The organism is Pseudarthrobacter sp. NamE5, assembly GCF_005796225.1.
Lineage (GTDB): Bacteria > Actinomycetota > Actinomycetes > Actinomycetales > Micrococcaceae > Arthrobacter.
Genome location: NZ_VAHO01000007.1, coordinates 1 through 203,936 on the forward strand (window position 1 = coordinate 1; position 203,936 = coordinate 203,936).

General features: G+C 66.2%; 169 protein-coding genes, 4 tRNA genes, 3 pseudogenes and 2 riboswitches. Of the genes and pseudogenes, 121 read left to right on the top strand and 55 right to left on the bottom strand.

What is annotated here, in order from left to right:
• Positions 1 to 35: 35 nt before the first annotated feature.
• From FDW84_RS10195 to FDW84_RS10205, 3 genes are read right to left on the bottom strand one after another with little or no spacing between them, the layout of a single operon-like run.
• Complete coding sequence (locus tag FDW84_RS10195) at positions 36 to 2,549, bottom strand: transglutaminase TgpA family protein (protein ID WP_138609073.1); 2,514 nt, start codon at positions 2,547 to 2,549, stop codon at positions 36 to 38.
• Positions 2,546 to 4,018, bottom strand: coding sequence for a DUF58 domain-containing protein (locus FDW84_RS10200; RefSeq protein ID WP_138609075.1), 1,473 nt, complete (start codon positions 4,016 to 4,018; stop codon positions 2,546 to 2,548). Before FDW84_RS10200 ends, FDW84_RS10195 begins: the two co-directional genes overlap by 4 nt.
• A 10-nt stretch (positions 4,019 to 4,028) precedes the next feature.
• Positions 4,029 to 5,147, bottom strand: coding sequence for an AAA family ATPase (locus FDW84_RS10205; protein WP_138609077.1), 1,119 nt, complete (start codon positions 5,145 to 5,147; stop codon positions 4,029 to 4,031).
• 162 nt (positions 5,148 to 5,309) lie between these two features.
• Between FDW84_RS10205 and FDW84_RS10210 the strand changes: the two genes are divergently transcribed.
• The 5 genes from FDW84_RS10210 (at position 5,310) to FDW84_RS10230 (ending at position 11,533) form a co-directional block, all read left to right on the top strand.
• Entirely contained in the window at positions 5,310 to 6,215 is a 906-nt protein-coding gene (locus tag FDW84_RS10210; RefSeq protein WP_138609079.1) for a TatD family hydrolase, read from the top strand.
• A gap of 277 nt (positions 6,216 to 6,492) precedes the next feature.
• Complete coding sequence (locus FDW84_RS10215; RefSeq protein ID WP_138609081.1) at positions 6,493 to 7,671, top strand: resuscitation-promoting factor; 1,179 nt, start codon at positions 6,493 to 6,495, stop codon at positions 7,669 to 7,671.
• A 166-nt stretch (positions 7,672 to 7,837) separates the two neighbouring features.
• On the top strand, positions 7,838 to 8,710 hold the full coding sequence (rsmA, locus tag FDW84_RS10220; RefSeq protein WP_138609083.1) for a 16S rRNA (adenine(1518)-N(6)/adenine(1519)-N(6))-dimethyltransferase RsmA: 873 nt from the start codon (positions 7,838 to 7,840) through the stop codon (positions 8,708 to 8,710).
• On the top strand, positions 8,707 to 9,669 hold the full coding sequence (locus tag FDW84_RS10225) for a 4-(cytidine 5'-diphospho)-2-C-methyl-D-erythritol kinase (RefSeq protein WP_138609085.1): 963 nt from the start codon (positions 8,707 to 8,709) through the stop codon (positions 9,667 to 9,669). Before rsmA ends, FDW84_RS10225 begins: the two co-directional genes overlap by 4 nt.
• 37 nt (positions 9,670 to 9,706) lie before the next feature.
• Complete coding sequence (locus tag FDW84_RS10230) at positions 9,707 to 11,533, top strand: ABC-F family ATP-binding cassette domain-containing protein (RefSeq protein WP_138609087.1); 1,827 nt, start codon at positions 9,707 to 9,709, stop codon at positions 11,531 to 11,533.
• A gap of 155 nt (positions 11,534 to 11,688) precedes the next feature.
• Here FDW84_RS10230 and FDW84_RS10235 read toward each other — a convergent pair whose 3' ends face one another.
• Positions 11,689 to 12,315: a TetR/AcrR family transcriptional regulator gene (locus FDW84_RS10235; protein WP_138609089.1), complete on the bottom strand. Its 627-nt coding sequence runs from the start codon at positions 12,313 to 12,315 to the stop codon at positions 11,689 to 11,691.
• 136 nt (positions 12,316 to 12,451) lie between these two features.
• Here FDW84_RS10235 and FDW84_RS10240 point away from each other — a divergent pair.
• From FDW84_RS10240 to sufU, 9 genes are all read left to right on the top strand, one after another.
• Positions 12,452 to 12,523 (top strand) — tRNA-Gln (locus tag FDW84_RS10240).
• Positions 12,524 to 12,623: 100 nt separating this feature from the next.
• Positions 12,624 to 14,102 (top strand): bifunctional UDP-N-acetylglucosamine diphosphorylase/glucosamine-1-phosphate N-acetyltransferase GlmU, encoded by a 1,479-nt coding sequence (glmU, locus tag FDW84_RS10245; RefSeq protein ID WP_138609091.1) that lies wholly within the window; start codon positions 12,624 to 12,626, stop codon positions 14,100 to 14,102.
• Between the two features lie 2 nt (positions 14,103 to 14,104).
• Entirely contained in the window at positions 14,105 to 15,085 is a 981-nt protein-coding gene (locus tag FDW84_RS10250; RefSeq protein WP_138609093.1) for a ribose-phosphate diphosphokinase, read from the top strand.
• Positions 15,086 to 15,395: 310 nt separating this feature from the next.
• Positions 15,396 to 16,019, top strand: a complete 624-nt coding sequence (locus FDW84_RS10255; RefSeq protein WP_138609095.1) for a 50S ribosomal protein L25/general stress protein Ctc — start codon at positions 15,396 to 15,398, stop codon at positions 16,017 to 16,019.
• Between the two features lie 110 nt (positions 16,020 to 16,129).
• Positions 16,130 to 16,720: an aminoacyl-tRNA hydrolase gene (pth, locus tag FDW84_RS10260; protein ID WP_138609097.1), complete on the top strand. Its 591-nt coding sequence runs from the start codon at positions 16,130 to 16,132 to the stop codon at positions 16,718 to 16,720.
• A 122-nt stretch (positions 16,721 to 16,842) separates the two neighbouring features.
• Positions 16,843 to 19,578, top strand: coding sequence for a LuxR C-terminal-related transcriptional regulator (locus tag FDW84_RS10265; RefSeq protein WP_138609099.1), 2,736 nt, complete (start codon positions 16,843 to 16,845; stop codon positions 19,576 to 19,578).
• Positions 19,579 to 19,684: 106 nt separating this feature from the next.
• Complete coding sequence (locus FDW84_RS10270) at positions 19,685 to 22,225, top strand: helix-turn-helix transcriptional regulator (protein ID WP_138609101.1); 2,541 nt, start codon at positions 19,685 to 19,687, stop codon at positions 22,223 to 22,225.
• Positions 22,226 to 22,663: 438 nt separating this feature from the next.
• Entirely contained in the window at positions 22,664 to 23,989 is a 1,326-nt protein-coding gene (locus tag FDW84_RS10275) for a SufS family cysteine desulfurase (RefSeq protein WP_138609103.1), read from the top strand.
• A gap of 21 nt (positions 23,990 to 24,010) precedes the next feature.
• On the top strand, positions 24,011 to 24,460 hold the full coding sequence (gene sufU, locus FDW84_RS10280) for a Fe-S cluster assembly sulfur transfer protein SufU (protein ID WP_138609105.1): 450 nt from the start codon (positions 24,011 to 24,013) through the stop codon (positions 24,458 to 24,460).
• A 91-nt stretch (positions 24,461 to 24,551) separates the two neighbouring features.
• On the opposite strand, the gene FDW84_RS10285 is transcribed toward sufU, so the two are convergent.
• From FDW84_RS10285 to FDW84_RS10295, 3 genes are read right to left on the bottom strand one after another with little or no spacing between them, the layout of a single operon-like run.
• Complete coding sequence (locus tag FDW84_RS10285; RefSeq protein ID WP_138609108.1) at positions 24,552 to 24,773, bottom strand: SCO4848 family membrane protein; 222 nt, start codon at positions 24,771 to 24,773, stop codon at positions 24,552 to 24,554.
• Between the two features lie 3 nt (positions 24,774 to 24,776).
• The gene (locus FDW84_RS10290) at positions 24,777 to 25,274 is read right to left on the bottom strand and encodes a DUF2505 domain-containing protein (protein ID WP_138609110.1); all 498 of its coding nucleotides are present in this window, start codon (positions 25,272 to 25,274) and stop codon (positions 24,777 to 24,779) included.
• 44 nt (positions 25,275 to 25,318) lie between these two features.
• Positions 25,319 to 26,827 carry an SDR family oxidoreductase gene (locus tag FDW84_RS10295; protein WP_171046748.1) on the bottom strand — a complete coding sequence of 503 codons (1,509 nt, stop codon included), beginning with the start codon at positions 26,825 to 26,827 and terminating at the stop codon, positions 25,319 to 25,321.
• A 376-nt stretch (positions 26,828 to 27,203) separates the two neighbouring features.
• Here FDW84_RS10295 and mfd point away from each other — a divergent pair, with 376 nt between their 5' ends.
• Together mfd and FDW84_RS10305 are read left to right on the top strand one after the other, a co-directional pair.
• Positions 27,204 to 30,866, top strand: a complete 3,663-nt coding sequence (gene mfd / locus FDW84_RS10300) for a transcription-repair coupling factor (protein WP_138609383.1) — start codon at positions 27,204 to 27,206, stop codon at positions 30,864 to 30,866.
• A gap of 6 nt (positions 30,867 to 30,872) precedes the next feature.
• Positions 30,873 to 31,685, top strand: coding sequence for a metal-dependent hydrolase (locus FDW84_RS10305; protein WP_138609112.1), 813 nt, complete (start codon positions 30,873 to 30,875; stop codon positions 31,683 to 31,685).
• 133 nt (positions 31,686 to 31,818) lie between these two features.
• Here the strand turns inward: FDW84_RS10305 and FDW84_RS10310 are convergent, their stop codons facing one another.
• From FDW84_RS10310 to nirB, 6 genes are all read right to left on the bottom strand, one after another.
• Positions 31,819 to 32,082, bottom strand: a complete 264-nt coding sequence (locus tag FDW84_RS10310; protein WP_138133393.1) for a hypothetical protein — start codon at positions 32,080 to 32,082, stop codon at positions 31,819 to 31,821.
• Between the two features lie 55 nt (positions 32,083 to 32,137).
• A complete protein-coding gene (gene deoC / locus FDW84_RS10315) occupies positions 32,138 to 32,848 on the bottom strand; it encodes a deoxyribose-phosphate aldolase (RefSeq protein ID WP_138609114.1) in 711 nt (236 codons plus the stop codon).
• 97 nt (positions 32,849 to 32,945) lie between these two features.
• Positions 32,946 to 33,806, bottom strand: coding sequence for an FAD-dependent oxidoreductase (locus FDW84_RS10320; protein WP_138609116.1), 861 nt, complete (start codon positions 33,804 to 33,806; stop codon positions 32,946 to 32,948).
• 213 nt (positions 33,807 to 34,019) lie between these two features.
• A complete protein-coding gene (locus FDW84_RS10325) occupies positions 34,020 to 35,168 on the bottom strand; it encodes a uroporphyrinogen-III synthase (protein ID WP_138609118.1) in 1,149 nt (382 codons plus the stop codon).
• A gap of 14 nt (positions 35,169 to 35,182) precedes the next feature.
• The gene (gene cobA, locus FDW84_RS10330) at positions 35,183 to 36,217 is read right to left on the bottom strand and encodes a uroporphyrinogen-III C-methyltransferase (protein WP_138609120.1); all 1,035 of its coding nucleotides are present in this window, start codon (positions 36,215 to 36,217) and stop codon (positions 35,183 to 35,185) included.
• A gap of 2 nt (positions 36,218 to 36,219) precedes the next feature.
• Positions 36,220 to 38,862 carry a nitrite reductase large subunit NirB gene (gene nirB, locus FDW84_RS10335; protein ID WP_138609122.1) on the bottom strand — a complete coding sequence of 881 codons (2,643 nt, stop codon included), beginning with the start codon at positions 38,860 to 38,862 and terminating at the stop codon, positions 36,220 to 36,222.
• A 275-nt stretch (positions 38,863 to 39,137) separates the two neighbouring features.
• On the opposite strand from nirB, the gene nirD reads away from it, so the two are divergent.
• Complete coding sequence (gene nirD, locus FDW84_RS10340) at positions 39,138 to 39,512, top strand: nitrite reductase small subunit NirD (protein ID WP_138609124.1); 375 nt, start codon at positions 39,138 to 39,140, stop codon at positions 39,510 to 39,512.
• A 6-nt stretch (positions 39,513 to 39,518) separates the two neighbouring features.
• Here the strand turns inward: nirD and FDW84_RS10345 are convergent, their stop codons facing one another.
• Together FDW84_RS10345 and FDW84_RS10350 are read right to left on the bottom strand one after the other, a co-directional pair.
• Positions 39,519 to 41,279, bottom strand: a complete 1,761-nt coding sequence (locus tag FDW84_RS10345) for a phospho-sugar mutase (RefSeq protein WP_171046749.1) — start codon at positions 41,277 to 41,279, stop codon at positions 39,519 to 39,521.
• Positions 41,280 to 41,379: 100 nt separating this feature from the next.
• Entirely contained in the window at positions 41,380 to 42,198 is an 819-nt protein-coding gene (locus FDW84_RS10350; protein WP_138609128.1) for a purine-nucleoside phosphorylase, read from the bottom strand.
• A 103-nt stretch (positions 42,199 to 42,301) separates the two neighbouring features.
• Here FDW84_RS10350 and FDW84_RS10355 point away from each other — a divergent pair, with 103 nt between their 5' ends.
• The 3 genes from FDW84_RS10355 to FDW84_RS10365 all read left to right on the top strand — a co-directional run bounded on the left by FDW84_RS10355 (position 42,302) and on the right by FDW84_RS10365 (position 44,320).
• Positions 42,302 to 43,717 carry an NAD(P)H-quinone dehydrogenase gene (locus FDW84_RS10355; protein WP_138609131.1) on the top strand — a complete coding sequence of 472 codons (1,416 nt, stop codon included), beginning with the start codon at positions 42,302 to 42,304 and terminating at the stop codon, positions 43,715 to 43,717.
• Positions 43,718 to 43,870: 153 nt separating this feature from the next.
• Entirely contained in the window at positions 43,871 to 44,131 is a 261-nt protein-coding gene (locus FDW84_RS10360) for a hypothetical protein (protein ID WP_138609133.1), read from the top strand.
• A 3-nt stretch (positions 44,132 to 44,134) separates the two neighbouring features.
• A complete protein-coding gene (locus FDW84_RS10365; RefSeq protein WP_138609135.1) occupies positions 44,135 to 44,320 on the top strand; it encodes a PspC domain-containing protein in 186 nt (61 codons plus the stop codon).
• Between the two features lie 60 nt (positions 44,321 to 44,380).
• On the opposite strand, the gene FDW84_RS10370 is transcribed toward FDW84_RS10365, so the two are convergent.
• The 3 genes from FDW84_RS10370 to FDW84_RS10380 are packed head-to-tail and all read right to left on the bottom strand — an operon-like array spanning position 44,381 to position 49,660.
• Complete coding sequence (locus tag FDW84_RS10370; protein ID WP_138609137.1) at positions 44,381 to 45,943, bottom strand: FAD-dependent oxidoreductase; 1,563 nt, start codon at positions 45,941 to 45,943, stop codon at positions 44,381 to 44,383.
• Positions 45,940 to 48,183 (bottom strand): molybdopterin oxidoreductase family protein, encoded by a 2,244-nt coding sequence (locus tag FDW84_RS10375; protein WP_138609139.1) that lies wholly within the window; start codon positions 48,181 to 48,183, stop codon positions 45,940 to 45,942. Before FDW84_RS10375 ends, FDW84_RS10370 begins: the two co-directional genes overlap by 4 nt.
• Before the next feature lies 1 nt (position 48,184).
• Entirely contained in the window at positions 48,185 to 49,660 is a 1,476-nt protein-coding gene (locus FDW84_RS10380) for an MFS transporter (RefSeq protein WP_138609141.1), read from the bottom strand.
• Positions 49,661 to 49,934: 274 nt separating this feature from the next.
• Between FDW84_RS10380 and FDW84_RS10385 the strand changes: the two genes are divergently transcribed.
• Positions 49,935 to 51,347 carry an MFS transporter gene (locus FDW84_RS10385; protein WP_138609143.1) on the top strand — a complete coding sequence of 471 codons (1,413 nt, stop codon included), beginning with the start codon at positions 49,935 to 49,937 and terminating at the stop codon, positions 51,345 to 51,347.
• Between the two features lie 154 nt (positions 51,348 to 51,501).
• Here the strand turns inward: FDW84_RS10385 and FDW84_RS10390 are convergent, their stop codons facing one another.
• From FDW84_RS10390 to FDW84_RS10415, 6 genes are all read right to left on the bottom strand, one after another.
• Positions 51,502 to 52,233, bottom strand: a complete 732-nt coding sequence (locus FDW84_RS10390; protein WP_138609145.1) for a glutamine amidotransferase — start codon at positions 52,231 to 52,233, stop codon at positions 51,502 to 51,504.
• A 36-nt stretch (positions 52,234 to 52,269) separates the two neighbouring features.
• A complete protein-coding gene (locus FDW84_RS10395; protein WP_138133376.1) occupies positions 52,270 to 52,704 on the bottom strand; it encodes a YybH family protein in 435 nt (144 codons plus the stop codon).
• 18 nt (positions 52,705 to 52,722) lie between these two features.
• Positions 52,723 to 54,537 (bottom strand): acetyl/propionyl/methylcrotonyl-CoA carboxylase subunit alpha, encoded by a 1,815-nt coding sequence (locus FDW84_RS10400; RefSeq protein WP_138609147.1) that lies wholly within the window; start codon positions 54,535 to 54,537, stop codon positions 52,723 to 52,725.
• Between the two features lie 163 nt (positions 54,538 to 54,700).
• Positions 54,701 to 55,342, bottom strand: coding sequence for a Maf family protein (locus FDW84_RS10405; RefSeq protein ID WP_138609149.1), 642 nt, complete (start codon positions 55,340 to 55,342; stop codon positions 54,701 to 54,703).
• 65 nt (positions 55,343 to 55,407) lie between these two features.
• Positions 55,408 to 57,930, bottom strand: coding sequence for an MMPL family transporter (locus FDW84_RS10410; protein ID WP_138609151.1), 2,523 nt, complete (start codon positions 57,928 to 57,930; stop codon positions 55,408 to 55,410).
• 36 nt (positions 57,931 to 57,966) lie between these two features.
• Positions 57,967 to 58,668: a TetR/AcrR family transcriptional regulator gene (locus FDW84_RS10415; RefSeq protein WP_240721476.1), complete on the bottom strand. Its 702-nt coding sequence runs from the start codon at positions 58,666 to 58,668 to the stop codon at positions 57,967 to 57,969.
• 163 nt (positions 58,669 to 58,831) lie between these two features.
• Here FDW84_RS10415 and FDW84_RS10420 point away from each other — a divergent pair, with 163 nt between their 5' ends.
• Positions 58,832 to 59,392: a hypothetical protein gene (locus FDW84_RS10420; protein WP_138609152.1), complete on the top strand. Its 561-nt coding sequence runs from the start codon at positions 58,832 to 58,834 to the stop codon at positions 59,390 to 59,392.
• A gap of 133 nt (positions 59,393 to 59,525) precedes the next feature.
• On the opposite strand, the gene FDW84_RS10425 is transcribed toward FDW84_RS10420, so the two are convergent.
• The 4 genes from FDW84_RS10425 to FDW84_RS10440 all read right to left on the bottom strand — a co-directional run bounded on the left by FDW84_RS10425 (position 59,526) and on the right by FDW84_RS10440 (position 64,831).
• Positions 59,526 to 60,968, bottom strand: a complete 1,443-nt coding sequence (locus FDW84_RS10425) for a dicarboxylate/amino acid:cation symporter (protein WP_138609154.1) — start codon at positions 60,966 to 60,968, stop codon at positions 59,526 to 59,528.
• Between the two features lie 332 nt (positions 60,969 to 61,300).
• Positions 61,301 to 62,983, bottom strand: a complete 1,683-nt coding sequence (locus FDW84_RS10430; RefSeq protein ID WP_138609156.1) for a DUF885 domain-containing protein — start codon at positions 62,981 to 62,983, stop codon at positions 61,301 to 61,303.
• A 31-nt stretch (positions 62,984 to 63,014) separates the two neighbouring features.
• Complete coding sequence (locus FDW84_RS10435; protein WP_138609159.1) at positions 63,015 to 63,251, bottom strand: acyl-CoA carboxylase subunit epsilon; 237 nt, start codon at positions 63,249 to 63,251, stop codon at positions 63,015 to 63,017.
• Entirely contained in the window at positions 63,248 to 64,831 is a 1,584-nt protein-coding gene (locus tag FDW84_RS10440; protein ID WP_138609161.1) for an acyl-CoA carboxylase subunit beta, read from the bottom strand. Before FDW84_RS10440 ends, FDW84_RS10435 begins: the two co-directional genes overlap by 4 nt.
• Before the next feature lie 217 nt (positions 64,832 to 65,048).
• On the opposite strand from FDW84_RS10440, the gene FDW84_RS10445 reads away from it, so the two are divergent.
• From FDW84_RS10445 to FDW84_RS10530, 19 genes and pseudogenes are all read left to right on the top strand, one after another.
• Positions 65,049 to 65,936, top strand: a complete 888-nt coding sequence (locus FDW84_RS10445; RefSeq protein ID WP_138609163.1) for an SDR family oxidoreductase — start codon at positions 65,049 to 65,051, stop codon at positions 65,934 to 65,936.
• 35 nt (positions 65,937 to 65,971) lie between these two features.
• Positions 65,972 to 66,880 (top strand): biotin--[acetyl-CoA-carboxylase] ligase, encoded by a 909-nt coding sequence (locus FDW84_RS10450; protein WP_138609165.1) that lies wholly within the window; start codon positions 65,972 to 65,974, stop codon positions 66,878 to 66,880.
• Positions 66,873 to 67,472 (top strand): PH domain-containing protein, encoded by a 600-nt coding sequence (locus FDW84_RS10455; RefSeq protein WP_138609167.1) that lies wholly within the window; start codon positions 66,873 to 66,875, stop codon positions 67,470 to 67,472. The genes FDW84_RS10450 and FDW84_RS10455 overlap by 8 nt, the downstream gene beginning before the upstream one ends.
• On the top strand, positions 67,462 to 68,625 hold the full coding sequence (locus FDW84_RS10460) for an adenylate/guanylate cyclase domain-containing protein (protein WP_138609169.1): 1,164 nt from the start codon (positions 67,462 to 67,464) through the stop codon (positions 68,623 to 68,625). The genes FDW84_RS10455 and FDW84_RS10460 overlap by 11 nt, the downstream gene beginning before the upstream one ends.
• A gap of 312 nt (positions 68,626 to 68,937) precedes the next feature.
• Positions 68,938 to 75,051, top strand: a complete 6,114-nt coding sequence (locus tag FDW84_RS10465; RefSeq protein WP_138609171.1) for an Ig-like domain-containing protein — start codon at positions 68,938 to 68,940, stop codon at positions 75,049 to 75,051.
• A 46-nt stretch (positions 75,052 to 75,097) separates the two neighbouring features.
• Positions 75,098 to 76,069: an AAA family ATPase gene (locus FDW84_RS10470; protein WP_138609175.1), complete on the top strand. Its 972-nt coding sequence runs from the start codon at positions 75,098 to 75,100 to the stop codon at positions 76,067 to 76,069.
• Positions 76,070 to 76,111: 42 nt separating this feature from the next.
• Positions 76,112 to 77,443 carry a DUF58 domain-containing protein gene (locus tag FDW84_RS10475; protein WP_138609177.1) on the top strand — a complete coding sequence of 444 codons (1,332 nt, stop codon included), beginning with the start codon at positions 76,112 to 76,114 and terminating at the stop codon, positions 77,441 to 77,443.
• Positions 77,440 to 80,019: a transglutaminase TgpA family protein gene (locus tag FDW84_RS10480; protein WP_138609179.1), complete on the top strand. Its 2,580-nt coding sequence runs from the start codon at positions 77,440 to 77,442 to the stop codon at positions 80,017 to 80,019. Before FDW84_RS10475 ends, FDW84_RS10480 begins: the two co-directional genes overlap by 4 nt.
• A pseudogene (locus FDW84_RS20030) lies at positions 80,016 to 80,093 on the top strand (zinc-ribbon domain-containing protein); the annotation flags it as partial. The gene FDW84_RS10480 and the pseudogene FDW84_RS20030, both read left to right, overlap by 4 nt.
• A gap of 237 nt (positions 80,094 to 80,330) precedes the next feature.
• Positions 80,331 to 81,503 (top strand): RDD family protein, encoded by a 1,173-nt coding sequence (locus FDW84_RS10485; RefSeq protein WP_138609181.1) that lies wholly within the window; start codon positions 80,331 to 80,333, stop codon positions 81,501 to 81,503.
• The gene (locus FDW84_RS10490; RefSeq protein ID WP_138609183.1) at positions 81,500 to 82,435 is read left to right on the top strand and encodes a PP2C family protein-serine/threonine phosphatase; all 936 of its coding nucleotides are present in this window, start codon (positions 81,500 to 81,502) and stop codon (positions 82,433 to 82,435) included. Before FDW84_RS10485 ends, FDW84_RS10490 begins: the two co-directional genes overlap by 4 nt.
• Positions 82,422 to 84,074 carry an FHA domain-containing protein gene (locus tag FDW84_RS10495; RefSeq protein WP_138609186.1) on the top strand — a complete coding sequence of 551 codons (1,653 nt, stop codon included), beginning with the start codon at positions 82,422 to 82,424 and terminating at the stop codon, positions 84,072 to 84,074. The genes FDW84_RS10490 and FDW84_RS10495 overlap by 14 nt, the downstream gene beginning before the upstream one ends.
• A complete protein-coding gene (locus FDW84_RS10500; RefSeq protein ID WP_138609189.1) occupies positions 84,071 to 85,822 on the top strand; it encodes a serine/threonine-protein kinase in 1,752 nt (583 codons plus the stop codon). Before FDW84_RS10495 ends, FDW84_RS10500 begins: the two co-directional genes overlap by 4 nt.
• Positions 85,823 to 85,967: 145 nt before the next feature.
• Complete coding sequence (locus FDW84_RS10505) at positions 85,968 to 86,672, top strand: hypothetical protein (RefSeq protein WP_138609192.1); 705 nt, start codon at positions 85,968 to 85,970, stop codon at positions 86,670 to 86,672.
• Entirely contained in the window at positions 86,669 to 91,114 is a 4,446-nt protein-coding gene (locus FDW84_RS10510; RefSeq protein WP_138609194.1) for an FtsK/SpoIIIE domain-containing protein, read from the top strand. The genes FDW84_RS10505 and FDW84_RS10510 overlap by 4 nt, the downstream gene beginning before the upstream one ends.
• A gap of 229 nt (positions 91,115 to 91,343) precedes the next feature.
• The gene (ligA, locus tag FDW84_RS10515; protein ID WP_138609196.1) at positions 91,344 to 93,692 is read left to right on the top strand and encodes an NAD-dependent DNA ligase LigA; all 2,349 of its coding nucleotides are present in this window, start codon (positions 91,344 to 91,346) and stop codon (positions 93,690 to 93,692) included.
• Entirely contained in the window at positions 93,689 to 94,498 is an 810-nt protein-coding gene (locus tag FDW84_RS10520; RefSeq protein ID WP_138609198.1) for an inositol monophosphatase family protein, read from the top strand. The genes ligA and FDW84_RS10520 overlap by 4 nt, the downstream gene beginning before the upstream one ends.
• 111 nt (positions 94,499 to 94,609) lie before the next feature.
• Positions 94,610 to 95,113 carry a GNAT family N-acetyltransferase gene (locus FDW84_RS10525; protein WP_138609200.1) on the top strand — a complete coding sequence of 168 codons (504 nt, stop codon included), beginning with the start codon at positions 94,610 to 94,612 and terminating at the stop codon, positions 95,111 to 95,113.
• A gap of 45 nt (positions 95,114 to 95,158) precedes the next feature.
• Positions 95,159 to 95,542, top strand: coding sequence for a RidA family protein (locus FDW84_RS10530; protein WP_138609202.1), 384 nt, complete (start codon positions 95,159 to 95,161; stop codon positions 95,540 to 95,542).
• Between the two features lies 1 nt (position 95,543).
• Here the strand turns inward: FDW84_RS10530 and FDW84_RS10535 are convergent, their stop codons facing one another.
• Positions 95,544 to 96,206 (bottom strand): response regulator, encoded by a 663-nt coding sequence (locus FDW84_RS10535; protein ID WP_138609204.1) that lies wholly within the window; start codon positions 96,204 to 96,206, stop codon positions 95,544 to 95,546.
• Positions 96,199 to 97,950: a sensor histidine kinase gene (locus FDW84_RS10540; RefSeq protein ID WP_138609206.1), complete on the bottom strand. Its 1,752-nt coding sequence runs from the start codon at positions 97,948 to 97,950 to the stop codon at positions 96,199 to 96,201. Before FDW84_RS10540 ends, FDW84_RS10535 begins: the two co-directional genes overlap by 8 nt.
• Positions 97,951 to 98,151: 201 nt before the next feature.
• Here FDW84_RS10540 and FDW84_RS10545 point away from each other — a divergent pair, with 201 nt between their 5' ends.
• From FDW84_RS10545 to FDW84_RS10565, 5 genes are all read left to right on the top strand, one after another.
• Positions 98,152 to 99,627, top strand: a complete 1,476-nt coding sequence (locus FDW84_RS10545) for a CitMHS family transporter (RefSeq protein ID WP_138609208.1) — start codon at positions 98,152 to 98,154, stop codon at positions 99,625 to 99,627.
• A 146-nt stretch (positions 99,628 to 99,773) separates the two neighbouring features.
• On the top strand, positions 99,774 to 100,070 hold the full coding sequence (gene gatC / locus FDW84_RS10550) for an Asp-tRNA(Asn)/Glu-tRNA(Gln) amidotransferase subunit GatC (RefSeq protein ID WP_138609210.1): 297 nt from the start codon (positions 99,774 to 99,776) through the stop codon (positions 100,068 to 100,070).
• A gap of 4 nt (positions 100,071 to 100,074) precedes the next feature.
• Positions 100,075 to 101,655, top strand: a complete 1,581-nt coding sequence (gatA, locus tag FDW84_RS10555; protein WP_138609212.1) for an Asp-tRNA(Asn)/Glu-tRNA(Gln) amidotransferase subunit GatA — start codon at positions 100,075 to 100,077, stop codon at positions 101,653 to 101,655.
• A complete protein-coding gene (gene gatB / locus FDW84_RS10560) occupies positions 101,655 to 103,163 on the top strand; it encodes an Asp-tRNA(Asn)/Glu-tRNA(Gln) amidotransferase subunit GatB (RefSeq protein WP_138609214.1) in 1,509 nt (502 codons plus the stop codon). The genes gatA and gatB overlap by 1 nt, the downstream gene beginning before the upstream one ends.
• 224 nt (positions 103,164 to 103,387) lie before the next feature.
• Positions 103,388 to 103,981, top strand: a complete 594-nt coding sequence (locus FDW84_RS10565; protein WP_138609216.1) for a DUF5666 domain-containing protein — start codon at positions 103,388 to 103,390, stop codon at positions 103,979 to 103,981.
• A 7-nt stretch (positions 103,982 to 103,988) separates the two neighbouring features.
• Here the strand turns inward: FDW84_RS10565 and FDW84_RS10570 are convergent, their stop codons facing one another.
• Entirely contained in the window at positions 103,989 to 104,900 is a 912-nt protein-coding gene (locus FDW84_RS10570; RefSeq protein WP_138609218.1) for a LysR family transcriptional regulator, read from the bottom strand.
• Between the two features lie 126 nt (positions 104,901 to 105,026).
• Here FDW84_RS10570 and tdh point away from each other — a divergent pair, with 126 nt between their 5' ends.
• The 6 genes from tdh to FDW84_RS10600 all read left to right on the top strand — a co-directional run bounded on the left by tdh (position 105,027) and on the right by FDW84_RS10600 (position 111,384).
• Positions 105,027 to 106,073 (top strand): L-threonine 3-dehydrogenase, encoded by a 1,047-nt coding sequence (gene tdh, locus FDW84_RS10575; protein WP_138609220.1) that lies wholly within the window; start codon positions 105,027 to 105,029, stop codon positions 106,071 to 106,073.
• Positions 106,074 to 106,081: 8 nt separating this feature from the next.
• Positions 106,082 to 107,278 carry a glycine C-acetyltransferase gene (locus FDW84_RS10580; protein WP_138609222.1) on the top strand — a complete coding sequence of 399 codons (1,197 nt, stop codon included), beginning with the start codon at positions 106,082 to 106,084 and terminating at the stop codon, positions 107,276 to 107,278.
• Between the two features lie 55 nt (positions 107,279 to 107,333).
• Positions 107,334 to 108,455, top strand: a complete 1,122-nt coding sequence (locus FDW84_RS10585; protein WP_138609224.1) for an NAD(P)/FAD-dependent oxidoreductase — start codon at positions 107,334 to 107,336, stop codon at positions 108,453 to 108,455.
• A gap of 11 nt (positions 108,456 to 108,466) precedes the next feature.
• The gene (hutI, locus tag FDW84_RS10590) at positions 108,467 to 109,678 is read left to right on the top strand and encodes an imidazolonepropionase (protein ID WP_138609226.1); all 1,212 of its coding nucleotides are present in this window, start codon (positions 108,467 to 108,469) and stop codon (positions 109,676 to 109,678) included.
• A gap of 98 nt (positions 109,679 to 109,776) precedes the next feature.
• A complete protein-coding gene (locus tag FDW84_RS10595) occupies positions 109,777 to 110,565 on the top strand; it encodes a DeoR/GlpR family DNA-binding transcription regulator (protein ID WP_138133347.1) in 789 nt (262 codons plus the stop codon).
• A 39-nt stretch (positions 110,566 to 110,604) separates the two neighbouring features.
• Positions 110,605 to 111,384: a CPBP family intramembrane glutamic endopeptidase gene (locus FDW84_RS10600; protein WP_138609228.1), complete on the top strand. Its 780-nt coding sequence runs from the start codon at positions 110,605 to 110,607 to the stop codon at positions 111,382 to 111,384.
• A 17-nt stretch (positions 111,385 to 111,401) separates the two neighbouring features.
• Here the strand turns inward: FDW84_RS10600 and FDW84_RS20035 are convergent, their stop codons facing one another.
• From FDW84_RS20035 to FDW84_RS10615, 3 genes are all read right to left on the bottom strand, one after another.
• Complete coding sequence (locus FDW84_RS20035) at positions 111,402 to 111,737, bottom strand: hypothetical protein (protein WP_371419160.1); 336 nt, start codon at positions 111,735 to 111,737, stop codon at positions 111,402 to 111,404.
• 87 nt (positions 111,738 to 111,824) lie between these two features.
• A complete protein-coding gene (locus FDW84_RS20040) occupies positions 111,825 to 112,136 on the bottom strand; it encodes a hypothetical protein (RefSeq protein WP_371419161.1) in 312 nt (103 codons plus the stop codon).
• A gap of 271 nt (positions 112,137 to 112,407) precedes the next feature.
• Positions 112,408 to 113,046, bottom strand: a complete 639-nt coding sequence (locus FDW84_RS10615) for a VOC family protein (RefSeq protein ID WP_138133345.1) — start codon at positions 113,044 to 113,046, stop codon at positions 112,408 to 112,410.
• A 162-nt stretch (positions 113,047 to 113,208) separates the two neighbouring features.
• Positions 113,209 to 113,324, top strand: a riboswitch (SAM riboswitch).
• Between the two features lie 25 nt (positions 113,325 to 113,349).
• On the opposite strand from FDW84_RS10615, the gene FDW84_RS10620 reads away from it, so the two are divergent.
• The 4 genes from FDW84_RS10620 to FDW84_RS10635 all read left to right on the top strand — a co-directional run bounded on the left by FDW84_RS10620 (position 113,350) and on the right by FDW84_RS10635 (position 118,863).
• On the top strand, positions 113,350 to 114,693 hold the full coding sequence (locus tag FDW84_RS10620) for a bifunctional o-acetylhomoserine/o-acetylserine sulfhydrylase (RefSeq protein WP_256371723.1): 1,344 nt from the start codon (positions 113,350 to 113,352) through the stop codon (positions 114,691 to 114,693).
• A 129-nt stretch (positions 114,694 to 114,822) separates the two neighbouring features.
• Positions 114,823 to 114,938: riboswitch (SAM riboswitch) on the top strand.
• A 12-nt stretch (positions 114,939 to 114,950) separates the two neighbouring features.
• A complete protein-coding gene (locus FDW84_RS10625) occupies positions 114,951 to 116,066 on the top strand; it encodes a homoserine O-acetyltransferase MetX (RefSeq protein WP_138609231.1) in 1,116 nt (371 codons plus the stop codon).
• A gap of 200 nt (positions 116,067 to 116,266) precedes the next feature.
• Positions 116,267 to 117,649 (top strand): MFS transporter, encoded by a 1,383-nt coding sequence (locus FDW84_RS10630; RefSeq protein WP_138609233.1) that lies wholly within the window; start codon positions 116,267 to 116,269, stop codon positions 117,647 to 117,649.
• 95 nt (positions 117,650 to 117,744) lie between these two features.
• The gene (locus FDW84_RS10635) at positions 117,745 to 118,863 is read left to right on the top strand and encodes a zinc-dependent alcohol dehydrogenase family protein (RefSeq protein ID WP_138609235.1); all 1,119 of its coding nucleotides are present in this window, start codon (positions 117,745 to 117,747) and stop codon (positions 118,861 to 118,863) included.
• 92 nt (positions 118,864 to 118,955) lie between these two features.
• Here the strand turns inward: FDW84_RS10635 and FDW84_RS10640 are convergent, their stop codons facing one another.
• A complete protein-coding gene (locus FDW84_RS10640; protein ID WP_138609237.1) occupies positions 118,956 to 119,480 on the bottom strand; it encodes a hypothetical protein in 525 nt (174 codons plus the stop codon).
• A 66-nt stretch (positions 119,481 to 119,546) separates the two neighbouring features.
• Complete coding sequence (locus FDW84_RS10645) at positions 119,547 to 120,332, bottom strand: SGNH/GDSL hydrolase family protein (protein ID WP_240721478.1); 786 nt, start codon at positions 120,330 to 120,332, stop codon at positions 119,547 to 119,549.
• Between the two features lie 150 nt (positions 120,333 to 120,482).
• Here FDW84_RS10645 and FDW84_RS10650 point away from each other — a divergent pair, with 150 nt between their 5' ends.
• A complete protein-coding gene (locus tag FDW84_RS10650; protein ID WP_138609242.1) occupies positions 120,483 to 121,133 on the top strand; it encodes an alpha/beta hydrolase in 651 nt (216 codons plus the stop codon).
• Positions 121,134 to 121,197: 64 nt separating this feature from the next.
• Here the strand turns inward: FDW84_RS10650 and FDW84_RS10655 are convergent, their stop codons facing one another.
• Positions 121,198 to 121,428: an RNA-binding S4 domain-containing protein gene (locus tag FDW84_RS10655; RefSeq protein ID WP_138609244.1), complete on the bottom strand. Its 231-nt coding sequence runs from the start codon at positions 121,426 to 121,428 to the stop codon at positions 121,198 to 121,200.
• A gap of 33 nt (positions 121,429 to 121,461) precedes the next feature.
• Here FDW84_RS10655 and FDW84_RS10660 point away from each other — a divergent pair, with 33 nt between their 5' ends.
• The 3 genes from FDW84_RS10660 to FDW84_RS10670 all read left to right on the top strand — a co-directional run bounded on the left by FDW84_RS10660 (position 121,462) and on the right by FDW84_RS10670 (position 125,037).
• Entirely contained in the window at positions 121,462 to 122,448 is a 987-nt protein-coding gene (locus FDW84_RS10660) for a DMT family transporter (protein WP_138609246.1), read from the top strand.
• A gap of 159 nt (positions 122,449 to 122,607) precedes the next feature.
• Positions 122,608 to 123,993, top strand: a complete 1,386-nt coding sequence (locus FDW84_RS10665) for a glycine--tRNA ligase (protein ID WP_138609248.1) — start codon at positions 122,608 to 122,610, stop codon at positions 123,991 to 123,993.
• Between the two features lie 3 nt (positions 123,994 to 123,996).
• The gene (locus FDW84_RS10670; RefSeq protein ID WP_138609251.1) at positions 123,997 to 125,037 is read left to right on the top strand and encodes a GNAT family N-acetyltransferase; all 1,041 of its coding nucleotides are present in this window, start codon (positions 123,997 to 123,999) and stop codon (positions 125,035 to 125,037) included.
• Between the two features lie 64 nt (positions 125,038 to 125,101).
• Here FDW84_RS10670 and FDW84_RS10675 read toward each other — a convergent pair whose 3' ends face one another.
• Positions 125,102 to 125,857 carry an alpha/beta hydrolase gene (locus FDW84_RS10675; protein WP_138609389.1) on the bottom strand — a complete coding sequence of 252 codons (756 nt, stop codon included), beginning with the start codon at positions 125,855 to 125,857 and terminating at the stop codon, positions 125,102 to 125,104.
• 84 nt (positions 125,858 to 125,941) lie between these two features.
• Here FDW84_RS10675 and FDW84_RS10680 point away from each other — a divergent pair, with 84 nt between their 5' ends.
• The 6 genes from FDW84_RS10680 (at position 125,942) to FDW84_RS10705 (ending at position 132,348) form a co-directional block, all read left to right on the top strand.
• Positions 125,942 to 127,405, top strand: a complete 1,464-nt coding sequence (locus FDW84_RS10680) for a YibE/F family protein (protein WP_171046750.1) — start codon at positions 125,942 to 125,944, stop codon at positions 127,403 to 127,405.
• Between the two features lie 92 nt (positions 127,406 to 127,497).
• Positions 127,498 to 128,676: a tRNA dihydrouridine synthase DusB gene (dusB, locus tag FDW84_RS10685; protein WP_138609253.1), complete on the top strand. Its 1,179-nt coding sequence runs from the start codon at positions 127,498 to 127,500 to the stop codon at positions 128,674 to 128,676.
• The gene (locus FDW84_RS10690; protein ID WP_138609255.1) at positions 128,660 to 129,958 is read left to right on the top strand and encodes a deoxyguanosinetriphosphate triphosphohydrolase; all 1,299 of its coding nucleotides are present in this window, start codon (positions 128,660 to 128,662) and stop codon (positions 129,956 to 129,958) included. Before dusB ends, FDW84_RS10690 begins: the two co-directional genes overlap by 17 nt.
• A 52-nt stretch (positions 129,959 to 130,010) precedes the next feature.
• Positions 130,011 to 131,978 carry a DNA primase gene (gene dnaG, locus FDW84_RS10695; RefSeq protein ID WP_138609257.1) on the top strand — a complete coding sequence of 656 codons (1,968 nt, stop codon included), beginning with the start codon at positions 130,011 to 130,013 and terminating at the stop codon, positions 131,976 to 131,978.
• A gap of 78 nt (positions 131,979 to 132,056) precedes the next feature.
• Positions 132,057 to 132,129, top strand: a tRNA-Asn gene (locus FDW84_RS10700).
• 146 nt (positions 132,130 to 132,275) lie between these two features.
• A tRNA-Asn gene (locus FDW84_RS10705) sits at positions 132,276 to 132,348 on the top strand.
• A 52-nt stretch (positions 132,349 to 132,400) separates the two neighbouring features.
• Here the strand turns inward: FDW84_RS10705 and FDW84_RS10710 are convergent.
• The 3 genes from FDW84_RS10710 to FDW84_RS10720 all read right to left on the bottom strand — a co-directional run bounded on the left by FDW84_RS10710 (position 132,401) and on the right by FDW84_RS10720 (position 134,303).
• Positions 132,401 to 132,808, bottom strand: a complete 408-nt coding sequence (locus FDW84_RS10710) for a hypothetical protein (protein WP_138609259.1) — start codon at positions 132,806 to 132,808, stop codon at positions 132,401 to 132,403.
• A gap of 75 nt (positions 132,809 to 132,883) precedes the next feature.
• Positions 132,884 to 133,075: a hypothetical protein gene (locus FDW84_RS10715; protein ID WP_138609261.1), complete on the bottom strand. Its 192-nt coding sequence runs from the start codon at positions 133,073 to 133,075 to the stop codon at positions 132,884 to 132,886.
• 4 nt (positions 133,076 to 133,079) lie between these two features.
• Positions 133,080 to 134,303, bottom strand: a complete 1,224-nt coding sequence (locus tag FDW84_RS10720) for a multidrug effflux MFS transporter (RefSeq protein ID WP_171046751.1) — start codon at positions 134,301 to 134,303, stop codon at positions 133,080 to 133,082.
• A gap of 179 nt (positions 134,304 to 134,482) precedes the next feature.
• On the opposite strand from FDW84_RS10720, the gene FDW84_RS10725 reads away from it, so the two are divergent.
• The 6 genes from FDW84_RS10725 to FDW84_RS10750 all read left to right on the top strand — a co-directional run bounded on the left by FDW84_RS10725 (position 134,483) and on the right by FDW84_RS10750 (position 139,759).
• Complete coding sequence (locus FDW84_RS10725; RefSeq protein WP_138609263.1) at positions 134,483 to 135,334, top strand: phage holin family protein; 852 nt, start codon at positions 134,483 to 134,485, stop codon at positions 135,332 to 135,334.
• A gap of 96 nt (positions 135,335 to 135,430) precedes the next feature.
• Positions 135,431 to 136,054, top strand: coding sequence for a CDP-alcohol phosphatidyltransferase family protein (locus FDW84_RS10730; RefSeq protein ID WP_138609265.1), 624 nt, complete (start codon positions 135,431 to 135,433; stop codon positions 136,052 to 136,054).
• Positions 136,054 to 136,962, top strand: coding sequence for a DMT family transporter (locus tag FDW84_RS10735; RefSeq protein ID WP_138609267.1), 909 nt, complete (start codon positions 136,054 to 136,056; stop codon positions 136,960 to 136,962). The genes FDW84_RS10730 and FDW84_RS10735 overlap by 1 nt, the downstream gene beginning before the upstream one ends.
• A 121-nt stretch (positions 136,963 to 137,083) precedes the next feature.
• Positions 137,084 to 138,280: a glycosyltransferase gene (locus FDW84_RS10740; RefSeq protein WP_138609269.1), complete on the top strand. Its 1,197-nt coding sequence runs from the start codon at positions 137,084 to 137,086 to the stop codon at positions 138,278 to 138,280.
• A gap of 75 nt (positions 138,281 to 138,355) precedes the next feature.
• Positions 138,356 to 138,429 (top strand) — tRNA-Ile (locus FDW84_RS10745).
• Positions 138,430 to 138,571: 142 nt separating this feature from the next.
• Positions 138,572 to 139,759, top strand: coding sequence for an acyl-CoA dehydrogenase family protein (locus FDW84_RS10750; protein ID WP_138609271.1), 1,188 nt, complete (start codon positions 138,572 to 138,574; stop codon positions 139,757 to 139,759).
• 24 nt (positions 139,760 to 139,783) lie between these two features.
• Here the strand turns inward: FDW84_RS10750 and FDW84_RS10755 are convergent, their stop codons facing one another.
• Positions 139,784 to 140,392, bottom strand: coding sequence for a M23 family metallopeptidase (locus tag FDW84_RS10755; protein WP_138609273.1), 609 nt, complete (start codon positions 140,390 to 140,392; stop codon positions 139,784 to 139,786).
• 461 nt (positions 140,393 to 140,853) lie between these two features.
• On the opposite strand from FDW84_RS10755, the gene rpsB reads away from it, so the two are divergent.
• The 6 genes from rpsB to FDW84_RS10785 all read left to right on the top strand — a co-directional run bounded on the left by rpsB (position 140,854) and on the right by FDW84_RS10785 (position 145,836).
• Positions 140,854 to 141,711, top strand: coding sequence for a 30S ribosomal protein S2 (rpsB, locus tag FDW84_RS10760; protein ID WP_138609275.1), 858 nt, complete (start codon positions 140,854 to 140,856; stop codon positions 141,709 to 141,711).
• A gap of 129 nt (positions 141,712 to 141,840) precedes the next feature.
• Positions 141,841 to 142,677: a translation elongation factor Ts gene (tsf, locus tag FDW84_RS10765; protein ID WP_138133317.1), complete on the top strand. Its 837-nt coding sequence runs from the start codon at positions 141,841 to 141,843 to the stop codon at positions 142,675 to 142,677.
• Between the two features lie 139 nt (positions 142,678 to 142,816).
• Positions 142,817 to 143,554, top strand: coding sequence for a UMP kinase (gene pyrH / locus FDW84_RS10770; RefSeq protein WP_138609277.1), 738 nt, complete (start codon positions 142,817 to 142,819; stop codon positions 143,552 to 143,554).
• Between the two features lie 127 nt (positions 143,555 to 143,681).
• Complete coding sequence (gene frr, locus FDW84_RS10775) at positions 143,682 to 144,239, top strand: ribosome recycling factor (RefSeq protein ID WP_138133315.1); 558 nt, start codon at positions 143,682 to 143,684, stop codon at positions 144,237 to 144,239.
• Complete coding sequence (locus FDW84_RS10780) at positions 144,239 to 145,162, top strand: phosphatidate cytidylyltransferase (RefSeq protein WP_138609279.1); 924 nt, start codon at positions 144,239 to 144,241, stop codon at positions 145,160 to 145,162. The genes frr and FDW84_RS10780 overlap by 1 nt, the downstream gene beginning before the upstream one ends.
• An 89-nt stretch (positions 145,163 to 145,251) precedes the next feature.
• On the top strand, positions 145,252 to 145,836 hold the full coding sequence (locus FDW84_RS10785) for a DivIVA domain-containing protein (protein ID WP_138609281.1): 585 nt from the start codon (positions 145,252 to 145,254) through the stop codon (positions 145,834 to 145,836).
• A 45-nt stretch (positions 145,837 to 145,881) separates the two neighbouring features.
• Here the strand turns inward: FDW84_RS10785 and FDW84_RS10790 are convergent, their stop codons facing one another.
• From FDW84_RS10790 to FDW84_RS10805, 4 genes are read right to left on the bottom strand one after another with little or no spacing between them, the layout of a single operon-like run.
• Entirely contained in the window at positions 145,882 to 147,348 is a 1,467-nt protein-coding gene (locus FDW84_RS10790) for a sodium/solute symporter (RefSeq protein ID WP_138609283.1), read from the bottom strand.
• Between the two features lie 21 nt (positions 147,349 to 147,369).
• A complete protein-coding gene (locus tag FDW84_RS10795; protein WP_138609288.1) occupies positions 147,370 to 147,720 on the bottom strand; it encodes a DUF485 domain-containing protein in 351 nt (116 codons plus the stop codon).
• On the bottom strand, positions 147,717 to 148,433 hold the full coding sequence (locus FDW84_RS10800; protein ID WP_138609291.1) for a LytR/AlgR family response regulator transcription factor: 717 nt from the start codon (positions 148,431 to 148,433) through the stop codon (positions 147,717 to 147,719). The genes FDW84_RS10795 and FDW84_RS10800 overlap by 4 nt, the downstream gene beginning before the upstream one ends.
• Before the next feature lie 23 nt (positions 148,434 to 148,456).
• Complete coding sequence (locus tag FDW84_RS10805; protein ID WP_138609293.1) at positions 148,457 to 149,665, bottom strand: sensor histidine kinase; 1,209 nt, start codon at positions 149,663 to 149,665, stop codon at positions 148,457 to 148,459.
• A 182-nt stretch (positions 149,666 to 149,847) separates the two neighbouring features.
• Here FDW84_RS10805 and FDW84_RS10810 point away from each other — a divergent pair, with 182 nt between their 5' ends.
• Together FDW84_RS10810 and FDW84_RS10815 are read left to right on the top strand one after the other, a co-directional pair.
• Positions 149,848 to 150,228: a DUF485 domain-containing protein gene (locus FDW84_RS10810; protein ID WP_138609295.1), complete on the top strand. Its 381-nt coding sequence runs from the start codon at positions 149,848 to 149,850 to the stop codon at positions 150,226 to 150,228.
• Complete coding sequence (locus FDW84_RS10815) at positions 150,225 to 151,841, top strand: solute symporter family protein (RefSeq protein ID WP_138609298.1); 1,617 nt, start codon at positions 150,225 to 150,227, stop codon at positions 151,839 to 151,841. The genes FDW84_RS10810 and FDW84_RS10815 overlap by 4 nt, the downstream gene beginning before the upstream one ends.
• Positions 151,842 to 151,924: 83 nt before the next feature.
• Here the strand turns inward: FDW84_RS10815 and FDW84_RS10820 are convergent, their stop codons facing one another.
• Both FDW84_RS10820 and FDW84_RS10825 read right to left on the bottom strand, forming a co-directional pair.
• The gene (locus tag FDW84_RS10820) at positions 151,925 to 152,539 is read right to left on the bottom strand and encodes a hypothetical protein (protein WP_138609300.1); all 615 of its coding nucleotides are present in this window, start codon (positions 152,537 to 152,539) and stop codon (positions 151,925 to 151,927) included.
• A 161-nt stretch (positions 152,540 to 152,700) separates the two neighbouring features.
• Positions 152,701 to 153,183 (bottom strand): Lrp/AsnC family transcriptional regulator, encoded by a 483-nt coding sequence (locus tag FDW84_RS10825; protein WP_138609302.1) that lies wholly within the window; start codon positions 153,181 to 153,183, stop codon positions 152,701 to 152,703.
• Between the two features lie 194 nt (positions 153,184 to 153,377).
• On the opposite strand from FDW84_RS10825, the gene pdhA reads away from it, so the two are divergent.
• The 3 genes from pdhA to FDW84_RS10840 are packed head-to-tail and all read left to right on the top strand — an operon-like array spanning position 153,378 to position 157,023.
• Positions 153,378 to 154,547, top strand: a complete 1,170-nt coding sequence (gene pdhA, locus FDW84_RS10830) for a pyruvate dehydrogenase (acetyl-transferring) E1 component subunit alpha (RefSeq protein WP_138609304.1) — start codon at positions 153,378 to 153,380, stop codon at positions 154,545 to 154,547.
• Entirely contained in the window at positions 154,547 to 155,557 is a 1,011-nt protein-coding gene (locus FDW84_RS10835) for an alpha-ketoacid dehydrogenase subunit beta (protein ID WP_138609306.1), read from the top strand. Before pdhA ends, FDW84_RS10835 begins: the two co-directional genes overlap by 1 nt.
• Positions 155,558 to 155,565: 8 nt before the next feature.
• The gene (locus FDW84_RS10840) at positions 155,566 to 157,023 is read left to right on the top strand and encodes a dihydrolipoamide acetyltransferase family protein (protein WP_138609308.1); all 1,458 of its coding nucleotides are present in this window, start codon (positions 155,566 to 155,568) and stop codon (positions 157,021 to 157,023) included.
• 29 nt (positions 157,024 to 157,052) lie between these two features.
• Here FDW84_RS10840 and FDW84_RS10845 read toward each other — a convergent pair whose 3' ends face one another.
• Positions 157,053 to 157,757 (bottom strand): SACE_7040 family transcriptional regulator, encoded by a 705-nt coding sequence (locus FDW84_RS10845; protein WP_138609310.1) that lies wholly within the window; start codon positions 157,755 to 157,757, stop codon positions 157,053 to 157,055.
• Between the two features lie 144 nt (positions 157,758 to 157,901).
• Here FDW84_RS10845 and FDW84_RS10850 point away from each other — a divergent pair, with 144 nt between their 5' ends.
• Genes FDW84_RS10850 through FDW84_RS10880 form a run of 7 tightly spaced genes read left to right on the top strand, consistent with a single transcriptional unit; the run spans position 157,902 to position 166,057 of the window.
• A complete protein-coding gene (locus tag FDW84_RS10850; RefSeq protein ID WP_138609312.1) occupies positions 157,902 to 159,509 on the top strand; it encodes a carboxyl transferase domain-containing protein in 1,608 nt (535 codons plus the stop codon).
• Positions 159,510 to 159,516: 7 nt separating this feature from the next.
• The gene (locus tag FDW84_RS10855) at positions 159,517 to 161,787 is read left to right on the top strand and encodes an acetyl/propionyl/methylcrotonyl-CoA carboxylase subunit alpha (RefSeq protein ID WP_138609314.1); all 2,271 of its coding nucleotides are present in this window, start codon (positions 159,517 to 159,519) and stop codon (positions 161,785 to 161,787) included.
• Between the two features lie 2 nt (positions 161,788 to 161,789).
• The gene (locus FDW84_RS10860) at positions 161,790 to 162,953 is read left to right on the top strand and encodes an acyl-CoA dehydrogenase family protein (protein WP_138609316.1); all 1,164 of its coding nucleotides are present in this window, start codon (positions 161,790 to 161,792) and stop codon (positions 162,951 to 162,953) included.
• 35 nt (positions 162,954 to 162,988) lie between these two features.
• A complete protein-coding gene (locus tag FDW84_RS10865) occupies positions 162,989 to 163,831 on the top strand; it encodes a CoA transferase subunit A (RefSeq protein WP_205754743.1) in 843 nt (280 codons plus the stop codon).
• A gap of 2 nt (positions 163,832 to 163,833) precedes the next feature.
• On the top strand, positions 163,834 to 164,610 hold the full coding sequence (locus FDW84_RS10870) for a CoA transferase subunit B (RefSeq protein WP_138609318.1): 777 nt from the start codon (positions 163,834 to 163,836) through the stop codon (positions 164,608 to 164,610).
• Positions 164,607 to 165,221, top strand: a complete 615-nt coding sequence (locus FDW84_RS10875) for a MaoC family dehydratase (RefSeq protein WP_240721477.1) — start codon at positions 164,607 to 164,609, stop codon at positions 165,219 to 165,221. Before FDW84_RS10870 ends, FDW84_RS10875 begins: the two co-directional genes overlap by 4 nt.
• Entirely contained in the window at positions 165,218 to 166,057 is an 840-nt protein-coding gene (locus tag FDW84_RS10880; RefSeq protein WP_138609320.1) for an HpcH/HpaI aldolase/citrate lyase family protein, read from the top strand. The genes FDW84_RS10875 and FDW84_RS10880 overlap by 4 nt, the downstream gene beginning before the upstream one ends.
• Before the next feature lie 51 nt (positions 166,058 to 166,108).
• On the opposite strand, the gene FDW84_RS10885 is transcribed toward FDW84_RS10880, so the two are convergent.
• A complete protein-coding gene (locus FDW84_RS10885) occupies positions 166,109 to 167,581 on the bottom strand; it encodes a lipase maturation factor family protein (protein ID WP_138609322.1) in 1,473 nt (490 codons plus the stop codon).
• A gap of 50 nt (positions 167,582 to 167,631) precedes the next feature.
• Between FDW84_RS10885 and FDW84_RS10890 the strand changes: the two genes are divergently transcribed.
• From FDW84_RS10890 to FDW84_RS10945, 12 genes are all read left to right on the top strand, one after another.
• Positions 167,632 to 168,375 (top strand): TSUP family transporter, encoded by a 744-nt coding sequence (locus FDW84_RS10890; protein ID WP_138609324.1) that lies wholly within the window; start codon positions 167,632 to 167,634, stop codon positions 168,373 to 168,375.
• A gap of 58 nt (positions 168,376 to 168,433) precedes the next feature.
• Complete coding sequence (locus FDW84_RS10895; protein WP_171046752.1) at positions 168,434 to 169,522, top strand: NAD(P)/FAD-dependent oxidoreductase; 1,089 nt, start codon at positions 168,434 to 168,436, stop codon at positions 169,520 to 169,522.
• Between the two features lie 69 nt (positions 169,523 to 169,591).
• Complete coding sequence (gene dxr / locus FDW84_RS10900) at positions 169,592 to 170,776, top strand: 1-deoxy-D-xylulose-5-phosphate reductoisomerase (protein WP_138609326.1); 1,185 nt, start codon at positions 169,592 to 169,594, stop codon at positions 170,774 to 170,776.
• Positions 170,777 to 170,794: 18 nt separating this feature from the next.
• Positions 170,795 to 172,126, top strand: coding sequence for a M50 family metallopeptidase (locus FDW84_RS10905; protein WP_138609328.1), 1,332 nt, complete (start codon positions 170,795 to 170,797; stop codon positions 172,124 to 172,126).
• 111 nt (positions 172,127 to 172,237) lie between these two features.
• On the top strand, positions 172,238 to 172,912 hold the full coding sequence (locus FDW84_RS10910) for a MarR family transcriptional regulator (protein WP_138609330.1): 675 nt from the start codon (positions 172,238 to 172,240) through the stop codon (positions 172,910 to 172,912).
• A gap of 13 nt (positions 172,913 to 172,925) precedes the next feature.
• Entirely contained in the window at positions 172,926 to 173,438 is a 513-nt protein-coding gene (locus FDW84_RS10915; RefSeq protein WP_138609332.1) for a hypothetical protein, read from the top strand.
• Between the two features lie 80 nt (positions 173,439 to 173,518).
• Positions 173,519 to 173,812: a YciI family protein gene (locus tag FDW84_RS10920; RefSeq protein ID WP_138609335.1), complete on the top strand. Its 294-nt coding sequence runs from the start codon at positions 173,519 to 173,521 to the stop codon at positions 173,810 to 173,812.
• 31 nt (positions 173,813 to 173,843) lie between these two features.
• Positions 173,844 to 175,010: a flavodoxin-dependent (E)-4-hydroxy-3-methylbut-2-enyl-diphosphate synthase gene (ispG, locus tag FDW84_RS10925; protein WP_138609337.1), complete on the top strand. Its 1,167-nt coding sequence runs from the start codon at positions 173,844 to 173,846 to the stop codon at positions 175,008 to 175,010.
• Entirely contained in the window at positions 174,973 to 175,863 is an 891-nt protein-coding gene (locus FDW84_RS10930) for a GNAT family N-acetyltransferase (RefSeq protein WP_138609396.1), read from the top strand. Before ispG ends, FDW84_RS10930 begins: the two co-directional genes overlap by 38 nt.
• A gap of 388 nt (positions 175,864 to 176,251) precedes the next feature.
• Positions 176,252 to 178,063 carry a proline--tRNA ligase gene (locus FDW84_RS10935; protein ID WP_138609339.1) on the top strand — a complete coding sequence of 604 codons (1,812 nt, stop codon included), beginning with the start codon at positions 176,252 to 176,254 and terminating at the stop codon, positions 178,061 to 178,063.
• Positions 178,064 to 178,068: 5 nt separating this feature from the next.
• Complete coding sequence (locus FDW84_RS10940) at positions 178,069 to 178,860, top strand: sulfite exporter TauE/SafE family protein (RefSeq protein WP_138609341.1); 792 nt, start codon at positions 178,069 to 178,071, stop codon at positions 178,858 to 178,860.
• 56 nt (positions 178,861 to 178,916) lie between these two features.
• Entirely contained in the window at positions 178,917 to 180,308 is a 1,392-nt protein-coding gene (locus tag FDW84_RS10945) for a pyridoxal phosphate-dependent decarboxylase family protein (protein ID WP_138609344.1), read from the top strand.
• 91 nt (positions 180,309 to 180,399) lie between these two features.
• On the opposite strand, the gene FDW84_RS10950 is transcribed toward FDW84_RS10945, so the two are convergent.
• The 3 genes from FDW84_RS10950 to FDW84_RS10960 all read right to left on the bottom strand — a co-directional run bounded on the left by FDW84_RS10950 (position 180,400) and on the right by FDW84_RS10960 (position 183,665).
• Positions 180,400 to 181,443, bottom strand: coding sequence for an aminoglycoside phosphotransferase family protein (locus tag FDW84_RS10950; RefSeq protein WP_138609346.1), 1,044 nt, complete (start codon positions 181,441 to 181,443; stop codon positions 180,400 to 180,402).
• A 96-nt stretch (positions 181,444 to 181,539) separates the two neighbouring features.
• Positions 181,540 to 182,292, bottom strand: coding sequence for a VIT1/CCC1 transporter family protein (locus tag FDW84_RS10955; RefSeq protein ID WP_138609348.1), 753 nt, complete (start codon positions 182,290 to 182,292; stop codon positions 181,540 to 181,542).
• A gap of 104 nt (positions 182,293 to 182,396) precedes the next feature.
• The gene (locus FDW84_RS10960) at positions 182,397 to 183,665 is read right to left on the bottom strand and encodes a DUF4439 domain-containing protein (RefSeq protein ID WP_138609350.1); all 1,269 of its coding nucleotides are present in this window, start codon (positions 183,663 to 183,665) and stop codon (positions 182,397 to 182,399) included.
• Positions 183,666 to 183,768: 103 nt separating this feature from the next.
• Here FDW84_RS10960 and rimP point away from each other — a divergent pair, with 103 nt between their 5' ends.
• The 7 genes from rimP (at position 183,769) to trxA (ending at position 190,740) form a co-directional block, all read left to right on the top strand.
• A complete protein-coding gene (rimP, locus tag FDW84_RS10965) occupies positions 183,769 to 184,344 on the top strand; it encodes a ribosome maturation factor RimP (RefSeq protein WP_371419162.1) in 576 nt (191 codons plus the stop codon).
• A complete protein-coding gene (nusA, locus tag FDW84_RS10970; protein ID WP_138133282.1) occupies positions 184,344 to 185,324 on the top strand; it encodes a transcription termination factor NusA in 981 nt (326 codons plus the stop codon). The genes rimP and nusA overlap by 1 nt, the downstream gene beginning before the upstream one ends.
• A gap of 212 nt (positions 185,325 to 185,536) precedes the next feature.
• A complete protein-coding gene (locus tag FDW84_RS10975; protein ID WP_371419165.1) occupies positions 185,537 to 185,878 on the top strand; it encodes a YlxR family protein in 342 nt (113 codons plus the stop codon).
• A 152-nt stretch (positions 185,879 to 186,030) separates the two neighbouring features.
• Positions 186,031 to 188,952, top strand: a complete 2,922-nt coding sequence (gene infB / locus FDW84_RS10980) for a translation initiation factor IF-2 (protein ID WP_138609356.1) — start codon at positions 186,031 to 186,033, stop codon at positions 188,950 to 188,952.
• 246 nt (positions 188,953 to 189,198) lie between these two features.
• Entirely contained in the window at positions 189,199 to 189,708 is a 510-nt protein-coding gene (rbfA, locus tag FDW84_RS10985; RefSeq protein ID WP_138609358.1) for a 30S ribosome-binding factor RbfA, read from the top strand.
• Between the two features lie 106 nt (positions 189,709 to 189,814).
• Positions 189,815 to 190,300, top strand: coding sequence for a nucleoside deaminase (locus FDW84_RS10990; protein WP_138609360.1), 486 nt, complete (start codon positions 189,815 to 189,817; stop codon positions 190,298 to 190,300).
• Complete coding sequence (trxA, locus tag FDW84_RS10995) at positions 190,267 to 190,740, top strand: thioredoxin (RefSeq protein WP_371419163.1); 474 nt, start codon at positions 190,267 to 190,269, stop codon at positions 190,738 to 190,740. Before FDW84_RS10990 ends, trxA begins: the two co-directional genes overlap by 34 nt.
• Positions 190,741 to 190,774: 34 nt before the next feature.
• Here trxA and FDW84_RS11000 read toward each other — a convergent pair whose 3' ends face one another.
• A complete protein-coding gene (locus FDW84_RS11000) occupies positions 190,775 to 191,932 on the bottom strand; it encodes a pyridoxal phosphate-dependent aminotransferase (RefSeq protein ID WP_171046753.1) in 1,158 nt (385 codons plus the stop codon).
• Positions 191,933 to 192,024: 92 nt separating this feature from the next.
• Here FDW84_RS11000 and truB point away from each other — a divergent pair, with 92 nt between their 5' ends.
• The 12 genes and pseudogenes from truB (at position 192,025) to FDW84_RS11060 (ending at position 203,514) form a co-directional block, all read left to right on the top strand.
• Positions 192,025 to 192,954 carry a tRNA pseudouridine(55) synthase TruB gene (gene truB / locus FDW84_RS11005; protein ID WP_138609366.1) on the top strand — a complete coding sequence of 310 codons (930 nt, stop codon included), beginning with the start codon at positions 192,025 to 192,027 and terminating at the stop codon, positions 192,952 to 192,954.
• 2 nt (positions 192,955 to 192,956) lie between these two features.
• Positions 192,957 to 193,310, top strand: a complete 354-nt coding sequence (locus tag FDW84_RS11010) for a hypothetical protein (protein WP_138609368.1) — start codon at positions 192,957 to 192,959, stop codon at positions 193,308 to 193,310.
• 19 nt (positions 193,311 to 193,329) lie between these two features.
• On the top strand, positions 193,330 to 193,800 hold the full coding sequence (locus FDW84_RS11015) for a hypothetical protein (protein ID WP_138609370.1): 471 nt from the start codon (positions 193,330 to 193,332) through the stop codon (positions 193,798 to 193,800).
• A gap of 225 nt (positions 193,801 to 194,025) precedes the next feature.
• Positions 194,026 to 194,735 (top strand): annotated as a pseudogene (locus tag FDW84_RS11020) (tellurium resistance protein TerC); the annotation flags it as partial.
• Positions 194,736 to 194,755: 20 nt separating this feature from the next.
• Entirely contained in the window at positions 194,756 to 195,262 is a 507-nt protein-coding gene (locus FDW84_RS20045) for a winged helix-turn-helix domain-containing protein (protein WP_371419164.1), read from the top strand.
• Between the two features lie 114 nt (positions 195,263 to 195,376).
• The gene (locus FDW84_RS11030) at positions 195,377 to 196,360 is read left to right on the top strand and encodes a bifunctional riboflavin kinase/FAD synthetase (RefSeq protein ID WP_138609372.1); all 984 of its coding nucleotides are present in this window, start codon (positions 195,377 to 195,379) and stop codon (positions 196,358 to 196,360) included.
• Between the two features lie 31 nt (positions 196,361 to 196,391).
• Positions 196,392 to 197,246, top strand: coding sequence for a tryptophan 2,3-dioxygenase (gene kynA, locus FDW84_RS11035; RefSeq protein WP_138609374.1), 855 nt, complete (start codon positions 196,392 to 196,394; stop codon positions 197,244 to 197,246).
• A 68-nt stretch (positions 197,247 to 197,314) separates the two neighbouring features.
• Positions 197,315 to 198,535 (top strand): kynureninase, encoded by a 1,221-nt coding sequence (locus FDW84_RS11040; RefSeq protein WP_138609398.1) that lies wholly within the window; start codon positions 197,315 to 197,317, stop codon positions 198,533 to 198,535.
• Positions 198,536 to 198,742: 207 nt separating this feature from the next.
• Positions 198,743 to 199,012, top strand: a complete 270-nt coding sequence (gene rpsO / locus FDW84_RS11045; RefSeq protein WP_138609375.1) for a 30S ribosomal protein S15 — start codon at positions 198,743 to 198,745, stop codon at positions 199,010 to 199,012.
• 241 nt (positions 199,013 to 199,253) lie between these two features.
• Positions 199,254 to 201,515, top strand: coding sequence for a polyribonucleotide nucleotidyltransferase (locus FDW84_RS11050; protein WP_138609400.1), 2,262 nt, complete (start codon positions 199,254 to 199,256; stop codon positions 201,513 to 201,515).
• 110 nt (positions 201,516 to 201,625) lie between these two features.
• Positions 201,626 to 202,969 (top strand): M16 family metallopeptidase, encoded by a 1,344-nt coding sequence (locus FDW84_RS11055; protein WP_138609377.1) that lies wholly within the window; start codon positions 201,626 to 201,628, stop codon positions 202,967 to 202,969.
• 41 nt (positions 202,970 to 203,010) lie between these two features.
• Positions 203,011 to 203,514 carry a DUF1579 family protein gene (locus tag FDW84_RS11060; RefSeq protein ID WP_138609379.1) on the top strand — a complete coding sequence of 168 codons (504 nt, stop codon included), beginning with the start codon at positions 203,011 to 203,013 and terminating at the stop codon, positions 203,512 to 203,514.
• A gap of 30 nt (positions 203,515 to 203,544) precedes the next feature.
• On the opposite strand, the pseudogene FDW84_RS19740 reads toward FDW84_RS11060, so the two are convergent.
• Positions 203,545 to 203,936 (bottom strand): annotated as a pseudogene (locus FDW84_RS19740) (hypothetical protein); the annotation flags it as partial.

Below are 203,936 nucleotides of genomic sequence, written 5' to 3' on the forward strand. Positions count from 1 at the left end.
ATAGCAGCTGCGTCCGGCGGGCATCGGTCCGGCTTTTACCGCTGAACGCCGTCGCGCGCTCCCGGCCTGGGCGTTACAGGCCAGGAGTGCGCGGCGGCTTTTGCTGTCCTGGCGGCGAACTTCCCGGCAGCGATGAACGGGGTGGCCAGCAGCCGGCCGAGGCGGCGCGTGACCGACGCAGGGATCCAGGCAGCCTGCAGCCTGGGCAGCAACGGGGCGTTGGCCCGCAGCGACAGTTCCACGGCAGTAATCCTTGTGGCCACTGTGCTTTCGTTGCCCTTGGCGGAGGGCGCGCCGCCATCCTGCGTGGTCCCAGGAACGGGAAGCGGCGGCCGGCCATAGTTGTGCCGTTCATAATCCGCCGTGAGTGAGAGTGCTGCCTGGTGCGCATCCCGGTCAAACCCGTCCGGGTCCCCCAGCAGGGCCCCGCGGAGCCGTGCGGTATAGGCCCGCGGTGTCTCGCTTGGCCCCGGGGGCAGGCCGTAGTCCGTGCCGAGGTCCAGCAGCTCACGCCATCCCAGTGGTATAGCGGCGCCGGGGTCCTGCGGCCGGAGCCGCCTTGCCCGGATGCCTGTCCTCACCATCCGGGGAGCGGACAGCAGAAGCAGTGCCCCCAAGATGCCGCCTAAGCCCAGGAGCCACGGCAGGAACGGCAAGCCCGCTTCAGTGCTTCCGCCGCCGCCGCCGGGGGCGGGGAGCGGGGTGGCGTTCGGTACTGGAGCAGGGGCCGGAGTGGCATCCGGCACCAGGTCCTGGTTGTTTTCCAGCGCATTAGGGGCGGCTGGCGCCGCTGATTCGATGGCGTAATCGGGAACCACGCCGCGGGAAGGGGTGGGCTCGAAAGGCACCCAGCCCAGGCCCTGGAAATAAAGTTCGGGCCAGGCGTGGGCATCGCGGGCATCCACTTCGTACTCTGGCAGCGCTCCCTGGCCGGTCACCGTAACAGTGGCGCCGGTAAGCCTGCCGGGGGCGTATCCAACGGCTATGCGGCTGGGGATGCCTTCCAGCCGTGCCATGACTGCCATGGCGGACGCGTAGTGGATGCAGTAGCCGCTCTTCTGCTGCAGGAAGTCCGCGAGGACTGAGAGCCCGTTGCCGTCATAGCCGCCCTGCACCGGCGATTGCAGGGAATAGGTGAATTCCACTGACCGGAGATACTTCTGGATCGCCAGGGCCTTTTGGTACGGCGTGCCCGCAGCGCCGGCCACGGTATCGGCAGTGGTGCGGACGATGTCGGGCACATTGCCTGGAATCCTGGTGAAATCGTCCGGAACGCCCTGCACCGGAGCCGAGGACTGCGCAAGGAGGCCGGCCGTCAGTTTGGGTACGGAGGAGGTGACCAGGTACTCCTGTCGCCGCGAGGTGGTGGACTCGGATCCCTTGATGGTCAAGGTGGCAGGGTCCCAGGTCCAGCGGCCGCTGAGCCCGCGTACGGATTCGGGTGCGTAGGGGGCAGGAAGGTAGGGACTGTTGAAGCTCCCGGCGTCGATGGCCGTGACCAGCCGCAGCTGTTCATCCGCCAGCACTGTGTAGCCGGGCTCGATCCGCCCGGCCATCGGCAGGCGGGAGGAGTCGCGGTCGTCCGGGCCCCAGGAATCGCCGTCGAAGTGGTCCACGGTGACAGAGCGCAGGTACAGCGGCGTTGACGCATTGGTGGCATAGGTGATCCGCCCGCTGCCGTCAGGGGTGCGGAGGCTGTTGCCAAGGGTGATCATGGGATTCAGGCCCGTTGAAGTGCCCCACGGATTGAGCCGGGACCCTTGCGGAAAGGTCCCCTGATCAAAGCCGGGAATGGCCAAGGGCACCACCAGGGTGGCCGCCAGGGCAACGGAACCGGTAAGTACTGCGCGCCTCGTTTGCCCCGGAGTGCGGCCGGAATCGCTCTGCAGCCTCACATCGGGCGCAAACCACTGGCTGCAGGCCAGGATCATCAGGTAGCCGGCCACGGTGGCTGAGAACCCCCAGAAGCCCACGCTCTGCGGCTTGATCATCGCCGGTACCACCAGGAGGGCGAACAGTCCCACACCGGTGGCGGCCGGCATGCCGAGGGGCAGCGCGAGTGCGTCCACCAGGATGACCGCCAAACCCAGGACGGCGCAGATGACCATGACGATCCCGACGTTGGGCGCCACGGGTGCGGTCTCGGAAAGTACCGTTTCGCTGGCACGGCGGATCAGGCGGTCCAGCTCTCCCAGGGTGCCGGGAGTGGGGACAACGCCGGCAATGCTGGAACCCCGGAAGAACGTCAGGGTCAATATCATGCCAAGGGAGAGGAACCCGCCGGTCGTCACCAGCAGTGGCTGCGCGCGCAGGGACCTCAGGGCGGCAAGCGTGAAGCTGACCACCAGCACGGTGGTCAGCGCAGGCCAATACCAGCCCCAGCCCCGGAGCACTCCGTTCAATGAGAGGGCCGCGCCGGAGACGGCAACGGTGATCGCCGCCGCCATGGCCCAGGGATAGGCGCCGACCTGGGGGCGCGTTGCTGGCCTTTCCGGGTAGGTTTCCGGCTGCTGGCCCGTTCCCGGACTGCGCGCTGGTGCCAGGGTCACTGTGCCACCCCCGCTCCGCGCCGGACCTCCGCTGCGGGGACGGGCACGGCCACCTCCTGGTCGAACTGGTTCCATGCAGCAGCCACCGACGCCGAGGGCGCGACGGCCACTGCCCGCCAGCCTCCCTGCCTAAGCACCTCCAGCACCTCCGTGAACTCTTTCGGTTTTTCAACAGCGACGATTGCGAAGGCATTGGTGGCATACGCTGCGGCCGGGGCCAACGCAAGTGCCTCCATCCGTGAAACGGCTCCCAGCACCGCTATCACCGGCCCCCGCATCCGGTGCGCGGACAGCTTGTCCATGAGCGCGTCACCAAACACCTCGGGCCCCGCCTCCTGCGGGCCACCCTCCCTGCCGCCCACGGCGCGACCGGGCGAGGTCTTCCCAAGTCCGCCCCTGGCCGCCAAATCGTGAAGGGGGTCGCGGCGGTTATGGAGCGGCCCGGTCAGCTGGATGGCAGCCAGGCTTTCACTGATGGACTGCAGGCCGGCGGCTCCGCTGTATTCCTCCACTTCGGGCTCCGGCGCGGACGGTGAGCGGAGGAAGGCCGGCTCGCCGCCGGTGTCCAGCAGGCGCAGGGCGTAGTTTCGTTCAGCCAGGTGCGCACTGATGGACATGACGGCGACCACGGACCACTCGAAGGTCCCGCTGGTGACCATGGCATGGCCATGCTGTGCCGCCTGCCCGGGCGTTCCCGCACCGGAGCCCACGGTGAACGCGCTGAACCTGTGGTCCATGATGATGGTGGCTTCGGGCGTCGTGACAGATTCCTCCTGCCGCACCATGAGGTCTCCGTGCCGTGCAGTGGCAGCCCAGTGCACCCGCCGCATCGGGTCGCCGTGGCGGTATTCGCGCGTCATCACATCATCGTCGCTGGGATTGGCCCGGATCCTGGTGGCGGTGACCCCGTCGTTGCCCCGTGCGCCGGCCAGCCCGGTCAGGGGAAGGACGACGGCGGCAGGGGTCACGGTGAGGGTGTCGCCGTCGTCTATTGCCTGGCGGTGCAGTGATAGACCGAACGGGTCGGTGAATTCCGCGGTCACCGGGCCTATGAGGAACTGGCCGCGCTGTGCTGAACGAAGGTGGTATTCATAGCGGCTGGTGCCGCCGGTGGCAGAACGCGAAGGGAAACTAAACGCGGGCGATTGGCCGAAACGCGGCGGAAGCCGTTCCTCCATCGTCGCCCTGCCGCTGCTGCTGCCTGTGCGGGCCACTGCGAGCCGGACAGCGGTGGGCGCTGACGTCTCTACCGGGGACGGGTTGAACTCGCGGTACACCTGGAACCTGGGCTTGATCAGCCGGATCCCGGCGAGGGAGACCAGGGGAAGGACTATCAGGAGCACGCTCAACGTCAGCAGGTCCCGGCGCCCCAGGACATGCGCAGCACCAAGGGCGATGCCACCCGCGGCAATCATGCCCCAGCCGCGGTGCGTGAAGAGGTGGCGGGGTACCCTGTCCAGCAGCGTCATGGATGCCCGCCTAGTGATTCCTGCCCAGTCCTGTGACTGGGGCGGCCGCCCTTCCGCCGGCTCCAGTCCGGCCTGCACCGGCACCTTCGGCAGCGACGGGCAGCCGGGACAGGATGCCCTTGAGGACGGTGTGCGGGGTCTCCCCGGTGCTGGCGGCCTTCCGGTCAAGGATGATGCGGTGTGCCAGCACCGCATCAGCTACGAGGACCACATCGTCGGGCAGGACGAAGTCGCGCCCGTCGAGGGCAGCGGTGGCCTTCGCTGCCCGCAGCAGCTGCAGCATGGAACGGGGGCTGGCGCCCAGCCGAAGCAGGGGGCTTTCCCTGGTGGCCCTTCCCACCGATACCGTGTACTCCTTGACTGCCTGGGACACGTAGACCTGCTGGACCGTGGTGATCATCGCCGCAACATCGGCGGAGGTAACGACTGCGGAAACCTTGGACAGCGGCGACGCCGCCTGATGTGCTTCAAGCATTTCGATCTCGGCAGCCATGTCCGGGTATCCCATTGAAATTCTCGCCATGAACCGGTCCCGCTGCGCCTCTGGCAACGGGTAGGTCCCTTCCATTTCGATGGGATTCTGCGTGGCCACCACCATGAACGGTTCGTCCAGCCGGTAGGAAGTTCCGTCCACCGTGACCTGGTGCTCCTCCATGCATTCCAGCAGGGCTGACTGGGTCTTGGCGGAGGCGCGGTTGATTTCATCGCCGATGACGATGTTGGCGAAGACCGCACCGGGGCGGAACTCGAACAGCCGCGAGGACTGGTTGTAGATGGACACTCCCGTCACGTCCGAGGGCAGCAGGTCGGGAGTGAACTGGATCCGGTTGACACTGCAGTCGATCGTCCGCGCCAGGGTCTTGGCCAAGAGGGTTTTGCCCACCCCCGGTACGTCCTCCAGCAGCAGGTGTCCTTGGGCCAGCAGGACGGTCAGCGCAAGCTTGGCGGCATCGGATTTCCCGTCGATGACCGTGTTAACAGAGGTGAGGATCCGCTGGCTGGCGGCATGAAAGGAAGCAGCGTCCATTGCGGCCGGGCGATGCCCGTTCAGCGGAACGGGGTTAGCCACCCCCGCTAATCCACGGTTCGCAGCGCTCACATCGTTGGCAGTACGTCGGTGGGATTCCATCGGCAACCTTTCAGCCCGGGGTTCACCTGGACGGGACAGCAAGCCTGCCTTCGCCCGTCGGTGGGCGTTGCATGTGTTCGTACCAGACTACTAACACAACTGCCGCTGCTGACAGAGAGTTCCGACAAATGTGGGGGCACCATCCACGGCTAGGCTGGACCGATGTGCACTTCGCTTCCCCCAGCCGCCTACCGCGACCCTTTAACGGTTGACGCCACGGAGCCCTCCGGCTCCCGGCAAAAGGCGTTTCCCCCGGCTCCGGAGCCCCTTCCGATGCCCGTCATGGACAATCACACGCATTTGGATTTCCCGGATGGGCAAGCACCCGTTGGCGTGAAAGCGGCCTTGGACGCGGCCGCGGCGGTGGGGGTGCAGGGTGCCGTCCAGGTGGGCTGCGACCTTGAGTCATCGCGGTTCACGGTGCAGGCCGTGGACCTGGACGAGCGCCTGCTGGGAGCCGTTGCCCTCCACCCCAACGACGCTCCCCGCTACGCTGCCCGCGGAGAGCTGGAGCAGGCACTGGCGGAGATCGAACGGCTGGCCTCCCATCCCCGGATCAGGGCGATTGGGGAGACAGGGCTCGATTTCTTCCGCACGGAAGGGGAAGGCCTGGCGCACCAGCGTTACTCCTTCCGGCGCCACATCGACATCGCCAAGCGCCTGGACCTGACGCTGCAGATCCATGACCGGGACGCCCATGATGACGTCGTGCAGGTCCTGCGCGAGGAAGGTGCGCCGGGGCGGGTGGTATTCCATTGTTTTTCCGGGGACGAGGAGCTGGCTAGGATCTGCAACAAGGAGGGCTGGTGGATGTCATTCGCAGGCACTCTCACCTTCCGCAACGCCGCAAACCTGCGCGCCGCGCTCGCGATCGCGGACCCGGCCCTGATGCTGGTCGAGACGGATGCGCCCTTCCTTACCCCGCATCCGCACCGGGGCCGGCCGAATGCGAGTTACATGGTTCCCTACACCGTGCGGGCGATGGCGGAATTGACAGGAACAGACTTGGCTGCACTGTGCTCGGGAATCAGCGAAAACACCATCCGGGCGTACGGCAGCTGGGACTAGGCATCGTTTTCCAAGCGTTATCGCAGGCATACCTGGTATGCAAATTTCTTGGCGACTTTATAACGCTACGGTTACAGTGAACATACATTAGCCGGGGTCGGGGAAGGCCATCGGATAATTTCACTTCTTTCCGCAACAGGACTGCCGCGCCATGCCCGGCAGTCCTGTTGCGCGGAGTGTGGCGGCGCAACGGTGCCCGGACTGCCCTTACAGGCCGTGCCGGGCATTTCATTGCGCGTTTCCCCGTGCCCGGACAGACCTAGAGTTACGGGCAATCGTGATCAAGATCTTCACCTCGGACGGCAAGTTCAGCTTTGTCAAGGTTGGCGCCCAGCTGCTGGTGCTGTGCGCACTCGTCGTAGGCCTCGTAGCGTTTGTCGGCAATAACAAAACCGTCACACTCAATGTTGACGGGAAGGTTTCGTCCGTGCAGACCTTCGGCGGAACCGTGGAACAGGTGATCAGGAGCGCCAACCTGCAGCTGAATCCCGCTGACCGTGTGTCCCCGGCAGTCGGTGAGTCCGTCCAGGACGGCACTGTCATCAACGTGAACAAGGCCAAAGAGGTCAAGGTCAGCCTTGACGGCTCTGAAAAGACGGTGAATACCACGGCCCGGGACGTGGCAGGCCTGGTGACAGAACTCGGGGTCGCGAGCGCATCGTCGGTCTCCGTCCCCAAGGAGGCACAGCTGTCCATCGCCGGTTCCTACGTGTCCATCTCCACGCCCAAGACCGTCAGCATTGTTGCCGACGGCAAGGTGGACACTGCCACCACTACGGCCGCCACGGTGGGCAAGGTCCTTGAAGATGCCGGCCTGGCGCTCGGCGCAAACGACCGCACTTCCCAGCCCGCCAACGCCCATGTGGTCAACAACATGGTCATCAAGGTGTCCCGCGTAGACAACAGCCAGACCGCTGTCACCACCGAGGACATCCCGTTCGAGACGGAGACCAGCGAGAGTGCGGAACTGCTGAAGGGCGATAAGGAAATCACCCGGGCGGGCGCAGCAGGCAAGCTGGAGAAGACCTTCAAACTCGTACTGGTGGATGGCCGCGAAGCCTCCCGGACCCTGGTGTCGGAGGCGGTCTCGGTCCAGCCCGTCACGGAGAAGGTCACGGTAGGTACGAAGCCGAAGCCGAAGCCCGTGCCCCAGGCTGCTGCTCCGGCAGCCAGCGCAGGTGCCAACACTGGTGCCGCCGCTCCGGCCATGATGAACGAAGCCATGTGGGACGCCATCGCCAAGTGTGAGTCCGGAGGAAACTGGAGCATCAATACCGGCAACGGCTACTACGGCGGCCTCCAGTTTGATATCCAGACCTGGATCGGCGCCGGCGGCGGAGCCTATGCACCCAACGCCAGCCTCGCCACCAAGACCCAGCAGATTGACATTGCCAACCGAGTCTACGCGCAGCGCGGCCTGCAGCCGTGGGGCTGCGGATGGGCTGCCCGCGGCTGACCCTGGCGTTTGCCACCCTGCGGCACACAGCGGCCGGGCCCCGAACCTGCGGGCCCGGCCGCTGCCATTTAACCCGACGGGCCGCCTCCGCACGCTTCCGCTTCAACCCTTCCCCGCCGCACGCGCTGGGGCCGGCCGGAGGTGCTGCGGGGGATAGGATACCTAGGTGACTGAACCCATCCCCGCCGCGCCCGCACCGCTGTTTGGTGCTTCCGACATTCGCAGGCTGGCGGAGGAGATTGGCATCAGGCCCACCAAGACACTGGGCCAGAACTTCGTCATCGACGGCAATACTATCCGCAGGATCGTGGCGGCAGCCGGCATCGGTCCGGAGGAGACGGTGCTCGAGGTAGGTCCCGGACTCGGCTCACTGACGCTCGGACTCCTCGACGCCGCAGCAGCCGTCGTCGCCGTCGAAATAGACCCCGTCCTGGCTGCAAAGTTACCTGAAACGGTCAGGAAATGGCGCCCTTCCGCCGTGGGGGCGTTCCACCTGGTCCAGGCCGACGCCATGAAGGTCACGGCGCTGCCGGTGCAGCCCACGGCGCTGGTGGCCAACCTGCCGTACAACGTCGCCGTCCCCGTCGTGCTGCACCTCCTGGAATATTTCCCCTCCCTGCAGCACGGGCTGGTCATGGTCCAGGATGAAGTGGCGGACCGCCTGGCTGCAGGTCCCGGATCGAAAACGTACGGGGTTCCCTCCGTCAAAGCCGCCTGGTACAGCCAGATGCGCAAGGCCGGCGTCATTGGCATGAACGTCTTCTGGCCGGCACCTAAAATCCATTCCGGACTGGTGGCCTTTACCCGCCGCGAGCCTCCGGCCACGTCTGCCACCAGGGAGCAGGTGTTTGCCGTGGTTGACGCCGCCTTCGCCCAGCGGCGGAAAACCCTGCGCGCGGCCCTGGCCGGCTGGGCCGGAGGAGCGCCCGAGGCGGAACGGTTCCTGGTGGCCGCCGGCGTCGACCCCACAGCCAGGGGTGAAGTCATCGACATTAGGGCTTTTGCCAGGATCGCAGAAGCCAAAGAGGTAATTCAGTGAGTGCAGCGGTGGGGCGCTTTGCTGCCAGGACCGTCCGGGTCAGGGCGCCGGGCAAGGTGAATGTCTCGCTGGATGTGGGTCCCTTGCGTGCGGACGGCTACCATTCCGTAGCAAGCGTCTATCTTGCGGTATCCCTCTACGAGGAAGTGGCCGCCACCAGCACCGAGACCCCGGGGATAACTGTCAGCCTCAGCGCCGACAGCACCTTGGACCTGAACGCTGCGAACATCCCGCTGGATGCCAGCAACCTTGCCTGCAAGGCGGCCGCGATCATGGCAGACGTTTCGGAACGCCCTACCGGGGTCCATCTGGAGATCACCAAGCGCGTACCGGTGGCGGGCGGGATGGGCGGCGGGTCCGCAGATGCCGCCGCCACGCTGGTGGCGTGTGATGCGCTGTGGAACAGCGGCCTGTCCCGCGACGAGCTTGCGCACCTGGCAGCCGAGCTGGGTGCCGACGTCCCGTTTTCACTCCTTGGCGGTACGGCGGTGGGGCTGGGGCTGGGCGATGAGCTCTCCCCGGCACTGGCCAAGGCGCAGACGCACTGGGTTCTGGTGACCGCCGATTACGGGCTTCCCACCCCTGAGGTGTACCGGACCCTGGACCGGATGCGCGAGGCTGAAGGCGTCAAGGCGGAGGAACCCACCGGAGTGGACCCCCACATCCTTGCTGCCCTGCGCGCCGGAGACGCCGAAGCGCTGAGCCGCGTCCTGGTCAATGACCTCCAGCGGGCGTCCATCGAACTGGCACCGGCCCTGCGGGATACGCTGGGTATGGGAGAGTCAAAGGGAGCCCTTGCGGGGATCGTCTCCGGATCGGGACCCACCGTGGCCCTGCTGAGCGATGATTCGGTGGCTGCAGAGGCCCTGGCCGCGGATCTGCGGCATCATGGTCTGTCAGCGATGGCCGTCCACGGCCCGGTTCCCGGCGCACGCATCATTTCCGACACGCTCCTGTAAAACTTCCAGTCCTTACCCGAATCAGAAAGCAGTTCCTTTGGCACACCTTCTTGGCGGCGAAAACCTGACGGTTTCCTACGCGACCCGCACCGTCTTGGACGGCCTCACCCTGGGACTCGAAGAGGGTGACAGGATCGGCATGGTGGGCCGCAACGGTGACGGCAAGTCAACCCTGATGCGGCTGCTGGCCTTGCGCTCCACACCCGACTCCGGCCGTGTCACCAAGCGGGGTGACGTCAACATTGGCTATTTGGACCAAAGCGATGTGCTCGACGGCGACCTGACCGTGGGTGCAGCGATCGTGGGGGACCAGGCGGACTACGAGTGGGCGAGGAACCCGCGGATCCGGGAGATTATGGGCGGGCTGGTGTCCGACGTCGACTGGCACGCCAACGTGCACGCCCTGTCCGGTGGACAGAAGCGCCGGGTGGCGCTGGCGAAACTGCTGATTGAGGACCACGACGTCATCATGCTGGACGAGCCCACCAACCACCTTGATGTCGAGGGGGTTGCCTGGCTTGCCCGGCACCTGAAGTCGCGCTGGCGGGCCAACCAGGGTGCCTTCCTGGTGGTGACCCACGACCGCTGGTTCCTGGATGAAGTCTGCACCAAGACCTGGGAAGTGCATGACGGCATTGTTGACCCCTTTGATGGAGGTTATGCCGCGTACGTGCTCGCCCGTGCCGAACGCGACCGGATGGCGTCTGTGGTGGAGAGCAAACGCCAGCAGCTGGTTAAAAAGGAGTTGGCGTGGTTGCGCCGCGGTGCACCGGCCCGTACCTCCAAGCCAAAGTTCCGCATCGAGGCCGCCAACGCCCTCATCGAGGACGTCCCCGCGCCCCGCGATTCCATGGCCCTGAGCAAGATGGCCACAGCACGCCTGGGCAAAGATGTGCTGGACCTGGAGAACGTCTCCCTGAACTTCCGGGGCGGCGACGACGGCCGGAAGCTTTTCGACAACATCACCCTGCGCCTTGCCCCCGGCGAACGCCTGGGCCTGGTGGGCGTCAACGGCGCCGGCAAGACGACGCTCCTGAAACTGCTCAACGGGGAGATCACGCCGGACGCGGGGAAGCTCAAGCGGGGCAAGACAGTGGTGACCGCGGTGCTCACCCAGGAGGTCAAGGAGCTCGACGACGTCGCCGACCTGCGTGTCATCGAGGTGATCGAGCGGGAAAAGCGCTCCTTCAGCGTGGGCGGCAGGGAGTTCACGGCCGGACAGCTAGTGGAGCAGCTTGGCTTTACCAACCAGAAGCAGTGGACACCGGTCAAGGACCTGTCCGGCGGCGAGCGGCGCCGCCTGCAGCTCCTGCGGCTGCTCGTAGGGGAGCCCAACGTGCTGATGCTGGACGAGCCCACCAACGACCTGGACACTGACACCCTCGCCGCCGTCGAGGACGTGCTCGATGGCTGGCCCGGCACCCTGGTGGTCGTCAGCCACGACCGGTACCTGCTGGAACGCGTCACCGACCACCAGATGGCCCTGCTCGGCGACGGCAAGCTCCGCGGGCTGCCCGGCGGAGTGGACCAGTACCTCGAGCTCCGGGAAGCGGCGCTGGCCGGTTCCACCGTCACCGGCGGCGGAAACCCGGTCACCAGCGGAGGGGGAGCCCTCGCCGACACCGGGACCGGACCCTCCGAAGCCGAAAAACGGGAAGCCCGCAAGGCCCTCAACAGGATTGAGCGCCAGCTCAAAAAGCTGGACCAGCAGGAGAAGAAACTCCACGACGACATGGTCAAGAGCACCGAAAAGTCCGACTTCGATGCCCTCGCCGAACTGAACAAGCAGCTCAAGGACCTGGCCGACGAAAAGGACGCCCTGGAACTGGAGTGGCTGGAGTCCTCAGAACTCCTGGGCGACTGACGAAGGTGACGCCTGCACGAGCGGCGCAGGGGACCTTCGCGTAGGAGCGCATCGCGGCGCATCGGGCGCCGGAGGTCGCCCAGCGACCGCAGGTGCCCCTATGCGTCGTGTCTAAGCGACGGCGAAGGGCTTCTGTACCGCGAAGGCGACCAGGCCTAAGGCTCAGACTTCAGCTCCGGATCCTTCTTGAGGCCCGTCAGGCCGTTCCAGGCAAGGTTGACCAGGTGCGCAGCGACGGTGTGCTTGTCGGGCTGGCGGCTGTCCTGCCACCATTGGCCGGTCATGGCCACCATGCCCACGAGCATCTGGGCGTACATGGCGCCGTCCTCGCCGCTGAATCCGCGGCGGGAGAATTCGTCGGAGAGTATGTGTTCAACGCGTGCTGTGACGTGGGAGAGCAGGGTGGAGAAGGCGCCTTCGGGTTGTGACGGCGGTGCGTCCCGCATCAGGATGCGGAAGCCGTCGGTGCGGTCCTCGATATAGGTCAGCAGGGCAAGGGCGGCGCGCTCCACCAGCACGCGCGGTTTCGCCTCCTCCGTGAGGGCGGCGTTGATGGAGTCCAAGAGCGTCCTGAACTCGTAGTCCACCACCTGGGTGTACAGCCCTTCCTTGGAGCCGAAGTGTTCGTAGATGACCGGCTTGGACACTCCTGCGCACGCCGCGATTTCTTCAATCGTGGTGCCGTCCAGTCCCCGGACGGCGAAGAGGCCGCGTCCGACGTCGATCAGCTGCTTTCGCCGCTGCAGGCCTGTCATCCGTGTCCGCGGAGGGTTGTTGCTCACATTTCCATCATGCCCTACCGGTGCACGCCCGCATTCCGGGGTGACGGGCCCCGGCACGCGGGGCCCGTGTCGCGCGCCGCCCCAAACCCGTGGCAAAATAAGGACTTGTGCCCAGGGCCTTGCGCCTCCGGCATGGTCCGCTCTGGTGTAACGGCAGCACCCCGGCCTTTGGAGCCGTGGAGTATAGGTTCGAATCCTATGGGCGGAACTGCTGTGCGTGGAGCGTTCAGTAGGATGACATCCGGTGCCGCCCGCAAGAGGGCCGGGCACCTCCAGCGCCAGCGCAACCAAGCAAGGAGAGCCCGTACGTGATCCCCGAGAATGCCGGCCCGGCCGCAGTTATCGTCCTGGCGGCAGGCGCCGGTACCCGGATGAAGTCGCGGACTCCCAAGATCCTCCATGAGATCGGCGGCAGGTCGATGGTGGGCCACGCCCTCCTGGCAGCCCGCAGCATCAACCCCCGCCAGCTGGCAATTGTGGTCCGCCACGAACGCGACCTCGTGGCAGGGCATGTCTCGAAGCTGGACCCTGCTGCCGTGATCGTGGACCAGGACGACGTTCCGGGCACCGGCCGCGCCGTTGAGGTCGCCCTGCAGGCACTCGATGCCGAGCAGGAGCTCACCGGGACCGTCGTGGTGACCTACGGCGACGTGCCGTTGCTGTCCGGGGAGCTGCTCGCTGAACTCGTGGCCACCCATGAGCGCGAAGCGAATGCCGTGACGGTCCTGACCGCAGTCCTCGACGACGCCACAGGGTATGGCCGGATCCTGCGCGGGGAGGACGGAACCGTTACCGGCATCCGGGAGCACAAGGATTCCTCAGAGGCGGAGCGGTTCATCCGGGAAGTGAATTCAGGCATTTACGCCTTTGACGCCGCGGTCCTCCGTGGCGCACTGGGCCACGTCACCACGGACAACTCGCAGGGTGAGAAGTACCTCACCGACGTGCTGGGACTGGCCCGCAAGGCGGGCGGCCGCGTTGCCGCCGTCGTCACCGCCGACCGCTGGCAGGTGGAAGGCGCCAATGACCGCGTCCAGCTCGCCGCCCTCGGAGCCGAACTGAACCGCCGTACCGTCGAAGCATGGATGCGCGCCGGCGTTACCGTGGTCGATCCCGCCACCACTTGGATCGACTCCTCAGTCATTTTGGACGAGGACGTCCGCATCCTGCCCAACACGCAGCTGCACGGTGCCACCACCGTGGCGAGGGACGCCGTCGTCGGTCCCGACACCACCCTGACGGACGTCACCATCGGCGAGGGTGCAAAGGTCACCCGCACGCATGGTTCCGGTGCCGCCATTGGAGCCGGCGCCGCCGTCGGGCCCTTTACCTACCTCCGCCCGGGCACGGTCCTGGGCGAGACCGGCAAGATCGGCGCTTTCTATGAAACCAAGAACGTGACCATCGGCCGCGGCTCCAAGCTGTCCCACCTCGGCTACGCCGGCGATGCCGAAATCGGCGAGGACACCAACATCGGCTGCGGCAACATCACGGCAAATTACGACGGCGAGAAGAAGCACCGCACGGTCATCGGCTCGGGCGTCCGTACAGGTTCCAACACGGTCTTCGTTGCCCCGGTCACCGTGGGGGACGGCGCCTACAGCGGCGCCGGCGCGGTGATCCGCAAGGACGTGCCCCCGGGTGCGCTTGCGCTGACTGTTGCCGCCCAGCGCAACACGGAAGGCTGGGTCGCCGCCCACCGGCCGGGAACCCGGTCCGCTGAACTGGCAGAGGCGGCCTCCACCGACTCCTCAAGTACCCCGGCATCTACAGAAGAGGGCAAGTAACCATGAGCGAAATTACGGCGCGCGGCGAGAAGAAGCTGGTGCTCGCCACCGGGCGGGCACACCCGGAGCTGGCCCGGGAGATCGCCAAGGAACTCGGTACGGACCTGCTGCCCGTGGATGCCTACGACTTCGCCAACGGCGAGATCTACGTCCGTGCTGGCGAGAGCGTCCGCGGTACCGATGCCTTCGTCATCCAGGCACACCCGGCCCCGCTGAACAACTGGCTGATGGAACAGCTGATCATGATCGATTCGCTGAAGCGTGCATCGGCCAAGCGCATTACGGTTGTCTCACCGTTCTACCCCTACGCGCGCCAGGACAAGAAGGGCCGCGGGCGTGAGCCCATCTCCGCCCGGCTGGTGGCGGACCTATACCGCACCGCAGGCGCCGACCGGATCATGAGCGTTGACCTGCACACCTCGCAGATCCAGGGTTTCTTCGACGGCCCGGTTGACCACCTGATGGCCATCCCGTTGCTCGCCGACTACATCCGCACCCGGGTGGAGGCAGAGAACATCACGGTCGTCTCCCCGGACACCGGACGCGTCCGGGTTGCCGAACAGTGGGCTGAGCGCCTGGGCGGCGCGCCGCTGGCGTTCGTACACAAGATGCGCGACCTGACGGTGCCGAACCAAGCGGTTTCCAAGACCGTGGTGGGCCAGATCGAAGGACGCACATGCGTCTTGATCGACGACATGATCGACACCGGCGGCACCATCTCCGGCGCCGTCCAGGTGCTGAAGAACGCCGGCGCCAAGGATGTCATCATTGCCGCCACCCATGCCGTTTTCTCCGACCCTGCCGCCCGGCGGCTCTCGGAGTCGGGTGCCCGTGAAGTAGTGGTCACCAATACCCTGCCGCTCACCGCGGCACAGCGGTTCCCGCAGCTGACGGTGCTCTCCATCGCACCGCTGATCGCGCGCGCTGTCCGTGAGGTATTCGACGACGGTTCTGTCACCAGCCTGTTCGACGGCAACGCCTGAGGCCTGAGCCGGCGATGGCCCGGCGCCTGGGTGCACGCCGGCAGCGCTCCCTGGGCGGGCTTGCGGGCCCAGGGTGCCGACGGGACCGTTTTCAGTAAACGGGCGCCGCACTGGTAAACTCTTCAGCGATACCTTGGCGAGGGAGAGCAACCGGGAAACCGGTTTGCAGGTCTCCGTTATCGACTGGGTCTGATCTGCCCTTCCCCTGAAGGGCTGCCTTCTTGAAGGGCTGCCTTGTGCCGCCCGGCGTTGAAGGTCGCAACAGACCTCCGCCCTTGCTGAACACCGTTTAGTCTTCAAGGAGATTTCCATGTCTGAGCAGAAGCTCGCAGCAGAAGTACGCACTGAATTCGGCAAGGGCTATGCCCGCCGCGCCCGGATGGCCAACCTCATCCCCGCTGTGATCTACGGCCACGGTGCAGACCCCATCCACGTCACCCTGCCCGCCAAGGCCACCACCCTGGCCGTCCGGACCCCCAACGCCCTGCTGTCCCTGGACATCAACGGCGAAGGCCACCTGGCCCTGGTAAAGGATGTCCAGCGCGACCCGATCAAGCAGATCATCGAGCACATCGATCTCCTGACCGTCCGCCAGGGCGAAAAGGTCACGGTCGAGGTCCCGGTCCACGTTGAAGGCGAAACCGCCCCCGGCACTGTGCACAACCTCGAACTGACCACGGTTTCCGTTGAGGCTGAGGCTACCCACCTGCCCGAGACCCTGGCCGTCAGCATCGAAGGCCGCGCCGCCGGTGAGCACATCCACGCTTCCGACCTGGCACTGCCCAAGGGTACCGCCCTGCTGACTGACGCCGAGGCCCTCGTGGTGAACATCTCCGAGGCCACCGCGACCGAGGAAGAGGGCGCCACCGAAGGTGGCGAAGCCGTTTCCGGCGAAGCTTCCGAAGCTGCTGAGGAAGCTCCCGCAGCCGAGTAATCACCCGGTATTCCTGCAGTGGCCGGACCCAACAGGGTCCGGCCACTGCCATGTCCGCGGGGCCTTGTGCCAGCGGCATCCGCCCGTCACCGCCATCTTAGGATTGACCCATGACTGACACCTGGCTGATCGTCGGCCTCGGAAACCCCGGCGTGCAATACCAAGGCAACAGGCACAACGTCGGCCAGATGGTGCTCGACGAACTTGCAGCCCGGATGGGCGCCGGTTTCAGAAGCCACAAGGCCCGTGCCCAGGTTCTCGAAGGACGCCTAGGCATCGGCGGGCCGCGGGTGGTGCTGGCAAAGCCGATGAGCTACATGAACGTCTCCGGCGGGCCGGTGGCCGCCCTGGCGAACTTCTACGGCATCGCGCCGGACCATGTGGTGGCAGTGCACGATGAGATCGATATCCCTTTTAATACGGTGAAACTGAAGATTGGCGGGGGAGAAGGCGGCCACAACGGCCTGCGGGACATTTCGAAGGCACTTGGCACCAAGGATTACCTGCGGGTCAGGGTGGGGGTGGGGCGTCCTCCCGGACGTATGGATACGGCCGATTACGTCTTGCGCGACTTTGGGACTGCAGAGCTCAAGGAACTGCCATTCCTGCTGGATGAAGCGGCAGACGCGGTCGAAGCCCTGTTGCGCGACGGCCTGACTGCAGCACAGCAGAAATTCCATCCCGCCAAGTCCCAGGGCTAGCACAATCTGAACTTAAAGGTCTTTAGCCCTATTTCCTTGTCTCTGCGACGGGGTAGTCTACTTCCTAGGCGGGGGAGCAATGGGGCTACATCCCGCTATAGCGGGATGTAGGGGATAAGTTCATGTCAATCGAGCCACTCAGCTGGGGACGTGGGTCAACACCTCACGACGCTGGGCTGAACACAGACACCTCCGGAAGGCGGGAGGGGCAACTGTGGTCTGCCCCTGCCCGCGGCGCAAACCTTGAATCCGTTCGGACTGCACTCACCACAGAAGGCTCCCTTGGCGTGGTGATCACCGGCGGCCGCGGCGTGGGAAAGTCCTCCCTGGCCCGTGCCGCGGTAATGGACCTGGGACCGGACGTCTGGTCATTGCAGCTCCGCAGCGGGCCGGGAGGTTCCGCCACACCCTACGGTTGCCTATCCTTCCTCCTGGCGAGGCTTCCGCAGGCGTACATGGGTTCCCCCACGGCCATCCTGCGGGGCATCACGTCGCTCATTCGAAGCGACGCGGGGGGCAGGCCCTGCGTTATCACCCTGGACACATCGGGCAGCATTGACGACATGAGTGCCGGGGTGCTGCTGAACGTACTCTTGACCGGCACGGCAAAAATCATTGCTGTGGCACCGAAAATCAGTGATCTGCCTCCGGACTTCCACTGGCTTTTGACGGACCGGCGGCTGACCGAGGTCCGGCTCAGCAACCTCAACGAGCTGCAGACCCGCCAGGTTCTGTTGTCCCTGCTTGGCCATCGGGTCTCGGCGTCCCTGGTAAGCACCTATCACCATATGGTGGGCGGCAACCCGCTGCTGCTCAAGGCGCTTGTGACCGAACAGCAGTTGTCCGGGAACCTGGTGCTGTCCGACTCCGTCTGGACCCTGCGGGACAAGGTGGTCCTCGACGGTGCCGCCAGCCTTGACGACATCGTCCGGTCCCGCTGGTCAAGGGAAACCTTGGAAGCCCGGGAAGTTATTGAAATGCTTTCCTGCGCCCGCCATGTGGAACTGTCCAGGCTAACCGCCATTTACAGCGCCGATGTCGTGGCCGACATGGAGGACGGCGGCCTGCTCGAAATCGACCAGTCCGACCATCGCTGGGTGTCCCTGCGCGAGAAATACATCGGCGACGTGGTGCGTACCTGGCTCAGCATCGCGCGGCGCCGGGAGCTGCGGGCCCTGCTCCTGGGCGGTTCCGAACCGGACCCTGCCGCGATGACAGTGGAAGAGCTGATGGCCTTTGCCGCCTGGACCCACGAATGCGAGGCGGACCTGAGCCCTGCCCTCGCCCTCGCCGCAGCAGAAGCCGCAGTCCAGCTGTTCGATCCCCGGTTCGCGCTGACCTACGCTGAAATGCTCCAGCGGAGGGACCGGCAGTGGGTTGCCGGTCAGCGCCAGAAAGCGGCCGCGTATCTGCAGTTGGATATGCCGGTCCAGGCCATGGCGGCGCTGGAGGAGATTTCGCAGCCTGAGCTGGAGGGCCTGGACGTCGGGGAATATGCCCGGGTCATAGCCGCCAAATCACAGGTAATGCTGTCGCTGCCGGAGCAGGCAGGCCGGGTGCCAAACCTGCTGCAGGAGGCCCGGAGGCGGCTGGAGGAGGCAGCGAACAACAAGGCCTGGCCGGAACCGGCTGTCATCGCAGCAAACCGGGTGGCCCTGAGCGAGTTCGAATACCGTGTATTCGCGGGCGAGTATGCCGCCATCATTCCCGCCCTTGAGGCAGCGGCCGACCCGGCGCTGAATCCCGACACGCATTACCGTATGCACTCGGCCATCCTGCTCATGAAGGCCTTGGTCATGACGGGCCGGGAGATGGACGCACTGAGCATCCTGCGTCAGCTCGGAGGCCAAATCACCGATGCGTCCCACGTCGTGGGATTGCGGGAACGCTACACCAGGGAAGCCTACCTGGTCCTGTTGATGGCGGGACAGTGGCGGCGGTGCATCGACCTTCTGGGCCCGCAGGCAGCAGAGGAACCGCGCGGGCTCCCGTTCCGGAGTGCAGCAGCTGAGCTCGGGGCAGGCGTCGCCTATGTCTTCTCCGGCCGGGGTGCCGCCGCCCTTGAACCGCTCATCTCCGCGGCGGCGCAGCTGGAGCTTCAACCGGTGCAGGCTGCCCTCCGCTGTGCTTATGCAGCGATTGCCCTGGCACACGCCCAGACGGGCAACGCGGGGCAGGCGCGTAAGTACCTGGCCAAACTGCAGCGGGTGCCGGGGAAGTCCAGTTTCATCACCGAAAGCATCATCGAGTTCTGTTCCCTCGTGGCAGGGCGCTGGCTTGGCGATACCGATGCCGTGGCCGGCCTTAAGCAGGCCGCCCGCCACAACATGGAGGCGGGGCGCTTCACCCTGGCTGGAGTCAACCTGCTGGCCGCCACCGTGAACGGCAGCGATGCTGACTTCCGCCTGCTGGAGGAGATCGCCGGCCACCGCCAGGGTCCGCTGGCTGAGGTTTCCCGGCTGATCGCGGTGGGCAGCCGCACCAAGGATGCCAAGATCCTCCTGGCCGGCGGCGAACTGGCGGCCACCCTGGAGCTGGATGCGGTGGAGGCGCGATGCATGGCCCTCGCCGTGGACTTTGCGCGCCAGAACAGCGATTCCCTTACCGCCCGGACAGCACAGGGCCGGTTGGACATCCTGGCCGCCACCGTGGCGAATCTTCCCATTGTGCCCAGCAGTGGAAGCCCGCTGCTGACCAGCAGGGAGCGCCAGATCGCCCGGCTGGCGGGCAGGGGTGCTTCCAACCGGGACATCGCACTGGAGATGGGCGTGTCAGTGCGCACCGTGGAGGGCCACCTGTACCAGGTCTTCACTAAGCTCGGCGTAACTTCCAGGGGTGATCTGACTGGACTCGTCTAACGGCCACAAGCCCACCACGGCACACCGGTTCCTCTCCGGAAGGCGGGAGCCGCTCGAGCGGATCTGCGGTATTGTCCGGAACCTCACCAGCCAGGCGGTCTTCGTCATGGCAGGACCGGGCATCGGAAAATCATCCCTAACCGCTGCAATCGCCGAGCGTCTCACCGGGGAACTGAACGTGCTGCAGATGCACGGGAGTTCAGCCCTGGCGGCGGTGCCGTTCGGTGTCCTGACTCCCTACACCGGCGAGCTGACGGCCGAAGAATCAGTTTCGCCCGTGGCCGTCCTGCGGTCCATGTGGAGCTACTTCGAGAAATTGAAGGCGGGCAACGGCGCACCCGTCCTGCTGGTGATTGATGATGCGCACTACCTGGACGAGGCTTCCGCGGGTGTAGTGGCCGACCTGATCTCCGCCGGGTGGGCAACAGTGGTGGCGGCTGCCAGGCCCCGGCCGGGCTTGCCCCAGCCGCTGGACCAGCTGTGGTATGACGGGCTGGCCGAGCGCGTGGACCTGCGTCCCCTGAACCGCGAACAGATTGAGGACGCGCTGGCCCACCTCCTCGACGGTACGGTTCCTGCCGCCACCGTAGACGCCGTCTGGACTGCCTCCGGAGGGAACCCGCGCCTTCTGGATGCCCTGCTGCACGATGCCGCCGAGGCCGGAATCCTGGCCAAGCGGAACGGGATCTGGATCCTGTTGGGAGCATTGCCCACGGATGGGGTGCGGCTGAAATCGGTGGTTACCAAGGATCACCTTCGGCGACGGCCGGATGAACAGGAAGCCCTGAAGCTCATTGCGCTGGCCGGCCCCGTCAGCAGGAAGGCGATCGAGGATGTCTGCGGGGCAGCGGTGGTCCGGTCCCTGCTGGACCAGCAAATGATTGTCGAAAACTCCGGCGTCCCGGCCGAGCTGACCCTGTGGAACGCCTTGTTCGCGAACGCCATCAGAAACACCATCTCGGTGTCACGCAGCCTCCAACTGCTGGAGAAACTCCGCGACCACCGGGATCCCGCTGCGCTTCGTGGCGAAGGCTGGCTGCGTTCTGTCGAATGGGCCTTGGAATGTGGCCTGCGGGTTTCCGACGCCGGGATGCTGGAGGCCGGCCGCGAGGCGCTGACACGCTTCCGCAACCAGGGTGCCCGCACTATCGTGGCCAAGGTTCACGACCCCGAACTCCTGCCGTTGGCCCAGGCCATCCGGGCACGGGCCCTCTACAACGAGGGCTCCTATGCCGAGGCTGCCATGTTGCTTGAAGACTGCTGGCCCAAGTTGGTGCACCATCCCGAGGGCCCCGCCGTGCTGTTGCTGAGGGTCTCTGCCCACCTGGCAACCGGACAGCCGCTCGCAGCTCTGGCGGAGGCAATAAGGGGAGACGCGGAGGAGACACCGGAAGCGGCCCAGGCCTGGCAGGAGGAACTTCTGCAGTTGCTGCAGTCCGGTGCGGAGGTGGACTTCCAAGCACTCCTTACCCGAGCCGCAGATTTCAGGAACCGCAGGTCGGCAGAAGCCGGCGGTGACCCGGTCAGGGCCATTGGCGAGGCACTCCTGGCCCATGCGCTTGCTGCAGCGGGCAGGCCCGCGGAGGGACTCGATGCGGCGCTCCTGGCTGCCTCCGAACTCACGCCCCTGGAGAACAGCCTGTTCTTCTTTCCGGAATTCGTGCTGGGACGTCTCGTGTCGGATTACCTGGCCATGGGCGAATGGGAATCGGCGGAGCGTGAGCTGGACAACTACGCTGCAGGACACGCGCGCGGAGCGGCAACCTTCAACGGCAGCCTGCAGATACTGCGCGGATATTCCATGCTGCGGCAAGGCCGGATGGAGCGCGCCTACCAACTGCTGTTGCCGGCTGTGGAAGCGCTGAGGCTCAACGACCCCCTGCAGCTGTTCCGCTTCGGCTCCGCCCTGGGCTTCTATGCCGCGGCCAGGCTGGGGGACACCGCGCAGGCGAAGCGCTTGGAACAGGACTACAAGGATGCTGTGGCCGGCAATCCCGCCCACGACTTCCTGGCCGGAGCCTACGCCGCAGCTGCTGCGGAGTATCTGTCCCGGGACGGCAAGGGGCTCGCCTCACTGCACACGCTGGTCACCACTGCAGAGGCCTCTTCACGGAAGGGTGCCCTGCTGGAACTTCTCGCCCTCTGTTGGGACCTGGGGGACTTCTCAGTGATCCCCATGGTGCAGGAGGCAGCCCGGGGCGTGGAGGGCCGCTGGGCCGGAGCAATGCTCAAGCTTGCCACCGACTGGGAAGCCGCCAACGGGGACACCCTGATGGCCACCGCGGCCATGCTGGAGGAATCCGGCTTCGTCAACCTCGCCCGCGAGGCCTATGCCCGGGCCAGCACCGTGCTGGAGCAGTCCGGCGAGCGACGCCGGTCCCGACAGGCTGTTGCCCAGCGCGAAAAGTGCGACCACGAACTGGGTGAACGGTTCCGGGAGGGCCGTTTCATTGCGGCAGCTCCTGCCGTCCACCTGACCCGCCGCGAGCAGGACATCGTGGAGCTTGCCGTGCAGGGCCTGACGGACCGAGAGATCGCCCAGCGGCTCATGGTGTCGGTCCGCACGGTGGAGGGACACCTGTACCGCACCTACGTCAAGCTGGGTGTGCGCAGCCGGGATGAGCTGGAGTCGGCCCTTCCCAAGTAGCAGCCGCCGGTAACGGCACGGCACTGCCCCGCGCCATGGTACCGGCTGGAGCTTAGGGCTGCCCAGCCAATAGCGCCCCCGGGTACCGGCCGGTTACCCCGGTAGTACCCCGTCACCGAATTAGAGTACTGCCTACTCGTGTGCGCCCGGTCACTGCAGGATTTACTTAAGGAAGCAAAGCAACGGCAGGAAAAAGTAAGCAGAACCTGCCGGCAGCTCTGGAAGCCTCCGAAGTTTCCGGTCCCAGTGGCCGGGCCAGACGGGGCCGGCGACGTTAGAGTCTTCTGAGACCGAGACTCTCCCCCCAGCCGTCGCCGGCCCTCCTTTCCGCGGGCTGAAGCCCGGAGCGGCTGTGGCGGTTGCCCCTCCAAGGGCGGCCGCCACAGCCGTGCTGTGGGACAATTGAGTGTCATCCGTTGGCATCTCAAGGAGTAAGTCTTGGCCGTAGTATCAACGCCAGCCACGCTGGAGCGTGCCTTGCCCGCTATGGATGACGCCGAGGTTCTGCGTATCCGCAACGACTTTCCGGTCCTGAATCAGCTGGTCAACGGCCAACCGTTGGTCTACCTCGATTCCGGGGCAACATCCCAGAACCCCCTGAGCGTCATTGAAGCCGAACAGGAATTCTACGAACAGCGCAATGCCGCTGTGCACCGGGGCGCCCATCACCTCGCAGTGGAGGCAACGGAGGTTTTCGAGGATGCCCGGCAGACCGTAGCGGATTTCGTCGGGGCTGACTACTCAGAGGTTATCTGGACGTCAAACGCCACCGAAGGCCTCAACCTGCTCAGCTACGCGTTCTCCAACGCAGGGATGTGGGCTGCCCAGGGCCGGGGTGATGAAAGGCTCAGGGAGCTCGCCCTGAACCCGGGTGACGAAATCGTCGTCACTGAAATGGAGCATCATGCCAACCTGATCCCGTGGCAGGAACTCGCGTTCCGCACCGGGGCTGCACTCCGATATATCCCCGTCGACGACGCCGGGGCCCTCCGCATGGATCTGGCCGGAGACATCATTGGACCCCGGACCAAAGTGGTGGCCTTCACCCACGCGTCAAACGTCCTGGGCGTCATCAACCCGGTGGCGGAGCTGGTGGGGCTGGCGCGCAGGGCCGGCGCCCTGGTGGTGCTGGATGCCTGCCAGTCCGCCCCGCACCTGGCGCTGAACATCAAGGAACTCGACGTTGACTTTGCCGTCTTCTCCGGCCACAAGATGCTTGCCCCCACCGGGATCGGCGTGTTGTACGGAAAGCAGGAGCTGCTGGACATCCTTCCGCCCTTCCTGACGGGGGGCTCCATGATCACCACCGTCACCATGGAACGCGCGGAATACCTGCCCGCCCCCCAGCGTTTCGAGGCCGGAACCCAGCGGATTTCCCAGGCGGTGGCGCTGGCTGCAGCAGCGAACTACCTGACGGAAACGGGACTGGACCGGATCCACTACTGGGAATCGGAGCTGGGCCAGCGCATGGTGGCCGGCCTGGAGGCCATTCCCGGGATTCGTGTCCTTGGCCCTGCCGCCGGGCAGGACCGCATTGGACTGGCAGCTTTCGACGTCGAAGGCGTCCATGCCCACGACGTCGGGCAGTTCCTCGACTCAAAGGGCATCGCCGTTCGGGTGGGCCACCACTGCGCCCAGCCGCTGCACCGAAGGCTGGGGTTGACAGCCACCACCAGGGCCAGCGCCTACCTCTACAACACCACTGACGACGTCGACCAGTTCCTGAATGCCGTAGCCGGCGTGCGGGCCTATTTCCGCGCCTAGCAGGAAGACCGGAGCAACACCATGAGCCTCGACCAGCTGTACCAGCAGATAATCCTGGACCATTCCAAGGCCCGGCACGGCAGCGGACTTGCCGGGACGGCAGCACCTGATGGCACCTCCACAGGGCAATCGCACCAGCTCAACCCGGTGTGCGGTGATGAGGTTACCCTGAGGCTGGCGGTTGAGAACGGAAAGGTGGCCCAGGTTTCGTGGGACGGGGCGGGCTGTTCCATCTCCATGGCCTCCGCCTCAGTGCTGAGTGAACTGGCCGAGGGCATGACAGTGGAGGAGCTGCACCAGGCCATCGACAGCTTCCGCGAAGTCCTGCGGTCGCGGGGGAAGATTCCCGCTGATCCCGAAGTGCTGGGCGACGCAGCGGCCTTCGAAGGCGTGGCACGCTATGCCGCGCGTGTCAAGTGCGCCATGATTTCCTGGGTCGCGGCGGAGGACGCGCTGAACCAGGCCGCCTAAGCCCATTGCCCGGGCGTGAAAAGGCCCTCCTCCCACTCACCGGTCGGTTGTGGGAGGAGGGCCTTTTCACAGGGCCTTTTCACAGGGCTGTTCAGCCAAACAGTGCCATGACTCCGATCAGGGCCGTGGCGGCGCCGAGGACCATCGAAATGCTGACCAGCACCACGTGCACGGTGAGGAATTTCGTGGCCTTACCGGCGGCGTCCCTGGCGCGCGGATCCTTCATGACCCGGCGAAGGAACTGCGGCCAGACCACCAGCGACCAGACGCCGGCAATGATCAGGACCAGCGCAGCGAAGACGGGGAGTTCCACGGATCAGTGGCTTTCCAGCCAGGCCTGTACCTGCTTGGCCTGCAGGTTCAGGGCCTTGGCCACCATGGGCTCCGCGGCGTCGGCAATCTTCCCGCCCAGGAACGGAACGGATGACGTCACGGCGCCTTCGAGTTCAACGCGGGTGCCGCCGTCTGCAGCCACCAGACGCTGAACTGCAGTGACGTCAACGGGAGCGCCGGCGATCTTCAGGGAGATGTTGCTCTGGCGGGAGCCGTCCGCCGCCGGGGCCTCCCACTTCTCCTCCTGGGTCACCTTCAGGTGCTCGCCCACGAACTTCCGGGCCATTTCCGGGAAGCGCGTGGTGGGCAGGGTCCGCACCGAGGTGGCGCTAAACGCTCCGGCAACGTCACCGTCAACCGTGAAGGACTCCAGCGAGCCGCCCACCAGCTGGCTGACGTGGCGCTGGAAATCCTCGTTCACCAGGACAGCGGCGACGCTGTCGACGGGATGCGGAAGGGTGGTGGTTGCGCTCAGGGCCATGGGGTCCTCCTGGGACGTGGGGAACGGATTTAACTCAAAACATCCTACGGGGTCCGGCTAACCTGCTCCGCATCCACGAGTTTCCTGGCAGCCGCCGTGATGTTGCGGGCCATGGCCGGAAAGATCAGGTGGTGGAACGGAAGGACGGCCAGCCAGTACAGCCGGCCGCTCAGGCCCTTGGGGAAGAAGATGGCCCGCTGCCGGTAGCGGCTGCCGGTCCCGTCAGGTTCCACGGCAAGCTCCAGCCAGGCGCGTCCCGGAGCCCGCATTTCCGCCCGCAGCCGCAGCAGGCTGCCGTGCTCGATCCGTTCCACCCGCCACCAGTCCACAACTTCACCCGTTGACAGGGTCTTGGGGTGGCGCCGGCCGCGCAGCAGCCCTGCGCCTCCGGTCAGTTTGTCCAGCCAGCCGCGGACCTGCCAGGCCAGCGGCAGCGAGTACCAACCGTTGCGTCCGCCAATTCCTTCGATGACAGTCCATACGTGGGCCGGATCCACGTCACCATGGAACGTCCGTTCATCCATGTACACCTTGTGGCCCGCCCAGTCGGGGTCACTGGGGAGGGGGTCGGACGCCACGCCTGCATTGGCCCAGGTGGTCTCCACCTGGCCGTCGCGTTCTTTGCCCAGTGCCAGGGCGACGGCGGCACGGTAGGGGGTCAGGCCGCCGTCGGGCTGGGGAACGTACTGGTCGATATCGTGCTCGTTGGACACGGCGTCATGCTGCAGGGACTGGACCAGCGGCACCGCCATGGACAGCGGAATGGGCGTGGTGAGTGCAACCCACATCCCGGCGAGCTTGGGGGCGGGGACGGGCAGCGCCAGCACCACCCGGTGGGGGAGGCCTGCCTCTGCGGCGTATTCCTTCATCATCCCGGCATAGGTCAGGACCTGGCGGCAGCCGATGTCGAAGGTCCTGTTGATCCGACCTTCCAGGGAGGCAGCAGCCGCGAGGTAGTACAGGACGTCGCGCACCGCGATGGCCTCGATCCTGTTCCTTACCCAACTGGGAGCCGGCATCAGTGGGAGTGTTTCGGAGAGGTGGCGGATCATTTCGAAGGATGCCGAACCGGATCCAATCACCACACCCGCCTGGAAGACGATGGCGTCCACGGGGCTGTCCAGGAACACCTGGCCCACTGCCTCCCGTGACCTCATGTGCGTGGAGAGCTCCACGCCCTGGGGGTGCAGCCCCCCGAGGTAGACGATCCGGTGAACCCCTGCCGCCGCTGCAGCGTCTGCCGCGGTCCTGGCCATGGCCTTTTCCTTCGCTTCGAATCCCGCCCCTGCGGCCATGGAATGCACCAGGTAGTAGAACACGTCGACGCCGGCCAGCGCCTCCCGGAGGGCATCGCCGTCGTCAAGGCTGCTCTCCACCACGTCCACGTCGTCCCGCCACGGCACGCCGGCAATCTTGTCCGGGGACCGCACCAGCACCTTGACGGTGTGGCCGGCTTCCAGGAGTTTGGGCACCAGCCGCCCTCCGATGTAGCCGGTGGCGCCAGTGACCAGGACGGATCCGTGCGGACGTGCGGTGTTGCTGGGTGCTGTCATGGTTACTCCTTGTCGTCCGCCGTCCCTGTCATCCACAGTCCATTCGGAGCGGCGGGCCGGTTGGACGGCCGCCGGCTCCACAAGGTGCATCAGCAGCACCGGGAGAAACAGGGACTGTGCCAGCCTATGCCTGCTTCCTGAGCCGTCAGCCCGCGATGTCGCCGGCTCGCGGTAGGCTGGGATAACCCGGGATTCGCAGCGAATTTCGGGTTTTCGCGTTGCCTGCGATCCGCTGAACACCACAGGAGTTTCTGCCATGAGCCTTCCCGGCCAGTCCACCGCCGGCGCATCCAGCACAGGCGCAGCCACCAGCCGCACCTCCGGTGACGGCAAGTCGAACGCCGCGACATCAGGCAAAGGTAAGTCGGCCACCGCCATGTCAGGCACCGGCAAGTCGGGCACAGGACCATCGCTGGACGGTCTGCGGCGTGCGCTCGCCGCAGACCAGACCTTTGCCCGCGTCCGCGCCGAGGCTGCGCGCGGCTTCGCTGTCCGGGGCCAGGACTACCAGATCAGCGCACCCGCCGGGCTGCGGCCGGTACTCCTCGCCGAGATGGCGGACGGCCTCACGGCCGCCACCACAGAACGGGCCGACGGCGGAACGCCGGGTGTGGTGCTGGCTGTCACCGCCACCGGACGCGAGGCCGAGGACCTGGCGGCAGCGCTGCGGGCTTACCTGCCCAGCGACGCCGTGGCTGAGTTCCCCAGCTGGGAAACCCTTCCGCACGAGCGGCTTTCGCCCCGTTCGGACACCGTGGGCCGTCGTCTTTCCGTCCTCCGCCGGCTGGCACATCCTGCTACTTCGCCGGCCGGGCCGCTCCGTGTGGTGGTAGCGCCCGTCCGCGCCGTGGTCCAGCCCGTCGTGGCAGGCCTCGGCGACCTGGTGCCGGTCACGCTGAAGGTAGGCCAGGACGTTCCGTTCTCGGAGGTGGTGCGAAGCCTTGCGGACGCAGCGTATGCGCGGGTGGACATGGTGACCCACCGCGGCGAATTCGCTGTCCGCGGCGGCATCATCGACGTCTTCCCGCCCACGGAGGACCACCCCGTCCGGGTGGAGTTCTTCGGTGACGAGGTGGACCAGATGCGCTGGTTCGCCGTGGCCGACCAGCGCTCGCTGTCCGCCCCCGGCATCCACCATCCCACCGAGCTGCACGCGCCGCCGTGCCGGGAAATCCTCATCACCCCGTCCGTGATGTCCCGCGCAGCGACCCTCAAGTCCCAGCTGCCCGCCGCGGCCGACATGCTGGAAAAGATCGCCGGCGGTATCGCCGTGGAGGGCATGGAGTCACTGGCCCCCGTGCTGGTCGATTCCATGGTCCCGTTCGTGGACCAGCTGCCGGCGGATTCGATCTCCGTTGTCATCGAACCGGAAAAGGTCCGGACCCGCGCCCACGACCTCGCCGCGACTAATGAGGAGTTTCTCGAGGCTGCCTGGTCCACGGCCTCAGACGGCGGTGCGGCGCCGCTGGACCTGAGCTCGCAGGCCACGGCCGCCCTCCACTCCGCCAGCTTCCGTTCGCTGGCCGAGACGCGCACCTCGTCCCTCGAGCACAGCGTCTCGTGGTGGTCCATCACGTCCCTGGCCCAGGACGAGGAACTGCTCCCGGAGATCGACGTCTTGAACCTGCATGCCCGCGAACCCCGGGGCTACCAGGGCGATGTGGCGGAAATGATGGATTTCATCGGCTCCCACGTCCGGGACCAGTGGCGGGTGGTGGTGGCCACTGAAGGCCCGGGACCTGCTCAGCGCCTGGCGGAACTGTTCCACGAGAACAACATCCCGTGCTCCCGCGTGGACAGCCTGGACCACGAACCCCAGGCGGGCATCATCGAGGTGACCACTGCCGCCGTCGGACGCGGTTTTGTCCTCGACGGACTCAAGCTCGGACTGCTCACTGAAGCCGACCTCCTGGGAAGGACGTCCGCGGGGTCCACCAAGGACATGCGCCGCATGCCCTCCAAGCGGCGGAACGCGGTGGATCCGCTGCAGCTCGTGGCGGGCGACCATGTGGTCCATGAACAGCACGGCATTGGCAAGTTCGTGGAGCTGATCCAGCGCAAGGTGGCCGGCGGAAGCGACGGCGTGCGCGAGTACCTGGTGCTCGAGTACGCACCTTCAAAGCGCGGGGCTCCGGGGGACCGGCTGTTTGTTCCCACGGACCAGCTGGACCAGGTGACCCGCTACGTGGGCGGTGACACCCCGGTCCTGAGCAAAATGGGCGGTGCGGACTGGGCCAGCACCAAGTCCAAGGCACGCAAGGCCGTAAAGGAGATCGCCGGGGAACTGATCCGGCTGTACTCCGCCCGGATGGCGTCCCGGGGCCACGCCTTCGCCCCGGACACGCCCTGGCAGCGCGAGCTGGAAGAAGCGTTCCCGTACGTGGAGACGCCTGACCAGCTCACCACCATCAACGAGGTCAAGGCGGACATGGAGCGCGAGATCCCCATGGACCGGCTGGTCTCCGGTGACGTGGGTTACGGCAAGACGGAGATCGCCGTGCGCGCCGCCTTCAAGGCAGTGCAGGACGGCAAGCAGGTGGCCGTGCTGGTGCCCACCACCCTGCTGGCCCAGCAGCACTACGAAACGTTCACTGAAAGGTTCTCCGGCTTCCCCCTGCGGGTGAAGCCGCTGTCCCGTTTCCAGGCGGCCAAGGAAGCGAAGGAGACGGCCGAGGGCGTCAAGAACGGTGCGGTGGACGTGGTGATCGGCACCCACCGGATGCTGTCCAAGGACTTCGAGTTCAAGGACCTCGGGCTGGTGATCGTGGACGAGGAGCAGCGCTTTGGCGTGGAGCACAAGGAAGCGCTCAAGAAGATGCGGACCAACGTGGACGTCCTCGCCATGAGCGCCACCCCGATTCCGCGCACCCTGGAAATGTCCCTGACCGGCATTCGGGAAACCTCCACGCTGGCCACGCCGCCGGAGGAACGCCACCCGGTCCTGACCTACGTGGGCCCGTACACGGATAAGCAGACCTCGGCCGCGATCCGCCGCGAGCTGATGCGCGAGGGCCAGGTCTTCTTCGTGCACAACCGCGTTTCCACCATCGAACGCACCGCCGCGAAGATCCGTGAACTGGTGCCGGAAGCCCGGGTGGAGGTGGCGCACGGCAAGATGTCCGAGAGCCGCCTGGAGCAGATCATTGTGGACTTCTGGGAGAAGCGCTTTGACGTCCTGGTCTGCACCACCATCATCGAAACCGGCCTGGACATCTCCAACGCCAACACACTGATCGTGGACGGCGCGGACAAGTACGGCCTGTCACAGCTGCACCAGCTCCGCGGCCGCGTGGGCCGGGGCCGCGAACGCGCCTACGCCTACTTCCTCTACCCGTCCGAGAAGCCCCTGGGTGAAGTGGCGCTGGAGCGGCTCAAGGCCGTGGCCGCCCACAATGAACTGGGGGCGGGCATGCAGCTGGCCATGAAGGACCTCGAAATCCGTGGCGCCGGCAACCTGCTGGGCGGCGAGCAGTCGGGCCACATCCAGGGTGTAGGCTTCGACCTGTACATCCGCCTGGTGGGCGAGGCGGTGGCGGACTTCCGCGGCGAGGCCGAGGAGAAGGCCGCCGAGATGAAGATCGAACTGCCGGTCAACGCCCACCTGCCGCACGACTACGTGCCGGGGGAGCGGCTGCGCCTGGAGGCGTACCGCAAGCTCGCGGCGGCTATCACCAACGAGGCCATCGACGAAGTCCGCGCCGAACTGGTGGACCGCTACGGGGAACTGCCGCTGCCGGCGCTGAACCTGGTGGAGGTGGCCCGGTTCCGGGTGGCGGCGCGGGAAGCGGGCCTGTCGGACGTGGCGCTGCAAGGCAACTTCATCAAGTTCTCACCGGCCACGCTGCCCGAGTCGAAAGTCATGCGGCTGAACCGGATGTACCCCGGATCCCAGTCCAAGCCCGCCCTCGACGCCGTGCTCATCCCCAAGCCGAAGACCGCAAGGATCGGTGGCCGGGACCTCCAGGATGCGGAGATCCTGGAGTGGGCCAATGGGGTCATCCGCAACATCTTTTCCGATCAGCCCCTGCCCGTGGGCTAGGAGTTGATGGGAGGACACCACGCCGCGTCAGGGGCCGCGGCGTGGGTAGCTATTGCCTCAACGGGGCCGTACACCCTGGGCTGGTACCCGCTGGACGCCACCGGCATCCTGATCGGCGGGATGGCGACGGCGGGAAGCGCCCTGGTGTGCGATTGGGACCACCGCCACAGCACGGTGGCTAATTCGCTGCCGCCGCTGTCGAATGTGATTGCGGTCGGGATCGAGAATGCCAGCGGCGGGCACCGCCAGGGCACGCACTCGGTCCTCGGAGCGGCATTCTTCGTGCTGCTGGCTACGCTGGCCGGGCAGGTCCAGGTGGAGACCGCCTGGGGCCTGCTGTCCGTGGGAGCGGGGCTGCTGTGCATGTTCATGATCAACATCGCGGCCAAGGCACTGAAACTGTTTCCGAAGGCGGGCTTCATCAGTAACTGGATCTTCGCCCTGACCATGGCCGGGCTGGTCACCTGGTTCGCGCCGGACCAGTGGACCTGGCTCCCTGTCTCGATGCTGACCGGCGTGGTGGTCCATATCGTGGGGGACCTCATCACCACCGGCGGCGTGCCGCTGCTCTGGCCGCTGGTGGTCAAACCGCCCAGGATGCTGCGCCGGGTGCCTCTGCTGCGCCAGGTCTGGCGGCCCAACGGCGCCTTGTCCCTGCCGCTGCTGGGCCGTGCCGGTTCGAAACGCGAATGGCTGGTGCTGATCCCCGTCAGCGCTTACGCCATGGTGGGAATGTGCGTGGCAGCCTGGTCCATCGGCCGCAGCCACTGGGACCCTGCGGCAGACGCCGCGCTGGCCTGGGTCCGGCTCTGGCTGTAGCCCCTGAAGTATCCGGCCGGACACATGACAAAACCCCCGGACAGTGTCCAGGGGTTCCGTGGTGCCATGTAGGTAGCAGCACGTGTTGGTTTGGAGTGTCAGAACGACACTTGCTGCTACCTGGTTGGGCTGCTTAGTGCTCGCCGGCGGAGTCCGAGCGGCCCAGGATGCTCTGCGGAATCCAGAAAGCCAGGGTGAACAGCACCAGGCAGACAGCCAGCGGCCAGGGGTTGTCCAGGGTAAGGAAGGAAAGGGAGTAGATCGCCCCGAAGAAGAGCGCGATCATGACCACGAAGAGGACAATGCTGGTTCCGAGCTTGTTCTCGTTCTGGGGGGTCTGGACAAATTCATCGTGGGACGTTGAGCCTTCGCTGGACCCGGTAATCTTGCTCGACATGTTCGTTCCTCCTCGGCCCCCGCGGGCCTCAATCTGTGGCGGCGTCCGGTTGCTGTCAGTAGGAGGATGAACCCTGTTCACCCTTGACAATGGCAATCCCGGAGCTGGCACCAATACGTGTTGCACCTGCAGCAATCATAGCCTGCGCGTCAGCAAGGGAACGCACCCCGCCGGATGCCTTGACGCCGAGGACCGGACCCACCGTTTTGCGCATCAGGGCGATGTCCTCCGCGGTGGCGCCGCCTCCGTTGAACCCTGTTGAAGTCTTCACGAAGTCGGCACCGGCCTCCACGGCTGCTTCACAGGCGAGGACCTTCTGGCCGTCCGTAAGCAGCGCCGTTTCGATGATGACCTTCAGGATGGCGCCGCTGCCGTGGACGGCTTCCGCCACCGAGGTGATGTCCTCAACGAGAGCGCCCTTGTCTCCCGCCCTGGCGGCGGCAATGTTGATCACCATGTCCACCTCGTCAGCCCCGTCCAGCACAGCACCGCGGGCTTCAAAGGTTTTGACGTCCGTGGGAGTGGCGCCAAGCGGGAAGCCCACCACGGAACACGTCAGGACGCCTGAACCCTTGAGCGCCTTCTTCACCGTCTTAACCCAGACCGGATTGACGCATACCGACTTGAAGCCGTACTCGGCGGCTTCCGCGCAGACCTTGAGGACGTCGGCCTCCGACGCCTCGGGCTTCAGCAGCGTGTGGTCGATGAAGGACGCGATGCTGCCGGCAGCTGCTGCCTTAAGGGACGGGGCGGCTTCGTTGCTCATGGTGGTTTTCTCCAGGGGGCCGGTGGGCCGGTACGTTGATGGCGCCGGCACGTTTCGGGAACCATCTTGCCATAGGCGGGACAGCCCCAAGCCGCGTTCAGGCGGCGGCAGGCAGGGGCGCCGGAGATGAGGCAGCCGTCAGCAGCTGGGTGGCGCAGGCGCCCGCCGCGGAAGCCGCAGCAACCAGGAGCCCCAGCCGGACGCCGTCGTACGCTGCGGCGTCGCCGATGGCCCAGATCCCCGGAACCGACGTGCGGAAGCCGTCGCTGATGACAATCCCGCCATTGGCAGCGGTCCGCAGGCCGGCGCTTGCCGCGAGCCCGTCCCGTGAGACCCGCTCCTCCGCCAGGACCACCAGGTCCCCGTTCATGCTGCTGCCGTCCTCGAAGATCACAGCGGACGCGGCGGGGCCTGCGGCGGACCTTGAGGGCACGATGGCGGCCGGTCGGGCCGTGGTGCGGATGGGCCGCACGCCCCTGGCGCGCAGCACTGCTTCAGCCTGGCCCGCTGCGGCGCCGGTACCCACCAGGATCCCCAGCGGACGTCGGCCCAATTCCCGGGCCACCGCACTGACGGCTTCCCCGATGCGGGCAGCGTCGTCGATGGTGGAGTAGTTCAAGCACTGGGCAGCTCCTTCCACCGGATTGGCCACGGGAGCCGAGCCGGTGGCAATGACCAGCTGGTCGTACGCGAATTCCATGCCGTCCGCGGTGGCAACGGTCCGGTTGACGGCGTCGATGTGGCTTGCGGGCTGGCCGAACCGGACCGAAACCTGCGGCAGCAGCGCCAGTTCCAGCAGCTCCTCCGGAGTATCGTCCCGGTTGCTCAGCACGGTGATGGTTCCGGCGAATTGGGCACGGCCAAGCTGCCTGACCAGAGCCTGGGCGGCAGGACCTGCTCCGGCGATGACTATGCGGGTGGCGGGGACGGTGGAGGGGGAGGGTGCCGGAGCGGACATGTGCTGGCCCTTTCGCTGGCGGCCGTTGACGGCCGGAACTTCGTGATGGACTCAGCGTAGGACCCTGCTTTTTCCAATGTGTTTCCCCGCAGTTGCTTTCTAACAGGCCTGTGTTCGCCAGTATTTACCGGCCGGTAACAGAGGCCGTGACCTGCCTCTCATTAGTTCGCCGGCCGACACATTCCGCACTGGTCCCGCAGGGACCGGGCCAGATTAGACCCGGATGCGGTAGCCGCGCTTCACGACGGTCTCCACCAGCCGCCCGTCCGGAAGCGAGGAACGCAGCCGGCTCACCGTCATGTCCAGCGCGTGGACCGAACCCCGGAGTTCCAGCAGTTCGGACAGCGATTCGCGGGACAGCACCGCGCCGCCGGCACCCAGCAGTGCGCGGAGCAGCAGCAGCGGCGCGGGTGCCAGTTCCACGGGCTGGCCATCGATGCGCAGGCTGCGGCCACGGAGCTCAATGTTGCCGGACCGGGTATCCAGCCGCCGGACGTGGTTCAGGGCGAGGTGCTCGCATACCAGCCTGATCAGGGCGCCCATGCGAAAACGTTCCGGGATGAGCGGCGTCACCCCGGCGTCGAGCAGGGGCTGGGCCGTGACAGGGCCCACCACCGCGGTGGTGACGCTGGTTTTCAGAGTGTCGATGAGTTGCTTGTAGACGCCCATCTCGTGCGCGGTGCTCCAGAGGGCATCGACGGCGGGCGCGCTGGTGAAGGTGAGGACGTCGAGGTTACCGCTGCACACGGCTTCGATGAGGCGGGGGAGCCTGTCCTCGCCGTCGGGCTTGACCCAGCGGTACGGGGTGACCGTGAGCACTGTGGCGCCGGACATGCGGAGGCGCTCAAGCTGCCTGACATCGGTGTAGCCGTGCAGCTGGACGGCGACTGTCTTGCCCCGGACGCCCTCGGCCAGCAGCATGTCCACCAGTGTTGCGGTGGTTTCGTCGCTGCTGATTCCGACGTCGGCAAGGCCGGCCGCGCGCACGGCACCGCGCGCTTTCGGTCCCCGGACGAACATCCGGCAACTGCCCAGGACTTCCAGCAACTGCTCGCCGATGCCAAAGGAATCCGCGGCCTCGCACCAGCGGCGCATGCCATACGCGGTGGTGGCGATGCACAGGTCCGGCGTGGCCTCGATGATGGCCCTGGTGTCATCGATGAGCCGCATGTCCTCCTGCACGGGGGCGATCTTAAGGGCGGGGGCGTGCAGTACCTCAGCTCCGCGCCGTTCCAGGGCCTCGATGAGGTCGCTGGAGCGGCGGTCGGAGGTGACCCCGATGCGGAAGCCCTCCAGGGGTGATTCCGAGGTCTCCGGTGCTTCGTCAACCCGCGGGGCGTCGGCAGGGGCAAGTGCAGTCATGGGGGTCAATCCTTTCACGAACCCAGCAGCGAGGCCGCCAGCCGGTCCAGGTCGGCTGCGGCCCCGGCATGACCGCGGTTGGCCTCAGCCACCCGAACCACCTCGCCGATAACCAGTACGGCAGGGTTGCTGCACCCGGCAGCGGCGGAGGCGATGGTGCCCAGGTCGGCAATGGTGGTTCGCTGTCCGGGCCGGTACCCGCGCTCCACCACTGCCATGGGCATGTCGGGGCGCATCCCGGCCCGGCGCAGTCCTGCCGCGAGCTGGTGGAGGGTGCCGATGCCCATCAGCACCACGATGGTTCCGCCCAGGCCGGCAAGGTGTTCGTGTTCCTTGGCGGTCAGCGGGGCGTGCCCGGAGACCACGGTAAACATATGGCTCACTTCCCGATGTGTGACCGGGATGCCTGCGGCGGCCGGGACCGAGATGGCGCTGGTAACCCCGGAGATCACGCGGACTTTGACGCCGGCTGCCACACAGGCTGCAACTTCCTCGCCGCCCCGGCCAAAGACGTAGGGGTCCCCGCCCTTGAGCCGGACCACGTTGTTGCCGGCCAGTGCGCTTTCCACCATGAGCTTTTCAATCTCGCCCTGGCTCACCTTGTGGTGGCCCGGCTTCTTGCCCACGTCCACCAGCTCGGCCGACGTCAGGGACGGGAGCTCCTGGTACGGCGCCAGCCGGTCGTAGAACACCACGTCGGCGTCGCGGAGGACCTTGGTGGCGGCGACGGTAAGGAGCTCCGTGGTGCCGGGGCCGCCGCCCACCAGGGTTACCTGGCCGGGGGCGCCGGCGGCGGGTTCGGCGGCGACGGGAATGCCGGCTGCACGGCACCGGTCCAGGAGATTGTCCCAGCCGGGCTGTCCGTCCTCCACCGCGGCCACCAGGAAGGGGCGTTCGGGCAGCGGCCCGTCAAACGGACCGCCCTGGGGACTGCTCAGGCGGGAGACGACGGCGCCCGCGGCCTGGTAGCGGCGCACCGCCTGCCGCGCTGCCTGGTCCGAGCCGGTCACCAGTACTTCCCGGCCAGTGAGATCAATGCTGAGCTGCATGCCTATGCCTCGATTCCGGTGTTTTCCGGCGTGCCGGGGCGGACCGGGATGGAGGCCCCGATCAGGACCTTCCCCTTCTCCTCCAGGGTGGCGGGGCGCATCTGGCCGCGCTCGTCCGGGACGAAGGTGATGGAATCGTCCTTCTGGTCGGGGGCATTGACGAAGGAACGGAACCGGCGAAGGCGCTCGGGATCCTTCAGGGTGTCTGCCCACTCATCGATGTAGGTGTCCACGTGCTTCGCCATCGCTGCCTCGAGGTCGGCTGCGATGCCAAGGGTGTCCTTCACGACGACGTCCTCGACGTGCTTGATGCCGCCGTCGAGCTCCTCCTGCCAGCGGGCGGTGCGCTGCAGCCGGTCCGCCGTGCGGATGTAGTACATGAAGTAGCGGTCTATGTACTTGATCAGGGTCTCGTCGTCGAGGTCCTTGGCCAGCAGCTGGGCGTGGGCCGGAGTGGCACCGCCGTTGCCGCCGACGTACAGGTTCCAGCCGTCGGCGGTGGCGATGACGCCCACGTCCTTGCCCCGGGCCTCGGCGCATTCCCGGGCACAGCCGGAAACGCCCATCTTGAGCTTGTGCGGGCTCCGCAGGCCGCGGTAGCGCAGTTCCAGCTGGATGGCCATGGCCACCGAGTCCTGGACGCCGAAGCGGCACCAGGTGGAACCGACACATGACTTCACGGTGCGCAGGCTCTTGCCGTAGGCCTGGCCGGACTCAAAGCCCGCGTCCACCAGTTCCTTCCAGATCTCCGGCAGCTGCTCCAGCCGGGCGCCGAACATGTCGATCCGCTGGCCGCCGGTGATCTTCGTGTACAGGTTGTACTTCTCGGCAACGGCGGCGATCACGCCGAGCTTCTTGGGGGTGATCTCGCCGCCAGCAATGCGGGGGACCACCGAGTAGGTGCCGTCCTTTTGCATGTTGGCCAGGGCCCGGTCGTTGGTGTCCTGCAGGGTGCCGCGGCCGGCGTCCAGGACGTAGGCGCTGTTCTGGCTCGCCAGAATGTTGGCAATGGTGGGCTTGCAGATGTCGCAGCCTGCGCCGGTGCCGTACTTGGCCATGATCTCCTCGAAGGAGGTGAGCTCCAGGACGCGGATGGCGTCGAAGAGTTCCTGCCGGGAGAGTTCTATGTGCTCGCAGAGGGCCTTGGAAAATTCAACGCCGGACCTGGTCAGCTCGCTTTCCAGCAGCTTCTTCAGCATTGGCACGCAGGAACCGCACTGGGTGCCGGCCCGGGTGCAGCCCTTCAGCTCGCCGAGCTCCTGGACAGGGGCATTGCCCTCGCAGGCGCCGCAGCCGTTGATCGTATCGCGGATGGTTCCGGCGGTGACGTTGTTGCAGGAGCAGAGGGTGGCGTCGTCCGGAAGTTCGGTTTCAGGGGCGTCACCGCCGCCGGCTGCATTGAGGAACGCGCCGGGCTCGGCGGGAAGTTCGCGGCCCAGGAGCGGACGCAGGCTCATGTACGGGGAGGCGTCGCCGACGAAGATGCCGCCCAAGAGGGTCTTGGCGTCGTCAGTGGTAACGATCTTCTGGTAGACGCCGCGGGCGGGGTCCGCATAGACGATCTCGAGCGCGTGCTCGGTCTTGGCGAAAGCGTCGCCAAAGCTGGCAACGTCCACGCCGGAGAGCTTAAGCTTGGTGGCGGTGTCGAAGCCTGGGAAGGTGGCGTCGCCGCCGTGGAGCCGGTCTGCCACAATTTCCGCCATGGTGTTGGCCGGGGCCACCAGGCCAAGGCACATGCCGCCGAAATTGGCAACCTCGCCAATGGCCCAGATGCCGGGGACTTCCGTTGCGCAATAGTCGTTGATGGCCACGCCGCCGCGCTGGCCCAGGCTGAACACCTGCTCCTCGCCTTCGGCGGCGCGGAAAAGCTCGTCGCGCGGCCGGACGCCGATGGCGACGATCACGATGTCCGCGTCGATGACCCGGCCGTCCGCCATGAGGACACCGGTGACCTGGCCGTCGTCATCGGAAATCACCTCGGACGGGAACACGCCGCCGTGAACCTCAAAGCCCTTGGCTTTGATCAGGCGGCCCATCGCCTGGCCCGCACCCTCGTCAAGCTGTGTGGCCATCAACCACTGCGAGCCGTCGATGACTATCGGATTTGCGCCCAGCAGCTCGGTGCCGGCAGCCGATTCGAGCCCCAGCAGGCCGCCGCCGATGGTGACGGCGTTGACCTTGCGGCCCAGCTTTTCGCGCAATTCCGCGATGGCCTTGTTGATGGCCCAGACATCCTCAAGGGTCCGGTAGACGTGCGTCTTGTCCGCTCCGGGGATGGGAAGGCGGGCCGCATTGGACCCGGTGGCCACCACCAGTTCGTCATAGGGGTAGCTGCCGCCTGCTGCGGTTTCCACCGTCTTGGCTTCCGCATTGATCTTGACCACGCGTTCGCCCGTCTTCAGTTCCAGGGACGGGTGATCCCACATGGAAGCCGTGCCAAGGGTCAGGTCGACGTCCTTGTCAGTAAGGGCCTTGGACAGAGCGACCCGGTCATAGGGAAGGTGGACCTCTTCGGTGAGCACGGTGACATGCCAGCCATCGAGGCCACGGGCATGCATCGCGTCGGCGAAGCGGTGGGCTGCCGGGCCGCCACCGGCGACGACGATGCGGCGCGGAGTCTCTGTACGGGATGTCTGTTCGGTCACTGATGGGCCTTTCGCATGGGCCGCAGGCAGTTTTCCCTGCAGCCTTCATTGACGAGCTGTCCATCCAGACTAGGAAGCCGCAGTTTCGCTTCAGTTTCCCGATTGTTTCGTCAGCTTAACTTCTGCATCACGAACGCATTTCCGGCTGCGTGAGGTGTCTTTTACGTGCTGGACACATTGGCTGCACGCCTGTGAAACACCCGGCGCCTAGCGTGGATTACGGCTGCAGAAGGGGCCAATGAGAAGGACTATACGCACAGGGAGAGGAGCCGGACATGACGGCAACACTGGAACTTGGGGCACTTGAAGCCGGCCTGGACGAGGCCGCATCCGGCTGGCACAGCGTCTGCACGGTCGAGGACCTGGAACCGGCCTGGGGTGAAGCGGCGCTGATCGCAGGCCGCCAGGTTGCCCTCTTCCGCACGGGTGCCACCGAGGTTTTCGCAGTGGCACACGAGGACCCCGCCACCGGCGCACATGTCATGGCCCGGGGCATCCTGGGCTCGAAAGGCGCCCGTCCCACCATTGCCTCGCCCCTGCACAAAGAGGTCTACGACCTTGAAACCGGTGAGTGCTTCAGCACTCCGGGCTTGAGCCTGGCGACCTTCCGCACGCGGATCGTGAGCGGCTGCGTCCAGGTTCAGCTGTAGCAGGCGCTAAAGCCCCAGCGCTTCGCTGACGTCCCGAAGCACCTCATCCAACGCCGCCCGCACCGCCTGCCGTGCCGCCGGCAGCTCCGCCGCGGAACCCACGTGGTGGATCACCTCCAGGTAGCATTTGAGTTTAGGCTCGGTGCCGCTGGGCCGGATGATCACCCGGGTGAGGTCCCGGGTCACGTACAACAGCCCGTCAGTGGCCGGCAGCTGCTCGCTGCCCTCAGCGAGATCGGTGTACACCTCCACGGCAGAAGAACCGAATGTCTCCGGCGGGGAGACCCGCAGCCGGTTCATCATGGCGTCCAGGAGCCCAAGATCCGCCACCCGGATGCTCAACTGGTCGCTCGCGTGCAGGCCGTGCTGCAGGTAGAGCTCGTCCAGCGTGTCAAAGACCGTCTTGCCTTCCGCCTTGGCGGCTGCAGCGAGCTCGGCAATCAGCAGCGCAGCCGAAATTCCGTCCTTGTCCCTCACCAGGTGGGGCGCCACGCAGTAGCCCAGCGCTTCCTCGTAGCCGTATACGAGTCCGGGGACGCGGGAGATCCACTTGAACCCGGTCAGGGTCTCCTGGTGGGCATAGCCTGACGAGGCCGCGATCCGGGCCAGCAGCCGTGAGGACACGATGGAATTGGCAAAGACTCCCGTCGCGCTTTCCTCCGTGCCGCTGTCGTCCTTCGCTGCTGCTGCGGCGAGCCGGGCGGCGACGTGTGCGCCCAGCAGTGCACCCACTTCATCGCCGCGGAGCATCCGCCAGGCACCGGTGTCGGGGTCTTTGGCGGCGACAGCCGCGCGGTCGGCGTCAGGATCGTTGGCAATCACGATGTCCGCCGCCAGCCGTTCGGCTGCCTCCAGGGCCAAATCCAGCGCCCCGGGTTCTTCAGGGTTGGGGAAGCTGACAGTGGGGAAGTTGGGGTCCGGCTCGGCCTGCTCCGCCACGAGTGTGATGTCCTTGAAACCCGCCGCGTTCAGTACCCGCTGTGCAGTTCCGCCGCCCACGCCGTGCAGGGGCGTCAGGACGATCTGCAGCTCACGGGCCGGGAAATGCTCCGGAAGTGCCAAGGCCGCGGTCTCGCGTTCGTAGTCTGCGGCGAGGGAATCATCAAGGACTGTCCAGCCGGAAGGTGCGAGGGCTATTGTCTGCAGCGGCCCCACGGCGTTGATCCGGTCGGCGATGGCGGTGTCGTAGGGTGCAACGATCTGGGCGCCACGGCCGCTGTCGGCCACAGCGTGCCCACCCAGGTAGACCTTGTAGCCGTTGTCCTGCGGCGGGTTGTGGCTGGCGGTTACCATCACGCCACCGTCGCAGTCCAGCGCCCGCACGGCGAAAGCCAGCAGGGGAGTGGGCAGCGCCGCCGGCATCAGGAAGGTCTCGATGCCCGCTGCCGTGAAAATCGCTGCCGTTTCCTCGGCGAAGATGTCCGAATTGTGGCGGGCATCGTAGCCGACGACGGCGCGCGGTCGGCTTCCGGGGGACGCCTCGCCTACCGTCGAGCGGAGGAAGTCCGCCAGGCCGGCAGCGGCGCGGCGTACCACCACGCGGTTCATCCGGTTCGGCCCTGGACCAAGTGCCGCCCGAAGTCCCGCCGTGCCGAACTGCAAGGTGCCGCGGAAGCTGTCTTCCAGTTCCTGGCGGGCCGCCGCGTCGCCGCCGTCAACCAGCTGGACAAGCTCCAGGAGGACGGCCGACGTTACGGGATCCGGGTCTTGGGCAGCCCATTCGCGGGCCTCCTGGAGCAGGCGGGAATCGGCATCGGAAGACGTCATGGGGATAACGCTATCGTCATTGGCCCGTCAGTTCCCGCAACCGGCACCACAGCTGGATCCCTCGGCCTGGCCGCACTGGCCCCTTTGCGTCCAGTCCGGGCTAGAGCCGGGCAATGATTTCCGCGAGCAGCTTTGAAATCCGTGGACCTGCCGCCTCTCCCGCTTCGAGGACTTCCTGGTGGCTCAGCGGCTCCGGACTGATGCCGGCGGCAAGGTTGGTGACCAGGGAAATGCCGAACACCTCCATGCCTGCATGCCTCCCTGCGATGGCCTCCAGCGCCGTCGACATTCCCACCAGGTCGGCGCCGATCCGCTTGGCGTACTGCACCTCGGCCGGCGTTTCGTAGTGCGGCCCCGGGAACTGGGCGTACACGCCCTCCTCCAGTGTTGCGTCAACTTCATGGGCAAGGCCGCGGATCCTTGACGAGTAGAGATCTGTCAGGTCCACGAAGGTTGCACCCTCCAGCGGGGAGGCGGCGGTGAGGTTGATGTGATCGCTGATGAGCACCGGCGTGCCCGGTGCCCACTGTTCCTGCAGCCCGCCGCAGCCGTTGGTCAGCACCAGGGTTTTGCACCCGGCGGCAGCTGCCGCCCGGATCCCGTGCACCACTGCGCGCACGCCCTTGCCCTCGTAGTAGTGCGTCCTTGCGCCCAGGACCAGCGCCCTCTTGCCGCCCTTGGTCAGTACCGAGCGGATGGTGCCCACGTGGCCTTCGACGGCTGGGGCATGGAAACCCGGTACCTCGTCCGCGGACAGGGTGGCCGTGGTCTCGCCAATCAGGTCGGCTGCTTCAGCCCAGCCCGAACCGAGCACCAGGGCGACGTCATGGCCGTCCACTCCTGTTTCCTCGGCGATGTAGTCGGCCGCGGCGCGGGCGGCTGCGAAGGGATCGGTGTTCAGGAAGTCAGTTGTACTCACTGGTACAAGCTATCTTGCCGCACGTGATGCCGCCCACCCTCCCACTTTGCCCAGAGACCGTTTTCTTTGGCGGAGCGGCATAGCTGGAGGAGAATGGGGGATTGTGACTACGCATCCAGATTTCAGTTCGCCCCGCATCGCAATCCTGGGAGGTGGGCCCGGCGGATACGAGGCCGCCATGGTGGCCGCTTCACTGGGGGCGCAGGTCACCATCATCGAGCGGGCCGGCCTCGGCGGATCGGCCGTGTTGACGGACGTCGTCCCGTCCAAGACCCTGATCGCCACCGCCGACCTCATGACCCGTGTGGGTGAAGCGGGGGAGCTGGGAGTCAAGTTCGACGTCGACGGCGGCGACTTCGTGCCGGTGATGCGCGCAGACCTCAAGCACATTAACGACCGCCTGCTGAACCTGGCCCGCAGCCAGTCGAAGGACATACACGACGGCCTGGAGCACCAGGGCGTGCGGATCCTTTCAGGGTCCGGCAGGCTGCTGGACGACCATACGATCGAGGTCCTGACCGCTGAAGGCACCGAAACAATAGAGGCGGACACTATCCTGCTTGCGGTGGGTGCCCATCCGCGCGAGCTCGAGACGGCCCGGCCCGACGGTGATCGGATCCTCAACTGGACGCAAATCTACGATCTCGATGAACTGCCCGAGGAACTGATCGTGGTGGGTTCCGGCGTGACCGGCGCGGAGTTCGCTTCCGCGTACAACGGGCTCGGTTCGAAGGTGACGCTGATTTCCAGCCGTGACCGGGTGCTGCCTGGCTCCGATGTTGACGCAGCTGTGGTTCTGGAGGAAGTGTTCGAGCGCCGCGGGGTCCGCGTCCTGTCCCGTTCCCGCGCCGAAGCCGTGGAACGGACGGAAGACGGCGTAGTGGTCACCCTCAGCGACGGTTCAAAAGTCACCGGCAGCCACTGCCTGCTGTGCCTGGGCTCCATTCCCAACACTGCCGGCATCGGGCTCGAAGAGGCCGGCGTTGCGCTCAGCGAGAGCGGACACATCAAGGTTGACGGCGTGTCCCGGACCTCCGCCCCGAGCATCTATGCCGCAGGTGACTGCACAGGTGTGCTCCCGCTCGCCTCGGTGGCTGCCATGCAGGGCCGCATAGCCGTAGCGCACTTCATGGGAGACACCGTCACCCCGCTCAAGCTGCACCAGGTGGCGTCGAACATCTTCACCTCCCCGGAGATCGCGAACGTGGGCGTTTCCGAAGCCGAGATTGATTCCGGCAAGTACCAGGGCGACGTCATCAAGCTGTCCCTGCGGAGCAACGCCCGCGCCAAGATGCGCAACCACCGGGACGGTTTCGTCAAGATCTTCGCCCGCAAGGGCTCGGGCACTGTCATTGGCGGCGTGGTGGTGGGGCCAAACGCCTCGGAACTGATCTTCCCCATCTCCATCGCGGTGAAGCAGAAGCTGCACGTGGACGACGTCGCCAGCACTTTCACGGTGTACCCGTCCCTGAGCGGATCCATCTCCGAGGCCGCGCGGCGGCTGCACGTCCACCTGTAGGTGCGGCGGGGCAGGATTTGGGCCCCGCAGCCGGGCCGGAGGTCTGGACCCTTCCGCTGCCGCCTGCATAGACTCCTTCAAGGACCGGCCGGGATTTTCATCAGCGAATTTCCCGGCCGTCCCTGCATCAGCCATCGACGCAAGGAGTAGCTCGTGGAACTGAAGGACGTCAAGTGGAACGAACAGGCGCGCGAAAAAATCCTGCTGGATGCGGACCGGGCACTGCAGGAAGCGGTCCGGCAGGCAACCTCTTCCTTGGCAAATGCGGACAAGGAAGAGGTGTATAAGTTCCTGTTCGAACAGCTGAAGGACCAGTTCGTGGACTTCCAGCCGGGACCGGACCTCACCCGTTACGCGGAGGCAGTGGCCAACGGGGACTTCAACTCCAACTCGTCAGCCGAAACGGAAGGCTAGGCCATGACCACCGCCCTCGTAAGGCCCCGCCAGGGCAAGATCATCGGCGGCGTCTGTGCTGCCCTGGCGGCACGGTTCGGCCTCCCGAAATTCCTGGTCCGGCTCGGTTTCGTCATCTTTGGACTGGTGGGGGTGGGCGAGCTCGCCTACATCGTGCTCTGGATCATCATTCCAAAGGCCCCGGTGTAACTTTCCTTCCGTGCGGCGGGCCCGGAAGCCGAGGCGGGGCGGCCAGGGCATGGTCTTCACTCAGGCGGCTGAGACCGCCTGGAAGTGTTTTTCGATGAGCCCCTTGATGTCCTCGTGGCAGCCGCCGCAGCCGGTGCCGGCGCGCGTTACCTTGGAGACTTCGGCCACGGTGGCGCAGCCATCCTCCACCGCCCCCTGGATCGTGGCCCCGCTGACGCCGGCGCACCGGCACACGGTGCCTTCCGGGCTGGCGGGGCCGGAGCCGGGAAGCTGGTCCGGCCCGTCGAGGCGCAGGAGGAGGGACCTGTCCGCGGGCAGTTCCGCGCCGCGCTCAAACAATCCCACCAGCTCCGCGGCAGTGCGGGGCATTCCCACCGCGACCAGGCCTTCAAGGACCCCGCCGCGGGTGGTCATCTTGACGTAGCGGCCGTGTTCCGGGTCCGCCCACTGGGCAATCTGCAGGCGGGGACGGCCGTTGACAGCGCCGGCGGCCAGCACGTCCTCATCCCAGGGCTCTGCGGAATTGTCCCCGGCCACCGCCATGTTCATGCCGCGGGCTTTGAGGACGATCACGCCAGCCTGCTCGGCGGGCAGTTCAGGCAGGAGGTCTGCGTCTTCCTGTACTGCTGATGCCAGCCGGCCCAGGTATTCGGCGAGCCATTCGGCCTGCCGCCAGCCGGGCCCCACCAGCCCGGACGGGCCTTTGGCGCTGCGGCAGCGGGTGCAGTCCGGGTCCGGGCAGCGGACCTCGGCGCAGTCACCGATGGCAAAGATGTGCGGCTCATGGTGGGCACGGAGTTTGTGGTCCACCAGGATGCCCGCGGATGTGGACAGCCCGCAGCCCTCGGCAAGTTCGGTTCGGGGACGGACACCGCACGAGATGACCAGGAGGTCGCCGTCGATCGCTGACCCGTCGTCGAGCAGCAAAGCCGAGAAGCCGCCGTCGGGCGCGTTGTGCTCCACGCCCGTGGAGCGGGCGTTGCCGGCCACGCGGACGCCGCAGCGGCGGAGGCTCGCGGCGAGGACGGCGCCGCCGCCGCGGTCGATGTTGCGGCCCAGCGGGTGCGGCCCGTTGTGCACCACGGTGACAGTGGCTCCCTCCTCCGCCGCGGCCAGGGCGGTTTCCAGGCCCAGCACGCCGCCGCCCAGGACCACCACCCGCTTCCCGCCGTCCACCGCCCGGCGCAGGGCCTCGGCGTCGCGCAGGTCGCGCAGCGCGGTGACCCCTGCCGGAAGCACAGGGGAGGTGGGGTCCGGGTTGATGCCGGTCAGGTTGGGGATGACCGGTCGTGACCCCGTGGCAAAGACGAGGCGGTCATAGTGCGCAGCTGCGCCGTTGGACAGGAGGACCTGCTGCCGGGCCCGGTCCACCCGCCGCACGCGCACTCCGAGGCGCACGTCCACCCCGTCGGCTGCCAGGGCTGCGGCGTCGGAGAGGGCCAGCGCCTCGGCTGTGGTGCGTCCCACGCCAAGGTCGGCAACCAGCACCCGGTTGTAGGCAGCTTCTGCTTCGTCGCCCACGACTGTCAGGGCCACCATGCCGCTGCGGACGGCGGGCAGCAGCTCATCCACCAGCCGGGCGGCCACCGGACCGAATCCCACAATGACAATCTGCTCGCTCATGAGGCCTCCGTCGTCTGAAGCACGTTGGTGGAACGGGGGACGGTAACGGGCCGGACCCACACGTTGTTGAACTTGAATTCGGGCATTCCGGAAATGGGGTCGGTGGCGGCCTCGGTGAGGCGGTTTGCGCTTTCCAGCTCCGGGAAGTGGAAGGGCAGGAAGACCGTTTCGGGGCGGATGGCGTTGCTGAGTTCCGCCCGGCACACCACCTCGCCGCGCTCGTTGGCCACGGACACGAAAGCCCCTTCGGTGATGCCCAGGGAGGCCGCTGCCGCCGGATGGATCTGCAGCTTCGCCTCCGGCTGCGATGCGAGCAGTTCCGTCACCCGCCGGGTCTGCGCCCCGGACTGATAGTGCTCCAGGAGGCGGCCGGTGATCAGGGTCATGGCCTGTGCGGCCGGGTCGGGGTCCGCGGCAGGAGTACGACGGCGGCGGGGCGCCACCGGGACCATCACGGCTTTGCCGTCGGCGTGGGCGAAGCTGTCCCGGAACAGGCGCGGAGTCCCGGTGCTGCCCGCGGGGTAGGGCCAGTAAGCGGCCTCGCCCCGGTCCAGCATGGCGTAATCGATGCCCGAATAGTCGGCCAGCCCTCCGGCGGAGGCACGGCGGAGTTCTTGGAATACCGTTTCCGGGTCCTCGCTGTAGGTGGAGGGGGCGTCCAGGGCTTCGGCCAGCCGGGCCATGATCCAGAGCTCGCTGCGCGCACCGGGCGGCGGGGCCAGGGCACGGCGGCGGCGCAGCACCCGGCCCTCAAGATTGGTCAGGGTGCCCTCCTCCTCCGCCCACTGAAGCACCGGGAGGATGAGGTCGGCCTCGGCCGCGGTCTCGGACATGAAGAAGTCGCAGACCATCAGGAAGTCCAGGCTGCGGAGCCCCTCGATCACGGCGCTGGCGTCGGGCGAAGCGACCGCAATGTTGGAGGCGTGGACGAAAAGGCAGCGGACGCCGTCGGGCTTTCCCAGCGACTTCAAAAGCTGGACGGCGGGCAGCCCGGGTCCGGGGATCAATTCCTCCGGGACACCCCACACGCCGGCAACATGTGCCCGGGCAGCAGGATCGGTGATCTTGCGGTAGCCGGGCAACTGGTCGGCCTTCTGGCCGTGCTCGCGGCCGCCCTGGCCGTTGCCCTGGCCAGTGAGGGTGCCGTAGCCGCTGCGGGCAGACCCGGGCAGGCCCAGCAGGAGGCTCAGGTTGATGGCCGCGGTGGCGGTGTCGGTGCCGTCCACGTGCTGTTCCGCGCCACGGCCGGTCAGGATATAGCTGCCGCCTTGGCGGGCACCCGCTGCGAGCCGGCGGGCCGTTTCCCGAATCAGGTCGGCGGGGACGCCGGTGAGGGACTGCACCCGCTCGGGCCAGAAGGAGTTGACGCTGCGGGCTACGGCACTGTAGCCGGAGGTCCGCTCCTGGAGGTAGGCCGTGTCCACCAGTTTCTCGTGGATGACCACGTGGGAGATGCCCAGCAGGAGGGCGAGGTCGGTGCCCGGCAAAGGCTGCAGGTGGATGCCGCCGCCGTCGGCCGTAAAAGCAGCCGTGGCGGAACGGCGGGGATCGACAACGATCAGCCCGCCGGCGTCGCGCGTTCCCTTCAGGTGCTGCACGAAGGGCGGCATGGTCTCTGCCACGTTGGAGCCCAGCATCAGGATGGTGCTGGCCGTGTCCAGTGCCTCCAGCGGGAACGGCAGGCCGCGGTCCACTCCGAAGGCCCGCATTCCTGCGGCCGCGGCGGAGGACATGCAGAAGCGGCCGTTGTAGTCGATGCGGGAGGTGCCCAAGGCGAGCCGGGCGAACTTGCCCAGCATGTAGGCCTTCTCATTGGTAAGGCCCCCGCCGCCGAAGACACCGACGGCGTCAGCACCGTAGCGTGCGCGGGCATCCCTGACAGCGGAGGCGGCCAGGTCCAGGGCCTGCTCCCAGCTGATGGGGCGGTGGACGCCGTCGCCGCCCTTCAGCAGGGGCTCGGTGATCCGGCCCGCGTGGTTCAGGAGGGTGGGGGAGGTCCAGCCCTTGCGGCAGAGGCCGCCGCGGTTGGTGGGAAAGTCGCGTCCCTGGACGGTGAGGGGCACCTCCGGGACGGGGGAGTTGACGGCGGACTGCCGTGCGGCGGGCGGCTTTGCTGCCATTGGTGCCGGCACGGGGTCTGGCCCCGGCTCGGGAGCCGGGGCCAGATCCTGGGAAGACGTGAGCGTCATGGCGCACTGCAGGGCGCAGTAGGGGCAGTGCGTGTCGGCGCTTTTGGTCATGTTAGACGTGTCCCATCGCGTTTCGGTTGGCATTGCGGATGTAGCAGGCCCAGCAGACCGTGAGCATCAGGACGTAGGCCGCGACGAAGCCGTAGAAGGCGGGCGTGTAGGAGCCGCTGGCGGAGTTCGATGCGTTAAGGACCTGCGGGATCACGAATCCGCCGTAGGCGCCGATGGCCGAAATCAGGCCAAGGGCGGAGGATGCAAGGCGCTGGGTGGCCACCGAGCTGGCGCCCTTCCTGGCCGCCCGGCTGGAGGTTGCGAAGATGACCGGGATCATCCGGTAGGTGGCGCCGTTTCCGAAGCCGCTGGCGGTGAAGAGCATCAGGAAGAGGACCAGGAAGAGCCAGAAGTTCTTCAGCGGCAGGGTCCAGATCATGGTCAGGGTGATCACGGCCATGGCGGCGAAGGCTGCCACGGTCATGCGGGCGCCGCCCATCCGGTCAGCCATCCGGCCGCCATAGGGCCGGGCAAGGGAACCGACCAGCGGGCCAAGGAAGGCCAGGGACAGTGCCACGGTGCCCACTCCAATGGAGGAGAACGCGGGGAAGTAGTCCTTGATCAGCTTGGGGAATACTCCGGCGAAGCCGATGAAGGAGCCAAAGGTGCCGATGTACAGCAGCGCCATGATCCACAGGTGCGGTTCCTTGACAGCTGCCACCGAGCCGGCCACGTCCCCCTTGGCGCTGGTGAGGTTGTCCATGTACTTGAAGGCGCCGAATGCCGCGAGCAGGATCAGCGGAACCCACATCCAGCCCGCCAGGGGCAGGTTGACCGTTCCCGCGGCCAGCAGGGTGATGGCAATGGGCACGGCGAGCTGTGCGACGGCGGCTCCCATGTTTCCGCCGGCGGCGTTCAGGCCCAGCGCCCAGCCCTTTTCCCGTGCAGGGTAGAAGAAGGTGATGTTGGCCATGGAGCTGGCGAAGTTGCCGCCGCCGAAGCCGGCCAGCGCGGCGATGAGCAGCATGACACCAAAGGGAGTTTCCGGGTTGGAGACGCACAGGGCGAGGCCGATGGAGGGAATCAGGAGCAGCAGCGCGGAAACGATGGTCCAGTTGCGGCCGCCGAAGCGGGGAACCATGAAGGTGTAGGGGATGCGGAGGGTGGCGCCCACCAGGCTGGGCATGGAGATGAGCCAGAAGATCTCCGAGGTGGAGAACGTGAAGCCCGCTGCGGGGAGCTGGACCACCACGATGGACCAGAGCTGCCACACGACAAAGCCGAGGAATTCGGCGAAAATGGACCAGTTGAGGTTGCGGCGGGCAATGGCCCGGCCGGCGGTTGCCCACTGCTCCTTGTTCTCGGCGTCCCAGTTGGCGATCCAGCGGCCGGGGCGGAATTCAAGCGCGGGTGCGTCTGTGGTGCGGGTGGTGCCGGGCTGTGCGCTGGCGGATGCGGTGGCGGTTCCGGGCCTTGCGGTGTCGTCAAGATCAAGGGAATTGCCGGTGCCGGCATCAGCTGTGCGATCAACAGTCACGGGGTACCTCCTTCGGGGGATGTTGTCCTTCCAAAGTAGGGACGCCGCGTTTCGCAGACCGACGATGTTTGTTAACGAGCTGTGACATTTGCCTATCGGGGCTCCCGGCAGGACGTGAGGCGCTGTTAGCCACGCAAAAATGAGACGGACGGCACACGTCCGCATGCTGGACCTTTCGTCCATTGACTGGACCGCGGGAACTAATATTGAACTCTAACTATTTCGAGCCGGAGCGCATCTGCTGCCTCCGGACGGCTCTCACGAAAGCGTTTATATGTCATCCACCGATACCTCCACGGTGCCCGGATCGCCGCAGCCGGTGAACTCCCGCGGCCGCGTGATCGTGGCCAGCCTGATCGGCACCACGGTCGAGTTTTACGACTTCTACGTCTACGCAACGGCAGCGGTGCTGGTCTTCCCGCAGCTGTTCTTCCCCAGCCAGAACGAAACCACCCAGCTCCTGAGCTCCTTCGCAGTCTTCGGCGTGGCGTTCATCGCCCGCCCGCTCGGCTCGATCGTCTTTGGCCACTTCGGCGACAAGTTCGGCCGCAAGGGCACTCTGGTGGCGTCCCTGCTGACCATGGGTATTGCCACCTTCCTGATTGGCTGCCTGCCCACAGCGCTGGTTCCGGGCTGGGCTTTCTGGGCGCCGGCACTTCTGGTGGTCATGCGCTTCGCCCAGGGCCTGGCGCTGGGTGGCGAGTGGAGCGGGGCTGCGCTGTTGGCCACCGAGAACGCCCCGGCCAACAAGCGCGCCATCTACGGCACCTTCCCGCAGCTGGGCGCACCCATCGGCTTCATCATCGCCAACGTGATCTTCCTGGTCTTCAGCTACGCCCTGTCCCCGGCTGACTTCATGGCCTGGGGCTGGCGCGTGCCGTTCCTGCTCAGCGCCGTCATGGTGATCATCGGCCTCTACGTCCGCCTCAAGCTGATCGAAACCCCCGCCTTCACCAAGGTGATCGAATCCAATGAGGTGGCCAAGCTGCCCCTGGGCCGCGTCTTCAAGACCAGCTGGCGCCAGCTGATCCTGGGCACGTTCATCATGCTGGCCACCTACGTGCTCTTCTACCTGATGACCACGTTCACCCTGACCTACGGCACCCGTCCCGCAAGCCTCGAGGCGGCCCGTGCCGCCGCCGAGAAGGCCGGCAAGCCGATGACGGAGGCAGCCGCTGCAGCGTTCGTTCCCGGCCTGGGCTACACCCGCAACGACTTCCTGTGGATGCTGATTGCCGGCGTCGTCTTCTTCGGTATCTTTACCCTCGTCTCCGGGCCGCTGGCGGAGAAGTACGGCCGCCGCAAGATGCTCCTTGCAGTGACCGGCGGCATCTTCGTGTTCGGCCTGCTCTTCGTTCCGCTGTTCAGCGGCGGCTTCATTGGCACCATGGCGCTGCTGGTCATCGGCTTCTCCCTGATGGGCCTCACCTTCGGCCCGATGGGTGCGCTGCTGCCGGAGCTCTTCCCGACGAACGTCAGGTACACCGGTTCAGCCGTGAGCTACAACTTCTCCAGCATCCTGGGCGCAGCGGTGGCCCCGTTCATCGCAGTGGCGCTCTGGGAGACGGCCGACGGCAGCCCCGTACTGGTGGGGATCTACCTGACCTCCATGGCTGTCCTGACGCTCATCGCCCTGTTCGTGAGCAAGGAAACCCGCGACCTGGACTACGAAAACAACGTGGCGTAGCAGCGGAGCCTGTGCCTTCCAGCCCGGTTTGTGGCTCGAGATGCCCGGCGTGTTCCCCGACTTTTCGGGGAGTGCGGCGGGCATTTGGCTTTTCCGGCGCAAGTAAGCGGGCGGGAAGGCACGACGGCGAGGCGCTGGGTATGGAGTGGCGGCCTCACCGGGCGTAGCGGGCCACGAAGTTCCGGAGGATTTTCATGGGTTCGGTGGCAGTGAACTGCCGGGCGCTCTCCATCAGTTCTTCGGCCGACTCCGGCGGGAAGTAGCCTGCGTGCCGGTAGATGTCGATGCGGGTGCAGAGGCCTTCCGCGTCCAGTTCCGGATGGAACTGGGTGGCGTAGAGGTTTTCCCGGATCCGGAACATATGGACCGGGCAGGCCGCGGAACGGGCCAGCAGGACGGCGTGCGGCGGCAGAACGGTGCACGCCTCCTTGTGCCCCGTGAAGGCGGTAAACGTGCGGGGGAGTCCCTCGAGCAGTGGGTCTTCAAGACCGGCCTCGGTCAGCTCGATCTCCACCCCGCCAAGGGGTTCCCCGTATGTCCGGTCGATAACGGCGCCCTGGTGGGTGCCGAGGGTGCCCACGCCGTAGCAGGCGCCCAGGAAGGGGAAGTCCCGGGCCACCAGCTCATCCAGGAGCCCTGCAAGTTCCCGCTCCACGCGGTGCTGGGCGGAGGACTTCTTCTCCGGCGGGTCGCTGGAGGTGAACGGGCTTCCGCCCACGATCACACCCGAGTAGTCCGAAAGGTCCACTTGGGGCAGCGGGGCTGCCTCCAGCCGGACCCGCACCAGCTCCCGCGGCTGCAGGCCGCCATACCGGAGGTACGCGGCATATTCATCTTCGGCGGCAGCGTCCTCGGCCCTGGACGCCAGGAGCAGGAAAGGCTTCATGCGCTAAGTGTGCCGGTCGCGGACCCGGCCTGTCAGCTAGCCTGCCGGTTGGGTGAGCGAGCGGCGGGACTGCGGCCGGGCTGCCGGGTCGGCGTGGCGGTGTACGAGCTTCCAGTAGCCTTCCTCACGGCGGAAGATGCTGGTCACCCGCAGCGCGAACTCCTCCACGGCGCCCCCGTCAAGGCGTGCCCGGAAGTGTTCGGTCTCCACCAGGTAAGCGGTGTCGCGGGCCGTGTAGGAGGTGATGGTCTCGAACCCGAGCATCTCGCCGTCCTGGAACTGCCGCGCTGCCTGGTCCAGCCGGGCCTCCACCTGGGCCCAGCCGCGGGCAATCCCGCCGAACGGGTTGGCCAGGGTCACGTCGTCGAGGCGGGAATAGAGCTCCTTGACGGGCGCGGGATTGCCCTGGGTAATATCCGGGACGGCCAGGTGGTAGCGGTCCACTTCTTCCTGGAAGCTGGGTGCGAGCATGGGTGCCTCCGGGGCTTTCTAGTCTTCGATCATGGCGATGATGGCGCCCGCGGACACCGTTTCGCCGGAGGACGCTTCAAGCCCGATGATGGTGCCGGAACGGTGCGCGGTGAGGGGCTGTTCCATCTTCATCGCCTCCAGGACCACCACCAGGTCACCTTCGGTCACTACGTCGCCATTGGTGACGGCGACCTTGACGATGGTGCCCTGCATGGGGGAGGTCAGGGCATTGCCGGTGGCAGCGGCCGGACCGCCGGAGCGTGAACGCTTCTTGGACTTCGCAGGTTTCGCTGCAGATGCTGCCCCGCCGGCTCCCACGGAACCCAGGGACGCGGGCAGGACCACCTCGAGCCGCTTGCCGCCCACTTCGACCACCACGCGCTGGCGCTCCTCCGCGGCACCGTCTGTAGCGGCAGCGCCGTCCGGCGCCCAGGCGGGAAGGTTGTTGACGAACTCGGTTTCAATCCAGCGGGTGTGGACCGAGAACGGACCCTCGGCCGGGGCGAAGGCGGGATCCGAAACCACGGCAAGGTCGAACGGGATGACGGTGGGAATGCCTTCCACCACCATCTCCTCCAGGGCGCGGCGTGCACGCTGCAGGGCCTGGGGTCGGCTGGCTCCCGTCACAATCAGCTTGGAAAGCATCGAGTCGAAGTTGCCGCTGATCTCGTCGCCCTGTTCAATGCCTGAATCGACGCGGACGCCGGGGCCGGTGGGGTTTTTCAGGACGCGGATGGTGCCGGGGGCGGGCATGAAGTTCCGCCCCGGGTCCTCACCGGTGATGCGGAACTCGAAGGAGTGGCCGCGCACCTCAGGGTCGCCGTAGCCGAGTTCCTCTCCGCGGGCCAGCCGGAACTGCTCGCGCACCAGGTCGATGCCGGTGACTTCCTCGGAAACGCAGTGCTCCACCTGGAGCCGGGTGTTGACTTCCAGGAAGGAGATGGTGCCGTCCTTGCCCACCAGGAATTCGCAGGTGCCGGCGCCCAGGTAGCCGGCTTCCTTAAGGATGGCCTTGGAGGATTCGTAGAGGCGCCGATTCTGGTCTTCGGTGAGGAACGGGGCCGGTGCCTCCTCCACCAGTTTCTGGTTTCGGCGCTGGAGCGAGCAGTCACGGGTGGAGACGACCACCACATTGCCGTGGGCGTCCGCCAGGCACTGGGTTTCCACGTGCCGCGGAGCGTCCAGGAAGCGCTCGATGAAGCATTCCCCGCGGCCGAATGCGGCGGTGGCTTCACGGACGGCTGATTCGTAGAGCTCGGGGATCTCCTCCCGGGTGCGGGCCACCTTGATGCCGCGGCCGCCGCCGCCGAAGGCGGCCTTGATGGCTACCGGAAGCCCGTGCCGGTCCACGAAATCGAGGATCTCCCCGGCAGACTCGACAGGATCGGCCGTGCCGGGGACCAGCGGAGCGCCTACCTTCTCGGCAATGTGCCGGGCCTGGACCTTGTCACCGAGGGCGGAGATGGCCTCCGGGGACGGGCCGATCCAGGTGATGCCCGCCTCGATCACGCGCGCAGCGAACTGGGCGTTTTCGGCGAGGAAACCGTAGCCGGGGTGGATGGCGTCGGCGCCCGACTGGACCGCGGCGGCAATGATCTTATCCATCACCAGGTAGGACTCCGCGGCGGTGTTCCCGCCCAGGGCGTAGGCCTCGTCGGCGAGGCGCACGTGGAGGGCATCCCGGTCCGGGTCGGCGTAGACCGCGACCGAGGCGATGCCTTCGTCGCGGGCTGCGCGGATGATGCGCACGGCGATTTCACCGCGGTTTGCGATCAGCACCTTTGTGAGGGTCGACTGCTTGGTTCCTGCGGACTGCTCCAAATATGCTGACAAGGCGTCTCCTTCTTTCCTTCAGGGAGCCTAGCGCGGTTTTGAGGGTTCCGCCGATATTACTTGCGGAATCCGCGTGTAAACGGGTCGGGCTTTGTAGGGAAGCTACAAGACTTCGCGAAATGCGGCGCTTTTGCCTTCACGGACAGGCAGGGTTTGCAGGGCGTCAGGCGGACCACAGGTCGGTGATGCGCACGTTTGCGGAGGCCAGCAGGCCGCGCAGCGTGGAGACCGAAAGTCCGACGACGGTGTGCGGGTCGCCATCAACCTTCCGGATGAACGCCCCGCCCAGGCCGTCAATGGTGAAGGATCCGGCGCAGTGCAGTGGTTCGCCGGTAGCGATGTAGGCATCGATTTCTGCCGTCTCCATCTCCAGGAAGGTGACCTCGGCCGAGGCCACGGTCCCCAGGGTTGCACCCGTGCCGGGCTCGCCGCCGTCGTCGGGATCCGTGTCCCGGCAGTCCACCAGCCAATGCCCCGTGTGGAGCACTCCGGAGTTGCCGCTCATTCGCAGCATCCGCTCACGCGCAACGGTGGCCGTGTAGGGCTTGCCGTGGGCCTCTCCGTCAAACTCGAACACCGAGTCGCATCCAAGGACCAATGCCCCCTCCGCATCCGGGAGCGCTGCTACCGCTTCGGCTTTCGCCCTGGCCAGCAGCAAGGCAGTATCGTGTGGATCGGTCACGCCGTACCGTGCCTGTACGGCGTCCTCGTCCACGTCAGAGACCAGCACCGAGTGCCGGATGCCGGCCTCCGCCAGGAGCTTGGTGCGGGCGGGGGACTGGGAAGCGAGAATCAGGCGGACCACGGTCTCCAGCCTAGTGGACCGGCGCCAGCCAGGAAGACCAGCGCCGGCCCGATGGACCAGCGGTTCTAGTGGACCAGTTCCCCGGCCGCCGGAGCTGTCTCGGGACGGCTGAGCCTGGCCCCCTCCACATCCACGTCAGGCAGGATCCGGTCCAGCCAGCGCGGCAGCCACCAGGACTTTTCGCCCAGGAGGTACATCACGGCCGGCACCAGGGTCATGCGCACCACGAAGGCATCCAGCAGCACACCAAACGCCATGGCGAAGCCGAGCGGCCGGACCATGGTGAGGTGGCTGAAGATGAAGCCGGCAAAGACGCTGACCATGATGATGGCGGCGGCAGCCACCACGGCGGCGGCGTGGCTGAAGCCCACCCGGACCGCCTCCTTGGCCGTGGAACCGTGCATGTACGCCTCGCGCATGCCGGAGGCGATGAACACCTGGTAGTCCATGGCCAGCCCGAACAGCACCCCGATCAGGATGATGGGCAGGAAGCTCAGCACCGCGCCGGGGTTGGCCACGTCGAAAACGCTGCCCAGCCAGCCCCACTGGTAGACGGCCACCACGGCGCCGAAGGCTGCGGCGAGGGAGAGCAGGAACCCGCCGGTGGCGAGAAGCGGCACCACAATCGAGCGGAACACCAGCAGCAGCAGGACAAGGGACAGTCCGACGACGATGGCCAGGTACGGCGGCAGGGCGCCACCGAGCTTGGTGGAGACATCGATGTTTCCGGCGGTCTGCCCGGTCAGGCCCAGGGTCACGTCGTATTTGGACTGGACCTCTTCGTTCAGGCCCCGCAGTTCGGAAACCACCTGGACGGTGCTGGCGCTGGCCGGGCCTTCCTTGGGGATCACCTGGAACACCGCGGTCCGGCGGTCCTCGCTCAGGGCGACGGGTACTGCTGCTTCAACGTTGTCCACAGCGCGGAGTTCGTCTGCGACGTCGTACTGCAGGGTCTGCGCCTGGGCCTCGTCCAGGCCGGCGGGGAACTCGCCGACGGCCACGATGGGGCCGGTGACGCCTTCACCGAAGCTGCGGGCGGTCAGGTCGTATGCCTGATACGCCTCGGATTCCACCGGCTCCGATCCACCGTCGGGCAGGGCAAGCTGCAGCTGGGTGGCAGGCAGGGCCAGGGTGCCCAGCAGGAGGACGCCGGCCAGGAGGGCCAGCACGGGGTGCCGGGTGACCAGGCCGCCCCAGCCGTGGATGCTGCGCTCGCGGTCCTTGGCCTCATCTTCGACTTCATGGCCCGGTTCAGCATTGTGGGCTTCGGCTTTGGCCCAGGCCCGCCGGGAGATGATGCGCCGGCCAATCAGGGAAAGCATGGCAGGGGTGAGGGTGATGGCCACCAGCACTGCCACTGCCACGGTTCCGGCCGCGGCCAGGCCCATGACGGCCAGGAACGGCAGTCCGGGCACCACCAGGGCGGCAAGGGCGATGATCACGGTGAGACCGGCGAACACGACGGCGTTGCCGGAGGTTCCGGTGGCACGGGCCACCGACTCCTCAGGCTCCATTCCGGCGAGCAGCTGGGTCCTGTGCCGGTTGACAATGAACAGCGAGTAGTCGATGCCCACGGCCAGGCCCAGCATGAGGGCCAGCATGGGGGAGATGGAGCTCATGTCGAAGAGCCCGGACAGGGCGAAGGTAATGCCGACGCCCACGCCTACTCCGACGATGGCCATCAGCAGCGGAAGCCCGGCGGCGATGAGGGTTCCGAGCATGAGGATCAGGACCAGGGCCGCGACCGCGATGCCGATGATCTCGGCGGCACCGAAGAGCTCGGAAATGTCCTCGGTAATCTCTTTGCTGGCGTAGGCGGTGACGCCTGCAGCGGAGGTTTCGTGCGCGATGTCCTGGACCTGCTGGCGGACCTCGGGGCTCAGGCCGTTGATGGACGTGTCGAACTGGACCTGCGCCACGGCGGCCCGGCCGTCCTCCGATATAAAGCGGATGGCAGAGGACGCATCAACCTGGCGCTTGCCGAGCTCAAGCTTTTCCTTGCTGGCCTCCAATTCGCTTGCCCCGGCCTGCAGGCGCGCCTCTCCTTCTGCCATTGCGGCCTTCTGCTGGCCGAGCTGGGCTTCAATAAGGGCGGCGGGGGCACCGGCTGCAGCCAGCTGCTGTTCTGCTGCTGCGAGCTGCGCCTTGCCGGCTTCAAGCTCGGCGCGGGAGGCATCCAGCTGTGCCTGTCCTGCCGCAAGCTGCTGCTCGCCGTCGCTGATGGCCTGGCCTGCCTGGTCCACCTGGGCCTGCGTGGCGAAAGGATCCACGGTGCCGCGCACATCCTGCACCGACTCCAGTTTCTTCAGCGCATCTGTGACGGCGGTCCGGCTCTCGGCAGTGAAGCCGCCGTCGGGTGCTTCGAAGACGATCGTCGCCGTGCCCCCTGAGGCGGAAGGGAGCTCTTCCTTCAGCTTGTCGGCAATCCGCTGTGTCTCGGTGCCGGGAATCTGGAAGTTGTTGGACAGCGTGCCGTGGAACGCGGCGGCCGACCCGCCAACGACCGCCAGGGCGGCAAGCCACAGCGAGATTACCAGCCAGCGCCGGCGGTAGGAGAACTTGCCCAGGCGATAAAGGAACAAAGCCATGTAAGGAAACCGATCTGATCAGGAGGAACGGGAGTTTCAGGAAGCCGGGCCGGCCGGCGCAGGGCTGGATCTCCCCGCGCCGCCGGCGTGTCTGCGGGAGTTGAAACCGGCTCCGAGCAGGGCCATGGCGTCGATAAGCAGTTGCCGGAGCTCGGCGAGGGATTCCGCTGAGAGGTCAGCGCCGCGGCGGCTGAACCACACCTGCATGGCTGCCTTGCCGCAGGAGATGACGGAGCCGGCCAGCGCTTGGACGTACAGTTCGTCCTCACCGCCAGGTGTTACGGCCACGCGTTCCCGGGCCACGGCAAAAACCTGCTCCCGGCAATGGTCCCACGCCTGGAGTTCCGTATTCGCCATGAGCGGGCTGTGCTGGGTCAGGGTGAACAGTTCCGCCAGCGGTGCCACTGCCTTGGGGTCGGCGAGGGCCATCAGGGCTGCCTGGGCTGATTCCAGGACAGGTTCTTCCGCCGGCCGCAGCCTCAGCTGCTGGATGGCGTTGTCCAGGAACGCATGGACGACGGAGGCCAGCGCGGCATCGGTGCTGCTGAAGTAGTTGAAGAACGTCCGGCGCGAAATTCCGGCCGAGTCGGCGATTTCTTCAGCCGTGAAGTTACCGGGGCCCTTGGCTCGCAGGAGGGCCAAGGCTGCATCAGTGATGGCTTGGCGGGTGGCGGCTTTATTCAACTCGCGGCGGGAAGGGGCTCCGGCAGTGTAAGCGGTCGATGAGGAAGCAATCACGCTCTTACACTACGTGCAACTTTGCACTCTGCGCAACTTGCCTTCACAGGAGAATGAAAGGTTCTGGACAGGTTCACCAGAAGTTGATCCCGGACGCTGGAGATACCCGCAAGGGGCAAACCGACAACAGCCGTCATCCGACGGCAGTACCAGGAGACAAAGAATGTCACGCACAAAGAACATCACCCTTGGCCTGTCCGCCACGGCGCTGGCCGTGGTTGCCGGAATCGGCGTTGCCGGGATGGCCTCCGCCACCACCACACCCGCTCCCACACCGAGCGCAGGTTCGAGCGCATCGGCGGACGCCGGCACCACTCCCGGGAGCGGCATAGGTAAGCACGGCGGACGGGGCGGGGAGCGCGGTCTTGCGCAGGCAGCTGCCCTTGGGGAGAAACTGGGCGTGGAGGAAGCCAACGTGACGGAGGCGTTCGAGGCCTTCCGGGAGGCAAGCCGACCGACCACGTCGCCGGCAGATGGTGAGAAACCTGACGCTGCCACCCGTGACGCCGCGCTGGCCAAGTCGCTGGCTGAATCACTGGGCATTGAAGAGTTCAAGGTCACCGCCGCGCTGGAGGAGCTCCGCAGTGAAAGGCAGGCACAGAAGACTGCAGAGCTGAAGACCCGGCTGGACCAGGCGGTAACGGACGGGAAGCTGACACAGGCTGAGGCCGACGCCGTCACCAGGGCAGTAGAAAGTGGAGTGGTTGGCGGCGGCCGCCACTGAAGTGCCTGGCGCTGAGGCCTGTGGCACAGACGCCCCCGGCAGAAGCTTGGGCACTGAGGCGCCTGAAACGAAAGAAGCCCCCGGGAGATTTCCCGGGGACTTCTTCTTCTGCTGCAGGGTGGGCAGCTGGCTGCTAGGCCTTGGAACCTGCGAGCTCGCGCGGAGCGGTGTCCGTAGTGGTTCCATCGGTGGAAGCGGCAGGCTCAGCGTCGACCGTCTCGTCAACAAACGGCGTGCCGTTCCGGGCGGCGTTGTACACCTGCTCGTCCAGGATCCCCTGGCGCTTGGCCACGATGGTGGGGACCAGCGCCTGGCCGGCCACGTTCACGGCTGTGCGGCCCATGTCCAGGATCGGGTCGATGGCCAGGAGGAGTCCGACGCCTGCCAGGGGCAGTCCCAGCGTGGACAGCGTCAGGGTGAGCATCACCACGGCACCGGTGGTTCCGGCGGTTGCGGCGGAGCCGAGGACGGACACCAGGGCGATCAGCAGGTACTGGCTGAAGTCCAGCTGGATACCGAAGAACTGGGCAACGAAGATCGCCGAGATGGCGGGGTAGATGGCGGCACAGCCATCCATCTTGGTGGTGGCGCCCAGCGGTACGGCGAAGGAAGCGTAGGCGCGGGGGACGCCGAGGCTGCGCTCAGTGACCCGCTGGGTGAGGGGCAGGGTGCCTACGGAGGAGCGGGATACGAAGGCCAGCTGGACGGCGGGCCATACTCCGGAGAAGTACTGCTTGATGGACAGGCCGTGGGTGCGGATCAAAATGGGGTAGACCGCGAAGAGCACCAGGGCCAGGCCGACGTAGATGGCGAAGGTGAACTTGCCGAGGGAGCCGATGGTGTCCCAGCCGTAGACGGCGACGGCGTTGCCGATCAGGCCGACGGTGCCCAGCGGTGCGATGCGGATGATCCACCAAAGGACCTTCTGGATGACGGCCAGGGCCGAGGCGTTGAGGTTCAGGAACGGTTCCGCAGCCTTGCCCACCTTGAGGGCAGCGACGCCGACGGCGATGGCAATCACCAGGATCTGCAGGACGTTGAAGCTGACGGACGTGGTGACGGCACCGGACTCAGCGACGGTGGAGTTGGCACCCAGGCCCAGGAAATTCTTGGGGAACAGTCCCACCAGGAATGCCCACCAGTCACCGGACTTGCCGGAGTACTTCGCCTCCTCCGTAATGCCGGTGTTGGAACCGGGCTGCAGGAGGACGCCCAGGCCGATACCGATCAGGACGGCGATCAGCGAGGTGATGGCGAACCAGAGCAGGGTGTTCCATGCAAGCTTCGCGGCGTTGGACACCTGGCGAAGGTTGGAGATGGAACTGACGACGGCGGTGAAGATCAGGGGTACAACCGCGGTCTGCAGCAGTGACACATAGCTGGAGCCTATGGTCTGCAGCGTGGCACCGAGGCCGTTGGGGTTGGCCTTGGTGCTGCCGGTGTACTTGGCCAGCAGGCCGAGGCCAAGCCCGACGATGAGGGCGGCAATGATCTGGAAGCCGAACGAACCAGCCCACTTGGGCAGCTGGAAACCGGTCTTCCCTGCGGGGGAGGGGGTGCTTGTCTGAGTGCTCACCAGAACAAGCTAGACCCCCACCCAATACCACGGCGAACAAACATTTAGAAACATTACGCGCCCCAAATCTCATCTCCAGCCGCAAAACCCCGAAAAATCAGGGTTTCAGCCCCTGATGTTACGTATTCCCGGCCAAGGTGTGCTTAATGTCTCCCTGGCGCTCGGGGAAAAGGACCGACGTGGCTGCCTTCCGGCAGCTTGCTCCCCAACGGTTCCCTAGCCTCGCAAGCTCGGCCAGGGAACCCTGCTGGCATGGGCCCAAAGAGCAACGAAGGAGCAGCAAGCAGAGGAAGGCGCCCACGGCGGGCCGGTGTGGCCCCATCCAGTGAAACTTAGAGCAATGCCCGGCGGAGGGTGTCCAGCCCTACAGAGCCGACGTTGAGGGCCTTTGTATGGAACTCCTTGAGGTCGAACCCGGGGCGCGCCTCAAGCTCGGCGCGGATCTGTTCCCAGAGGCGCTGCCCCACTTTGTAGGAGGGTGCCTGGCCGGGCCAGCCCAGGTAGCGGGTGAACTCGAAGTTCAGCTGGCCTTCGCTGATGGGCAGGTTCCCTTTGAGGAATTGGTAGCCCTTGTCCGCAGTCCAGGTGCCGGTGCCCCAGCGTTCGGGGATGTCGAGTTCAAGGTGCACACCGATGTCGAACACCACGCGGGCGGCGCGCATGCGCTGCATGTCCAGCATGCCCATGTGGTCGCCGGGGTCGTTCAGGTAGCCCAGTTCCTGCATCAGCTTCTCGGCATACAGCGCCCAGCCTTCGCCGTGGCCGGAGGTCCAGCAGACGTTGCGCCGCCACTTGTTGAGCAGTTCGCGCCGGTAGGTGGCGGTGGCCACCTGGAGGTGGTGCCCGGGAACGCCCTCGTGGTAGACGGTGGTGGTTTCGGCCCAGGTGGTGAAGGTGTCTTCCCCGGCGGGGACGGACCACCACATGCGGCCGGGCCGGCTGAAGTCGTCGGAGGGTCCGGTGTAGTAGATGCCGCCCTCGTCAGTGGGGGCGATGAGGCATTCCAGCTTCTTCATGACGTCCGGGATGTCGAAATGGACGCCGGCCAGTTCAGCCACCGCTTTGTCGGAAAGTTCCTGCATCCATTCCCGCAGGGCTTCCTTCCCCTTCAGCTGGCGGGCGGGATCGTTGTTCAGGATGTCCTTGGCTTCGGCGATGCTGGCGCCGGCCTTGATGCTGTCCGCCACCTGTTCCTGCTGGGCGATGATCCGGTCGAGTTCCTCCACGCCCCAGGCATAGGTTTCCTCCAGGTTTACAGTGGCGCCCAGGAAGGAACGGGAGGCCAGCGCGTAACGGGCCCGACCCACGGCGTCCTTTTCCGGCGCGGCGGGGAACAGCTCAGTGCGGAGGAATTCGGCCAGCCCGGCGTAGGCCGTCCGGGCGGCGGCAGCACCGCCGTCGAGCTTTTGCTGGACGGCGGCGGGCAAGGGCCCGGCGGATGTGGACGCTCCGGCAGCCAGCTTCGCAAAGAAGCCGTCCTCCGCGGCGTACTTGGTGACCTGCTCGATGACGATCTTCACCTGCCGCACTGCGGCCACCCTGCCGGCGTCCTTGGCGAGGCGCAGCGATTCGATGTAGCCATCGATGGCTGCAGGGACGTTGTGGGCGCGGCCTGCAATATGGAGCCAGTCCTGCTCGGTCGCGGTCGGCATCAGGTCGAAGATGGCGCGGATGTCCTGGGCCGGGGAGGCGATGTTGTTGAGGTCCGCGTAGTCCCAGCCCGAGGCGTGGATCAGCAGCTGCAGGCCCAGCCGCTCCTGCATGGCGTCAAGGGTGACGGCATCGACGTCGTCCTCCGGCTCGAGGCCTTCAAGGTCCGCCAGGGCCTTCCGGGCAACTTCCGCGAATTCGGCGATGCCGGCAGGGGAGAAGTCCTGGTACTCGGTTTCGTGCCCGGGGACGCCGAGGGTGGTGGCGAAGGACGGGTTGAGCCTGATGAGCGTCTCGGTGTAGTCATCTGCGACGGCGTCGATGCGGGTGTGCGGGCGGGTGGCAGGAGAAGTGTCTGTAGTCACACACCGAGACTAACGCCTCGGGATGTGGGTTTCAGCCGCGGCTTCGCTTCCACGCGCCGGGGCCGGGCGTAGGCTCCAGCCTGAGTTGCTGGCGGCGCACCCAGTGCCGGACCGGCGGCTTGTCCGTCCGGGCCGGTTCGGCGCCGCCCAGGGAGAGGACGACGGCGGTCAGGGCCGCCAGTTCCTCGGCAGTGGGCTGTCCTTTCACCACGGAGAGCAGTGGTTCAGCGGCCGGCTGGCCTACATCAGCAGGTTCGTTGGCGATCACAGCGGAATGTTCCCATGTTTCTTGGTGGGCAGGCTCGCCCGCTTGTCGCGCAGGGCGCGCAGGCCCTTGATGATCTGCAGCCGGGTGTCGGACGGGGCGATGACGGCGTCCACGTAGCCCAGCTCGGCAGCCTGGTAGGGGTTCAGAAGTTCCTCTTCGTACTGCCGGATGACTTCGGCGCGGCAGGCCTCGACGTCGCCGCCGGCTTCGGCCACTGCCGCGAGGTCGCGGCGGTAGAGGATGTTGACGGCGCCCTGCGCGCCCATGACGCCAATCTGTGCGGTGGGCCAAGCCAGGTTCAGGTCGGCGCCCAGCTTCTTGGATCCCATCACGATGTACGCGCCGCCATAGGCCTTGCGGGTGATGACGGTCAGCTTGGGCACGGTTGCTTCTGCATAGGCGTAAAGGAGTTTGGCTCCGCGGCGGATGATCCCCTGGAACTCCTGGTCCTTGCCGGGCAGGAAGCCGGGAACGTCCACCAGGGTGATGATGGGGATGTTGAAGGCGTCGCAGTGCCGGACAAACCGGGCGGCCTTCTCCGAGGCGGCGATGTCCAGCGTGCCGGCGAACTGCAACGGCTGGTTGGCAACGATGCCCACGGTGTGGCCTTCCACCCGGCCGTAGCCGATCATCACGTTCGGGGCGTACAGCGCCTGCATTTCCAGGAAGTGTCCGTCGTCGACGATCTGCTCGACGACGGTGCGCATGTCATAGGGCTGATTGGCGGAATCGGGGATGAGCGCGTCCAGGGCCAGGTCGTCATCGTCAAGCTCCAGCCCCTGCGTGTGCTCAAGGACGGGGGCTTCTGAGAGGTTGTTGGAGGGAAGGAAATCCAGCAGTTCGCGGACGAACTCGATGGCGTCCGCTTCGTCCGAGGCGAGGTAGGTGGAGGTACCCGTGGTGGCATTGTGCTGGCGGGCACCGCCCAGGGTTTCCATATCAACGTCCTCGCCCGTGACGGTCTTGATGACGTCCGGGCCGGTGATGAACATGTGGGAGGTCTTGTCCACCATCACCACGTAGTCCGTAAGTGCGGGGGAGTAGGCGGCACCGCCGGCGGAGGGGCCCATGATCAGGGAGATCTGCGGCACCACACCCGAGGCATGGACGTTGTTGCGGAAGATGTCGGCGAACATGGCCAGGGACGCCACACCCTCCTGGATGCGGGCGCCGCCGCCGTCCAGGATGCCCACCACCGGGCAGCCGTTGCGCAGTGCGAATTCCTGGACCTTGACGATCTTTTCGCCGTTGACCTGGCTGAGGGAGCCGCCGTACACCGTGAAGTCCTGACTGTAGACGGCCACCAGGCGGCCATCCACCGTGCCGTAGCCGGAAACCAGGCCGTCACCGAGCGGCTTCTTCTTTTCCATGCCGAATGCGTTGGAGCGGTGCACGGCAAGGGCGTCGAATTCGACGAAGGAGTCTTCATCCAGCAGCAGGCCAATGCGCTCCCGCGCAGTGTTCTTGCCGCGCGCATGCTGCTTCTCGATTGCTTCGGGGCCGGAGGGCTTTTCGGCACGTGCCTGGCGGTCGCGGAAATCGGCGATCTTTCCCGCTGTCGTTGTCAGATCGTGGCTCATCAAGTATCTCCGGCTCTGTAGCAAATTGATTCGTGGTGCTGGCGCTCGCGGGCTGTGCTGTTGGTTTAAGTAGCTTCCACACAAAAGACGAACCCTGCTGGCAAGTCTAGTGACGCTTCCGGCGCCCGCAGCTGTAGGGAACCTACAATTTTCTGCGGTGCCCTCAGCAGCACTCGTATGTTACTTGCGGGTAACTTAGTTGGGTTACAGTGGTCGCATGACTTCGAGCAATGATGCTTTCCACCGCCAGGCGGGCCCCTATCAGGCGGCCGGATCGCTCCAGGGGCAGACCCTCCTGATCTCCGGCGGCAGCCGTGGGATTGGGCTTGCCATCGCCCGGCGCGCAGCCCAGGACGGAGCCAACATCGTGCTGCTGGCCAAGACGGGGGAGCCGCATCCCAGGCTTGCCGGGACGGTCTACACTGCGGCGGAGGAGTTGGTGGCCGCGGGCGGGCAGGCGCTGCCCCTCGTAGGTGACGTCCGGAATGACGACGACGTGGCGCGCGCCGTGGCTTCGGCCATCGACCGCTTTGGCGGCATCGACGTCGTGGTGAACAACGCTTCCGCCATCGACCTTTCCCGTACGGACGACGTCGACATGAAAAAGTACGACCTGATGCAGGACATCAATGTCCGGGGCACCTTCCTGATGTCCAAGCTGGCGTTGCCGGCGCTGCGCGCCTCGCGCCGGGGCCACATCCTTACCCTGTCGCCGCCGCTGAACCTCGATCCGCACTGGGCCGGAAAACACCTCGCCTACACCGTGGCGAAGTACGGGATGAGCCTCACCACCCTGGGACTTGCCGAGGAGCTCAAGGCGGACGGAATCAGGGTTAATTCGCTCTGGCCGTGCACCCTGATCGATACGGCGGCCATCAGGAACATGCCCCAGGGCGAGGTGATGGTCCAGGCCGCCCGGGATCCGCAAATCATGGCGGACGCTGCCCACGCCGTGCTGACCGGCAGCAATCTGGGAGCCGGCGGCCGGCCCAGCGGCAATTTCTACACTGACGAAGAGGTGCTCGCGGCAGCGGGAGTCACCGACTTCCGTCCGTACAGCCTGGGGGCACCCGAGGAGAGCCTGGTCCCGGACATTTTCCTGTAGCCGGGACGTCCGGCCCGTGTCGGTAGAGTTTAGGTATGGATGACGCACATGCCCCCGGCACGCCCCTGAACCGGAGGGAACTCGCGGACCAGGACTTCCTGTCCGCGGCGGGCATTCCCCGGCTCGAGGTGGTGGATTCCACGGGATCCACCAACGCTGACCTTCTTCGGTCCGTGACTGTGGAGCCCTCCGCCTGGCCGGACATGTCCGTGCTCACCGCGGAGTACCAGACAGCTGCGAGGGGGCGGCTGGACAGGCACTGGGAGGCGCCACCGCTGAGCTCGATCTCGGTTTCGGTGGTCCTGAAGCCGGTCAATGCCGAAGGCAGGCCGCTTCCCACCCAGAGCTACTCCTGGCTGTCGCTCATCGCGGCCCTGGCACTGCATGAGACACTGCTGGAAACCGCCGGCCTCCCTGCCGAGCTGAAATGGCCCAACGATGTCCTGGTGCGCGGGAAGAAAATCGCCGGCATCCTGGCGCAGCTGGGTCCAATGGTGGACGGCTCGGCGCCGCCCGTCATCCTCGGGACGGGCCTCAACGTCACCCTTCGGGAATCGGAGCTCCCCGTTCCCACGGCCACTTCCGTGGTGCTCGAATCCCCTCGCACGACGGACCGGACCGGGCTGCTGAAAAGCTACCTTTCGCACTTTGCCATGCTCTACCGCAGCTTCTGCAATGCCGACGGCGATCCGGCGGCAGGGCTGGCAGGCGGGCCTTCCCTGCACAAGCGGGTGGAAGCAGTCATGGCTACACTGGGCAAGCAGGTGCGGGCGCAGCTGCCGGGCGACCACGAGATCATCGGCCACGCCTCACGCCTGGACGACTACGGGTCGCTGCTGGTGGTGGACCGCGAGTCACGCGAACACGTGGTGACCGCGGGCGACGTGGTGCATCTGCGGCCATGGACTGCTCCGGAGGATTCCGGCCAGGGCGGTTATGCGTAATGACCTCGTTCCGGGCGAGCAGGTGATTGTCACCACCCGTCCGCAGCCGAGGAAGCTGGCCGGGGCCGCCGCAGCCTTCATTCTTGCGCCGGCGGCTGCCGCCTATGCTTCAGCATGGATCATCCGCGGGGAAGCGGCGCGCTTCTTCCCGGCCCTGACTGCCCGATGGACTCCGTGGCTGGTGGCCGGCTGTGTCCTCGCAGCCGCGGCGGTCTGGGCCGGTTACTGCCTGCCCCGGCTCCTGCGCTGGCAGGGCACCAGGTATACCCTCACCAACCGGCGGCTGGTGTCCCGGATCGGCATCCTGCGGCGGCAGGACCAGCAGGTGAACCTGGCCTCGGTGCGCAACCTGACTGTCCACGAGTCGGTACTTCAACGCCTGTTGCGCTCCGGGAATATATCCTTGGAAACCGGGTATCAGGGCGTGGTGACTTTCCAGGACGTACCTGAGGTTGCCAGGTTCCGGGACTTCATCCTCGATGCAATCGGGGAATTGCCATACGAACGTGACGGCCAGCCCGGCGGGGCAGACGATAACCCTGCCGGAGCATTGCCATGGGATGTGAGAGAAGGTGGACGGGATGAACGATGAGGACCAGCAGGAACGCGTCGATATCGCCGCGCCCGCCCCACCAAGCGGTTCGCCTGACGCTGCACAAGGCGGCCAGCCCCACGACGGCCACCATCCCCCCACCGGAACCCTTTCCGCGGACAGGCTTGCCATGAAGGCGCTCGAGGCAAGGCTGCTGGGCGGGGAACGCAAGCTCCGCCGTCGTGAAGTTGCTGCCGGTGCCGGACTGTCCCTGCTTTCTGCCCGCAAGCTTTGGCGGGCCCTGGGATTTCCCAACTTCGGTGATGAGGACGTTGCCTTCACCGAACGCGACCAGGCTGCGCTCTCCACCGTGGTGGACCTGGTCCGGTCGGGCAAGCTGACCGAGGAAGCCGCCATCTCCGTCACCCGCTCCATTGGCCAGATGACGGACCGGATGGTGGTTTGGCAGATCGAGGCGCTGGTGGAGGACATGGTCCACGAACAGGGCGTCACCGACGCCGTGGCCCGCAAGCGGCTGGTCAACGAGCTGCCGGCGCTCGTGGATGCCCTTGAAGAAGTGCTGGTTTACTCCTGGCGGCGCCAGCTCAACGCCGGCGTCCAGCGGCTCGCCGTCCGCGCCGAAGCCGGCCTCCAAGCCAGCGAAGAGGGCCGCGAAGGCGACGAAGACGATGCTCCGCTGCCGCTGGCCCGTGCCGTTGGCTTCGCTGACCTGGTCTCCTACACCAGCCTGTCCCGGCGGATGAACGAAAAAACCCTGGCCCGGCTGGTGCAGCGCTTCGAAAACAAGTGCGCGGAAATCATCTCCGTGGGCGGCGGCCGCCTGGTCAAGACGGTGGGTGACGAGGTCCTGTACATCGCCGAAACCCCGGCGGCCGGGGCCGAAATTTCGCTGGCACTTGCCCAGGCCTTCACTGAGGATGAGATCCTTCCGGAGGCACGCGTGGCCATGGTGTGGGGACGAATCCTGTCCCGGCTGGGGGACATCTACGGTCCCACCGTAAACCTGGCGGCGCGCCTCACTACCCTCGCAGACCCCGGGACAGTTTTAGTGGATTCCATGACGGCTTCAGCCCTGGAACACGACGAACGGTTCGTGCTGGCACCGCAGCCCCCCGAAAACGTCCGCGGCTTTGGGGAAATCCGCCCGGTGCGCCTGAGCCGTGGACTTGGTAAGGGCCTGGTGCTGGACTGACCCGTCCCGTCAGGCGCCAGCCCCCAAACAGTTTCTCCAGTTGTTGGTCTTCCGCGGTATAGTCGGTGCGGCATCCAACTCTGGACTGCTTGCTGTGGGCAGGGCTCCCCATCGCCGCGGTGCAGAGACCGTGGGTAAGCTTGCCACCGGACAAGCTGCCCCGCCGGTGGATACACCGGCGCGGCCGGCGGCCATGTGAAAAGTCAGGTCTCAGCCGTCCCCCGCCAGGGACGGCAAACATCAAGGCCGGGGTGAGCGCCCCGGACTATGCAGCTGCCTCCGGCAGCGGTTATACAGGGGATTAGTAACGCGGTGACAACTCTGCTGGGGAAGCTGGGGCTGAAAAGGCGCCACAAGAAACTCGTCACGGGCACTGCCTTCAGTGCCGCCGTCGCAGTCCTGGTCACCGGCGCCGTCCTGTACCCCGGGTTCAAGACGACCGAGGTGGAGCTGAACGACGGCGGCGTGTGGGTGGTCTCCAAGTCCAAGAACGCGGTGGGCCGGCTCAACTACCCCTCCCGGGTCCTCGATGGTGCCGTGACGCCCGCTTCCACCACCTTCGACATCCTCCAGGATGCCGGTGACGTTTTCGTTGACGACGAGACCGGTTCAACGCTGAATCAGGTGTCGCCGGCCAACATGCGGCTGGGCGGGGACAAACAGTTGCCCGGGTCTGCGGACGTCAGTTTCGGCTCAGACGTCATCTCGGTGACGGACGCGGCGTCGGGAAAAGTCTGGGCGGTTTCGCCGTCCACGGTTAATGGTTTTGATACGGAAGCGTCCGAACCCGTAATGGTGGGTTCGGAGGGCATCGTCTCGGTGGTGGGCGATGACGACCGGATACACTCCGCGGACCCGAAATCAGGTGCGGTAACCGTCACCACGGTTGATGCCAACGGAGCTGTCACAGCTTCAGACTCTGAAACCTGGGAAGAGCTGAAGGGCTCGGGCGATCTCCAGATCACCGTGGTGGGGGACAAACCGGTGCTTCTGGACGCGGCTGCCGGGAAGCTGCTGCTGCCCGGCGGAAAGCGGCTGCAACTGGACAATGCCCGCGATGCCAGGCTGCAACAGGGCGGACCCGGCAGCGACTTCGTTGCCATTTCCACCCAAAAGGCACTGCTGAAGCAGCCCCTGGACGGCTCCACCGCCAAGACCGTGACGTTCGACGGCGAGGGCGTGCCGGCTGCCCCCGTCCAGCTGGGCGGGTGCGTGCATGCGGCCTGGTCCGGCGCAAACAAGTACGTCCGGGACTGCCTCAACGACGGCGACGACAAGAACGTGGACGTGCCCAAGGCGAGCGCCTCGCCGTCGTACGTTTTCCGGGTGAACAGGGACCTGGTGGTCCTGAATGATGTGAACTCCGGCAATGTCTGGCTGGTGAACCAGAACATGCAGCTGGTGAACAACTGGGATGACGTTGTCCCGCCCAAAAACGAGTCCGACGAGCAGGACCAGGAATCCGCGGACAACAACACCATCAACGTCCTGCCGGACCGCACCAAACCCAACCGTCCGCCGGAAACCAAGCCCGACGCCGTCGGCGTGCGCCCCGGACGCACCACCATCCTCAGCGTGCTGGACAACGATTCGGATCCCGACGGTGACGTTCTCACCGCGGCGGCAGGTGACTCCGGTCCCGGGACCGGCAGCCTGGAGAACATCTACGGCGGCACAGCGTTCCAGGTTTCGGTGCCCGCCGATGCGAGGCCGGGGACCGAAACGTTCAGCTACAGCGCATCCGACGGCCGCGGCCTGTCCGCAACCGGCCAGGTCACGCTTAGCGTGGTGGCACCGGACGAGAACAAGCCGCCGCAGTTCAAGCGCGGGGACAACACCACCATGCTGGTTGAGCAGGGCAAGACTGTCAGCCAGAACATCCTTACGGACTGGATCGACCCCGACGGCGACGACCTGGTCCTCCTGGAGGCCAGAGCGGACAACGACCAGGACCAGGTCAAGGTCCGCCGCGACGGCGTGCTGACATTCCAGGACTCCGGTGCGACGGCCGGCAAGAAGAGTGTGGACGTGACCATCTGGGACGGCCGCGACACGGTGACGGGAAAAGTAGCGGTCAACGTCCAGCCGCCGGGAGCACTGGCGCCGGTAGTCAACGCGGACCATGTCACCGCCGTGGTGGGCCAGGACCTGGTGATTTCGCCCCTGAAGAACGACGTGGACCCCAACGGCGGGGCCCTCCGGCTGGCCCAGGTGGAAGCCAACGGCACCGCCGAGCTTGGCCCCGTGACCGACGGCGGCACCTTCACTTTCCGCAGCACCACCCCGGGGCCGGTCTACCTGACGTACATTGCCAGCAATGGGCCGCAAAGCAGCCAGGGCCTGATCCGCGTTGATGTGGAATCCGGTGACGAGACCGGCAACCCCGTGGCCGTCCATGATGTGGCGCTGATGCCCGCGGGCGGAAGCGTGCTGCTGGACCCGCTGGCCAATGACTCAGACCCCTCCGGCGGCGTCCTGGTGCTTCAGTCGGTGAAACTTCCTGAGAACTCCACCGCCTCGGTCAGCGTGATCAACCACAGCGTGCTGAGGATTACTGACATCCTGGGGACCAGGGACCCGATCCTCTTCGAATACACCATGTCCAACGGGAAGAAGTCCGCCACGGGCAGCGTCTCCGTAGTGCCGGTGCCCGCGCCCGCCGTCGTGGAAGCACCCCAGCCCAAGCCGGACGAAGTGAACGTCCGGGTCAACGACGTCGTCACCATTCCCGTGCTCGGAAACGACACCCACCCTCAGGGGCAGGAGCTCACCATGGACCCGGTCCTGCCGCAGGGCGTGGATCCGCTCGATGGCAAGAGCTTCGTCTCGGAAAACACCCTCCGCTTCATCGCCGGCAGCCAGCCCAAGACTGTGCGGGCCATCTACAACGCCATGGACCCGCAGGGCCAGAAAAGCGCGGCGGCGGTGACTATCCACATCCTCCCGCTGGAGGGTGCCGAAAATTCGCGTCCGCAGCCGCGGAACCTTACCGCCCGCGTGGTGGCTGCAGGAACTGTCCGCATCCCCGTGCCGCTGGACGGCATTGATCCCGACGGCGATTCCGTCCAGTTGACGGGCATCGACAGCACCCCCGCCATGGGCACCGCGACGGTGGGAAGCAACTTCATCGACTTCACGGCTGCCGGGGACGGTGCCGGCACGGATACCTTCCGGTACAAGGTGGTGGACCGGCAGGGCGCCGTCAACACCGGCACGGTGACGGTGGGCATCGCACCGCGGGGCGAGGTCAACCAGAAACCCACTCCCGTGGATGATGAGGCCCGGGTCCGGCCCGGCCGCCAGATCGCCGTCGACGCCACGGGGAACGACACCGACCCGGACGGCGACCTCATCCGCATCCTGACTGACGGCATCGAGGCCGACCCCGCTCTCCAGGCCACCGTCAGCAAGACCAGCGGCCGGATCATCCTGCTCGCACCGGGTGAGGCCGGAACAGTCAACGTACGCTACGCCATTGCTGACGACCGGGACGCCTCCGCCCAGGCGACCATCCGCGTGGTGGTGGACAACGAGGTGCCGCTTAAGGCCCCCATTGCCCGCGACGACAGGGTGACGTCGGCCCAGACGATGGGAAAGACCGCCGTCGATGTCCCCGTCCTGAAAAACGACGAGGACCCCGACGGCGTGGGTGAAAACCTCAAAATCAGCACCGAAGCCGCCACCGCCCGGCCCGGCGCTGACGGCACCATGGTGGTGGACCTGACGGAGCAGCCCCAGCTCATCCCGTACACCGTGGCGGATGTGGACGGCCAGCAGTCCACAGCCGTGATCTGGGTTCCGGGCCTCAGCCAGCAGGTTCCCACCCTGGCGAAGGACGAAGTCCTGGAAGTCACTGCGGGGCAGTCCGTAGACGTTGACCTGGACGAATGGGTCAAGGTGCGCGAGGGCCGTTCGCCGCGGCTGACCCAGACGGACCGGATCAAACTGATCGGTGCCGACGGCGGGGACCCCGTGACCGGCAACGGCACCGGCCTGAAGTACACGGCGGGCGCCGAATATGTGGGCCCCGGCTCGTTGACCTTTGAGGTGACCGACGGAAGCGGTCCGGACGACCCGGGCGGGTTGAAGTCGACCCTCAGCATCCGCACCAAGGTGCTGCCTGATCCGAACAAGAACAACCCGCCCGAGCTCCTGGGTGCCAGCGTGGACGTGCCCAAAGGTGACTCCGCCAGCACCGACCTGGCCAAGCTGACCTCGGATCCTGACCGGGACGACGTCGAGAAGATGAAGTACGAGCTGGTGGGCGGGTCGCCCGCCGGCTTCAACGTCAGCATCGACGGCAAATCCCTGAAGGTCTCGGCAGCCGATTCCACTGGCACCGGAAGCACTGCCGCAGTCCAGGTCAAGGCCAGGGATCCCCGCGGTCTTGAAGCCACGGGCACCTACCAGCTGGCGGTTACGGCCTCCAATCGGCCCAAGCCGGTGGCCAACGACGACCTGGAGCCCAACGCTGCTGCCGGCAAGCCCGTAAGCGTCGATGTCCTCGCCAATGATGCGAATCCTTTCCCCGAGACCCCGCTGAAGATCATCGCGGCGGCGGCGGAAACCGGCACCGGCAACGTCGACGTCAACGGCGGTTCGGTGACGGTCACGCCCGCCCCGGGCTTCACCGGCACCATGGTGGTGTCCTACACCGTGGCCGACAAGACCGGTGATGGTTCGCGGAACGCCACCGCACGAATCAGGCTCACCGTCAAGGACAAGCCCCAGGCGCCCGCCACCCCCCAGGCGCAGAGCGTGGGCGACCGGACGGCGCTGCTGAACTGGACGGCGCCCGCGGACCGCGGCTCGGCCATCACCAAGTACACCGTGTACGGCGAGGGCGGGTTCCAGCAGGACTGCCCGGCCAACACGTGCACGCTCAACGGGCTGGTGAACAACACCCAGTACCACTTCCAGGTGACGGCCACCAATGAGTTCGGCGAATCGGACAGGTCGCCCGCCTCTGCCGAGGTGCGTCCCGACGTGAAGCCGGATATGCCGCTGGCGCCGTCGCTGAAGTTCGGCGACAAGGAGCTGGCCATCAACTGGACCGCACCTGCCAGCAAGGGCTCGCCGGTGAAATCCTACGACCTGGAGATCTCGCCGCCGCCGGCCGGACAGAACGCCCAGATCCAGAACCTCACCGCTGTCAGTTACGTCTGGAAGGGCCTGCAGAACGGCGTCTCCTACAAGGTGCGGGTGCTGGCACGCAACGATGCAAAAGAACCGTCGGAGTGGAGTGCTTATTCGGCGGCCGAAGTCCCGGCGGGCGTGCCGGCCACGCCTGCTGCTCCCTCCGCCTCGGACGCCGGTTCGGTTGGGTCGCAGAGCCAGCTGAAGGTGGCCTGGGCCGCGCCGAACAACAATGGCGACGCCGTCTCGGCCTACACCCTGACCACCCTTCGCGGAGGCGCGGTGGTGTCCAGCCAACAGGTGGCCGGTACCTCACAGAACGTTACTGTGGACAACTCGGAAACCAACTACACGTTCACGGTTTCCGCGACGAACAAAGCTGGGACCAGCGGCACCAGCGCTGCCTCTGCGCCAATCCGGGCGGCAGGCAAGCCGGGACAGGTCAGCGGCGGAACCGTGGCCGACACGGGCACCAGCGGCCAGCTCAAGGTGACCTTCACGCCACTGACGGAGGCGCAGCGCAACGGGTCCACGGCCAGTGAGATCGTCTATTCCTACCGGGCATCCACGGGACAGTCCGGTCCCATCAACGCTCCCGGCGGCAACATCAACGGCCTTCCCAACGGAACGAACATCACCATCACGATCATCGCCACGTCCACCAAGAACAACGTCTCAGGTGACGCCCAGGCGATCGGCACCGGCAACCCCTATGGACCGGCGAATGCCCCGAATATCGACGGTGGCACATCCGCCAAGGGTGACGGTGACGTCCACTGGACCTGGAACAACCCCAACACCAACGGCCGGCCGCTGAGCCACTATGAGGTCAGCTACGAGGGCGGCGGCTGGATCAACGTCGGCAAGGCCACCAGGTACGACCGGTCGGCGGGCGGCTGGGACCAGGCCCGCCAGCTCAGGGTGCGTGCCGTGACGGCGGTCAACGGTGCGGTTGGAGGACCTGTAACGTCCAGGTCAGGTGCCAACCCGACACCGCCGCCGCCTACGTCTTGGAGCATTACCGCCACGCCGGTGCGCAGCTGCACGGAGCCCGGCTACGGAGTGGACAGCTTCCGCGCCGGCAACCCCTCCAGCTGCCAAAGTCCGGGCAAGTGGATGCCGGCAAACGAACCGGCAGACTCCGACTTCTACGTGGTCTGGTACAAGACCACAGAGAACCCTTCCGGCATCTGGTACCACCTCATCAGTGGTGCTGCTGCCGGCAACTACGTCCGCAGCGACACCACTAACCGTCCCGGCAACCCGCCGGCGGGAATGCCGCGGCGGTAAGGCTTCCCGATGCGCACAGCTATTCAACTCCAACCCAAGGATCGCCATGACCATGACCCTCGAGCAGGCCGAGTGGTTTGCAGACACTTTCGAAAAGCTCGTTGCCAATGTGGGGCAGGCCGTCCTGGGCAAGGAGCACGTCATCCGGCTGACCTTCACCGCCATGCTGGCCGAGGGGCACGTCCTGTTCGAGGACGCCCCAGGCACCGGCAAGACGTCACTGGCACGGGCGCTGGCGGCAACGGTGCAGGGCTCGAACAACCGCATCCAGTTCACGCCGGACCTGCTGCCCTCGGACGTGACGGGTGTGACCATTTACGACCAGAAGACGCAGAAGTTCGAGTTCCACAAGGGACCGATCTTCAATAACATCGTCCTCGCCGACGAAATCAACCGCGCCTCGCCCAAGACCCAGTCGGCACTGCTGGAGGTCATGGAGGAATCCCGGGTCACGGTGGACGGCGCTACTTACTCCGCCGGCCGTCCCTTCATGGTCCTGGCCACGCAGAACCCCATCGAGCAGGCGGGCACCTACCGCCTGCCCGAAGCCCAGCTGGACCGCTTCTTGATCAAAACCTCCATCGGGTACCCGGACCACGCCTCCACCGTCCGGCTGTTGGGCGGGACTAACCTCAAGGACCGGTCCAGGGAACTCTCCGCCGTCATCACCACCCAGGCGGTGGCGGACATGGCAGACCTTGCCGCCACCGTCCACGTGGACACCGCCGTCCTCGAATACATCTCCAGGCTCTGCGAGGAAACCAGGAATGCTCCGGAAACCAGGCTGGGGGTATCGGTGCGTGGTGCCCTTGCCATGGTCAGGGCAGCCAAGGTTTGGGCAGCCGGGCAGGGGCGGAACTTCGTCTTGCCCGACGACATCAAGGAACTGGCCCAGGTGGTCTGGACGCACCGCTTCGTCATGGACCCCGAAGCTGAATTCTCCGGGGCAACCGCTGAAGCCGTGCTGGGAAGGATCCTTTCTGACGTGGCCGCGCCGCAGCAGCGCAGCAACGCCTGACGCCACCGCCCACCACTTCCGCGCAACAAAGTAGGCACCTATATGTCCAGCGGCACCCCGTTGACCCGGCTCACGGAGCGTCTCAAGCAACCCATCGCCAGGAACGGCAGGCCTGCACTGCTGCACCCGTCAGCAGTCTGGGTCGAAGCAAGGAACACTGCAGCACTGGCGCTGGCACCGGGATGGGGTGCAGTCCGCGAGGCCTGGCTGAAATACGCCTGGCCGGTGCTTTCCGTCGTCAGCGTCCTGGGCTGGTCAGTGCTGGCCGCATCCCTCCTGCTCTGGATCACCGGACAGGCGTTCGGCTGGCAGGAGGCCAAGGCGGCAGCGATCGCCGCGTCCGTGATGTTTCTGATCGCCGTCGCCTTCATCCTGGGCCGGTCGTCCTACGGCGTGGTCCTCAACCTCGCCCGGACTCGGGTAGCGGTGGGGGACAGCGCCGCTGGCAGCATCGCAGTGTCCAACACCTCCGCCCGCCCCCTGCTGCCGGCATCGGTTGAACTTCCCGTGGGCAGCGTCACCGCCGTGTTCCACCTGCCCCGGATGAAACCGCAGCAGATCCATGAAGACCTGTTCACCATCCCCACCGCCCGCCGCGCCGTCATCGTAGTGGGCCCCGTCCGCTCAGTACGGGCGGACCCGCTGCACCTGCTGCGCCGGCAGGTGCTGTGGACTGAACCTGAGGACCTTTTCGTCCACCCCCAGACTGTCGCCCTGGCCGGTTCCGCAGCCGGGTTCATCCGTGACCTGGAGGGAATGCCGACCACGGACCTGTCCAGTGCCGACGTGTCCTTCCACGCGCTGCGGGACTACGTGCCGGGGGATGACCGGCGGCACATCCACTGGAAAACCACGGCGCGGACCAACAAGCTGATGGTGCGCCAGTTCGAGGAAACGCGCCGCGCCCACCTGGCCATCTCGTTGTCCATCAACACGGACGAGTACGCCTCCGAAGGAGAATTTGAGCTGGCCATTTCCGCTGCCGCGTCCATCGGGCGGCAGGCGATCCGGGAACAGCGCGAACTGGACATCCTTACCCAAAAAGGCCCGCTGCGCTGCGAAACAGGCCGGAACATGCTCGATGACATGACCAGGATCGTGGGGACACCGATGCGCCGCACCGCCGTCGACCTCGCCAGGACCCTCGCGGACACTGTCCCCAATGCCTCCGTCGTCTTCTTCGTCGTCGGAAGCACCATGACAGCCACGCAGCTGCGCTCCGCCGCCGCTTCCGTGCCGCCGGGCGTCCGCAGCCTTGCGGTCAGGGTGGAGGCGGGCGCCCCGCCCAGCCGTGCCACCATCGCTGACCTCACGGTCCTGACGCTTGGCGATCTGAATGACCTGGCCATTGTGCTGAGAAAGGCCGCAGCATGACGCCCGCGGAAGGCCTGCGCCCCCGTTCCGGCCGGCCCACCGCCCAACGTCCCCGCACCGACCCCCGTGACGCAGCCAATTCTGCATTCCCCAACGGCCAGCCGCTGTGGCACTTCCTGCTCGATGCCGCCGCCCTCACCGCGCTGCTGGGGCTGGGCCTGCTCGGCTTCGGCCTGAGCTACGGCGGAGACCCCTACTACCTGCTGTCCGGTTTTGGCGGAATTCTGCTGGGCCTGGCCATCGGCGCGGTCAACGCGCACCTGCGGCTGGGGCTCCTCATCACCACGGCCCTTGCCCTGGGCGCCTACCTGGTCTTCGGCACGCTGCTGGCGGTCCCGGACTCGGCAATCGCCGGCTTCCTCCCCACGCTCGATTCGCTGCGCACCCTGCTGCTGGGCGTCGTGTTTGCCTGGAAAGACATGCTGACGGTCGGCGTCCCGGTGGGAACCGCCGGCGGCGTGCTGATCGTCCCCTTCCTGAGCTGCCTGATCACCGCGCTGGCGGCTGCCGTCCTGACCTGGCGCCTGAGAAGCCCGTACTTTCCACTGCTGCCCGTGCTGGTCCTGTTCGTCACCGGCATCGCCTTCAGTACCAATGCGGCCTTCCTGACCCTCGAACGCGGCATCGGCCTCACGGTGCTGGGCATCGCCTGGGCAACCTTCCGCAGGGACGCCCTCCGGAAGAACTCCACCCGCAAAGTCTCGGTGACCAATCCGCAGCCCGATTCAGCCACAGCCCAGCGCGCGAGGATACGCCGGCTGGGAATGGCTGCCGGCGTCATTGCCGCCAGCGTGGCCGTCACCGCCCTGTCCGCCCCGCTGGTGACTGCCGGCAGTGAGCGGAAGGTCCTGCGCAACGTGGTGGTCCCGCCCTTCGACCCGAAGGACTACATCACGCCGCTCGCCAGCTTCCGCACGTTTGTCAAGGACAAGAAGGACGACACCCTGTTCGTGGTCACGGGGCTTCCACGCGATGCCCGGGTCAGGCTGGGCGCCCTGGACGCCTTCAACGGCACCAACTACACCATGGACCCGAACGGCTCGGGCAACTTCAGCAAGGTGGGCGACACCGAGTCGATCAACACCCTCGCCGATACACCCGGGGTGGTGCCCACCAACGACTACGCCATCAACATCACCATCGAGGACTACCAGGGGTTCTTCGTCCCCGGCGGGCGCCAAACCACTGGCCTCAGCTTTGATGACAGCGCCTCCGCCGCGGCCTCCGGCCTGTACTTCAACTCCGGCACCGACACCGCCGTGACCACCAACGGGCTGGCCCGCGGAGATTCGTACAAGGTACAGGTTTCGGACCCCGTGAAGCTCGAGCACGGGCAGCTGACGCAGTACGGCTTTGCCAAAGTGTCCCTGCCCGACGCCGTCGAGGTTCCTCCCGTGGTGGGCTCACAGGCCAACGGCCTCTCCGCGGACGCACCCACTGCCATTGACCGGGTTCGCCAGATCGAGGCCCATTTCCAGAAGACAGGTGCCTTCAGCAACGGGCTGGTCAGTGAAGGGCAGCTGCCCAGCGTCTCCGGCCACGGGTCAGCCCGGATCAGGAACCTGCTCACCGCCAAGCAGATGCTCGGCGACGACGAACAGTACGCTGTGGCCATGTCGCTGATGCTGCGGCACCTCGGTATCCCGTCGCGGGTGGTGATGGGCTTCTACCCTGAACCCACCAGTCCGGAGAACGGCGCGGGCGAGGTCAGGATCACCGGCAAGGATGTCCATGCCTGGGTTGAGGTGGCCTTTGAACGCGTGGGCTGGGTGAGCTTCGATCCCACCCCGCCCAAGGACAACATCCCCATTCCGCCGGACCCCGAGAACAAGTCCAAGCCCAAGCCCCAGGTGCTGCAGCCGCCGCCCCCGCCGCAGGAACCGGCTGACCTCCCCCCGGATTCGTCACCGGACGCGCTAGACGCTGACCAGAAAAAGAACAACCCCTGGCTGTTCTGGGGCGCACTCCTGGCCGTACTGGGGATCGCCCTGGTCCCGCTCGCCGTCCTTGCGCTGCCGCTGCTGCTGATTGCCCTGCTGAAATCGCGACGGCGGAAGGCACGGTTCAGCGAAGGCCACCCCGCGCAGCGGGTGGGCGGGGGGTGGAGCGAGGTGCTCAGCCTGGCCACGGACATGGGAGCCGCGGTGGACACGAAGGCGACCCGCCGTGAAAGCGCGGCCGTCCTGGCGGAGGCGTTCCCGGCAGCGGGAGGCACCACCACGATGCTGGCCCGCCGTGCGGACGCCTCCATCTTTGGCGCCGGGCAGCCCAGTGAGAATGAGGTGCGGGAGTACTGGACCATGGTGGACAGTTCCCTGCAGGAAATGACCGCCACCGCGGGTTTTTGGCGCCGGCAGCAGGCGCGCTTCTCGCCAAGGTCCCTCCTTGCCGATGCGCGCAATGCGCTGGCACGGCGGGGCAGGCCCGCACTGCCCGGCCTTTCGTCCCTCAACCCGGTGGCCCGCCGTCGCCAGGGTGCGGCAGGCAGCGGACCCGATGGTCCCGCGGGTGAGGCACCCGCAGGGGAGCGGCGGGCGACGACGGAACCACCAACGCAGGGACCTGCAGCACCGTGACCAGCATTGAGACCTGCCCGCAGTGCCGGCAGCCCCTCCGAGCAGGGGCGGCGTTTTGCACCTCGTGCGGAGCTCCGCTGCCCAACCGGGCGGTACTGAGCCACCGCAGCCCAGGGCCGGGCGCCAATTTAGGCGCGGACGTTCAGTCGGGAGCCCCGGCTGCCCACTGGGAAGGGATTCCCGGTACTATCCCGGTAGTACAAAGGCCCCTGGCGCGTCAGTCCGCGGGGCTCGCACACGCAGGCACCGGGCGGGGGAGCGCCGGCGGTTCAACCGGGCACCCGGTGACCGTCCCAGGGGGAGGAACGGGAATGGCAGTGAACCTTCAGCTTGTTCCGGCTGCGGCCGGCAAGCGGCTTGGAGCTGCCGTCATCGACTGGCTGCCGCCGCTGGCGGTGCTGGTAGTGACGTTCGCCCTGGGCTTCGCCGGCATCACCCGCAGCCGCAGCGGGCAGTACATCATCTACGACACAGCCTCACTGGTGCTGTTCGGGGGCATCGGGCTGGGCCTGACCCTGGTGTACCTGATCGCCGTCATGGGAGTCGAAGCCAGGACGGGCAAGACACCAGGCAATCTGCTGATGGGCATCCGCAGCGCCGACAACGACGGGTATGCGCCCGGCGCAGGCGCAGTGTTCTTCCGAGGCCTCATTACCGGTGCCGGCATCCTCCTGACGTTGCTGGTTGCGGTCCTCGTGGTGGTCTTCAAGTGGTTCGGCCCCGCCCTGTTCGTCCTGACGCCCCTGCTGCTTTTGGGTGCGGTGTGGGCTGTGCTGGTGGTGGTCTCCAACCACTGGGACAGGAACGGCCGCCTTCGCGGCTGGCAAGACAAAGCCGCGAAAACCCTGGCCTTCGATGTGAAAGCGGGACGGGACCCCATCACCACCGGTGGAATCCAGGGACCCTACACCTTCGCGCCCCTTGACCTGCCGCCCGTGCAGCAGGTGCTGTCCCCGCTTGCAGCCGCCCACCCGGGGACAAACGGCGCGCAGAAACCAGCAGCTGCCGCGGTCCATCCGGTCGCGGTCAAGCCTTCCCCTGTCCAGGCCCCCTCTGTTGAAGCCCCCTCCGTCCGGCCAAACGCGGACCGCCACCTGAACGACGACGTCGAAAGCACCCAGGTGCGGCCTGGAGCTGGTGGTCCGTCTCCTGTGGCCGTCCTACGGATCCGGCTTGACGACGGCCGCGACTTCCAGCTGGACCGCAGCGTCCTGGTGGGCCGCAACCCCGTGGGCCGGCAGGGCGAGCAGCATGCCCAGCTGCTCGCCGTCGACGATCCCGGCCGCTCGATTTCCAAGACCCATCTCCACCTGCTCACCGACGGTGCCGGGATTTGGGTGACGGACCGGAATTCCACCAACGGCAGCGCCGTGAGCACGCCCGACGGTGTTCGGACACGCCTTGCACCGGGTGTTCCCACTTTTGTTACCCCCGGATCCAGCATCCACTTCGGGGACCGGACCTTTTACCTAGGACAGGCATGAACCAACAGCCCGCCAGCGTTCCCTCCACTTTCGAGCCGGGCCTGCGCCTGACTTACGGCTACGGGACAGACCGGGGACTCCGCCGGGAGTTGAACGAGGATTCCTACATTGCGTCCGATCCCGTGTTCGCCGTGGCGGACGGTATGGGCGGCCATGAAGCCGGCGAGGTCGCCAGCGGAATCTGCGTGCGCGCCCTGGCTGCCATCCCGCAGCTCGCCACCGGTGAGCGGAGCGTCACCGCTGCCGTCCTCCAGCAGTACCTGGTCAGGGCTGACAGCTCCATCCGCGAGGCCACCGGTGCGCGTGCCGGAACCACGCTGACCGGTGCGGTGGTGGTGGAGCAGATGGGCATGCCCTACTGGCTGGTCATGAACATCGGAGACTCCCGCACCTACCGGCTGAGCAAGGGCCGGTTCGAGCGGATCAGCGTGGACCACTCGGAGGTTCAGGAACTCGTGGACGCGGGCGAGATCACGGCGGAAGAAGCCACTGTCCATCCCCGCCGGCACGTGGTCACCCGCGCACTGGGTACGGGGGACGAGACGGAGGCGGACTTCTGGCTGCTTCCCGTGGAGGAAGGCGACCGGGTCCTGGTGTGCTCGGACGGGCTCACCGGCGAGCTGTCGGACGCCGACGTCCTCCGGATCCTCAGCACCGTTGGTGATCCTCAGGACGCCGCCGACACCCTCATCCAGGCCGCGCTGCGCAACGGCGGCAGTGACAACGTCACGGTCATCGTGGTGGATGCCCGGAATGTCCTGAACGACGCCGGTACCGCCACCACCACCGCTCCCCGGCAGCGGGCAGGGGTTGAGGAGGCGGACACGCTGCCCCGGGAACAGGCGGCGGAGGCTTCCACCCGGCCTTTGCCACAGCAGGATGGTGAGCCAGCTGAAGACCGAAGCGGGGAATCCCACGATGGCCGCCACTAGCTATAGCCCGGGCAGTTGGCTGGGCATCATCCGTTCGGAAACAGCCGTCCTCCTGGGGCCGGGCACCGCGCCGGCTACAGCGGAAGCCGTATGGGACCTGCTGGCCGGCAGGCCGCCAGCCCACGAGGTGCTGCACGCGGTCACCAGTGGCTCCGGCGGTTCCCTCACGCAGATCCCATCCTTCGGCATCCTGGACTTCTCCGGACCCCTGCGGGTGTTCCTGCGCGGAGACCTCGACCTCGCCGTCGAGCTGCCCAATGACAGGGTGGAACTCGACGGGCGCGATGTCACCACCTGGAATGAGCGCCGGTTTGCCCTGCCTGATGCGTGCCGCCTGACCATCCCGGCTGCCGGCACCGCGGGCGCCGTGGAGCTTCCGCTGGGGGAGGGGGTTGTCCTGCTGCAGGCACTGGCACTTTCGCTCGACCCACGCCGGTCCGGACTGACAGCCGCACCTTCCCCTTCAGCTGCTGCCGTTGCTGTTGACTCCGCCGGCGTCGCTGACCTGGACGCTGCACCGGGGACGGACCACCTGCCCGGTGTGACCCTCGCGCCGGAACAGGAAGCCTCTGCGGAAACCATCGTGGGAGTGCCCGACGACGACGCGCACTTGGACGAGACAGGCCAGGAGCCCGGTTCCGGCGGTGCTCTCCCGGAGGCCTCCGCTGACGACCACACCAGCTCCTACGACCACCTGTGGGAACGGACCGTGATCCGGAACATCGAGGACGCTGCGGTGCGTGACGAGACGGAACCGGGGGGCCCGGCGCTCGGCGGAACTGCCGCCGCGGCACGGGAAGGGGAGCGGCCTCCTGCCCCGGAGCCTGCGGCCTCCCACGCGCCGTTGACGGAACCGGCGCCGGCACGTGCCGGTACCCTCATCGACTCGGTGCCTTGGAAGACGGGAACCGGTGCCGTCCCCACCCCCGCCGTCCCCACCCCTGCCGCCGCAGCGCAGGACGCTCCCGCGGCGCAGGCCCCTGCGCTGGCCTCCCCCGAACCGGGGCCGGCCCCTGCCGCTGCCGAGGCCCCAGCCCCTGGCCTCGACGCTGCAGGGCAGCAGCCACCTTCCGCAGGTGCTGAATTCGACGGCGACCATGACGGCCAGACCGTGATGAGGAGCAGCATCAGGGTTCCCGCCGCGCAGGCTGCCCCGGTTGCAGGCGGAGATCCTTCCACCGGCCCCAGGGTGCTTGCCCGGGTGTGCAGCCAGGGGCACCCTAATCCGCCCACCCGTGCCCACTGTTCCACCTGCGGTTCCGGCCTGCCCCCGGACGCGGTACAGGTGCCCCGTCCCCGACTGGGGCGGATGCGGATGTCCACGGGGGAACTGTTCGACCTGGACCAGTCCCTGGTGATCGGGCGGCAACCCTCCGTCTCCCGGGTCCAGGGCGGCACCATGCCCCGGCTGGTCCAGGTTCCAAGCCCGGAAGGCGACATCTCCCGCTCCCACGTGGAAGTCCGGCTGGAGGGCTGGCACGTCATGCTGTGCGACCTCAAGGCCACCAACGGCACAGTCCTGGTCCGCGAAGGCCAGCCGCCCCGGCGCCTGGCGCAGAACGAGATGGCCATCCTGTTGGACGGGGACATCGCGGAGCTGGGCGACGACCTCTCGCTGCGTTTTGAGGAGATTCCTTGAGTTCCAAACGGCCGGCAGCGCCGCCGCCCCGCATCCCGGGGTTCACCTACATCAGCCTGCTCGGCTCGGGCGGGTTTTCGGACGTTTACCTCTATGAGCAGGACAGGCCCCGCCGCAAGGTGGCGGTCAAAGTGCTGCTCTCGGATTTGAAGACCGAGGGCGCCCGCCGCCGCTTCGAGTCCGAGGCCAACCTGATGGCCCAGCTGTCCTCACACCCGTACATCGTCACGATTTTCGAGGCGGAGGTTACCCACGACGGGCACTCCTACCTGGCCATGGAGTACTGCTCCCGGCCCAGCCTGGACGTCCGCTACCGGCGCCAGCGCTTCAGCGTGGACGAAGTGCTGGCCGTCGGTATCCAAGTGGCGTCCGCCGTCGAAACGGCACACCGGGCGGGCATTGCACACCGTGACATCAAGCCTGCCAACATCCTGGTCACCGACTACAACCGCCCCGCCCTGACCGACTTCGGGATTTCCGGTACCATCGCCGGGGACGCCGACGACGACTCGGGGATGTCCATCCCCTGGTCCCCGCCGGAACAGTTCACCGACGGGCCTGTGGACGGAGTGATGGTGGACGTCTGGGCCCTGGGCGCGACACTCTACACCCTGCTGGCAGGCAGGTCGCCGTTCGTGCTGCCCGGCGCGGACAATTCCCAGCGTGAGCTGATCAACCGGATCAGCAACGCGCCGCTTCCGCGCCTGGGCCGCGCCGACGTCCCCGGGTCCCTGGAACTTGCTCTCTCGACGGCGATGGCCAAGTCGCCGCGGTCCCGCTATTCTTCCGCCCACGCCTTCGCCCTGGCGCTGCAGCGCATCCAGGCTGAGTTGAACCTGTCCGTCACACCCTTCGAGGTGCTGGAGGAGCCGCACCAGGAAGAGAGCCACCCGGACGACGGCATCGAGGAGACCCGGGTGCGAAGCATCGCCGCAATCGATCCGGAGCGGACGGGCAGCGCCCCGACGTTTCCCGCCCGAACGTGGCCCCAAGACGGGGGAAGGCAGCCCGGCGGTGCCCAGGGAGCCGCAGGGGAGGCACCGCCGTCGCGGTTTACGCCCGCGGTGCAGTCCCCCTCCGGTATTTCGGCGTCTGGGCCCCGCCCGGCACCTTCCCCGCAGGACCCGGCACAGGACCCGCAGCCGCAGGAGTGGGCGCACGCCACCGTCCTGCGCGGAGCCCCCGGTGCCCCACCTCTGGGCGGGAGCGCGGCTGCCGGGAACCAGTTTCGCGCCGGCGCTGACGCTGCCGACACCACCATCCACCGGCCGGCCCGGGTGGAAGAGCCCGCCAGTGCACCCGCCCCCATAGCGGACCACGGCAAGCGCAATTTGTGGCTGGCCATTTCCGGCGGCACTCTCCTGGCACTCGCCGCCGTGGTGGGTGTGGTGGTGGCGAACGCCGCACCGGAACCACCCAAAGCGGTGGAATCCCAGCAGGCCGGCAGGCCGCCGGCGGATGCGCTCGACAACGGCACCGTGCCGGATGTCGAAGGCCTCACCGGAACAGTGTCCGGGGACGGCAACGCCTCCTTCACGTGGATCAATCCGCAGCCCAAGGACGGCGACACCTATAAGTGGCGGGTATACACCATCGGAGGCGGCGGCGGGTACCAGTCCATCGAACAGCCGCCGGTCCTGGTCACGGCGAATCCCTCGGGTGAGACGTGTATCCAGGTCATGATCGTGCGCTCGGACGGCGCGTTCTCCCCGATGGAAGAAGGCTCCATCGCCTGCACCGGCGCATGAGCCCGTACCTAACCACAACAACAGCACGACGACGGCACGCAGCATCCTGCGCAGCGGGAGTTTGCCGGGCAACAGTGCGCCGAACGACAGTCGGCCCAAAGTCAGCCAGCCCAAAGACAGGCAGCCCAATGAGGAGGCACAGCATATGGGGGATCTAGCCATAGATTTCTGTGGTGAATGGTACGAGCCATCGGACGAGGACGTCTTCAACATCGGCCGCGAAGGCGACCTTGAGATCGACGACAATCCGTACCTGCACCGGCAGTTCCTGCAGGTGGCCCGCTACGACGGGATCTGGTGGCTCAGCAACGTGGGCAGCATGCTCTCCGCCACGGTGGCGGACGCCTCGGGAGGCATGCAGGCATGGCTGGCGCCTGGTGCCCGGATCCCCCTGGTCTTCAGTCACACCAACGTCATCTTCACCGCCGGACCCACCACCTACGAGTTCGCGGTCCACCTGAAGACTCCGGCCTTCCGGCAGGAGGCGCTCGAGGGTGACAGCGACGGTGACACCACCATTGGCCCTGTGGTGTTCACCGACTCCCAGAAAGCCCTTATCGTGGCGCTCGCCGAGCCCATGCTTCGCCGCGAAGGGACAGGATTCAGCGCCATCCCTTCCTCGGCCGCCGCAGCCAAAACCCTCGGCTGGGCCCTGACCCGCTTCAATCGCAAGCTGGATAACGTCTGCGACAAACTCGACCGTGTAGGGGTCGTGGGACTGCGGGGAGGCGGCGGCAAGCTGGCCACCAACCGCCGCACCAGGCTGGTGGAACATGCCGTCACCTCGCATCTGGTCACCGCAGATGACCTGTACCTGATCGAGAAGATGAGGGGCGTGGACGAGGGATGAAAATCCGCCTGACCCTCCGCCGGGATCCCGCAGAATCGAAGGACCTGGCCGTCACAGTGGACGGCCTGGCTACAGTGGCCGATACCGCAGCCGTCCTCTGGGCCGCGGATCCGGGGCGGAGGGGCATCCCTGTCCCGGAAAACCTCTCCCTGCGGATCGAAGAGGCCTTCGTGGGCCGCGGCCTGAGCGGAAACACCCTCAGCCGGACGGACAACCTCCTGGAATCGGGTCTGCGCCCGGGCTCTGTGGTATCGCTCGCCCAGGTAAGCGCGCAGTTCACTGAGCCGGGCGCAAGCCGCGGGCCTGCGGCGGCCACCCTCCGTGTCCTTTCGGGGCCCGACGCCGGACGCGAATTTTCCCTGCCCACCGGCACCAGTTACATCGGCCGGGGCCGGGACGTGGACATCCGCCTCTCGGACCCCCTGACCTCCAAGCGCCACGCCCGGATCACCGTGGGGGATGCCGTGGAAATCGTGGACACCAACTCCGCCAACGGGCTGCTCATGGACGGCCTCCCGGTCACCAGGGCAACCCTTAACTCCTCGGACAGTGTCATCCTGGGCGACACCACCATCACGGTGGTGCCGCTCGGGCACAACCAGGCGTCAGCACCGACGTCGCCATTGGTGAGCTTCAACCGGTCACCCCGGGTTGTTCCCCGCTTCGAGGAGCCCAAGCGCGTGGCTCCTTCCGGGCCCAGACGACCCGAGGACAACCCGTTTCCGTACATCATGATGATCGCCCCGCTGCTGATGGGCGCCGTGATCTTCGCGGTCACCGCCAATCCGCTCTCGGTGCTGTTCATGCTGATGATGCCCTTGTTCATCCTGGGCCATTATGTGGACCAGCAGATGCGGACCCGGCGCCAGCAGAAGGAACAACTCAAGCACTTCCGCACCGCCATGGCCGCTTTCCGCCAGGACATCACCGAACTCCAGCACGTGGAGCGTGCCGTCCGGCTGCAGGAAGCGCCGTCGGTCAGTGACACGGTGGATGCCATCTACAAGCTCGGCGCGCTGCTGTGGACCCACCGGCCCGAGCACGGCGGATTCCTGGGCCTGAGGTTCGGCCTGGGCACGGTTCGCTCACGCATCCGCCTGGAGGAGCCGTCGAACAACGACACCGAGGCTGAATACGCCCGCGAAATCCAGGACTGCCTGAAGCAGTTCCGCGACATCGAGGGCGTCCCGGTGGTCTCCCAGCTCCGGACCACCGGCTCGCTCGGCATCGCCGGTGCCCGCAGCCTCGTGGACGACGTCGCCCGGGGCATGGTGCTCCAGCTCGCCGGCCTGCACTCCCCGGCGGAAGTGGTGCTGGCAGCCGTCACGTCGGCACAGTCGCGGGAACGCTGGAACTGGCTGCAGTGGCTGCCCCACGTGGGTTCAGGACACAGCCCCCTCCCGGGTGACCACCTTGCCGCCGGATCCGCCGGCGGCACCTCACTGGTGGCCCGGCTCGAGGACCTGGTGGAGGCCAGGGAAGCTGCCGCAAAGCGTTCGGGCCCGGACCTCCGTCCCGCACTCGACCCTGCAAAGCATGAGGTGGAAGAGCCCGTGGTTCCCACTGTGCTTGTGATCGTGGAGGACGACGCGCCGGTGGACCGGGGACGGCTTACCCGGCTCGCGGAACGGGGGCCGGACGCCGGCGTCCATGTGCTGTGGGTGGCCACGGACGTCCAGGCACTGCCCGCTGCCTGCCGGGACTTCATGGTGGTGGACGGCGAGCACGGCACCACCACCGGGCAGGTCCGGCTGGGGCGCCACACCTATCCCGTCAGCTGCGAGAGCGTGGACGCGGAGCTCGCCGGCCAGCTGGCCCGGATGCTCACGCCTGTGGTGGACGTGGGCAAGCCCGTGACGGACGACTCGGACCTTCCGCGCGCCGTTTCCTATGCCACGCTGATCGGCAAGGACTTCCTGGACAACCCGCAGGCCGTGGCCGAACGCTGGACGGAAAACAACTCAGTGACCGCGAGCGCAGTGGCCAACCGCAAGGATAACGGCACGCTGCGGGCCCTGGTGGGATCCAAAGGCCTCGAACCGCTCTATTTGGACCTGAAGAATGAGGGACCGCACGCCCTGGTGGGCGGAACCACCGGCGCGGGCAAGTCCGAGTTCCTCCAGTCCTGGGTAATGGGAATGGCCGCCGCCTACAGCCCGGACCGCGTCAGCTTCCTGTTCGTGGACTACAAGGGCGGGGCGGCATTCGCCGACTGCATCAACCTGCCCCACACGGTGGGCCTGGTGACGGACCTTTCGCCCCACCTGGTCCGGCGCGCCCTCACCTCGCTGCGCGCCGAGCTGCACTACCGCGAACAGCTGCTGAACCGGAAGAAGGCCAAGGACCTGCTGGCCCTGCAGCGTGAGGCCGATCCCGACGCCCCGCCCTACCTGGTGATCATCGTCGATGAGTTCGCAGCCCTGGCCAACGAGGTTCCCGAATTCGTCGATGGCGTGGTTGATGTTGCAGCCCGGGGCCGGTCCCTGGGCCTGCACCTGATCCTGGCAACCCAGCGGCCCGCCGGAGTGATCAAGGACAGCCTGCGGGCCAACACCAACCTTAGGGTTGCGCTGCGGATGGCCGACGAGGACGACGCAACAGACATCCTGGGCGTGCCCGACGCTGCCTACTTCGACCCGGGCATTCCCGGCCGCGGCGCCGCGAAGACCGGTCCGGGCCGGATCCAGGGCTTCCAGACCGGCTACGCGGGCGGCTGGACCACCGACAAGCCGCAGCGGCCGCAGATCGACGTCGTCGAGATGGCGTTCGGCTCCGGACCGAGCTGGGAAGTGCCGGCACCGGTGAAACCGGAAGCAGCGGAGCCGGCCGGCCCCAACGACATCGCCAGGATGACGGCCACCATCGTCCGGGCAGCAAACGCGTTGTCCATCGCCGCTCCCCGCAAACCCTGGCTGGACGAGCTGGCCAAGACCTACGACTTCTCCAGGCTCCCGAATCCCCGCACCGATGAGCAGCTCCTCCTGGGCGTTGCCGACGACCCCGTACATCAGGCCCAGCCCACCATGTTCTACGAACCGGATAAGGACGGCAACATGGCCATCTACGGGACCGGCGGGTCCGGGAAATCCGCAGCACTGCGCGGCATAGCGATCGCCGCAGCCGTCACCCCCCGGGGCGGGCCGGTCCACGTCTACGGGATCGACTGCGGATCGTCCGGGCTAAGGATGCTGGAGGAACTTCCACACGTCGGCGAGGTCATCAGCGGCGACGACGTGGAACGGGTCGGGCGGCTGCTGCGCCTGCTCCGGGACATTGCCGAGCAGCGGTCCGCCCGTTTTGCCGAAGTCCGCGCCGCCACCATCGTTGAGTACCGCAAGCTGGCCAACCGGCCTGACGAAAAGCGCATCTTTGTCCTGGTGGACGGGATGTCCGCTTTCCGTGAAGCCTACGAGCACAGCAGGCTGTCGGGGCTGTGGGACATTTTCCTCCAGCTGGCAACCGACGGGCGGACTCTGGGTATCCACCTGGTGGTCACCGGGGACCGGCCGAACGCCGTGCCGGCCTCGCTGCTCGCTTCCATCCAGCGGCGGCTGGTACTGCGGCTTTCCTCCGAGGACGACTACATTTCGATGGACGTTCCCCGGGACGTCCTCTCCGCAGCGTCGCCGCCCGGCCGGGGACTGCTGGACGGGCTGGAAGTCCAGCTGGCGGTGCTGGGCGGCAACTCCAACCTCGCGCTCCAGGCCCGGGAAGTGCACAAGCTCAGCGAAGCCATGCTCCGCCAGGGGCTGGACGCCGCCCCCGGCATTGAAAGGCTCCCGGAGCAGGTAGGCCTGGGCGTCCTGCCCGCCGGCAGCCCCGGCCTGCCGGTCATCGGCGTCGACGACGAAACCCTTCAGCCGGCCGAGATCATGGCCAGGGGGCCGCTGCTGCTGGCCGGCCCTCCGGGCGCCGGCCGCACGGTTGCTCTGGTGACGCTTGCGTACGCCCTGCGCCGGTCCAACCCCGACACGGAGTTGGTCTATATCGCGGCCCGCCGCTCCGCCGTCGCCTCCTTGCCCCTCTGGAACCGCTCGGTAGTGGGACCGGATGACCTCGCCGACGTGGTGGAGGACCTGGTGGAGCATTCCTCCGGAAATCCCGGCACCCTGGCCATCTTCATTGAAGGCCTGACGGAGTTCACCGACACGCTTGCCGAGTCCGGCATGGGGCAGCTGGTGACGGCCTCCATCAAGGCCGACCAGTGGGTGGTGGGGGAGTCTGAAACCTCCACCTGGTCCTCTGCCTGGTCGCTTGCCCAGCCGTTCAAGTCGGGCCGCCGGGGGCTGTTGCTGAATCCCGGGGATATCGAGGGCGACAGCCTGCTGAATACGTCCCTGGGCCGGGTCAGCCCCGACTTCATCCCCGGCCGCGGCTATGTGGTGGGACGCGGCAAAGCGCGGAAAATCCAGGTGGCGCTGCCGCCCGAAAACAGGGACTGAGGCAACTTCGGGGCGGACGGCAGCAGATCCGGCGGGTTCACAGCTTGTCCGCCGCCGGTCAGGTATGAGCTGACTCCCTATTCGTGTGGGCGGACCTGGACTGGGGGAGCCTGATCCACCGGTGGCCGCCGCCCGCATCCTGCTGATGGGGGACGGGGGCCTGACTGTTGCCTGCTGGGGCAGGAACCGCCTCCGGGCACAGTGACGGGCAGTAAGGCAAGATAGGTCTGTGAGCACAGGACCAGGCACAGCAGACCAGACAGCAACCCGGACCCGCACAGCCAAGGACGGGACATCCGCCGAGGGATCACCCAAGGAACCCGAAGCCATCCCTGCAGAGTCGGTCCGCGAGGAATACGAGAACTTGGTGGACCTGGTCAGGAAATACCGGTTCGCGTACTACCAGGAAGACGCGCCGCTGGTTTCCGACGCGGAGTTCGATGCGCTCTTCCGCCGCCTGGAGGAGATCGAGGCGCTCCACCCCGAACTCGTGTCGAACGATTCACCCACGCAGGAGGTGGGCGGGGAGGTCTCTGCCGCCTTCGCCGCCGTTGAGCACCTGCAGCGGATGTACAGCCTGGAGGATGTCTTCTCCCTCGAGGAACTGGAAGCCTGGCTGAAGAAGGCCGGGGCCGGGATCCAGAAGCTCGGCAACGGAACACCGGCCGCGGCGTGGCTGACGGAGCTGAAGATCGACGGCCTGGCCGTCAACCTGCTGTACCGCGACGGCAAACTGGTGCGCGCAGCAACCCGCGGCGACGGGACCACCGGCGAGGACATTACGCACAACGTGCTGACCATCAAGGAGATCCCGCAGGAACTCAAGGGCGTGGGCTTTCCGGCGGAGATGGAAGTCCGGGGCGAGGTGTTCATCCCCTCCAAGGAATTCGCCGAGTTCAACGAGGCCCTGATTGAGGCCGGAAAGGCGCCCCTGGCCAACCCCCGCAACGCTGCGGCGGGTTCGCTCCGCCAGAAGGACCCGGCGGAAACAGCAAAACGGCCGCTCAAGATGTTCGTTCACGGCATCGGCGCGCGCGAGGGGCTGGAGGCCGGCAGCCAGTCCGAAACCTACGCGCTGTTGAAGGAGTGGGGGCTTCCCGTCAGTCCGTACTTCGAGGTGCTGGAAAGCCTGGAGGAGGTCCTGGCCTTCATCAAGCGCTACGGGGACCAGCGCCATAAGCTTGTCCACGAGATCGATGGCATCGTCGTCAAGGTGGACGACTTCGCCACCCAGCGGGCCCTGGGCTACACCACCCGCGTACCGCGCTGGGCTGTGGCCTACAAGTATCCGCCGGAGGAGGTGCACACCAAGCTGCTGGACATCCAGGTCAACGTCGGCCGGACGGGCCGGGTGACGCCCTTCGGGCTCATGGAGCCGGTGAAGGTGGCAGGATCCACCGTGGAAATGGCCACCCTGCACAACCAGGATGTGGTCAAGGCCAAGGGCGTGAAGATCGGCGACATCGTGATCCTGCGCAAGGCCGGTGATGTCATCCCGGAGATCGTGGGACCGGTCCTCGCCCTGCGTGACCAGCAGGACCCGCCGGTCCGTGACTTTGTGATGCCCACCGAATGCCCCTCCTGCGGAACACCTCTGGCTCCCGCCAAGGAGGGGGACGTGGATATCCGCTGCCCCAACTCGAAATCCTGCCCGTCCCAGCTGCGCGAGCGGGTGTTCCACCTGGCCGGCCGGGGCGCCTTCGACATCGAGGCGCTCGGCTGGGAAGCCGCCATTGCGCTGACCCAGCCCGCCGAACCGGAGGTTCCGCCACTGACCTCTGAAGCCGCGCTTTTCGACCTCACCCCGGAGGACCTGGCCGGCGTCCGGATCCGGCGGGAGAAGCGGTCCAAGGGTGTCCCTACGGGTGAGTACGAGCTGGTGCCCTACTTCTACAGCAAGGGCACCGCCAAGTCCCCGTCCAGGCCCACGGCCACGACGGAGAAGCTCTTCAAGGAGCTGGAAAAGGCCAAGAGCCAGCCGCTCTGGCGGGTGCTGGTGGCCCTGTCCATCAGGCATGTCGGCCCGCGGGCTTCCCGTGCCCTGGCCACTGCTTTCGGCAGCATGGCCGCCATCCGCCGGGCTTCCGAGGAGGAGCTGGCCCATGTTGACGGCGTCGGCCCCACCATTGCCGCAGCCCTGAAGGAATGGTTCGCGGAGGACTGGCACCAGGAGATCGTGGACCGCTGGGCAGCCGCAGGGGTCCGGATGGAGGACGAGCGTGACGAGTCGATGCCGCGGACCCTTGAAGGGCTGACGGTGGTGGTGACCGGATCACTGCCGAACTTCAGCCGGGATGAGGCGAAGGAAGCGATCCTGGTCAGGGGCGGCAAGGCGGCGGGGTCCGTCTCGAAGAACACCAGCTACTTGGTGGCCGGGGAAAGCGCCGGCAGCAAGCTGGACAAGGCGGAACAGCTGGGCATCCCCGTCCTGGACGAGGAGGGATTCCGGAAGCTCCTGGCCGGCGGTCCGGCGGCGCTCCCGGACGGTGCAAGTGCCGAAGTGGATGCTCCCGCAGCAGAACAGGCCGGCACGGAACCGGACGAAGCGGCACCGGCAGAGGCGGAGGCTACACGATGACCGGCGCCACGGAACTGCTGGAGGTGGCGAAGGCGGCAGCAGCAGCGGGCGCCCAGGTGCTGGCCGGCAGGAGCACTGACGCGCTCCAGGAGAGCAGCAAGGGCGACGCCGGTGACTGGGTGACCGCGTTCGACGTTGCCGCCGAGCACGCTGTCCGCGAGGTCATCACGGCAAAGCGGCCGGGGGACAGCATTACCGGAGAGGAGCACGGAACCACCCGGCCCCAGGTCCCCACCGGCTACCGCTGGTCCATCGACCCCCTGGACGGCACCACCAACTTCATCCGCAACATCGTCTACTACGCCACCTCAGTGGCAGTGGCTGATGCCGGCGGCGCCTGGCTGGCCGGCGTCGTCAATGCTCCGGCGCTGGGCCGCGTCTACTATGCGGCTCGCGGGCAGGGCGCGTGGCTTGAGGAAGGCGGCAGGGTTACCCGGCTCGAGGGTCCTGTCCCGGGCCGCAAGGGGCAGATCCTGGCTACCGGGTTCAACTACGATCCGGCCGTGCGTGCGGAGCAGGCAGCGTTCTTCGCTGAGCTGCTGGACGGCTTTGCGGACGTCCGGCGGCTCGGGTCCGCAGCGCTGGACCTTTGCCTGGTGGCCGACGGCACGCACGACGCCTTCGGTGAGCGCGGGCTCAACGAGCACGATTTTTCGGCCGGTGCGCTGATCGCGGAAGAGGCGGGGTGCTGGGTGCGGCGCCCCCGCCTGGCCAGTCCGCTCGATGGCGGGCCCACTGACGGGGAGCGGCTGGACGCCTGGACCTGTGCGGCGGGCCTGGAACTGTCCGGCAGGTTCCCGCTCTGACGGCGCCCGCCCCGCTGTGCATTGTGGCGATGTGCGGCGGCGGGTGATAGTTCAGTCACGGAAAGCCCCCTTTTGCCCCGGGTTACTGCCCAGTACCACTACCATTGACGGGTGCAGCCGCAGATAACGGTCCGTCCCGCCGTCGAAAGGGATTACGACGCCGTTGCCCGCATTACGCGTGATTCGTACCTTGCCGCGGGCTACTTCGACGACGCCGACCACCCGTACATGCGCAAAGTCCAGGACGTGGCGTTGCGCGCCGGCCAGGCCACCGTCTGGGTTGCCGAGCGGGATGGTGAGGTCATCGGTTCGGTCACGCTGGCCCGGGCGGGGGAACCCTACGCGGACATAGCCCTTGATGACGAGCTGGAATTCCGGATGCTGGTGGTGGATCCGGCAGTGCAGCGCAGCGGCGCCGGCAAGGCGATGATGGCGGCCGTCATGGCTCATGCAAGGGCGCTGAACGGAGTCAAAGCGGTGTCGTTGACCACCGGGTCGACCTGGAAGAGCGCCCGCGGCCTTTACGACAAAACCGGCTTCAGCAGGGTCCCCGAGCGTGACTGGCTGGTCCCCGGAACTGACATAAAACTGCTGGTTTACCGCCTCGACGTGTAGCCGCCTACAGTGGTGCCGACCCCGTCCAGCACTGAAAGGCCCACCATGCGCAAAACCTTCGGCACCGGCTCCGTCTGGGAGCAGAGCCTCGGATACTCCCGGGCTGTCCAGGTGGACAACACCCTCTACATCTCAGCCACCGCGGCCAGCGGCGAGGACGGGATCGTGGGCGATGACTTCTACAGCCAGACGCAGTACATCCTGCAGAAGCTCGGCAAAGTCCTGGCGGACGCCGGTTTCGGCTTCGAGGACGTGGTCCGGTCCAAGCTGTACCTGACGGACATCAGCAAGTGGGAAGACGCCGGCCGCGCCCACGGTGAGGTCTTCGGCGAGATCCGCCCCACGCTGTCGCTGGTGCACGTCCTGCCGTTCCTGGATCCCGACATGCTGGTGGAGATCGAACTCGTGGCCCGGAAGAGCGCCGGCTAGTTCACGAAGCGGGCAGGCCGTAGCGGTGCTCCGGCCTGCCCGTTGAGCCATACCGCAGCTGGATGTCCACCGCTCCGTCATCGGCGAGCGAGGACAGGTAGCGCTGGGCGGTGGCCCGCGAAACCCCGACGCGCCCGGCCACCTCGGCCGCCGAGTACTGTTCTCCGGGCACCAGCGATTCCAGCACTGCTGCTTCCGTGGCCGATCTGGGCTTTGCAGACGGCGTGACATCACCCGGGATCAAGGCCCGCTTTGCGCGTTCCACCGCGTCCTGGTCCAGGGCCCCGGGCTGGCCCAGCAGGCGCCGGTAGCGGGCGTACGAGCGTAACTGCTGGGACAGCGCCTCAGAGGTAAACGGCTTGAGCAGGTAGCCCAGGGCGCCGCGGCGGAATGCGGCGCGGACCGAAGCGGCGTCAGAGGCTGCGGTCAGCATGATGGTGTCCACATCCAGCTGCTGGAGCAGGTCCAGCCCGGAGGCGTCCGGCAGGTAGACGTCGAGCAGCACCAGGTCCGGCCGCAGGCTATGGATGGACTGCAGGGCAAGTGACGCCGTGCCCGCCGGCGCCAGCGCCAGGAATCCGGCCACCGAATCCACGTAGGCGGCATGGAGCTTGGCCACGTGGAAGTCATCGTCCACGATGAGCACCCGAAATTCTTCAGGCATTGTTGTCCTTTCCGGCTGTCCCCAAATTTTTCCTGCCCGTTGTCCCGGCAATGGTCCGGGGCAGGGTGGCCATGAACACTGCACCCGGTCCGCCCCTGGTGCCCCGATCCAGCACCTTGACATCTCCGCCGCGGCGCCGCGCCAGCTGGCGCGCCAGGGCAAGGCCGAACCCATGGCCTCCGGCGCCGCCGCCATTCCTCGAAAGCGGGCCGGTTGCGGTGGTGAAACCTTCGGCGAAGATCTCCTCCGGATCCGTTCCCTCCGCCAGCCCGTCACCGGAGTCAGCGACGACAATGTGCAGGGTACCGCCGTCGTCGGACGGTTCGTCCAGTACCTCCAGCTCCACCCAGCGGTCCGGCGAGGAGCCGGCCACCGCGGCGTTGACTGCGTTGTCGATCAGGTTGCCGAGCACTGTGGTGACGTCCTGCGCTTCGGCAACCTGCCCCCGGACCAGGGTCTCCGGGCCGATCCGCAGCGCCACGCCCCGCTCGTCAGCCTCAACGCCTTTCGCACCCACGAAGGCCTGCAGGTACGGGTCCTGGAGGAGTTCGGCCTGGTCCACCGGGAACTTCAGGGGGCCCGTGGCCGCCAGCTGCGCCAGGTAATCCCTGGCCTGCCGGTGCTGGCCGATGCTCATGAACCCGGCAATGGTGTGCAGCTGGTTGGCGAACTCGTGGCGCTGGGCCCGCAGCGCCGTGGACATGGTTCCCACGGCGTCCAACTGGTTGGTGAGCTGCTGCAGTTCTGTCCTGTCGCGGAGCATCACCACCCAGCCCAGGTCCTCCCGTCGGTGCAGGGCCTTACGTGCGTTAGCCACCAGGACCCGTCCGCCGGCCACGAGTTCCAGCGCATCACCCTGATCACTGTCATTGCTGTGCAGGGGTCCCTTACGGGTCAGGGACTTCAACTGATCCGGTACGGGCGCATCCTCCCAGCGGCTCCCGGCCAGGTCCGGCAGGCCCAGGAGCCGCTGGGCCGCGGAGTTGAAGACGCTGATCCGGCCGTCGGCCGAAACGCCGATAACGCCGTCGTCCACGCCTTCCAGCACGGCCACCTGGTCGTGGACGAGCGTGCTGATCTCCTCAGGCTCCAGTCCCAGTGTCAGCCGCTGCAGCCGGCGGCGCAGCAGGAATGACCCCACCACACCTGCCAGGAGCGCGCCGGCGGCCGTGACGGCAACGGGGCCAATGTCGCGGGCCAGGCTCTGTCCCACTGTTTCCATGGAGTAGCCCACGCTGACTTCACCCACCACCGTGGTGCCGTCCGGAGCGTAGATGGGAACCTTCGCACCCGCTGAAGGCCCCAGGGTTCCGGTGTTCCTGGTGGTGACCTCCCGGCCGGCCAGGGCCTCGGACGGGTCGGTGCTCACCTTTTCGCCGAGCCGCTGCGGATCAGGATGTGCCAGCCGCAGGCCGGTCTCGTCCGTGATCACCACGAACAGTGCGCCGGTACGCATGCGTGCAGCTTCCGCCGCTTCCATCAGTGGCCCCACGGCCAGCTGTGACGGCGGGGGAGTCCCGGTTTGCCGGCTGATGGCCAGCACGTCCGCCCGGACGGAGGCGTCCGACGCCACGGTACGTGCAAGGGTCAGCGCCTGGTTCTCCGCTTCACTGCCCACCCGGTCGTAGGTCAGCCACGCGTGGACAGCCGCGCTGAACAGCACAACGAGCAAAACCACCGACAGCTGCAGCAGCAGGGTCTGCGTGGAGAACCGTAACGGCCGGCGGGGCGCGGAACGCTGCATGATCCTCCTTGAAGTGATGCTGCCCAGTGGAGGCAGGGGTCGGAAAGCACGGCAGTAAGCGCGTGAGCAGAATGAGCAAAATGCTCCCAATAAGCAGTATGCCAATCAATTGAGCCAAAGGCACGGCCGTGACCGCGGCCACCCTAAAGTCTGTAGCACGCATCACAACGCTGTGGTGCCGTTCACAAGAAGGAGCCGGCTGTGCTGGTAATACTTGGATTCGCCATGATCGCGGTATTCATGGTGCTGATCATGACGAAAAAGTTGACGCCAGTACTGGCGCTGATCATCGTCCCCACCGTTTTCGGACTTTTCGCCGGTGCCGGCCTCGGTATGGGCGACATGGTTCTGGATTCCATGAAATCCATGACCTCCACCGCAGCCCTGCTGATGTTCGCCATCATCTACTTCGGGCTGATGATCGACGTCGGGCTCTTTGACCCCCTGGTGAAGTTCATCCTCCGCAAGCTGGGAAACGACCCCGCCAAGGTGGTCCTGGGCACCGCCCTGCTGGCTGCCGCCGTGTCCCTGGACGGTGACGGTTCCACCACCTTCATCCTCACCACCGCAGCCATGCTGCCGATCTACCTGCGGCTCAAGATGAGCCCGGTGGTCCTCACCTGCGTGGCCGGCCTCGCCAACGGCACCATGAACATCGTTCCCTGGGGCGGCCCCACGGCCCGTGCGGCCACCGCCCTGGAAATTGATGTGAACGACGTCTTCGTTCCCATGCTCCCGTCGCTGATCGCCGGCGTCGCCGTGGTTCTCGCCTTCGCCTGGCTGCTCGGCATCCAGGAGCGCAACCGCCTCCGCGCCACCCTGCCCGAGATCTGGGGCGTGCCGGATACCGCTGAAGCGTTCGACGGCGGCGCTCCCGCCGGCGGCACCGGAACGGGACGCGGACGTAGAGGCTCCAACCCCGGCGGAGCAGCCCCCGCCGTCGGCGGCCTTTCCCCGGACGGTTCCTCCGTGGCCGTGCTGGACCGTCCCGAAGAGCCGGTGGACGACAGCGACACTGCCATGGCGGACACTGCCCTGGATCCCAACCGCAGTACCCTGCGCCCCAAGCTGTTCTGGTTCAACCTGGCCCTGACGGTGGCGGTCATGGGCATGCTCATCGCCGATCTCGTGCCCCTGCCGTACGTCTTCATGGTGGGTTCCGCCATCGCCCTGCTGGTGAACTTCCCCAATGTCAAGGACCAGGGCACCCAGCTTGTGGCCCACGCCCCGTCCATCGTTGCAGTGGTCAGCATGGTGATGGCGGCAGCAGTCCTGACCGGTGTCCTCACCGGCACGGGCATGGTGGAAGCAATGTCCGCATGGCTGGTCCAGATCATCCCCTCCAGCATGGGCCCCTTCCTGGCAGTCATCACCGGCGTCCTGAGCATCCCCATGACGTTCTTCATGAGCAATGACGCCTTCTACTTCGGCGTGCTTCCCGTCCTGAGCGAAACCGCCGGCCACTACGGAATCAGCGCTGCCGAGATGGCCCGCGCCTCCATCACGGGCCAGCCGTTCCACATGCAGAGCCCGCTGGTTCCCGCCATCCTGCTCCTGGTGTCACTGGCCAAGGTTGACCTCGGCGACCACCACAAAAAGGTCCTGTGGCGCAGTGCAGTAGTGTCCCTGGTCATGCTGGGAGTCGGCATGCTGACTGGAGCCATCGGTATCGGTTAGTCTGTAGCTGCCTGTGGTCCCTGCCCCTGGCCGGGACCCCGGCATAAAGGTGCCCGTCTGACGCCCGCTGGGGGTCGTCAGACGGGCATCTTTGTTTCCCCACTAGAATGGATCGGAAACCAATCCGAACTTTGCAGGGGAGATCCATGGCTGCGATCAACCGTGACGACGTCGCGCACCTCGCGCGGCTCGCTCACATTGAGATGAGTGCTCAAGAGCTGGACAGGATGGCCGGAGAACTCGCCGTCATCGTTGATTCGGTCAAATCCGTCAGTCAGGCCGCCGGCGACGACGTGCCGGCAACGTCCCACCCCATGCCGCTGACGAACGTGTTCCGCGATGACGTCGTGGGCCACACCTTCACCGCGGAGCAGGCGCTGTCCGGTGCGCCGGATTCCGAAGACAACCGATTCAAGGTCCCGGCCATTCTGGATGAGGCATAAGCACATGACTGAAACCAACGAACTGATCCGCCTCTCCGCCGCCGCGCTGGCTGAAAAGCTGGCCGCCGGCGAGGTCACCTCCGTAGAAGCCACCCAGGCATACCTGGACCGGATTGCCGAGGTGGACGGCGGCGAACGCGGCATCAACGCCTTCCTGCACGTCAACGCCGAGGAGGCGCTCGCCGTTGCCGCCGAAGTGGACGCTATCCGTGCAGCAGGCGGCGCCGAGGCCGAAGCACTCCATATCCTCGCCGGTGTTCCCATCGCCGTGAAGGACCTGATCGTCACCATCGGCCAGCCCACCACGGCCGGCTCGAAGATCCTTGAGGGCTGGCACAGCCCCTACGACGCCACCGTCGTGGAGCGCCTGCGGGCAGCCAAGATGCCCATCCTGGGCAAGACCAACCTGGACGAGTTCGCCATGGGCTCCTCCACCGAGCACTCCGCCTACGGCCCCACCCGCAACCCCTGGGACCTGGACCGGATCCCCGGCGGGTCCGGCGGCGGTTCCGCTGCCGCCGTCGCAGCCTTCGAGGCTCCGCTCGCCCTGGGCACAGACACCGGCGGATCCATCCGGCAGCCGGGCGCCGTCACCGGCACGGTCGGCGTCAAGCCCACCTACGGCAGCGTGTCCCGTTACGGCGCCATCGCCATGGCCTCGTCCCTGGACCAGATCGGCCCGGTATCCCGGACCGTCCTGGACTCCGCGCTCCTGCACCAGGTCATCGGCGGGCATGACCCCCGCGACTCCACCTCCCTGCCCGATCCGCTGGCCGACCTGGTTGCGGCTGCGAAAACCGGTAACGTCGAGGGCCTGCGGATCGGCATCATCAAGGAGCTGCACGGGGAGGGCTACCAGGCCGGCGTGGAGAACCGCTTCCGGGATGCCCTGGAGCTCCTCAAGGAGGCAGGTGCGGAAATCGTTGAGGTTTCCTGCCCCAACTTCCAGTACGCCCTGGGGGCCTACTACCTGATCATGCCCTCCGAGGCGTCCTCTAACCTGGCCAAGTTCGACGGCGTCCGCTACGGCCTGCGCGTCCTCCCCGAAGAGGGCCCCATGACCATCGAACGCGTCATGGGTGCCACCCGCGCCGCCGGCTTCGGCGATGAGGTCAAGCGCCGCATCATCCTGGGCACCTATGCCCTGAGCGCCGGCTACTACGACGCCTACTACGGCTCGGCCCAGAAGGTCCGCACCCTGGTGCAGCGCGACTTCGAGGCGGCCTTCACAGTGGCCGACGTCCTGATTTCGCCCACCGCCCCCACCACGGCGTTCCCGCTTGGCGAGAAGCTGGATGATCCGATGGCGATGTACCTCAATGACGTCGCCACCATTCCCGCCAACCTGGCCGGCGTTCCGGGGCTGTCCCTGCCCGGCGGCCTGGCGGACGAGGACGGGCTGCCCGTAGGTATCCAGCTGCTGGCCCCGGCCAAGGAGGACGCCCGCCTGTACCGGGTGGGCGCCGTGCTGGAGTCGCTGCTGGAAGCCAAGTGGGGCGGCCCGCTGCTGCAGAGCGCCCCGGACCTGGCCGCCGCGGTGGCCGGGCCTGTCGAAACCCTTGTTGGAAGCCAGGAGGCAAAATAATGAACACTGACGCAATCCTGAGCTTCGAAGAGGCCATGGAGAAGTACGATCCCGTCCTGGGCTTCGAGGTCCACGTGGAGCTCAACACCAGGACGAAGATGTTCTCCTCTGCGCCGAACGTCTTCGGTGACGAGCCCAACACCAACGTCAACGAGGTGGACCTCGGCATGCCGGGCGTCCTGCCGGTGGTCAACAAAACGGCCGTAGAGTCCTCCATCAAAATCGGTCTTGCCCTCAACTGCAAGATCGCCGAGAGCTGCCGGTTCGCCCGGAAGAACTACTTCTACCCGGACACCCCCAAGAACTTCCAGACGTCCCAGTACGACGAACCCATCGCATACGACGGCTACCTGGATATCGAGCTGTCCGACGGGACCGTGTTCCGGGTGGAAATCGAGCGCGCCCACATGGAAGAGGATGCCGGGAAGCTGACCCACATGGGCGGCGCCACCGGCCGGATCCACGGCGCCGACTTCTCCCTGGTGGACTATAACCGCGCCGGCGTCCCGCTGGTGGAAATCGTCACCAAGCCCATCGAAGGTGCCGGTTCCCGCGCGCCTGAGCTGGCCAAAGCCTATGTGGCTGCCATCCGTGAGATCGTCAAGAACCTCGGTGTCTCCGATGCCCGGATGGAACGCGGCAACGTGCGGTGCGATGCCAACGTGTCACTCCGTCCGCACGGCCGTGAACGGTTCGGCATCCGGTCCGAAACCAAGAACGTGAACTCGCTGCGCGCCGTCGAACACGCCGTCCGCTACGAGATCCAGCGCCATGCCGCCGTCCTGGACGCCGGCAACCCCGTGGTGCAGGAGACGCGGCACTGGCACGAGGACACCCGTACCACCACCTCTGGCCGGCCCAAGTCCGACGCCGACGACTACCGCTACTTCCCGGAACCGGACCTGGTTCCGGTGGTGCCGTCGCGCGAATGGGTGGAGGAACTCCGGGCCACCCTGCCCGAACCGCCGGCCGCCCGCCGCAAGCGGCTCCAGGGCGACTGGGGCTACTCCGACCTCGAATTCCGCGACGTGGTGAACGCCGGCGTCATGGACGAGATCGAGGAAACCATCGCCGCCGGTGCTTCCGCTTCAATTGCGCGCAAGTGGTGGATGGGCGAAATCGTTGGCCGTGCCAAGGCTGCCGACGTGGACCCCGGCCAGCTGGGTGTCCAGCCTGCCACCATCGTGGAGCTCGCCGGCATGGTGGAGGATGGCAAAATCAACAACAAGATGGCGTCCCAGGTGCTGGACGGCGTCCTCGCCGGCGAAGGCAGCCCGGCGGAGATCGTGGAAAAGCGCGGCCTGGCCGTGGTCTCCGACGACGGACCCCTGCTCGAGGCCATCGACGCTGCACTGGCTGCCCAGCCCGGCGTTGCTGACAAGATCCGCAACGGCAAGGTCCAGGCCGTTGGCGCCATCGTGGGCGGGGTCATGAAGGCCACCCGCGGGCAGGCCGACGCCGGCCGGGTCCGCGAGCTGATCCTGGAAAAGCTGGGCGTCACCGTCTAGCTCTTCCGCACCCAACTGGGTCGCAGATAACGTCGCGAAACCGCGTTTTAAGGACGCTAACTGCGACCCAGTTGGGCTTTAAGTACTCAGGTTGGCGCCGCAAGTACTCAGGTTCTTGCGGTGGAAAAGTACTTATGTTCACGGGCGCGTCCCGGTCCTACACTTGACCGCACGGGACCGGATGGCATGGGGCGGTCCCGGCCAACCACGCGAAGGGGACCGCGATGCCACTGAAGGACCAGCCGCGCATGCGCAAAGCCCTGCTCACGTGGGCCGTCGCACTCGCCTTGACCGGGACAGGGTCGGCATTCGCCTGGTCGGCGGGTAACCCGCCGTGGCCCCAGCCGCCGTCGTCCTCTCCAGCGAAGGAGAGCCCGGGCAAATCGGACAAGGCGCCGGGGCAGAGTAAACCGGGCCAGGACAAACCTGACAAGTCGCAGCGTCGGCAGCATCTGCACAGCGAGAGTGTGGTCAAGAAAGCTGACGGGACGTTCGCGACCGAGCTGAGCCAGCGTGGAACGGTGGAGTCTGTCAGCGGCACCGCCATCACCGTCAGGAGCGAGGATGGATACTCGCAGACCTATGGCGTCAACGCCGAAACCAGGATCACGCAGGTTGCTGCCCCCGCAGCGGAAAGCCAATTGGCGGTACCCGACGGCGGCAAGCGGCTTGGGCACTCCGAGGGCACCATCGCGGACATTGCCGCCGATGACACCGTGCGCGTCTCCGGGGTGAAAGCGGGGGACCAGCTAACCGCTGAGCGGATCGTGGAGGGCGCCGGTGACGGTCCTGGCCACGGCGAAGGGCACGGCAGGTAGGCAGCGCTCAGCCCTGCTTCACCAGCCCGGCCATGATGTCCTGCAGCGCCTCGCACACTATCGTGACCGACCGGCGCTTCAGGTTCTCCGGGCGGGCCAGCAGGTCGATCCGGCGCCGGGTGCTGATTCCCTCGAGCGGCCGCAGCACGATATCCGGATTAAGCACGGGGCTGGCGGTGTACCTCGGCAGCAGGCCCACCACGCCGCCGGTGGCCACAAGTGCCGCAACCGTGGAGTAGTCGTTGATCCGATGCACGATATTCGGCTGCCGGCTGGAAACGGCGGCGACGGCGGAGAGCACATCAGCGGGGGAGTAGCCGGTGTGGCTGGTCACCCAGGCCTCGCCGCCGACGTCGTCCGCTGTCAGCGCGGGCTTCGCGGCCAGCGGGTGGCCGGCGGGAAGGGCTACGTCCAGGGGCTCGTGCAGCAACGGCAGTACTGTGACGCGTTCCTCCGGCCAGCGGGGGCTGTGATCCATCCGGTGCGCAAGCACCACGTCATACCTGGCCGTTAACGCCGGAAAATCCTGCTGGGCCACGTCTTCATCCGAGAGCTCAACCCGGGGCTGTCCGGGCGCATCGAGGACCTTGGCCAGCTTGGCGAACACCGCCTGCCCGGCACTGTGGAATCCGCACAACGTCACCCTGCCGCCTGCGGAGCCGTGATAGTTCCCAATGGCACCCCTGGCATCGGCCATGGCACTGACGACGGCGGCTCCGGCGTCTGCCAGAACCTGGCCTGCCTCGGTCAGCACCAGGTTGCGGCCCTCCTTCCGGGTCAGCGGCACCTCCACTTTCCGCTGCAGCAGGGCGAGCTGCTGGGATACAGCGGAGGGGGTGACCATGAGGGTGTCGGCCACGGCTTTGACGCTGCCCAGGGCGCCCAGTTCACGCAGGATCTCGAGCTGATGAATCTCCATCAGGCCAGTTTACGCATTAGCTTTGCTACATCGATGATTGAGTTTTTCGCTGTTGTGCTAAAGCTTCTTCCTCGCTGTAATGGGGAGGGCAGACCATGCCGGCAACAGACAAGAGTAAGGAAGCCGATGAAGGCTTTGTACAAACCCGGCCCACAGTCAGGGTTCGAACTGGTGGACCGCCCGGAACCCGCGGCAGGCCCCGCTGAGGTGAAAATCCGGGTAATGACCACCGGAATCTGCGGCACGGACCTGCATATCCAGTCCTGGGATTCCTGGGCACAGGGGATCATCGCAGCTCCCCTCATTCCAGGGCACGAGTTCTACGGCGAAGTGGTGGAGGTGGGAGAGGACGTCCGTGACGTCAAGGTGGGCGACCGGGTCTCCGGCGAAGGCCACGTGGTCTGCGGGATCTGCCGGAATTGCCGGGCCGGCCGCCGGCAGATGTGCATCCACACAGTCAGCGTGGGCGTCCAGCGTGACGGCGCCTTCGCAGAATACGTGGTGATTCCGGAAACCAACGCCTGGGTCCACCATGACCCGTCCGTCACGCCGGAGCTAGGCGCCATCTTCGATCCGTTCGGCAACGCCGTGCACACGGCCCTGAGTTTCCCGCTGGTCGGCGAGGACGTCCTGATCACGGGTGCGGGACCGATCGGCCTGATGGCCATCGCCGTCGCCCGCCATGCCGGAGCCCGCAAGATCGTCATCACGGACGTTTCCCGGCCACGCCTTGAGCTGGCACGGAAGCTCGGTGCGGACCTCGCCATCGACGTCTCCACCACGCGCGTCCGCGATGCCCAGTTGGAACTGGGCATGCGCGAAGGCTTTGACATCGGCATGGAAATGTCCGGTCATCCCTCGGCCCTTCCCGAGATGATTGACAATATGAACCACGGGGGCCGGATCGCCATGCTGGGCCTGCCGAGCCAGGAGATCACCATCGACTGGGGCAAAGTGGTCACCCATATGCTCACGCTCAAAGGAATTTACGGCCGGGAGATGTATGAGACCTGGTACGCCATGAGCGCCATGCTGTCCTCCAACCCCGTGCTGCACGCGGGCATCTCCGCGGTCGTCACGGACCCGCTCCCCGCCGCCCAGTGGGAAAAGGGTTTCAACCTTGCCCGCAGCGGCATGGGCGGCAAAGTAGTACTCGACTGGACCCAACTCTAAGGAACACCATGTACACCTCAATGAAGGACCAGCTGGGCAGCGAGCTCGAGGAAATCCGCGCCGCCGGCCTTTTCAAGGCGGAACGCAGCATCAACTCGCCGCAGTCAAGCCACATCCGGGCAGGCATCATTGGCCAGCCAGGTGCCGATGTCCTGAACTTCTGCGCCAACAACTACCTGGGCTTGGCGGACCACCCTGAAATCATCAGTGCTGCCAAGGAGGCGATGGATGAGCGCGGTTTCGGTATGGCCAGTGTGCGGTTCATCTGCGGCACCCAGGACCTGCACCTGGAACTCGAAGCCCGGGTCTCCCGGTTCCTGGGCACCGAGGACACCATTCTGTTCTCCAGCTGCTTCGATGCGAACGGAGGGGTATTCGAATCCCTTTTCGGCGCGGAAGACGTCGTTATTTCGGACGCCCTGAACCATGCCTCGATCATCGACGGCATCAGGCTCTGCAAGGCGCAGCGGTACCGCTACGCCAACCAGGACATGGCTGACCTGGAAGCCAGGCTCGTGGAAGCCAAGGACGCCCGGCGCAAGATCATCGTCACCGACGGCGTGTTCTCGATGGACGGGTACCTTGCCCCGCTGGAGGCGATCTGCGACCTCGCCGAAAAGCATGACGCCCTGGTAATGGTGGATGACTCCCACGCCGTCGGGTTCATGGGCCCCACCGGTGCCGGCACCCCGGAACATGCCGGCGTCCCGGACCGGGTGGACATCTACACCGGGACCTTCGGCAAGGCGCTCGGGGGAGCATCGGGCGGCTACGTGTCAGGGCGGGCGGAAATCGTTGCCATGCTCCGGCAGAAGGCCCGTCCCTACCTGTTCTCAAACTCCGTCGCACCGGCCATCGTGGCGGCCACCATCAAGGCGCTGGACCTGGTGGAGACCTCGGGCGACCTGCGGCGGAGGCTCTTCGAGAACGCCGCGCTGTTCCGCCGCCGCATGATGGAGGAGGGCTTTGACCTCCTGCCAGGTGAACACGCTATTGTTCCCGTGATGTTCGGCGATGCGGTCATGGCCGCGAAGGTGGCGGACAGGATGCTCCGGCACGGCGTGTTCGTTACCGCCTTCAGCTTCCCAGTGGTTCCGCGCGGTGCCGCTCGGATCCGGGTGCAGCTTTCGGCCGCGCATTCAGCCGACGACGTCGAAGCGTGCGTGCGTGCCTTCGTCGCCAGCCGCGCCGAGACGGCAGCCTGAGGTCAGCCACAGCGGACCATAACTCTGCATCCCACAGTTCTGCGAGGATGAACGCATGGCAGAACACTACGATGTCCTGATTGTGGGCGGCGGCATAGCCGGCCTGTCCCTGGCCTCCGAACTGGCGGGCAGGTGCAGCGTGGCCCTGGTGGAGGCGGAGCAGGAACTTTCGTACCACACGTCGTCCCGCTCGGCCCGGCAGCTGATCCCCAGTTACGGGCCGCCGGTGGTGCAGGAACTGACCGTCAGGACCCTCGAGCTGATCGCCGCCCGGGACGCCGAATTGCCGGAGCCGGTGCTCACGCCCCGCAGCTTCATGCTCATTGGCAGCGAGGACGGGGTGGCCGCGGAGGCCAGTGGACACATGAGGGCGATCACCCCCGCGGAGGCGCTGGAGCTCTGCCCCGTGCTGGTACCGGGTTCCGTCGCCGCCGCGGGGCTGGACACTGGATCCTTCGGCTGCAATGCTCCGCTGCTGCTGTCCAACCACCGGCGGCGGGCGGTGGACGCAGGCGTGGACATCATCACTGGAGCACGGGTGCATTCCGCACAACGCCTTGGCTCAGGCTGGCAGGTCGGCGCAGGTACGGAGGCATTCGAGGCGGCCGTTATGGTCAATGCGGCTGGAGCCTGGGCGGATGAACTCGCGGTCATCAGCGGGGTGGAGAAGCTGGGACTGCAGCCATACCGGCGCACGGTTGCGATTGCCGCCGTCGAGCACCCCCTGCCTGAGCAAAGCCCCATGGTGGCGGCAGCGGACAATACGTTCTACTTCCGGCGCGAAGGCGCCGACGTGCTCATCTCGCCCTCCGAATCGGAGCCCAGCGGACCCGAGGACGCACGGCCCAGGCCGGGGGACGTGGAGCGTCTGGTGGCCAGGTTGAACAGGGTGACCACGCTGGGGATCAGGGAGATCCGAAAGGCTTGGACGGGGCTGCGGACGGAAGCGGCCGACGGGGTCCCGGTGGCCGGATTCGACGCCGAAGCTTCCGGTTTCTACTGGCTTGCCGGCCAGGGGGGTTACGGCTTCCAGACCTCCTCCGCGATGGCGGAGTTGGCGGCTCACCAGATTCTTGCCGAACTGGGCCAGCCGGATGCTTCGGCAGCGGTCGGGGTGGGTCCGGCATCCCGGACAGTTCAGGCGCTGGCGGCCGCCCGCTGGTCCGTCCGGCGCTGAAGAATGGCCTCATGAGTACGCTGATCACCAACATCGCCGAGCTGATGACGCAAGACCTGGAGCACAGGGTCCTCAAGGATGCCGCCGTGGTGATCGAGGGGGAACGGATATCGTGGATCGGTGCCGCCGCGCACGCTCCTGCCGCGGATGACGCCGTCGACGCCGGCGGCCGTGCCATGCTGCCGGGCTGGGTTGACTCCCACACCCACCTGCTGTTCGCCGGTGACAGGACGGCGGAGTTTGAAGCGCGGATGGCAGGAGAGTCCTACTCCGCCGGGGGCATAGCGGTGACCGTGAACGCCACCCGGGCCACGTCCGACTTCGACCTCACCCGACTGGCCCTGGCCCGGGTGGATGAAGCCGTCTCCCAGGGAACCACTTACCTCGAGACGAAGACCGGTTATGGGCTGGACGTCGAACACGAAGCCACGAGCGCTCGCATCGCCTCCACGGTGGCAGACCAGGTCACCTACCTCGGGGCGCACCTGGTCCCGGCCGGGCAGGACCCGGACGACTACACCGACCTTGTGTGCGGTCCGATGCTGGCGTCGGTCAGCCCCTATGTGCAGTGGGCCGACGTGTTTTGCGAGGAAGGGGCTTTCAACGCCGAACAGTCGCGCCGCGTCCTGCTGGCCTGCCGGGAGGCCGGACTGGGGTTGCGCGTGCACGGAAACCAGCTCGGCGAAGGGCCGGGCGTGCAGCTCGCGGTGGAACTGGGCGCCGCGAGCGTGGACCACGTGAATCACCTTGCGGACGCTGATGTTGAAGCGCTGGCCGGCACTTGGCGGGGGTGGGACCCCGCCACAGGAACGGGCATCCGGGGCACGGTGGCGACCTGCCTGCCGGCCTGCGACCTTTCCACCAGGCAGCCGCTCGCCCCGGCACGGAGCCTCCTGGACGCCGGCGTCCAGGTGGCGCTCGCCTCCAACTGCAACCCCGGAACGTCCTACACCAGTTCGATGGCCTTTTGCGTAGCTACCGCCGTTCTGCAGATGCGTCTCAGCGTCCATGAAGCGGTCCGCGCTGCCACGTACGGCGGCGCACTCGCATTGCACAGGGAGACCGGGATCGACGCCGACGGCGAAAGGGCGGTGGGTTCCGTGGCCGTCGGCCACCGGGCGGACCTACACCTGCTCAACGCACCGTCCGCCACCCATCTCGCGTACCGCCCGGGCATGCCCCTGACGTACGCTGTATGGCGGGCCGGCAAGAGAGCGCGGTAGCTTCCCTTCCCACAGTTGACGCTTTTTGATTAAAAGGGTTCTGTTATTATCAAAAAGCGTCATCGAGGCTGGTGGCGGCAGTACCTTGGAGGACCAGCATGACCCGCACCGACCGCCTGACCGCAATCCTTGACCTCCTCGCCAAGACCGGCCAGGTAGAGGTCGAAGAGATTGTCAGCACGCTCAAAGTATCCCCGGCCACGGCACGGCGGGACCTGGACAGCCTGGCAAAGCGGCGCCTGCTTACCAGGACCCGGGGCGGGGCCACCACGGGGGCGTTGGCCTACGACCTCCCCGGCCGGTACAACCGCGACGACCACGCCGAAGCCAAACAGCAGATTGCCCAGGCAGCGTCCGACCTGATTGCCCCCGGTGCCGTGATCGGCCTCTGCGGCGGCACCACCAGCACCGTGCTGGCGCAGATCCTGGCCACCCGCGAAGACCTGAACGCACCGTCCAACCAGCCAACCCTCACCGTGGTGACCAACGCGATCAACATTGCCGGGCAGCTGGCCGTACGGCCCAACATCAAAGTGATGGTCACCGGCGGCATCCTCAACCCGCGCTCCTACGAACTGGTGGGCCCCTACACGGACATCATCATGCAGAAGGTGGTGTTGGACATCGCCTTCATCGGGGTCAACGGAATCGATCCCGAGGTTGGCCCGACCAACACCGGGGAAGGGGAAGCCTCAGTGAATGCACTGCTTGCAAGCCGTGCCCGGGTCTCCTATGTCCTGGCCGATTCCTCCAAGGTGGGGGTTCGTGCCTTCGCTACCATGCACGGCTACAACTTCACCCGGCTGATTACGGACTCGGGTATATCGGCGCGGGACAAGGCAGCGTTCGAGGCCAACGGCACCGAAGTGATCGTGGCCGCAGGCTAGCTGCAGCCCGCATCCAGCAACTCCGGGCAAGATGGGTACATGCTGGTTCCCTCGCGCCGCCGCCTGCGGATAGAAGTCTGGATCGTCCTGGGTTTGTCCCTTGGCCAGTCCGCCGTGTACTCGGTGGTGCAGCTTATGGACAAGATGACGCGGGCTCCGCTGGCCGAAGGCACCTCCACCCTTAACCGCTCACAGAGCACCAGGGAATACTTCGACCTGACCTACCAGCTGCTGGATATCATCTTCGCCCTGGTGCCGGTGCTGCTGGTGATCTACTTCCTTACGGACCACAGGCAGGCCGGCGGCCTTGACGGCAGCAACGCAGGTTCGGCGTTCAGGAAGCTCGGTTTCAATTTCGAGCGCCCCGGCACGGACTTGCTTCAGGGGCTGGGGTTGGCTGCCCTGATCGGGGTCCCGTCCCTCGGCCTCTATGCCGCCGGAAGGGCGCTGGGAATCACCACGGCCATCATTCCCAGTGAGCTTGACGCCTACTGGTGGACGGTGCCGGTACTGATCCTGTCCGCCATCCGCCATGCCGTGGTGGAGGAAGTCATCGTGGTGGGTTACCTCCTCGACAGGTTCGGAAAATTTGGCTGGAGTGTCCCGCTCTCCATCATGGTGAGCTCCCTGCTCCGGGGGACCTACCACCTCTACCAGGGGTTCGGCCCCTTTGTGGGGAACGTGGTGATGGGAGTGGTCTTCGCCTGGCTCTACACCAAGACAAAGCGGGTGATGCCGCTGGTCATTGCCCATGCACTGCTGGACATCGTGGCGTTCGTTGGTTTCAGCCTCTTCGGCAGGGCGGTGGGGCTGGGCTAGGGGGCGCGGCACGACAATCACCGGGACGCGTGGCGTACTGGTGCAAGGCGATTGGGCACAGGCAATCCCGGTGGTGCCGCCCTGGTGCCAAGCGAGGATGTGGTCTGCCTCGTTATCCAGGGAGTTGTTGTTGCAGCCGGGAAGGGGCATGTGCCGTCCCGCATGCTGACCCAGTTCCGCCTTGCCTTGGTGACCCGGTAGCTTGTGCGGCCGATTTCCAGCGGTGCACTGTCCCGCGGTTCCACCAGGACCCGGTGGAACGAGTCTGCCCCGTTGGCGACGAGTTGCCGTGCCATTGACGGCGGGATCGGGCCGAACCCGTCCAGTTGCGCCGGTTCATCGGTCAATCCCATGAGCGAGAACACCGGAACGGTGACCAGGACCCCCGCCGGGCAGCCGCGCGCCGCATCCGGTGCCGCCGGGTCAAGGGAAGTGGGCCTTCAGCGCCGCCGCGCCGGCTCAATACCGGTGGTCTGGTCCACCATGCCCCGGGCATGGGCCCAGGACATCGTCCCGGCCTGCAGCGCTGCCAATGACCGGGGCAGGCAGGTGGTCAGGGCGTGGGCTTCGGCCAGCAAAGCAGCGGCGGCCCGGTTTCCGATGGTTAGTACGCACCCGACCTCCGCCACCAGGCTCCAGTCCTGCGCCGTGGCCTCATGTGGTGTGGCGGGCGGCCCGTTCAACGCCTTCGTCGCCCCGGCCAGGACCGTCACCGCCATCGCCTTCACCGCCGCCGGCATCAGAACCAGCACCACCGGATGCTGCGCAGGAAACGGCAGAACCTCCCCCGGCCAGCGCAGCCATAAACGCAGCGACCGAAGCATCAACGGCCGCCTCAGCCTCCACCACCGGGTTCAATTCCATACCCAAATGATCCCCGGAGGTTATGACATTCCGGGGTGGCGGCGGCATGACCAGCGGCCGGGGCAAGAATGGGCCGGGACAAGAAATGGATTCGGCCGCCATCGGCAGGTGACGTCGTTGTCACAAGCCGATGGCGGCCAAAGTCTGGCGCGGGTTACGTCAGATGGTGACAGCTCCATTGGCGGTTTCGAAGGTGACCGACAGGATGCCGGGCGTCCCGTGCGGAGCTACCCATTCCACGGCGACGTCCTCGAGCGGCTTCTCCACCGGTTCGCCCAGCCACTCCGTGACACGGGAGGCGGAGCCGGCGATTGTCAGGCAGCTCATCTTGATGTTGCTTTGGTAGGCGTTGGACGGGTGCAGCGACGGATCGCCTTCCCACTTGAGCATGTACGGCACCTGGGGGTCTGCAATGAGTCCCAGGATGCCAATCTGCTTCCAGACCAGTTCGCGGCCGTCCGGGAACTTCCGGTTGCCATTGACGGCGGAACGGCCCAGCCGCTCCTCGAAGGGGGCCAGGTCATCGACCTCGACGCACCAGCCCATCCAGCCGCCACCTGCCGCGGAGCGGGCGCGCACCGCCTGCCCGAACGGTGCCTTGTCCGACGCCGGGTGGTCCAGGACCTCCACGACTTCAAGGTACTTGTGGCCCGCTAGCGGGATGATCATGTTTCGGGTCCCGAACCGGGGGTGCACCCCGCCCTTCACTGCCTCAACGCCGAGGGCAGATGAAATACGTTCGGTGGTGGCCGCCAGGCCATCCTGTTCACAGGCGTAAGAGACGTGATCCATGCGCATGCCAACATCTTGGCACTTTGTGATCGGGCTCTCAGCTAAGGGTAGCCTTACTGGGATTTTCCCTTTTTTATCCCCCAAACCCCCGATGCAGGCGGACACCGTCCTGACTATGTTCGTCACAATCCTGTCCGTTGCGGAGGCTGTGTCCCTACACTGGCCTCAGGTCATGAGCGCCAGCGCCAAGCCCCGGCTCGCTGGCCGGCAACCCTCCATCCGCGGTGGGGTGCCCCGGGTGAGGACCTGGCTGTCCGGCAACGGCCGGAGAGCAAGCGCGGCCCGTGGTGCTCCGAGCATGCCGGGCCCATGTCAAAGGAGCCTCAGTTGTCCAACGGATGGTCTTTCGAAACCCGCCAGATCCACGCCGGACAGGAGCCGGATGCCGCTACCGGTGCCCGTGCCCTTCCCATCTACCAGTCCACTTCCTTTGTTTTCCCCAGTGCTGAGAGCGCTGCGAACAGGTTTGCCCTGGCTGAGCTGGCCCCGATCTACACCAGGATCGGCAACCCCACCCAGGAAGCTGTGGAACAGCGCATCGCCAGCCTGGAAGGCGGCCTGGGGGCCCTGCTGCTCAGCTCAGGCCAGGCCGCCGAGACCTTCGCTGTCCTGAACATTGCGGAGGCGGGGGACCATGTTGTGGCGAGCCCCAGCCTCTACGGCGGCACCTACAACCTCTTCGCACACACCCTGAAGAAGTTCGGCATCTCGGTTACCTTTGTGGCGGATCCGGACAGCCTGGACCAGTGGCGCGACGCCGTACAGCCCAACACCAAACTCTTCTTTGCCGAGGTGGTGTCCAACCCGCGGCAGGACGTCCTGGACATCGAAGGTGTCTCCCGCACCGCCCATGAAGCGGGCATTCCCCTGATCGTGGACAACACGCTGTCCACACCCTACCTGATCCGCCCGCTCGAGTGGGGAGCGGACATCGTGGTGCATTCAGCCACCAAGTACCTGGGCGGTCACGGGGCAGCCATCGCCGGAGTGATTGTGGACTCCGGCAACTTCGATTTCGGCAAGGACCCGGAGAAGTTCCCGGGCTTCAACACCCCCGACCCCACCTACAACGGCCTGGTCTATGCACGGGACCTGGGCGAGGGCGGTGCCCTGGGTGCCAACCTGTCCTACATCCTCAAGGCCCGCGTCCAGCTGCTGCGGGACCTGGGTTCAGCGGTCTCGCCCTTCAACGCCTTCCTGATTGCCCAGGGCCTGGAGACTCTGAGCCTGCGCGTGGAACGGCATGTGGCCAATGCCCTGGAAGTGGCCAATTGGCTGGAAGCACGTGACGACGTCGAATCCGTCGCCTACGCCGGACTGCCCTCCAGCCCCTGGTTTGAGCGGGGCCGGAAGTATGGGCCCAGGGGTACCGGCGCCATCGTGGCCTTCAACCTTGCCGGTGGCGCCGAGGCAGGCAAGCGCTTCGTGGACGCCCTGGAGCTCCACTCCCACGTGGCAAACATCGGTGACGTACGGTCCCTGGTCATCCACCCGGCGTCGACCACGCACAGCCAGCTCTCGGCGGAACAGCAGGCCGTTGCCGGCGTCACTCCCGGGCTGGTCCGCCTCTCCGTCGGCCTTGAGCACATCGATGACATCCTTGCGGACCTCGAAGCCGGGTTCCGGGCCGCCAAGGAGGCAGTAGGCAGCTGACCGGAGAAACGGCGCCTGCAGAAGCAACGCACGACGGCGGCCGGTGCGGCAGGTGGGCAGCAAGCCGGGGAAGTCACAACCAGTCACACTCTTGGCGGCGGGCAGGGGCTGTTTCGTACACTCGAACCAGGTCATGAGTGCCAGTGACAGCCCCGGCTTGCTGGCCGGCAACCCTCCTTCCGCGGTGGGGTGCCCCGGGTGAAGACCTGGCCTGCCGGTCATACGACGGCGGGCAAGCGCGTAGAAGAGGTCCTGCCATGACGGTAACCGTCGCCCGTACCACCGTTCCCGAACACGGGATTGTCCGTTACGCCTCCATTGGCGGACTGGAACTCGAAGCGGGCGGTTACCTGCCGGACGTGGTCTTGGCGTACGAAACCTGGGGCACCCTCAATGAGGACGGCAGCAACGCCGTCCTCATTGAACACGCCCTGACCGGCAGCACCCACGTTACCCGGGGCGATACCGACGAGGCCGGCTGGTGGGAACAGTTGGCCGGCCCCGGCGCCCCGGTGGATACGGACCAGTTCTTCGTGGTCTCCATCAACATGGTGGGTGGCTGCTACGGCTCCACCGGACCGTCGTCGCCTGCTCCGGACGGAACACCGTGGGGCTCCAGGTTTCCCCTGGTAACCCTGCGGGACAGCACGGCAGCGGAGGCCCGGCTTGCCGACCAGCTGGGTATCGACAGCTGGTTTGCCGTGCTCGGCGGTTCCATGGGCGGTGCCCGGGCTTTGGAGTGGGCCATCACCTTCCCGGAACGCGTGCAGCGCTGCACGGTGATTTCGGTGGGCGCCGCCAGCACTGCCGAGCAGATTGCTTTCGCGCAGGCCCAGACCCTCGCCATCCGCCAGGATGCCAACTTTAACGGCGGCGACTACTACGGGGGTCCCTGTCCCGAGGACGGGCTGGCTCTGGCACGGCGGATTGCCCACATCACCTACCGCTCGGCGGCAGAACTGGAGGGCAGGTTCGGGCGTGCCGCGCAGGCCCCGGAATCACCGTTGCAGGCGGGCAGCCTGGGAACACGTGGCCGCTACCAGGTGGAAAGCTACCTGGACCATCAGGGGACCAAACTGGTCCAGAGGTTCGACGCCAACAGCTATATCGCCATCACCGAGGCTCTCATGAGCCATGACATCTGCCGGGGACGCGGCACGCTTCCGGAGACGCTGGCCCGCTCGAGCGCGCGCTTCTTCATTGCCGCCGTAGACTCGGACCGGCTCTACTTCCCGTCCCAATCACGCGAACTGGCCCAGGCCCTGCCGGGAGAGGTAAACGTGCACCTTATCCAGGCGCCGATTGGCCACGACGGGTTCCTCACGGAAATAGGGCAGCTCGGGAACCAGCTCCGCGAGCACCTCCTGCCCTGAGTCGCCGCCCCCGCCACGCGCCAAAACGGGCCGGAGTCCCCGGCATGTGCATTTTCGCAGATGCTTTCTGCAGTATTCGGCGTTGAGCTCCGCGCGTCCCCGGACAATACTCGTGTGAACCCTGCGGTTTTGTGGCGAGCGACACAAAACCGCTATCCGGTCCCCATGTGGTGTCGACGGAGACGCCAAAGGAGTCACTCATGAGCACGGAACACTCCGCCGCAGGGCGGATCGAGGAAACCGATGTCAAAACCGCAGGCCTGAAAAAAGTCGTGACGGCCTCGATGGCCGGCACGGTGGTCGAATGGTATGAGTTCTTCCTCTACGCATCTGCCGCCACCCTTGTGTTCGGTAAAACGTTCTTCCCCAATTCAGGCACGGAACTGGACGGCATCATTGCCGCTTTCGTCACCTACGCCGTAGGTTTCGTTGCCCGGCCCATCGGTGGAATTGTCTTCGGCCACTTCGGCGACAAGTTCGGCCGCAAGCAACTCCTCCAGCTGAGCATCATCATGGTAGGCGTTGCCACGTTCCTCATGGGTTGCCTGCCCACCTTCGCCGAAATCGGCTACTGGGCGCCGGCGCTGCTGGTCTTCCTGCGTTTCGTGCAGGGATTCGCCGTCGGCGGCGAATGGGGCGGCGCGGTACTGCTGGTGGCAGAGCACAGCCCCAGCCACTCGCGCGGCTTCTGGTCCAGCTGGCCCCAGTCAGCGGTCCCGGTGGGCAACCTGCTGGCCACGGGCGTGCTGTTCACCCTGTCCGCCACCCTGTCCCAGGAAGCCTTCCTCGGCTGGGGCTGGCGCGTGGCGTTCTGGCTGTCTGCAGTCATCGTGATCATCGGCTACTACATCCGCACCAAGGTCCAGGACGCTCCGATCTTTATCGAGGCCCGCAAAGAAGTCGCCGCTGAAAAGAAGGGGTACGGCGTTGCCGAAGTCTTCCGCCGCTACCCCCGGGGTGTCTTCACCGCCATGGGCCTGCGGTTCGCCGAAAACATCCTGTACTACCTGGTGGTCACCTTCTCCATCACCTACCTGAAGGTCGTGGTCCAGACGGACACCTCTCGGATTCTGCTCCTGCTGCTGGTGGCGCACTTCATCCACTTCTGTGCAATCCCGCTGGTGGGCAAGCTTTCCGACGCCTTCGGCCGGCGGCCGGTGTACATGGCGGGCGCCATTCTTGGTGGAACCTGGGGCTTCTTCGCTTTCCCCATGATGGACACGGCCAACGACGTGGTGATTCTGGCCGCCATCATCATCGGCCTGCTCTTCCACGCGCTGATGTACGCCGGCCAGCCGTCCATCATGGCCGAGATGTTCCCCACCCGGATGCGTTACTCCGGCGTGTCACTCGGTTACCAGGTGACCTCGATCGTTGCCGGCTCGCTGGCACCGATCATCGCCACCGCCCTGCTAAGCAACTTTAAGTCGTCTCTCCCGGTTGCCCTGTACCTGCTTGCTGCCTGCATCGTCACGGCCGTTTCCGTGCTCTTCCTCAAGGAGACAAAGGGCATCTCGCTGCACGATGTTGATGCTGCGGACGCCAAGGGCACCGCGGACCTCCTGGCCGCCAGCAAAAAGTAGCACGGCGCCAGGCCGCACCATCGAGTGCAGCTGCCCGGATCCGGATCACGGGCCGGGCAGCTGCACGCCCAAACCCCTTCACACCAAGGAACCCCATGCGAGCCGCTGTCCTTTACAACACCGTTCCTGCGGGAACCAGTTATTCCGAGGCGCGCCCCCTGCTGGTGGAGGAGCTGGAACGGCCCGACCCACGGACTGGGGAGCTGGGAATTGCCATCACCTATTCGAGCCTGTGCCACTCGGACCTGTCCGTGGTGGACGGTTCGCGCGTCAGGCCCCTGCCCATGGCGCTTGGGCATGAGGCGGTGGGCCGGGTGGTCTCAGTGGGGAGGGGAGTGGCTGACGTTTCTGTGGGCGACCATGTGGTGCTGGTCTTCGTGCCAAGCTGCGGTGCCTGCCGCGCCTGCCGGGCAGGAAGGCCTGCCCTGTGCCACCGTGCTGCCGAAGTCAACGGCTCCGGCGACCTGTTGCACGGCGAAGCGCTGCTCAGGACCCCGTCGGGGGAGCGGATCAACCACCACCTTGGCGTTTCCGCCTTCGCAGACTACGCGGTGGTGGCACGGGAATCGGCAGTGGTGATTGACGATAATATCCCGGACACAGTTGCCGCGATGTTTGGCTGCGCGGTACTGACGGGAATGGGGGCGGTCTTCAATACGGCACAGGCCAACGGCGGTGATTCCGTTGCGGTCTTTGGCCTAGGCGCTGTGGGCCTTTCGGCAGTCATGGCCGCCCGTATAGCGGGTGCCGCTTCGATCATCGCCATTGATCCCAACCAGGCCAAACACCAGCTGGCCCTGGACTGCGGTGCCACCGCAGCGGGCACTCCCCAGGACGCTGGCAGGCTCATAGCAGATGCCGCAGGTGACGGCGTGGACTATGCCGTGGAGGCGGTAGGTTCCGCCCCTGTCATCGCCTCCTGCCTGGAGCTGTTGACCCGGGGCGGGGCCGTGGTATCGGTGGGGCTGCCGCATCCGTCGGCCGAACTGACGGTCCCGGCACTGCAGTTCGCCGGTGCGGGCAAGCGTCTGCTGGGCTCCTATATGGGGGACGCCGTCCCTGAACGGGACGTCCCCCGGTACCTGGGGTATTGGCGCGACGGCCGGCTGCCGGTCGAGCTGCTGCACTCGGACACGCGCCCGCTGGCCGAGATCAACGAAGGCCTGGACGCACTGGCAGCCGGGGAAGTGGTGCGCAGGCTGTTCCGCCCCTGACTGGTTCTGGGGTTGTAACCGGACGGGCGGAGAGCATCTGCTGCTGCCCGCGCGGATAAGTTCTGAGCACCAGGCGGCTCGGCAACCGACTGCTAGCCGTTCATGATCTCGCCGCGGCGGGTCATGTACTCTTCGACGGACAACTCACCGTTGCTGTACTGCTGGTCCAGTTCCGCGAGCTTGCGGGCACGGAAGCCCTGCGGAGTCGACGGCGGCGGGGGAGTGGACGGTGCAGCCGGCTGCTGCGGGGCTTCTTCACGCGGTTCCTGCTGCGGCTGCCCGAACGGCGCACCCTGCTGGTTGTGGGGAAACGGCGGAACAGGCTGGAAGGGCGGCAGCGGCTCTGCAGGCGGCAGGGGCTGGGGACGGTCCAGCTCGCGGAAGCCCCCGGCGAAGTAGTCCTGCTGCGTGAAGCCGTCGCGCGGCTGCTTGCTCTGCGGACCGCTTGAGCCAAACTGGTTTGGTCCGGGGTAGATTCCGCCACCCGGGAACTGCTCCGGGTACCGGCCCGGAAAGCTCTGCTCCTGGTTCCGGCGGTCCACGGATTTCCGGTACATCCGCATGGCCACCGGGATCAGGAGTGACAGGATGATGATCCAGAAAAACAGGTTGCTCACGGTGCTGCGCCTCTCGAGTGTGTCCTTCAAGCTTAAACGCCCGGGACGGTGAGGCCGTTCCGCCGCCTAGCTCGCCGTGCCCAGCGGACCCTCGCCCGATCCCAGCGGCACGCCCGAACCAAAGACGGGACCCGGCGTCGGACGTTTCGCGGTGATCCCGTCCCCGGACGACTGATGCCGCAGCCGCCGGAGCACCCAGGGCACGAAGTACTGCCGGGCCCACACCAGGTCGCTGGAACGCGCCTCGCGCCAGGTCCGGGGCGGGAACGGCTTGGGATGCAGGGGCTCCAGGGTGTGTTCCACGTTCAGCGAATCCAGCACCATGGCAGCAATGGTGTGGTGCCCCAGCGGGGAGAAATGAAGCCGGTCCTGGTCCCACATCTGCGGATCGCTGAGCTGGCGGAGGGACCACATGTCCGCGATGATGGCGTCATGCCGGGCTGCAACGGTGCGCAGGTTCTCGTTGTAGATGGCCACCTTGCTGCGGATCCTCCCCAGCACGGAAGAGCCCGTGTCCGGTCCGTTAAAGAGGACCACCGTGGCTCCGCCCAATGCCAGGATCTGCACTACCGAGTCCAGTTTCTCGGCGAGGGCATCAGGATCTCCGCCCGGCCGAAGCAGGTCGTTGCCGCCAGCGGAAAGGGTGACCAGGTCCGGCTTGAGCGCGAGGCACGGGGCGAGCTGCTGGTCAATGATCTGCTGCAGCAAACGGCCGCGGACCGCCAGGTTGGCATAGGCGAAATCCGGCTGGGTCCTGCCCAGTTCTTCGGCCACCCGGTCCGCCCAGCCGCGGAAGCCGCCCGGGCTGGAGGGTTCAGGGTCTCCGATGCCCTCGGTAAAGGAGTCGCCCATGGCCACATACCGGCTCCAGGGGTGGGAGCCGGGGATCACGGGCGGGGTCTCGACGGCACTAGTGTCACTCACGGTCCTATCCTGCCTTCCGCCTCTCTGGCTACGCCAACGTAGGTTGTTACCTCGGGGTAACTGATATGAATGGAAACCATGACTGACGCCGAAGTATTTCCAGCCCCTGTTGTTTTGTGGTCCCACCCGGAGGACCAGCGCGATGGAAAGCCGCTGCTGGTGCTGCTGCACGGTTACGGAGCGAACGAACAGGATCTGTTGAGCCTGGCCGACCTGCTGCCGGCCGAATTCGCCGTTGCGTCGATCCGGGCCCCGATCGCGATGGGTCCCGGATTCACCTGGTTCCCGTTGACGGCGTCGATCGAATACTCGCTGGAGCGCGTGAAAGCCGCGTCCTCCTTCGTGCTGGACTGGATCGACACCATCAGGGTGGGTCATCCGTCGGTGACCCTGCTCGGGTTCTCCATGGGCATGGCGATGGCCACCACGCTCTTGCGGCAGCGCCCCACGGACTTTGCGGCCGTCGTCGGGCTCTCAGGATTCGTGGTGGATGCCGGCGACGATCCCAGCTTCCGGGACGATGAGCTGGACGGGACCGTCCCGGTGTTCTGGGGCCGCGACCAGCAGGACCCGGTAATCACCCCTGACAAGATCGACTTCACCATGGCCTGGGTCCGCAAGCATGTAAAGTTGACCAAGGTGCTCTACACGGGCATGTGGCACGGGATCAACCAGCAGGAGATCGGGCACGTGGGCGAGTTCCTCACGCACGAGGTGCTGAAGAAGTAGCCTGCTGGCGAAGTGGAACGGGCGACGGCGGCCGGGGACCTGGGAGGTCGACCCGCGGGGGAGGTCAGCCGGCGTCCGGCGCGATTACCTTGACCGTCTGGCCCTTCACCGTCACGGTGTCCCCGTTGTGCAGCTGCCGGCCGCGCCGCTCGTCAATTTCCCCATTGACCTTGACGAGCCCGTTCTTGATGAGCTCCGCAGCCTCCACTCCGTCCTCCACCAGGTTGGCGAGCTTCAGGAGCTGGCCCAGACGGATCATGCTGTCGCGGATGGTGATCTCTTCAACATTGCTCATAGAAGCAATAATGCCTGACGTAAGGTGGATTCAATGACCTCCAGCCCCCGCCTGCCGCTGCTCGCAGGCCTTCCTTTGGCGGTGGGCGCGGGCCTCGCCATTCCTGCCCAGGGCCGCATCAACGGAGCCCTCGGATCACGCCTCGATGATGGCATCGCCGCTGCTGTGGTGAGCTTCAGCACAGGCCTGGTGGTCATGGTCCTGGTGTCGCTGATCCTGCCGCGCGGCAGGGCGGGGCTCGCCAGGATCCTGCCGGCGGTCCGCGAGAGGGCCTTTCCGCGCATCTACGTCCTCGCGGGCGGCATCGGCGCGCTCTTCGTCTTTGCCCAGTCTTTTACTGTGGGCATCCTGGGCGTGGCCCTGTTCACGGTGGCCACCGTGACCGGCCAGACGGTCAGCGGCCTGGTGGTGGACCGTCTGGGCATAGGTCCGGCCGGCCGGAAATCCGTTACCGCCATCCGTGTCATCGGCTGTTTGCTGACCATCGCCGCCGTGGCCTGGGCTGTCTCGCCCCGCTTCGCCGGAACGTCCGGCGGAATGGAGCCCGGCGGTGCCCCGGCTGCTTTGCTGGTTCCACTCCTGCTGCCGTTGGCAGCAGGATTCCTGATGAGCTTCCAGCAGGCGATGAACGGAACAGCGACGGTCCACTACGGCAGCCCGATCGCGGCGACCCTGGTCAACTTCGTGGCAGGCAGCGTTGTCCTTTGGACGGCCTACGCAGTCAAGGTCTCGGTGGCCGGTCCCGGCAACCCGCTGCCGACGGAGTGGTGGTACTACCTGGGCGGTCCGATGGGCTGCGTGTTCATCGGGCTCGGCGCGCTGCTGGTCCGCAGCCTGGGCGTCCTGGTCACCGGACTGGGCATGATCGCCGGGCAGCTCCTGGGTTCGCTTGCGCTGGATGTTGTCCTGCCCGCACCCGGAACGGTGGTGGCGCCAGCCACAGTACTCGGCACCATTCTCACCCTCGGCGCCATCATCCTGGCCACCCTGCCCTGGCCGCGGGGCGCCCTGCGCCGTTAGCATCCGGGCCGGCAGCGGCCGGTAGGCTAGGACACGCAGCTTTTCGCACTTTTCCTTCATCCACCCCCTCCGGCAGCCAGAGGTATCCCGCCGCTGGCGCTACCGGGGCCTGAAAACCGCGGACCGCACCCAGCGGCCCTGTAGAAATTGGAGTTACCCATGGCAGCAAAATCCGTACTCGACCAGGTCATTTCCCTGTCCAAGCGCAGGGGCTTCGTCTTCCAGGCCGGTGAGATCTACGGAGGTTCGCGCTCTGCCTGGGACTACGGGCCCCTCGGTGCCGAGCTGAAGGAAAACATCAAGCGCCAGTGGTGGCAGTCCATGGTCCGCGGCCGCGAGGACGTGGTGGGCCTGGATTCCTCCGTCATCCTGCCCCGCCAGGTATGGGAAGCCTCGGGCCACGTGGAGGTCTTTTCCGATCCCCTGGTGGAGTGCCTCTCCTGCCACAAGCGCTACCGCGCCGACCACCTCGAGGAAGAGTACGAGGAAAAGAAGGGCCGCCCGGCCGAGAACGGCCTGAAGGACATCGCCTGCGCCAACTGCGGCACCCGGGGCCAGTGGACCGAGCCCCAGGAGTTCTCGGGCCTGCTCAAGACCTACCTGGGCCCGGTGGCAAGCGAGGAAGGCCTGCACTACCTGCGCCCGGAGACAGCGCAGGGCATCTTTGTGAACTTCAGCAACGTCCTCACCACCTCCCGGAAGAAGCCGCCGTTCGGGATCGGCCAGATTGGCAAGTCCTTCCGCAACGAGATCACCCCCGGAAACTTCATTTTCCGCACCCGCGAGTTCGAGCAGATGGAGATGGAGTTCTTCGTCGAGCCCGGCACGGATGAAGAGTGGCACCAGTACTGGATGAAGGAGCGCATGGCCTGGTACACCGGCCTGGGCATCCGCGAGGAGAACCTGCGCTTCTTCGAGCACCCCAAGGAAAAGCTCAGCCACTACTCCAAGGGCACCACGGACATCGAGTACCGCTTCGGCTTCCAGGGCTCGGAATGGGGCGAGCTGGAAGGCATCGCCAACCGCACCGACTTTGACCTCTCCACCCACGCCAAGGCCTCCGGCGCGGACCTGAGCTACTTCAACCAGGCCACCAATGAGCGCTACATCCCGTACGTGATCGAGCCTGCCGCCGGCCTGACCCGTTCCTTCATGGCCTTCCTCGTGGACGCCTACACCGAGGATGAGGCCCCCAATGCCAAGGGCGGCGTTGACGTCCGCACCGTCCTGAAGCTCGACCCGCGGCTGGCCCCGGTCAAGGCCGCCGTGCTGCCGCTGAGCCGCAACGAGGACCTGTCGCCCAAGGCCAAGGACCTCGGCGCCCAGCTGCGCAGGAACTGGAACATCGATTTCGACGACGCCGGCGCCATCGGCCGCCGCTACCGCCGCCAGGACGAAATCGGCACCCCCTTCTGCATCACAATCGACTTCGACACCCTCGAGGACCAGGCCGTGACCATCCGCGAGCGGGACACCATGAGCCAGGAACGCGTCTCCCTGGACAAGGTGGAGGGCTACCTGGCCGCACGCCTGATCGGGGCATAAACCGTGGCCATCGAATACCGAGAGTGGCGCGAGGGCGACGACCTGGCGCTCCTGGAAATCTGGGGTGACCCCGAAACCCATCAGGCCCGCCAGTTCCGCGGCGCCCTGGCGGTTTCCTCCGCCGGTGCCGGCGGCATGCCGTGGCGGCGCTGCATTGTGGCCGAGGACGTGATCGACGGCGTCGGCATCCCCGTTGCGGCCGGCGTCGTCTACGGGGCCGCCCTGCACCCGGAGCGGCTGTGGGCCTACATCGAGGTGGCACGGGACCACCGGCGTTCGGGCATCGGCGCCACGCTGCTGACCATGCTGCGCCGCGAAGCCGAACAGTCGCCGTCGGGCGTTTCAAAGCTCCGTGCCAAGGTGGAGCCGGGCACCGCCGGTGCCGCCTTCGCTGAACACTTCGGTTTGGCTCCCATTCAGCGGTCCCGGCTGGTGGTGGTGGAACCCGGTGCCCTGCGGTTGCCGGTGTTCCCTGCCAAGGACGGCGGCGGGGCGGCAAATGATGAAAACGCCGGTTCCGACGTCGTGATGGACCTCGCCACCGGATCCGTGGAACTGACTGACGTGGTGGGCCGGTACTACACCTCCATCCACGACTGGGATTCGCCGGGCGTCCTGTCCGTGGGCCAGGTGCAGAAGCTGTTCCTGGACGAGCTCACCGGTGCCCACGGCGCCATCGTGTTGCGGGCCCAGCCGGAATCGGCCTTCGGTGCCGGGGTGGCGCCCAGCAGGAAGGGCCGGATCCGCGCCTTCGCCGTCAGCTATGCAGCTCCAGCCCAGGATCCGAACCAGGATCAGGCGCAGGATGCGCCGGCGGGCGGCTCCGAAGTGCCCACGGACGTGTTCGTCGGACATGAACCGGCCCTTGCCGCTGACGACGCCACCGAAGCCGTTCGGGACATCCTGGCCCTGATCGCGTACCAGCACCCGGTGATGCTGGAACTGGACGATTCCATGACAGCCCTGCGCGCCGCCGTCGAGCCCCTGCTCGAAAGCGGCAAAGCCCGGCTCGCAGGTCCGGAGACCCTGGTGGTCTCGGACTAGCACCCAACTGACTCGCACCAAACGCTCCGGAAACCCGTTTGGTGCGAGTCAGCTGGGGAAGCGCTCAAAGGGTTACCTGCACCGCAGCTTCAGGGAGCAGGCGGTGGAAGTCCCCGGGCAGTGCAATCCGGGTGCCGGTGCTTTCGGCGAAGGCCTTCATAACGAAGCCGGTAGTGAGCGTCTGCCACAGCCTGACCTTGCGCAGCATGAAGTGGCCCGCGCCCCTGAGGGCCACGTACTGCATGCTGGCTGCCTCTGCGGAGGCGCGCCTGGCAAACAGCAGCGACGCCGAGGGACTGGTCCACCTGTCGTTGGTGCCGTGGACAATGAGCACTTTGCGGTTGGCCACGGCGGAGATAGGAGTAGCGGGGCTGAGCCAGGGGGCAAGCGCGACGACAGCCTCCACAGCGGGATGGTCGGCGGCGCACACGGCGGTGAGTCCTCCCATCGAATGGCCCACCAGGAACACCGGCACCCCGGGGTGCTGCTCCTGGATGTGCCCAAGTGCCCACCGGGCGTCCCGCAGCGGGGACATTTCCGGCCCGTTCCAGCCCCGGACGCTGTTCCGCAGGGAATACACCGCCAGCCCGTGCTTCCGCCCGGCGCGATGCAGGTGCCGGGCAAAGGGAACCATCCTCGCCGGACTCAGGTGCCTTGCCTCTACGGGCTCACGGCTTTGCGATTTCCCGCCGTGGAGTACCAGGGCAACGCCAAGGGTTGGGCCTGCGGAAGCAAGCGCGCTGAGTACTGCCGGCCGGGCAGCGGCCGAAGCTTCAGCAGGACCTGGCCCGCCGTTTTTCCCGATACTGCTGTTGGCCATGTCCGGCTCCTCCAGTTCCCGACGATCCATTTAGCAACCCTACGGGCCCGGACGTAGAGTTCACCGTATGAGGTTCTACTGCTGATGGGTTCCGGTCACTCCCACGCTTCCACAGGCCATTCGGAGCCGACACCCGAGGCGATGGCCGCCCGGCGGAGGGCCAACCGCATCCTGGCGGCAGTGCTGATTCCACTGACGCTGCTCACCCTTGCAGGCATGGCCATGCTCTGGCCCTCGGGCAGCAAGGAAGGCATCTCGCTTGCCAACCCTTACTCCGCCGCTCCAGGGGTTACTTTTGACACCGGCACCATTCAGAGCGTTGCCACCGAAAACTGCATGCAGGGCGTGACGCAGCAGGCTCCAGGCCAGCAGGGACAGCAAAGCCAGCAGGGATCTGAGTGCACGTTTGCCTTGACTGAGCCGGACAAGGGCGGAAGCCCGGTGAAGGTGGTCATCAACCCGGACGTTGCCAAGTCGCACGGGGTGAAGCCCGGTGACCAGATCCGCTACCTGAATCTGTCAAATGCCCCGGGCGCCTCCGCTTCCCAGGGTTCGCCGGCCTTCATTTTCGTTGACTTTGTCCGGACGCTGCCCATAGTCCTGCTGGCGCTGCTGTACGCCGTGGTGGTCATTGCAGTGGCCCGCTGGCGGGGCTTCAGGGCTCTGATCGGCCTGGTCGGCGCCTACTTTGTGCTGGCCGGCTTCATGCTTCCCGGCCTGGTGGAAGGGAAGCCTCCGCTGCTGCTGGCCCTGGTGGGGTCCACGGTGATCATGATCGGAGTCCTGTACTTCGCCCACGGCTTCTCGACCCGAACATCCACGGCGCTCCTGGGCACCATCTTCGGGCTGGGGATCACCGCGCTCCTGGCGGCGTGGGCCACCGGCGCCGCAAACCTTGCCGGGGTGGGCAACCACGACGCCACCACCCTGGTGAACACCTCAGCCAACATCTCCATCTCCGGCGTCATCCTGTGCGGGCTCATCATCTCCGGGCTGGGCGTCCTTAACGATGTGACCATCACACAGTCCTCGGCGGTGTGGGAGCTGTACGAGCTGGCACCGGGCAGCAGCGCCCGGAAGCTGTTCACCTCGGCGATGCGGATCGGCCGTGACCACATAGCCTCCACCGTGTACACCATTGCCTTCGCCTATGCCGGTGCGGCCCTGCCCATCCTCATTATCGTGATGCTGTACGACCGCCCGCTGGCGGACACCCTCACGAGCGCCGAGCTGTCCGAAGAAGTCATCCGGACCCTCGTGGGTTCCATCGGCCTGGTCCTGGCCATTCCGGTGACCACGCTGATCGCCGTCCTGGTGGTCAAGGCCACAGGCAGTCCGGCAGTAGCTCCCGGGCGTGCGGCAGATTCCGCCACAACGGGCAACAGGCCTGAGGGCAGCGGCGTGGAAGTTCCCGATGCGGGAGTTCCCGGAGTGGACGACGCGGGGTCATTGGCTGCTACGGCCTTGGCCCGGCGGTCACGCCCCGCAGGAGGCGAACCGGACGAAGAGCTGCCCACGCGGCGTGGGCGCCGCGCAGATCGAGGCTGACGGGGGGGGCTGGCGAGCCGCCGGCGGGGGACCGCGGCCGGTTGATGCGGCAGGCCGGCTCCCGATTTGCCCGGCTTTGCAACAATGGACAGGTGACTGTTGCAGCAACTCCTCCCGCCCCCAAGCTGGAACTCCCGCCCCTGAAGCTGGGTCCCATCACCGTGGACACGCCGGTTATCCTGGCGCCCATGGCCGGGATCACCAACTCTGCTTTCCGTCGTCTGTGCCGTGAGTACGGCGGCGGCATGTATGTGGCGGAGATGGTCACCTCCCGCGCGCTGGTGGAGCGGACCCCTGAGTCCCTGCGGATCATTTCCCACGACGACGACGAAAAGGTCCGTAGCGTCCAGCTGTACGGCGTGGATCCGGTCACAGTGGGCGCGGCAGTACGGATGCTGGTTGAGGAAGACCGTGCCGACCACATCGACCTGAACTTCGGCTGCCCCGTCCCCAAGGTGACCCGGCGCGGCGGCGGATCAGCCCTGCCCTGGAAGATCGACCTCTTCACCTCCATAGTTCAGACAGCAGTCCGGGAAGCGTCAAAGGACAATATCCCGCTGACCATCAAGATGCGCAAGGGCATCGATGACGACCACCTCACCTACCTCGATGCAGGGCGCATTGCCCGCGATGCCGGCGTCGCCGCAGTCGCGCTGCATGGCAGGACGGCCGCGCAGTTCTACTCCGGACAGGCTGATTGGTCCGCGATCGCCCGGCTCCGCGAAGCGCTGCCGGACATCCCGGTGCTTGGCAACGGCGACATTTGGTCCGCTGAAGACGCCGTCCGGATGGTCCGGGAGACCGGCGTCGACGGCGTGGTGGTGGGCCGCGGCTGCCAGGGCCGGCCCTGGCTCTTCGGCGACCTGCAGGCCGCATTCGAAGGCAGTGACACCCGCTTCAGGCCCAACCTGGGGCAGGTGGCCGAGGGCGTCTACCGGCACGCCGAACTGATGGTGGAAACCTTCGGTGACGAAGGCAAGGCGCTGCGGGAGATCCGCAAGCACATCGCCTGGTACTTCAAGGGCTATGTGGTAGGCGGCGAACTTCGAACCCGGATGGCCCTGGTAAGCAGCCTCGAGGACCTGCGCAGAGCCCTGGACGAACTGGACGCCGAATCTCCCTACCCCGGCAGCGACGCCGAAGGCCCCCGCGGCCGCGCAGGGTCGCCCAAACGCCCCGCCCTGCCCAAGGACTGGCTGGAGTCGCGCGCCCTCAACACCGAGCAGTCGGCCGACATCTCGGCTGCGGAGCTGGATGTCTCCGGTGGCTGAGACGCGCACTGCAGCCCCGGTGCTTCCGGGCTACGACACCCACGATTCCGCCCGATGGGTGGAGGAACCACCCAAGAGCATCTACCGGTCCGACTTCGAGCGCGACCGCGCCCGGGTGCTGCACTCCTCTGCGCTGCGCCGGCTCGGTGCCAAGACGCAGGTGGTGGCCCCGGATACGGACGACTTTGTGAGAACGCGCCTGACGCACAGCCTGGAAGTTGCCCAGGTGGGCCGCGAGCTCGGCCGCGCCCTGGGGTGCGATCCGGATGTGGTGGACACGGCATGCCTGAGCCACGACCTGGGCCACCCGCCCTTCGGCCACAACGGCGAATCGGCGCTGAACGATGTGGCCCACGCCATCGGCGGCTTCGAAGGCAACGCCCAGACCCTCCGGCTGCTGACCCGCCTGGAGCCCAAGGTGCTGACCGCAGAAGGCCAGCCGGCCGGGCTGAACCTCACACGTGCCAGCCTGGACGCAGCCGCCAAATACCCGTGGTCGGCCCTGGAAGCCCCGGTGATCCACGGCCAGCGCACCAGCAAGTTCGGCGCCTACGAGGATGACCTGCCCATCTTCAACTGGATCCGGGAAGGCGCCCCCGAACGCCGCTCCTGCCTCGAGGCCCAGGTCATGGACCTCGCCGACGACATCTCCTATTCGGTGCATGACGTCGAGGACGCGATCGTGGCGGGGCACTTCCAGCTTCGCTGGATGGACAACCCGGACCACCGCGCCCGCGTGGTGGGCTATGCCAGGCAGTGGTACCTGCCGCATAACGATCCCGCGGCGATCGACGCCGCCCTCGCCCGGCTTGAAGCCACTGACGTTTGGGTCCGGGAAGCGGACGGCAGCCGCAAGTCCATGGCCGCCCTGAAGAACATGACCAGCCAGCTGATCGGCCGGTTCTGCCAGAGCGCCCTGGAAACCACCCGGGCCGTCTACGGCCCCGAGAAACTGACGCGCTACAACGCCGAGCTCATGGTCCCGGACGAGACCGTCATGGAGATCGCGGTGATGAAGGGCCTGGCCACCACCTTTGTAATGACCACCGAACACCGGCAGCCCATCTACGAACGCCAGCGCGAAGTGCTGCACGCCCTTGTCACGGTGCTGAGCGCCACCGGCGACCGGCACCTGGAGCCGATGTTCGCGGCGGACTGGCGCGACGCTCCCGACGACGCCGCCCGGCTCCGCGTGGTCATCGACCAGGTGGCTTCCCTGACGGACGGCTCGGCACTGGCCATGTACGAACGCCTGGTGGGCAGCCTGCCCTCGCTCTGGTGAGGAACGCCATAAGCTGCCCACTGCCGTCGTACCCTGTCGCTAGGATGGCTCTGTGCCTGGGCTGATCAAACGTGAAGACATCGACGAAGTACGCCAGCGCACGGACATCAAGGAAGTTGTTGACGGCTACGTCACGCTGAAGGGCGCCGGGCTGGGGACCTTCAAAGGCCTGTGCCCGTTCCACGACGAGCGCTCGCCGTCGTTCACCGTGCGTCCCCAGGTGGGCCGCTACCACTGCTTCGGCTGCGGGGAGGACGGCGACGTCATTGCCTTCGTCCAGAAGCAGGACCACAGCTCCTTCCAGGAGGCCGTGGAGAAGCTGGCCGCCCGGATCGGCTACGAGCTGCGGTATGAGGACGGCGGCACCGGCCCCAGCCGGGAGGAAGTGGGGCGCCGCCAGCGGCTGCTGGACGCGCACAAGATCGCCGACGAATTCTTTCGCGCCCAGCTCCTGACGCCAGGCGCCGCGGAGGCACGCACCTTCCTGCACGGCCGGGGCTTCGACCGGGCAGCCGCGGAGCACTTTGGCTGCGGCTACGCCCCGCAGGGCTGGGATGCACTCCTCAAGCACCTCCGCGGCCGCGGGTTCACTGACGCGGAACTGAAACTGACGGGCATGTTCTCTGAAGGCAACCGGGGAATCTACGACCGTTTCCGGGGCCGGCTCATCTGGCCTATCAAGGACATCGCCGGGGACACCATCGGGTTCGGTGCCCGCAAGCTCTACGAGGACGACCAGGGCCCCAAGTACCTAAACACCCCGGAGACGGCGCTGTACAAAAAGTCCCAGGTCCTCTACGGCATCGACCTCGCCAAGCGCAGCATCGCCAAGGACCGGCAGCTGGTGGTGGTGGAGGGCTACACGGACGTGATGGCCTGCCACCTGGCGGGAATTACGACGGCGGTGGCCACCTGTGGGACCGCGTTCGGCACTGAACACATCAAGATCGCCCGTCGCCTGCTGTCCGACGACGGCACCGGGGGAGAAGTCGTCTTCACCTTTGACGGCGACGCCGCCGGGCAGAAGGCGGCCCTGCGGGCCTTCGAAGAGGACCAGAGGTTTACTGCCCAAACATACGTGGCCGTGGAGCCCACCGGCGCGGACCCCTGCGACCTGCGCCAGAGCAGGGGGGACGAAGCCGTGCATGCCCTGGTGCAGTCCCGCCGGCCGCTGTTTGAATTCGCCATCCGGACTACGCTCAAGCAGTTCAACCTGGACACCGTGGAAGGGCGCGTGCAGGGACTGAAAGCCTCCGTGCCGGTAGTGGCCGCCATCCGGGACGCCTCCACCCGGACAGGCTACTGCCAGGCGCTGACCGGCTGGCTGGGCATGCCCGATCCCAACGAGGTACTGCGCCTGGTCAACGCCGAGGTGAAGAATGCCGCGAAGCGCGGCGAAACCGGGCGCACACAGGGCTCCGGCCCCCAGGGGCACCAGCAGCAACCCGGCCCGCAGCACGGCAGCCAGGGCCAGGCGGGCCGCGGCCATGGGGGAGGTCCCGGGGTAGCTGCAGGGCCGCCGTCGGAAGCTGTACCGTCCTACCACCGTCCTGACCCCCGTGACCCGGTGGCGTCCATGGAACGACAGGCGCTTGAAGTGGCGCTGCAGGAGCCGTCGTTCCTGGCCGGCGGCAACTGGGAACGCTTCTCCGCGGCCCGCTTTGCCACCCCCGCCTTCCAGGCCGTCCACGACGCCATGCGCGCCACGGACCCGGCCCTCACCGCCGATCCTGTCCGGTGGGTGGAACAGGTGATGCACGAGGTCCCCGAGCCGCTGCGGCCCCTCGTGTCCGAGTTGGCTGTGGTGCCGCTGCCGGCGAGTACGGAGGAAGCGGTCCAGAAGTACTGCCGGGACATCCTCTCGCGCCTCTTCGAGCTTCAAATTACCCGCGTCAAGGCGGACAAGATGGGCCAGCTCCAGCGCCTGGACCCCGCCGCGGACCCGGAGACCTTCCAGCGGCTCAACCGGGAACTGATGATGCTGGAGATGGAACGCCGGGCGCTGCGTGCTGACGCTTAAGAGCGCGGGCTGTCCGCGGGTAAGGACCCTCGATTTCGTTTCCACGGCAGGTGTTTGCTAGGCTAATACCTGCTTCATTCCTCCTTAGCTCAATTGGCAGAGCATTCGACTGTTAATCGAAGGGTTGCTGGTTCAAGTCCAGCAGGAGGAGCGCACATCCCCGTTCCGGCTTACCGGAACGGGGATTTTTGTTGCCCGCGTGGTGCTGTTTTGCGGGTCGGCAATGGGCTGTCCGCGCCGTGATTCCGCCGATTTCACTTTGTCCGGAATCCTTTGCTAATGTCATACCTGCTTCATTCCTCCTTAGCTCAATTGGCAGAGCATTCGACTGTTAATCGAAGGGTTGCTGGTTCAAGTCCAGCAGGAGGAGCGCAACGGATAATCCCCCGGTCCATTTCACAAGGACCGGGGGATTTTTCATTTCACACAAAGTCCATCTCCACCTGCAGGAAGCGCTCCGCCTCCTCGACGGCGGCCAGGAAGGCCTCTTTTTCGGTAGGCGACTTCCGTGGCTGGCGGGGATTCCATTCATGCGGCGCGGAATGGATGCGCACGAACCCGGTATCCGGCGGCGCATAAAAAATCCCGAAGCGCTGCACCGGCCACTCCGGGGAGGTTTCCGGGGCCACCAGCAGTGCGGCCTTGAAAGCGGGGTTGTACCACTGGGCGATGGGCCGCCGACGGTCCTCGGTGAACAGCCCCGCGGCGTATAGGGCCGCCGACTGCTCACCTGTCTGGGCACACAACCGGTCCCACCACAGTGGCAGTATCCGGTTGTCGCACCGTTGCCATGTGGCCGGAAGCGGCGGTTGTTCCTGCCAGCGGGGCACGAACAACATTTTATCCCGGGAGCAGTGCCCAGCGGCAGGTGCCGAAAGCCCTGCAGCGGGCTCGGGAAAGAGCGGTCAGTGACGGTTCCAGGGGCCGGGGTTGACCCGGTACAGCAGCGCAGAGCCCGCCACCATGCCCAGGATGATGCCCATCGCAGGGTTGCCCAGGGCGCGCCCAGCGAAGTAGCCCGCGACGGCGCCAAGCACAGCCCCGAGGAAGAGTCCCCGGCCGTTGCGGTACGGTTTCCGCCTCCCAGGATGCTTCACGGCGTCAGTGGATCGAGGGGACGGTCCGGGGCCGGACCACGATCCAAAGGGCAGCAATCGCCAGCAGGATGCAGCTGGCCTGCACTGCCCCCATTGGGGCGGCGCTGGTAATGCCCAGCCAGCCCACCACGGGCGAAATGAGTCCGGCCATCATGAATGTCGAGAAGCCCAGCAGGGAGGCGGCAGTGCCTGCCTGGCCCGCGTGGCCGGCAAGGGCGAGCACCTGCACGCAGGGGAACATGAAGCCCGTGCCCAGGATGTAGAACCACAGCGGAACCAGTACTCCCCAGAGGCCGAAGCCCAGCTGGTCGAACAGCACGATCAGCATGGCCATCACGAACATCCAGGCCGTCGCCCCTGCGAGGATCCACTGCGGCGGCACCCGGCGGATGAGGCGGGAACTGGTCTGGATCCCTGCCACGATGCCCAGCGAGTTGATGCCGAAGAGCAGGCCGTACTCCTGGGCGGAAAAGCCGAAAACGTCCTGGAACAGGAAAGGGGAGGCTGACAGGTAGGTGAACAGGCCGCCGAAGTTCAGGCCCGCCACCAGCAACAGTCCAACAAACACCCTGTCGCTGAAGAGGATCCGGTAGCGCTGGCGGGCAGTCATGCCGCTCTGCCGGCGCTTTTCCGGCGGCAGGGTCTCACGCACCAGGAACAAGGCAGCAACGATCACCAAGGTGCCGTAGGCGGCAAGGAACACGAAGATTCCCGGCCACGGCATCACCAGGAGCAGCTGTGAGCCGATGACAGGCGCCAGGATCGGCGCCAGGCCGTTGACGAGGGACATGCGCGAGAACATTTTGACCATGGCGTAGCCCGAGAACAGGTCGCGCACCATGGCCATGGCCACCACGCCGCCGCCGGCAGCACCTACACCCATCAGGACGCGGAAGATGCCCAGCGAGGTGATGTCGGTGGAAAGGGCAGCACCCAGGGAGGACGCAATATGCAGAGCCGTGGCCAGGATCAGCGGCGTGCGGCGGCCGAATCTATCACTGAAGGGGCCCACCACCAGCTGGCCGATGGCAAAGCCCACCGTAGTACCCGCCAAGGTCAGCTGGACCTGGGCCTCGGTCACCCCAAGGCTTGCCTCCAGCGCGGGGAACGCAGGAAGGTAGAGGTCGATCGTGAACGGACCCAAGGCAGTCAGCGCGCCGAGGAGAAGGATGTACAGGAGTTTTCGTCGGCGGCTCAACAAATCGCCCGGATTGCTGGGTGTGGTCACGGAGATCAATCCTAGGCCCGCCCCCGCCGATTTTTTCAGCGTTGTAGGGCGCGCCGCCCGGCACGCTCCGAAGTTCGCCTCAAACCTGAATGATAGTTTGGGTGGCACGGACTGTGCAGCTGCTCTTTGCCGCGTCACACCGGAGCCGATTCGACCCCATGACCAGTAAGGCGGAACTGATGAGCGGACGTCACAGCGGGCCTACCAGCCCCGGATTGCGTATCACTGCCCTGCCCAGGACGCTGAAACTCCTTTTCCGCTTGGCGCCGCGCCAGCTCAACGACGAAATCTCCTTCGCAAAGATTGAGCTCAAGCGCAAGGGAATGCAGGTGGGAGTCGCCGCGGCGTTTTTGGCTGTGGCGCTCGTTTTCCTCCTGTTCCTTGTGGTGGGACTCATCGTTGCGGCCATCATGGGGCTCGCAACCATCATGCCCGCCTGGCTGGCCGCACTCCTGGTGTCCGCTGTGTTCCTGCTGATAGCGCTCATTGGCGGACTGATCGGTGCGCGGAAGTTCAAAAAAGCCATGCCGCTCATGCCGGAGGAAACCATCCGCGGCATCAGGCACGATATCGGTGTGGCGAAAGAGGGGTCTGCGTTCAATCCCGCTGTGCTGGACCCGCAGAGCCCGGAGGGCAAAGCCGCAAAGGCCGCGAAGGACGAAGCCGCCGCGAGGGCCAAAGCCGAGAAGGCGGCGAAAGCTGCCGAGCACGACAAGGAATTCCCGCACGCATCAGAGCCCGAGCTGGTCCACCGCCTGAGCCAGCGCCGCCACCACCTCAGCGACGTCCGCGACGAACTCGGCGATGAGCTGGACGTCAAGACCCAGGCCCGCTTCCTGCTTGGTTCCGCGCAGGTCAAGCTCCGGGAAGGCCAGGCCCTGGCAAGCCATGGGAAGGACGTCGCAGCCCAAAAGCTTGCCGCGTTGCCGGGGTCCACCGACCTTGAGAAACGCTGGAAGCCGCTGGCGGCTTTCATCGCCGCCGGGACCGTTTTCCTGGTGCTGGTCCGGAAGCTCCTCCGCACGTACTAGGACGCTTTCACGGGCCTGCGCCTTACCGCCCGCGGAGGCCGTTCACAATTAGACAGCAGGACCCCGATGGGGCAGCAGGAAGGAAAAGGTCGCGGGGTGAAGTTCATTGGTGCCGGTTCCCGTCCTGGACGTCCCCAAGTGGATCACGACCTCGTGTTCACCATTCCGAACCTGCTCACAGTGGTGAGGTTCATGGGGGTACCGCTCTTCATCTGGCTGATCCTGGCGCAGCAGGAATACGGTGCCGGAGTCCTGGTGCTGGCGGTCATGGGCAGCACGGACTGGATCGATGGCTACGTTGCGCGCCGCTTCAACCAGACGTCCAAACTTGGCAGGGTCCTTGATCCCATAGCCGACCGGCTCGCACTGATAGCAGTGGCTGTCACCCTGGTCATTGCCGGCGTCGTCCACTGGCTGTACCTCGCCGCGCTGGTGATACCGGACGCTGTCCTGCTGGCGCTGACACTGTCCCTCTTCGGGGGCCACCCGGACCTCCCTGTCAGTATGGTGGGCAAAGTGCGCACCGGGCTGCTGCTGCTGGGAACCCCCATGCTGTTGTTGTCCCGGCTGGACACCGGCTTCTCCGGCGAGCTGTTCGTTGCTGCCTGGATCGTGCTGGGCCTCGGCCTGGTGGGCCACTGGATCGCCGCCTACAACTACTTCTGGGCCATCCTTCGCAAGGGCCGCCTGCAGGCACACCACGACGACGGGACCGCCTGATGGTGTGGGTGGCAGTCCTGCTTGCGCTGCTGGGCGCCTTCTGCCTCGCCCTTGGTGCGCAGCGGCAGGGGAGTGCCGTGAAAGCGGACACCGGCGGCCTGGCCCTCAGCTCCAACGGCTTCCTGCGCCTGCTCCGGAACCCGCGCTGGGTGTTCGGCCTCCTGCTGCTGTGCGCGGGCATGGCCATGAACGCGGTGGCGCTCGTGTCCGCCCCGCTGACGGTCATCCAGCCCATCGGTGCGATCGCGCTGGTGATCACCACCATCGTCAACGCCCGGGACCAGGACCTGACCATCAACCGCCCCACGGTGGTGGCCATTGCTGCCTGCGTGACCGGTTCTGCCCTCTTCGTCCTGTTGGCCGTCAACGTCACCCAGGAGAACCACCATGTGAGCCTGGATGACGAGCTGACCATCGTGCTGCTGGTGGCACTTGCAGTGGGACTCTTTGGCACCCTGGCCGTCATGTTCAGGCACCGGATGAACGCCTTCGTCTACATCATGGGGGCCGGGGTTCTCTTTGGCTTCGTGGCCGTCCTCACCCGGATCATCGGCAAGCACCTGCTCGACCCCAACGGCCTGTTCCTGCTGAACGTTCAGTGGTACTCCGTGGTGGCCATCATCGCCGCCGGCGGCCTCGGATCCTGGTTCGTCCAGAGCGCCTACTCCACCGGCCCGCCGGACCTGGTGATCGCCGGACTGACGGTCATCGACCCCATCGTGGGGATCGCCATCGGCATTGTGATCCTCGGCGAACTCCGCCCGGATGTCCACGCAGTTCTGGCCATTGCCATGGGAACCGCCGCGTCCCTTGCTATCGTTGGGGTAATCGCCCTTTCAAGGCACCATCCGGAGGTCACGAAGCGCAAGAAGGACGCGCGGAAGGCCGTGGGCCGGGCGAAACGTTAGCACTGTCCCACCGATTCCACACCAGATTTCGTCAGAACCACGAGGCCCGGCGCCCGGCGCCGGCTGCCAACCGTGCTGCCAGTACATGCTGTCCGCACCGTGACCATCAGGAGTTTTCCCCGTGACCACGCCCGCAGACCAGCGCCCCCTGACCATCCTGATCGCCGCAGACACGTATCCTCCGCATATCAACGGAGCGGCCCAGTTCGGCTACCGCCTGGCCAAGGGCATGACGGGCCGGGGCCATAACGTGCACGTCCTTGCCTGCCGGGCGGATAACGGCAAGAGCTTCACCGAGTTCCGTTCGGAAGCGACGGTGCACCGGCTCCGCTCCCATGGCGTACCCACGCATGAGTACTTCCGGATCTGCCTGCCCTGGGAGATCAAAAAGGAAATCAGCCTTCTTTTCGACCGGGTCAACCCTGATGTGGTGCACATCCAGAGCCACTATATGATCGGCGAGCACGTCCTGTATGAGGCAGTGAAGCGCGGGGTCCGGATCGTGGCCACCAACCACTTCATGCCGGAAAACCTCAACCCGTTCCTGCCGTTCCCGCAGTGGTTCAAAGACATCATCGGCCGCATCTCCTGGAAAGACATGGGCAAGGTCATGGGCAAAGCGGACGTGGTGACCACACCCACGCCACTTGCGGCCAAGGCCATGCATGAACATGCCTTCCTGCGCAAGGTGCTGCCGCTGTCCAACGGCATAGACGCCGCTGCCTACGAACTCCAGCCCGGCGAACAGATCGAGCCGCATCCGCACCCCACGGTGATGTTCGCGGGGCGCCTTGCCGAAGAGAAGCATGTGGACGTGCTGATCGAGGCCATCAGTAAGACGCCGCCTGAACTGAACGTGCACCTGGAGATTGTGGGTGGCGGGGAAGTCCGGCCCGCACTGGAGGAGCTCGTCCGCCGGCTTGGCCTGGGGGACAGGGTGCAGTTCCTTGGCCTTGCCAGCGACGAGGAACTGCGGAAGTGCTACATCCGGGCAGACCTTTTCTGCATGCCGGGCACGGCCGAGCTGCAGTCGCTGGTCACGCTGGAAGCCATGTCGGCCTCCACCCCTGTAGTGCTGGCGGATGCCATGGCGCTGCCGCACCTTGTGCGCGACGGCGGGAACGGCTACCTTTTCACCCCCAACGACAGCGACGACCTGGCGAAGAAGATCACCCAGATTCTGGAACTTCCGGCCGACCAGCGTGCCGCCATGGGCCAGCTCAGCCGGCAGATGGTGGAACCGCACAGCATCCAGGGAACCCTGCAGACATTCGAGGACCTTTACCGCGGCGCGGGCTTCGAGGACAAGGTGGTCTGAACGCCCACCGGGGTTTGCTAGAGTATTTTTGCCCAGCCGCCATGCACCGTGTTGTGTGGAAGGCCCGGGCCGCAAGGGGCTATAGCTCAGCTGGTTAGAGCGCGGGACTCATAATCCTAAGGTCCTCGGTTCAAGTCCGAGTAGCCCTACATCCCTGAAAACCGCTGCCGACGATCATCGCCTGCAGCGGTTTTCCTTTCTTAACCTCCCGGCCTGCGGTATGTTACTGAACAGTAACTTACGGTGATCTTGTCAGAGCAACGGTCACCGCTGATCATTTGCGAGGTAATCATGTCCACTTCTGCTGCCGAATCCAACCTGCCCTACGCCGACGGTGACTTCTATGCCTTCGAGCAGATGTTGACCGACAAAGAACGGGACCGGTTGGCGGAGGTCAGGGAATTCCTGGCCCGCGAGGTCCGTCCCATCGCCGTTGACTGCTGGAACCGGGGCGAGTTCCCGATGGACCTGATTCCCAAGCTGGCAGACCTCGACCTGGTCAGTCCAGTCCGCCGGCAGGGCCACTCGAACCTCTTCGCCGGCCTGCTGCACGCCGAGGTGACACGGGCAGATGCCTCCATTTCCACCTTCATCGGCGTCCACGACGGTCTTTTCACCGGTTCCATCGAAGCCCTCGCCTCCCAGGAGCAGAAGGATGCCTGGCTGCCGGACATCTACTCGCTCAAGAAGATTGGCGCGTTCGGCCTGACCGAGCCGCTGGGCGGCAGCGACGTGGCCGGCGGTACCCGCACCACCGCCCGGAGGGAGGGCGGCAACTGGATCCTCAACGGCGCAAAGCGCTGGATCGGGAACGCCACTTTCTCCGACTGGGTGGTGATCTACGCCCGGGATTTGGAGGACAACCAGGTCAAAGGCTTCCTCGTCGACACAACTCTTGAGGGCTTCAGCGCAACGAAGATCGACAACAAGATCGCCCTCCGGACAGTCCAGAATGCCGATATCACATTGGACAACGTGGTGGTGCCGGACTTTTACAAGCTGGCTCACGCCAACAGCTTCCGCGACGTCAACAAGGTCCTGAAGGTCACCCGGCTCGGGGTGGCCTGGCAGGCTGTTGGCCAGCAGCTGGCTGCCTTCGATGTGGCCCGGCGCTATGCAGTGGAGCGCCACCAGTTCGGCCGGCCGCTCGCCTCGTTCCAGCTGGTGCAGAGCCAACTGGTCCAGATCCTGGGCAACGCCGTCAGCTCCATGGGCATGATGGTCCGGCTCTCCCAACTGGAGGACGCGGGACAGGCGAAGGATGAGCAGTCAGCCCTGGCCAAGGCGTTCACTACTGAACGCATGCGCGAGAGCGCCGCCATCGGGCGGAGCATCCTTGGCGGCAATGGCATTGTGACCGACTTCGGGATGGGAAAGATCTTCGCCGATGCCGAGGCCATCTATTCCTACGAGGGAACCCACGAAATCAACACCCTGGTTACGGGCCGGGCCATCACCGGCATGTCCGCCATCGTCTGACTCAGGTTTGCCGGGCAGGCTACGCTACCGGGTCAGCGGCAGGAGGATGGATGGCCGCAGGTCCATGACGAACTGCAGCGGATTCACATAGTCGTCTCCCCGGCGGACACCCCAATGGACGCAGGACGCGGCAGGGCAATGCCCGGCAACGATTGTGCCGATCGCCTGCCCTGCGGCAACGGGACTACCGGCCGCAAGAGTGCTCTCCACAGGCTCAAAGCTGCTGCGAAGACCGTTGCCGTGGTCGACGGTAATGACCGGCCGGTCCACCACCACTCCCACGAAGCTGACGGTACCCGCCTCCGGGGAGGCGACCTGGACGCCGTCGGACACTGCTCCCAGGTCCACGCCCCGGTGGCCGCTGAGCCATGGTTTGGGCGGCGGATCAAAGTCCCGCAGCACCTGCGGGCGTGGAGCCAGCGGCCACTGCCACGAGGGCTCGGCCGCCACCGGTCCAGCTCCTGCGGCACGGACCTCTGCCGCGGCACCGACGTGCACCGCGGCACCCATGCCTCCTGCCGCCGTCGGGATTTCCAGTCCCGCAGGTTGTGGACCGTGTGACAGTGGCGCTGCGGCGGACGCCACCGAGGCGGGAAGAAGCAGCACGGCGGCCAGGAGAACCGATGGTTTCATGCCATCAGCCTGCCCCTTCCCGAAACGCTCCGGCAGCGCCGGGTCCGGCTATGTGGATAAGGCCTTCGCCGGCGTCACCGATGGCGGCCGGGCGCGGGGGCCTGTAGTACACTTGGTGGAGCAGTTTGCTGCGCCCTCAACGCTTTCCATCCAGCGTCTATCCCAATGGTCCATCCAACGGTATATACCGCTGTCCGTAAAGCGTCGGCACAACTCATTCAGGAGTGTGGGGGAGTGGCGGCTGACTACGCGCATCCAGCCCTTGAGCGGGCGGGGCTTCGGCTTCCGCCTCCAGGGATCAGGCCTCCTGCGGTCCGTGCCACCAGGCGCGGATGGGAAGCGTGAAGGATGCCAGGAGCACGGCCCAACCGGGCCACGCTGATCAACCGTCAACTATTGGCAGGGTAAGAAGCCTCCGGGCTCTCTCATGAATGACCTGCCGGAAAATAAGGAGCGTCGGAATGCCCGTCGTAACCATGCGCCAGCTGCTTGACAGCGGCGTCCACTTTGGTCACCAGACCCGCCGTTGGAACCCGAAGATGAAGCGCTTCATCTTCACCGAGCGCAACGGCATCTACATCATCGACCTTCAGCAGTCGCTGTCCTACATCGACCGTGCGTACGAGTTCGTGAAGGCCACCGTTGCCCACGGCGGCACCGTGCTCTTCGTCGGCACCAAGAAGCAGGCCCAGGAAGCAATTGCCGAGCAGGCAACCCGCGTCGGCCAGCCCTACGTGAACCAGCGCTGGCTCGGCGGCATGCTGACCAACTTCCAGACCGTCGCCAAGCGCATCCAGCGCATGAAGGAACTCGAAGAGATCGACTTCGACGACGTCGCCGGCTCCGCTTACACCAAGAAGGAGCTGCTGCTCCTCAAGCGCGAACTCACCAAGCTCGAAGCCAACCTCGGCGGCATCCGCAACCTGACCAAGGCACCGTCCCTGCTCTGGGTCGTGGACACCAAGAAGGAGCACCTCGCCGTTGACGAGGCCAAGAAGCTGAACATCCCGGTGGTGGCCATCCTGGACACCAACTGCGATCCGGACGAGGTCGACTTCCCGATCCCGGGCAACGACGACGCCATCCGCTCCGTGAACCTCCTGACCCGCGTTGTTGCCGACGCCGTTGCCGAGGGCCTCATTGCCCGCAACAACCGTGGCACGGGTGCTGCTGAAGCTCCGGAAGAGCCGCTGGCCGAGTGGGAGCGCGAGCTCCTCGAAGGCAACAAGGCTGAAGCTGCTGCCGCACCGGCAGAGGAAGCTGCAGCCCCCGCTGCAGAGGCTCCCGCCGCTGACGCTTCCGCTGAAGAAGCCAAGTAACACAAGTAAATCCGGATTCTCCGGCGCCGTCCTGCGGTGCCCGGAGCTGCTGACAGGATGGCAGCCCACCACGGGCTGCCGTCCTGTCAGTCCGTACACCACAACACATTTCTAGACAGAGGGGTTCACATGGCGAACTACACTGCCGCGGACATCAAGGCCCTGCGCGAGCGCACCGGCGCCGGCATGATGGACGTCAAGAAGGCTCTTGACGAAGCCAACGGTGACGCCGAGAAGGCCATCGAAATCATCCGCATCAAGGGCCTCAAGGGCGCTACCAAGCGTGAAGGCCGCTCCACCGCTGAAGGCCTGGTGGCCGCGAAGGTCAGCAACGGCGTCGGCGTCATGATCGAGGTCAACTGCGAAACCGACTTCGTTGCCAAGGCTGACAAGTTCATCCAGCTGGCCGACAAGGTCCTGGCCGTTGCCGTTGAGTCCGGCGCTGCCGACCTCGACGCCCTGCTCGCCACCGACGTCGACGGCAAGCCCCTCTCCGAGGTCGTCGTCGAAGAAGGTGCTGTCCTGGGCGAAAAGGTTGTTGTCCGCCGCATCTCCCGCATCGAGGGCGCAACGGTCGACGCTTACCTGCACAAGACCTCCAAGGACCTGCCCGCCCAGGTTGGCGTCCTGTTCGCAGTTGACGGTGAAGGCGAAGCCGCTGCCACCGCTGCCCACGATGTTGCCGTCCACATCGCTGCCATGGCCCCGAACTACCTGACCCGCGAAGACGTTCCGTCCGAGCTGGTTGAGTCCGAGCGCCGCATCGCCGAAGAGACCGCAAAGGCCGAGGGCAAGCCCGAAGCCGCGCTCACCAAGATTGTCGAAGGCCGCGTGACCGGCTTTTACAAGGGTGAGGTCCTGGTTGACCAGGCGTTCGCCAAGGATGCCAAGAAGTCCGTGGCACAGGTCCTCGAAGAGGCCGGTGTCAAGGGAACCGCGTTCGCGCGTTTCCGCGTCGGCTCCTAGCCGGAACTGCAAGGGGGTGGCCACTTCGGTGGCCGCCCCTTTTGCATGCGCGGGACGCCCCGAATGGGACAGGCCCTGTATGGGACCTTTGGCCGCGCAGCAGGATAACCTTTTTAGAGTTCACCAACGGGAAGGCATCATGGAAGCCGTCAACACTGTAATCCAGCCAGAGAAAAGCCGACGCCGTGTCCTCCTGAAGCTTTCAGGCGAGGTTTTTGGCGGCGGGAAGCTGGGCGTTGACCCCGAGACCGTCCGCGACGTCGCCAAACAGATCGCCGCAGCCGTTCCCGAGGTGGAGGTCGCTATCGTGGTGGGCGGCGGCAACTTCTTCCGCGGCGCGGAGCTGTCCCAGAGTGGCATGGACCGCTCGCGTGCCGACTACATGGGCATGCTCGGCACCGTCATGAACTGCCTTGCCCTGCAGGATTTCCTGGAGCAGGCCGGCGTCGAGACCCGGGTACAGAGTGCCATCACCATGGGGCAGGTCGCCGAGGCCTACATTCCCCGCCGGGCCATCCGGCACATGGAAAAGGGCCGTGTGGTCATTTTCGGTGCCGGCGCGGGCCTGCCGTACTTCTCCACCGACACCGTTGCCGCGCAGCGGGCCCTCGAGGTCCACGCCGACGTGGTCCTGATGGCCAAGAGCGGCGTGGACGCCGTCTACACTGCCGATCCCAAGAAGGACCCCACCGCAGAGCGGCTCGAAAGCCTCAGCTATGATGACGCCCTCCGCCGCGACATCCGGGTCATGGACCAGACGGCAATGACCATGTGCAAGGACAACAACCTGTCCATGGTGGTCTTCGGCATGGAGGGTGAAGGCAATGTCACCCGCGCCATCCTTGGCGAAAAGCTGGGCACGCTGGTCACCGCCTAGCTCCGGCTAGGATGTTTTCAGGACAGTTCCGTCCCTGCCCCTGGGGCGGGGACGGTCCAGCAACACAGAACCACGTTTGTGCATGGAGCCGGCGCCCCGGACTGCACCAGAACCGTCAGGAGAGACCGTGATCGAAGAAACCTTGCTCGAAGCCGAAGAAAAGATGGACAAGGCTGTCGAGGTAGCCAAGGAGGACTTCGCTTCCGTCCGCACCGGCCGCGCCAACCCCGGCCTGTACAACAAGGTGCTGGTGGAGTACTACGGCTCACCCACCCCGCTGCAGCAGCTCGCCTCGTTCGCGATCCCGGACGCCCGCACCATCCTCATCACCCCCTTCGATAAGACGGCGCTTCGCGACATCGAGCGCGCGCTGAGCGATTCCGAGGTGGGCGCCAACCCCTCCAACGACGGCAACGTCATCCGGATCACCATCCCGGAGCTGACCAAGGAACGCCGCAAGGAATACGTCAAGATCGTCAAGACCAAGGGCGAGGACGCCAAGGTGTCCATCCGCAACATCCGCCGCAAGGCGAAGGAAACCCTGGACAGGCTGGTCAAGGACGGGGAGGCGGGCGAGGACGAGGGCACCCGCGCCGAGAAGGAACTCGACAGCATCACCAAGGCCCACGTGGACGGCATCGACGAGCTGCTCAAGCGCAAGGAAGCAGAGCTGCTCGAAGTCTGATGGGCCAGGCAGATCAGGCCCCGGCATCAAGGGCGCGCACACGGGGGAAGCAGCCCAGGAGCAACCCGACGCCAAAGGCCGGCAGGAACCTGCCGGCCGCCGTCGTGGTGGGTCTGGCCATGCTGTTTGCCGTGCTGGGCGGACTGCTGTTCCTCCCGCTTGGTTTCGTTGCGGTAACCACCACCTTCGCCGTCTTCGGCGTGTGGGAGATTTACCGGGCCCTGGAGGCCAACGGAACCAGGATGCCCATCATTCCGGTAATGACCGGCACGGTGGCCATGCCGTTCGCAGCCTACCTCGGCGGCATTGAAAGCCTCCTGTTCGCCATGCTGCTGAGCTCGGTGGCGGTGCTGCTGTGGCGGTCCATCGAAAGTGCTGCAGGTTCCGCCAACAGCATCTTCGCCGGTGTCTTCACGTTGGGCTGGGTGCCGTTCTTCATCAGCTTCGCGGCCCTGCCGCTGCATGCCGCCGGGGGTGCAACACCCCTGGGGCTCTGGCCAGGCGGGACCGTTCCCGAAGGTGCCTGGCAGATAGCGGTGATGCTGCTGCTGGTGGTGTCCAACGACACCTTCGGCTACCTGGTGGGCGCGTCCCTGGGCAAGCATCCCATGGCACCCAAGATCAGTCCCAAGAAATCGTGGGAGGGTTTTGCCGGCTCCATTGGCGGCGCGATGCTCATCGGCATCCTTGCCTGCCTTTTTATCCTCGATAAACCGTGGTGGGTGGGCGTGGTGCTGGCAGTCGGTCTGGTGGCTGCTTCCACCGCCGGCGACCTGGCCGAATCGATGGTCAAGCGGGAGCTGGGGATCAAGGACATGAGCAGCATCCTGCCGGGGCATGGCGGAGTCATGGACCGGCTCGATTCCATTGTGTTTGCGTCGCCGGTTGCCTTTGTCCTGTACGTTCTGGTGTCCGGCGCCTGACACGAACCTGTGCCGGAGCGGCAGACGTTTTCCGGCCCACATAAGCTGGTGCAGAAGCATTACGGCTGAAGAGCACTGAAGGAAGCAAAGTGGCATTGGACATTCATCGGCAGATCCCTGCGTCCTTTGAGCGCGTGCAGCGCGGTGAGTACGGCTACAACGCCAGGCAGGTGGATGAGTTCCTGCAGCGGGCACGCGTGTCATTGGAGACCCCGGAGGCGGCAACCGACCCCATCAACAGCGGGGACGTCAGGGCAGTGTCCTTCGATCCCGTGAAGGGCGGCTATTCCGCCGCGGTGGTGGACGCTGCCCTGGATCGGCTCGAGGACGCCTTCGCCCGGCGGGAACGGGACGAGCTGATCGCAGCCCGCGGCGAGGAAGCCTGGCTGCGCGAGATCGGAAACCTGTCCGGCATACTGCGCGGCCGGCTCCACCGGCCCGACGGGGACCGCTTCCGCCGCCCCTCCAAAAAGAAGGTGCGCAGTTACAACACGGACGACGTCGACCGGCTTTGCCGCGAGCTGATTGCCTACCTGGAGCAGGACAAGCCGCTCAGCGTGGACAGTGTGCGCCGCGCAGCGTTCCGCCCGGCCGATGGGCGGGAAGGGTATGAGGAAGCCCAGGTAGACGCATTCCTGGACCGGGTTATCGAACTGATGGCTGCCATCGACTGACCGGGTTCATGCCCGGGAACCGACGCCGGAGGGGATACGGGACGTTCAGCGTTCGGTCGCCAGCGGCCGCTCCGGGGTATGGAGCCGCGTCATGACCCGGGACATGGTTTTCGGAACCCGGTGCACGGTTGCCCGGGACACCAGGACCATCACTGCGAAGGCTGCCGGAACCGTCCACGCAGCGGGCTGGGCAAGCCAGGCAGGTGTGCTTGCGGCCCCGGCCAGCGCGCCCATAACCATTGCTCCGCCGCACAGCACTCCTCCTGTCAGCATTCCGGCGATCGCCCCGGCATCGGTAAGGCCCCGCCACCAGATCCCCAGGAGCAGTACGGGGCAGACGGTGGAAGCGGTGAAGGCGAACACCAGCCCCACGCTTCCCGCCAGGGCGAAGGAGTCGGTCATGAAGGCGAACCCCAGGGGGACAAGGGCGGACACCACGGCAGCGAGCCGGAAGCCGTCCACGCCGCCGCCCAGCACGTCCTGGCTGATGACCCCCGCCAGGGAGACCACCAGGCCCGAGGTGGTGGAGAGGAACGCAGCGAAGGCGCCCGCCACCACCAGGGCGGACAGCAGGTCGCCCGCCGTGCCGCCCACCAGTTCGCCCGGCAGCAGCAGCACCATGGCGTCCGCCTGCCCGGACCGCGCCAGGCCGGGCGCGAACACGCGTCCCACCAGCCCGTACGCGGTGGGAAACAGGTAGAACACGGACATCAGGCCCAGGACGATCAGCGTGGTGCGGCGGGCGGACTGCCCGTCCGGGTTGGTGTAGAAGCGCACCAGAACGTGGGGGAGCCCCAGGGTTCCAAACAGCAGGGCCACGAGCAGCGACACGTTCTGGTACAGCCCGGCCGGGGCAACGCCTGTCGGATTGGCCGCAGGCGGGGCCAGCGCCGGCGTTCCGTTTCCGGCGAGAACGAAGATGATGAAGAGGATTGGGACGGCCAGTGCCGTCAGCTTCAACCAGTACTGGAACGCCTGGACGAAGGTGATGGAGCGCATTCCGCCTGCGACCACGGTCAGGCAGACAACCACCACCACGGCCACCGAACCAGCCCAGGACGGCAGGCCGGTGGTGATGCGGATAGTCAGGGCAGCACCATGGAGCTGGGGCACGATGTACAGCCAGCCCACCAGCACCACCACCAGGCTGGTGACCCGCCGCACCGCGCGGGAGTCCAGCCGGGCCTCAGTGAAGTCGGGAATGGTGTAGGCGCCGGACCGCCGCAGCGGCGCCGCGACAAAGAGGAGCAGCATCAGGTAACCGGCCGTGTATCCGACCGGGAACCACAGTGCATCGGTTCCGGACAGCAGGATGAGGCCGGCCACGCCCAGGAAACTGGCGGCGGACAGGTACTCGCCCCCAATTGCCGACGCATTCCACCACGGCCGGACCGTCCGGGAGGCAACGTAAAAGTCACCGGTGGTCCGCGAAATCCGCAGGCCATAGAAGCCGATGACGGCTGTGGCCAGGGAAACAACAGCAAGGGCAGCGAGTGCCACACCAGGATTCATGGCGCCCTCACCGGTCGCTTGTCATCGGTCATCAGCCAGGTCCCGGTACCGCGACTCATTGCGCGCGGCCATCCGGATGTACAACCAGGCGCTGAGGCCGATGACCGGATAGATGCCCACTCCCAGCAGGAGCCACGCGAACGGGATTCCCGCCACCCGGGTTTCGGCAAGGCCGGGGACAGCCGCGAGCAGCAGCGGGAACGCGCCAAGAATCAGCAGGAAACCGGACGCCACCACCAGCGCCAGCCGGAGCTGGGACCTGATCAGGGACCGGACAAAGACCTGTCCCACTTCCGAGTCCTGCGCTGCCTCCCGGCTCTCCTTCGCGGGCCGTGGCGCAGTCCGCGGAGCCGTCATCCGCACCCTGGTCATGGGATGGGCCTGATCCGGGTGGCCTCGAGCTTCTCCCGCACCAGGGGCAGGTGGCGCCTGCTGATGGGCAGGCCGGCCCCCGCCACGGTAACGCTGGGACCGTCGGCCGCGAGCTTCATGGAGGTCACGTGCTTCAGCGCCACGAGGTAGGAACGGTGCGTCCGGATGAAGCCGGCGCCTGCCCACTGCTGCTCCAGGTCGGCGAGCGGGACCCGGATCAGGTAACTGGCCTCCGCAGTGTGGAGCCGCGCATAGTCACCCTGTGCCTGGACGTAGGTGACGTCGTCGCGCCTGATCATCTTGGTGGTGCCGCCCTGGTCCACCGTGATCATCTCGGGGGCGGCGCCGCCGTCGCGCAGTTCGCTGATGCGCCCCACGCAGCGGGCAAGGCGTTCTGCCCGCACCGGCTTGAGCAGGTAATCCACCGCAGCCAGTTCGAAGGCATCCAGTGCGTGGTCCTCGTCGGCCGTCACAAACACCACGGCCGGCGGCCTGCCCTGTCCGGCGATGGCGCGGGCAACATCCAGGCCGGACACTGCCGGCATATGGATGTCCAGGAAAACGGCGTCAACCGCTGCGGAGGAGAGGGCCCGGAGGGCTTCGCTGCCGGAGGTGGCCCGGAGGACCCTGCCCACCCGGTCGTCCCTGCCCAGCAGGAAAGCCAGCTCCTCAACGGCGGGCAGCTCATCGTCGACGACGAGGACGTTAATCATCTTCTTAGGGTAGCTTTCGCGCGTCACGCATCGTGGCCGGGCTGGGATTTCGGCACGCGCATGGTGATCAGGGTCCCTTCCCCGGGCGCTGTCTCGATGACCAGCCCGTGGTCGTTGCCGTAGACCTGCCGCAGGCGGGCATCGACGTTGCGCAGGCCCACGTGCTCGCCGTCGGTGTGGCCTGCCAGCATGGACTGCAGCTGTTTCGGATCCATGCCCACGCCGTCGTCCTCGATGGTCACCTCGGCGAACGCACCGGCGTCGTTGGCTGTGATGCTGATGTGCCCTGGCCCTTCCTTGGCTTCCAGGCCGTGCCGTACTGCGTTCTCCACCAGGGGCTGCAGGCTCAAAAAGGGGATGACGGTGCCCAGCACCTCAGGAGCCACCCGCAGGCTGACCTGTACCCGTTCACCGAACCGGGCCCGTTCCAGGAGCAGGTACCGGTCAATGCAGCGAAGCTCCTCGGCAAGGGTGGTGAAGTCGCCGTGCCGCCGGAAGGAGTACCGGGTGAAATCCGCGAACTCCACTACCAGCTCCCGGGCCCGGGCGGGGTCGGTGTTGATGAAGGACGCGATGGCGTTGAGGGAGTTGTAGATGAAGTGGGGGCTGATCTGGGCCCGCAGCGCCCGCACTTCGGCCTCCATCAGCAGCGTCCGTGAGGCATCCAGTTCAGCGAGTTCCACCTGCGCGGCCACCCAGTCGGCCACTTCGCCGGTGGCGCGGACCAGCCCGGCTCCTGCCGAGGGAGCGAAGGCGGCGACGGCGCCCACCACGCGGGTGCCTGCCCGCACCGGAGCGATGACCGCGGCGAGTGCGCTGCCCGTTCCGTCCTCTGGAGCGCCGTCGGGCCCCGCAGGCTGGCCCGCCGGAAGCACCGCCGTCCGCCCGCCTGCCAGCACCCCTTCCGCCAGGCGCATCAGCTGCGGCTTCAGTTCCTCTGCGGCGCCGTCCCATGCGAGCACTCCGGAGGTGTCCATCAGCGCGAGCGCTTCGCACCCCAGCAGGGTCCGGAGGTGGCGGCTTGCCTTCGCAGCTCCGGCGGGGTTGAGGCCGCGGCGGAGATGCTGGCCTGCCTGGGATGCGGCATGGAGCGTGTGATAGGTGGCGCGCTCGGCGTCAGTACCCAGGTCCCGGAAGGAGCGCAGCACCTTGAGCCCTACGCCTGCGACGACGGCAATGGCCATGGCGATCACGGCCACGGCCGCGGCGGTCAGGAGGGGGGAGTCCGGCATGGTGCCAGCGTAGTGGCGGGTGCCGTTTGTCGCAGCATCGCGACCGTTGGGCGACCGCATTTAGGAAAAGTCTGGAACGCAGGTCATGCACCCAGCACAGTGATTGGAGTCACAGTGCGTGGCGTCCCCTGTCCGGGATCCGCCGCGGGGTGTGTCCAGGCAAGTCTCAACGAGGAGGAACGATGGGTAACGATGCCCACACTCCGGACGCAGCGGCGTCCGTGGACTTTGAACAGGTCCAGTCGACCGGGCAGTTCCAGGAACTGCGCAAGCGTCACCGCAGCTTTGTCTTTCCCATGGCAGTCGCATTCCTGCTGTGGTATTTCGCCTACGTCCTGCTGGCGGACTATGCCGTGGGCTTCATGTCCACCAAGGTCTGGGGCAACATCAACATCGGCCTGATCCTTGGCCTGCTCCAGTTTGTCTCGACGTTCGCCATCACGGGCTGGTACGTCCATTACTCCAACAAGCGCCTGGACCCCATCGCGGCCGAGATCCGCAACGAAATCGAGGGCCACGAATTTGATAAGCACGGCAACCGCATAGGCGAGGTTAACAAATGATCGGAATTGCCACGGCGGTGGACGTAGCTGCCCTCAAGGAGACCACCCTGCTCAACATGGGCGTTTTCGCCCTGTTCGTGGCGGTCACGATGGTGATCGTTTTCCGCGCCAGCCGGAACAACAAGACCGCCGCCGACTACTACGCGGCCGGTCGCTCCTTCACCGGTTCCCAGAACGGAACCGCCATCGCCGGCGACTACCTCTCCGCCGCTTCGTTCCTGGGCATCACCGGCGCCATCGCCATCAACGGCTATGACGGCTTCATGTACTCCATCGGGTTCCTGGTGGCCTGGCTCGTGGCGCTGCTCCTGGTGGCTGAGCTCCTGCGCAATACCGGCAAGTTCACTATGGCCGACGTCCTGTCGTTCCGCCTGAGGCAGCGGCCTGTCCGGATTGCCGCCGCCATCTCCACCCTGGCAGTCTGCTTCTTCTACCTCCTCGCCCAGATGGCCGGCGCCGGCAGCCTCATCTCCCTGCTGCTGGGCATCAGCGACTGGGGCGGACAGGCGCTGGTGATCATCGTCGTCGGCGCCCTGATGATCATGTATGTCCTGATCGGCGGCATGAAGGGCACCACCTGGGTGCAGATCATCAAAGCGGTCCTGCTCATTGCCGGCGCGGCGGTCATGACCCTCTGGGTCCTTGCGATCTACGGCTTCAACCTTTCCAGCCTGCTTGGGGCAGCAGTGGAAACACCCAACAACCCGGCTGTCCTCAACCCGGGCCTGCAGTACGGGAAGACGGAGACCTCCAAGCTGGACTTCATGTCCCTGGGCCTCGCCCTGGTCCTCGGCACGGCCGCCCTGCCGCACGTACTGATGCGGTTCTACACCGTTCCGACTGCCAAGGAAGCACGGAAGTCCGTGGTGTGGGCCATCTGGCTGATCGGCCTGTTCTACCTTTTCACACTGGTGCTCGGCTACGGCGCGGCTGCCCTCGTCGGTCCGGAAACCATTCGTACGGCACCCGGCGGCGTCAACGCCGCTGCTCCGCTTCTGGCCTTCCACCTGGGCGGGCCGCTGCTGCTGGGCTTCATCTCGGCGGTTGCTTTCGCCACCATTCTGGCCGTCGTGGCCGGTTTGACCATTACCGCTGCCGCGTCCTTCGCCCATGACATCTATGCCAGCGTCATTTCCAAGGGCAAGGCCGACGCGGACACAGAGGTGAAGGTTGCCCGCCGTACCGTCGTGGTCATCGGCGTCCTGGCAATTCTGGGCGGAATCCTCGCCAACGGGCAGAACGTGGCGTTCCTCGTGGCGCTCGCGTTCGCGGTGGCGGCGTCGGCCAACCTGCCCACCATCGTCTACTCCCTGTTCTGGCGGAAGTTCACCACCCAGGGCGCGGTGTGGAGCATGTACGGCGGACTGGGCGCAGCGATCGTCCTGATCATCTTCTCACCCGTGGTTTCCGGCGGCGCGACCTCCATGATCAAGGACGCCAACTTTGCCCTCTTCCCCCTGAGCAACCCGGGCATCGTCTCCATCCCGCTCGCGTTCTTCCTGGGCTGGCTGGGAACAACCGTGGACAAGAAGCGCGAAGACAGCGCCAAGCAGGCAGAGATGGAAGTCCGGTCACTCACCGGGGTTGGTGCCGAAAAGGCCGTCAACCACTAGCCTGACAGAAGCAACGGCAGCAACAGGAAGAGCCTCCGCACCGGGAAACCGGCGCGGAGGCTCTTCCTGTTGGCACGGTTGCGCTAGGGTGCCGGCCGCAGCTTGATGTTCGTCATCTTGACGTCGTCGGTGCCCTCAAAGCGGTAGGCGAGATCCACCTCCTTGCCGTCGCAGGCAATGAGGCCCACGATATCTGCCGTCTTGATGCCGTTTTCGGTGCTCACCTTGACGTCGTTGTAGGCCGGCTTGCAGCCTTCATCCATCTCCAGGCTCCCGACGCCGGACATGAAGTCTTCCTTGGAGAGCTGCTCCTGCAGGGCCGGGTCAAGATAGTCGTCATAGGCCTTGGAGCTCTCCCCGGCGATGACCAGCCTGGTGAATCCGTCCGCCAGGCCGCGGGCCTGGTTGGTGGCGCTGCCCACCACATTGATGAGGATGACGACGCCGAGGATCACCAGCAGCAGGACGCCGCCGACGGTGGCCAGGACGATCCAGAGCTTCCGCCTGTTCCTGGCCGGCGGCTGCCCTGGAAGGCCAAACGGGCCCGGCTCCGGATGCTGAGCGAAAAACGGCTGCTGCGGGTTCCCTGCCGGTGGCTGATGGGGGTTGCCGGCGGGTGCCTGCTGCGGGTAGGGCGGCAGCTGCTGCTGTCCCGGGCCGGCGTGGCCCGGCTGGGACGGTTCCTGGGGACTGCTCAAGAGGGAGCCTTTCCGGAAAAGGGGTGCATGGCACGGCCTGGACGCGGGGCGTCGACCTGGCCCCGCCGGATAACGGGCACCAGCCTATCGCCCGGGCCGCCGCCGTCCGTACTTCAGCCCTCAGGCCGGCGTCACACCCAAGCCGCCGGCCGCCGTCGTGCTTAACCCTGCTGGTTGCCCGCGGTATTGCGCTCCAGGAGGGGCTGCACGCGGAAGGGGATCAGCTCTCCCATGGCCAGCGCGGTGTCGGTGCGCTCCACGCCCCTGCAGGCCAGGATCTTCCCGTTGATCCGGAACAGGTCCTCGGCATCCAGGGCAACCACACGCAGCAGAAGGTCGGCAGAGCCTGTCAGGCCATGGCCCTCCAGGATTTCCGGGATCTCGGCCAGCTCCTTGGCCAGCTGGCCGAGCCGCTGCTGCTGGACGTGGACGGAGATGAAGGCCATGAGGGGGTAGCCCAGCGCGGCCGGATTGATCCGCCGCTCAAAGGACAGGAAGACGTGTTTCTTTTCCAACTGTGCCATGCGGGCCTGCACGGTATTCCGCGACAGGCCGAGCTTCTGGGCCAGCGCGACCACCGTCTTGCGGGGATCCTGCGCCAGGGCCGATAGCAGGCGGGTGTCCGTGCCGTCGAGGGCTTGCATACTGCGCAACGCTAGCACGGTCCCGTGCCTTCCGGCAGAGCATTTTGCTCAACGATCGCTCCGGTGGTTGTACCTCCTGAGCATTGTGAGTAGGGTCACAGTATCCGGGGCAACGGCGCCCGGGAGGCTGGCGGCCGGCGCGACCACAAGTCGCAAAAGTCCTGGTCAACGACGTGAGAAGGTTGCGGGCTATCGTGTCTACAGACGTAACGGGCCAGGGCGGAACAGCCGCCCCTGAGGACGCCGGTCACCCCCAGGAGCAGGGGCGGGAGCTGGTCCAGCTGGTCACCCCTGCAGGGGAACGGGTCAGCCATCCGGAGTTCGACTATTGGGTCAGAGACATCACTGACGAACAGCTGTGTTCCCTTTACGAGGACATGGCGGTGATCCGGCGCATCGACGTCGAAGCCACGGCCCTGCAGAGGCAGGGCGAACTCGCGCTGTGGCCGCCGCTGCTGGGCCAGGAGGCCGCGCAGATTGGCTCCGCCCGGGCATTGCGCCCGGATGACTTCGTCTTTTCCAGCTACCGCGAGAACGGGGTGGCCTACTGCCGGGGAGTGAACCTCACGGACATCGTCCGGGTATGGCGCGGCAATGCCTCCTCGGGGTGGGATCCCTACACCATCAACATGGCCACGCCGCAAATCATCATCGGCGCCCAAACCCTGCATGCCACCGGCTACGCCATGGGCATCCAGAACGATGGCGCCGATTCCGTAGCCGTGACCTATTTCGGTGACGGCGCCACCAGCGAAGGCGACGTCAACGAGGCAATGGTCTTCGCCGCAAGCTTCCAGGTGCCAGTCGTGTTCTTCTGCACCAATAACCACTGGGCCATTTCCGAGCCGGTCTGGCTCCAGTCGCACATCCACCTGGCGGACAGGGCCGCAGGCTTTGGTATCCCCAGCCTGCGGGTGGACGGCAATGATGTCCTTGCTGTGATGGCGGCGACCAGGGTGGCGCTGGACCGGGCGCGGCGCGGCGGCGGCCCCACCTTCATCGAGGCAGTCAGCTACCGGATGGGCCCGCACACCACTGCGGACGACCCCACCCGCTACCGCGACGCCAACGAGCTTGAAGACTGGGCTGCCAAGGACCCGATCGCCCGGGTGGCGGCACTCCTGGAGCGGAGGGGCCTGCTGTCGGAAGGGCTACAGCAGCAGGTCAAGGAAAAGGGCGACGACGTGGCCCGCGAGATGCGCACGGGCTGCACTACCATGCCGGACCCGGAGCCGCTGGACGTCTTCAGGCACGTTTACAGCACGCCCAATTCCTGGCTTGACCGGCAGCAGGACCACTATGCCCGTTATTTGGACTCCTTCGGTGATCCCGCAGGGGCCGTTTCAGAAGAAGGTGCACGCTGATGAGCCAGATGACCTTTGCCCGTGCCATCAATGCGGGTCTTCGGAAGTCCCTGGAAAATGACCCCAAGGTAGTTCTCCTGGGGGAGGACATCGGAACGCTGGGCGGTGTGTTCCGGGTGACCGACGGGCTGCAGAAGGACTTTGGAAAGCACCGCGTCGTGGATACGCCCCTGGCCGAGTCCGCCATTGTGGGCACCGCCGTCGGTTTGGCCTACCGCGGCTACCGGCCCGTGGTGGAGATCCAGTTCGACGGGTTCGTCTATCCTGCGTTCGACCAGATTGTGAGCCAGGTGGCCAAGCTCCACTACCGGACCCGCGGTGCGGTCAAGATGCCCATCACCATCAGGGTTCCGTTCGGCGGCGGCATCGGTTCGCCTGAGCACCACTCCGAATCACCCGAGGCCTACTTCACCCATACAGCGGGCCTGCGGGTGGTGACCGTCGCCAACCCCCAGGACGCCCACACGGTCATCCAGCAGGCCATCTCCTGCGACGATCCGGTGATCTACTTCGAGCCTAAGCGCCGCTACCATGACAAAGGCGAAGTGGACGAGGCCCTGGATCCCGGGAGCGCCCTGCCCATGGACCGGGCGCGCCTCCTCATGCAAGGCAGCGACGTTACCCTGGTGGCTTACGGCCCGCTGGTCAAAACGGCCCTCGACGCCGCGTCGGCGGCAAGCGACGAAGGCGTGTCCATTGAGGTCATCGACCTGCGCTCGCTCGCACCGGTGGACTACGGCACTATCGTTGCCTCCGTGCGTAAGACCGGCCGCCTGGTCATCACCCATGAAGCGGGGCAGTCGGGCGGCCTCGGCGCCGAAGTGGCAGCCAGCATCACCGAGCGCTGCTTCTACTACCTGGAAGCAGCGCCCGTCCGGGTCACCGGGTTCGACATCCCCTACCCGTACTCAAAGCTGGAAATGCACCACCTGCCGGGCCTGGACCGGATCCTCGACGGCGTGGACCGGGCCCTGGGCCGGCCGAACTCCCTCAGCGGGCTGGAAGGATGAGCGGGACCATGATCAAGGAATTCCGGCTTCCGGACCTGGGCGAGGGACTCACCGAATCGGAGATCCTCAGCTGGAAGGTGGGCGTGGGCGACACCGTCAGCCTGAACCAGGTCATCGCCGAAGTGGAGACTGCCAAGGCGGTGGTGGAGCTTCCGTCCCCTTTTGCCGGAGTCATCAGGGAACTCCATGAACAGCCTGGCACTGTGGTGGAGGTGGGCAAGCCGATCGTCTCCTTTGAAGTGGCGGACGACGCCGGCCAGGCACCTTCGGGGGCAGGCGGCACTTCCGCCCGGACTGAGGAGGCAGCGGGGGAGGTTCCCGCAGGTCCCGCGGCCGGCCCTGCGGCTGGAACCCCGCAAAGGGAGCCAAATCTGGTGGGGTACGGCGCCGTCGTCGAAAGCACCGGCAAGCCCGCACGGCGGCCCAGGAACCTTCCGTCAACCGGGCCCGCTGAAGGGGTGGCCCCGGTGCTCGTGCCTGCCCCAACCAATGAAGCGGTGGTTGAGCAGGCGGAAACCGTGCCGCTCACGTCCCGGCCGGCCGGTAGCCCGCATGTGGAAACCGCCCCTGACCGCCCGCGGTCTACACCACCGGTGCGGAAGCTGGCGAAGGACCTGGGAGTGGACCTGTCGGACGTGCCCGGGACCGGGCCGCAGGGGCTCATTACCCGCGAGGACGTGCAGCATTTTGTGGACGGCCTGTCCACGGGCGCTGCTGCGAGGCCGCAGGCAGCTGCCTCGACAGGAGCGACTGCCCGGCCGGGGGCGAGGGAAACCCGGACCCCCATCAAGGGTGTCCGGAAGCTCACGGCGTCGGCCATGGTGCAAAGCGCCTTCACCGCACCCCACGCCACGGAGTTCCTGACTGTGGACGTTACTTCCGCCATGGAGCTTCTGGCCAAGCTCCGGGACAGCCGGGAGTTCGCGGGCATCAAGCTGACGCCGCTGACGCTTGCGGCCAAGGCCTTGCTCATCGCCCTGCGGCGCAGTCCCGCCCTCAACTCCCGCTGGGACGGGGAAACCCAGGAGATCGTGACTTTCAACTACGTGAACCTGGGCATAGCAGCCGCAACGCCGCGTGGCCTCACGGTGCCGAACATCAAGGACGCAGACGCCATGTCCCTGGTCCAGCTGGCAGAAGCCCTGTCGGCGCTCGCGGAAACAGCCCGCGCCGGCAAGACCCCGCCGGCCGATCTCTCCGGAGGCACCATCTCCATCACCAATATTGGCGTCTTCGGTATTGACGCCGGCACCCCCATCCTGAATCCGGGGGAAGCCGCAATATTGGCGCTGGGCGCGGTGCGGAAGATGCCCTGGGAATACCAGGGCGGGATAGCACTGCGCCAGGTGATGACCCTCAGCCTGTCCTTCGACCACCGGCTCGTGGACGGGGAACAGGGCTCGCGCTTCCTGGCCGACGTCGGTGCGGTCCTGGCCGATCCGGGCATGGTCCTCACCATGGTCTAGCATCCGCGTTTTTGTCCACGTATGCAGGGTTATCCCTGCATACCTGGACCAAAACTCCGCGCTTCGGGGGAGGGTTCCGTGCCTACCAGCAGCGCCGCCAGGGCCATGCTTTCGAGCAGCGGCCGGGCTGCTCCCGGGGTTATCTTCCGGCCGTGGCTGCGCACCGAGTGCGGGGTGGAGTTGATCAGCCCGAACGTGGCGTGGGCCCGCATCCGGAGCTCCGTGTCGCCTGTTCCCGGATGAAGCCTGGCAAGGACCTGCACCCAGACCTCCACGTAACTGCGCTGCAAGGCCCGCACCGCGGACTGGTCGTGTTCCGAAAGGCTGCTGAAATCCCGGTCCTGGACCCGAATGACGTCCGGTTTGCCCAAGGCGAAGTCGACGTGGAATTCCACCAGGCGCCGCAGGGCCATCAACGGATCGTTATTCTCGGCCACCACCTGGCGTCCCCCGTCCAGCAAATCCTGGCTGACGGTCACCAGCAGGTCCGCGAGCACAGCCTGCTTGCCGGGGAAATGCCGGTAGACGGCCGGGCCGCTGACCCCGGCGGCGGCGCCCAGGTCCTCAAGGGAGACGCGGTTGAAGCCGTGCACCGCGAAAAGCGAAGCGGCAGCAGCGAGCAGGGCCTGGCGGCGGTTCTCCTTCGCCCTGCTGCGCTGTGTTGAACCACCAGCCGGTGTTTGAGTACCAGCCGGTGTTGAATTACCGGCAGGCGCTGCTTCGGTGCTTGGCACAATTCCTCCTCGGACCCGTGAAGTCTAGCAAGGCACCTGCTGTGTTGGACATCACAGTTAATCGGGACTAACCTGAATTTCAGTTATCGGTCACTAACCGAGTCGGTTCCCGCCGGCCAGGTCAAACAGGAACAGGAAGCGTCGATGGAGATCCTTGTCAGCCGGATCGACCCCGCCGGCAGGGCGTTCGCGGGCAACCGTGAAGCGCAGCTGCTGTTGACGGAGGAGCTGCGGAAAAGGCTGGCGGATGCTGCCCTGGGCGGTCCGGAGAAATCCAGGCAGCGGCATGTGGCGAGAGGGAAGCTCCTGCCCCGCGAGCGCATCGACCAGTTGCTCGACGACGGCAGCCCCTTCCTGGAAATCGCGCCGCTGGCCGCTAACGGGATGTACAACAATGAGGCCCCCGGCGCCGGCGTCATTGCCGGTATCGGCCTGGTCCACGGCCGCCACGTGCTGGTGATTTCCAACGACGCCACGGTCAAGGGCGGAACCTACTATCCCCTGACGGTCAAGAAGCACCTGCGGGCCCAGGAGATCGCCCTTGAAAACCGGCTGCCCTGTATTTACCTGGTGGACTCAGGCGGCGCATTCCTGCCCAAACAGGACGAGGTCTTTCCGGACCGGGACCACTTCGGCCGAATCTTCTACAACCAGGCCCGGCTCTCCGCGGCCAAGATTCCACAGGTCGCCTCGGTGATGGGCTCCTGCACCGCCGGCGGCGCCTATGTCCCCGCGATGAGCGATGAAACCGTCATCGTCCGCAACCAGGGCACCATCTTCCTGGGCGGGCCGCCCCTGGTGAAAGCCGCGATCGGCGAGATCGTAACTCCCGAGGAGCTCGGCGGCGGCGAGGTGCATTCGCGGATCTCCGGCGTCACGGACCACCTCGCTGAGAATGACGACCACGCCCTCCAGATCATCCGGGACATCGTGGCCACGCTGCCGCCGCCGGCACCGCCCGCCTGGAAGGTGCAGCCCGCCGTCGAACCTTGCGCCGATCCTGCGGAGCTGTACGGGGCCGTGCCAACAGACGTCAACGCCCCCTATGACGTGCATGAAGTGATAGCCCGGCTGGTGGACGGCAGCCGCTTCCACGAATTCAAGAAGGAGTACGGCACCACTCTGGTGACCGGCTTCGCGGCGCTGCACGGGCACCCTGTGGGCATTGTGGCCAACAACGGCGTCCTTTTCAGCGAGTCCTCCCTCAAAGGCGCGCACTTCATCGAGCTGTGCGACCAGCGCGGGATCCCGCTGGTCTTCCTGCAGAACATTTCCGGGTTCATGGTGGGCAGGGACTCGGAACAGGGTGGCATCGCCAAGAACGGAGCCAAGATGGTCACCGCCGTTGCCACCGCCCGGGTGCCCAAGCTGACAGTGGTGATCGGCGGATCCTTCGGCGCGGGCAACTACTCCATGTGCGGACGCGCCTACTCGCCGCGTTTCCTGTGGATGTGGCCCGCAGCCCGGATCTCGGTGATGGGCGGCAACCAGGCCTCCAGCGTCCTGGCCACCGTAAAACGGGAACAGTATGAAGCTGCCGGCCAGGAGTGGGCCGCCGAAGACGAGGAAGCGTTCAAGGCGCCCATCCGCCAGCAGTATGAGGACCAGGGCAGCCCGTACTACTCCACGGCACGGTTGTGGGATGACGGTGTTATTGATCCAGCGGACACCCGCACTGTCCTCGGCCTCGCGTTGGACGTCGTGTCCCGCGCCGCGTTGCCGGAGACCTCCTTCGGCCTCTTCAGGATGTGAGCCGGCGATGACCACACCTTCTTTGACCAGCATGACCGGCACCGGCCCAGCCGCTGCAGGCCCTGCCACCACCGCCACCTCCACTGACATGTCCACTGGCACGGCGCCACTGTTCAGCACCGTCCTGGTGGCCAACCGCGGTGAGATCGCCTGCCGCGTCATCCGCACGCTCCGCTCACTGGGCATCAGGTCCGTAGCCGTTTACAGCGATGCCGACGCCGGGGCGCGCCACGTGCGCGAAGCAGACGTGGCCGTCCGCATCGGCCCCGCTGCCGCAACCGAAAGCTACCTGAAGATCCGGGCCATCGTGGAGGCCTGCCACAGCACCGGGGCGGAGGCTGTGCACCCGGGCTACGGCTTCCTCAGCGAAAACGCGGAATTCGCCCGGGCCCTGCAGAAAGCAGGGATCGTTTTCATTGGCCCCGGAGTTGAGGCTCTGAACGTGATGGGCGACAAGATCCGGTCCAAGAACCACGTGGCGCAATACGGGGTACCCGTGGTGCCCGGTGTTGCCGAGCCCGGCATGGCAGATGAACAGCTGGTCCAGGCCGCAGTGGAGGTGGGATTTCCGCTGCTGATCAAACCGTCCGCCGGTGGCGGCGGCAAGGGCATGCACGTCGTGGAGCGCCCTGAGGACCTCCAGGCTGCGCTGGGGACGGCGCGACGGGTGGCGGCAGGCGCGTTCGGCGACGACACCCTGTTCCTGGAGCGTCTCGTCTCCACGCCGCGGCACATCGAGGTGCAGGTCCTTGCGGACAATTATGGCAACGTCATCCACTTGGGGGAGCGTGAGTGCTCCCTGCAAAGGCGGCACCAGAAAGTCATCGAGGAGGCACCCTCGCCCCTGCTGGAAGGGCTTCCGGACGGCGCTGCCATCCGTGCCCGCATCGGCGAAGCCGCCTGCAATGCAGCCCGCAGCGTGAATTACAGCGGCGCGGGAACCGTGGAGTTCCTGGTTTCCGATGACGCTCCGGACCAGTTCTACTTCATGGAGATGAACACCCGGCTGCAAGTGGAGCACCCCGTTACCGAAATGGTCACCGGTGTCGACCTTGTCGAATGGCAGGTTCGCATCGCCGCCGGCGAGGAACTCACGGTGCAGCAGGCCGACGTCGGACTTAACGGCCACGCCGTGGAAGCGCGCGTATACGCGGAAGTCCCCCAAAAGAACTTCCTGCCGTCCGCTGGAACGGTGCTCCTGCTGGAGGAACTGCCGGGCCCACGGCAGCGCCCCGGCGCCCCGGCAGGAAATGAAACAAGGGCACTGGGGGGCCGGGTGCGGGTGGACTCTTCGCTGCTCGAGGGCTGGGCCATTTCCTCAAACTACGATCCGATGATCTCGAAGGTCATTGCGTGGGGTGCGAACCGCGCGGAGGCACTCTCGATCCTTGACCAGGCGCTGGCTGGCTATACCGCGCTGGGCGTTGACACCAACGTGGAGTACCTGCGCCTGCTGATCAACGATTCCGATGTCCTCGCAGGGCATCTTGACACCGGCCTCATAGAGCGGAAGCTGCCGGGCCTGGCCTTCCGGGAGGTGGACGACTTCGAGCTGGTGGCCGCCGCCCTCTACGCCTGTGCCATGGAGGAACAGAACCGGCCTGCCGCCGGGGCCGGCCCATGGCACCGCCGGGATGGCTGGCGGTTGGGGGTTCCCGCACCCCGCCGGGTCAGCGTGGGAACATCCGACGGCGGGGTGGCAACCGTTGCGGTGGGCGGAAGTCCCGGCGTGGGAGAGACGGTCCTGGTGAGCGTCAACGGCCGGCCGCAGCGCACGGCTGCCCTGCAAATGTCCAGCCGCCACAGCCTTGAACTACACCTCGATGGCAGGAGCCGGACCTACCAGCTGGCACCGGTCTTCACCGGACCGGTCACTCCAGCCTGGGACAACCCCGTGCCGGGGGCACCCTCCCGGCTGTCCCTCGGAAACGGCGGCTGGTCCTGCCGACTGGAGATCCTCACCCGCGAAGCACGGCTGGAACGGGTCCTGGCGGCCCTCCAGCGGGAGGAGGGCGCAGCCGATCCTGCCGTGCGGTCACCCATGCCCGGAACCGTCGTGTCGGTGCCGGTCAGTGACGGCGACACTGTGGCGGCCGGCGATCTGCTCGTGTCGGTCGAGGCCATGAAGATGGAGCACCAGCTGCTGGCTCCGCTGGAGGGAACAGTGCACCTGGTCGTCCGGCCCGGGGACCTGGTCAAGGCAGATCAGGTGCTGGCCAGCATCCACCCCGCAGGCAGCGCGCACACCGCAGGCATACCCAACGGCGAAGGAGCCTAGACATGGCTGGTTTTGAACTCAGCGAAGAATACCAGGACCTCAGCGACACCGTCCGGGATTTTGCGGACAATGTGGTGGCGCCGGTCTCTGCCAAGCACGACGAGGAGCACAGCTTCCCGTACGGGGTTGTCAAGCAAATGGGGGAGCTGGGACTTTTTGGACTGCCCTTCCCGGAGGAGTTCGGCGGGATGGGCGGGGACTACTTCGCCCTGGCCCTGGCTTTGGAGCAGCTGGGCCGGGTGGACCAGTCGGTTGCCATCACCCTTGAAGCAGGGGTCTCCCTGGGTGCCATGCCCATCCATCGCTTCGGCACAGATGCCCAAAAGCAGGAGTGGCTGCCTATGCTGGCGTCCGGCGAGGCGCTGGCCGGCTTCGGTCTGACTGAACCTGAGGCAGGATCGGACGCGGGCGGAACCAAGACCACGGCGCGGCGGGACGGCGGGAACTGGGTGATCAACGGGAACAAGGAGTTCATCACCAACTCCGGAACGGACATCACCCGCCTGGTCACCGTCACGGCAGTCACCGGCCAGAAGGAACGGGCTGATGGAACCCTGCAGAAGGAAATCTCCACCATCCTGGTGCCCACCGACACGCCCGGCTTCCGGGCGGAAAAACCGTACAACAAGGTGGGCTGGAACGCGTCGGACACGCACCCGCTGACGCTCAAGGACGTCCGCGTCCCGGAAGCGAACCTGCTGGGGGTGGAGGGCCGCGGTTACGCGAACTTCCTCTCCATCCTGGATGAGGGGCGGATCGCCATCGCAGCACTGGCCACTGGAGCAGCCCAGGGTTGCGTGGATCTCTCGGTCAGGTATGCCAAGGAGCGCAGCGCCTTCGGCCACCAGATCGGCAAGTACCAGGCCATCTCGTTCAAGATCGCACGGATGGAGGCCCGGGCCCACACTGCCCGCCTTGCCTACTACGATGCGGCGTTCCGCATGCTTGCCGGCAGGCCGTTCAAGACCCAGGCAGCCATCGCTAAGATGGTCGCAGGCGAGGCGGCCATGGACAACGCGCGGGATGCCACCCAGGTATTTGGCGGCTATGGCTTCATCAACGAGTTCACCGTGGCACGCCACTACCGCGACTCCAAGATCCTTGAAGTGGGGGAGGGCACCACGGAGGTCCAGCTGATGCTGATCGCCCGCGAACTGGGTCTGTAGTAAACGGGACTTTAGCCGGCCTGAGAGGATCACTGATGATTGACAAGGTTGTTGCCAGCGCTGAGGAAGCCGTAGCAGACATTCCGGACGGAGCTTCCCTGGCCGTGGGCGGGTTCGGTCTTTGTGGAATTCCGGTGACCCTCATTGACGCGCTGCATGCAGCAGGAACGTCGGAGCTGGAAACGGTCAGCAACAACTGCGGCGTGGACGACTGGGGCCTGGGCATCCTGCTCCGCGATGGCCGGATCCGCCGGACCATCAGCTCTTACGTGGGTGAAAACAAGGAATTCGCCCGGCAGTACCTCGCCGGCGAGCTCGAGGTGGTGCTCACCCCGCAGGGCACGTTGGCGGAGAAGCTGCGCGCCGGCGGCGCCGGCATCCCCGCGTTCTACACCAAGGCGGGGGTTGGCACGCAGGTGTCCGACGGCGGCCTGCCGCAGAAGTACGACGCCAACGGCACCATTGCCATTGCCTCTGCGCCGAAGGAAGTGCGTTCCTTCGGCGGCGTGGACTACGTGCTCGAGGAGTCCCTGACGCCGGATTTCGGCCTGGTCCATGCGTGGAAGGGAGACCGGCACGGCAACCTGGTTTTCCATGCCACCGCCATGAACTTCAACCCGCTGTGTGCCATGGCGGGCCGGATCACCATCGCCGAGGTGGAGGAGCTGGTGGAGCCGGGAGAGCTGGACCCGGAGCACATCCACACCCCAGGCATCTTCGTCCAACGGGTGGTGCTGTCGGCGAGCGCGGAAAAGCGGATCGAAAAGCGCACCGTTGCCCTTGCGGCCGGTGTCCTGCCCACCGCCGGAGGAGCAGGCGCAGGAGCCGCCACAGAAGCCCCCACAGGAGCAGGCAGCAACCAGCAGGCAGGAGCATAGCCATGGACCCGAACAGCCCTGAAGCCCCGCGCCCCGAAGCCGTCCGGCCCGAGTACCGGCGGGCAGCAGGCCAGCAGCACGCAGGCTCCGGAAATTCAACCGACCCCGCCGCCGTCAGGGGCTGGACGCGCAACGAGCTGGCGGCCAGGGTGGCGACGGAGCTCAGCAACGGCCAGTACGTTAACCTCGGTATCGGCATGCCCACGCTGATCCCCAACTACATCCCGGCCGGCGTGGAAGTGGTGCTGCATTCGGAAAACGGGATCCTCGGTGTCGGACCTTATCCGGCGGAGGACGCCGTCGATCCCGACCTGATCAACGCCGGCAAGGAGACCGTCACGGTCAACAAGGGGGCGGCGTTCTTCGACTCGGCTGCCTCCTTCGGAATGATCCGGGGCGGCCACGTGGACGTCGCCGTCCTGGGTGCCATGGAGGTGGCGGCCAACGGCGACCTGGCCAACTGGATGATTCCGGGCAAGATGATCAAGGGCATGGGCGGTGCCATGGACCTGGTGTTCGGAGCCAAGAAGGTGATCGTGATGATGGAGCACGTGGACCGTAACGGCAATCCGAAGATCGTCCAGCAGTGTTCCCTGCCGCTTACCGGGAAGGGCTGCGTGGACCGGATCATTACCGACCTCGCCGTCATCGACGTCGTTGCCGACGAGACAGGGTCCAGGCTGGTGCTGCGGGAGCTGGCGCCCAACGTGTCGGTTGAAGAAGTGGCGGCCGCGACCGGCGCCGAGCTGTTCGAGGAAGACCGGGAACTGACCGTATGACCGATGCGGGCATCAAGGACGACGGCGGGGCACACGTCATCGAGCAGCGCGGGCTGTACTTCGAGGAGCTGGAGGAGGGCGTCACCTACGCCCACCGTCCCGGCCGTACCGTTACCGAGGCGGACAACGTCCTGTTCACCACGCTCACCATGAATACCCAGGCGCTGCACCTGGATGCCAACTGGAGCGCAGGCCAGCCTTTCGGGCAAAGGCTCATGAATTCCATGTTCACCTTGGCGACGATGGTTGGCCAGTCCGTGTCCCAGCTCACCCAGGGCACCATCATCGCCCAGTTGGGCCTCACCGACGTCTCCTTCCCGCATCCGCTCTACCACGGCGACACCCTTTACACCGAGACGGTAATCAGCGGAAAACGGCTCTCGGGCTCCCGGCCCGGGCAGGGAATCGTCACCATGGAGCACACTGGCCGCAACCAGGACGGCACAGTAGTGGCACTGGCCAAGCGGAGCTGCCTGATGTGGACGCGCGAAGCGCATTCAAGGCAACGTGATGGTGGACAGCGTGGTGATGGCCAACCTGACGGAAGACAATCCAACGGGAATGAATCTGACGGTGGCCACGGGAGCGGACAGGAGACAATGCCGGTATGAGTTTTGTGATGGGGCCCGCCCTGCTGTTCTGCCCTGCCGACAGGCCGGAGCGCTACCAGAAGGCCGCCACCCGCGCGGACGCCGTCATCCTGGACCTTGAGGATGCGGTGGCGCCCGGGGACAAGCAGCGTGCCCGTGGTGCCATCCTCGCCCAGGTGGGAGCCGTCGGTGACGTGCCGGAGCTGGAACCAACGCGGACCATCGTCAGGGTCAACCCGGCAGGGACCGAGGAGTTTGAGAAGGACCTGCACTGCCTAATGCACACCCCCTACCGGACAGTCATGCTGGCGAAAGCGGAGACCGCCGGGCAACTGGAAGCCCTGGAGGGCTACCACGTAATCGCCCTGTGTGAAACGGCGCTGGGAGTGCTCAACGCCCCCGCGATCGCTGCAGCCCCCAATGTGGTCGCACTGATGTGGGGCGCAGAGGACCTGCTGGCAACGCTCGGCGGAACGTCCAGCAGGAAAGACGGCAGCGGCTACCGCGACGTTGCACTGCATGCCCGCTCGTCCGTGCTGTTGGCCGCCCGCGCCTTCGGCAAAGAGGCAATCGACGCCGTCTACGTGGACATTCCCGACCTTGCGGGCCTGGCCGCCGAAGCCGCAGATGCAGTGGCTTCAGGGTTCAGCTCCAAAGCCTGCATCCACCCAAGCCAGGCAGCCGTGGTGCGGGGCGCTTATGCACCGTCGGAAGCAGAAGTGGCCGCGGCTGCCGCGCTGCTGCGGGCGGCATCTGCTGCCGGTTCAGGCGTCTTCCAGTACAACGGGAAAATGATCGACGGGCCCATCCTCAAGCATGCAGAGGCCGTTATCCGCCGGGCAGGGGAGCACGTCTAGCTTCTACTGGAGCCAGCCCTTGTTGGCGGAACTGCAGCCCTTGCTGCTGGACTAATAACCCCGGCGGCCGGGGGACCGCCGGAGGGAGAGCGGGGGGATGGGCTCGTACAGCAGCGTCCGCACCCACCGGTCCCCGGTTTCCCGGAACTCCTTCCGGGTGGCGAACCGGTAACGGTAGCTGCGGACGCGCACCCAACGCGGCGGGGCGCCGTCGAACGGGTCACGACGGAGGAGCCGCAGCGTTTGGCGGTCTGCCTCCAGTAGCTTGCCGAGGAACGCATAAAACCACTCCTCATGGACGGTCCTGAGCGGCAGGAACCACATCAGCCAGTCCAGCCGGAGATGGTAGGGCGCCCATTGGCGGGGCATCCTGCGGATGTCGCCCGGCTTGCCCTTGAAGCCATACTCCCGCCACTCGGAGGATTCGTCCGGTTCGTCGTCGAGGGTCCCTTCCACCACGATCTCAATCCGCTGCTTCGTGACCGTACCGAACGCACCGTAGGTATTGACCAGCTGCCAGCGGTTGAAGCTGGCATTCATGAGCTGGCGGCTGGAGAAGAGGTTGCGCAGGGGCCAATAGCTCAGGACCACCAGCAGCAGGGTGGCCGCCAGCGTTATGGCAAGCCACCACAACGGGGTCTCCCGGTCAGCGCCGGCCGCGCCGTGCCAGTCCAGGGGGATCGCGGGCAACAAGGCATGGGCCACCGGATCGCTGACCGCGGCGAACGCGAGGACGATGGCGATCCAGTTCAGCCAGGCAAAGTTTCCGGAGGCCACCAGCCACAGTTGGGTGACGATGACGATGCCTGCCGCAATGCTGGCAACCGGCTGGGGCGCGAACAGGAAGAAGGGCACCACCAGCTGGGCGAAGTGGTTTCCGAGCACCTCGATCTTGTGCAGCGGCTTCGGCAGGAGGTGCGCCTGCCGGCTCAGGGGCCCTGGCATCGGCTGGGTTTCATGGTGGTAGAACAGGGCGGTGAGGTCTCGCCATTCCCGCCCGCCGCGGATCTTGATCATCCCCGCGCCGAATTCGAGCCGGAACACCAGCCACACGATCAGGATCAGGATGGTCCGCGGCGGATCAGTCTGGTCCGAGCCCAGGAAAGCGACCGTGAACCCGGCTTCCAGGAGGAGCATTTCCCAGCCGAAACCGTAGAACGTCTGGCCCACGTTCACGATGGACATGTACAGCAGCCACAAAACCAGGAACGCAATGAGCGGAACCCACGGCGGTCCCTGCTGCGGGATGCCGGCCACCAGCAGCGCCGATACCATGAGCCCCACGGCGCAAACCCACCGGAGCAGCCGGTCCGAGTACCGCCAACGGAACAGCGTAGGGCGGCGCAGGCGGCTGAACCCCGAGAGGTACTCGGGCACCGGAAGCAGGCCCCGTTCACCCAGCAGTGCGGGGAACTGGTTCAGCGAGGACAGGAACGCAACAAAGAACAGTGCTGCCACCCCCCGCTGCAGCACCTGCCGGGCGAATTCGTATTCCGGCGCATCAAACCAGGAGAGCCACTCCATGGAATCCACGTTACGCTCGGGGTCAGCGCGCCTGCCACTAGGATCGAGGGATGTTTGTACTGGTGCTCGCGGCCGTTGTTGCAGGTGCGCTGGCCCAGCGGATTGCAGGACTCGGCTTCGGACTGCTCGTCTCGCCGGTGCTGGTGGTGCTCCTTGGCCCATTCGACGGCGTGATGATCATCAACCTCTGCGGCGCCTCGTCATCCCTCCTCATCCTTTCCAGGGTCTGGCGGCACGTGGCCTGGAAGAAGTATTTCGGCCTTGCCCTGGCCGCCCTTGCCGGCGTCCTGCCGGGCGCCTGGCTGGCCAGCAACGTGCCGGAAGCGCCGCTGGAAATCTGCATCGGCCTCCTGCTGATCATCGCGCTGCTCGCCTCCCAGCGGCTGACCCGCAGCAGCTGGCGGGCCAGCGGGCCCGTTCCCATGGTCTCCCTGGGCTTTTCAAGCGGCCTCATGAACGCCGCCGCGGGTGTCGGCGGCCCGGCCATCACGGCTTACGCCATAGCCTCGCGCTGGGACCAGAAGAGCTTCAGCGCCACCCTCCAGCCATACTTCATCACCACCGGTTTCACCTCGCTGATCAGCAAATACGTGCTCTCCGGCGGACACGTTCCGGGGTTGGAGGGCTGGCAGTGGCTTGCCATCCTCGCGGCGATGATCGCAGGGATCGTGGCCGGCGACCTGCTGTCCGGCCGGGTTCAACCGGCGGCTGCGCGGCGCATCGTCACCGTCATCGCATACCTCGGAGCCGTCGCCACCCTGGGCAAAGGCCTGCTGGAGCTGGCCGCAGCCTGAGCCGTACCCACGGACCAGCGGTTCCCGGCGGGGCCCATGACCATGGTTTGCTGGACCTATGACACGTGTTGCGGTGGTAGGTGCAGGCATTGTCGGGCTGTCCACGGCCCATGCTCTTCGCAAGGCAGGCGCGGAGGTACTCGTCTTTGAGCCCGGACCCCCGGGATCAGGACAGTCAGCAGGGGAGTCGAGGATTTTCAGGCACGCCCACGATGACGTCCGGCTGGCCTCGTTTGTGAGTCGCAGCCGCAGGCTCTGGCGAAACTGGGAGGCAGAGTTCGGCGTGGAGCTGGTGTCCGGTGCCGGAGCGGTAGCCATCGGGGACAGCGTAGAGGACAAACTCCGTGTTCTCAGCCAGTTGCCGGAAATTCCCGCGGAGATGCTGGCCCCGGCCCAACTCGCCGCCAGGCTGCCCATCCTCGCGGATTTCCGGGGCAAGGCCATGGTCGATGCAGACGGCGGTGCCATCCGCACCCGCGCCGCCTTCAGCGCGCTGACCGGGAAACTGAAAGACGCGCTGGTGGCGGAGCACGTGCTGGCCGTCCGGCACGCCGCCGCCGGAGATGTGGAGGTGCGAACCGGGACCCGCCTCGACCGGTTCGACCATGTGGTCCTCTGTGCCGGGCGCGGCACGGCAGGCTTGGCCCGGGGTGCGGGGCTGGACATCACTGTGGAGCTTGCCGCCCACGCCCGCGTGACGTTCCGCGTGCGGGCAGACGTGAAAGCTCCCCTGCCGACGTTCCAGGACGCCAGCGGGGTTTTCGCGGAAACAGGTGTTTATGCGGCACCCTCAGCAGATAACCGGCGCTACGCCGTGGGCCTGAGCGAAACAACCGAAGTGCACCAGGACGGGAGCCTGGTCGACCCCACCTCCCTCGATGTGCTTTGTGCCCGTGCTTCCGCGTATGTCCGGCAGGCGCTGCCGGGCCTTGATCCTGAACCGCTTGACTACGTCCACTGCTGGGTGACACGGCTGCCTTGGGGCGATGACGGCGTAGGTATCTGGTCCACGGGGAAGATCAGCGCCGTAGCCGGCCACAACCTCTTTAAACAGGCGCCGGCACTGGGGGAGGCGCTGGCGGAAACGGCGCTGTCCGGCGTCGTCCCTGCTGTCCTGCGGCCGGAATCGCAGCTCGGACAATCCTGAGCAGGCTGCCCGATGTCCGCCCGTGCTTCGCGGCATTTCCCGGCCTGTACTGTGCGGGATACTTAACCAATGCAGCCACGCAGAATCGTCCTCCTCGGATCCACCGGTTCCATCGGCACCCAGGCGATTGACGTCGTCGACGGCGCCCCGCACCTTTTCGAAGTGGTGGCACTTAGCGCCGGAGGAGGCAACCTGGAGCTTCTGGCCCGCCAGGCTGTTCACACCGGGGCCGCTGTGGTCGGCATTGCGGGCGGTGACCCCGGAAAGCTGTCAACGCTGATTGGCGAGGCAGCCGCTGCAGCGGGGAAGGACGGATACCGGCCGGACATTATCGCCGGACCGGACGCCGCGACGAGGATCGCCGGGATTGAAGCTGACGTGGTGCTCAATGGAATCACCGGCTCCATCGGCCTTGCCCCCACCCTGGCCGCGCTGAAGTCCGGGGCCACCCTGGCACTGGCCAACAAGGAATCCCTTATTGTGGGCGGATCACTGGTGAAGGCCGCAGCCCGGGAAGGCCAGATCGTGCCCGTGGATTCCGAGCACTCCGCCATCGCCCAGTGCCTGCGTTCAGGTTCCGCGGCGGAAGTGGAAAAACTGATCCTCACAGCATCAGGCGGTCCTTTCCGCGGAAGGAGCAAGGATGAACTGCACGGGGTGAGTCCGCAGGAAGCCCTGGCCCATCCCACTTGGGACATGGGCGTAATGGTCACCACCAATTCGGCCACGCTGGTGAACAAGGGCCTGGAGGTCATCGAGGCGCATCTGCTGTTCGACGTGCCGCTGGACCGGATCGACGTTGTTGTCCATCCGCAGTCAGTGGTGCACTCCATGGTGCAGTTCATCGACGGGTCCAGCATTGCCCAGGCCTCCCCGCCGGACATGCGCCTCCCCATCGCCCTGGGGCTCGGCTGGCCGGACCGGGTGGCCAAGGCTGCAGACCCCTGCGACTGGACGCGGGCAGCAACCTGGACGTTCGAACCCCTGGATACCCAGGCCTTTCCCGCCGTCGGGCTTGCCAAGGACGCCGCACGGCAAGGCAGCACGTTCCCCGCCGTGTTCAACGCAGCCAACGAGGAAGCGGTGACCGCCTTCCACGCAGGGCGTATCAGGTTCACCGACATCGTGGACACTATCGGGGACGTCCTCAGCGAACACTCGGGGTCCTCCGGGCTGACTGTGGAGTCAGTCCTGGATGCTGAAGGCTGGGCACGTGCCCGCACCCACGAACGTTTAGCAGTCAGCAGTCTCTAGGAAGCAGCAGCGCGCCAAATGACCCCCCTTCTCCTCTTTGTCCTCGGTGTCGTCTTTGTAGCGGTCGGCATCGCGGCCTCCATCGCGCTCCATGAAGTGGGCCACCTCGTGCCGGCCAAACTCTTCAAGGTCCGCGTGACCAAGTACATGATCGGTTTCGGCCCCACCCTCTGGTCCCGGCGGAAGGGCGAAATTGAGTACGGCGTGAAGGCCATCCCGCTGGGCGGGTACGTATCCATGATCGGAATGTACCCGCCCAACAAGGACGACGGTTCCGTCCGTCCCTCCAGTACCGGCATGTTCCAGACCCTGGCCAGCGAGGCGCGGTCCATGGCGCATGAGGAAGTGGGCCCGGGCGACGAAAACCGGGTGTTCTACCGGCTTCCGGTGTGGAAGAAAATCATCGTGATGCTCGGCGGTCCCGCCATGAACATGGTCCTCGGCGTGCTCCTCACCGCTGTCCTGCTCATGGGCTTCGGCATGGCCACCGCCACCACCACCATCTCCGACGTTTCCAAGTGCCAGGTGGCGGCAGGGGAGACCGTGGACCCGGACTCGGCGGACTGCAGGCTGACACCTGCCGCAGCGGCCGGGCTCAAGCCCAACGACACCGTTACCTCCTTCGACGGGAAGACCGTCACCAGTTGGGAACAGCTGACCGAATGGATCCGGGCGTCGGCGGGGCGTGAGGTTCCCATCACTGTTGAACGCGACGGTGCCCAGGTGTCCACCACGGTGACCCCGGTCCTGTCGGCCCGGCCCGTCATCGGGGTGGACGGGCGCCAGGAAACGGATGACGCCGGCAACCTCCGGTACCAGGACGTCGGCTTCCTGGGAATCGGCTCGCAGACCGAACTGGTGGCCCAGCCGGCGTCGTCCGTCCTCCCCATGGCAGGGGAGAATATCCGGCAGGTGGCAGGGGTGGTGTTCAACCTTCCGGCACGGGTAGTGGGTGTGGCCAAGGCCGCCTTCAGCGAGGAGCCCCGCGACCCCAACGGTCCCATCAGCGTGGTGGGAGTGGGACGGGTGGCAGGTGAAGTGGCCGCCATGGAGGAGATTCCTGTCCAGTCCCGCATGGCCGCCCTGATCGGGCTGCTGGCCGGGTTGAATTTCGCGCTGGCGGTATTCAACTTGATCCCGCTGCTGCCCCTGGACGGCGGACACGTTGCCGGTGCCATGTACGAGGGCGCCCGCCGTCAGGTAGCCAGGCTGTTCGGCAAACCTGATCCCGGAGCCTTCGACATTGCCAAGCTGCTGCCGGTGACCTATGTGGTGGCCGCGCTGCTGATGGGGATGAGTGCGCTCCTTATCTACGCCGACATCGTCAAACCGGTGAACCTCTTCGGTTGACGGGAGGGATACTCCTGCGACTGAGCGGCCTTTTTAAGCCGTATTCGGCTGATATTCCAAAATCAGCCGTCAGCGATTGATAGCAGCGGATCAGCTCCGTATGGTTAGGAGATGTACGTTCTCACCATCGACCAGCGGGGCAGCACCTCCGACATAGACCGCGTACCTGGGTTGATTGCCGACCTGCGCCATTTGGCGCCCGTCCCCTTCGAACGGTCTGTAGGTGATGAACTGCAGGGCGTAGTGGAACACGCCGCCGAGGTAGTGGACATCGCCCTTCATGCGCTGCGCAGCGGCTACTGGTATATCGGCATCGGCATCGGCGCCGTGCACCTCGCTGAAGGAGGCAGCCCGCGTGAAGGGTCCGGCAGCGGTTTCGTGGCTGCACGCAAAGCGGTGGAACTGGCCAAGGCAGCCGCCGGGCAGGTTCCGTTGTCAGTGGTCCCGGGCACTTTGGTCCGGGGAAAGGAAACGAGGCCCCACAGCCACGAAGGTGGCTTGGCCAGTGCAAATGCCCAGGCCGTGCTTCGGTTGCTCGGGCGTGTGGTGCAGCAGCGCACCCCGGCCCAGTGGCGCATAGTGGACCGGCTGCGGGCCCTCCCTGGCGAGGGCAGGCATGGCAGCCAGAAACAGGTGGCCCGGGAACTCGGAATAACCGAGCAATCGGTGAGCCGTGCGGTGCTCAGGTCAGGCTGGCAGGAAGAATGGGCCGCGAGGCCCGCAGCCGCCATGCTCTTGGACTATGCGCATTCAAGAGTCACACATTCAGAGGTTGCCGGCACCTGATGGAAGGAGACCGGTGAACGCACTCTGGATTGCAGCTGCACTGCTTGTTGCCGGATTCGCTGGATGGCCAGTGACCGCGCTGGTGTTCCGGCTGGCCAGGACCATCGACGACAAGGCTGACGCTGCGAAGGCTGCAGAAGACAGGAGGCGGGCAGCGGAAGATCCCTCGGCGGACGTCACGGTGGACCCTCCGCCCGCGGACGGCCAGAGCGTAGATGGCGAGCTGACGGCGGCAGCCGAGCCGCCGCCGTCGGGAAGCACTGGCTCCGAACCCGTGGCTCCCACCCAGCGGATCCTCCGGGGCGGTGCAATCATTGGAATCCTGGAGCGGCTGGGAGTATGCCTGGCCATCCTTACCGGGCAGCCTGTTGCCATCGCCTACATTGTCGCCATCAAAGGCCTGGGCAGGTTCGCAGAGCTGAAGGAAACGCCAGTTGCGGCTGAACGGTTCATCATCGGGACCCTGGCCTCCATGCTGTGGGCGGCGGGAACAGCAGCAGTGGTCAAGGTGATGTTTCTGTCCTGACAACCCATTCCGCAGCTGCCGGCCCGGCAGCTTCCTGCGCCAGATGGGTGCCAAGGCAGGCAGGGCGATAGGGTAGCGGTATGACAGTTTTTGCCGTTGAGTACGTTTATGCCGCCGAATCAGCCGAAGAACGCAACGCCGTGCGGCCGGCGCACCGCGAATGGACCGCAGGCCTTGCCCAGGACGGGGCTATCCTGGCCAGCGGTCCCTACGGTGACGGTGCCGGTGCGCTGCTGATCTTCAAGGCCGCCGACGAGGCCGCCCTCAACTCAATCCTCAAGCAGGACCCGTTCGCCGCCGCCGGTGTCATTGCCGGCACGCGCATCACCGAATGGTCCCCAGTAACCGGCATGCTGGCCGGCCTCGCCGCCTGAAGCCGCCCCCTTTCAATCTCAAGGAGTCCTCGTGACCTCGGTCAGCCTGGGAATGCCCTCAGCACCGCCACCCGTCCTTGCCCCCCGCCGCAAGACGCGGCAGATCAAAGTCGGCTCTGTGGGGGTCGGCTCAGATTTCCCCATCAGCGTGCAGTCGATGACCACCACGCCCACCACGGACATCAACGCAACCCTGCAGCAGATCGCGGAACTCACAGCCTCCGGCTGCGACATTGTGCGTGTAGCCTGCCCCTCCGCCGATGACGCCGAGGCGCTGCCCATCATCGCCCGGAAGTCGCAGATTCCGGTCATCGCGGACATCCACTTCCAGCCGAAATATGTCTTCGCGGCAATCGAAGCAGGATGTGCGGCGGTGCGGGTGAACCCCGGCAACATCCGTAAGTTCGACGACCAGGTCAAGGAGATCGCCGCCGCCGCCCGCGACCACGGAACCTCCATCCGCATCGGTGTGAACGCCGGATCGCTGGAGCCGGGCATCCTTAAGAAGTACGGCAAGGCAACCCCCGAAGCGCTCGTGGAGTCCGCCGTCTGGGAAGCGTCGCTCTTTGAGGAGCACGGATTCCACGATTTCAAGATCTCGGTCAAGCACAACGATCCGGTCATCATGGTGAGGGCCTACGAGATGCTGGCCGAGAAGGGCGACTGGCCCCTCCATCTCGGCGTTACCGAGGCAGGCCCCGCCTTCCAGGGAACCATCAAGTCTGCGACGGCCTTCGGCGCCCTGCTGTCGCGGGGCATCGGCGACACCATCCGCGTTTCCCTCTCCGCCCCGCCGGTGGAGGAAATCAAGGTGGGCAACCAGATCCTGCAGTCCCTTAACCTGCGTCCCCGCAAGCTGGAAATCGTCTCCTGCCCCTCCTGCGGCCGGGCCCAGGTGGACGTGTACACCCTCGCCGAGCAGGTCACGGCCGGGCTGGAGGGGATGGAGATCCCCCTGCGCGTGGCAGTCATGGGCTGCGTGGTCAATGGTCCCGGTGAAGCACGTGAAGCGGATCTCGGCGTTGCGTCCGGCAACGGCAAGGGCCAGATCTTTGTGAAGGGTGAAGTCATCAAGACTGTTCCCGAGAGCCAGATTGTTGAGACACTGATCGAAGAGGCCATGCGTATCGCCGAAGAGATGGGGGAGGCCGATGGCGAAGATGCTGTCAAAGGTAGCCCCGTGGTTAGCGTCTCGTAAGGACGTCCCCGATCCGCCGGGGATATCCGTCCGCACCCTTGACGGGGAGGACACTGCCGCACTGAGGCTCCTGGCCCAGCGTGATCCGGTCACGAACGTCTTCATGCTTGCGCACCTGCGCGCTGCCGGTACCGCCGCGCCCACCAGCGGCGGAGCCGGCGTCCTTGGCGTGTTCGACGACGGCGTGCTGGCAGGTGCCTGCTGGGCCGGCGCCAACCTGGTCCCCGTGCAGCTTGATCCTGACCTGGCGGGAGTGGTGGCTGCCGCCGCAAACGCATCCGGCCGCCGCTACGCATCCGCCTTCGGCCCGGCGCCCGCAGTCCTTGCCCTGCACGCTGAACTGGCTGAACTGGGACACCGGGCGCACGAAGTGCGCCCGGACCAGCCATTGATGACTATTGACCAGGCACCGTCCGTGGAGCCGAACCCCGGGCTCGCTCTGGGTAATCTGGCAGATTTTGACCGGATCCTGCCCGCCTGCGCCGCCATGTTTGAGGAAGAGGTGGGATATTCCCCTTTCCTCGGCGGACGGGAGTTCTACAGCCGCAGGGTGGAGGGCCTGATCCGGCAGGGCCATTCTTTGGTGCATCTCAATGAAGCCCGCGAGGTGGTGTTCAAGGCCGAACTTGGTGCCGTCACCTCGGACGTCACGCAGGTCCAGGGCGTCTGGATGAACCCCCTCTACCGTGGCCAGGGCTTAAGCGCAGGGTACATGTCTGCCGTGGTGGAGCAGGCACAGAAGATCGCCCCCATCACGAGCCTCTACGTCAACGGCTTTAATACCCGCGCCCGGGCAACCTATGAACGGGTGGGTTTCCGGCAGGTGGGGACGTTCGCCACAGTCCTCTTCTAGCAGGCGCCCTCTTCGAGGAACTGCTGGTCAGCAGCGGGAAAAGAGGGAAAATACTTGTCAACGTGCGCGCCATCACATAGGTTCGATCTAGCTGCGCTGGAGTGGCGTGGGCGGTCTCACCAGTCCTCACCAGTACTTAAGCGATAACGGCGTCGAGCCACGCCCGGATGCGATGACCAGCCTCTTGGGGGGCCAGGGGCTTTGCTGTCCGGGCGTGGCTCAACTGTTTCCGTGCCGGGTATTGAAGCCGGCGTTCCGGCCGGTTGCGCCAGGCCGTGGGCGGCAGCGGACCCGCCGCCGGGAATTGTCCCGCCAGCCGGTAGATTAGTACCCAGACGAAATCCCGGCCCTGCTGCTTAAGCACTTCCCCAGAAACGGATACCCACCCGTGGTTACACGACTGTCCCAGCTGTTCCTGCGCACCCTGCGTGAAGATCCCGTCGACGCCGAGGTTGCCAGCCATCGGCTCCTGGTCCGCGCAGGCTACATCCGCCGCGCAGCCCCCGGCATCTACACCTGGCTGCCGCTGGGACTCAGCGTCCTGCGCAAAGTCGAAGCTGTGATCCGCGAGGAGATGGCGGCCATCGGTGCCCAGGAAGTCCACTTCCCGGCGCTCCTGCCCCGCGAACCCTACGAGGCCACAAACCGCTGGACCGAGTACGGCGAGGGCCTGTTCCGGCTCCAGGACCGCAAGGGCGCCGATTACCTGCTGGCCCCCACCCATGAGGAAATGTTCACCCTGCTGGTCAAGGACCTGTACTCCTCGTACAAGGACCTGCCGCTGAGCCTCTACCAGATCCAGAACAAGTACCGTGACGAGGCGCGGCCGCGCGCGGGCCTCCTGCGCGGCCGGGAATTCATCATGAAGGACTCCTACTCGTTCGATGTCGACGACGCCGGCCTGGACGCCAGCTACGCCGCCCACCGGGGCGCCTACCTGCGCATCTTCGAACGGCTCGGCCTGGAAGTCATCCCGGTCACCGCCACTGCCGGGGCCATGGGCGGGTCCAAGAGCGAGGAATTCCTGCACCCCACCGAGATCGGTGAGGACACGTTCGTCCGCTCCGCCGGCGGCTACGCAGCGAATGTCGAAGCCGTCACCACTGTCGTCCCCGCGGAGATCGACTTCAGCGGCGCCCCTGCCGCCGTCGTCCGTGACACCCCGGACACCCCCACTATCGACACGCTGGTCGCCGCCTCCAACGGGCTGGCCCCCCGGAGCGAGGCCGACGGCGGCGCGTGGACTGCCGCCGACACGCTGAAGAACGTGGTACTCGCCGTGACGCTGCCCACCGGCGAGCGGCAGCTGGTGGTTATCGGTGTCCCCGGCGACCGCGGCGTGGACCTGAAGCGAGTCGAGGCCAACATCGGCTCCTTCCTGCCGATCGCCGGTGAAATCGGCCTCGAAGCCGCCAACGACGAAGACCTCAAGAAGCAGCCCCTCATCGTCAAGGGCTACCTGGGCCCTGGCATGTCCCTTGATGAACCGCTTCTGGGTACCGGAAGCGCAACGAAGCTGCTGTACCTGGTGGATCCACGCGTGGTTCGCGGCACCAGCTGGATCACCGGGGCCAACGAGGCCGGCAAGCACGTGTACGGCCTGGTGGCAGGCCGCGACTTTACCTGGGACGGCGTCATCGAGTGCACCGAAGTCCGCGAGGGAGACCCGGCCCCGGACGGATCGGGTCCCCTGGAGACCGCCCGTGGAATCGAGATGGGCCACATTTTCCAGCTGGGCCGCAAGTACGCCGAAGCCCTGGAGCTGAAGGTGCTGGACCAGAACGGCAAGCAGGTTACCGTCACCATGGGCTCCTACGGCGTGGGCGTCACCAGGGCCGTCGCCGCGCTGGCGGAATCCAACCATGACACCAGGGGGCTCGTGTGGCCGCGGGCTGTTGCGCCTGCGGATGTCCACGTGGTGGCCGTGGGCAAGGGCGAGGAAATCTTCGCCACGGCCGAGCGGCTGGCAGCGGACCTTGAAGCAGCAGGGCTGGACGTCCTTCTCGATGACCGGCCCAAGGTCTCGCCCGGCGTCAAGTTCGGGGACGCGGAACTGGTGGGGGTTCCCACCATCCTGGCCGTAGGCCGCGGGCTGGTGGACGGCGTGGTGGAGATCAAGGACCGCCGCAGCGGCGACGCCGAGAATGTGGCGGTTGACAAGGCTGTTGACTACGTGGTCAACGCCGTCCGCACCAGCTGACTGCGGTGGAGTTCGGACTCGAATCGCTGGGGCTGGCGACACTCCTCCTGATCGTGCTGGCAGGTTTCGCAGCAGGCTGGGTTGATGCAGTGGTGGGCGGGGGCGGGCTGATCCAGCTCCCCGCCCTGCTGCTGGTCCCGGGGATCACGCCCGTCCAGGCACTGGCCACGAACAAGATGGGGTCCATCTTTGGTACCGCCACCAGCGCCGCCACGTATTACCGGCGGGTGGGTCCGGACCTGAAGACGGCTTTGCCGATGGCCGTGATTGCCCTCGCAGGCAGCTTCGGGGGTGCTGTGCTGGCGGCTACGCTTCCTGCCAATGTCTTCAAGCCCATCATCGTCACGGCGCTGGTCGCCGTCGCGCTTTTCACCGCCCTGAAACCGGACGTCGGCGGCATCACTGCCTTGCGCCATGGCGGCCACAAGCATTACGTGGTTGCCTGCCTCATTGGCGCCGTGATCGGTTTCTATGACGGCCTTATCGGGCCGGGAACCGGCTCCTTCCTGGTCATCGCGCTGGTCTCGGCCATGGGCTATGCCTTCCTGGAGGCCAGTGCCAAAGCCAAGATCGTCAACATGGCCACCAACGCCGGGGCACTGTTGTTCTTCCTGCCCCACGGCTCGCTGCTGTGGGGGCTGGGCCTGCTGCTCGGTGCGGCCAACATGGCCGGCGGATACCTGGGCGCCAGGACAGCGGTAAAGCAGGGCAGCCGCTTTGTCCGGGTGGTTTTTTTGCTGGTGGTGTCTGCCCTCATCATCAAGCTCGGCTACGACGTCTGGCAGGAAAACTTCTGACGGCCGCCGGCATCGGGGACTCGTAGGCACCGGGTTTCCGGGCGTAGCATGCAGGTATGTCACACGGGGACGACGAGTACGCCCGGGCTTTGGCAGCGGCAGCCCGCCACTCAGCGGCGTGGCTGCGCAGCCTCCCCGAGCGGCCGGTGGGGCCTGCACTTCCCGCCCACGACCTCACTGAGGTGTTCGGCGGGCCCCTGCCGCGGGAAGGGATGCCGGCTGAGGAAGTGGTCGACTTCCTGGCACGGACGGCGGAACCGGGACTCATGGCAATGCCCTCCGGCCGGTTCTTCGGCTGGGTGATCGGTGGGACCCTTCCTGCCGCCCTTGCCTCTGACTGGCTGGTAAGCGCATGGGACCAGAACGCAGGGCTGCGGTATGCCACCCCGGCCACCGCTGCCATCGAGGAGGGTGCAGGCAAGTGGCTCCTCGAGCTGCTGGGGCTTCCTGCCGGTTCTGACGTCGGCTTCGTTACCGGTGCCACGATGGCGAACTTCACCGGAATGGCCGCCGCACGGTGGCGGCTGCTGGCGGACGCCGGCTGGGACCTGGACCGGGACGGGCTGTTTGGGGCGCCCCGGATCCGCAGCTTCGTTGGCCGGGAACGGCATGACACCGTGGACCTGGGCCTGCGCTACCTCGGTATGGGCAAACCCGCCGTGGTGGAGGCCGATGGGCAGGGGCGGCTGATTCCGGAAGCGCTGGATGCAGCCCTGGCGGAAGGTTCCGGACCGGCGCTGGTGTGCCTGCAGGCAGGAAACCTGCATTCAGGCGCGTTCGATCCATTCCCCGAAGCCATCGGCATCGCAAGAAAGCACGGCGCCTGGGTCCACATTGATGGTGCTTTTGGCTTGTGGGCCGCTGCGGTTCCGGAACTGCGGTACTTGACCGCCGGGTACGGGGACGCCGACTCCTGGGGAACCGATGCGCACAAGACGCTTAACGTCCCGTACGACTGCGGGATTGCCATTGTCCGCGACGCGTCAGCCCTCCGCTCCGCCATGGGTCTTCACGCGAGCTACCTGGTGCATGACGCCGAAGGCCCCGGCGATCCCTTCGAAAAGGTCCCGGAGCTTTCCCGCCGCGCACGCGGTGTTCCCGTATGGGCAGCCCTGAAGAGCCTGGGCCGGGACGGAGTGGAGGCGCAGGTGCGGGGCATGGCAACCGCGGCGTCCGACATTGCCGCGGGACTCGCCCGGATCGACGGAGTGGAGGTGCTGAACGAAGTCAACTACACGCAGGTGTCTCTGGCGTTTGGCGACGACGCCACCACCCGGGCAGTGACCGAACGCATCATCGGTGACGGCAGGGTATGGATGTCCGGTTCCCGCTGGCGCGGCCGGGACATCCTGCGGGTGTCGGTCAGTAACTGGCATACCGCCGGGGAAGAAGTGCGCACTGCCGTCGACGCTGTGGGCTCCGCGCTCTCTGCTGTGCGCGGAAAGTGAGCTGACTCGCGGGAATCCGGCTGCCGAGTGGGGGTTTAACGGCCGCTCGAATTCAGCTCCCGGGAGCCAACCACTGCCCCGGGAGTGCCGGTCAGCCCGTCATGAACGCCTGCCCCGGCTCCGGCAACGCATGTGCCGGGGGAAGCCCGTCAAGAGTCCGCCCCGCGAGCGTGCTCGCCACCCACAGCGAGCGGGCGAGGTCTCCGTGATGGCCCGGCTGCCCGGCGTACCACAGCGCGTTGGCAACCTCCCGGGCCACACCCCACTGCCGCGCGACGTCGGAATCCAGCCCGCCGGCCGCGCTGAAATCGGCGCACCGCTGCCGCAGGCCTGATTTGGGCTGGTTGAGCGGCAGGTCCTGCAGGCGGTTCCACAACAGCGGTGCCACAGCGAACTCCGGCTCGCCAATCATAGGCTGCGGGTCGATGGCGGCGTAAGCATCCGCCGTCGGCTGTCCGTCCGCAGCCGCGGTGCCAGGCCTGGCCAGGATGTTGAGGTAATGGAGGTCCGCGTGGACCAGGACGTCGCGGGCGGTCCGCCGTCCAACCGCCCCTCGCGTCTGGCACACCTCCAGGGCTGCTTCCAGCAGCCACCGGGGAAAGGGCCGGCCTAAGTGTTCCCAGTCCGCGGGCAGGTCGTCGCTCCACTGCTCTGCCCGTGCAGCGATGTGTTCGAACTCCCGCCACTGCGGCCGATCGTCGGGGACGAGGTTCAGCTTCCGGACCAGCCCGCCCCAGACCGCCGCGGCGTCCTCCACCGGCACGGCAGTAAGCGGCCGCCCGGCGTCGAGCCTTTCAAGGAGCATGGAACACGTGCCCGGGTCGGATGCAATGAGCCGCACGGCGCCTTCTCCGCCCCAAAGCGCCAGCGCATGGCGCTCCACCTGCGCCTCATCGTGCGGGAACGCGATCTTGAGGGCCGCGGGCGTGCCGTCCTCCTGCAGCACCGGAAGAACCAGGGCGCCGTGGCCGTGCCAGGGCATGGCGCCTGGGCCGAGGTTGGAGACAAGCGCCCACCGTTCCAGCAGGGTCCCGGCAAGATCCGGCAGGGAGCGGAGCCATGCCCGTCCTTCAGGCATGCCGGCGTACCTGGCGGCAAGGTCCGGGGGAACAGGCAGTACGGCTGGCTGGCTCATCGGATCAAGCCTACGTGCAGCGCCCTTCAGGGGCCCGTTGACGGCAAGCCGGGGCCGGATGCTAACCCCTGCGGTTAACTCCTGGATCCGTAACTTCTACACCACACCGGTGGCGCCCAAGAGGCTGCCGATGCTGAAGGTGGCTGCGAGGGCCAGGGCGCCGCCGAACACCACACGTACTGCCGCCCGCAGCTTCGACCCGCCGCCGATCCAGGCACCGAGTCCGCCGGTCAGGGCCAGTGCCACCAGAACCATGACGAAGGTCAGGGGAACCCGGATATCCGGCGGCGGAAGCAGGATGGCCAGCATGGGCAGGATCGCGCCGATGGTGAAAGCAACAGCCGAAGCAAAGGCGGCGTGCCAGGGACTCACGATGTCGGTCTCGTTGATATTGAGTTCGGCGGAGAGATGCGCCGCCAGGGGATCGTGGGCCGTGAGCTCCTCGGCCACCTTGCCGGCGGTTTCCGGGCTCAGTCCCTTGGCGAGGTAGATCCCGGTCAGTTCTGCAAGTTCCTCGTCCGGCTGCTCGGCCAGTTCCCGGCGTTCCTTCTCGATCAGGGCCCGCTGGCTGTCGCTTTGGCTGCTGACGGAGACGTATTCGCCCAGTGCCATGGACACTGCACCGCCCACCAGGCCGGCCGCTCCCGCGGCGAGGATGGGCCCGGATTCGGCGGTGGCACCCGCTACGCCCACCACGATCGCCGCAACGGAAACGATGCCGTCATTGGCGCCAAGGACGCCTGCCCGCAGCCAGTTCAGCCGCTGGGCAAGGTCATTGGCATGCGGCTCCGTCTCCAGGTGGCGGTCAAGGTCGGGACCTGCGGTGTCAGCCGGTTCCTGTGCATCCATGCCTTCAGCAAACCATTTGAAGTTCTTCGCGGCTACCCTGCCTTAAGGCATGTACCGGCCGTCATTGGCGGGGCCGGACTGGAACGAACGCGGGCAGGTGGTCCTCAGCTGCCTGCACCCGTCGCCGCCGGCTTTGTGCTCTCCGACAGTTCCGGGAGTTTCGGCAGCTGGCCCGCATCAAGGAGGATGCCGGGCACGGGTCCCGGGTCGCCGCCCCAGCGGGCAACGCGCCGGGCGGCTTCCCCCAGGGCGGCAATCGCCCACTGCCGCAGGTCGCCGTCAGCCTGCGAAACGACGTCCCCGTAGGCGGGCAGTGCGGCGAGTTCAAGCCTGGCCAGCCCGGCTGTCGGCGCGGCGAAGAATTCAGCGCCCAGTGCATAGCCCGGCTGTTGGGCGTCCGGATCTCCGCAGGCCGCACGGGAATGGGCGGAGGCTTCGGCGGCGACTTCCTGATGCTGGTCCAGGAAGGCGGCGGCGGTGGTGGCGTCATCCGGGGCGAGCCGGGGAAGTGCGGCCTGGTAGGCGTAAACGTTTTGCTGTTCCACTGCCACCGCCATGGACAGGGCGCTTTCCAGTCCTGCAGGGGCGCCTGCAGTGGTCTCCTGTCCCGGTTCCCCGCCGGCGGATTCAGTTCCCGCAGGCCCGGGCAGGGGAGAGGGGCAGGAGGTCGGCATGGCGCTGGCTTCCGCCGCGTCCGCGGGCGGGGCGTTGGTCTCCTGCATCGTGGCGGGCGTCCCTTGCCGGGCGTGGGGGAGTGCATCTCCGGGGACGCCAACCGAGGCGGCGATGGTCTCCGACGCAAGCAACTGGGCCGTGCCGGCCCCGGCCAGGAGCCGGGCCATCCCGCCGTCGGCCTTTTCCGCGTCGGTGAGGCGCTGCACCCCGCTGCTCGAGAGTGCGGAAGCCAGCTCCCCGGGAGTTGGAACACGTTCGGGGGCCGCCGTCGTTGCTGCCGGCAGCCCTGGCTCGGGCCGGGAAAGCGAACCTGACAGGGAAGAATCTGCCGCCGTGGCTTCCGCCGCCGAGGGCACGGAACCGGGCGGTGTTGGCCGTGCTGCCGAGAGAGGATTCGACGGCGACAGGAGGGCACGTGCCTGCAGGGTCAGCAACGTCACAGTCGCCTCCATCACTGCAGGCTCCACGGGGGCGCCGGCAGCAGGGGTGGCCAGGTGCACGGCGGCTGCGCGAAGACGCAGGGTTTCCTGCAGGGCGGCCGCCCGGGCCTGCTCCGGGAAGGGCGGCTCGGCGGCGGGAGGCGGAGCCGCGGGAACCAGCCCGAATCCAAGGCTCAGGACAAGGAGCGCAGTGAAGGCAAGGACGGCGTACCGGAAAAAGGGCGGCGCGGGGCGGTTTTCCGGATGGTCGGCTTTCACAACAGACCATGGTGTCACGCCGGCGGGAAACTCCGTCCCACCGGACCGGTAAAATAGCTACGCTAGTAATCGGAACATCATCTATAGGGAGGCGGCCGGCATCGTGAGCAATGCAGAAGCCACGGCTTCATCAGGCAATCCGGAAGCGGCCCGGCTCCGTGCGCTCCTTGAACCCTCGGTCCAGGCGAACCGCCTGTACCTGGAGGACGTGGCCATCGTGCCCGGTTCACACCGCGTGGTCCATGTGGTGGTGGACCTCCCGCAGGAGGAAACCGGCGGCGTCAGCCTTGACGTCATTGCAGATATTTCAAAAGTCCTCTCCGACGTCCTGGACAATGATCCGGGAGACGACGGCCGCCCCTACGATCTTGAAGTGTCTTCGCCCGGCGTCGGACGCCCCCTGACGGAACCCCGGCACTGGCACCGGGCCAAGGGCCGTATGGTCAAGGTCAACGTGCTCCAGGGTGAGAACGTCACAGGCCGGATCCAGTCCGTGGACGACGCCGGCGTGACGATCATCCCGGAGGTCGCTGTCAAGAAGGGCATGAAGCCCAAGCAGGGCGACCCCATAAAGCTTCCTTTCGACAGGATCCGCAACGGAAAAGTCGAGATCGAATTCAGCCACCTCTCCGAGGACGGTCTGGAACCTGAACACAATGGACCTTCTGAGGAGGCCTGATGGATATTGACATGAGCGCACTGAGACTTCTGGAGCGTGAGCGTGAAATCCCGCTGGACCTCCTGATCCCCACCATTGAGCAGGCGCTCCTGGTGGCATACCACAAGTCGCCGGGTGCCCACGAAAAGGCCCGTGCCGAGCTGGACCGCAAGAGCGGCCACGTGACCATCTGGGCTGTGGAGATTGACGATGACGGCGCTCCCATCGGCGAATTTGAGCACACCCCCGAGGGGTTCGGCCGCATAGCCGCCAGCACTGCCCGCCAGATCATCCTGCAGCGGCTGCGCGACGTAGAAGACGACAATGTCCTGGGCGAGTTCAAGGGCCGCGAGGGTGAACTCGTGTCCGGCACCATCCAGCAGGGCAACAACCCCCACATGATCCAGGTGAACCTGGGATCGGTGGAGGCGCTCCTGCCGCCGCCCGAGCAGGTGCCCGGCGAGAAGTACGTCCACGGAAACCGCCTCCGGGCACTGGTCATCGATGTTCACCGCGGCTCGAAGGGCCCGTCCGTCACCCTGTCCCGGTCCCACCCCGGCCTCGTCCGGAAGCTCTTCGAACTCGAGGTCCCGGAGATCGCAGACCGCTCCGTCGAGATTGTTGCGCTGGCCCGGGAAGCCGGCCACCGGACCAAGATCGCGGTCAAGGCAAACGTTCCCGGCATCAACGCCAAGGGCGCCTGCATCGGCGAAATGGGTTCGCGCGTGCGCGCCGTGATGACCGAGCTTAACGATGAAAAGATCGACATCGTCGACTTCAGCGAGAATCCGGCGACCTTCATCGCAAGCGCACTCTCGCCGTCGCGTGTGAATTCGGTCACCATCACTGATGAAGCCACCCGGTCGGCCCGCGTGGTGGTTCCCGATTACCAGCTTTCCCTGGCCATCGGCAAAGAGGGCCAGAACGCCCGTTTGGCGGCGAAGCTCACTGGCTGGCGGATCGACATTGTGTCTGACGCCGCCGCCGGCCGCGATAACTGACACCTTCCACTGCCCCCTCCCGTGCCGGAAACACCCGCGAAGTTTCGGGCAGAAGGGCCGGGAGGGGCTAGAATAGTAAAGACCGCGCCCAACGGCCGGCAGTCGTGCGCCCAGGGCGTGCCCCATACCGTGTGCTCCTGGTACCTCCATTGCGGGGTTCCGGTGCACCGCTGAGGGCCCGTCCGCGGCCAGCAGATATGAACGTCAGGAAGATGACCGAGTTAGAAGCAAGCGGGAATCAACCGGAGCGTACCTGCGTCGGATGCCGAAAGAAGGGGCTGCGGTCGGAGTTACTCCGGCTCGTCGCCGAAGGCGGCGGTTCTTCCGCTGTCCTGGTGGATGAACGACGCCGGATGGCTGGCCGGGGTGCATGGCTGCACCCCAGCGAATCGTGCCTGGCTCTGGCGATCAAGCGGCGAGCATTCGGTCGTGCCCTTAACGGCGCAACCGTTACCGCCGACGTCGAGCGCCGGATCAAGTCAGGCCCGAACGTTGCAGGCGTTCCGGCTTCTGCAACACCAACCGTCCAACCTGAAAGCGGGTCAGAAAACTGATGGAAACCCGATGAGTTCCCAGCGATGAGTGCGTAACGATGACAACTTTGTTGCGCTCTGCAATGGGCCCTTCTGCACGCAATGCGGCTGGGGCCCGCAGTAAGAAGTAGACGGTTCGTGCCTGGCTCGGTGCGGACCGAGACAGGAGAAATGTGGCCAAGGTCCGCGTACACGAGCTTGCGAAAGAGCTCGGTATCACTTCCAAAGATGCAGTGACAAAACTGCAGGAACTGGGCGAATTTGTTCGCTCCGCCTCTTCCACCATTGAGGCACCCGTAGTGCGCAAGCTGCGCAACGCCTTCCCCGACGCAGCTCCCAAGGCGTCAGCTCCGGCAGCCGCGCCCAAGGCGGCGGCCCCGGCGGCAGAAGCACGTCCCTCAACCCCCGCTCCCGGCCCGGCAGCGCCCAAGGCGCCCGCCCCCAAGGCGCAGGCACCTGCCCCCGCCGCTCCGGCAGCACCGTCACAACCGACTGCTCCGGCAGCACCGGCCGCCAGCACACCGGCAGCCCCGGCTGCCTCCGCCCCGGCAGCTCCCGCTGCCCCGTCCACCGGCGCAAAGCCCGGCGCACGGCCGGCACCCAAGGCCGAAACCCCCGCCCCACCCACCCGTTCCGGCGGTCCGGGCCAAGGCGGCGCTCCCCGTCCCGGCGGTCCCCGTCCGGGCAACAACCCCTTCGCCACGTCCCAGGGCATGCCCCGCGGCCGCGGCGGCGACGGCGACCGTGCTCCCCGTCCCGGCAACAACCCGTTTGCCACCTCACAGGGCATGCCCCGCCCGGGTGGCAGCCGCACCGACGGCGACCGTCCCGGTGGTCCCCGTCCCGCAGCAGGCGCCGGCGGCCCCCGTCCCGGTGGTCCGCGTCCCGCAGCCGGTGCAGGCGGCCCCCGTCCTGCAGCCGGTGCGGGCGGTCCCCGCCCGGGTGCACCGCGTCCCGGCGGCGCCGGCGGAAACCGTCCTACTCCTGGCATGATGCCCAACCGCACTGAACGTCCCGCACCCGCAGGTGCAGGACGTCCCGGCGGCGGCGGCCGCGGTCCCGGACGCCCTGGTGGCGCTCCCGGTACCGGTGGTCCCGGTGGCGGCGGCGGTGCTCCCGCCGGCGGTGGCTTCGGCAAGGGCGGCCGCGGACGCGGCGGCACCCAGGGTGCCTTCGGCAAGGGCGGCGCAGGCCGTGGCAAGCAGCGCAAGTCGAAGCGCGCAAAGCGCCAGGAACTTGAGCAGATGAGCGCACCGTCGCTGGGTGGCGTGAGCGTACCCCGCGGCGATGGCAACACTGTGATCCGCCTGCGTCGTGGCTCGTCCATCACGGACTTCGCCGACAAGATCGAGGCGAACCCCGCAGCGCTGGTGACGGTACTGTTCCACCTCGGTGAAATGGCAACCGCAACCCAGTCGTTGGACGAGGAAACCTTTGCACTGCTGGGCGAGGAGCTTGGCTACAAGCTCCAGGTTGTGTCGCCGGAAGACGAGGAGCGCGAGCTGCTCTCCACCTTCGACATCGACTTCGACGCCGAGCTCGAAGCCGAAGGCGACGAAGACCTCGAGGCACGTCCTCCGGTAGTCACCGTCATGGGCCACGTGGACCACGGTAAGACCCGCCTGCTCGATGCCATCCGCAAGTCCGACGTCATGGCGGGCGAGCACGGCGGCATCACCCAGCACATCGGTGCCTACCAGGTCACGCACAACCACGAAGGCGACGACCGGAAGATCACCTTCATCGACACCCCGGGCCACGAGGCGTTTACCGCCATGCGTGCCCGCGGTGCGAAGGTCACCGACATCGCCATCCTGGTGGTCGCAGCGGATGACGGCGTCATGCCCCAGACCGTTGAAGCCCTCAACCACGCCCAGGCAGCAAACGTGCCCATCGTGGTGGCCGTGAACAAGATCGACAAGGAAGGCGCCAACCCGGACAAGGTCCGCGGCCAGCTGACCGAGTACGGCCTGGTTCCCGAAGAATACGGTGGCGACACCATGTTCGTGGAGGTCTCTGCACGCCAGAACCTCAACATCGACGAGCTGCTCGAGGCAGTCCTGCTCACCGCGGACGCTGCCCTGGACATGCGCGCCAACCCGAACAAGGACGCCCGCGGCATCGCGATCGAAGCCAACCTGGACAAGGGCCGCGGTTCCGTGGCCACCGTCCTGGTGCAGTCCGGTACCCTGCGCGTCGGCGACACCATCGTGGCAGGCACGGCCCACGGCCGTGTCCGTGCGATGTTCGACGACGACGGCAGCGCCCTGACCGAGGCCGGCCCGTCCCGGCCCGTCCAGGTGCTGGGTTTGTCCAACGTCCCGCGTGCAGGCGACACCTTCTTCGTGACCGCCGACGAGCGCACCGCCCGCCAGATCGCCGAGAAGCGTGAAGCTGCCGACCGCAACGCCGCCCTGGCCAAGCGCCGCAAGCGCATCAGCCTGGAAGACTTCGATCAGGCCGTCGCCGAAGGCAAGATCGACACCCTCAACCTCATCCTCAAGGGTGACGTGTCCGGTGCCGTGGAAGCCCTCGAAGACGCCCTGCTCAAGATCGACGTGGGCGAAGGCGTGCAGCTGCGCGTCATCCACCGCGGTGTTGGCGCCATCACGCAGAACGACGTCAACCTGGCAACAGTGGACAGCGCCGTCATCATCGGCTTCAACGTCAAGCCTGCGGAACGCGTTGCCGAACTGGCAGACCGCGAAGGCGTGGACATGCGCTTCTACTCCGTCATCTACTCAGCAATCGATGACATCGAGATGGCGCTCAAGGGCATGCTCAAGCCGGAATACGAAGAAGTCCAGCTGGGCACCGCCGAGGTCCGCGAAGTCTTCCGCTCCTCCAAGTTCGGAAACATCGCCGGCTCGATTGTCCGCTCGGGCATCATCCGCCGCAACGCCAAGGCACGCGTCAGCCGCGACGGCAAGATCATCGGTGACAACCTCACCGTTGAATCGCTCAAGCGCTTCAAGGACGACGCCACGGAGGTCCGCACGGACTTCGAGTGTGGTATCGGTCTTGGCTCGTACAACGACATCACCGAAGGCGACATCATCGAGACCTTCGAGATGCGTGAGAAGCCGCGCGTCTAGTCTGCGTTAGCGTCAGAAAAGGTGCGGGGTCGTTGGATTTTTCCGGCGGCCCCGCCCCTTCGCCGGGCGGCATGCGATCTTCGATCGCACGCCGCCCGGCTCCGATAGGCCCGATGCCACTCCCAGGCCGCCGGAAAAATCCAACGCGGGTCCGTCGTCGACCCGCCCATAGTGCGTGGCATCAATCGAACCTGGGTACGTCAGCTGCAACACGCCGTCGTACGTCCAAATTTTTAGGAGTTGTTCATGGCTGATCCGGCACGTGCTGCCAAGTTGGCGCAGCGGATTAAGGTTGTTGTTGCTGAGGCCCTGAGCCGGAAGGTTAAGGATCCCCGGCTTGAGGGCATCACTGTTACTGATGCCCGTGTGACGAATGATTTGCAGCATGCCACCGTTTACTACACGGTTTTTGGGGACCAGGCTGTCCAGGCTGATGCTGCCAAGGGGCTGGAGAAGGCCAAGGGCGTGCTTCGGCAGGAGGTGGGCCGGAACATCACCGTTCGGCTGACTCCGAGCCTGGAATTCGTGGCTGACCAGATTCCCGTGGTTGCTTCCAACCTTGAGGAGCTGCTGCGGGAGGCCAGGAAACGGGACGCCGAGGTGGCTGCCCTTGCAGCCAAGGCCCAGCACGCAGGCGACGCGGACCCCTACAAGAGCGATGCGTCCGCCGACGTTGACCTCGACGACGATGATTTCGACGAAGAGGACTTTGACCTCGACGACGACGGGAATTCCGACGAAGACGGGCATAAATAAGACCGTCTGAACAGCCGAAGGCCCGGACCGCACGTGCGGTCCGGGCCTTTTTGCTTCCCGCCCCCATTTTGACCCTTAATGCCGCTGCCGTGGTTAGGATCGAGCTATGACTAAGCCGCATGACGTGGACCACAGCAGCAAGTACCTTGAGCAGGCCGTGGAACTGGCCATCCGGAACGTTGGCGAAGGGGGCGGGCCGTTCGGCGCGCTGGTGGTGACGGCGGACGGGCGGGTGCACGAAGGCGTCAACCGCGTCACCCGCGACAACGATCCCACCGCCCACGCCGAAGTGGTGGCCATTCGCGCCGCCGCTGCAGCCACAGCCAGCTACGACCTGCACGGCGCTGTGCTCTATGCGAGCTGCGAACCCTGCCCGCTGTGCCTGGCCTCGGCGCTCTGGGCCAGGATTGACCGTATCTACTTCGCCGTGGACCGCCACGGCGCCGCTGCCGCGGGTTTCGACGACGCCGTCTTCTATGACTACTTCAACGGAACCCGCCCGGAACTGATGCCGGTCACGCGGAGTGACATCCCGACGTCGGACGCCCCGTTCCAGGCATGGGGCGCCTTCGCGGACAGGAAAGAATACTGAAAGTGGAAGCTGCGCTCACCGCCTGTCCAGCCTGCGGGAAGACCAACCGGGTCCCGGCGCAGGCTGCCGGCCGGCCACGGTGCGGCAACTGCAAGGCTGAACTGCCATGGATCGTGTCAGCCGGCGATGCCGATTTCGCCGCGGTCGCGGAGCAGTCGCCGGTTCCGGTACTGGTGGATTTCTGGGCCGCCTGGTGCGGTCCCTGCCGGATGGTGAGCCCAGTGCTGGACAAGCTGGCCAGGGAGCGGCCGGGCCGCATCAAACTCGTCAAGGTGGACGTGGACAAGTCTCCGCGTCTGTCGCGCCGCTTCGACGTGCAGGCCATCCCCACCCTGATGGTGATGGTGGACGGCCGGGTGGCGGCGCGTCAGGCGGGAGCAGCCCCCGCAGAGGTCCTGCGGTCATGGCTGGACGGGGCCCTGGCCGGCACCCGGCAGTGATTCCTGCCTGTCGGCACTGTGCGCTGGGCTGTCATCACGGATTCCGGTCCGGCAGCCGGCCCAAACCTTCCACGAGCTCGTCCTGTTTTCCACACAGGGCAATCCGGACCCATCCCTCGCCGATGGAGCCAAAGGCGGTTCCCGGTGCCAGCGCAACCCGGGAATCCGCGAGGAACCGGCGAACCCAGCTGCGTACGTCCCCGCCGCTGGCATGGGAAACGTCCGCCCACAGGTAAAAAGCCCCTTCGGCCTTGAGATAGGGGATGCCCTTCGCGGCCAGGACCGCGGAGGCAGCGTCCCTGTTTGCCCGGTAATGCCCGTGGGCGTGCTGGACATAGTCCTGCGGCCCGGTCAGGGCGGCGAGCGCTGCATACTGCGACGGCGAAGCCACGCAGGACACGATCGACTCCATGACGTTGTCCATTTTTTGCTTGAGCCCGGGCGGGCAAATCAGCGCCCCGATGCGAAGGCCGGTGAGGCCGTAGGTCTTGGAAAGAGTCAGCGAAGTGAACACGCGGGAATTATCCGGCGTGTCGCCGTCGAACTTCGCGGGGCTGACGTGCGGCACATCGTAGGTGAAGGCCTCGTAGCATTCGTCCGAAATGACCCACAGATCGTGCCGGCGGGCCAGGTCCATCAGTTCGCGGGTCAGGTCTTCGGCCAGCACGGCGCCAAGGGGGTTGGAGGGGGAGTTCAAGACCAGCACCCGGGTCCGGTCGGTGATGAGGGACTCGATGTCCCGGGTCCTGGGCTGGAAGCCGTGGTCCGCGTACAGCGGGTAACCCACGGGAACGGCATTCAGGAGCCGACTGGTCATGGCAAAGGTGGGATAGCCGGGGTTGGGAACCAGGACATCGTCACCCGGTGAGAGCAGCAGGCTCATGGCAAAGTGCAGTCCCTGTTGCGCACCGGACACCACGTATACGCGGTCTGCGCCTACATCAATTCCTTGCTGCTCCAGGAACCGTGTTGCAAAAGCCTCGCGGAGCGCGGGGATGCCGGCATTTGGGGTGTAATTGGTTTCGTCGCGGTCCAGGCAAGCCATGGCGGCGTCCAGCACGTGCCGGGGGAGCGGGAAGCCGGGCTCCCCAATGCTCAGCACCAGGGCGCCGGGAGTACGCCAGGCGGCCTCGGTAATCTCCCGGATCTGATTGACTGGCACGTCGCGGATATGGGGGGCAAGCTCTGGCATGCCAGCCATCCTAGCTGGCACGTCCACAGGTGCAGGCCTTCCTGCCCTGGCTGTGGGAAGGCGGCAGGACCAGCGCCGATATACTGGGAGGCGTGCTTTCTGGACTGGTGATAGTGGACAAGCCGCAGGGATGGACCAGCCATGATGTGGTTGGCCGGATGCGGCGCCTCGCAGGTACCCGGAAAGTGGGACACGCCGGGACCCTGGATCCCATGGCCACCGGCGTCCTGGTAGTTGGCATCAACAAAGCGACCCGCCTGCTCACCTACATCGTGGGCACCTCCAAGACCTACACCGCCACCGTCCGCCTGGGCCAGTCCACCGTGACGGACGACGCCGAAGGCGAAGTTACCGCCACGGCCGGCACCTCCGCTGTCAGCGATGCAGCAATCCACGACGCCGTTGCCCGGCTGACCGGCGACATCCAGCAAGTGCCGAGCAGTGTCAGCGCCATCAAGGTGAACGGCGAACGCGCCTACGCGCGTGTCCGCTCCGGCGAGGACGTAACCCTGGCCGCCCGTCCCGTCACCATCCATCGGTTCGAGGTGCACGCGATCCGGCGGGACACGGCCGCTGATGTGGTGGACCTGGATGTCACGGTTGAATGTTCCTCAGGTACATATATCCGTGCCCTGGCCCGGGACCTCGGCACCGCACTGGGCGTAGGTGGACACCTCACCGCCCTCCGCCGGACCCACGTTGGTCCCTACTCCCTTGAGCAGGCACGGACGCTTGAGCAGCTGGCCGAGGAACTCAACATCCTCGAGATGTCCCAGGCGGCCCGCGCGCTGATGCCCAACCGCGAGCTCAGCGCCGAAGAAACCACTGAGATCTCCTTCGGCCGGCGGATCGCTGCCGGTGCGGCTCCGGGAAGCCCCGCGGCCGCCACCGCTGATCATCCGACCGCGGCCTTTGCTCCCGACGGAAGCCTGGTGGCACTGCTCGCCGATGCCGGCAACTTCGCCAAGCCCGTCCTGGTGTTTGCGCCGGGCAACGGCAGCTCCGGCCTCGGGGAAGGCTGACCGTGGACGCTTACTTCTACATCATCCTGGTGGTGGGGCTCCTGTCCACGGGCATATGCCTGGCTGCGGGCATCCTCAAGAAGGCCCCGAACGACGTCACCATTCTGTCCGTCGCAGCCGTGGAAGTTTCCCTGCTGGTCTACCTGGTGGGCTCCATCGTCCGCGTCATCGCCGGAGAGCCCATAGCGGGGGAGGCGTGGGAATTCTGGGGGTACATGGTGACCGCCATGCTGCTGCCCCCGGCCGCCGTTTACTGGTCCATCCTGGAACGGACCAGGTGGAGCAATTTCGTCCTGGCCGCCGTCGGGGTGACCGCTTTGGTGATGGCGGCCCGCATGAACCAGATCTGGTACTGAAGTGGAAGAAGCACGCAACGTGAAAAACCAGCGCACCGCATCGCCCGCAGGGCAGGGTCCGGCGGGGGATGCCCCCACAGCCGCCAACAGCCGTAACACCGGCCCCGGACGGCTGCTCATCGCCGTCTACGCCGTGTTCGCTATTTCAGCGTCCGCGCGCGCCGGCTACCAGATCCTCACCAAGTTCCCGGAAGCTCCGCTCGCCTACCTGTTGTCCGCCTTCGCAGCCCTCGTGTACGTGGTGGCCACCGTTTCGTTGGCCAAGGCCGGAAGTACCTGGTTCAAGGTCTCGGTGGCTGCGGTGCTGGTTGAGCTGTTGGGCGTGCTCGTGGTGGGCGCCTTGAGCGTCTTTGATCCGGTGGCTTTCCCGCACGAGACGGTATGGTCCCTCTTTGGCCGCGGCTATGCCTTCGTTCCCCTGGTGCTGCCCGTTCTCGGCCTGGTGTGGCTGTACCGGCGGCGTCCGGGCGCCTCGGCCCCCGCGGCCTGACGGACGCACCGCACGACTCCCTGCTGCGGAAGCAACTGACGGACCGTTGCCCACACATGTGAAATACGTTTCACTATTTTGTGTGGAAGGGAGTATCCCCCGAATGCCACGTCGTCAGTCCGTCCCCCCCTGAGCGGTCCGGCGGGGCAGGCTCCAAGGGAGCCGGGAAAGACCTCCGGTTGGTATATCTGACTGGAAGCGGGTTCCCCTGATGAATGTTCCCCTATGCTGGTCACCGGTTACCGGATGATCAGGCACCGGAACGAGCACTTGGACCCGGAGAAGTCCGCGGCGCTGCGGCTCTTCCGCCGGTACGTCCCCATGACGAATAACTTCCATGGGCAACGTTTCCTGATCCGGCGCGACGGCGTCCTCCTGGCAACCCCGCTGCTGGCCGTCCTGGTGCTCGTTGAGGCCACGGACATCATCTTCGCTGTAGACTCCATCCCCGCGATCTTTGCCGTCACGGACTGGTGTTCACCGCGAACGCGTTCGCCATCCTGAGCCTCCGCGCGATGTACTTTCTCCTGGCGGACCTGATCCACCGGTTCATCTACCTCAAGATCGGGCTGGCCCTTGTGCTGATCTGGGTGGGTATCAAGATGTTCCTGAAGATCGACGTCTACTACATCCCTACCCCGGTCTCCCTCGGGGTTATTGCTGCGATCCTCATGGTGTCCGTGGCAGCAAGCCTCTGGGTCACACGGGGCCAAGGACGCCGGCCCCTGTCGGCACCGGCACGGGCTCCGTTCGGGACGGCATCACCGGATGAGATGGCGGCGCTGGAGCCGCTGATGCGGCGTCATCCCCGCCACGCTTCGGAAGCAGGGACACTGGAAGCAGGGCCGCACCGGGACGGTTCCGAGGAAGCAACGCCACTGCACCAGGACGATGAGCTGGACCGGCAGGCACCCGGCAAGTCCGGCCACCCATAACGAGAAAGCACGGAACATGCATGGCAGCTGAAAGTAGGGGCGGCAGCCCGGGAAAGCCCAGCCACAGCACGGACACATCCGGCGGCGGCCGCCAGGAAACTCCACGCTCCCATCCAGGCGGGCCAGCGCGGCCCGCCTGGACCTTCCTTACCAACCATGGGCATGTCCTGCTTTCCGTGGCGCGCGACCCCGAAATCCGGGTGGCGGACATCGCCGAAAGGGTGGGCATCACCACGCGGGCAGCCTTGCTGATCCTCAAGGACCTCGATGACGGGGGCTACCTGCAGCGGACCAAGGTGGGGCGGCGGACCCGCTACACCATCCGGCCGCACCAGCATTTCCGCCATCCCACCACCGCAGCACAGGAAGTGGACGGGTTGATCCGCCTGTTCCCGGGAGCGGTGCCGGATGACGGGCCGGCATCGGAGAGCGGTGGGGCACCGGGGGACGGGCCGGCACTGGATTCCGGGCAGGGGCTGGAGGGCAGGCAGGGCGCCCCGGCCAACCACCAGCAGGCACCTGGCTAACAGCCCGGGGGCCTTCCCTCGTCAGGGCGGAGCCGGGAATGCGGGTAATCTTAGAGAGTTCCGCGGCCCGCCCGGTCCGGACGCAGAAGCTTGCAAGCGGTTAAGGCGAGGGTGATGGTTTACATCTGGAACGATCCGTCCGAGGTCCCGGCGGACTTCGGCCCATCCGTCGTTACCTTCGGAAATTTCGACGGCGTGCACCGGGGACACCAGCAGGTGCTGTCCGAACTCATCCGCACTGCCCGCATCACCCGCTCAAAAGCGGTGGCAGTCACTTTTGACCCGCACCCTGCCTTGGTGCACCGTCCTGAATCTGCCCCCGAACTCATCATGGGGCTGCAGGACAAGCTCGAGGCACTCGGGGAACTCGGCTTGGACGCCATCCTGGTCATGAAGTACTCGCTGGACCTCGCCAGCCTTACCCCTGAAGAGTTCGTGGAGCAGTACCTGGTGGACCGCCTGCACGCAGCCCATGTGGTAATCGGCCACGATGCCCGCTTTGGCCGCGGCAACTCGGGGGACCTGGACACCATGAAGGCGCTCGGCCAGAAGTTCGGCTTTGAGGTCCAGGTGATCAGCGAGTTTGGCTCCGAGGGTTACCCGCTGCATGACGACGACGGCAAGGACCGCCGCTGCTCCTCCACCTGGGTGCGGGAAGCCCTGCAGGAGGGGGACGTCGCCACGGCGTCCGCTGTCCTGGGCCGTCCGCACAGGATGCGGGGCGAAGTTGTGCACGGCGCAGCCCGCGGCCGGGCCCTCGGTTTCCCCACGGCCAACCTTGCCGGCGATGCCAGCGGGCTGGTTCCTGCCGACGGCATTTACGCGGGCTGGCTCGTGGACCAGGCGGGCAACCGCTGGCCGGCTGCCATCTCCGTGGGCTCGAATCCCACCTTCGACGGCGTCAGCCGCCAGGTCGAGGCCCACGTGATTGACAGGCCGAAGGAGGCCGTAGAGGACTTCGATCTGTACGGCCAGACAGTAGTCGTGGAATTCGTTGCCCGCCTTCGGGGCATGGTGGCTTACCGTGGGCCGGAGGCACTCGTGGAGCAAATGCGCCTGGACGTCGCCCAGGCCCACGATCTGCTGGCCCGGCGCTAGGGGCGCCAGCCACCCAAGGGAAAGGCAGCACGTGTCCGTCGAAAAGAACACCCGGAAGCTGGACAAGGGCATCGTCCGTGACTTCAGTGCACGGATGAGCTACGCCTCCTACCTGCAGCTGCCGACCCTCCTGAGTGCCCAGCAGCCAGTCAGTAAGCCGGAACACCACGACGAACTTCTCTTCATCATCCAGCACCAGACCACCGAGCTGTGGCTGAAGCTGGTGCTGCATGAACTGCGCAGCGCGGCAGCGTGGCTGCGGGACAGCGACCTGGGGTCGGCGCTTAAAGGCATTGCACGGGTCAAACACATCCAGAAGACCCTGACGGAGCAGTGGTCCGTGCTGGCTACTCTGACACCCACCGAGTATGCACAGTTCCGGGGCTTCCTGGGCAACTCATCCGGCTTCCAGTCCGCCCAGTACCGGGCTGTCGAATTCGTCCTGGGCAACAAGAACCGCAAAATGCTCCCGGTCTTCGAGTCTGATCCGGAAGCCCACGCCTTGTTGGAGGAGCTGCTGGCTGCGCCCAGTATCTACGACGAGTTCCTGGCGTACCTCGCGCGGCAGGGGTTCGATGTTCCGGCCTCCGTCCTGGAGCGGGATGTGACGAAGGCCCACGAGTACACGCCCGAACTGGTACCGCTGTTCAAGCACATCTACGAACACGCGGCGGACAACTGGGGCGCGTACGAGGCCTGCGAGGAACTGGTGGACCTTGAGGACAACTTCCAGCTCTGGCGTTTCAGGCACCTGCGGACCGTGCAGCGGACCATTGGCATGAAGACCGGAACCGGCGGCTCCAGCGGCGCCGCCTTCCTGCAGAAAGCGCTGGAACTGACCTTCTTCCCGGAACTCTTCGCTGTCCGTACGGAGATCGGGCAGTGAGCACCGGCGCCACCACTGGGCCTGATGCGGCCCTGAACTTCCGAAAGCCCACCGTGGAAGAGGCCACCATGACCCTGCAGCAGCGCGCCGAAGAACTGGACAGCCAGGACCCGCTGGCTCATTACCGGCACCACTTCATCGGTACGGACACCGGGTTGTCCTACCTGGACGGCAACTCACTGGGCCGTCCCCTCAAACGCACCGTTGACGACATCAGCCGCTTCATCCAGGACGGCTGGGGTGGCCGGCTGATCCGGGGCTGGGACGAGGAGTGGCTGGGCCTGCCGCAGTCCATCGGCGACCAGCTGGGCGGGACCGTGCTGGGCGCCGCCCCTGGCCAGACAATCATCGCCGACTCCACTACCGTGGTGCTGTACAAGCTGATCCGCGCAGCCCTCGCTGCCGTGGCTGACCCCGACCGCAACGAGCTGGTGCTGGACACCGAAAACTTCCCCACCGACCGCTACCTGGTGGAAGGCATAGCACTTGAGGAGGGCCTGACCCTCCGCTGGATCCAGGCTGACCCGGCCGCGGGGGTGACCGTTGACCAGGTGCGTGAGGCAGTGGGGCCGCGTACCGCCGTCGTACTCCTGAGCCAGGTCGCCTACCGCTCAGGGCACCTGGCCGACCTCCCCGCCATCACTGCCGCTGTGCACGACGCCGGAGCACTGGTGGTGTGGGACCTTTGCCATTCCGCGGGTTCAGTGGAAATAGACCTCGACGGCGCCGGAGTGGACTTCGCCGCCGGCTGCACCTATAAGTACCTGAATGGAGGGCCCGGCTCACCTGCGTTCGCGTACGTCAACGGTCGGCACCTGCCCTCGCTGAACCAGCCCATCTGGGGCTGGATGGGCCGAAAGGACGCCTTTGACATGGGGCCGGGGTATGAGCCCGCCCCTGGCATCCGCGGTTTCCTGAGCGGGACTCCGGCGATCTTCGGGATGCTGCCGATGCGGGGGACCCTGGACCTCATCGAGGAGGCCACCATGGCCGCGATCCGGGAAAAATCGAAGAGACTCACCGCTTTTGCGGTGGAGATCTTCGATGCCTGGCTGGCGCCCCTGGGGGCAGAGCTTGCCACGCCCCGCGATTCGGCGCTGCGCGGCAGCCACATCACCGTGGACCACCCGGACTTCACCAAGGAAACAGTGGAAGCCCTCTGGGATGGCGATGTGATTCCGGACTTCCGTTCCCCGCGGGGCATCCGGGTTGGCCTGTCACCCCTCAGCACCAGCTTCAGGGAGGTTCTGCAGGGCATGGAGGCCATGCGGAGCCACCTGAAGCCCTAGCTGACGACCGCTGGACGGCTCACGACACCGCTGTTTCGACAACTTTAGGCAGCGGCCGGTAAACTTGGCGGTGGATCCGGCTGCAGTCCGTGGTGGCTGGTTCCTGTTGCGTACGGCGCGGCCCGAACAACCGGGATCAGCCGCGGCAGCAGACCCGGCAGTGAATTTCTGACCTGGGCCCTCACGGCACATTCCCTAGGAGTTATTGTGGCACTTGACGCCGCTGTAAAGCAGTCCATCATCCAGGAGTACGCAACCGCCGAAGGCGACACCGGTTCACCGGAGGTCCAGGTTGCTGTCCTGACCCAGCGGATCAAGGATCTGACTGAGCACATGAAGGAGCACAAGCACGACTACCACACCCAGCGCGGTCTGCTGGCCATGGTTGGTCGCCGCAAGCGCATGCTGAGCTACCTCAAGAAGACCGACATTGCCCGCTACCGTTCGCTCATCGAGCGCCTCGGCCTGCGCCGCTAGTCGGACTTGGGGCGGCCCTTTCCACCATGGAACGGGCCGCCTTCTTCAAATGAAAAACTAAACAGGAGGATCAACCGCATCACGCATTCGCGGTCCTCGGTAGTGATCCCCGGGAAGGCTTCGTTGACCGAAGCCCCGGCCCGTGGGTCTCGATCGATGACCGGGTGCAGGGCCAGTAGACAGATGCTGGGCTGGGTTGATGCGGCTGGACTTCCGTAAAACAGAAACGGAGGTGACTCTCTTGGAGGGTCCCGAAATCCAGTTCTCGGAAGCAGTCATTGACAACGGCCGTTTCGGCAAGCGCGTAGTGCGCTTCGAAACCGGACGCCTTGCCAAGCAGGCAGCCGGCGCAGCCATGGTGTACATCGACGACGACACCGCACTGCTGTCCGCCACCACTGCCGGCAAGCACCCGCGTGAAGGCTTTGATTTCTTCCCGCTGACGGTCGACGTCGAAGAGCGCATGTACGCTGCCGGCCGTATCCCGGGCTCGTTCTTCCGCCGCGAAGGCCGCCCGTCCACTGAAGCCATTCTGGCCTGCCGCCTGATGGACCGCCCGCTGCGCCCCGCCTTCATCAAGGGCCTGCGCAACGAGGTCCAGATCGTCGTCACCGTCCTGGCCATTAACCCGGACGAGCTCTACGACGTGGTGGCCATCAACGCCTCCTCCATGTCCACGCAGCTGTCCGGCCTGCCGTTCTCCGGCCCCATCGGCGGCGTCCGCGTAGCCCTGGTTGCCGACGAAAACGGCTCCCAGTGGGTTGCTTTCCCCAAGCACTCCCAGCTGGAAAACTCCGTCTTCAACATGGTGGTGGCCGGCCGCATTGCCGGTGACGACGTTGCCATCATGATGGTGGAAGCCGAAGCCACCGATAACTCCTGGAACCTCATCAAGGAACAGGGCGCCACTGCCCCCACAGAAGAGGTTGTTTCCGAGGGCCTCGAGGCTGCCAAGCCGTTCATCAAGGCACTCTGCGAAGCCCAGGCCGACCTGGCTGCCCGCGCTGCCAAGCCCACTGTCGAATTCCCGGTCTTCCTTGACTACGAGGAGGACGCCTACGCCGCCGTCGAATCTGCCGCCACTGACAAGCTGACCGCTGTCTTCCAGATTGCGGACAAGCAGGAGCGCGAGAACGCGGCGGACGCCCTGAAGGACGAGGTCCTCGCGGACCTTGCCGGCCAGTTCGAAGGCCGCGAGAAGGAACTGTCCGCAGCCTTCCGCTCGCTCACCAAGCACGTTGTACGCCAGCGCATCCTCAAGGACCAGATCCGCATCGACGGCCGCGGCCTGACGGACATCCGCCAGCTCACCGCCGAGGTCGAGGTCCTGCCCCGTGTCCACGGTTCCGCCATCTTCGAGCGCGGCGAGACCCAGATCATGGGTGTCACCACGCTGAACATGCTGAAGATGGAACAGCAGATCGATTCGCTGTCGCCGGTGAAGACCAAGCGGTACATGCACAACTACAACTTCCCGCCGTACTCCACCGGTGAAACCGGCCGTGTGGGTTCGCCCAAGCGCCGCGAAATCGGTCACGGTGCCCTGGCCGAGCGCGCACTCGTGCCGGTGCTGCCGTCCCGGGAGGAGTTCCCGTACGCCATCCGTCAGGTGTCCGAGGCCCTCGGCTCCAACGGTTCGACGTCGATGGGTTCCGTCTGCGCCTCGACCCTCTCGATGCTGAACGCTGGTGTGCCCCTGAAGGCCGCCGTCGCCGGCATCGCCATGGGCCTGGTTTCCGACCAGGTGGACGGCCAGACCCGCTACGCTGCCCTGACTGACATCCTCGGCGCCGAAGATGCCTTCGGCGACATGGACTTCAAGGTAGCCGGTACCTCCGAGTTTGTCACCGCCATCCAGCTGGACACCAAGCTCGACGGCATCCCCGCCTCGGTCCTGGCAGCAGCCCTGAAGCAGGCCCGCGAAGCACGCCTGCATATCCTCGAGGTCATGGATTCGGCCATCGACACCCCGGACGAGCTCTCCGAGTTCGCACCGCGCGTCATCGCCGTGAAGATCCCCGTGGACAAGATCGGCGAGGTCATCGGCCCCAAGGGCAAGATGATCAACCAGATCCAGGAAGACACCGGCGCCGACATCTCCATCGAGGACGACGGCACGGTCTACATTGGCGCCACCGACGGACCGTCTGCCGAGGCAGCACGCTCCGCCATCAACGCCATTGCCAACCCGCAGGTCCCGGAAATTGGTGAACGCTACCTGGGTACGGTCGTCAAGACCACCACCTTCGGTGCCTTCGTGTCGCTGACCCCGGGCAAGGACGGCCTCCTGCACATCTCCGAGCTCCGCAAGCTGGCCAACGGCAAGCGAGTGGACAACGTCGAGGACGTTGTCTCGGTGGGCCAGAAGGTCCAGGTGGAGATCACCAAGATCGATGACCGTGGAAAGCTCTCGCTCGCCCCGGTTGTCGCCGAGGAAGAGGGCGCCGAGGTTGAGACCGAGCGTGTCCACACCACGGAACCTGCTGAAGGCGCTGACGTCTAACAGTTCCGGTTTCCGGCACAAGCACTAATCGGCGGGGCCGGTGGATGATCCACCGGCCCCGCCGCTGTTACGATGGCAGCCAGATCCGGCTGCCCCTGTGAAAGGCCTCAATGACTGTTGTACCCCTGCCGCTTGAGCAGAACCATCGCGGCGACACCCTGGTCCACGGCTCCGACGGCGGCTCCGAAGTCCGGCGTTCGGTGCTGCCCGGGGGAGTGCGTGTGCTGACGGAGGCGATGCCCGGACAGAGGTCGGCCACCATCGGTTTCTGGGTGGGTGTTGGCTCACGGGATGAGGCCCCGGGACAGCACGGGTCCACCCACTTCCTGGAGCATCTCCTCTTCAAGGGGACCAAGCGCCGCACCGCGCTGGAAATTGCTTCCGCTTTCGATGAGGTGGGCGGCGAATCCAACGCAGCCACCGCGAAAGAGAGCACCTGCTACTTCGCCCGCGTACTCGACAGTGACCTGCCGATGGCCATCGACGTGATCGCAGACATGATCACCGGTGCTGTCCTGGATCCGGCCGAGATGGAACAGGAACGGGACGTCATTCTGGAGGAAATCGCGATGGACAGCGATGACCCCACCGATGTTGCCCACGAGCACTTCGTGTCCGCAGTCCTTGGCAGCCACCCTCTGGGGCGCCCCATCGGCGGCACACCGGACGCCATCAGGGCAGTGGCCCGCGACTCCGTGTGGGAGCACTACCAGCGCTACTACCGGCCTGACGAGTTGGTCATCACTGCCGCCGGTGGCCTGGAGCACGACGTTGTTTGCGACCTCGTGGTGGAGGCGCTGGAATCTGCGGGCTGGTCACTGAAGACGGACGCTGCACCGGTGGAGCGCCGTTCCACGGAACGGGCCCTCATCACTGGCACCGCCGGACTGCATGTCGTCAAACGGGCAGTGGAGCAGGCGAACATCATCATGGGCTGCCCCACCATCGTCGCTACGGACGAAAGACGTTATGTCATGAGCGTCCTTAATGCTGTCCTGGGCGGCGGAATGTCCTCGCGCCTATTCCAGGAGATTCGTGAGAAGCGGGGCCTGGTTTACTCCACCTATTCCTTCGCATCCTCCTACGCGGATGCCGGGTACTTCGGAATGTATGCCGGGTGCACCCCGTCCAAGGTCCGCCAGGTGCTGGATCTGCTGGCCATTGAGCTAAATAAGCTGGCAGAGCACGGCATTACCGAGGACGAGCTCCGCAAGGCGGTGGGCCAGCTGGGCGGCGGGATTGTGCTGGCGTTGGAGGACACCGGCTCCAGGATGTCACGGCTGGGCCGGGCCGAACTTGTTTCCGGTGAATACCAGGACATCGACGAAACCCTGCGGTTGATTAAGGCTGTTACAGCCGAGCAGGTCCAGGATCTTGCAGCGGAGCTCGCAGCAGCGCCGAGGACAGTCACCGTCGTGGGACCCTTCGAGGAGACGGAGACCTTCGGGCTCTAGGCGCGCAGCGGCCAGGTACCTTGGACAGGAGGTGAGAGGCGGTGGAAGGATTCCCCCCTGTCCGTGGTCCGGGTGTCTTGGCCCGCTTCCTTGGGCACTGGCACGGCAGTACCCGCTTTGCCGCCGGCCCTTGGGGACCGGAACGCACAGTTGAAGCCGATGTGACCTACCGGCCGGTTGCCGGCGGTGTGGCGGTTGTACAGAGCTACCGCCACGTTGAACTGGACGGGACGCATTTCGAAGGCCACGGGGTTTTCACTCTCGATCCGGACCACCGGAACGTCTTCTGGTACTACGTGGACAACGTGAGCCCGGCGCCGGGTGCCCCCGCCCGGTGCACATGGCACGACGGTGCCTTGAGGGTGGAGCGCCATGGTTCCGCCGGTTCGACCCGCCACACGCTGAGCGTCGACGGCGACGAGCTCACCCACGTGACCGAGCTTCGGACCGGCGCCAGGAAAGCTGCGGATGAGGAGCCCGGCGTGGCCGATGGCACTGGCTCAGCGTATGTTCCCTTCATGACCTCGAGGTTTCAGCGGAGCTGAAGGCTTCCAGCGGCTGCGGATACAGCCAGCTCAGAGCTGCATCATGTCGCATTCCCACTCTTTGAGCGGGTCCCCGGAAAGTTTCGGGGGCATGGCGTAGAAGTCGTCCCACAAGCTGTCCTCAGCCGGAAGATCGTCAGGATGCACGAGGTTGTCGCCTGGGGGTTCCTCAGGAGGAGGAACCGCCGGCAGGACATGGCCATCAGCGCCGTGATGGGTGTCGAAGACATCAGCCCAAGCTGCTAGGCGCCCGCTCTCTACAGGTGCCGATGGCTGAACCGGTGACTTACCGGCTTTCCCCTCCCTCGCAGGCCCAGCGCCCGAAAGAACAGGCCGTTCCGGCCATTGTGGTGGTTCCCAGTCGTGGTGTTCGTTTTTGTAGTGGTGGCCGGTGGGTGAGGTCCAGCCGGGTGGTTGGTTTT

Bases quoted from the DNA above. Each gene is read 5' to 3' on its own strand.
- FDW84_RS10975 (WP_371419165.1), top strand. From the start codon at position 185,537: ATGACCGAGTTAGAAGCAAGCGGGAATCAACCGGAGCGTACCTGCGTC.
- FDW84_RS10945 (WP_138609344.1), top strand. From the start codon at position 178,917: ATGTCACACGGGGACGACGAGTACGCCCGGGCTTTGGCAGCGGCAGCC.
- FDW84_RS10540 (WP_138609206.1), bottom strand. From the start codon at position 97,950: ATGCAGCGTTCCGCGCCCCGCCGGCCGTTACGGTTCTCCACGCAGACC.
- FDW84_RS11030 (WP_138609372.1), top strand. From the start codon at position 195,377: ATGGTTTACATCTGGAACGATCCGTCCGAGGTCCCGGCGGACTTCGGC.
- pth (WP_138609097.1), top strand. From the start codon at position 16,130: ATGACTGACACCTGGCTGATCGTCGGCCTCGGAAACCCCGGCGTGCAA.
- hutI (WP_138609226.1), top strand. From the start codon at position 108,467: ATGAGTACGCTGATCACCAACATCGCCGAGCTGATGACGCAAGACCTG.
- rbfA (WP_138609358.1), top strand. From the start codon at position 189,199: ATGGCTGATCCGGCACGTGCTGCCAAGTTGGCGCAGCGGATTAAGGTT.
- tsf (WP_138133317.1), top strand. From the start codon at position 141,841: ATGGCGAACTACACTGCCGCGGACATCAAGGCCCTGCGCGAGCGCACC.
- FDW84_RS10305 (WP_138609112.1), top strand. From the start codon at position 30,873: ATGGGAGGACACCACGCCGCGTCAGGGGCCGCGGCGTGGGTAGCTATT.
- FDW84_RS10295 (WP_171046748.1), bottom strand. From the start codon at position 26,827: ATGACAGCACCCAGCAACACCGCACGTCCGCACGGATCCGTCCTGGTC.
- FDW84_RS10815 (WP_138609298.1), top strand. From the start codon at position 150,225: ATGATCGGAATTGCCACGGCGGTGGACGTAGCTGCCCTCAAGGAGACC.
- sufU (WP_138609105.1), top strand. From the start codon at position 24,011: ATGAGCCTCGACCAGCTGTACCAGCAGATAATCCTGGACCATTCCAAG.
- FDW84_RS10565 (WP_138609216.1), top strand. From the start codon at position 103,388: ATGCCACTGAAGGACCAGCCGCGCATGCGCAAAGCCCTGCTCACGTGG.
- FDW84_RS10875 (WP_240721477.1), top strand. From the start codon at position 164,607: ATGACCGATGCGGGCATCAAGGACGACGGCGGGGCACACGTCATCGAG.
- FDW84_RS10990 (WP_138609360.1), top strand. From the start codon at position 189,815: ATGACTAAGCCGCATGACGTGGACCACAGCAGCAAGTACCTTGAGCAG.
- FDW84_RS10860 (WP_138609316.1), top strand. From the start codon at position 161,790: ATGGCTGGTTTTGAACTCAGCGAAGAATACCAGGACCTCAGCGACACC.
- FDW84_RS10495 (WP_138609186.1), top strand. From the start codon at position 82,422: ATGGCCGCCACTAGCTATAGCCCGGGCAGTTGGCTGGGCATCATCCGT.
- FDW84_RS10445 (WP_138609163.1), top strand. From the start codon at position 65,049: ATGACTTCGAGCAATGATGCTTTCCACCGCCAGGCGGGCCCCTATCAG.
- FDW84_RS11040 (WP_138609398.1), top strand. From the start codon at position 197,315: ATGACCCTGCAGCAGCGCGCCGAAGAACTGGACAGCCAGGACCCGCTG.
- FDW84_RS10600 (WP_138609228.1), top strand. From the start codon at position 110,605: ATGCTGGTTCCCTCGCGCCGCCGCCTGCGGATAGAAGTCTGGATCGTC.
- FDW84_RS10595 (WP_138133347.1), top strand. From the start codon at position 109,777: ATGACCCGCACCGACCGCCTGACCGCAATCCTTGACCTCCTCGCCAAG.
- FDW84_RS10800 (WP_138609291.1), bottom strand. From the start codon at position 148,433: ATGATTAACGTCCTCGTCGTCGACGATGAGCTGCCCGCCGTTGAGGAG.
- FDW84_RS10955 (WP_138609348.1), bottom strand. From the start codon at position 182,292: ATGGATGCACAGGAACCGGCTGACACCGCAGGTCCCGACCTTGACCGC.
- FDW84_RS20045 (WP_371419164.1), top strand. From the start codon at position 194,756: ATGGCAGCTGAAAGTAGGGGCGGCAGCCCGGGAAAGCCCAGCCACAGC.
- FDW84_RS10950 (WP_138609346.1), bottom strand. From the start codon at position 181,443: ATGAGCCAGCCAGCCGTACTGCCTGTTCCCCCGGACCTTGCCGCCAGG.
- FDW84_RS10210 (WP_138609079.1), top strand. From the start codon at position 5,310: ATGTGCACTTCGCTTCCCCCAGCCGCCTACCGCGACCCTTTAACGGTT.
- FDW84_RS10645 (WP_240721478.1), bottom strand. From the start codon at position 120,332: ATGGGCGACTCCTTTACCGAGGGCATCGGAGACCCTGAACCCTCCAGC.
- FDW84_RS10580 (WP_138609222.1), top strand. From the start codon at position 106,082: ATGTACACCTCAATGAAGGACCAGCTGGGCAGCGAGCTCGAGGAAATC.
- gatA (WP_138609212.1), top strand. From the start codon at position 100,075: ATGACTGAAACCAACGAACTGATCCGCCTCTCCGCCGCCGCGCTGGCT.
- FDW84_RS10265 (WP_138609099.1), top strand. From the start codon at position 16,843: ATGTCAATCGAGCCACTCAGCTGGGGACGTGGGTCAACACCTCACGAC.
- FDW84_RS10520 (WP_138609198.1), top strand. From the start codon at position 93,689: ATGACCGGCGCCACGGAACTGCTGGAGGTGGCGAAGGCGGCAGCAGCA.
- tdh (WP_138609220.1), top strand. From the start codon at position 105,027: ATGAAGGCTTTGTACAAACCCGGCCCACAGTCAGGGTTCGAACTGGTG.
- FDW84_RS10855 (WP_138609314.1), top strand. From the start codon at position 159,517: ATGACCACACCTTCTTTGACCAGCATGACCGGCACCGGCCCAGCCGCT.
- dxr (WP_138609326.1), top strand. From the start codon at position 169,592: ATGCAGCCACGCAGAATCGTCCTCCTCGGATCCACCGGTTCCATCGGC.
- FDW84_RS10290 (WP_138609110.1), bottom strand. From the start codon at position 25,274: ATGGCCCTGAGCGCAACCACCACCCTTCCGCATCCCGTCGACAGCGTC.
- FDW84_RS20035 (WP_371419160.1), bottom strand. From the start codon at position 111,737: ATGGGATTGACCGATGAACCGGCGCAACTGGACGGGTTCGGCCCGATC.
- FDW84_RS10585 (WP_138609224.1), top strand. From the start codon at position 107,334: ATGGCAGAACACTACGATGTCCTGATTGTGGGCGGCGGCATAGCCGGC.
- FDW84_RS10790 (WP_138609283.1), bottom strand. From the start codon at position 147,348: ATGAATCCTGGTGTGGCACTCGCTGCCCTTGCTGTTGTTTCCCTGGCC.
- FDW84_RS10450 (WP_138609165.1), top strand. From the start codon at position 65,972: ATGGATGACGCACATGCCCCCGGCACGCCCCTGAACCGGAGGGAACTC.
- FDW84_RS10345 (WP_171046749.1), bottom strand. From the start codon at position 41,279: ATGACGTCTTCCGATGCCGATTCCCGCCTGCTCCAGGAGGCCCGCGAA.
- FDW84_RS10850 (WP_138609312.1), top strand. From the start codon at position 157,902: ATGGAGATCCTTGTCAGCCGGATCGACCCCGCCGGCAGGGCGTTCGCG.
- FDW84_RS10675 (WP_138609389.1), bottom strand. From the start codon at position 125,857: ATGGCCAACAGCAGTATCGGGAAAAACGGCGGGCCAGGTCCTGCTGAA.
- FDW84_RS10470 (WP_138609175.1), top strand. From the start codon at position 75,098: ATGACCATGACCCTCGAGCAGGCCGAGTGGTTTGCAGACACTTTCGAA.
- FDW84_RS10485 (WP_138609181.1), top strand. From the start codon at position 80,331: ATGGCAGTGAACCTTCAGCTTGTTCCGGCTGCGGCCGGCAAGCGGCTT.
- FDW84_RS10825 (WP_138609302.1), bottom strand. From the start codon at position 153,183: ATGCAAGCCCTCGACGGCACGGACACCCGCCTGCTATCGGCCCTGGCG.
- FDW84_RS10835 (WP_138609306.1), top strand. From the start codon at position 154,547: ATGAGCCAGATGACCTTTGCCCGTGCCATCAATGCGGGTCTTCGGAAG.
- FDW84_RS10455 (WP_138609167.1), top strand. From the start codon at position 66,873: ATGCGTAATGACCTCGTTCCGGGCGAGCAGGTGATTGTCACCACCCGT.
- FDW84_RS10905 (WP_138609328.1), top strand. From the start codon at position 170,795: ATGACCCCCCTTCTCCTCTTTGTCCTCGGTGTCGTCTTTGTAGCGGTC.
- mfd (WP_138609383.1), top strand. From the start codon at position 27,204: ATGTCAGGCACCGGCAAGTCGGGCACAGGACCATCGCTGGACGGTCTG.
- FDW84_RS10650 (WP_138609242.1), top strand. From the start codon at position 120,483: ATGACTGACGCCGAAGTATTTCCAGCCCCTGTTGTTTTGTGGTCCCAC.
- FDW84_RS10880 (WP_138609320.1), top strand. From the start codon at position 165,218: ATGAGTTTTGTGATGGGGCCCGCCCTGCTGTTCTGCCCTGCCGACAGG.
- FDW84_RS10205 (WP_138609077.1), bottom strand. From the start codon at position 5,147: ATGGAATCCCACCGACGTACTGCCAACGATGTGAGCGCTGCGAACCGT.
- FDW84_RS10395 (WP_138133376.1), bottom strand. From the start codon at position 52,704: ATGCTCGCACCCAGCTTCCAGGAAGAAGTGGACCGCTACCACCTGGCC.
- FDW84_RS10655 (WP_138609244.1), bottom strand. From the start codon at position 121,428: ATGAGCAATGTTGAAGAGATCACCATCCGCGACAGCATGATCCGTCTG.
- FDW84_RS10920 (WP_138609335.1), top strand. From the start codon at position 173,519: ATGACAGTTTTTGCCGTTGAGTACGTTTATGCCGCCGAATCAGCCGAA.
- FDW84_RS10840 (WP_138609308.1), top strand. From the start codon at position 155,566: ATGATCAAGGAATTCCGGCTTCCGGACCTGGGCGAGGGACTCACCGAA.
- FDW84_RS10805 (WP_138609293.1), bottom strand. From the start codon at position 149,665: ATGCCGGACTCCCCCCTCCTGACCGCCGCGGCCGTGGCCGTGATCGCC.
- FDW84_RS10440 (WP_138609161.1), bottom strand. From the start codon at position 64,831: ATGAGCCACGATCTGACAACGACAGCGGGAAAGATCGCCGATTTCCGC.
- nusA (WP_138133282.1), top strand. From the start codon at position 184,344: ATGGATATTGACATGAGCGCACTGAGACTTCTGGAGCGTGAGCGTGAA.
- gatC (WP_138609210.1), top strand. From the start codon at position 99,774: ATGGCTGCGATCAACCGTGACGACGTCGCGCACCTCGCGCGGCTCGCT.
- FDW84_RS10635 (WP_138609235.1), top strand. From the start codon at position 117,745: ATGCGAGCCGCTGTCCTTTACAACACCGTTCCTGCGGGAACCAGTTAT.
- FDW84_RS10475 (WP_138609177.1), top strand. From the start codon at position 76,112: ATGTCCAGCGGCACCCCGTTGACCCGGCTCACGGAGCGTCTCAAGCAA.
- FDW84_RS10620 (WP_256371723.1), top strand. From the start codon at position 113,350: ATGTCAAAGGAGCCTCAGTTGTCCAACGGATGGTCTTTCGAAACCCGC.
- FDW84_RS10630 (WP_138609233.1), top strand. From the start codon at position 116,267: ATGAGCACGGAACACTCCGCCGCAGGGCGGATCGAGGAAACCGATGTC.
- FDW84_RS10370 (WP_138609137.1), bottom strand. From the start codon at position 45,943: ATGAGCGAGCAGATTGTCATTGTGGGATTCGGTCCGGTGGCCGCCCGG.
- FDW84_RS10535 (WP_138609204.1), bottom strand. From the start codon at position 96,206: ATGCCTGAAGAATTTCGGGTGCTCATCGTGGACGATGACTTCCACGTG.
- FDW84_RS10895 (WP_171046752.1), top strand. From the start codon at position 168,434: ATGACACGTGTTGCGGTGGTAGGTGCAGGCATTGTCGGGCTGTCCACG.
- FDW84_RS10795 (WP_138609288.1), bottom strand. From the start codon at position 147,720: ATGACCAGGGTGCGGATGACGGCTCCGCGGACTGCGCCACGGCCCGCG.
- FDW84_RS10680 (WP_171046750.1), top strand. From the start codon at position 125,942: ATGGGTTCCGGTCACTCCCACGCTTCCACAGGCCATTCGGAGCCGACA.
- FDW84_RS11000 (WP_171046753.1), bottom strand. From the start codon at position 191,932: ATGCCAGAGCTTGCCCCCCATATCCGCGACGTGCCAGTCAATCAGATC.
- FDW84_RS10480 (WP_138609179.1), top strand. From the start codon at position 77,440: ATGACGCCCGCGGAAGGCCTGCGCCCCCGTTCCGGCCGGCCCACCGCC.
- FDW84_RS10255 (WP_138609095.1), top strand. From the start codon at position 15,396: ATGTCTGAGCAGAAGCTCGCAGCAGAAGTACGCACTGAATTCGGCAAG.
- FDW84_RS10810 (WP_138609295.1), top strand. From the start codon at position 149,848: ATGGGTAACGATGCCCACACTCCGGACGCAGCGGCGTCCGTGGACTTT.
- FDW84_RS10510 (WP_138609194.1), top strand. From the start codon at position 86,669: ATGAAAATCCGCCTGACCCTCCGCCGGGATCCCGCAGAATCGAAGGAC.
- gatB (WP_138609214.1), top strand. From the start codon at position 101,655: ATGAACACTGACGCAATCCTGAGCTTCGAAGAGGCCATGGAGAAGTAC.
- FDW84_RS10325 (WP_138609118.1), bottom strand. From the start codon at position 35,168: ATGACTGCACTTGCCCCTGCCGACGCCCCGCGGGTTGACGAAGCACCG.
- FDW84_RS10625 (WP_138609231.1), top strand. From the start codon at position 114,951: ATGACGGTAACCGTCGCCCGTACCACCGTTCCCGAACACGGGATTGTC.
- FDW84_RS10885 (WP_138609322.1), bottom strand. From the start codon at position 167,581: ATGGAGTGGCTCTCCTGGTTTGATGCGCCGGAATACGAATTCGCCCGG.
- FDW84_RS10490 (WP_138609183.1), top strand. From the start codon at position 81,500: ATGAACCAACAGCCCGCCAGCGTTCCCTCCACTTTCGAGCCGGGCCTG.
- FDW84_RS10310 (WP_138133393.1), bottom strand. From the start codon at position 32,082: ATGTCGAGCAAGATTACCGGGTCCAGCGAAGGCTCAACGTCCCACGAT.
- FDW84_RS10870 (WP_138609318.1), top strand. From the start codon at position 163,834: ATGGACCCGAACAGCCCTGAAGCCCCGCGCCCCGAAGCCGTCCGGCCC.
- FDW84_RS10570 (WP_138609218.1), bottom strand. From the start codon at position 104,900: ATGGAGATTCATCAGCTCGAGATCCTGCGTGAACTGGGCGCCCTGGGC.
- FDW84_RS10200 (WP_138609075.1), bottom strand. From the start codon at position 4,018: ATGACGCTGCTGGACAGGGTACCCCGCCACCTCTTCACGCACCGCGGC.
- pyrH (WP_138609277.1), top strand. From the start codon at position 142,817: ATGGAAGCCGTCAACACTGTAATCCAGCCAGAGAAAAGCCGACGCCGT.
- deoC (WP_138609114.1), bottom strand. From the start codon at position 32,848: ATGAGCAACGAAGCCGCCCCGTCCCTTAAGGCAGCAGCTGCCGGCAGC.
- FDW84_RS10735 (WP_138609267.1), top strand. From the start codon at position 136,054: ATGGTGTGGGTGGCAGTCCTGCTTGCGCTGCTGGGCGCCTTCTGCCTC.
- FDW84_RS10725 (WP_138609263.1), top strand. From the start codon at position 134,483: ATGAGCGGACGTCACAGCGGGCCTACCAGCCCCGGATTGCGTATCACT.
- FDW84_RS10365 (WP_138609135.1), top strand. From the start codon at position 44,135: ATGACCACCGCCCTCGTAAGGCCCCGCCAGGGCAAGATCATCGGCGGC.
- FDW84_RS10690 (WP_138609255.1), top strand. From the start codon at position 128,660: ATGTCTCCGGTGGCTGAGACGCGCACTGCAGCCCCGGTGCTTCCGGGC.
- cobA (WP_138609120.1), bottom strand. From the start codon at position 36,217: ATGCAGCTCAGCATTGATCTCACTGGCCGGGAAGTACTGGTGACCGGC.
- FDW84_RS10780 (WP_138609279.1), top strand. From the start codon at position 144,239: ATGGGCCAGGCAGATCAGGCCCCGGCATCAAGGGCGCGCACACGGGGG.
- FDW84_RS10530 (WP_138609202.1), top strand. From the start codon at position 95,159: ATGCGCAAAACCTTCGGCACCGGCTCCGTCTGGGAGCAGAGCCTCGGA.
- FDW84_RS10890 (WP_138609324.1), top strand. From the start codon at position 167,632: ATGTTTGTACTGGTGCTCGCGGCCGTTGTTGCAGGTGCGCTGGCCCAG.
- FDW84_RS10755 (WP_138609273.1), bottom strand. From the start codon at position 140,392: ATGAAACCATCGGTTCTCCTGGCCGCCGTGCTGCTTCTTCCCGCCTCG.
- FDW84_RS10910 (WP_138609330.1), top strand. From the start codon at position 172,238: ATGTACGTTCTCACCATCGACCAGCGGGGCAGCACCTCCGACATAGAC.
- FDW84_RS10385 (WP_138609143.1), top strand. From the start codon at position 49,935: ATGTCATCCACCGATACCTCCACGGTGCCCGGATCGCCGCAGCCGGTG.
- FDW84_RS10930 (WP_138609396.1), top strand. From the start codon at position 174,973: ATGCTGTCAAAGGTAGCCCCGTGGTTAGCGTCTCGTAAGGACGTCCCC.
- FDW84_RS10460 (WP_138609169.1), top strand. From the start codon at position 67,462: ATGAACGATGAGGACCAGCAGGAACGCGTCGATATCGCCGCGCCCGCC.
- FDW84_RS10410 (WP_138609151.1), bottom strand. From the start codon at position 57,930: ATGGCTTTGTTCCTTTATCGCCTGGGCAAGTTCTCCTACCGCCGGCGC.
- FDW84_RS10390 (WP_138609145.1), bottom strand. From the start codon at position 52,233: ATGAAGCCTTTCCTGCTCCTGGCGTCCAGGGCCGAGGACGCTGCCGCC.
- FDW84_RS10320 (WP_138609116.1), bottom strand. From the start codon at position 33,806: ATGTCCGCTCCGGCACCCTCCCCCTCCACCGTCCCCGCCACCCGCATA.
- FDW84_RS10505 (WP_138609192.1), top strand. From the start codon at position 85,968: ATGGGGGATCTAGCCATAGATTTCTGTGGTGAATGGTACGAGCCATCG.
- FDW84_RS10270 (WP_138609101.1), top strand. From the start codon at position 19,685: ATGGCAGGACCGGGCATCGGAAAATCATCCCTAACCGCTGCAATCGCC.
- FDW84_RS10865 (WP_205754743.1), top strand. From the start codon at position 162,989: ATGATTGACAAGGTTGTTGCCAGCGCTGAGGAAGCCGTAGCAGACATT.
- FDW84_RS10375 (WP_138609139.1), bottom strand. From the start codon at position 48,183: ATGACCAAAAGCGCCGACACGCACTGCCCCTACTGCGCCCTGCAGTGC.
- nirD (WP_138609124.1), top strand. From the start codon at position 39,138: ATGACGGCAACACTGGAACTTGGGGCACTTGAAGCCGGCCTGGACGAG.
- FDW84_RS10250 (WP_138609093.1), top strand. From the start codon at position 14,105: ATGAGCGAAATTACGGCGCGCGGCGAGAAGAAGCTGGTGCTCGCCACC.
- FDW84_RS10665 (WP_138609248.1), top strand. From the start codon at position 122,608: ATGGCAGCAAAATCCGTACTCGACCAGGTCATTTCCCTGTCCAAGCGC.
- FDW84_RS10750 (WP_138609271.1), top strand. From the start codon at position 138,572: ATGTCCACTTCTGCTGCCGAATCCAACCTGCCCTACGCCGACGGTGAC.
- FDW84_RS10615 (WP_138133345.1), bottom strand. From the start codon at position 113,046: ATGCGCATGGATCACGTCTCTTACGCCTGTGAACAGGATGGCCTGGCG.
- FDW84_RS10420 (WP_138609152.1), top strand. From the start codon at position 58,832: ATGTCACGCACAAAGAACATCACCCTTGGCCTGTCCGCCACGGCGCTG.
- trxA (WP_371419163.1), top strand. From the start codon at position 190,267: ATGGGGCGCCTTCGCGGACAGGAAAGAATACTGAAAGTGGAAGCTGCG.
- FDW84_RS11055 (WP_138609377.1), top strand. From the start codon at position 201,626: ATGACTGTTGTACCCCTGCCGCTTGAGCAGAACCATCGCGGCGACACC.
- FDW84_RS10660 (WP_138609246.1), top strand. From the start codon at position 121,462: ATGACCTCCAGCCCCCGCCTGCCGCTGCTCGCAGGCCTTCCTTTGGCG.
- rpsB (WP_138609275.1), top strand. From the start codon at position 140,854: ATGCCCGTCGTAACCATGCGCCAGCTGCTTGACAGCGGCGTCCACTTT.